At 71.3% G+C, this 189,745-nt stretch carries 193 protein-coding genes, 3 tRNA genes, 2 pseudogenes and 1 riboswitch; of the genes and pseudogenes, 91 read left to right on the top strand and 107 right to left on the bottom strand.

Annotated features, from left to right (window positions below; genetic code table 11):
* The 3 genes from C503_RS45935 to C503_RS0114840 form a co-directional block, all read right to left on the bottom strand.
* Positions 1-223 (bottom strand): helix-turn-helix domain-containing protein (locus tag C503_RS45935; protein ID WP_342663387.1); only part of this gene is annotated, 223 nt, incomplete at its 3' end.
* A 398-nt stretch (positions 224-621) separates the two neighbouring features.
* Positions 622-1,494 (bottom strand): SCO6745 family protein, encoded by an 873-nt coding sequence (locus C503_RS0114835; RefSeq protein WP_018683002.1) that lies wholly within the window; start codon positions 1,492-1,494, stop codon positions 622-624.
* 41 nt (positions 1,495-1,535) lie between these two features.
* A complete protein-coding gene (locus C503_RS0114840; RefSeq protein WP_018683003.1) occupies positions 1,536-1,835 on the bottom strand; it encodes an MTH1187 family thiamine-binding protein in 300 nt (99 codons plus the stop codon).
* Between the two features lie 97 nt (positions 1,836-1,932).
* Between C503_RS0114840 and C503_RS0114845 the strand changes: the two genes are divergently transcribed.
* Positions 1,933-2,439 (top strand): MarR family winged helix-turn-helix transcriptional regulator, encoded by a 507-nt coding sequence (locus tag C503_RS0114845; protein WP_018683004.1) that lies wholly within the window; start codon positions 1,933-1,935, stop codon positions 2,437-2,439.
* A gap of 239 nt (positions 2,440-2,678) precedes the next feature.
* Here C503_RS0114845 and C503_RS0114850 read toward each other — a convergent pair whose 3' ends face one another.
* The 5 genes from C503_RS0114850 to C503_RS0114870 all read right to left on the bottom strand — a co-directional run bounded on the left by C503_RS0114850 (position 2,679) and on the right by C503_RS0114870 (position 7,208).
* Positions 2,679-3,029, bottom strand: coding sequence for a DUF3817 domain-containing protein (locus tag C503_RS0114850; protein ID WP_018683005.1), 351 nt, complete (start codon positions 3,027-3,029; stop codon positions 2,679-2,681).
* A gap of 62 nt (positions 3,030-3,091) precedes the next feature.
* A complete protein-coding gene (locus C503_RS0114855; protein WP_018683006.1) occupies positions 3,092-4,141 on the bottom strand; it encodes an ABC transporter permease in 1,050 nt (349 codons plus the stop codon).
* On the bottom strand, positions 4,138-5,043 hold the full coding sequence (locus C503_RS0114860) for an ABC transporter ATP-binding protein (RefSeq protein WP_018683007.1): 906 nt from the start codon (positions 5,041-5,043) through the stop codon (positions 4,138-4,140). The genes C503_RS0114855 and C503_RS0114860 overlap by 4 nt, the downstream gene beginning before the upstream one ends.
* Before the next feature lie 26 nt (positions 5,044-5,069).
* Entirely contained in the window at positions 5,070-6,017 is a 948-nt protein-coding gene (gene meaB / locus C503_RS0114865; protein WP_018683008.1) for a methylmalonyl Co-A mutase-associated GTPase MeaB, read from the bottom strand.
* Between the two features lie 3 nt (positions 6,018-6,020).
* Entirely contained in the window at positions 6,021-7,208 is a 1,188-nt protein-coding gene (locus tag C503_RS0114870) for an acetyl-CoA C-acetyltransferase (protein WP_018683009.1), read from the bottom strand.
* A 154-nt stretch (positions 7,209-7,362) separates the two neighbouring features.
* Here C503_RS0114870 and mce point away from each other — a divergent pair, with 154 nt between their 5' ends.
* Positions 7,363-7,809 carry a methylmalonyl-CoA epimerase gene (gene mce, locus C503_RS0114875; protein WP_018683010.1) on the top strand — a complete coding sequence of 149 codons (447 nt, stop codon included), beginning with the start codon at positions 7,363-7,365 and terminating at the stop codon, positions 7,807-7,809.
* 19 nt (positions 7,810-7,828) lie between these two features.
* On the opposite strand, the gene C503_RS0114880 is transcribed toward mce, so the two are convergent.
* Positions 7,829-9,286, bottom strand: coding sequence for a peptide MFS transporter (locus C503_RS0114880; RefSeq protein ID WP_018683011.1), 1,458 nt, complete (start codon positions 9,284-9,286; stop codon positions 7,829-7,831).
* Positions 9,287-9,605: 319 nt separating this feature from the next.
* Here C503_RS0114880 and ccrA point away from each other — a divergent pair, with 319 nt between their 5' ends.
* The 5 genes from ccrA (at position 9,606) to C503_RS0114905 (ending at position 14,490) form a co-directional block, all read left to right on the top strand.
* Positions 9,606-10,937 carry a crotonyl-CoA carboxylase/reductase gene (ccrA, locus tag C503_RS0114885; RefSeq protein ID WP_018683012.1) on the top strand — a complete coding sequence of 444 codons (1,332 nt, stop codon included), beginning with the start codon at positions 9,606-9,608 and terminating at the stop codon, positions 10,935-10,937.
* A gap of 48 nt (positions 10,938-10,985) precedes the next feature.
* Positions 10,986-12,170 carry a coiled-coil domain-containing protein gene (locus C503_RS39420; RefSeq protein ID WP_018683013.1) on the top strand — a complete coding sequence of 395 codons (1,185 nt, stop codon included), beginning with the start codon at positions 10,986-10,988 and terminating at the stop codon, positions 12,168-12,170.
* Between the two features lie 229 nt (positions 12,171-12,399).
* The gene (locus C503_RS0114895) at positions 12,400-13,092 is read left to right on the top strand and encodes a hypothetical protein (RefSeq protein WP_156893231.1); all 693 of its coding nucleotides are present in this window, start codon (positions 12,400-12,402) and stop codon (positions 13,090-13,092) included.
* Positions 13,093-13,096: 4 nt separating this feature from the next.
* The gene (locus C503_RS0114900; RefSeq protein WP_018683015.1) at positions 13,097-13,831 is read left to right on the top strand and encodes an alpha/beta fold hydrolase; all 735 of its coding nucleotides are present in this window, start codon (positions 13,097-13,099) and stop codon (positions 13,829-13,831) included.
* Between the two features lie 209 nt (positions 13,832-14,040).
* Positions 14,041-14,490: a universal stress protein gene (locus C503_RS0114905; protein WP_018683016.1), complete on the top strand. Its 450-nt coding sequence runs from the start codon at positions 14,041-14,043 to the stop codon at positions 14,488-14,490.
* 104 nt (positions 14,491-14,594) lie between these two features.
* On the opposite strand, the gene C503_RS0114910 is transcribed toward C503_RS0114905, so the two are convergent.
* Genes C503_RS0114910 through C503_RS0114920 form a run of 3 tightly spaced genes read right to left on the bottom strand, consistent with a single transcriptional unit; the run spans position 14,595 to position 15,822 of the window.
* On the bottom strand, positions 14,595-15,296 hold the full coding sequence (locus C503_RS0114910; RefSeq protein WP_018683017.1) for an alpha/beta hydrolase: 702 nt from the start codon (positions 15,294-15,296) through the stop codon (positions 14,595-14,597).
* A 6-nt stretch (positions 15,297-15,302) separates the two neighbouring features.
* Positions 15,303-15,599 carry a hypothetical protein gene (locus tag C503_RS0114915; protein ID WP_018683018.1) on the bottom strand — a complete coding sequence of 99 codons (297 nt, stop codon included), beginning with the start codon at positions 15,597-15,599 and terminating at the stop codon, positions 15,303-15,305.
* Positions 15,600-15,627: 28 nt separating this feature from the next.
* Positions 15,628-15,822: a hypothetical protein gene (locus C503_RS0114920; protein WP_026316323.1), complete on the bottom strand. Its 195-nt coding sequence runs from the start codon at positions 15,820-15,822 to the stop codon at positions 15,628-15,630.
* A 100-nt stretch (positions 15,823-15,922) separates the two neighbouring features.
* On the opposite strand from C503_RS0114920, the gene cobT reads away from it, so the two are divergent.
* Positions 15,923-17,023 carry a nicotinate-nucleotide--dimethylbenzimidazole phosphoribosyltransferase gene (gene cobT, locus C503_RS39425; protein ID WP_018683020.1) on the top strand — a complete coding sequence of 367 codons (1,101 nt, stop codon included), beginning with the start codon at positions 15,923-15,925 and terminating at the stop codon, positions 17,021-17,023.
* Positions 17,024-17,269: 246 nt separating this feature from the next.
* The gene (locus C503_RS39430) at positions 17,270-17,584 is read left to right on the top strand and encodes a TfoX/Sxy family protein (RefSeq protein ID WP_018683021.1); all 315 of its coding nucleotides are present in this window, start codon (positions 17,270-17,272) and stop codon (positions 17,582-17,584) included.
* Positions 17,585-17,662: 78 nt separating this feature from the next.
* Here C503_RS39430 and C503_RS0114935 read toward each other — a convergent pair whose 3' ends face one another.
* Positions 17,663-18,763, bottom strand: coding sequence for a branched-chain amino acid aminotransferase (locus C503_RS0114935; protein WP_026316324.1), 1,101 nt, complete (start codon positions 18,761-18,763; stop codon positions 17,663-17,665).
* Positions 18,764-18,837: 74 nt separating this feature from the next.
* The gene (locus tag C503_RS0114940; protein ID WP_156893232.1) at positions 18,838-20,034 is read right to left on the bottom strand and encodes a hypothetical protein; all 1,197 of its coding nucleotides are present in this window, start codon (positions 20,032-20,034) and stop codon (positions 18,838-18,840) included.
* A 168-nt stretch (positions 20,035-20,202) separates the two neighbouring features.
* On the opposite strand from C503_RS0114940, the gene C503_RS0114945 reads away from it, so the two are divergent.
* The gene (locus C503_RS0114945; protein WP_018683024.1) at positions 20,203-21,699 is read left to right on the top strand and encodes a leucyl aminopeptidase; all 1,497 of its coding nucleotides are present in this window, start codon (positions 20,203-20,205) and stop codon (positions 21,697-21,699) included.
* Positions 21,700-21,961: 262 nt separating this feature from the next.
* Here the strand turns inward: C503_RS0114945 and C503_RS0114950 are convergent, their stop codons facing one another.
* On the bottom strand, positions 21,962-22,306 hold the full coding sequence (locus C503_RS0114950; RefSeq protein ID WP_018683025.1) for a hypothetical protein: 345 nt from the start codon (positions 22,304-22,306) through the stop codon (positions 21,962-21,964).
* A gap of 206 nt (positions 22,307-22,512) precedes the next feature.
* Between C503_RS0114950 and lpdA the strand changes: the two genes are divergently transcribed.
* The 5 genes from lpdA to lipB all read left to right on the top strand — a co-directional run bounded on the left by lpdA (position 22,513) and on the right by lipB (position 28,045).
* A complete protein-coding gene (gene lpdA, locus C503_RS0114955) occupies positions 22,513-23,883 on the top strand; it encodes a dihydrolipoyl dehydrogenase (RefSeq protein ID WP_018683026.1) in 1,371 nt (456 codons plus the stop codon).
* A 79-nt stretch (positions 23,884-23,962) separates the two neighbouring features.
* Complete coding sequence (sucB, locus tag C503_RS0114960) at positions 23,963-25,681, top strand: 2-oxoglutarate dehydrogenase, E2 component, dihydrolipoamide succinyltransferase (RefSeq protein ID WP_018683027.1); 1,719 nt, start codon at positions 23,963-23,965, stop codon at positions 25,679-25,681.
* 108 nt (positions 25,682-25,789) lie between these two features.
* The gene (locus C503_RS0114965) at positions 25,790-26,668 is read left to right on the top strand and encodes a TIGR01777 family oxidoreductase (protein WP_018683028.1); all 879 of its coding nucleotides are present in this window, start codon (positions 25,790-25,792) and stop codon (positions 26,666-26,668) included.
* Complete coding sequence (locus tag C503_RS0114970) at positions 26,665-27,288, top strand: phosphatase PAP2 family protein (RefSeq protein WP_018683029.1); 624 nt, start codon at positions 26,665-26,667, stop codon at positions 27,286-27,288. Before C503_RS0114965 ends, C503_RS0114970 begins: the two co-directional genes overlap by 4 nt.
* Before the next feature lie 10 nt (positions 27,289-27,298).
* Positions 27,299-28,045, top strand: coding sequence for a lipoyl(octanoyl) transferase LipB (lipB, locus tag C503_RS0114975; RefSeq protein WP_018683030.1), 747 nt, complete (start codon positions 27,299-27,301; stop codon positions 28,043-28,045).
* A gap of 447 nt (positions 28,046-28,492) precedes the next feature.
* Here lipB and C503_RS0114980 read toward each other — a convergent pair whose 3' ends face one another.
* A complete protein-coding gene (locus C503_RS0114980) occupies positions 28,493-29,542 on the bottom strand; it encodes a hypothetical protein (RefSeq protein ID WP_018683031.1) in 1,050 nt (349 codons plus the stop codon).
* A 159-nt stretch (positions 29,543-29,701) separates the two neighbouring features.
* Positions 29,702-30,775, bottom strand: coding sequence for a hypothetical protein (locus C503_RS0114985; protein WP_156893233.1), 1,074 nt, complete (start codon positions 30,773-30,775; stop codon positions 29,702-29,704).
* A gap of 64 nt (positions 30,776-30,839) precedes the next feature.
* Between C503_RS0114985 and C503_RS0114990 the strand changes: the two genes are divergently transcribed.
* The 5 genes from C503_RS0114990 (at position 30,840) to C503_RS0115010 (ending at position 36,747) form a co-directional block, all read left to right on the top strand.
* Entirely contained in the window at positions 30,840-31,745 is a 906-nt protein-coding gene (locus C503_RS0114990; RefSeq protein ID WP_018683033.1) for an oxidoreductase, read from the top strand.
* Positions 31,746-31,762: 17 nt separating this feature from the next.
* On the top strand, positions 31,763-32,764 hold the full coding sequence (gene lipA, locus C503_RS0114995) for a lipoyl synthase (protein WP_018683034.1): 1,002 nt from the start codon (positions 31,763-31,765) through the stop codon (positions 32,762-32,764).
* A 168-nt stretch (positions 32,765-32,932) separates the two neighbouring features.
* Positions 32,933-33,640: a DedA family protein gene (locus C503_RS39435; RefSeq protein WP_051114835.1), complete on the top strand. Its 708-nt coding sequence runs from the start codon at positions 32,933-32,935 to the stop codon at positions 33,638-33,640.
* 132 nt (positions 33,641-33,772) lie between these two features.
* On the top strand, positions 33,773-35,575 hold the full coding sequence (locus tag C503_RS43310) for a trypsin-like serine peptidase (protein WP_018683036.1): 1,803 nt from the start codon (positions 33,773-33,775) through the stop codon (positions 35,573-35,575).
* Between the two features lie 149 nt (positions 35,576-35,724).
* Positions 35,725-36,747, top strand: a complete 1,023-nt coding sequence (locus C503_RS0115010) for a DUF6236 family protein (protein WP_156893234.1) — start codon at positions 35,725-35,727, stop codon at positions 36,745-36,747.
* Positions 36,748-36,814: 67 nt separating this feature from the next.
* Here C503_RS0115010 and C503_RS0115015 read toward each other — a convergent pair whose 3' ends face one another.
* From C503_RS0115015 to C503_RS0115035, 5 genes are all read right to left on the bottom strand, one after another.
* The gene (locus C503_RS0115015; RefSeq protein WP_018683038.1) at positions 36,815-38,365 is read right to left on the bottom strand and encodes a pentapeptide repeat-containing protein; all 1,551 of its coding nucleotides are present in this window, start codon (positions 38,363-38,365) and stop codon (positions 36,815-36,817) included.
* Between the two features lie 242 nt (positions 38,366-38,607).
* Positions 38,608-38,976, bottom strand: coding sequence for a histone-like nucleoid-structuring protein Lsr2 (locus C503_RS0115020; RefSeq protein WP_018683039.1), 369 nt, complete (start codon positions 38,974-38,976; stop codon positions 38,608-38,610).
* Positions 38,977-39,099: 123 nt separating this feature from the next.
* Positions 39,100-39,174, bottom strand: a tRNA-Val gene (locus tag C503_RS0115025).
* Between the two features lie 40 nt (positions 39,175-39,214).
* Positions 39,215-39,673 carry a peroxiredoxin gene (locus tag C503_RS0115030; protein WP_018683040.1) on the bottom strand — a complete coding sequence of 153 codons (459 nt, stop codon included), beginning with the start codon at positions 39,671-39,673 and terminating at the stop codon, positions 39,215-39,217.
* 118 nt (positions 39,674-39,791) lie between these two features.
* The gene (locus C503_RS0115035) at positions 39,792-40,223 is read right to left on the bottom strand and encodes a DUF3052 domain-containing protein (protein WP_018683041.1); all 432 of its coding nucleotides are present in this window, start codon (positions 40,221-40,223) and stop codon (positions 39,792-39,794) included.
* A gap of 302 nt (positions 40,224-40,525) precedes the next feature.
* Here C503_RS0115035 and aceE point away from each other — a divergent pair, with 302 nt between their 5' ends.
* The gene (aceE, locus tag C503_RS0115040) at positions 40,526-43,291 is read left to right on the top strand and encodes a pyruvate dehydrogenase (acetyl-transferring), homodimeric type (RefSeq protein WP_018683042.1); all 2,766 of its coding nucleotides are present in this window, start codon (positions 40,526-40,528) and stop codon (positions 43,289-43,291) included.
* 91 nt (positions 43,292-43,382) lie between these two features.
* Here aceE and C503_RS0115045 read toward each other — a convergent pair whose 3' ends face one another.
* Complete coding sequence (locus C503_RS0115045) at positions 43,383-44,006, bottom strand: nicotinamide mononucleotide transporter family protein (RefSeq protein ID WP_018683043.1); 624 nt, start codon at positions 44,004-44,006, stop codon at positions 43,383-43,385.
* Positions 44,007-44,537: 531 nt separating this feature from the next.
* Here C503_RS0115045 and C503_RS0115050 point away from each other — a divergent pair.
* From C503_RS0115050 to C503_RS0115070, 5 genes are all read left to right on the top strand, one after another.
* Positions 44,538-45,722: a PucR family transcriptional regulator gene (locus C503_RS0115050; protein WP_026316325.1), complete on the top strand. Its 1,185-nt coding sequence runs from the start codon at positions 44,538-44,540 to the stop codon at positions 45,720-45,722.
* Between the two features lie 179 nt (positions 45,723-45,901).
* Entirely contained in the window at positions 45,902-46,825 is a 924-nt protein-coding gene (locus C503_RS0115055) for an ACP S-malonyltransferase (protein ID WP_026316326.1), read from the top strand.
* Complete coding sequence (locus C503_RS0115060; RefSeq protein ID WP_018683046.1) at positions 46,822-47,796, top strand: beta-ketoacyl-ACP synthase III; 975 nt, start codon at positions 46,822-46,824, stop codon at positions 47,794-47,796. Before C503_RS0115055 ends, C503_RS0115060 begins: the two co-directional genes overlap by 4 nt.
* Positions 47,797-47,894: 98 nt before the next feature.
* Positions 47,895-48,146, top strand: coding sequence for an acyl carrier protein (locus C503_RS0115065; protein ID WP_018683047.1), 252 nt, complete (start codon positions 47,895-47,897; stop codon positions 48,144-48,146).
* A gap of 73 nt (positions 48,147-48,219) precedes the next feature.
* Positions 48,220-49,467 (top strand): beta-ketoacyl-[acyl-carrier-protein] synthase family protein, encoded by a 1,248-nt coding sequence (locus C503_RS0115070; RefSeq protein ID WP_018683048.1) that lies wholly within the window; start codon positions 48,220-48,222, stop codon positions 49,465-49,467.
* A 441-nt stretch (positions 49,468-49,908) separates the two neighbouring features.
* Here the strand turns inward: C503_RS0115070 and C503_RS0115075 are convergent, their stop codons facing one another.
* Complete coding sequence (locus C503_RS0115075) at positions 49,909-51,132, bottom strand: hypothetical protein (RefSeq protein WP_018683049.1); 1,224 nt, start codon at positions 51,130-51,132, stop codon at positions 49,909-49,911.
* Positions 51,133-51,571: 439 nt separating this feature from the next.
* Here C503_RS0115075 and C503_RS0115080 point away from each other — a divergent pair, with 439 nt between their 5' ends.
* From C503_RS0115080 to C503_RS0115090, 3 genes are all read left to right on the top strand, one after another.
* Entirely contained in the window at positions 51,572-52,075 is a 504-nt protein-coding gene (locus C503_RS0115080) for a DUF3145 domain-containing protein (RefSeq protein ID WP_018683050.1), read from the top strand.
* A gap of 27 nt (positions 52,076-52,102) precedes the next feature.
* Entirely contained in the window at positions 52,103-52,702 is a 600-nt protein-coding gene (locus tag C503_RS0115085) for a hypothetical protein (protein ID WP_018683051.1), read from the top strand.
* A 1,429-nt stretch (positions 52,703-54,131) separates the two neighbouring features.
* Entirely contained in the window at positions 54,132-54,470 is a 339-nt protein-coding gene (locus C503_RS0115090) for a histone-like nucleoid-structuring protein Lsr2 (RefSeq protein WP_018683052.1), read from the top strand.
* A gap of 71 nt (positions 54,471-54,541) precedes the next feature.
* Here the strand turns inward: C503_RS0115090 and C503_RS0115095 are convergent, their stop codons facing one another.
* On the bottom strand, positions 54,542-55,423 hold the full coding sequence (locus C503_RS0115095; RefSeq protein ID WP_018683053.1) for an oxygenase MpaB family protein: 882 nt from the start codon (positions 55,421-55,423) through the stop codon (positions 54,542-54,544).
* 440 nt (positions 55,424-55,863) lie between these two features.
* On the opposite strand from C503_RS0115095, the gene C503_RS0115100 reads away from it, so the two are divergent.
* Genes C503_RS0115100 through C503_RS0115125 form a run of 6 tightly spaced genes read left to right on the top strand, consistent with a single transcriptional unit; the run spans position 55,864 to position 63,885 of the window.
* Entirely contained in the window at positions 55,864-56,652 is a 789-nt protein-coding gene (locus C503_RS0115100) for a glycosyltransferase (protein ID WP_245572488.1), read from the top strand.
* Positions 56,649-58,073: a glycosyltransferase family 4 protein gene (locus tag C503_RS39445; protein ID WP_018683055.1), complete on the top strand. Its 1,425-nt coding sequence runs from the start codon at positions 56,649-56,651 to the stop codon at positions 58,071-58,073. The genes C503_RS0115100 and C503_RS39445 overlap by 4 nt, the downstream gene beginning before the upstream one ends.
* Positions 58,070-60,565 (top strand): glycosyltransferase, encoded by a 2,496-nt coding sequence (locus C503_RS48500; protein WP_018683056.1) that lies wholly within the window; start codon positions 58,070-58,072, stop codon positions 60,563-60,565. The genes C503_RS39445 and C503_RS48500 overlap by 4 nt, the downstream gene beginning before the upstream one ends.
* Positions 60,543-61,319 carry a phytanoyl-CoA dioxygenase family protein gene (locus C503_RS0115115; protein WP_018683057.1) on the top strand — a complete coding sequence of 259 codons (777 nt, stop codon included), beginning with the start codon at positions 60,543-60,545 and terminating at the stop codon, positions 61,317-61,319. The genes C503_RS48500 and C503_RS0115115 overlap by 23 nt, the downstream gene beginning before the upstream one ends.
* Positions 61,319-62,350, top strand: coding sequence for a polysaccharide pyruvyl transferase family protein (locus C503_RS0115120; protein ID WP_018683058.1), 1,032 nt, complete (start codon positions 61,319-61,321; stop codon positions 62,348-62,350). The genes C503_RS0115115 and C503_RS0115120 overlap by 1 nt, the downstream gene beginning before the upstream one ends.
* Positions 62,347-63,885, top strand: coding sequence for an ArnT family glycosyltransferase (locus tag C503_RS0115125; RefSeq protein WP_018683059.1), 1,539 nt, complete (start codon positions 62,347-62,349; stop codon positions 63,883-63,885). Before C503_RS0115120 ends, C503_RS0115125 begins: the two co-directional genes overlap by 4 nt.
* Here the strand turns inward: C503_RS0115125 and C503_RS0115130 are convergent.
* The 5 genes from C503_RS0115130 to C503_RS0115150 all read right to left on the bottom strand — a co-directional run bounded on the left by C503_RS0115130 (position 63,855) and on the right by C503_RS0115150 (position 67,643).
* Positions 63,855-64,307, bottom strand: coding sequence for a hypothetical protein (locus C503_RS0115130; protein ID WP_018683060.1), 453 nt, complete (start codon positions 64,305-64,307; stop codon positions 63,855-63,857). The genes C503_RS0115125 and C503_RS0115130 overlap by 31 nt on opposite strands.
* Positions 64,304-64,714, bottom strand: a complete 411-nt coding sequence (locus C503_RS0115135) for a VOC family protein (RefSeq protein WP_018683061.1) — start codon at positions 64,712-64,714, stop codon at positions 64,304-64,306. The genes C503_RS0115130 and C503_RS0115135 overlap by 4 nt, the downstream gene beginning before the upstream one ends.
* A 149-nt stretch (positions 64,715-64,863) precedes the next feature.
* On the bottom strand, positions 64,864-66,252 hold the full coding sequence (locus C503_RS0115140) for an NAD(P)(+) transhydrogenase (Re/Si-specific) subunit beta (RefSeq protein WP_018683062.1): 1,389 nt from the start codon (positions 66,250-66,252) through the stop codon (positions 64,864-64,866).
* Positions 66,249-66,554 (bottom strand): NAD(P) transhydrogenase subunit alpha part 2, encoded by a 306-nt coding sequence (locus C503_RS0115145; protein ID WP_018683063.1) that lies wholly within the window; start codon positions 66,552-66,554, stop codon positions 66,249-66,251. Before C503_RS0115145 ends, C503_RS0115140 begins: the two co-directional genes overlap by 4 nt.
* Positions 66,555-67,643: a Re/Si-specific NAD(P)(+) transhydrogenase subunit alpha gene (locus C503_RS0115150; protein WP_018683064.1), complete on the bottom strand. Its 1,089-nt coding sequence runs from the start codon at positions 67,641-67,643 to the stop codon at positions 66,555-66,557.
* 160 nt (positions 67,644-67,803) lie between these two features.
* Here C503_RS0115150 and C503_RS0115155 point away from each other — a divergent pair, with 160 nt between their 5' ends.
* From C503_RS0115155 to C503_RS0115165, 3 genes are all read left to right on the top strand, one after another.
* Positions 67,804-68,019: a hypothetical protein gene (locus C503_RS0115155; protein WP_018683065.1), complete on the top strand. Its 216-nt coding sequence runs from the start codon at positions 67,804-67,806 to the stop codon at positions 68,017-68,019.
* Between the two features lie 108 nt (positions 68,020-68,127).
* Positions 68,128-68,319 carry a hypothetical protein gene (locus C503_RS0115160; RefSeq protein WP_018683066.1) on the top strand — a complete coding sequence of 64 codons (192 nt, stop codon included), beginning with the start codon at positions 68,128-68,130 and terminating at the stop codon, positions 68,317-68,319.
* Positions 68,320-68,600: 281 nt separating this feature from the next.
* Positions 68,601-69,398: a hypothetical protein gene (locus tag C503_RS0115165; RefSeq protein WP_033400640.1), complete on the top strand. Its 798-nt coding sequence runs from the start codon at positions 68,601-68,603 to the stop codon at positions 69,396-69,398.
* 364 nt (positions 69,399-69,762) lie between these two features.
* On the opposite strand, the gene C503_RS0115170 is transcribed toward C503_RS0115165, so the two are convergent.
* Genes C503_RS0115170 through C503_RS0115180 form a run of 3 tightly spaced genes read right to left on the bottom strand, consistent with a single transcriptional unit; the run spans position 69,763 to position 73,771 of the window.
* Positions 69,763-71,310: an acetolactate synthase large subunit gene (locus C503_RS0115170; protein WP_018683067.1), complete on the bottom strand. Its 1,548-nt coding sequence runs from the start codon at positions 71,308-71,310 to the stop codon at positions 69,763-69,765.
* Positions 71,307-72,689 (bottom strand): FAD-binding oxidoreductase, encoded by a 1,383-nt coding sequence (locus C503_RS0115175; RefSeq protein WP_018683068.1) that lies wholly within the window; start codon positions 72,687-72,689, stop codon positions 71,307-71,309. Before C503_RS0115175 ends, C503_RS0115170 begins: the two co-directional genes overlap by 4 nt.
* A gap of 41 nt (positions 72,690-72,730) precedes the next feature.
* On the bottom strand, positions 72,731-73,771 hold the full coding sequence (locus C503_RS0115180) for an NAD(P)/FAD-dependent oxidoreductase (protein ID WP_026316331.1): 1,041 nt from the start codon (positions 73,769-73,771) through the stop codon (positions 72,731-72,733).
* Between C503_RS0115180 and C503_RS47295 the strand changes: the two are divergent.
* A pseudogene (locus C503_RS47295) lies at positions 73,770-74,329 on the top strand (transposase). The gene C503_RS0115180 and the pseudogene C503_RS47295 sit on opposite strands and share 2 nt — an antisense overlap.
* Positions 74,330-74,381: 52 nt before the next feature.
* On the opposite strand, the gene C503_RS43315 reads toward C503_RS47295, so the two are convergent.
* The 3 genes from C503_RS43315 to C503_RS39460 form a co-directional block, all read right to left on the bottom strand.
* On the bottom strand, positions 74,382-76,121 hold the full coding sequence (locus C503_RS43315; protein ID WP_018683071.1) for an RCC1 domain-containing protein: 1,740 nt from the start codon (positions 76,119-76,121) through the stop codon (positions 74,382-74,384).
* Positions 76,122-76,175: 54 nt separating this feature from the next.
* On the bottom strand, positions 76,176-76,715 hold the full coding sequence (locus C503_RS0115195) for a hypothetical protein (RefSeq protein ID WP_018683072.1): 540 nt from the start codon (positions 76,713-76,715) through the stop codon (positions 76,176-76,178).
* Between the two features lie 550 nt (positions 76,716-77,265).
* Complete coding sequence (locus C503_RS39460; RefSeq protein WP_018683074.1) at positions 77,266-77,841, bottom strand: TIGR03086 family metal-binding protein; 576 nt, start codon at positions 77,839-77,841, stop codon at positions 77,266-77,268.
* Positions 77,842-77,920: 79 nt separating this feature from the next.
* Here C503_RS39460 and C503_RS39465 point away from each other — a divergent pair, with 79 nt between their 5' ends.
* The 3 genes from C503_RS39465 to C503_RS0115220 are packed head-to-tail and all read left to right on the top strand — an operon-like array spanning position 77,921 to position 80,234.
* On the top strand, positions 77,921-78,721 hold the full coding sequence (locus tag C503_RS39465) for a helix-turn-helix domain-containing protein (protein ID WP_018683075.1): 801 nt from the start codon (positions 77,921-77,923) through the stop codon (positions 78,719-78,721).
* Between the two features lie 9 nt (positions 78,722-78,730).
* Entirely contained in the window at positions 78,731-79,144 is a 414-nt protein-coding gene (locus tag C503_RS0115215) for a GNAT family N-acetyltransferase (RefSeq protein ID WP_018683076.1), read from the top strand.
* 46 nt (positions 79,145-79,190) lie between these two features.
* Positions 79,191-80,234: an FAD-dependent oxidoreductase gene (locus C503_RS0115220; protein ID WP_018683077.1), complete on the top strand. Its 1,044-nt coding sequence runs from the start codon at positions 79,191-79,193 to the stop codon at positions 80,232-80,234.
* Positions 80,235-80,437: 203 nt separating this feature from the next.
* On the opposite strand, the gene C503_RS0115225 is transcribed toward C503_RS0115220, so the two are convergent.
* On the bottom strand, positions 80,438-81,208 hold the full coding sequence (locus tag C503_RS0115225) for an SGNH/GDSL hydrolase family protein (RefSeq protein WP_018683078.1): 771 nt from the start codon (positions 81,206-81,208) through the stop codon (positions 80,438-80,440).
* 93 nt (positions 81,209-81,301) lie between these two features.
* Complete coding sequence (locus C503_RS0115230) at positions 81,302-81,688, bottom strand: hypothetical protein (RefSeq protein ID WP_156893236.1); 387 nt, start codon at positions 81,686-81,688, stop codon at positions 81,302-81,304.
* A 763-nt stretch (positions 81,689-82,451) separates the two neighbouring features.
* Between C503_RS0115230 and C503_RS0115235 the strand changes: the two genes are divergently transcribed.
* The 8 genes from C503_RS0115235 (at position 82,452) to C503_RS0115270 (ending at position 89,578) form a co-directional block, all read left to right on the top strand.
* Entirely contained in the window at positions 82,452-83,654 is a 1,203-nt protein-coding gene (locus tag C503_RS0115235; RefSeq protein WP_026316332.1) for a sensor histidine kinase, read from the top strand.
* A 6-nt stretch (positions 83,655-83,660) separates the two neighbouring features.
* Positions 83,661-84,311, top strand: a complete 651-nt coding sequence (locus C503_RS0115240) for a response regulator (protein WP_026316333.1) — start codon at positions 83,661-83,663, stop codon at positions 84,309-84,311.
* Positions 84,312-84,917: 606 nt separating this feature from the next.
* Entirely contained in the window at positions 84,918-85,985 is a 1,068-nt protein-coding gene (locus tag C503_RS0115245) for a WD40/YVTN/BNR-like repeat-containing protein (RefSeq protein ID WP_051114832.1), read from the top strand.
* Positions 85,986-85,989: 4 nt separating this feature from the next.
* Positions 85,990-86,370, top strand: coding sequence for a VOC family protein (locus C503_RS46795; protein WP_018683083.1), 381 nt, complete (start codon positions 85,990-85,992; stop codon positions 86,368-86,370).
* A gap of 427 nt (positions 86,371-86,797) precedes the next feature.
* Complete coding sequence (locus tag C503_RS0115255; RefSeq protein ID WP_018683084.1) at positions 86,798-87,493, top strand: copper homeostasis protein CutC; 696 nt, start codon at positions 86,798-86,800, stop codon at positions 87,491-87,493.
* An 11-nt stretch (positions 87,494-87,504) separates the two neighbouring features.
* Positions 87,505-87,909, top strand: a complete 405-nt coding sequence (locus C503_RS0115260; RefSeq protein ID WP_018683085.1) for an OsmC family protein — start codon at positions 87,505-87,507, stop codon at positions 87,907-87,909.
* Positions 87,910-87,936: 27 nt separating this feature from the next.
* Complete coding sequence (locus C503_RS0115265; protein WP_018683086.1) at positions 87,937-88,491, top strand: NUDIX domain-containing protein; 555 nt, start codon at positions 87,937-87,939, stop codon at positions 88,489-88,491.
* Between the two features lie 118 nt (positions 88,492-88,609).
* Positions 88,610-89,578, top strand: coding sequence for a CobW family GTP-binding protein (locus C503_RS0115270; RefSeq protein WP_018683087.1), 969 nt, complete (start codon positions 88,610-88,612; stop codon positions 89,576-89,578).
* On the opposite strand, the gene C503_RS43320 is transcribed toward C503_RS0115270, so the two are convergent.
* The 3 genes from C503_RS43320 to C503_RS0115285 form a co-directional block, all read right to left on the bottom strand.
* Positions 89,559-90,212 carry a S26 family signal peptidase gene (locus tag C503_RS43320; RefSeq protein ID WP_018683088.1) on the bottom strand — a complete coding sequence of 218 codons (654 nt, stop codon included), beginning with the start codon at positions 90,210-90,212 and terminating at the stop codon, positions 89,559-89,561. The two genes, C503_RS0115270 and C503_RS43320, sit on opposite strands and share 20 nt — an antisense overlap.
* A gap of 4 nt (positions 90,213-90,216) precedes the next feature.
* Positions 90,217-90,885: a signal peptidase I gene (gene lepB / locus C503_RS43325; protein ID WP_018683089.1), complete on the bottom strand. Its 669-nt coding sequence runs from the start codon at positions 90,883-90,885 to the stop codon at positions 90,217-90,219.
* Between the two features lie 137 nt (positions 90,886-91,022).
* Positions 91,023-93,092 carry a glycosyl hydrolase family 18 protein gene (locus C503_RS0115285; RefSeq protein ID WP_018683090.1) on the bottom strand — a complete coding sequence of 690 codons (2,070 nt, stop codon included), beginning with the start codon at positions 93,090-93,092 and terminating at the stop codon, positions 91,023-91,025.
* Positions 93,093-93,440: 348 nt separating this feature from the next.
* Between C503_RS0115285 and C503_RS0115290 the strand changes: the two genes are divergently transcribed.
* Both C503_RS0115290 and C503_RS39480 read left to right on the top strand, forming a co-directional pair.
* On the top strand, positions 93,441-93,854 hold the full coding sequence (locus tag C503_RS0115290; protein WP_018683091.1) for a VOC family protein: 414 nt from the start codon (positions 93,441-93,443) through the stop codon (positions 93,852-93,854).
* Entirely contained in the window at positions 93,851-94,288 is a 438-nt protein-coding gene (locus C503_RS39480) for a GyrI-like domain-containing protein (RefSeq protein WP_018683092.1), read from the top strand. The genes C503_RS0115290 and C503_RS39480 overlap by 4 nt, the downstream gene beginning before the upstream one ends.
* A 116-nt stretch (positions 94,289-94,404) precedes the next feature.
* Here the strand turns inward: C503_RS39480 and C503_RS0115300 are convergent, their stop codons facing one another.
* Positions 94,405-96,495 (bottom strand): tetratricopeptide repeat protein, encoded by a 2,091-nt coding sequence (locus C503_RS0115300; protein ID WP_156893239.1) that lies wholly within the window; start codon positions 96,493-96,495, stop codon positions 94,405-94,407.
* A gap of 319 nt (positions 96,496-96,814) precedes the next feature.
* On the opposite strand from C503_RS0115300, the gene C503_RS43330 reads away from it, so the two are divergent.
* The 4 genes from C503_RS43330 (at position 96,815) to C503_RS48505 (ending at position 100,382) form a co-directional block, all read left to right on the top strand.
* Positions 96,815-98,335 carry a hypothetical protein gene (locus C503_RS43330; RefSeq protein WP_156893240.1) on the top strand — a complete coding sequence of 507 codons (1,521 nt, stop codon included), beginning with the start codon at positions 96,815-96,817 and terminating at the stop codon, positions 98,333-98,335.
* Between the two features lie 62 nt (positions 98,336-98,397).
* Entirely contained in the window at positions 98,398-99,198 is an 801-nt protein-coding gene (locus C503_RS0115310) for a metalloregulator ArsR/SmtB family transcription factor (protein ID WP_018683095.1), read from the top strand.
* Positions 99,195-99,782, top strand: a complete 588-nt coding sequence (locus tag C503_RS0115315) for a dihydrofolate reductase family protein (protein ID WP_018683096.1) — start codon at positions 99,195-99,197, stop codon at positions 99,780-99,782. The genes C503_RS0115310 and C503_RS0115315 overlap by 4 nt, the downstream gene beginning before the upstream one ends.
* Positions 99,783-100,091: 309 nt before the next feature.
* Positions 100,092-100,382, top strand: a complete 291-nt coding sequence (locus C503_RS48505; RefSeq protein ID WP_281170510.1) for a DUF2637 domain-containing protein — start codon at positions 100,092-100,094, stop codon at positions 100,380-100,382.
* Between the two features lie 428 nt (positions 100,383-100,810).
* Here the strand turns inward: C503_RS48505 and C503_RS39495 are convergent, their stop codons facing one another.
* Positions 100,811-101,548: a GIY-YIG nuclease family protein gene (locus C503_RS39495; RefSeq protein WP_018683099.1), complete on the bottom strand. Its 738-nt coding sequence runs from the start codon at positions 101,546-101,548 to the stop codon at positions 100,811-100,813.
* A gap of 123 nt (positions 101,549-101,671) precedes the next feature.
* Here C503_RS39495 and C503_RS0115335 point away from each other — a divergent pair, with 123 nt between their 5' ends.
* Both C503_RS0115335 and C503_RS47305 read left to right on the top strand, forming a co-directional pair.
* Entirely contained in the window at positions 101,672-102,934 is a 1,263-nt protein-coding gene (locus C503_RS0115335) for a DNA cytosine methyltransferase (protein ID WP_156893241.1), read from the top strand.
* A 395-nt stretch (positions 102,935-103,329) separates the two neighbouring features.
* On the top strand, positions 103,330-103,722 hold the full coding sequence (locus C503_RS47305) for a very short patch repair endonuclease (RefSeq protein ID WP_211222403.1): 393 nt from the start codon (positions 103,330-103,332) through the stop codon (positions 103,720-103,722).
* Between the two features lie 94 nt (positions 103,723-103,816).
* On the opposite strand, the pseudogene C503_RS45950 reads toward C503_RS47305, so the two are convergent.
* The 4 genes and pseudogenes from C503_RS45950 to C503_RS0115365 form a co-directional block, all read right to left on the bottom strand.
* Positions 103,817-104,642 (bottom strand): annotated as a pseudogene (locus C503_RS45950) (transposase).
* Between the two features lie 236 nt (positions 104,643-104,878).
* Complete coding sequence (locus tag C503_RS48510; RefSeq protein ID WP_018683105.1) at positions 104,879-105,004, bottom strand: hypothetical protein; 126 nt, start codon at positions 105,002-105,004, stop codon at positions 104,879-104,881.
* Positions 105,005-105,086: 82 nt separating this feature from the next.
* Positions 105,087-105,160: transfer RNA gene (locus C503_RS0115360), tRNA-Ile, on the bottom strand.
* A 186-nt stretch (positions 105,161-105,346) separates the two neighbouring features.
* Positions 105,347-105,419 (bottom strand) — tRNA-Asn (locus C503_RS0115365).
* A gap of 101 nt (positions 105,420-105,520) precedes the next feature.
* On the opposite strand from C503_RS0115365, the gene C503_RS45955 reads away from it, so the two are divergent.
* The gene (locus tag C503_RS45955) at positions 105,521-105,730 is read left to right on the top strand and encodes a hypothetical protein (RefSeq protein ID WP_156893242.1); all 210 of its coding nucleotides are present in this window, start codon (positions 105,521-105,523) and stop codon (positions 105,728-105,730) included.
* Positions 105,731-105,890: 160 nt separating this feature from the next.
* Here the strand turns inward: C503_RS45955 and C503_RS0115375 are convergent, their stop codons facing one another.
* The 4 genes from C503_RS0115375 to dnaG are packed head-to-tail and all read right to left on the bottom strand — an operon-like array spanning position 105,891 to position 109,830.
* Complete coding sequence (locus C503_RS0115375; protein WP_018683107.1) at positions 105,891-106,559, bottom strand: MOSC domain-containing protein; 669 nt, start codon at positions 106,557-106,559, stop codon at positions 105,891-105,893.
* The gene (locus C503_RS0115380) at positions 106,556-107,320 is read right to left on the bottom strand and encodes a trans-aconitate 2-methyltransferase (RefSeq protein ID WP_018683108.1); all 765 of its coding nucleotides are present in this window, start codon (positions 107,318-107,320) and stop codon (positions 106,556-106,558) included. The genes C503_RS0115375 and C503_RS0115380 overlap by 4 nt, the downstream gene beginning before the upstream one ends.
* A 52-nt stretch (positions 107,321-107,372) precedes the next feature.
* Positions 107,373-107,900, bottom strand: coding sequence for a hypothetical protein (locus C503_RS0115385; protein WP_018683109.1), 528 nt, complete (start codon positions 107,898-107,900; stop codon positions 107,373-107,375).
* Between the two features lie 19 nt (positions 107,901-107,919).
* Positions 107,920-109,830, bottom strand: a complete 1,911-nt coding sequence (gene dnaG / locus C503_RS0115390; protein ID WP_018683110.1) for a DNA primase — start codon at positions 109,828-109,830, stop codon at positions 107,920-107,922.
* A 49-nt stretch (positions 109,831-109,879) separates the two neighbouring features.
* Between dnaG and C503_RS0115395 the strand changes: the two genes are divergently transcribed.
* The gene (locus C503_RS0115395) at positions 109,880-110,815 is read left to right on the top strand and encodes a sigma-70 family RNA polymerase sigma factor (RefSeq protein WP_018683111.1); all 936 of its coding nucleotides are present in this window, start codon (positions 109,880-109,882) and stop codon (positions 110,813-110,815) included.
* 36 nt (positions 110,816-110,851) lie between these two features.
* Here the strand turns inward: C503_RS0115395 and C503_RS0115400 are convergent, their stop codons facing one another.
* The 3 genes from C503_RS0115400 to C503_RS0115410 all read right to left on the bottom strand — a co-directional run bounded on the left by C503_RS0115400 (position 110,852) and on the right by C503_RS0115410 (position 113,957).
* Positions 110,852-111,925 (bottom strand): serpin family protein, encoded by a 1,074-nt coding sequence (locus C503_RS0115400; RefSeq protein ID WP_018683112.1) that lies wholly within the window; start codon positions 111,923-111,925, stop codon positions 110,852-110,854.
* A gap of 67 nt (positions 111,926-111,992) precedes the next feature.
* Positions 111,993-113,282 carry a deoxyguanosinetriphosphate triphosphohydrolase gene (locus tag C503_RS0115405; protein WP_018683113.1) on the bottom strand — a complete coding sequence of 430 codons (1,290 nt, stop codon included), beginning with the start codon at positions 113,280-113,282 and terminating at the stop codon, positions 111,993-111,995.
* A gap of 18 nt (positions 113,283-113,300) precedes the next feature.
* Entirely contained in the window at positions 113,301-113,957 is a 657-nt protein-coding gene (locus C503_RS0115410) for a YdcF family protein (protein WP_051114833.1), read from the bottom strand.
* Positions 113,958-114,121: 164 nt separating this feature from the next.
* On the opposite strand from C503_RS0115410, the gene C503_RS39510 reads away from it, so the two are divergent.
* Positions 114,122-115,015 carry a hypothetical protein gene (locus C503_RS39510; protein ID WP_018683115.1) on the top strand — a complete coding sequence of 298 codons (894 nt, stop codon included), beginning with the start codon at positions 114,122-114,124 and terminating at the stop codon, positions 115,013-115,015.
* Between the two features lie 237 nt (positions 115,016-115,252).
* On the opposite strand, the gene C503_RS0115420 is transcribed toward C503_RS39510, so the two are convergent.
* Complete coding sequence (locus C503_RS0115420) at positions 115,253-116,638, bottom strand: glycine--tRNA ligase (RefSeq protein ID WP_018683116.1); 1,386 nt, start codon at positions 116,636-116,638, stop codon at positions 115,253-115,255.
* A 100-nt stretch (positions 116,639-116,738) separates the two neighbouring features.
* On the bottom strand, positions 116,739-117,140 hold the full coding sequence (locus C503_RS0115425) for an antibiotic biosynthesis monooxygenase (RefSeq protein ID WP_245572489.1): 402 nt from the start codon (positions 117,138-117,140) through the stop codon (positions 116,739-116,741).
* Between the two features lie 80 nt (positions 117,141-117,220).
* Here C503_RS0115425 and C503_RS0115430 point away from each other — a divergent pair, with 80 nt between their 5' ends.
* From C503_RS0115430 to C503_RS0115440, 3 genes are all read left to right on the top strand, one after another.
* Positions 117,221-117,493 carry a DUF6703 family protein gene (locus C503_RS0115430; RefSeq protein WP_156893243.1) on the top strand — a complete coding sequence of 91 codons (273 nt, stop codon included), beginning with the start codon at positions 117,221-117,223 and terminating at the stop codon, positions 117,491-117,493.
* A 113-nt stretch (positions 117,494-117,606) separates the two neighbouring features.
* Entirely contained in the window at positions 117,607-118,068 is a 462-nt protein-coding gene (locus C503_RS0115435) for an ArsR/SmtB family transcription factor (protein WP_026316338.1), read from the top strand.
* A complete protein-coding gene (locus C503_RS0115440; RefSeq protein ID WP_018683120.1) occupies positions 118,065-118,475 on the top strand; it encodes a Fur family transcriptional regulator in 411 nt (136 codons plus the stop codon). Before C503_RS0115435 ends, C503_RS0115440 begins: the two co-directional genes overlap by 4 nt.
* Positions 118,476-118,587: 112 nt before the next feature.
* On the opposite strand, the gene C503_RS0115445 is transcribed toward C503_RS0115440, so the two are convergent.
* The 11 genes from C503_RS0115445 to C503_RS0115495 all read right to left on the bottom strand — a co-directional run bounded on the left by C503_RS0115445 (position 118,588) and on the right by C503_RS0115495 (position 127,322).
* Positions 118,588-119,322 (bottom strand): TIGR03943 family putative permease subunit, encoded by a 735-nt coding sequence (locus C503_RS0115445; protein WP_018683121.1) that lies wholly within the window; start codon positions 119,320-119,322, stop codon positions 118,588-118,590.
* Entirely contained in the window at positions 119,319-120,410 is a 1,092-nt protein-coding gene (locus C503_RS0115450; protein ID WP_018683122.1) for a permease, read from the bottom strand. Before C503_RS0115450 ends, C503_RS0115445 begins: the two co-directional genes overlap by 4 nt.
* Before the next feature lie 88 nt (positions 120,411-120,498).
* Positions 120,499-120,927 carry a hypothetical protein gene (locus C503_RS0115455; RefSeq protein ID WP_018683123.1) on the bottom strand — a complete coding sequence of 143 codons (429 nt, stop codon included), beginning with the start codon at positions 120,925-120,927 and terminating at the stop codon, positions 120,499-120,501.
* Positions 120,924-121,775: an isoprenyl transferase gene (locus tag C503_RS0115460; protein WP_033400641.1), complete on the bottom strand. Its 852-nt coding sequence runs from the start codon at positions 121,773-121,775 to the stop codon at positions 120,924-120,926. Before C503_RS0115460 ends, C503_RS0115455 begins: the two co-directional genes overlap by 4 nt.
* A gap of 103 nt (positions 121,776-121,878) precedes the next feature.
* Entirely contained in the window at positions 121,879-122,649 is a 771-nt protein-coding gene (gene recO / locus C503_RS0115465; RefSeq protein ID WP_018683125.1) for a DNA repair protein RecO, read from the bottom strand.
* Positions 122,650-122,686: 37 nt separating this feature from the next.
* On the bottom strand, positions 122,687-123,628 hold the full coding sequence (gene era / locus C503_RS0115470; protein WP_018683126.1) for a GTPase Era: 942 nt from the start codon (positions 123,626-123,628) through the stop codon (positions 122,687-122,689).
* Between the two features lie 31 nt (positions 123,629-123,659).
* Complete coding sequence (locus C503_RS0115475) at positions 123,660-123,995, bottom strand: hypothetical protein (RefSeq protein ID WP_018683127.1); 336 nt, start codon at positions 123,993-123,995, stop codon at positions 123,660-123,662.
* Positions 123,992-124,327 (bottom strand): hypothetical protein, encoded by a 336-nt coding sequence (locus tag C503_RS0115480; protein WP_018683128.1) that lies wholly within the window; start codon positions 124,325-124,327, stop codon positions 123,992-123,994. The genes C503_RS0115475 and C503_RS0115480 overlap by 4 nt, the downstream gene beginning before the upstream one ends.
* Entirely contained in the window at positions 124,320-125,681 is a 1,362-nt protein-coding gene (locus C503_RS0115485; protein ID WP_018683129.1) for a hemolysin family protein, read from the bottom strand. The genes C503_RS0115480 and C503_RS0115485 overlap by 8 nt, the downstream gene beginning before the upstream one ends.
* A 5-nt stretch (positions 125,682-125,686) precedes the next feature.
* Entirely contained in the window at positions 125,687-126,229 is a 543-nt protein-coding gene (ybeY, locus tag C503_RS0115490; protein WP_018683130.1) for an rRNA maturation RNase YbeY, read from the bottom strand.
* A 22-nt stretch (positions 126,230-126,251) separates the two neighbouring features.
* Entirely contained in the window at positions 126,252-127,322 is a 1,071-nt protein-coding gene (locus C503_RS0115495) for a PhoH family protein (RefSeq protein ID WP_084477139.1), read from the bottom strand.
* 192 nt (positions 127,323-127,514) lie between these two features.
* On the opposite strand from C503_RS0115495, the gene C503_RS0115500 reads away from it, so the two are divergent.
* The gene (locus C503_RS0115500) at positions 127,515-127,856 is read left to right on the top strand and encodes a histidine triad nucleotide-binding protein (RefSeq protein WP_018683132.1); all 342 of its coding nucleotides are present in this window, start codon (positions 127,515-127,517) and stop codon (positions 127,854-127,856) included.
* A gap of 465 nt (positions 127,857-128,321) precedes the next feature.
* Here C503_RS0115500 and C503_RS0115505 read toward each other — a convergent pair whose 3' ends face one another.
* From C503_RS0115505 to C503_RS0115525, 5 genes are all read right to left on the bottom strand, one after another.
* On the bottom strand, positions 128,322-129,056 hold the full coding sequence (locus tag C503_RS0115505) for a 16S rRNA (uracil(1498)-N(3))-methyltransferase (RefSeq protein ID WP_018683133.1): 735 nt from the start codon (positions 129,054-129,056) through the stop codon (positions 128,322-128,324).
* Entirely contained in the window at positions 129,053-130,213 is a 1,161-nt protein-coding gene (dnaJ, locus tag C503_RS0115510; protein ID WP_018683134.1) for a molecular chaperone DnaJ, read from the bottom strand. The genes C503_RS0115505 and dnaJ overlap by 4 nt, the downstream gene beginning before the upstream one ends.
* Positions 130,214-130,276: 63 nt before the next feature.
* Positions 130,277-131,299, bottom strand: a complete 1,023-nt coding sequence (hrcA, locus tag C503_RS0115515) for a heat-inducible transcriptional repressor HrcA (RefSeq protein WP_018683135.1) — start codon at positions 131,297-131,299, stop codon at positions 130,277-130,279.
* 115 nt (positions 131,300-131,414) lie between these two features.
* Positions 131,415-131,711, bottom strand: a complete 297-nt coding sequence (locus C503_RS0115520; RefSeq protein ID WP_018683136.1) for a HEAT repeat domain-containing protein — start codon at positions 131,709-131,711, stop codon at positions 131,415-131,417.
* Between the two features lie 232 nt (positions 131,712-131,943).
* Positions 131,944-133,161, bottom strand: a complete 1,218-nt coding sequence (locus C503_RS0115525; RefSeq protein WP_018683137.1) for a cytochrome P450 — start codon at positions 133,159-133,161, stop codon at positions 131,944-131,946.
* Positions 133,162-133,246: 85 nt separating this feature from the next.
* Between C503_RS0115525 and C503_RS39515 the strand changes: the two genes are divergently transcribed.
* Positions 133,247-133,939 (top strand): TetR/AcrR family transcriptional regulator, encoded by a 693-nt coding sequence (locus C503_RS39515; protein WP_018683138.1) that lies wholly within the window; start codon positions 133,247-133,249, stop codon positions 133,937-133,939.
* On the opposite strand, the gene hemW is transcribed toward C503_RS39515, so the two are convergent.
* Complete coding sequence (gene hemW, locus C503_RS0115535) at positions 133,892-135,106, bottom strand: radical SAM family heme chaperone HemW (protein ID WP_051114834.1); 1,215 nt, start codon at positions 135,104-135,106, stop codon at positions 133,892-133,894. The two genes, C503_RS39515 and hemW, sit on opposite strands and share 48 nt — an antisense overlap.
* Before the next feature lie 119 nt (positions 135,107-135,225).
* Here hemW and C503_RS48875 point away from each other — a divergent pair, with 119 nt between their 5' ends.
* The 12 genes from C503_RS48875 (at position 135,226) to C503_RS0115595 (ending at position 145,465) form a co-directional block, all read left to right on the top strand.
* Positions 135,226-135,312, top strand: coding sequence for a putative leader peptide (locus tag C503_RS48875; protein WP_425393524.1), 87 nt, complete (start codon positions 135,226-135,228; stop codon positions 135,310-135,312).
* Between the two features lie 119 nt (positions 135,313-135,431).
* On the top strand, positions 135,432-137,126 hold the full coding sequence (locus C503_RS0115545; protein WP_026316342.1) for a nitrite/sulfite reductase: 1,695 nt from the start codon (positions 135,432-135,434) through the stop codon (positions 137,124-137,126).
* A 103-nt stretch (positions 137,127-137,229) separates the two neighbouring features.
* Positions 137,230-137,388: a hypothetical protein gene (locus tag C503_RS0115550; RefSeq protein ID WP_018683142.1), complete on the top strand. Its 159-nt coding sequence runs from the start codon at positions 137,230-137,232 to the stop codon at positions 137,386-137,388.
* On the top strand, positions 137,385-138,092 hold the full coding sequence (locus C503_RS0115555; RefSeq protein WP_018683143.1) for a phosphoadenylyl-sulfate reductase: 708 nt from the start codon (positions 137,385-137,387) through the stop codon (positions 138,090-138,092). The genes C503_RS0115550 and C503_RS0115555 overlap by 4 nt, the downstream gene beginning before the upstream one ends.
* 22 nt (positions 138,093-138,114) lie before the next feature.
* Positions 138,115-139,050 carry a sulfate adenylyltransferase subunit CysD gene (gene cysD / locus C503_RS0115560; protein ID WP_033400658.1) on the top strand — a complete coding sequence of 312 codons (936 nt, stop codon included), beginning with the start codon at positions 138,115-138,117 and terminating at the stop codon, positions 139,048-139,050.
* The gene (locus tag C503_RS0115565) at positions 139,050-140,381 is read left to right on the top strand and encodes a sulfate adenylyltransferase subunit 1 (protein ID WP_018683145.1); all 1,332 of its coding nucleotides are present in this window, start codon (positions 139,050-139,052) and stop codon (positions 140,379-140,381) included. Before cysD ends, C503_RS0115565 begins: the two co-directional genes overlap by 1 nt.
* Before the next feature lie 39 nt (positions 140,382-140,420).
* A complete protein-coding gene (locus tag C503_RS0115570) occupies positions 140,421-141,497 on the top strand; it encodes an ABC transporter substrate-binding protein (RefSeq protein ID WP_018683146.1) in 1,077 nt (358 codons plus the stop codon).
* Between the two features lie 40 nt (positions 141,498-141,537).
* Positions 141,538-142,314, top strand: a complete 777-nt coding sequence (locus tag C503_RS0115575; protein ID WP_018683147.1) for an ABC transporter ATP-binding protein — start codon at positions 141,538-141,540, stop codon at positions 142,312-142,314.
* Positions 142,304-143,266 (top strand): ABC transporter permease, encoded by a 963-nt coding sequence (locus C503_RS0115580; RefSeq protein ID WP_018683148.1) that lies wholly within the window; start codon positions 142,304-142,306, stop codon positions 143,264-143,266. The genes C503_RS0115575 and C503_RS0115580 overlap by 11 nt, the downstream gene beginning before the upstream one ends.
* A gap of 29 nt (positions 143,267-143,295) precedes the next feature.
* Positions 143,296-144,018, top strand: coding sequence for a sirohydrochlorin chelatase (locus tag C503_RS0115585; RefSeq protein ID WP_018683149.1), 723 nt, complete (start codon positions 143,296-143,298; stop codon positions 144,016-144,018).
* 193 nt (positions 144,019-144,211) lie between these two features.
* Positions 144,212-144,688 carry a DUF4396 domain-containing protein gene (locus tag C503_RS0115590; protein WP_018683150.1) on the top strand — a complete coding sequence of 159 codons (477 nt, stop codon included), beginning with the start codon at positions 144,212-144,214 and terminating at the stop codon, positions 144,686-144,688.
* 21 nt (positions 144,689-144,709) lie between these two features.
* Entirely contained in the window at positions 144,710-145,465 is a 756-nt protein-coding gene (locus tag C503_RS0115595; protein ID WP_018683151.1) for an enoyl-CoA hydratase-related protein, read from the top strand.
* A 5-nt stretch (positions 145,466-145,470) separates the two neighbouring features.
* Here the strand turns inward: C503_RS0115595 and C503_RS39520 are convergent, their stop codons facing one another.
* From C503_RS39520 to C503_RS0115615, 4 genes are all read right to left on the bottom strand, one after another.
* A complete protein-coding gene (locus tag C503_RS39520; RefSeq protein ID WP_018683152.1) occupies positions 145,471-146,505 on the bottom strand; it encodes an NsdA family TPR-like regulatory protein in 1,035 nt (344 codons plus the stop codon).
* Between the two features lie 407 nt (positions 146,506-146,912).
* On the bottom strand, positions 146,913-147,218 hold the full coding sequence (locus C503_RS0115605; RefSeq protein WP_018683153.1) for a barstar family protein: 306 nt from the start codon (positions 147,216-147,218) through the stop codon (positions 146,913-146,915).
* The gene (locus tag C503_RS0115610) at positions 147,215-147,595 is read right to left on the bottom strand and encodes a guanyl-specific ribonuclease (protein ID WP_018683154.1); all 381 of its coding nucleotides are present in this window, start codon (positions 147,593-147,595) and stop codon (positions 147,215-147,217) included. The genes C503_RS0115605 and C503_RS0115610 overlap by 4 nt, the downstream gene beginning before the upstream one ends.
* A gap of 1 nt (position 147,596) precedes the next feature.
* Positions 147,597-147,812: a hypothetical protein gene (locus tag C503_RS0115615; RefSeq protein WP_018683155.1), complete on the bottom strand. Its 216-nt coding sequence runs from the start codon at positions 147,810-147,812 to the stop codon at positions 147,597-147,599.
* Positions 147,813-147,868: 56 nt separating this feature from the next.
* Here C503_RS0115615 and C503_RS0115620 point away from each other — a divergent pair, with 56 nt between their 5' ends.
* The gene (locus C503_RS0115620) at positions 147,869-148,834 is read left to right on the top strand and encodes a zinc-binding dehydrogenase (RefSeq protein ID WP_026316344.1); all 966 of its coding nucleotides are present in this window, start codon (positions 147,869-147,871) and stop codon (positions 148,832-148,834) included.
* Between the two features lie 350 nt (positions 148,835-149,184).
* Here the strand turns inward: C503_RS0115620 and C503_RS0115625 are convergent, their stop codons facing one another.
* From C503_RS0115625 to C503_RS0115635, 3 genes are all read right to left on the bottom strand, one after another.
* Positions 149,185-150,207, bottom strand: coding sequence for an alpha/beta fold hydrolase (locus C503_RS0115625; RefSeq protein ID WP_018683157.1), 1,023 nt, complete (start codon positions 150,205-150,207; stop codon positions 149,185-149,187).
* Between the two features lie 90 nt (positions 150,208-150,297).
* Positions 150,298-151,356, bottom strand: a complete 1,059-nt coding sequence (locus C503_RS0115630) for a nitronate monooxygenase (RefSeq protein WP_026316345.1) — start codon at positions 151,354-151,356, stop codon at positions 150,298-150,300.
* A gap of 141 nt (positions 151,357-151,497) precedes the next feature.
* Positions 151,498-152,403: a TIGR04222 domain-containing membrane protein gene (locus C503_RS0115635; RefSeq protein ID WP_018683159.1), complete on the bottom strand. Its 906-nt coding sequence runs from the start codon at positions 152,401-152,403 to the stop codon at positions 151,498-151,500.
* Positions 152,404-152,490: 87 nt separating this feature from the next.
* On the opposite strand from C503_RS0115635, the gene C503_RS39525 reads away from it, so the two are divergent.
* Complete coding sequence (locus tag C503_RS39525; protein WP_018683160.1) at positions 152,491-152,934, top strand: HD domain-containing protein; 444 nt, start codon at positions 152,491-152,493, stop codon at positions 152,932-152,934.
* 74 nt (positions 152,935-153,008) lie between these two features.
* On the opposite strand, the gene C503_RS0115645 is transcribed toward C503_RS39525, so the two are convergent.
* The gene (locus C503_RS0115645; RefSeq protein ID WP_033400664.1) at positions 153,009-153,326 is read right to left on the bottom strand and encodes an MmcQ/YjbR family DNA-binding protein; all 318 of its coding nucleotides are present in this window, start codon (positions 153,324-153,326) and stop codon (positions 153,009-153,011) included.
* A 96-nt stretch (positions 153,327-153,422) separates the two neighbouring features.
* On the opposite strand from C503_RS0115645, the gene C503_RS0115650 reads away from it, so the two are divergent.
* Complete coding sequence (locus C503_RS0115650; RefSeq protein WP_018683162.1) at positions 153,423-153,821, top strand: DUF3224 domain-containing protein; 399 nt, start codon at positions 153,423-153,425, stop codon at positions 153,819-153,821.
* A gap of 21 nt (positions 153,822-153,842) precedes the next feature.
* On the opposite strand, the gene lepA is transcribed toward C503_RS0115650, so the two are convergent.
* Positions 153,843-155,687 carry a translation elongation factor 4 gene (gene lepA / locus C503_RS0115655; RefSeq protein WP_018683163.1) on the bottom strand — a complete coding sequence of 615 codons (1,845 nt, stop codon included), beginning with the start codon at positions 155,685-155,687 and terminating at the stop codon, positions 153,843-153,845.
* 114 nt (positions 155,688-155,801) lie between these two features.
* Between lepA and C503_RS0115660 the strand changes: the two genes are divergently transcribed.
* Positions 155,802-156,107: an ArsR/SmtB family transcription factor gene (locus C503_RS0115660; protein WP_018683164.1), complete on the top strand. Its 306-nt coding sequence runs from the start codon at positions 155,802-155,804 to the stop codon at positions 156,105-156,107.
* 9 nt (positions 156,108-156,116) lie between these two features.
* On the opposite strand, the gene C503_RS0115665 is transcribed toward C503_RS0115660, so the two are convergent.
* Entirely contained in the window at positions 156,117-156,494 is a 378-nt protein-coding gene (locus C503_RS0115665; RefSeq protein ID WP_018683165.1) for a VOC family protein, read from the bottom strand.
* 60 nt (positions 156,495-156,554) lie between these two features.
* On the opposite strand from C503_RS0115665, the gene C503_RS0115670 reads away from it, so the two are divergent.
* Entirely contained in the window at positions 156,555-156,995 is a 441-nt protein-coding gene (locus C503_RS0115670; protein ID WP_018683166.1) for a type II toxin-antitoxin system PemK/MazF family toxin, read from the top strand.
* On the opposite strand, the gene C503_RS39530 is transcribed toward C503_RS0115670, so the two are convergent.
* Entirely contained in the window at positions 156,949-157,467 is a 519-nt protein-coding gene (locus C503_RS39530) for a hypothetical protein (RefSeq protein ID WP_156893244.1), read from the bottom strand. The two genes, C503_RS0115670 and C503_RS39530, sit on opposite strands and share 47 nt — an antisense overlap.
* A gap of 114 nt (positions 157,468-157,581) precedes the next feature.
* On the opposite strand from C503_RS39530, the gene C503_RS0115680 reads away from it, so the two are divergent.
* The 4 genes from C503_RS0115680 (at position 157,582) to C503_RS48515 (ending at position 159,707) form a co-directional block, all read left to right on the top strand.
* Positions 157,582-158,529 carry an SPFH domain-containing protein gene (locus C503_RS0115680; protein WP_018683168.1) on the top strand — a complete coding sequence of 316 codons (948 nt, stop codon included), beginning with the start codon at positions 157,582-157,584 and terminating at the stop codon, positions 158,527-158,529.
* Between the two features lie 3 nt (positions 158,530-158,532).
* Entirely contained in the window at positions 158,533-158,739 is a 207-nt protein-coding gene (locus tag C503_RS0115685) for a type II toxin-antitoxin system antitoxin (RefSeq protein WP_018683169.1), read from the top strand.
* 120 nt (positions 158,740-158,859) lie between these two features.
* Positions 158,860-159,123 carry a 30S ribosomal protein S20 gene (gene rpsT / locus C503_RS0115690; RefSeq protein WP_018683170.1) on the top strand — a complete coding sequence of 88 codons (264 nt, stop codon included), beginning with the start codon at positions 158,860-158,862 and terminating at the stop codon, positions 159,121-159,123.
* A 71-nt stretch (positions 159,124-159,194) separates the two neighbouring features.
* Complete coding sequence (locus C503_RS48515; RefSeq protein WP_281170511.1) at positions 159,195-159,707, top strand: acyl-CoA thioesterase; 513 nt, start codon at positions 159,195-159,197, stop codon at positions 159,705-159,707.
* Between the two features lie 356 nt (positions 159,708-160,063).
* Here the strand turns inward: C503_RS48515 and holA are convergent, their stop codons facing one another.
* Positions 160,064-161,041, bottom strand: coding sequence for a DNA polymerase III subunit delta (gene holA / locus C503_RS0115700; protein ID WP_018683172.1), 978 nt, complete (start codon positions 161,039-161,041; stop codon positions 160,064-160,066).
* A gap of 126 nt (positions 161,042-161,167) precedes the next feature.
* Positions 161,168-161,298, top strand: a riboswitch (SAM riboswitch).
* Between the two features lie 11 nt (positions 161,299-161,309).
* On the opposite strand from holA, the gene thrC reads away from it, so the two are divergent.
* Entirely contained in the window at positions 161,310-162,575 is a 1,266-nt protein-coding gene (gene thrC / locus C503_RS0115705) for a threonine synthase (RefSeq protein ID WP_018683173.1), read from the top strand.
* Between the two features lie 58 nt (positions 162,576-162,633).
* Here the strand turns inward: thrC and C503_RS0115710 are convergent, their stop codons facing one another.
* The 9 genes from C503_RS0115710 to nadD all read right to left on the bottom strand — a co-directional run bounded on the left by C503_RS0115710 (position 162,634) and on the right by nadD (position 170,614).
* Positions 162,634-163,044, bottom strand: a complete 411-nt coding sequence (locus tag C503_RS0115710) for a helix-turn-helix domain-containing protein (protein WP_018683174.1) — start codon at positions 163,042-163,044, stop codon at positions 162,634-162,636.
* Between the two features lie 76 nt (positions 163,045-163,120).
* Positions 163,121-163,330: a hypothetical protein gene (locus C503_RS0115715; protein WP_156893245.1), complete on the bottom strand. Its 210-nt coding sequence runs from the start codon at positions 163,328-163,330 to the stop codon at positions 163,121-163,123.
* Positions 163,331-163,775: 445 nt separating this feature from the next.
* Entirely contained in the window at positions 163,776-166,220 is a 2,445-nt protein-coding gene (locus C503_RS0115720) for a ComEC/Rec2 family competence protein (RefSeq protein WP_084477142.1), read from the bottom strand.
* Between the two features lie 226 nt (positions 166,221-166,446).
* On the bottom strand, positions 166,447-167,124 hold the full coding sequence (locus C503_RS0115730; protein ID WP_018683178.1) for a ComEA family DNA-binding protein: 678 nt from the start codon (positions 167,122-167,124) through the stop codon (positions 166,447-166,449).
* Positions 167,125-167,331: 207 nt separating this feature from the next.
* Complete coding sequence (locus tag C503_RS0115735) at positions 167,332-168,168, bottom strand: DegV family protein (protein WP_018683179.1); 837 nt, start codon at positions 168,166-168,168, stop codon at positions 167,332-167,334.
* Positions 168,169-168,179: 11 nt separating this feature from the next.
* Positions 168,180-168,917 (bottom strand): diglucosylglycerate octanoyltransferase, encoded by a 738-nt coding sequence (gene octT / locus C503_RS0115740; RefSeq protein ID WP_018683180.1) that lies wholly within the window; start codon positions 168,915-168,917, stop codon positions 168,180-168,182.
* Between the two features lie 5 nt (positions 168,918-168,922).
* A complete protein-coding gene (locus C503_RS0115745) occupies positions 168,923-169,537 on the bottom strand; it encodes a histidine phosphatase family protein (RefSeq protein ID WP_018683181.1) in 615 nt (204 codons plus the stop codon).
* Positions 169,534-169,920 (bottom strand): ribosome silencing factor, encoded by a 387-nt coding sequence (gene rsfS, locus C503_RS0115750; RefSeq protein WP_018683182.1) that lies wholly within the window; start codon positions 169,918-169,920, stop codon positions 169,534-169,536. The genes C503_RS0115745 and rsfS overlap by 4 nt, the downstream gene beginning before the upstream one ends.
* A gap of 103 nt (positions 169,921-170,023) precedes the next feature.
* Entirely contained in the window at positions 170,024-170,614 is a 591-nt protein-coding gene (nadD, locus tag C503_RS0115755; RefSeq protein WP_084477143.1) for a nicotinate-nucleotide adenylyltransferase, read from the bottom strand.
* A 180-nt stretch (positions 170,615-170,794) separates the two neighbouring features.
* On the opposite strand from nadD, the gene C503_RS0115760 reads away from it, so the two are divergent.
* Together C503_RS0115760 and C503_RS0115765 are read left to right on the top strand one after the other, a co-directional pair.
* Positions 170,795-171,481: a nitroreductase family protein gene (locus tag C503_RS0115760; protein WP_018683184.1), complete on the top strand. Its 687-nt coding sequence runs from the start codon at positions 170,795-170,797 to the stop codon at positions 171,479-171,481.
* Positions 171,482-171,726: 245 nt separating this feature from the next.
* Positions 171,727-173,808, top strand: a complete 2,082-nt coding sequence (locus tag C503_RS0115765; protein WP_018683185.1) for a RecQ family ATP-dependent DNA helicase — start codon at positions 171,727-171,729, stop codon at positions 173,806-173,808.
* 77 nt (positions 173,809-173,885) lie between these two features.
* Here the strand turns inward: C503_RS0115765 and proB are convergent, their stop codons facing one another.
* The 6 genes from proB to C503_RS0115795 form a co-directional block, all read right to left on the bottom strand.
* On the bottom strand, positions 173,886-174,998 hold the full coding sequence (gene proB / locus C503_RS0115770) for a glutamate 5-kinase (RefSeq protein WP_018683186.1): 1,113 nt from the start codon (positions 174,996-174,998) through the stop codon (positions 173,886-173,888).
* The gene (gene obgE / locus C503_RS0115775) at positions 174,995-176,458 is read right to left on the bottom strand and encodes a GTPase ObgE (RefSeq protein ID WP_026316346.1); all 1,464 of its coding nucleotides are present in this window, start codon (positions 176,456-176,458) and stop codon (positions 174,995-174,997) included. Before obgE ends, proB begins: the two co-directional genes overlap by 4 nt.
* Before the next feature lie 90 nt (positions 176,459-176,548).
* Positions 176,549-176,806, bottom strand: a complete 258-nt coding sequence (gene rpmA, locus C503_RS0115780; protein ID WP_018683188.1) for a 50S ribosomal protein L27 — start codon at positions 176,804-176,806, stop codon at positions 176,549-176,551.
* Positions 176,807-176,821: 15 nt separating this feature from the next.
* Positions 176,822-177,130, bottom strand: a complete 309-nt coding sequence (rplU, locus tag C503_RS0115785) for a 50S ribosomal protein L21 (RefSeq protein ID WP_018683189.1) — start codon at positions 177,128-177,130, stop codon at positions 176,822-176,824.
* Positions 177,131-177,313: 183 nt separating this feature from the next.
* Positions 177,314-180,319: a translation initiation factor IF-2 N-terminal domain-containing protein gene (locus tag C503_RS0115790; protein WP_026316347.1), complete on the bottom strand. Its 3,006-nt coding sequence runs from the start codon at positions 180,317-180,319 to the stop codon at positions 177,314-177,316.
* Positions 180,320-180,503: 184 nt separating this feature from the next.
* On the bottom strand, positions 180,504-181,247 hold the full coding sequence (locus tag C503_RS0115795; RefSeq protein ID WP_018683191.1) for a TIGR03936 family radical SAM-associated protein: 744 nt from the start codon (positions 181,245-181,247) through the stop codon (positions 180,504-180,506).
* Positions 181,248-181,490: 243 nt separating this feature from the next.
* On the opposite strand from C503_RS0115795, the gene C503_RS0115800 reads away from it, so the two are divergent.
* Positions 181,491-182,900 carry a S8 family peptidase gene (locus tag C503_RS0115800; protein ID WP_018683192.1) on the top strand — a complete coding sequence of 470 codons (1,410 nt, stop codon included), beginning with the start codon at positions 181,491-181,493 and terminating at the stop codon, positions 182,898-182,900.
* Between the two features lies 1 nt (position 182,901).
* Here C503_RS0115800 and C503_RS0115805 read toward each other — a convergent pair whose 3' ends face one another.
* The 7 genes from C503_RS0115805 to C503_RS0115835 form a co-directional block, all read right to left on the bottom strand.
* Entirely contained in the window at positions 182,902-183,366 is a 465-nt protein-coding gene (locus C503_RS0115805; protein ID WP_018683193.1) for a GNAT family N-acetyltransferase, read from the bottom strand.
* Positions 183,363-185,330, bottom strand: a complete 1,968-nt coding sequence (locus C503_RS0115810; RefSeq protein ID WP_018683194.1) for a TIGR03960 family B12-binding radical SAM protein — start codon at positions 185,328-185,330, stop codon at positions 183,363-183,365. The genes C503_RS0115805 and C503_RS0115810 overlap by 4 nt, the downstream gene beginning before the upstream one ends.
* 39 nt (positions 185,331-185,369) lie before the next feature.
* Positions 185,370-186,209 (bottom strand): ABC transporter permease, encoded by an 840-nt coding sequence (locus C503_RS0115815; RefSeq protein WP_018683195.1) that lies wholly within the window; start codon positions 186,207-186,209, stop codon positions 185,370-185,372.
* Positions 186,210-187,037, bottom strand: a complete 828-nt coding sequence (locus C503_RS0115820; RefSeq protein ID WP_018683196.1) for an ABC transporter permease — start codon at positions 187,035-187,037, stop codon at positions 186,210-186,212.
* A gap of 1 nt (position 187,038) precedes the next feature.
* Positions 187,039-187,971: an ABC transporter ATP-binding protein gene (locus C503_RS0115825; protein WP_018683197.1), complete on the bottom strand. Its 933-nt coding sequence runs from the start codon at positions 187,969-187,971 to the stop codon at positions 187,039-187,041.
* A 184-nt stretch (positions 187,972-188,155) separates the two neighbouring features.
* Complete coding sequence (gene ndk, locus C503_RS0115830) at positions 188,156-188,566, bottom strand: nucleoside-diphosphate kinase (RefSeq protein ID WP_018683198.1); 411 nt, start codon at positions 188,564-188,566, stop codon at positions 188,156-188,158.
* 258 nt (positions 188,567-188,824) lie between these two features.
* The gene (locus tag C503_RS0115835; RefSeq protein ID WP_018683199.1) at positions 188,825-189,739 is read right to left on the bottom strand and encodes an IS982 family transposase; all 915 of its coding nucleotides are present in this window, start codon (positions 189,737-189,739) and stop codon (positions 188,825-188,827) included.
* Positions 189,740-189,745: the final 6 nt, after the last annotated feature.

Below are 189,745 nucleotides of genomic sequence, written 5' to 3' on the forward strand. Positions count from 1 at the left end.
GCTCCAATTTCCGGGTTTTCGGCCTGCGACACGTTCGCCGCGCCCGCCGCACAGCCGAGGCCGCGCGATACCCCTCGCGACCACCGTTACGCGCGACCTCCCGGGCGATCACCGAATGATGCCTGCCCAACAACCGGCCAATACACCGCAACGATCTTCCCGCGCGTAATTCCCGCGAAATCGTCTCCCGCTCTTCCACACCCAACACCACACGACACGCCACCGAGGCAATCTCCGATCACTCATGAACCCATGAAGATCATCTCACAGGCGGCGCATCGACCCATTGAGGTCAAGCGGCCCTGCAGGCCCCGGGAAAGGCAGAGCGGAACCCGGGACAAGACGGACCTGGGAGATGAACCCCAGGGGCACAGAGAAGATCGGCTGCGTGGCGAGAGGGTGAGTGTTCGATGGCGGCACTGGGCGCCTGAACCCGTCGACGGGAATCGTCGACTCATGGCCGGACCCGCCAGAACACGGCCGAACCCGCCGAACCCGCCGAACCCGCCGAACCCGCCGAACCCGCCGAACCCGCCGAACCCGCCGAGACGACGTTGGCAGAGCCCGCCAACCAACGCCAACACCCCGGGGCGGGCCACCAAGCGGCCGCGCGGATCCCGGCTACTCCCCCACCAACGCCTTGAGGGTCGACTCCGCGTCCAGGGCCATCGGATTGCGCCGCATGCGGTCGTTCTCGCGCGTGATGCGCAGGGACAGCGGGGCGAGCAGTTCCACGAACCGCTCCGTCTCGCGTTCGCCCAGTTGTTCCCACGGTGCTGCGGCGGCATCGTCGGTCAGGTCCTCGACGGACTGGCGGAGTTCCGCGCCCTCCTCCGTGAGCATCCCCGGAGCGAGCAGCAGGCCGCGTTCGAGCATCCGGGTCTCGGCGGCGGCCCAGTCGTCGTCCGGGACGTTGCGGGCCGCGCGCAGGTAGTCGGCGTCCAGGGATTCCGCCGCGCCGATGGCGACCAGGGCTTCCACCGGGTCGAGACCCGCCGTGACCAGGGCGGCGACGTGGCCGTCACCCCTGGATTCCCGGATCGTGGTCAGGGACTGCCACAGCGCGAGGTGCGGTTCCGCAGGCAACGGCAGCGCCGCGTTGGCGGCGGCCAGCGGTCGGCCCGCGGTCGGGGCCCAGTCGGCGGCGGCCTGGGCGAGGGCGGCGGCCTCGGTGATCGACGGGTCGGTCACGTCGCCGAGGAGGCGGCGGAGGGCGCCGTCAACGCCGCGCAGGCGGGCGGCGAGGAACTCCGCGGGGGTGGCCACCGTCCACACCTCGGGTACCGCGCGCTCGACGCGGGAGGGGTGGAAGTTGTAGAAGACGCTGGTCACCAGCCAGGCGGGGGCGGCGCCGAGCGGGGCGGCGCGCATGCCGAAGTAGCCCATCCAGCGGCCCTTGCAGCCCAGCGCGTCGGTCTCGGTGATCGACTCCGGGGTGAAGTAGGTGACCGTGTGGTAGGGCTCGTACACCTGCCACAGCGTGCGGGGGTCCACGGCCGCTCCTTTCATCGGAAGCCCGATAGTAGGGTGTCCGACTATTCTCCGGAAAGGTACTGCTCGACCCGGTCCACCTTGGCGGTCAGCTGTCCGGTGTGGCCGGGGCGGATGTCGGCCTTGAGCACCAGGCTCACCCTCGGGTAGTCCGCGAGCAGGACGTCCGTGGCCCGCTTGACCACGGGCATCACCTCGTCCCACTCGCCCTCCACGATCGTGTACATGGCGGTCAGCTGGTGCGGCAGCCCGGACTCGCGCACCACCCGCACGGCCGCCGCGACGGCGGCGCCCACCTGCTCGGACTCCCCGCCCAGCGGGCTGACACTGAACGCGATGAGCACGGCGCACTCCAGGGGTCCGGGGCAGGTCACCGCACACTATCCCGGAATCCGGCCACACCCCGCCGGGACGGCGAACCCACTGGTAGCTTGGGTTCTCATGAGGCCGCGCTCGTTGCCGTTCGACCCGATCGCCCGCGCGGCGCAGACGTGGGGGGAGCGCATCGGCGACTCCACCACCATGGCCGCCGTCACCAGCGTCATGCGCGTCCAGCAGATCCTGCAGTCCGCCGTGGACGCCGCCCTCAAACCGCACGGCCTGACCTTCGCCCGCTACGAGGCGCTCGTCCTGCTCACCTTCTCCAAGCGCGGCAGCCTCCCTATGCGCGTGATGGGCGAGCGGCTGCAGCTGCACCCGACCAGCGTCACCAACATCGTCGACCGGCTGGAGGCCGACGGTCTGGTCAAGCGCACCCCGCACCCCACCGACCGGCGCACCACCCTCGCCGAGATCACCGAGGCGGGCCGCGACCGCCGAGCGGCCGCGACGGCGGCGGTGACCGAGGTGGACTTCGGCCTGCGCGGCCTCACCGAACGCCAGACCGTGCAGCTCACCGAGCTACTGGCCAAGGTCCGCCGCGCCGCGGGCGACTTCCACGAGGAATGACCTTCACAGCGCGCACGGTCATCACGTCCGACGAACCTTTGGCGAACATCATCCCGCTGCGCCTGCGCCGTGATCACCGGCCGGGACTGACGCCTTTGGCGGCCGTCGACTCGCTCAGGACGGACTTCCACCCCTGTGGACAACACCGCGCACTCCGCCATGCACCACCGGTAACGTGGAAACCGGGGGTCCCCCACCGGTTGTCCACATCCCGTCGAACCGTCCACAGGTGGGCGTGATCAGGCTGCGCTCAGCGCCAGGTGCATGCCCGCTCGCGGTCGTCGCTCTCCCACCGGGTCGAGCTTGCCGGTGCGCAGGGCCCAGCGTTCGTAGATGAGTGTCGCGAGTGGAGGGACGCTGCACACCAGCGCCCACAGCGTCGTCCGGCGGTTCCACCCCTGCTGCCGGGACGTGAAGAACGTCACCAGGACGTAGGCGACGAACACGGCCCCGTGCACGGAGCCGAAGATCCGCACGCCCAGGTCGCCGTAGTCGGTGAAGTACTTGACGAACATGCCTGCCAGGAGGCCGATCCAGGAGACGGCCTCGGCGAGGGCGACCGCGCGGAAGCGGCCTGCGGGGGTGGACATGTCCCCAGTGTGGGGAGTGAGCGGGCTCACCGACGGTGTGGGGGTTGCCGGAAGTGGCTGAACTAACTGTCCTCCCACCGAAACACTTTGGCGGCGATGACGGAGATCACCACGGTGAAGCCGAGCAGGACACCGCACGGCAGCAGCAGTGCCTCCGCGCCCTTGCCGCGGACCAGGAAGTCCGTGATGCCGTCGTTCATGTGCCGCAACGGGAACACCTTCGACACCGCCTGCAGCCACTTCGGTGCCAGGTCGATCGGGAAGAACGTGCCGGACAGGAACGCCATCGGCATGACCACGATGTTGGCCATGCCGGTGGCCGCCTCCTCGGTCTTGGCGAAGGCGCCGACGAGCATGCCGATGGAGAAGAAGGCGAGCACGCCCATCAGGAACACCGGGATGGCCAGCCACCAGGTGCCGGACAGCGTGAGCCCGAACACCGGCAGCATGGCCACCGCGATGAAGATCACGGCCTGGAGGACGGCCACGGAGATGGTGACGGCCAGTCGGGAGCCCAGCACGGTGCCCGCGCCGACCGGGGACAGGCGGAGTCTGCGCAGGACCTGCTTGCGCCGCCAGCTGACCATGATCAGCGCGGCGCCGAACACCGCGGTGATGGCGATGCCCCAGCTCAGGATGCCGGGGGTGAGGTACTGGATGGGTTTGAGCGAGGTGTCCTCGACCTGCTGCGCGCTGAAGTCGTACTTCGGCGGCTGCCCGCTGGCCTGGACGTTGAGCTGTTGTGTGACACCGGACACCAGGCCCTGCACGGTGCCCGCCTGCGACTGGTCGCTGGCGGCGAAGCGCAGCACGACCTTGTCGCCGGTCGCCTCCACCAGGCCCGGCAGGTCGCCGTCGCGGACCTTGGCCACGCCCGCGTCCAGGGTGTCGAAGTGCTGCACGTCGACGATGCCGGTCTGTTCCAGCACGGTGATGACCTGGCCGTCGCCGAAGGCACCGAGCTTGATCTTCTCGCTGCCCACGTCGCGGAACAGCAGGCCGAAGATCACCAGGAACATCAGCGGGAAGACGAACGCGAAGAACAGGGTGGTCTTGTCGCGCACATAGCCCTTGGCCATGGCGATCGACAGGCTTTTGAACGCGCCCTTCACGCGCGGTACTCCCGTCCGGTCAGCTGGAGGAACACGTCCTCCAGAGTTGCTGTGCGCACCTGCAGGCCGTCCAGCACACCGCGTTCGGCGAGGGCGGTCAGCAGCGGCGCGGGGGTTCGGGTGACGAAGGTGAGCGCCTGGTCGTCCTCGCTCACCTCGTCGGCGCCGGGCAGCGCGGCCGCGTCGGCGGTGGTCAGCGCGCCGCGGTCGAGGGTGATGCGGGCGGGCGCGTCGAGGCCGCGGACGAGGGCGGCGGGGGTGTCCAGGGCGAGGATCCGCCCGCGGTCCATGATCGCGACCCGGTCGCAGAGGATCTCTGCCTCGTCCAGGTAGTGGGTCGTGTAGACGATGGTCTTGCCGCGGGCTTGGATGGCGCGCAGCACGTCCCACAGGTTGCGGCGGGCCTGCGGGTCGAGCGCGGCGGTGGGCTCGTCGAGGAAGACGACGTCCGGGTCGTGCACCAGCGCGCAGGCGATGGACAGCCGCTGGCGTTGGCCGCCGGAGAGCTTGTCCTCGCGGGTGTCGGCCTTGTCGGTGAGGCCGACGAGGTCGAGCATCTCGCGGGCGCGGGCGGCGCCGATGCCGTAGAGGGAGGCGAAGGTCTCCAGCTGCTCGCGGGCGGTCAGCTTCTCGAAGAAGGCGGAGGCCTGGAGCTGGACGCCGATGCGCGGCAGCAGGGACACGTTGCGGGGGAACGGGTTCTCGTCGAGCAGGCGAACCGAGCCCCGGTCCGGTTCGCGCAGGCCCTCCACGATCTCCAGGGCGGTGGTCTTGCCCGCGCCGTTGGGACCGAGGATGCCGAAGAACTCGCCATGCCCGACGGTGAACGAGACACCGTCGACGGCGTGCAGGTCGCCATAGGACTTGTGGATGTCCTCGACGACGATGGCGGCGCTGGTCATGGAGAGGAATGTAGCCGTCCGGCGGGCTATGCCGACCAGGTTTCGCGTATCGCGCCGATGACGCCGTCGGCGGCGGTGTACGGATCCGTCGTGCCCGCAAGGACTTCGGCCGCGAAGCGGACCAGGGTCGCGTCGTCGCAGCGGGCGCGCAGGGTCTCCAGGACGACGGCCTCGATCTCACGGCGCGCGCGGGCGCGCCTACGTTCGGTGAGGCTGCCGTGTGCCTGAGCCCACTTGTGATGTGCGTCAATGGCTTCGACCAAGGCGTCGATCCCGTCGCCGCGCGCGGCGGTGGTCTTGACGATCGGTTGTCGCCAGGCCGGACCGGTGATCTCTCGGCGGCCGAGGGAGATCATGTGTCGGAGCTCGGCGACGGTGGTGTCCGCGCCGTCGCGGTCGGACTTGTTGACCGCGAACACATCGGCGATCTCCAGCACGCCCGCCTTGGCCGCCTGCACGCCGTCGCCCATGCCGGGGGCGAGCAGCACCACGGTGGTGTCGACCAGCCCCATGATGTCCACTTCGGACTGTCCGACCCCGACGGTCTCGACCAGGACGACCGCGAAGCCTGCCGCGGCGAGCACGCGCAGGGCCTGGGGGGTGGCGCGGGCGAGGCCGCCGAGGTGGCCGCGGGTGGCCATGGAGCGGACGAACACGCCCGGGTCGGTGGCGTGCTCGGCCATCCGGACCCGGTCGCCGAGCAGGGCGCCGCCGGAGTACGGGGACGACGGGTCCACGGCCAGCACGCCGACCGCGTGCCCGGCCCGCCGGTAGGCGGTGACCAGGGCGGACGTGGTGGTCGACTTGCCGACGCCGGGCGGGCCGGTGAGGCCGATCACCCGCTCGGGCGCGTACGGGGCCAACGCCGTGGCGATCTCGCGCGCGTGCGGGCCTGGTTCCTCGACCAGGGACAGCAGCCGGGCGACCGCGCGCGGTTCGCCCGCCCGCGCGCGGTCGACCAGCTCCGGGACCAAGCGTCAGGCCCGGGGCACGGTGATGATCAGGGCGTCGCCCTGGCCGCCGCCGCCGCACAGTCCGGCCGCGCCCACGCCGCCGCCGCGGCGCTTGAGCTCGTAGGCGAGGTGCACGACCAGCCGCGCGCCGGAGGCGCCGATGGGGTGGCCGAGGGCGATGGCGCCGCCGTTGACGTTGACGATGTCGCCGCTGACGCCGAGCTTGTCGGTGGAGACCAGGCCGACGGCGGCGAACGCCTCGTTGATCTCGACGAGGTCCAGGTCGGCGGTGGTGATGCCCTGCTTGGCCAGCGCGGCCTTGATGGCGTTGGCGGGCTGCTCGTGCAGGCTGGCGTCGGGGCCCGCGACCACGCCGTGCGCGCCGATCTCGGCGATCCAGGTCAGGCCGAGTTCCTCGGCCTTGGCCTTGGACATCACCACGACCGCGGCGGCGCCGTCGGAGATCTGCGAGGCCGAGCCCGCGGTGATGGTGCCGTCGGCGGCGAACGCGGGGCGCAGCCGGGCCAGGCCGTCGGCGGTGGTGTCGGCGCGGACGCCCTCGTCGGTGTCGAACACGACCGGGTCGCCCTTGCGCTGCGGGATGCTCACCGGGGCGATCTCCTCGGTGAACCGGCCTTCGGCGATGGCGGCGGCGGCGCGCTGGTGGGAGGCGGCGGAGAAGGCGTCCTGGGCTTCGCGGGTCAGCGCGTAGCGGGCGTTGTGCTTCTCCGTGGACGCGCCCATGGCGACCTGGTCGAAGGCGCAGAACAGGCCGTCGTGCGCCATGTGGTCGACCAGGGTGGTGTCGCCGTACTTGAAGCCCGCGCGGGACTTGGGCAGCAGGTGCGGGGCCTGGGTCATGGACTCCTGGCCGCCCGCGACCACGATGTCGAACTCGCCCGCGCGGATGAGCTGGTCGGCCAGCGCGATGGCGTCCAGGCCGGACAGGCAGACCTTGTTGATGGTCAGCGCGGGCACGTCCATCGGGATGCCCGCGGCGACCGCGGCCTGCCGGGCCGGGATCTGGCCCGTGCCCGCGGTCAGCACCTGGCCCATGATCGTGTACTGCACCTGCTCCGGCCGCACCCCCGCGCGCTCCAGCGCCGCCTTGATCGCCACCCCGCCCAGCTGGGCGCCGGTGAGGTCCTTGAGCGAGCCGAGCAGCCTGCCGATCGGGGTGCGGGCACCGGCGACGATGACGGATCCGGACACCTTGGGTCTCCTATGGGGTCTGCCGTGGGGTTCCCACCGCGATGCGAACGGTCGTTAACGTGGACCATACTCGCGGGCGCGCGGTTTGCCACGGGGACGTCGACCCGCGCGCGCTTTAGTTACCCATAAGTAGCACCTGGGTACGCTGGGCGGCATGAGCGACGTGCTGAGCACCCATGTGTTGGCCATCGACCACGTCGGGGTGGCGGTCCCCGATCTCGACGCGGCGTTGGAGTTCTACCGGGTCCACTTCGGCCTGACGGCCGTGCACGAGGAGGTCAACGCCGAGCAGGGCGTGCGCGAGGCGATGCTGCGCGCCCCCGGCGACGACGGCACCGGCACCGCGATCCAGCTGCTGGCCCCGCTGGACGAGACCTCCACGATCGCCAAGTTCATCGGCCGCAACGGTCCCGGCCTCCAGCAGCTGGCGTACCGGGTGGCCGATGTCGAGGCGACGGCGGCGGCGTTGCGCGCGGCCGGGCTGCGGCTGCTCTATGCCGAGCCGCGTCGCGGCACCGCGGGCAGCAAGGTCAACTTCGTGCATCCCAAGGACGCGGGCGGCGTCCTTGTCGAACTGGTGGAACCGGCTCCGGAGCACTAGAACCGGTTCCACACAGCCCTTACCGCACGCCGTTCATCAGACGGCGCACGGCAGGCGTGAGCACCGCCATGATCAGCCCGAGCGCGATGGCGACCGCGCCGAGGATGCCGAAGTAGGCAGGCTCGGAGTCGGGGTCGTAGTACTCGGCCAGCGCGCCCGCGACCGACGTGCCCATCGCCAGCGACAGATAGAACAACGCCACCATCTGCGCGGTGTAGGCCCTGGGCGCCAGCTTCGTGGACAGCGACAGGCCGACCGGGGACAGGCACATCTCGCCCAGCACGAAGATGACCAGCACCAGGACCAGCAGCAGCGGCGACACGACGTGCTCGCCCCGGGTGAACCCGAGCGCCGCCATCACCAGGAACGCCACGCCCATCGCGCCGACGCCCATGGCGAACTTGACCGGGGTCGACGGCTGCCGCTCCCCCAGCCGGGTCCACACCGCGGCGAACACCGGCGCGAGCAGCACCACGAACAGCGGCTCCACCGAGTTGAACCACGACGGCGGCACGGACCAGCCCCACAGGTCCAGGTCGACGCGGCTCTCGGCGTAGATGGCCAGCACGGTGAACTGCTGCTGGAACAGTGCCCAGAAACCGAAGCTGACCAGGAACATCGGCACGAACGCCCAGACCCGCTGCCGCTCCACCCGGTCGACCCGCTTGCTCGACAGCAGCACCGCGAACAGCACCACGGCGACCACGACGATCACCCAGGTGACCACGGTGGCCAGGTTGCTCGGCGCGATCACGCCGGTCACCACCAGCACCACGACCGCGGCGACGCCGAGCACGATGAACACCAGCGCGCGAGTCAGCGCGGCCCGGTCCATCGGGTTGGGCACGACGCGCCCGGACTCGGGCAGGTTCCTGCGGCCGAGGGTGTACTGCACCAGGCCGAAGGCCATGCCGACGGCGGCCAGGCCGAAGCCGTAGTGGAAGCCGACGTTCTCCTGGAGCAGGCCGGTCAGCAGCGGGCCGACCAGGGCGCCCAGGTTGATGCCCATGTAGAAGATGGAGAACCCGGCGTCGCGGCGCTCGTCCCCGGACTCGTACAGGGCGCCGACCAGGGTGGTCGCGGTCGCCTTGAGGCCGCCGGAGCCCAGCGCCACGCACAGCAGGCCGACGGCGACGCCCGCGACCCCGGGCAGCACGGCCAGCGCGACATGCCCGATCAGGATCAGGACGGCGCTGTAGAACAGAGTCCGTTCCGGGCCGAAAAGTCTGTCGGCGACCCAGGACCCGGCGATGGTGGCCAGGTACACGGATCCGCCGTAGGCACCGACGACACCGGCGGCGGTCGGCTTGTCGATGCCGAGGCCGCCCTCCTCGACGGTGAAGTACAGGTAGTAGAGCAGGATCGCCTGCATCCCGTAGTAGGAGAAGCGCTCCCACATCTCGGTGCCCGCGAGGTTGGCGAGCCCTCGTGGGTGCCCGAAGAACCCCTTGGGCTTGACCTCGGTAGAGGTGGTCACGGTCGGTATGTCCTTTTCACCCGGGTGCGGCCACGGGTGCCGCACGTCAGTCGCGGTGGACCTTCCACCGGATCGACCGTATGACACGTGCGTAGTTCACCGACCGCAAACCGTGACGACCACCTCACCCGTCCGGCGGTACATCAGATCTCGTTTATCCACAAGAGACGGTGTGAACACGCGCGATCCCGTGCCGACACAGTGCAAACCGGGGAAAACACGCGTACGTGCGGTCGGTCACACCGGGCGGATCTGAATCGCTACCCGTGAGTAACGTCGCCGGTCTCCAGCCCCAGTGTCGACAAGCGGGAGGTCCGCCGTGCGGGAGATCCTCGACGCCATCCAGGCCGACGACCGGGACGCGGTCGGCGCGCTGCCGGTACCCGACCACTACCGCGGGATCACCGTGCACGCCGACGAGGTCGACATGTTCGCCGGGCTGGACGCGCGGGACAAGGACCCGCGCCGCTCCCTGCACCTGGACGAGGTCGCCACCCCGGAGCTGGGCCCCGGCGAGGCGCTGGTGGCGGTGATGGCCAGCGCGATCAACTACAACACCGTGTGGACCTCGATCTTCGAGCCGGTGTCCACGTTCACGTTCCTGCACCGCTACGGCAAGCTCTCCCCGCTCGCCAAGCGGCACGACCTGCCTTACCACGTGGTCGGGTCCGACCTCGCGGGTGTCGTGCTGCGCACCGGGCCGGGCGTGCACAACTGGAAACCGGGCGACGAGGTCGTGGCGCACTGCCTGAGCGTGGAGCTGGAGGGCCCGGACGGGCACGACGACACGATGCTCGACTCCGAGCAGCGCATCTGGGGCTTCGAGACCAACTTCGGCGGGCTGGCCGAGCTGGCGCTGGTGAAGTCCAACCAGCTCATGCCCAAGCCCGCGCACCTGACCTGGGAGGAGGCCGCCTCCCCCGGGCTGGTCAACTCCACCGCGTACCGGCAGCTGGTGTCGCGCAACGGCGCGGACATGAAACAGGGCGACGTCGTGCTGATCTGGGGCGCGTCGGGCGGACTGGGTTCCTACGCCACCCAGTTCGCGCTCAATGGCGGTGCGATTCCCGTGTGTGTGGTGTCCAGTCCGGAAAAAGCGGACATCGCACGCAAGATGGGCGCGGAACTCGTGATCGACCGGAACGCCGAGGGATATCGGTTCTGGAAGGACGAACACACCCAGGACCCGCGCGAATGGCAGCGGTTCGGCGCGCGCATCCGTGAGCTGACCGGCGGCGAGGACCCGGACATCGTGTTCGAACATCCCGGCCGGGAGACCTTCGGCGCGTCGGTTTACGTGGCGCGGCGCGGCGGGACCGTGGTCACCTGCGCGTCCACCTCCGGGTACACGCACCAGTTCGACAACCGGTATCTGTGGATGAACCTCAAGCGCATCATCGGCTCGCATTTCGCGAACTACCGGGAGTCCTGGGAGGCCAACCGCCTGGTCGCGCGCGGCGCCGTGCACCCGACGCTGTCCCGGGCGTACCCGCTGGCCGAGACCGGGCAGGCCGCGCTGGATGTCCACCGGAACGCCCACCAGGGCAAGGTGGGTGTGCTGTGCCTGGCGCCCGAGGAGGGGCTTGGCGTGCGCGACCACGAGACCCGGGCCCGGCACCTGGACGCCATCAACCGATTCCGCGGCGTGTGATTCGCGGTGCTCCGTGAGCGGGCCGTCCACTGCGGGTAGCGTGAGCGCATGGGCTTGGGTGAGGAACGCGATCTCGTCCCGTTGGGTGCCGGTTTCGACATCACCAAGCGGGGCTACAGCCGCGCGCAGGTGGACGAGCACCTGGAACGGCTCGACGCCGAACTGCAACTGCTGCACGCCGACCGGAACGCGGCCGTGTCCCAGGCCGCCGACCTGGCCCGGCAGCTGGAGACCGGCCGCGGCGAGATCAGCGACATGCGCGGCCAGATCGACCGCCTCTCCCAGCCCCCCACGACGTTGGAGGGCCTCAGCGAACGCCTGCAGCGCATGCTCCGCCTCGCCACCGAGGAGGCGGGCGAGACCAAGGCGCGCGCCCAGAACGAGGCCAACCAGATCCGCGCCAAGGCGGAGACCGACGGCGCCGCGCTGCGCGCCCGCTACGAACAGCTGATCTCCGAGCTCGAATCCCGCCGCACGGCCATGGAAGCCGAACACCGCGGTGTCATCGAGAAGGCGCGCACGGACGCGGAACAGACCGTGGGCGCCGCGCGCGCGGAGGCCGCCCGGCTGGAGAAGGAGTCCGAGCAGCGGCGCACGACGGTCGAGGAGGACTTCGACATCGCCATGGCCGCCCGGCGCACCGAGGCGATGCGGGCGTTGGCGGAGCAGGAGGCCACGAGCAAGTCCGAGGCCGAGCGCCGCGTGCGCGAGGCGACCGAGGAAGCCAACCGGCGCCGCCACGACGCGATCACCGAGTCGACCGCGCGGTTGCAGGAGGCGACGACGGAGGCGCACCGGCGGGTCCGGGAGGCCACGGAAGAGGCGAACCGGCGGATCAGTCACGCGGGTCAGCGGGTCGCGGCGTTGCGGCAGTTGCGGGCCCGGGTGGCGGATCAGTTGGTATCCGCGCGGGACTTGATCGCGGACGCGCATGTGCAGTTGGCCGACGCGGCGCCGGTGTTGGATCCGTTGCCGGAGGAGCGGACCACGCCCAAGACCGTCGACGGCTCGCCCGCGGACGAGTCGCCCACGCAGGCGATGCAGGCTGTGGTGGGGCCGCCGAAGGAGCATTGGGAGCCCGCGGACATCGAGCCGGAGCGTGCGCCCGCGGCGCAGCCGGAAAGGCCCAGTGAGCGGGCGGAGGCCGCCGCCTCACCCGCGGCGGCTGACCGGACGCAGAAGTTGACGCGGCCCGGTGGGCAGCAGAACAAACGGCCCGCGACCCGGCGTTGAGCGAATAGCGGGGGTGCTTCGCGGAAGATACGTCGCCCACTCGCGCTTTTTCTCGTGGACCCTTGTTCATAATTCGAAATACGGCCGAAGCTCCTGGCAGGCGATCGATCGGTGACGCTGAGTAGCCCCTGGCCTTCGCGGCCCGGACACTCAACCGTTCGGTGCCGATAACGCCCATCCACCGCACCTGTCTGGCGGTACCTCCGCCCGGTGCGATTCCATGGTCATCATGGATCGAGCACCCCTTCTGCCCTGCCCGCACCCCTGGCGCCGGACCGACGGGTCGCCCCAGGAGTCCGGCAAGCCCGCCGGGAACGCACTGACCGTGGACTCCGAGGGCGCGGCGGGCCTGCTGCTGCCGACCCGGCCGACCACGATCGCCGCCGGGGTGGTGCTGATCGTGGTCGGGCTGGGCCTGATGGTCCCCGGCGGCCTCCTGATCGCGAGCGGCCACCTGATGCTCGGCATCGCGGGCGGCGTCCTGGGCCTGCTGGGGCTGCTGTTCCTCGCCGCCGGGATCTTCGCGCTGACGCGCAAGCAGCGGGAGGTGGGGATCGTGTTGACGCCCGACCACGTGGTGCTGAACTGGGCGCGGCCGAGCGTGCGGCTGCCGTGGACCTCGATCACCGAGATCCGGCCGGTGAGCCTGCGGATGGGACGCGGACGGGGCGCGCCGAGCCAGAACTACCTGGGGGTGGCCGCGCACGGGCAGGGCGAGGTGAACGACCGGATGCGCAAGCTCGCGGTGCGGTTCGGCCCGGACCTGGTGTGCGCGGTGTCGATGCGGACCGTGGACCTGGACCAGCTCGTGGTCCTGCACACGTTGCGGTTCTATCTGGACAACCCGCGCGCGCGGGCGGAACTGTCCGGTCCGGACGCGGTGGAGCGGGTCATGTCGGGTCGGGTCGCCGGGCCAGAATGAGGGCATGCATTCCACCGACACACCGCTCGTGTTGTTCCACGCGTTCCCGCTCGACTCGCGCATGTGGGACGGGGTGCGGGCGGGGCTCTCGGAGCATGTCCGCCTGATCACCCCGGACCAACGGGGGTTCGGCCGTTCCCCGCTCGGCGACGCCGAACCGTCATTGGAGACGGTGGCGGCGGACGCAGTGGGGTTGCTGGACGCGCTGGGCATCGAGCGGGCGGTGATCGGCGGCTGCTCGATGGGCGGCTACGTGTCGATGGCGATGCTGCGCGCCGCACCCGAGCGCGTGGCGGGGGTGCTGTTCGTCGACACCAAGCTCGCGGCCGACGACCCCGGCCCACGCGCCAACCGGCTGGCGGTGGCGGAACGAGCGGAGCGGGACGGTGTCGCGGGCTGGCTCGCGGAGTCGATGCTGCCCGCGTTGGTCGGTGATCACCCAGTGCGGGCGACGGTGCGGGACTGGATCGAGGAACAGTCCGGCGCGGCCGTGGCGTGGGCGCAGCGGGCGATGGCGGCCCGGCCGGACTCCCGGGAGACGGTGCGGGCGCTCGATCTCGACATGCTCGTGGTGCATGGGACGGACGACGCGTTGATCCCTGTGGATCTGGCGCATGATCTGGGGTCTGTCGCGCGCGCCGAGGTGATCGCGCTGCCGGGTCTCGGACATCTCCCGTCGGTGCAGGACCCGGACGCGTTCCTGGCGGCCGTCGTGCCGTGGCTGCGCTCCCGGACCTAGACCGGATCCCGCGCCCGCAGCAGCAGGCGGCGGCAGGCTGGGGCGTTGACCTCGCCGGGACAGTGGAGAGCGGGAACGAGGGGCCTGAATCGCACCGCATCAGCCGAGCGGGCGTGTGATCGTCATCGCCCTCGCGCGTCCCGGCGCGGGGTCGGTCGTTGTCCCGGTTAGACCTACCGGCAAGTAGCTCCCCGGGGAGGGACCGGCTCATGACCTACCGGACCATCGTCGTCGGTACCGACGGCTCGGACTCGTCCTTTCGCGCGGTCGACCGGGCGGCGGGCATCGCCGCCGATGCCGGTGCTCGGCTGGTGATCGCCTGTGCCTATCGGGCCCGGGGCGAGCGTGACATCGCGCGGGCTCGGGACGAGCTCGGCGAGGACGTGGCTTACCAGGTGGTCGGCGCCAACCCGGCCGAGGAGTCCGTCCGGACCGCCGCCGAGCGGGCGCGCAAGGGCGGGGCCACCGAGGTCGAGACCGTGGTCGTCGACGGGGACGCCGTACCCGCGCTGGCCAGGGTGGTCGCCGATCAGGCAGCGGATCTGCTGGTGGTCGGGAACCGGGGGTTGAACACGTTGGCGGGGCGGATCCTGGGGTCGGTCCCGGCCGAGGCCGCCCGGAAGGCGGGGGTCGACGTGCTGATCGTGCACACGACCTGACGCCGGGGCTGGCGGAAGCGGCGGAGGAGGCGCAGACTCCCCGCACGGCTTCCCGGTCCGAGCCCTGGTGGGCGGGGCTCGGACCGGGCTCCCACGGCACGGTGTCAGGGCCACTCGCGGGGCAGCGGCGTGGGGATGTCGGGGGCCACGAGGTCGACCAGGGAGTCCAGCGCGGATTCGGCGTGGCCGACGAAAAGGTGTTTGCAGCCGGTGAACTCGATGACCTCCGCCTGCGGAATCGCCGCGAACCGCGTCCTGGCCTCAGCCGGGCGGACATAGTCATCCAGTTCCGGAACCACACAGCGAACCGGCTTGGCCGAGTCACCCCAGGCCGCCAAGTGTTCCGGGCGACTGCGGCGAAGCGTGGGAGCCAGGAGGAACAACCCGCGCACCCGAGGGCGAAGTCCGTGAATCAGAGCCAGATCCGTGCCGAATGACCATCCGGCCAACCACACATCCGGCAGATCGGCCACATAATCAATCGCCGCGGTCAGATCGGCCCCCTCTCCCACACAATCCTCGTGCACGCCCTCGCTCGCCCCGGACTCGCTCCGAGTGCCCCGGGTGTTGAACCGGAGAACGGCGACCCCGGCCAACGCGGGCAACCGCGCGGCGGCCTTGCGGATCACGTGCGTGTCCATGGACCCGCCCCCGGTCGGGTTCGGGTGCAGGAAGATCACCGTCGCGCGGGGGACCCGGCCGACCGGCAGCGCGAGCTCACCGGCGAGCCGCAGTCCGTCGTCGGTGCGCAGGGTGATCGGGGTGCGGTCAGCGGGAAGCAGGGTTCCCGGGCCGATGCGGGTCAACGGAGTTCACCGACGTTTCGGGGTGGGGCCGCGACGGGAGCGGGCGGACCAGCAGGCCGGGTGCCAGTGGCGACGGTCCTCGACCGTCCCGTGCTCCTCCGCCGACCACACCACCACGTGCGCCACGCCGGGCCGGATCTCGTGGTCGCAACCGGGACAGCGATACGTCTTCGTCGCCTGGGCCGCGGGAATGCGCCGGACTATCCAGTCGCCGTCGGATGCGGACTCGACGCGTTGGTCGAAGAGGCCGCCGCCGAGCGGGCGGGCGTCCTGGCTGGGGTCCTTGCGGTGGCGGCGGGGCACGGGTGACCAGGCTAGCGGGGCGCGGGGGTCATGGACGCAGGCTCATCGGGCCGTAGACCTCGGTGTCGCCGTCCACCAGCACGACCCGCTCCACGCCCGATTCGAGCAGGTCGGGCCAGGTGTCGGCGAACCAGGCCTCGGCCTCGTCCCGGTCGGCGAACACGATGTCCGGACCGACGACCGAACCACCCGATTCGTCCTCGTAGCGCCAGCGGAAAGTCACGCCGATCACGGTAGCGGCTGTGATCGCGCCGGGGTGCTCTGGCAGGCTCTGAGGTGACGGCCGGGCAGCGACCGGCCGAGACGAGCGCGGAGGTAGTCGGGTGAGCACCGAGTTCCCCTTCATCCCCACCCCCGACGCGGTCGCGCACCGCGCGGCCGAGGCCCGGCACCGGGAGCTGACCAAGCCCGCCGGGTCGCTGGGCAGGCTGGAGGAGCTGGGCGTGTGGGTGGCGGCCTGCCAGGGCCAGTGCCCGCCGCGGGCGTTCGCGCGGCCGCGGGTCGTGGTGTTCGCGGGCGACCACGGCATCGCGGGCAAGGGCGTGTCCGCCTTCCCGGCCGAGGTGACCGGCCAGATGGTGGCGAACTTCCTGGCGGGCGGCGCCGCGATCAACGTGATGGCCGCCACCGCCGGGGCCACCGTGCGCGTGCTCGACCTGGGCGTGGACACCGACCAGGAGTTCCCCGCGCAGGTCACCGCGCACAAGGTGCGCCGCGGGTCCGGGTCGCTGGACCGCGAGGACGCGCTCACCGACGCCGAGATCGAGGCCGCCATCACCGCGGGCCGCGCCATCGCCGACGAGGAGGTCGACGGCGGCGCCGACCTGCTGGTCGCGGGCGACATGGGCATCGGCAACACCACCCCGGCCGCGGTGCTGATCGCCGCGCTGGCCGGGGCCGAGCCGGTGGCCGTGGTCGGCCGCGGCACCGGCATCGACGACCAGACCTGGATGCGCAAGGCCGCCGCGGTCCGCGACGGGCTCCGCCGCGCCCGGAAGGTCAGCGCCAACCCGGTGGCGTTGCTGCGCACGGTCGGCAGCGCCGACATCGCCGCCATGGCCGCGTTCCTGGCACAGGCGTCGGTGCGCAAGACCCCGGTGATCCTCGACGGCCTGGTGGTCGGCGCCGCCGCCCTGGTCGCCGAGGAGCTCGCCCCCGGCGCGTCGGAGTGGTGGCGGGCCGGGCACAGGTCCGTGGAGCCCGCGCACGCGCTGGTGCTGGAGCAGCTCGACCTCGAACCCATCCTGGACCTGGACCTGCGCCTGGGCGAGGGCACCGGCGCCATCGCCGCGCTCCCCCTGGTCACCATGGCCGCCCGCGTACTCGCCGAGATGTCCACCTTCGGCGACGCGGGCGTCAGCGAGGGCGACGTGCGCCTCCCCGCCGTGGTCGACGTCAACGGCCGCAACGGCGGCTGGCGGTAAACCTCGTGGTCCACTGTGGACTGTCGCCCGGCCGGGAACTCCACCCGTCCGGGCGACAGAAGCTATCCACAGGCAAGATCCACAACTCGCTGTTGAAGATCCACTGACAGTCCCGCCCGGTAGAATGGCCGTGGGGGCTCCCCCTGGGTGCGGCGGGCTGTGCTGCGGCGGGCTCCGTCCCGGCAGCCAAGAGCCCCGACTCCGATGTGGAGTTCGACTGTCGGTGGGGCGCGGCACACTGGCGGCATGACACCTGACGCGCTGTTGGACGGTATCGCCGCCGGACTGGCGGACCTGGGCGTGACCGACGGCAAGATGTTCGGCAAACGCGCGCTGCTGGCCGACGGCAAGGCGTTCGCCTGCCTGCGCGGCGATCGGCTGGCGTTCCGCCTGGGCGCGGGCACGCCCGAGCACGCGGCCGCACTCGGCCACGCGGGCGCGGAGCTGTTCGACCCGTCGGGCAAGGGGCGGCCGTTCAAGGACTGGGTGGCCCTGCCGATCGACCAGTCCGACCGGTGGGCAGGCCTCGCGCACACCGCCCTCGCGCACCTGCGCGGCTGACCGGTCCACCGCCGACCATCCACAAAGGACAGCGCCCCGATCCTCCGAAAAGGACCGGGGCGCCGGACGGAACCGTGCCTATGCGAGGGTGGTGAGCCAGCCCCGGGTGTCGGGCGCCTCGCCGCGCTGGATGGCGGTGAGGGTGGTGCGCAGCTTCCTGGACACCGGGCCGGTCTCGCCGCCGCTGATGTCGAAGGTGCCGTCGGCGTGCTTGACGTGGCCGACGGGGGTGATGACGGCCGCGGTGCCGCAGGCGAAGACCTCGGTCAGTTCGCCCGACTCGGCCTTCTTCTCCCATTCCTCGGTGGAGATCCGCCGCTCCTCCACGCCGTAGCCGAGGTCGGCGGCCAGGGTGAGGATCGAGTTGCGGGTGACGCCGGGCAGCAGCGCGCCGGACAGCTCCGGGGTGACCACGCGGGCGTCGGATCCGGTGCCCAGCACGAAGAACAGGTTCATGCCGCCCATCTCCTCGACCCAGCGGCGTTCCACCGCGTCGAGCCAGACGACCTGGTCGCAGCCCTTCTCGGCGGCCTGGGCCTGGGCCACCAGGGAGGCGGCGTAGTTGCCTGCGAACTTGGCCGCGCCGGTGCCGCCGGGGGCCGCGCGCACGTACTCGGTGGACAACCACACCGTCACCGGCTTGGGGCCGCCCGCGAAGTAGGCGCCCGCCGGGGAGGCGATGAGCGCGTACAGGTACTCGTCGGCCGGGCGCACGCCCAGCGCGGGCTCGGTGGCGACCGCGAACGGGCGCAGGTACAGCGACTCCTCGGCCTGCTCGGGCACCCAGCGCGCGTCGACGGCGAGCAGCTCGCGCAGCGAGTCGAGGAACACGTCCTCGGGCAGCTCGGGCATGGCCAGTCTGCGGGCGGAGCTGTTGAACCGGGCGGCGTTGGCCTCGGGGCGGAACGACGCGATCGAGCCGTCCGGCTGCCGGTAGGCCTTCAGGCCCTCGAAGATCGCCTGGCCGTAGTGCAGGACCATCGCCGACGGGTCCAGGGTGAGCGGCGCGTACGGGCCGACCGCGGCGTCGTGCCAGCCGCGCCCGCGGGTGTAGCGGATCGTCACCATGTGGTCGGTGAAGAACTGCCCGAAGCCCGGCCCGGCGAGTACCTCCGCAACCCGTTCCGGGGTCGCCGGGTTCGGGTGGGGGATCCGCGTGAACGGCAAGGTAGGCGTCATACCTCGACACGGTATCGCCTGACGGGCCGCGGGAAAATCGGAATCCCGAGGATCGGACGACCGACTACCGCACGTCACCCGGGGGTGGCGGCACGCGCCCGGCGGACACGGACCGTGCCCGCCGCCGCGCCCGCGCCGAGCACCGCGACGGCGGTGGCGAGCGCGGCGAGCGAGATGTTCACGCCGACGACCACGCACAGGAACAGGCCGCAGCAGCCGGTGCGGATCCAGGTGGACCGGTCCGTCCGGCACAGCGTGCGCGCCGCCGAGTTGACGAAGGCGAACGCACCGAGAGTGAGCGTGGCGGCCAGCTGTACCGCCCATCCGGGGTCGGCCACGAGCGCGATGCCCGCCATGGCGATCGCCACGAGCAGGTACCGGTGCGGTACGGCCGCGGCCGGGAACTCGCCCTCCGACGCCAGGTCCGCGACCTCGTCGGCGGCCCGATCGAGCAGGACCCGGATGGACAGCAGGGCGCCGACCAGGAGGCCGAGCGTCAGCAGCGGGTCGATGGCGGCGCCATCGGCGGCGGCGAGCGCGTCCCGCAGCGGGGTCGGCGACAGCGCGAGCCGGGGTCCGCCGAGCTGGCGCAGAGCCGTCCACAGGACCAGTCCGGACATCGCGGCGACCGCGACCACCGTCCCGGCGGCGGTGCGGGGCGATCGGACGCGGTCCGCGTTGAGGAATCCGAACGACAGCACGCCCGCCGCCGTCAGCACCCCGGTCGGGTCGTCCGCGCCGCTCACCCCGGGATCGGTCGGCACGGCCTGCGCGACCGGGTCGATCGCCAACCCGGCCACGATGAACACCAGCATTGTGACCATGGTCACAACGAAGATCAGCCAGCGCGCGGGCGGGGTGGGCCGCCACCGCGCCAGAACGGCCACCAGCACCGCCGCGACCAGAGCGACCGCGGCCAGCCGGGGACGCGCGGGCCACAGGTACGCGCCCATCGCGCCCGCCACCGTCGCGCCCGCGACCGTCCACCCCGCGCAGGCGAGCACGCCTGCCAACCGGCCGGGCAGCACCCCCAGCCGGGTTCTGACGTGCGCGAAGACGCTCGCCGGAGAAGACTGTGCGGCAAGATCGGCGAAGGACACCGCGGTCAGCAGGGCCACAAGCCCGGCGAGCGCGAGCGCGGCCAACGACCACCAGCCCGCGGCCGCGGCGGCCGGTCCGCTCGTCAGCAGCGCGCCGCCGCCCAGGGCCGCGGCCGCGGCGGCGGGCACTCTAGCCCAGGCCCCGGATCGGGCCTGTCCCATCGCTGTCACGGGCACAACCGTGTCAGATCGGGACCGGGATCTCCATCCGACCACTGGTTGAAAGCCGCGATCAACTCGTTAGCATGGGTCACTACCCGGCCGCTGGACCAGGTCCGCGCGGCGGTCCCACGAGGACTCCCGGCCGAGCGACCCGAGATTTCCCCAAGGAGCACACCTGTGACCGCCCCCAAGCTGGCCCTGGCCACCGCGCCGGTATCCGACGCCCAGGTCGACGCGATCGTCGTCGGCACCGTCCAGAACGGCTCCGGTGTGGCGCTCGCGCCCGGCGGCGGATCCGTGGACGCGGCGTTCGACGGCACCCTGGCCGAGGTGCTCGGCGCGCTCGGCGCCACCGGCAGGCTGGACGAGATCGTGAAGGTGCCGACCATGGGCAGGCTCAAGGCCCGCTTGGTCGTCGCGGCCGGACTGGGCAAGCCGGACGCGGACGGCGCGGTGACCCCCGAACAGGTCCGGCGCGCCTCCGGGGCGGCGGCGCGCGCGCTCGGGTCGAGCAGGCACGTGGCCAGCACGCTGTCCACTGTGGACCTCCAGGCCGCGGTCGAGGGCACCCTGCTCGGCGCGTACTCCTTCTCGGCCTACAAGTCCGACCCGGCCAAGGCCGCACTGGCCAAGGTGGACCTCGCCGCGCCGGAGACGGGCGGCACCAAGGAGCACCGCGCCACGCTCAAGGCGGCCACCGCGATCGCCGAGGCCGTCATCGTCGCGCGCGACCTGGTGAACACCCCGCCCAACGACCTCTACCCGGCCTCGTTCGCCGAGCGCGCCGTCGCGCTCGCCAAGGACGCGGGCCTGGACGTCGAGGTGCTGGACGAGAAGGGCCTGAAGAAGAACGGTTTCGGCGGCGTCCTGGGCGTCGGCGGCGGTTCCGCCCGCCAGCCCCGGCTCGTGCGGATCACCTACAAGGGCCCGAAGGCGCGCAGGAAGGTGGCGCTGGTGGGCAAGGGCATCACCTTCGACACCGGCGGCATCTCCATCAAGCCGGCGGCCAACATGGAGCAGATGACCTCCGACATGGGCGGCGCGGCGGCCGTGGTGGCCTCGATCGTGCTGGCCGCGCGGCTCAAGTACCCGCTGCACGTCACCGCGACCGTGCCGATGGCGGAGAACATGCCCTCCGGCAACGCCTACCGGCCCGGCGACGTGCTCACCATGTACGGCGGCAAGACCGTCGAGGTGCTCAACACCGACGCCGAGGGCAGGCTGATCCTGGCCGACGCCATCGTGCGCGCCGCCGAGGACGACCCGGACTACCTGGTCGAGACGTCCACGCTGACCGGCGCCCAGCTGGTCTCGCTCGGCACCCGCACCGCGGGCGTGATGGGCTCGGACGAGTTCCGGGACCGGGTCGCGGGCATCGCGCGGGCCACCGGCGAGGGCGGCTGGGCCATGCCGCTGCCCGACGAGCTGCGCGCCGACCTGGACTCCCGGCTGGCCGACCTGGCCAACGTCACCGGGCACCGCTGGGGCAGCATGCTGGCGGCCGGGGTGTTCCTGCGCGAGTTCGTGCCGGACGACCTGCCGTGGGCGCACATCGACGTGGCAGGCCCGGCCTACCACGCGGGCGGCCCGTACGGCTACACGGCCAAGGGCGGCACCGGCGTCCCGGTCCGCACCATCGCCGCCGTCCTAGCCGACATCGCCGCCAACGGCTGAGAAAAGCAACACACAGACCGACCGCACCTCAGGGGTACCGTGACGAAAGTCGACCACGGTACCCCTGAGACAGGACGATCACGCCCGTCGCGACCCCACCTAGTGGTGCGACCCAGAACGTCGGCCGTGTATCGACCCGCCCACGACGTGCCTGACGGCACCGCCGAAACGACCAAGTACATCCAGTACGAGGCCGTTCCGGCGGCACCGCCAGCCACGCCGTGGACCCGCCGATACACGGCCGACGTTCTGAGTCGCACCACTAGGATTCCGGGGAGGCGGGACGGCTGCGTTCCAGTTTTTGGCGGGCCATGTAGTCGCGCATGCGTTTGGGGTAGCCGACGCGGGCCACCTCGTAGACCGGGATGTCGCGCTTGCGGCCGAAGGCGATCGCGGCGTCCAGGTCGGCGATGCGGCGTCGGGTCCACTCACCGTCGTGGGCGACGAGGACCACGGTCGTGTCCGTCACGTTGGTGCGCGGCTCGACATAGGCCTCCACGCCGTGTCGGGCACCCGCCCACTCGTCGAGGTAGCCGGTGTCGTGCTTGGTCGCCCCGCGCAGCGTGCCGGGTCGCGGTTTCCTGCGCAGCGAGTCGAAGAGGCCCACTCACGCCACCTCCGGATAGGGGTCGGGCCACCATTCTGACCGATCCCGAATGGGTTACCCGTGAGTAACCCATTTGGGGGTCCCGATCACACCGGCCACCTCGCAGGCGTGGCGCGCGTAGTGACAAGATGTCGGTGGTGGCAGGCGGGGCCGCGACCGCGCCCGCCACCGGGAAAAACACCGCACCCGCTCGTCGAGGAGATCCCGTGACCAACACCTCCGCTGACCTCGTGATCCTGGGAGGCGGTTCCGGTGGCTACGCCTGCGCGTTCCGCGCCGCCGAGCTGGGGCTCTCGGTGATCCTGGTGGAGAAGGACAAGGTCGGCGGGACCTGTCTGCACCGCGGCTGCATCCCCACCAAGGCGCTGCTGCACGCCGCCGAGGTCGCGGACAGCGCGCGCGAGGGCGACCAGTTCGGGGTCAAGACCTCCCTTGAGGGCATCGACATGAACGGCGTCAACTCCTACAAGGACGGTGTGGTCGGCGGCCTCTACAAGGGCCTGCAGGGGTTGTTCAAGGCCAACAAGGTCACCGTGGTCGAGGGCGCGGGCACGTTCGTCGGGCCGAACTCGGTGGAGGTCGACGGCACCCGGTACACCGGCAAGCACGTGGTGCTGGCCACCGGGTCGTACGCGCGCACGCTGCCCGGCCTGGAGATCGGCGGCCGGGTCATCACCAGCGACCAGGCACTGAACCTGGACTACGTGCCGGAGAAGGTCGTGGTCCTCGGCGGCGGCGTGATCGGGGTCGAGTTCGCCAGCGTGTGGCGCTCCTTCGGCGCGGACGTGACCATCGTGGAGGCACTGCCCCGGCTGGTCCCGCTGGAGGACGAGTGGGCCTCCAAGCAGCTGGAGCGGGCGTTCCGCAAGCGCGGCATCAAGTTCAAGACCGGGGTCCGCTTCACCGGCGCCACCCAGCACGAGAACGGGGTCACGGTCGCGCTGGAGTCCGGCGAGTCCTTCGACGCCGACCTGCTGCTGGTCGCGGTCGGCCGCGGCCCCAACAGCGCGGGCCACGGCTACGAGGAGGCGGGCCTGACCATGGACCGCGGCTTCGTGCTCACCGACGAGCGCCTGCGCACCAACCTCCCGAACGTCTACGCCGTCGGCGACCTCGTACCCGGCCTGCAGCTCGCGCACCGCGGCTTCCAGCAGGGCATCTTCATCGCCGAGGACATCGCCGGGCTGAACCCGAAGGTCATCGACGAGACCGGCATCCCCAAGGTCACCTACTGCAGGCCCGAGGTGGCCTCGGTCGGCCTCACCGAGGCGCAGGCCAAGGAGAAGTACGGCGCGGTGGAGACCCTGGTCTACGCGCTGTCCGGCAACGGCAAGAGCCAGATCCTCAAGACCAGCGGCGGCATCAAGCTGGTCCGCGCGCCCGAGGGCCCGGTCGTCGGGCTGACCCTGGTCGGCGACCGGGTCGGCGAGCTCATCGGCGAGGCCCAGCTGATCTACAACTGGGAGGCGTTCCCGGAGGACGTCGCCCCGCTGGTCCACGCCCACCCGACGCAGAACGAGTCCCTCGGTGAGGCGTTCCTCGCCTTGGCGGGCAAACCCCTGCACGTGCACGGCTGACCGGCAGGTCGGCTCACCCCACAACCAGCCAGTCAGTCAGGCCAGCCGGCCAGGCAGAGCACGAGGAGTCTGAACAACCATGGCGTTCTCCGTTGAGATGCCCGCTCTCGGTGAGAGCGTGACCGAGGGCACCGTCACCCGCTGGCTCAAGCAGGAGGGTGACACCGTCGAGGTGGACGAGCCCTTGCTGGAGGTCTCCACCGACAAGGTCGACACCGAGATCCCCTCCCCGGCCGCGGGTGTCCTGCAGAAGATCGTGGCCCAGGAGGACGAGACCGTCGCCGTCGGCGCCGAGCTCGCGATCATCGGCGACGGCTCCGAGGCACCGGCCGCGGCCGAACCGGAACCGCAGGCGGAGCCGGAACCGGAGCCCGCGCCCGCCCAGGCCGAGGAGGCCGCGCCCGGCCCGCAGCCGTCCGCGGACGCGCCCACCGGCAACACCCGGGGCACCGAGGTCACCATGCCCGCGCTCGGCGAGAGCGTCACCGAGGGCACCGTCACCCGCTGGCTCAAGCAGGTCGGCGACACCGTCGAGGTGGACGAGCCGCTGCTGGAGGTGTCCACCGACAAGGTCGACACCGAGATCCCGTCGCCGGTGGCGGGCACCCTGCTGGAGATCAGCGCGGGCGAGGACGTCACCGTCGAGGTCGGCGGCAGGCTCGCGGTGATCGGCGCGGCGGGCAGCGCGCCCGCCCCGGCCGCCCCGCAGGCACCCGCGCCCCAGCAGGCTGTGCCCCAGCAGGCTGCGCCCAAGCAGGAAGCGCCCAAGCAGGAGGCCCCGAAGCCCGCGCCCGCCCCGGAGCCGGTGCGCGAGGCGCCCAAGGCCGCGCCCGCGCCGGTGCAGCAGGAGCGGTCGCAGCCGAGTGCCGACGGCGGCGCCCCGTACGTGACCCCGCTGGTGCGCAAGCTGGCCAACGAGCACGGCGTCGACCTGGCGTCGCTGCGCGGCACCGGCGTCGGCGGCCGCATCCGCAAGCAGGACGTGCTGGCCGCCGCCGAGGCCAAGAAGGCCCCGGCACCCGCCCCGGCCAGGAGCGCGTCGCCCGCGCCGTCCACACCCTCTTCGGACACCACGCTGCGCGGCACCACGCAGAAGATGACCCGCCTGCGCCAGACGGTCTCCCGGCGCATGGTCGAGTCGCTGCAGACCGCCGCCCAGCTGACCCAGGTCGTCGAGGTCGACGTCACCCGGATCGCCAAGCTGCGGGCCAAGTCCAAGTCCGCGTTCGAGCAGCGCGAGGGCGTCAAGCTGACGTTCCTGCCGTTCTTCGCCAAGGCCACCGTCGAGGCGCTCAAGCAGCACCCCAAGCTGAACGCCTCGATCGACGACGAGACCAACGAGGTCACCTACCACGCCGCCGAGCACCTGGGTATCGCCGTGGACACCGAGCGCGGCCTGCTCACCCCGGCCATCCGGGACGCGGGCGACCTGAGCATCTCCGGCCTGGCGCACAAGATCGGCGACCTGGCCGAGCGCACCAGGGCGAACAAGGTCACCCCGGACGAGCTGTTCGGCGCCACGTTCAACCTGACCAACCTGGGCAGCCAGGGCGCGCTGTTCGACACCCCGATCATCCAGCTGCCGCAGGTGGCGATCCTCGGGGTCGGCCTGGTCGTCAAGCGCCCGGTGGTGGTGACCGACGTCAACGGCGACGACACCATCGCCATCCGCTCCATGGTCTACCTGGCGCTGACCTACGACCACCGCCTGGTCGACGGCGCGGACGCGGGCCGTTTCCTCAGCGCGGTGAAGAACCGCCTGGAGGAGGGCGCGTTCGAGGGCGACCTCGGGCTGTAGTGCGATAGCCAGTCACACCGGAAGGGCCGTTCCCCGCGCGGGGGGCGGCTCTTCCGGCGTTCGGCACCCGGATGTGCGGGCACCGGTGATGTTCGGGACGATCGGCGCATGCGTGTCGTCGTCGCCGGGTCGTCCGGTCTCATCGGAACCGCCCTCGTGGCCGCCCTGCGCCGGGCCGGGGACGAGGTGCTGCGGCTGGTGCGCGGGCCCGCCCAGGCCCCGGACGAGCGCCGCTGGGACCCGCCCGCGGGCCGGATCGACGACGGCGCGGTGGCGGGCGCGGACGCGGTGGTGAACCTGTGCGGGGCCGGGATCGCCGACCGGCGCTGGAGCCAGGCCCGCAAGCAGGTGCTGCTGGACAGCCGGGTCGAGCCGACCGAGGTGCTGGCCGCCGCGGTCGCCGAGCACGGCGTGCCGGTACTGGTGAACGGGTCCGCGGTCGGCTACTACGGCGACACCGGGCCCGCCCCGGCCGACGAGCGCGCGGCCGCGGGCGAGGGTTTCCTGGCCGACATGTGCGTCCGCTGGGAGGCGGCGACCGAGGCCGCGGCGGGCGCCCGGGTGGTGCTGGCCAGGACCGCGCAGGTGCTGTCGAGCCGGGGCGGTCTGCTCGGCCCGTTGCGGCCGTTGTTCGCGCTGGGGCTGGGCGGCAGGCTCGGTGACGGCAGCCAGTTCATGCCGTGGATCCACCTGGACGACGAGGTGGCCGCGCTGGAGTTCCTGCTGCGCAACGACATCTCCGGCCCGGTCAACCTGGCCGGACCGACCCCGGCCACCAACGCCGAGTTCACCCGCGCGCTGGGCCGGGTCAAGCACCGGCCCGCGGTGTTCTCGGTGCCCACGTTCGCGCTGCGGGCGGTCACCGGGGACCTGGCCGACGAGATCACCCGCAGCCAGCACGTGCTGCCGGAGGTGTTGCGGGACAAGGGTTTCACCTTCCGGTACCGGACCGTGGCGGAGGCGTTGGCGGCCACCGAGGCGCGATGACCCGGCTGATGGCGGTCGGCCTGCTGTTGCTGGGCGCGTTCTTCCTGCTCGGCGCCGCGGTGTCCGGGCACACGCCGCCCGCGGTCGACGAGTTCGTGGCCCGGCACCTGGGCGCGGACTGGCAGGACACCACGGGACAGGTGGCGAACGGCATCAGCTACGTGCTCGGTCCCGTACTGCCCGGTGTGGCCGCGTTGGCGTTGGTCGTGGTGGCGCTTCTGATGCGCGGCAGACCGGGGTTGATGAGCCTGCTGCTGCGGTGCGTGTTGTTGTTGGCGGCCTGTCGGGCGGTGTCGTTGGTGAAGCCGTTGTTCGACCGGCAGCGCCCGCGCGACTACCCGGACTTCAGCTTCCCCAGTGGACACGTGGTGTCGGTCGCCTCGGTGGCCTTCACCGGGGTCGTGTTGTGCGCGTGGCTGGCGCGGCGGTATCTGCGGCTGGTTGTGGCCATCGCGGTCGCGGCTGTCGTGGTGATCGCCTTGTGCCGCATGCTGCTGGACGTGCACTGGCTGACGGACGTGTTCGGCGGCGCGTTGGGGGTGGTCGGCGTCGGGTTGTTGGTCGCTCCCCCGCTGCGGCTGCTCCCCGCCCGCGCACCGGTGGCGGCCACAGCGGCGTAGGGTCGGTCGGGTGAGCACTCCGGACATCTCCTGCCGCGCGACCACCGACCCGGTGACCGTGCGCGAGGTCGGCACGATCGACTATCTGGAGGCCTGGGACCTGCAACGGGAACTGGCCGAGGCCCGCGCCGACGGCACCGGCGGCGACACGCTGCTGCTGCTGGAACACCCCTCGGTCTACACGGCGGGCAAGCGCACGCTGCCCGAGGAGCACCCGGACGACGGCACCCCGGTCATCCCCGTCGACCGCGGCGGCAAGATCACCTGGCACGGCCCCGGACAGCTGGTCGGCTACCCGATCGTCAAGCTGGCCGACCCGGTCGACGTCGTCCAGTACGTGCGCCGGGTGGAGCAGGCGATGATCGAGGTGTGCGACCGGCTCGGCCTGCCAACCGGCCGCGTCGAGGGCCGCAGCGGCGTCTGGCTGCCCGCCGACGGCGACCGGCCGGAACGCAAGATCGCCGCACTCGGCATCCGGGTGCAGCGCGGGGTCACCATGCACGGCTTCGAGATCAACTGCGACGCCGACCTCGGCGCGTTCGACCGGATCATCCCGTGCGGCATCCGGGACGCGGGGGTCACCTCGCTGACGGCGGAGCTGGGCAGGCAGGTGACGGTGGCGGAGGTGCTGCCGATCGCCCGGGACGCCGTGCTCGCCGCGCTGGAGGGTGCGCTGCCGGTCACCGACCGATGGCTGCCCCGGCCGGAACCGTCCCTGCCGGGCGTCACGTTCGCGCTGAGCCCCGCGGCGGGTTGAGGGCTCCGCACCGCCCGACGGTGGGCAGCGGGTAGCCGGGGAAACCCACGGCAAGGGTTCTGTGGGGTTCCGGCGCGCCCGCGAACCACAGCTCCCCCGACTCCCAGACCGTCCCGAGCACGTCCACCGGGGTGGAGGCAGGCACGGCGGTCCGCTCGACCGCGTCAGTGGACAGTCGCAAGTGGACAGCAGCGTCGGCCGCGCCGCCCGAGGTGGCGGCCCATGCTCCAACCGCGCTCGTACCGGGTCCATTCGCTCGCACGGAGGAGACCCGGCAGTCGCCGTGGATCGGCGGTAGCGTCCCACCGATCACGATAGATCGGGATCAACGAGGCAAACCGACCAGGGCATCACCGTCCACACAGGCCAGTCGGCTCGACGGCCGGGAGCCGTGGGATCCGCCCGGATCCGGCCCGGGGTGTGGCGAACATCGCCGAAGCCGGGACGTCAGGCCGGGCCGAGGACGCGGGCGACGGTGACCATCGGGTAGCCGGGGAAGCCCACGGCGACCCGCCCGCCCGGCCGGGGCGCGCCCTTGATCCACAGGGCGCCGGTGGCGGTGACCGTGTTGGGCAGGTCCATCCCCACCTGGGCCAGCGCCAGGGTGACCGTGCCGCCTTCCGGAAGCCGGGCCGTGACCACCGCGTCGCGCACCCCGACCCGGTTCGGCGTGCACCGGTCGACGGTGGCCGTCGCGCGTGTCCACTCGCCCACGTCGAGCAGGCCGCGCAGTCGCCACTGGGCCGGGAGTCGGCGGTGCGGCCAGAGCATCGCCGCGCCGACGACGAGGGCTGCCGCCGCGCCCACCAGGTCCAGCGGCAGGTCCACGTGCCCGAGCCGGTCGAGAACCAGTCCGAACGCGACAAGCGGCGCGAGCAGCGGGATCACCAGGCGGACGATCCCCTGGCGGACGATCCCCGCCCACTGCACCGTCGGGTCGGCCGTCTCGCGCGCGGACACCGGCATCGGCTCCGGCCTGCCCGCCACCAGCCGCGCGGGCCACGCCTCGAACGACCCCTCGATCCGCACCGCCGCGATCCCCTTGCAGTCCGGTCCGACCACCCAGGCCCGCCCACTTCTGCGCAGCACCGCGCGGTGCGCCGGATACATGACCAGCGCCAGGCAGAAGGTCTGTTCCTCGGTCACCACTTCCACGACGCAACGCCGTTTGCGCGTGCTGAGCACCTCGACGCGCGCGGGCCGCCACGCGGTGGTGCTCAGCAGCTCGGTGGTCGCCCTGCGCTCGGCTCCGGACGACCGCAGCCACTTGATCCCGGTCGCCGTGTACAGGGCGGTCACCCCGGCCAACAGGATGCTGAACGGTCCGATCGCGTCCGCGACGTAGAACAGCAGGGCGCCGCACACGATCCCCACCGCCAGCGGCCGCAGCCCCCACCACGTACCCGGACGCAACCGGTAGCCGGACGCGGTGAACTCGTCGGCCAGCACCGGCCGGTCCAACGCGGGCACCGGCAGGACCACTTCGGCGGACGCCATGACACACCCCCAGATCGAGACTCCCGGAGCGGGATGATGATCGTCCGGGGGTGTGGCGGCCGTCAGGCGACGCGAGCCACGGTCGCCGACGCGTACCCCCGGGAAGCCGACCCCGACCCGCCCGCCGGACCGCACCTCGCCCCGCACCCACAGCGATTGTCAGGCCGGGTCGGGCCAGTCCGGGCCGACGACCCGGGCCAGGGTGACCATGGGGTAGCCGGGGAAGCCGACCGCGATCCGGCCGCCCGCGCGGGGCGTGCCGATGACCCAGGCGTTCTTGGTCTCCGCCATGGTGGCGACGAGGTCGACGCCCGGGTACCACATGTCCAGGACCGCCGTCGTGCCGTCCGGGTAGCGCACCCGCGCCCTGGGCCGGGGCGTCCCCGAGGACGTGACCGCCGCCTCCACCTTGACCCACCGGCCCGTGCGCAGCATCGAGGGCAGCCGCCAGAGGGCGAGCAGGCGTACGCACTTGCGCACCTGGAGCAGCCCGTAGAGCAGCACGCCCGCCACTCCGACGAGGAACATCTGCCGGGGCAACCGCGGGAACAGGTCGGTCGCGATGACGTACCCGAGCATCGGGGTGAGCGCCACGACCACCAGGGCCAGGAGGCTTCGGCGCTGCTTCACCGCGAGCCGCGTCGTGGGGTCGCGGGTCTCGAACCGGCGTTCCGGCAGCGGATCCGGCCGCCGCGTCGACCGGCGGGCGGGGAACGGGAGGTAGGAGCCCTCGACTCGCACCGCGGCGACCCCGGTCCGCTGGTCCGGCCCCGCGATCCAGCCCGTCCCGGTTCGGCGCAGCACACCCCGGTACAGCGAGAGCAGGCCCATCGCGCGCACCACGAAGACCTGGTCGCCGTCCGACACCTCCAGGCTCCGGGACTTGAGCAGCCGCAGCCGCACCGGCCGCCATGGAGTCGTGGCCAGCAGGGCGGGCATGGCCGCCATGGTCGCGTGCATCCGCCACAAGGTGACCGCGCTCAGCAACCGGTATAGACCGAACAGACAGCACCAGGCGACGGCCCACACGGTCGGCGCGGGGGCGAAGACCAGATCGACCACGACCAGGCAGGCCCAGAACACCGCGAGACCCAGGTGCACCGTCGCGGCCCGCGCCGCGTTCGGGAACGCGCGGAGCAGGGACGCGGTGACCTTGTCGGTCAGCACCGGCCGATCGAGCGCGGGCGCGGACACGACGACATCGGCGGACAGCATGGCAAACCCCCAGTACACGGCTGAGCGCCACCTCAGCGAACCGTGCTTACCCTCGGGTAACGGGTTGCTGAAGGGAGGACGAATGCGGTGGTCCGAGTCCGACATCCCACCCCAGGACGGCAGGACAGTGCTGGTCACCGGCGCCAACTCCGGGCTGGGCCTGCGCACCGCCCGGGTGCTCAGCTCGCGCGGCGCGCACGTGCTGATGGCGTGCCGGTCGCGGGAGCGGGGCCGGGCGGCGCTGGCGACCATCGACGGGCCCGCCGAGCTGCTGGACCTCGACCTCGCCGACCTGTCGTCGGTGCGCGCGGCCGCCGCCGAGGTCCGCGAACGCACCGGCGACCGGCTGCACGTGCTGATCAACAACGCCGGGGTGCTCGGCGGCGCGGGCCGGACCACGGTGGACGGCTTCGACCTGCGGTTCGGCACCAACCACCTGGGCCACGCGGCGCTGACCTGGCTGCTCATGCCCGCGTTGCGCGCCGTGCCGGGCGCGCGCGTGGTCACCGTGTCCAGCGTCGCCCACCGCGGTGGCAGGCTCGACCTCACCGAGCAGGCCCGCTCCGGTTACGCACAGTCCAAACTGGCCAACCTGGTGTTCGCGATGGAGCTGGACCGGCGGGCGGCGGCGGCCGGGCTCGACCTGGTCAGCGTCGCCGCGCACCCCGGGATCACCGCCACCGAGCTGGCGGGCAACACCGCGCTGCTGCACGTCGGCGGTGGGACGGGCCGTGCGGTGGCGGCGACGCTCCGGGCGGGATACCGCCTGGTCGGACAGTCCGCGGCGCGGGGCGCGCTGCCCCAGCTGTACGCCGCGACGGCCCCGGACGTGGTCGGCGGCGAGTACTTCGGACCGACCGGTCCGGGCGAGGCATTCGGCGGTCCGGGGCGCGCTCAACCGAGCAGAGCGGCCGTCGACCCGGCTCTTGGCCGGACATTGTGGGCGCGGACAGCCGAGCTGACCGGCGTTTCTCCGGATCCGGCGTAAAGGCGTAGCCTGACGGGGTGACAGTCGCGCCGGAGGGTCGGAAGATGCTGCGCCTGGAAGTGCGCAACAGCCAGACCCCGATCGAGAAGAAGCCGTCGTGGATCAAGACCCGGGCCAGGATGGGCCCGGAGTACCGCGAGCTGAAGGGCCTCGTCAAGCGCGAGGGCCTGCACACGGTGTGCGAAGAGGCGGGCTGTCCCAACATCTTCGAGTGCTGGGAAGACCGCGAGGCCACCTTCCTGATCGGCGGCGAGCAGTGCACCCGCCGCTGCGACTTCTGCCAGATCGACACCGGCCGCCCCGCCGACCTCGACCGCGACGAGCCGCGCCGGGTCGCCGAGTCCGTCCAGGCGATGGGCCTGCGCTACTCCACGATCACCGGCGTCGCCCGCGACGACCTGCCCGACGGCGGCGCGTGGCTGTACGCGGAGACCGTGCGCCAGATCCACGCGATCAACCCGGGCACCGGCGTCGAGCTGCTCATCCCGGACTTCAACGCCGAGCCGGACCAGCTGGCCGAGGTGTTCGGCTCGCGCCCGCAGGTGCTCGCGCACAACCTGGAGACGGTACCGCGGATCTTCAAGCGCATCCGCCCGGCGTTCCGCTACGAGCGCTCGCTGGCCGTGCTCACCGCGGCGCGGGCGGACGGGCTGGTCACCAAGTCGAACCTGATCCTGGGCATGGGCGAGACCGCAGACGAGGTCACCGCCGCGCTGCGGGACCTGCACGACGCGGGCTGCGACATCATCACCATCACCCAGTACCTGCGCCCCAGCCCCCGCCACCACCCCGTCGACCGGTGGGTGAAGCCGGAGGAGTTCCTCCAGCACAAGGAGACCGCCGAACGGATCGGGTTCGCGGGCGTCATGGCGGGCCCGCTGGTGCGCTCGTCCTACCGCGCCGGACGGCTGTACACGCAGGCCGTGGAGCACCGCGGGCAGCAGGTGCCGGAGAACCTGCGCCACCTGGCCGAGGCGGGCGAGTCCAGCCAGGAGATCACCGCCCTGCTCCGGCGCTGACCCCTAGGGGGATTACCCCCGTGGTCTGACCCCGATATCGGAGCACAGGCCGATACGCGAGCTATGCCCGATATGTCAGGATCTCCCTGTCTCGCGCGCACCGGGGAGCCGCGCGCGAGGACGGCACCGGACGGCCCGGTGCCGCTCTTGATCGAGGGGGATCCGGTCGTGGCCTTGCTTTCCGACGTCCTGGAGTGGTTGCAGGCATTACCCCAGCCCGCCCTGGTGGCCGCCACCGGCGGCCTGGTGCTCGCCGAGTGCACCATCGGCCTGGGCTTCATCGCCCCCGGCGAGGGCGGCCTGCTCATCGCCGCCACCACGGTGGACTCGGTCCCCCGCTTCCTGCTCCTGTGGGCGGTCGTCACCGTCTGCGCGGGCATCGGCGACTCCATCGGCTACCTCATCGGCCGCCGCTACGGCGTCCGCCTCCGCGAGACCAGACTGATCCGGAAGTACGGCGTCGACGGCTGGGACAAGGCCACCGACATCCTCCGCCGCCGCGGCGCCTGGGCAGTTTTCTTCGCCCGCTTCATGCCGGTCGTCCGCACCCTGACCCCCGCCGCCGCGGGCACCTCGGAACTGCCCTACCGCAAGTTCCTCCCCGCCGTGGTCGCGGGCGCGGCGTGCTGGTCGGCCGTCCACATCGGCATCGGCGCCGCCCTCGGCGAGGCCGCCCACCGCCTGGAGGACTACCTCAGCGGCGGCGCGTTGATCCTCCTGGGCGCGGTCGTGGTGACGGTCGTGACCATCCACCTGCTGAAGAGGCGCAGGAAGAACCGCGCGGCGCCCCAACCGCCCACTCCCGACGCAGTGCCTCAACCACCACCCACCCACCCGGCGGCCGACGACGACCCAGACCTCGAACCCGTCCGCTGACCCCACCGAAAGCCGAACGCGGCGAACCGGCGGTAGTCGGGAATTGTGTTATGGGGATCTGAGATACCCCAGGCGTGTTCGGCACAGGGCAGTCTTTTTACCGAATGGATACCCTGCCTTTCGGGAGCGACGATGCTCAAACGTCTGGTTCCGGTCGCCGTGCTGGTCGCGGCCGTGCTGGCGCCCGGTTCCCAGGTCGGTGCCGCCGAGCTGGGAAAACCCGCACCGATCCCGGCCGCACCCGGCGCCGGGGTGCTGCATTCGGGCGCCGCGGTCACCGCGGACACCGCGATTCGCTATGGGAATACTGGTAATGTGTGGCGGTCCGAGATCAAAGTCCCGGGCGCCACTTATGTGAAAGTGCATTTCGCGCCGTTGAAACTCGTCGGCGACGACTACGTGACCGTCTCGTCCCCGGACGGCCGCGAGAACTACACCTACTACGCCGACCGCGCGAAGAGCTCGCCGTCCACCGAACACGGCGTGCCGGGCTTCGCGGCGATGTCGGTCGACGGTGACACCGCGGTGGTCACCCTGCACGCCACCGGCCCGCGCGACGGCGACCGGCTGACCCGGCAGGGCTTCGGCACCCGGGTGACCCGCTACGACCGCGGCTACGGCGACACCGAGTTCGCCGCGAACAACCCGACCACGATGAGCGTGTGCGGCAACGACGCCCGCCGGGACGTGGTCTGTTACCAGACCAGCCACCCCACCGAGTACGCGCGCTCGAACGCCGTCGCACGGCAGCTGGTCGACGGCATCGGCTCCTGCACCGCGTGGCGGGTCGGCAACACCAACCGGATGCTGACCAACTTCCACTGCATCGGTAGCGCTGCCGAGCTGAAGTCCAGCGAGTTCCAGTTCGACTACCAGTGCGCCACGTGCGGTGGGAACAACCCGCGCACGGGAACCAAGGTCAGCGGCCAGGACCTGATCCGGTCCAGCACGTTGCAGCAGTTGGACTACACGCTGTTCAGCGTCACCAACTTCGAGAGCATCCGCCAGTACGGGACTCTCTACCTGGACGTGCGCGAACCCACCGCGAACGAGCGGATCTACATCGCGGGCCACGGCGACATCAAGCCCAAGCGGATGTCCATCTACGAGGACACCGAGGGCGGCGCCGTCTGCAAGATCGACGTCGTGTCCTCCGGCGTGAACACCGGCTACCGCTGCGACTCCTCCGGCGGCAACTCCGGCTCCCCGGTCCTCGCGGGCTCCTCGCACAAGGTGATCGCCCTGCACCACCTGGGCGGCTGCCCGAACTGGGGCACCCGGATCACCCTGGTGTACAACGAGATCCGCGGCGACATCGACAACAACTCCGGCCCCACCGTGCCACCGGGCGAGATCTCCGTGCAACCGTCCTCGGGCAGCACCACACCCGGCACCACGTTGACCGCCACCGTGCAGACCCCGTCCGGCAGCGGGCAGTACGCCCTCAGCGCCACCGGCGCGCCCACCGGGACCACGGCGACCTTCTCGCCGTCGACCGTCCAGGCCGGACAGAGCTCGACCCTCACCCTGTCCACATCGGCCACCACACCACCGGGCACCTACCAGCTGACCGTGACGGCGACCGGCACCACCACCTCGTCGGCGACCTACGTCCTCACCGTGCAGGGCACCACCCCGTCCTGCCCGAACATGAAGGTCACCAAGACGGGCACCCTGTCCGCGGGCGGCACCGCCATCCAGCCGGACGGGTCGTTCTTCCAGACCACGACCTCCGGCCAGCACCAGGCATGCCTGACTCCCCCGGCGGGCGCGACATTCGCCCTGGCCCTGCAGAAGTGGAACGGCTCCGGCTGGCCCACCGTCGCCCAGGGCACGACCACCCTGTCCTACAACGGCGCCGCGGGCTACTACCGCTACCAGATCAAGGCCACCACCGGCAGCGGCCAGTACACCCTCGGCTACAACGCCCCCTGACAGAACACGTGGGCCTGCCCGGCAATCCGGGCAGGCCCACGCCCACCAGCACGATGACGCCCGGCATCGCCGCCGATATCACCGCGAGCCCGGTACCCTTGCACCCCTCTGACCAGTGCACCATGGGGCATGGATCGAAAGGGGCTTGCATGGCCGGAATGCTGTATTACCCGTTCATCAATGTCCCGGAGCCTGTCGCGTACCGCGCCATGTTGTACTGCGACCACCTGGCAACGATCCGACCGGTCTCGATGGATCCGCATCTGGAAAGCCGTATACGCCATGGCTTCGGCCCCAACGCGTTCGCGGACGGGTTCTACGAGCCGATCTCCTTGCTGAAGGATGGCGACGAGTTCGATCTGGATCGCATGGATCAAGGATGGTCGGGAGTACTCGACAAAATACTGGACCTGCCCGCGGACGATCTTCTCGTACCAGAAAACGTCGACCTGCCTTATTGGTCTGTGATTCTCCATGGAAAGCTCGGCTCCGCCATCGAGAGTGCCTTGGTCGACGCAGGCCTGGCGCGCCGCCCCGGAGGGCGCGACGAAGTGCTGGCCGTATCACCTACAGTACAAATGATGGTGATCTCGGCGCTGGTCGACACCGTGGTGCGAGCGCGACCGGATCTGAGACCGCACACGGACCGCCAGTCCGCGCACGACCTCGCCATCGGCGAACACGACCACTGGCCCGAATTCCACTCGGCCAATCACTTCTGGATCATCGAACTGGGAGACAGCCTCCCCGTCCCCGCACCCGGAACGCCTCTGGATCAGGTGTGGGAGTTCCGCGTCAAATACGACAATGAGCGGCAAAGGCTCGTCGCGACGGTGGACAAGTTCATCGAATCACTACGATCCTTCCACCCCGACCACGGCAACACCATCCGCCGCCTACACACCGAAGTCCGCCACGCCAGAGACGACATGACGGCAGCGGGCAAGGCATCCCGAATAAGCTGGATCAAACGCTCCCTCTACACCTCGATCGCCATCGGCGTCGGCTACCTCGGCTCCAAGATCTCCCCCGACCTGGGCTGGCTGACCGGAATCATCGGGGGCGCCGCCGTCAACCTCGGCACAACTCCAGGGCACCGATACGAACGCGACCCAATCGACGTCTCATACCTGCACCGCCTCGACAAGGAAATCGGGAACTCCCCCGCCTGAGGCAGCAGTCGTGGCACACGGTCAACCGACTCCTGCGCCGAGCAGAGTCGGGAACGATCGTGGAGCTTTACCGCTTCACCCGCGCCCGTACTGCCAGCGCAGCCAGAGCCAACAGGATCGGCCCGAGGTAGCACAACAGTAAAACCACCCACTCTCCTGCTGTGGTAACCGGTTTGCCCGGTGCCCTGATGAGTGAGGTGGCGGACTCCAGCGACATGAGCAGGCCATGCGACCAACGACCCGGGAATGACAACCCCGCCACGGGCGTGTTTGGTGGGATTCCCCAAAGGGCGAAGTACACCGAGGTGAGCAGCACTAGGAGACCGAACAGCGCCAGCGCCCGCCACGCCCGCAGACCGTAGCCGGAGACGAACCAGTAGGCAGTCAGCAGCGCATACTCGACGCGGGCCGAGCGACGTGTCTGCCGTGGTGAGGCCGCAGCCACATCCCCGCGCAGCAGTGCCTTGAATCCCGCCCGGCGCATCTCCATCTCGCCGTAGTAGAAATCAGCCGCACCCGGCTCGTCCTTGGCATCCTCTCGCGACTTCCGGAGACCACGATAGGTCTCGGCGATGCGCGCAGGCGACTGCGCTGGATGCGGGTTCCCGACATCGGTGTCCGCCCAGGCGTGCGGCTGCGTTGCTGGGCCGTACCAGTCCCGCTGCCGCTTTCCCTCGTGGTGCCGGGCCCGCCAATGGTGCTCTTCGGCGACGGTGAGCCGACTCGTCCATCGCCAGTTCGCCGGGGTACGCGCGAGAAGATCGGCGCCTTCGAGGCGAAGCTTGTCCAGGTTATGAGCTTCGATCAGACGGCATGCGGCGATCGAGACGTCGGCGATGGTCAGCTTGTCGACGTTGGCCCCGATTAGTGATGTCAACCTCGGGATGCGCCTACTCAGCTTCCTATTTGCCTCCGAGAACGGGATTGGCTCAATCCAGTCGGACCGGCAGGCCAGCGTGCTAGGTTCGCCGAATATCGCTCCGCTGAGATCAGCATCCGCGCCTGCCAGCCGGAGACGTACACCAGCGCGCCAGTTCGTCTTCTTGGAGACGAGCTCATGGGTGACGATATCGGCTTCGAGCGGCCCGTCGAAGACGGCACCGGACAGGTTGACTTGGCGCGCAGCCAAGAGACTCGCCCAGGTCGACGGCTCAAGGAAGTGGCTATCCGAGAGGTCGAACACTTCTCCGACGATCGTGTATCCCATCTCAAGACCTTTGGCGAACCGGCACTGCGTCAACGAAACACTCGCGCCCACCTCGCAGAGCAAATAGCATGATTCCTCGAACGACGCATTATGAAATGTGACACTCTTCTCGAACTTTGCCCCATTAAAGACGGCCGGACCGCGAAACGTTGCCAGCTCGAAGCCTGCTCCGCCAAACGCGGCGCCTTTAAAGAAGGCCCGATCAGCGAAGGTCGTTTTCGTGAATATCGCACCACGCTTGAATGTCGTAGTACCAAAGTTGGCATCCACCTCGAAGGAGGCCTCGCGAAAAATGGCCTGCCCTGCAAACACGGCATCGGCAAAGGTTGCCCGCATGCCACCGAAGTCGACCTTCGAAAAGTCGGCGTCCTCTGTGAACACCGCGGCCGTGACGTCCAGGTTGCTGAGCATGCGGCGGCCCCGTTTGTCAGAAGGCAGCCGAGAAAGAACCTGACCGAGGAGATCGGCATCGACACGGACTCCCCGCAAGCAGTCCCATCGACCACTCGCTAGCACGCTGCGACGATGCGCGTCCGGCAGATGCCCAACACAGAGTTCCCGCCCCTCAGCCCGCACACCGCGACAGCCTTCAGCAGTGCACGTGGGCCAATGGTAAGGATCAGCAGCCTCCGAGGCGGACGCGCCAGCGGTCATCAGGCCTTGGCTGCCCGCTTCGGTGCGACGACGTGTGCTTCCTCGAACGCCTCGATGACCCCGGTCGAGAGCCGCCCACGGTCGGAGATGTCGTGACCGTTCTGCCTGGCCCAGTCACGGATGGCCTTGGTCTGCTCCTTGCTGCGAGCCTCCCCTGCGGGCTTGGCAAGGGAAATATTCTTCCGCCCACCGGTGGACCGCGCGGCCGCGACGAACTCACCGAACCGCGCGCGCAGGCGTTCGGCGTTGGGCGCGGCCAAGTCGATCACGTAGGTGGCACCATCCAGGCCGAACTCCACAGTGGAGACGTCCTCGCCGCTGTAGCCGTCAAGATCGTCGACGAGTCGCACGATCGTCTTCTTCGCCATGGACACCTTCGCTACGTCAGCGGACAGTCGGTCCGGACGCTAGCAGTGGTTGCCGATGGTTTCGGTGTACCACGCCGCCGGTCACCACCACGCCGAGAGCGAACGTGATCAGGGAATACTCGATGGTGGGCGCAGCAGGATTCGAACCTGCGACCGCTCGGGTGTAAACCGAGTGCTCTCCCGCTGAGCTATGCGCCCGGGTGCCCGGCGGCGTTGCCCCCGCCGGGTCCGGTGAAACCTACAGCGCGGCCACGGCCTTCTTCCAGGCGTCCTGGTCGCGGGCCTCGCCCGGCTGGTTGATCTCCGCGTAGCGGACCGTGCCGGTGGTGTCGATCAGGAACGTGCCCCGGTTGGCCAGGCCCGCGGCCTCGTTGAAGACGCCGTAGGTCTTGGCGACCTCGCCGTGCGGCCAGAAGTCGGACAGCAGGGGGAACTGGTAGCCCTGCTGGTCGGCCCAGGCCTTCAGGCTGAACGGGGTGTCCACGGACACGCCGACGACCTGGACGTTGCCGTCGGAGTAGGTGGCCAGCTCGTCGCGCACCTGGCAGAGCTCGCCCTGGCAGATGCCGCTGAAGGCGAACGGGTAGAACACCAGCAGGACGTTCTTCTCGCCCTGGAAGCCCGACAGCGTGACCGGCTGCTTGTTGTAGTCGTTGAGCGTGAAGTCCGGGGCCTTCGAACCGACCTCGACCGCCATACCGGGCATCCTCCTGGCTGGGGGGCGCGGACCGGGAGGCCCGTGCCGTGGGAGAGCTGTGCGAGGCCAGCCTAGGCCACCCGAGCGGGGGAACGCCCGGGTGACCGTCGGGTGGGAGTCAGCGCTTGGTCTTCACCGACTTGGGGGACACCAGCCTGGTGCCCGACCAGTCCGGTCCGACGCTGACGCTGGAGGTCCTGGCGAGTCCAGCGGTGGGCACCGCCTCGGCGATGTCGCTCGGCTCGACGTGCCCCGGCCTGCCCGTCTTGGGGGTCAGCACCCAGATCACGCCCTCGTCGGCGAGCGGTCCGATCGCGTCCATCAGCGTGTCCACGAGGTCTCCGTCGTCCTCGCGCCACCACAGCAGGACGACGTCAACGACATCGTCGGCGTCCTCGTCCAGGAGATCGGCGCCGATGCGCCTCTCGACTGCCTCACGCAGGGCGTCGTCGACGTCCTCGTCCCAGCCGAGTTCCTGGACCACGGCGCCAGCCTCGATCCCCAGCTTGTCGGCGACGTCGGTGTTCCCGGCGTCTCCCGCGGCCACCACGGTGTCACTCCTCCAGTTGTGCCTGGCGCGGTCCCGGCCCGCCAATCAGGGCCTTCGACCGCGTTGTACCTGTTCGGTTAGGCGATAGCGAACACTGACAGTGGCCACCTGCGCAACCGTCCGCTGTTCGACACGCCGCCGGAAGGGGGTTCCCGCCGAGCGGTGCGAGCAAGCCGACACCCCTATACCGACCAGTAGGGATGACGTCCGGCCCGGACTCGGGACAACATGGCAGAGTGTCCCCCGCGCGCGTGATATCGCGCGCGCGAAATCTTGTCCTCGATCCAGGCTGGAGCTCCGAGTTGGCCACGCAGAACAACCAGCCCACCCCCGAGCGCGTCCGCGTCATCCGCGACGGCCTCGCCGCCCACCTGCCGGACATCGACCCGGAGGAGACCGCGGAATGGCTGGAGTCCTTCGACGCCGCGTTGCAGGGGGGCGGGCAGCAGCGCGCCCGCTACCTGATGCTGAGGCTGCTGGAGCGGGCCCGGGAGAGCCGCGTCGGGGTCCCGGCCCTGACCAGCACCGACTATGTCAACACCATCCCGACCGAGCAGGAGCCCTGGTTCCCGGGCGACGAGGAGGTCGAGCGCCGCTACCGGGCCTGGGTCCGGTGGAACGCGGCGATGACGGTGCACCGGGCGCAGCGGCCGGGTGTCGGCGTGGGTGGTCACATCTCCACCTACGCCTCCTCCGCGACCCTCTACGAGGTGGGCTTCAACTGGTTCTTCCGGGGCAAGGACCACCCGGGCGGCGGTGACCAGATCTACGTGCAGGGCCACGCCTCCCCCGGCATCTACGCCCGCGCGTTCCTCGAAGGCCGCCTGTCGACCTCGCAGCTGGACGGGTTCCGGCAGGAGCTCTCGCACGCCGGTCCGGGCGGCGGGCTGCCGTCGTACCCGCACCCGCGGCTGATGCCGGACTTCTGGGAGTTCCCGACCGTCTCCATGGGCCTTGGCCCGATGAACGCCATCTACCAGGCGCGGTTCAACCGTTACCTGCGCGACCGAGGTATCAAGGACACCTCGGACCAGCGAGTATGGGCGTTCCTCGGCGACGGCGAGATGGACGAGGCGGAGTCGCGCGGTCTGGTGCACGTGGCCGCCAACGAGGGCCTGGACAACCTCACCTTCGTGATCAACTGCAACCTGCAGCGCCTGGACGGACCGGTGCGCGGCAACGGCAAGATCATCCAGGAGCTGGAGTCGTTCTTCCGCGGCGCAGGCTGGAACGTCATCAAGGTGATCTGGGGCCGCGAGTGGGACTCGCTGCTGCACGCCGACCGGGACGGCGCGCTGATCAACCTGATGAACACCACGCCGGACGGCGACTACCAGACGTACAAGGCCAACGACGGCGCGTTCGTCCGCGAGCACTTCTTCGGCCGTGACCCGCGGACCAAGGAGCTGGTCACGCCGATGAGCGACCAGGAGATCTGGAACCTCAAGCGCGGCGGTCACGACTACCGCAAGGTGTTCGCGGCCTACCAGGCGGCGATCGACCACGTGGGCCAGCCGACGGTCATCCTGGCCAAGACGATCAAGGGCTACAACCTGGGCCCGCACTTCGAGGCGCGCAACGCCACGCACCAGATGAAGAAGATGACCCTGGAGGACCTCAAGGCCTTCCGGGACACGCTGCGCATCCCGATCCCGGACGCGGAGCTGGAGCGCGACCCCTACCTGCCGCCGTACTACCACCCCGGCCAGGACTCGCCGGAGATCCGGTACCTGCAGGAGCGGCGCCGCCAGCTGGGCGGCTACCTGCCCGAGCGCCGCCACAAGGCGAAGGCGCTGACGCTGCCCGGCGACAAGGTCTACGACGTGCTCAAGCGCGGGTCCGGCAAGCAGGAGGTCGCCACCACGATGGCGTTCGTCCGGCTGGTGCGCGACCTGGCCAAGGACCCGGAGGTCGGGCCGCGGCTGGTGCCGATCATCCCGGACGAGGCGCGCACGTTCGGCATGGACTCGATGTTCCCGACGCAGAAGATCTACAACCCGCTGGGCCAGCTCTACACCTCGGTCGACGCGTCGCTGATGCTGTCGTACAAGGAGAGCGAGCAGGGCCAGATCCTGCACGAGGGCATCAACGAGGCGGGGTCCACCGCGTCGTTCACCGCCGCGGGCACCTCGTACGCCACGCACGGCGAGCCGATGATCCCGATCTACATCTTCTACTCGATGTTCGGCTTCCAGCGCACCGGCGACGGCCTGTGGGCGGCGGCCGACCAGATGGCGCGCGGGTTCGTGCTGGGCGCCACCGCGGGCCGCACCACGCTGACCGGCGAGGGCCTGCAGCACAACGACGGGCACTCGCTGCTGCTGGCGGCGACCAACCCGGCCGTGGTGGCCTACGACGCGGCATGGTCGTTCGAGCTCGCGCACATCGTCAAGGACGGCCTGCGTCGCATGTACGGCGAGCAGGCGGAGGACATCTACTACTACCTGACCATCTACAACGAGCCCTACCAGCAGCCCGCGGAGCCCGCGAACCTCGACGTCGAGGGCCTGCTGCGGGGCCTGTACCGGTACCTGGAGGCACCGGCGGGCGACGGGCCGCGGGCGCGGATCCTGGTGTCCGGCGTCACCATGCCGTCGGCGATCAGGGCGCAGAAGATCCTCGCCGACGAGTGGGGTGTGCGGGCCGAGATCTGGTCGGCGACCTCGTGGTCGGAGCTGCGCCGGGACGCGGTCGAGATCGAGCGGCACAACCTGCTGCACCCGGAGGCCGAGCCGCGGGTGCCGTACGTCACCTCGGTGCTGTCCGAGGGGGTCGGCCCGGTGGTCGCGGTGTCCGACTGGATGAGCGCGGTGCCGGACCTGATCCGCCCGTGGGTGCCCACCGACATGCTCACCCTGGGCACCGACGGGTTCGGCTTCTCCGACACCCGTCCGGCCGCGCGCAGGCACTTCCTGGTCGACGCCGAGTCGATCACCGTGGGGGTGCTGGCCGCGCTGGCCCGGCGCGGCGAGGTGCCGCAGTCGTCGGTGGTGGAGGCCGCGCGCCGCTACCGCATCGACGACGTGGCCGCCGCCGGTCCGCAGACCTCGGACCCCGGTTCGGCCTGAGCCACCCGGGCACGGGGGCGAGGTTCCTGCCTCGCCCCCGTGCCCGTCGCCCCCGTGCCCGTCGCCCCCGTGCCCGTCGGACCCGTGCCCGTCAGACCGGGGCGCCGACCCGCTGCCGGGCCGCCGAGCGGTACCAGCTGAACCAGCCGTAGACCACCATCGCGGCGAACGCGATGTACACCAGGGCGCTGAAGAACAGGCCGGACGACAGCTGCAGCGGCACGCCGACCGCGTCGACCACCAGCCACACCAGCCAGAACTCCACCAGCCCCCAGGCCTGCAGGCCGAACGCCAGCACGGTGCCGATGAAGATCGCCGCGTCCGGCCACGGCGCCCACGAACCGCCGACGGCCTCCAGCAGCAACGCGAACCCGACCGTGCCCGCCGCGAACGCGACCGCCACCACGGTCAGCTCGCGCGCCGTCGCCCGGCGCACCGCCACCCCGAACACCGGGTCCCGCCGCCGCGCCCACGCCCACCAGCCGTAGACCGCGATCAAGCCGACCACGACCTGCCGCACCGCCAGGCCGCCCAGGTCGGCCGAGACGTAGACGGTGAACAGCAGCGCCACGGACACCAGCTGCACCGGCCACGTCCACAACGTCCGCCGCTGCGCGAGGAACACCACCGCCAGCGCGAACACCTGCCCGAACAGCTCCGCGTAGGCGATCCGCTGGCCGAACACGGTGATCCCGTACTCCTGCAACACGTGCACGCGCGCCTCCTCACCCGCCCCCAAACCGTACGTCGGCGGAACACCACCGCTCGCGACCTTGTTCCCGCGACCCGCGTGATCCCACTCCTGCCCGGCAAAGTGCCACGAAAGGGGGAACTAGGTCGCCTCGCCTGGCACCCGCCCGAGCCACGTTCCATAGTGGAAACACCGGTGGGGACCGGGGAGATGGGCCGCCCGACATCGAGCGCACCGACATGTCGGGCGGCCCGCCCGGATTCCGGGTTTCCCCTGCTCGCGCTTCGCGCTTCGCTGGGGAATCCGGTCATTGTCTCTGGGGGCCGAGCCCCCAGACCCCCACGGTGCGGGCTCCGCACCTGGGCGAGCGTGGTGGCGAATCGTCTGACCAGCAATCTGTGGGCATCCGGGATTTCGCCGATCGAACTCCTGCCGCGGTGTGTGCTTCTCGTCTTGAGGCGGTGTGTGCTTCTCGTCTTGAGTTTGCTGTCGCGGGCGGCTGTGGGGCGGCTAGGTGGCGTGGGTGTGGGGGGTGGGGCGTGCGATTGTTGTGGGATGAGTGCTGCTGAGGGGTTGTCGGCGGAGACGTTGGCCGCGGTGGAGCGGGCGTCGGGGAAGCTGGCGGCGGCGGCGGTGGCGGCGATGGACGAGCAGTTCGCGTGGTTCGGGCGGATGCCCGCCGACCAGCGGGCGTCCGTTCTGCTGGTGGCACAGAACGGAGTGGCCGGGTTCACGGCGTGGTTGCGTGACCCGCGGGAGGCGCTCCGGTTGACCACCGACACGTTTCGGGGGGCGCCGCGGGATCTCTCCCGGTGGATCAGCCTGCGGCAGACCGTGGAGATGGTGCGGGTGTCGCTCCAGGTGTTCGAGGACCTGGTGCCGGATCTCGCCGCCGACGAGCAGGAGCGGGCGGTGCTGTCCGAGGCGGTTCTCCGATATGGGCGGGAAGTGGCGTTCGCGTCCGCTATGTCCTATGCGTCCGCGGCCGAGGCGCGGGGCGCGTGGGACGCGCGGCTTGAGGCGTTGGTGGTCGACGGGATCGTGCGTGGGGACGCCGAGGAGTCCCTGTTGTCCCGGGCGGCGGCGTTGGGGTGGGACCCGGGGGCCGAGGCGACGGTGCTGGTGGGGAACCCGTCGTCGGACGATCCGCCCACGGTCGTCTACGAGGTGCGCAGCCGGGCCGCGCGCGTGAGCAGACCGGTGCTGCTGGGGGTGCAGGGCTCGCGACTGGTGGTGGTGTTGGCCGGTCCGATGGACGACGCCGCCGACCTGGAGGCGCTGGGGAAGATGTCGGCCGCGTTCGGGGTGGGGCCGGTGGTCGCGGGGCCGACGGTGTCCAGCATCGCCGAGGCGCACCGGAGCTCGGCGGACGCGCTGTCCGGGCTGCGGGCCGTCGTGGGGTGGCCGGACGCGCCGCGCCCGGTCCGGTCGGCCGACCTGCTGCCCGAACGGGCGCTGGCCGGGGACCCCGAGGCCGAGTGGCAGCTGATCGACCGGGTGGCGCGGCCGCTGGAGGAGGCCGGGGGCGCGCTGCAGGAGACCGTCGAGGCCTACCTGGCCACCGGGGGTGTGCTGGAGACCTGCGCCCGGCAGCTCTTCGTGCACCCGAACACCGTTCGCTACCGGCTGCGGAAGGCGACCGAGCTGACCGGCCGGAACCCCACCGACCCCCGGGACGCGCTGGTCCTACGGGTGGCGCTGGCGGTCGGCAGGCTGTCCAGGGCACGCGGCCTCTGGTGATCTCCAACGCCCGGGTAACGCTGAGCGACCGAGCGGTGTCGGACACGACAACTGACAACGAATACGGTCACTCGCCGGTAATTGCCCGGTGACTATTGGAGGGTCTCTACAAACCAACCGCCCCGACTTGGTGACTGACGGCATGCAGTCCGGCGGGCGTCACGGTGTTCAGTGGAGACGTGATCGCACTCCTCGCGCCCGGCCAGGGATCCCAGGCCCCGGGCATGCTCGCGCCGTGGCTCGAACTCCCCGGGACGGCCGAGCGGCTCGCCGCCTGGTCCGAGGTGGTCGGGCTGGACCTGGCGCGGCTGGGCACCACGGCCGAGGCCGAGGAGATCAAGGACACCGCCATCACCCAGCCGCTGATCGTCGCGGCCACCCTGCTCGCCCACGAGGAGCTGGGCAGGCGCGTCGAGATCCCGGCCGACACGCTCATCGCGGGCCACTCCATCGGCGAGTTCGCGGCCGCCGCGATGGCGGGCGTGCTGGGCGCCGAGGACGCGCTGGCGCTGGCCGCCGTGCGCGGCCGGGAGATGGCCGCCGCCTGTGAGCTGGAGCCCACCGGCATGGCCGCGCTGGTGCGCGGCACCGAGGAGGACATCCTCGCCCGGCTCGACGAGCTGGGCCTGGTCGCGGCCAACCGCAACGGCGCGGGCCAGTTCGTCGCCGCGGGCGCCAAGGACGCGCTGGACAAGCTGGTCGCCGAGCCGCCCGCGGGCACCAAGGTGATCGTGCTCAAGGTCGCGGGCGCCTTCCACACCCACTACATGGCCCCCGCGCAGGAGGCGCTGCGCGCACACGCGGCCACCCTGCCCGCCCCCGCCGACCCGACCCGTACGCTGCTGTCCAACGCGGACGGCGACGTGGTCGCGACCGGCACCGAGGTCCTGGACCGGCTGGTGTCGCAGGTCACCAGCCCGGTGCGGTGGGACGCCTGCCTGGCCACGATGGGCGCGCGCGGTGTGCGCGGCATCGTCGAGTTCCCGCCCGCGGGCGCGCTGGTCGGCCTGGCCAAGCGCGAGCTGAAGGGTGTTCCCACCGTGGCCCTCAAGACGCCTGCCGACCTCGACACGGTGGTCGAGCTGATCGGAAGTGCCACATGACCACGCTGCGCCTCGCCCCGGGGGCCGCCGCCAGCCGGATCCTCGGCGTCGGTTCGTTCCAGCCGGAGCGCGTCGTCACCAACCACGAGTTGTCCCAGCACATGGACACCACCGACGAGTGGATCCGGGAGCGGGTCGGCATCGTCGAGCGCCGGTTCGCGGGCGAGGACCTCAAGCTGGTCGACATGGCCGTGGTGGCCGGGTCCAAGGCGCTGGCCGACGCGGGCATCTCGCCGTCCGACGTGGACACCGTGATCCTGGCCAACTGCACCATGCCCACCCCGATCCCCAACGGCGCGGCCCAGGTCGCGGACCGGATCGGGGTCAAGGCGGCGGGCGCGTTCGACCTCAACGCCGCCTGTGCGGGCTTCTGCTACGCCCTGGGCACCGCCTCCGACCTGGTGCGCGCGGGCTCGGCGCGGCGGGTGCTGGTGATCGGCGCGGAGAAGCTGACCGACTGGGTGGACCCGCACGACCGGGCCAACGCGATCATCTTCGCCGACGGCGCTGGCGCGGCCGTGGTCGGCCCGGCCGAGGAGCCGGGCATCGGCCCGGTGGTCTGGGGCAGCGCGGGCGACCTGGCCGACCTGATCTACACGCGCGACGACAATTACCTGTTCCAGGAGGGCCAGTCGGTGTTCCGCTGGGCCACCACCCGGATCGCGCCGATCGCGCTGCGCGCCCTGGAAGCCTCCGGAGTGGCGCCCGCGGACGTGGACGTGCTGATCCCGCACCAGGCGAACCTGCGCATCGTGGAGTCCATCGCGAAGAAGCTGCGCGCCGCGGGCGCCCGCGAGGACCTGGTGGTGGCCGACGACATCGTCTACTCCGGCAACACCTCGTCGGCCTCGATCCCGATGGCCATGGACCACATGCGCGCCGCGGGCCGGGTCAAGCCGGGCGACGTGGCGCTGCTGGTCGGGTTCGGCGCCGGCCTGTCGTACGCCGCGCAGACCGTCATCTGCCCCTGACGCGGGCAGACACAGACTTCCCCGGCGACGTGCCGGGGACGGAGCCCCGCCGGGTCGATACCCGGCGCGGTGATGGAGACAGAGGAAGGACACCTGGCATGTCGGACAAGCCCAGCGACGCCGAGATCCTCGAAGGACTCGCCGAGATCGTCGAAGAGGTCGCGGGCGTCGCGACCGACGACGTCACCGCCGAGAAGTCCTTCGTGGACGACCTGGACATCGACTCGCTGTCGATGGTCGAGATCGCCGTGCAGGCCGAGGACCGGTTCGGCGTGAAGATCCCGGACGACGAGCTGGCCAACCTGAAGACGGTCGGCGACGCGGTCGGCTACATCACGAAGAACGTCTGAGCCGCTCCCCGGCTCGCTCGAAACCCGGCTCGTCCCCCGCAGCCACCCACCACCCGCTCGCGAAGGAAACCCCATGAGCAACGTCGATGTCGTCATCACCGGGCTGGGTGCGACCACGCCGCTCGGCGGTGACGTCTCGTCCACCTGGGATGCCCTGCTGGCAGGCCAGAACGGCATCCGGGTCAACACGGAGGAGTGGGTCGAACGCTTCGACCTGCCCGCCCGGTTGCACGCGCCGCTGGCCGTGGAGCCCACCGAGGTCCTGCCGCGCGTGCAGGCCCGCAGGCTCGACCGGTCCGAGCAGATCGCGGTCATCGCCGCGCGCGAGGCGTGGGCGGACGCCGGGTTCGAGCCACCCACCGACGAACACGAGTCGGTGGACCCGGAACGCCTCGGGGTCAGCATCGGCACCGGCATCGGCGGCCCGCGCACCCTGCTCGACCAGGACGACCTCCTGGAACAGTACGGCCTGCGCAAGGTCTCGCCGTTGACGGTGCCGATGCTGATGCCCAACGGCCCGGCCGCGCACGTGGGCATCGAGCTGCGCGCGCGGGCAGGCGTGCACACCACGGTGTCGGCCTGCGCCTCGGGCGCGGAGGCCATCGCCAACGCCTGGCAGATGATCCAGAACGGCCGCGCGGACGTGGTCGTCGCGGGCGGCACCGAGGCCTGCATCCACCCGATCACGGTCGCGGGCTTCTGCCAGTCGCGCACCCTGAGCACCCGCAACGACGAGCCGGACCGCGCCTCCCGCCCGTTCGACACCGGCCGCGACGGCTTCGTCCTCGGCGAGGGCGCGGGCGTGCTGATCCTGGAACGCGCCGACCACGCCGCCGCCCGCGGCGCGAAGGTCTACGGGCACCTGTCCGGCTACGGCATCACCTCGGACGCCTACCACATCACCGGCAACCACCCGGACGGCATCGGCCAGATCCGCGCCATGCGCGACGCGGTCCGCATGGGCGGCCTGTCCCCCGAGGACATCGGCCACGTCAACGCCCACGCCACCTCCACGGTCGTCGGCGACGTCGGCGAGGCCGCCGCCATCCGCAACGCCCTCGGCGAGCACGTGGTCGTCACCGCCCCCAAGTCCGCCTTCGGCCACCTGGTCGGCGGCGCGGGCGCGGTGGAGAGCATCGCCACCATCCTGGCGATCTACTACGGCGTCATCCCGGCCACCCGCAACCTGGAGAACCTCGACCCCAAGGTCGGCCTGGACGTGGTCAGCGGCGAGGCCCGGAAGATCGAACTCGCCGCGGCGATCAACAACTCGTTCGGCTTCGGCGGCCACAACGTCGCCCTGCTGTTCACCGCCGCCTGACCGCCGGGGCGGGCCCTTCTCCGGCCCGCCCCACCCTCCCGGGGGCGACCCCGAGGCCATTCTCTCGGGTATATGGGCAGGTCAAAGGGGGTGCGGTGGGGCTGTGGACGGATTTCGGGATTGTGGATAACCCGCCCGCAGGTCAACGCCCGGCATGATTGATCAAGGCGGGAGACCACTCGAACGGGAGGCTGGACCCAGTCCCTGCGCGACTCTCGAACCGGGGTCCTCGACCCGCTCACGAACGAACCCCTTGCAAGATCACCGCCCGACGACCGCCCCAACACATCCCCCGCCACTCCCAGGGGGGCGACCCCGGAGCCATTCTATCGCGCATAGCCGCAGGTCAAAGGGGGCGCGGCCGGGTTGTGGACAGATTCGGGGATTGTGGACAACCGGATCGCAGGTCAGGGCGAGGGACAGGATCCAGGTCAGGAAAGTTCACCCGGACAGGCTCAGCCGCAAAGCCCGCGAGGCGATCTCGCGCAACAACGGATCGTCCGCCCGTGACGGTTCGTCCAGCCACACCGCCTGCGCCAGCTTGACGCTGTTCCCCTCCTGCCCACTCACCCGAGCCGCCCCCGCGAAGACGGGTTGTAGGCCGCCCGGCCACGGCACGCCCTCCACGTCGAGCACGCCGCCCGCGTCGGGCCGGGTCGTCACGCTCATCAGTTCCGTGGCCGAGGTACTCCCGGTGATCCGGACGACACCCACCAGCACCGCCGCGCGCTTCCCCTGGTCGGTCGTCTCGAATCGGCCACGCAGAAGGGCCGCGCAGCCGTTGCGTTCGAGCCAGGCATGAATCGCACCATCGGTGTGAGCAGCGCAATCCGACTGTTCGACGAACCCACGCGGCACGAACGCGGGCGGGGACGCGGGTCGAGCGGGTGTCATCGGGCTGTCGTCGGCCGCGACCGCCACCGCGATGCCCGCGACCAGGAGTAACGCGACCACGACACCGATCGTCACGGGTAACCAGCGCTTGCGGCGGCGCGGTTCCGGGCGCGCCATCCCGCCCGGGACACGGGGCAGGATCGTCGTGCTCGCCGCGCCCGCCTCCGGTGAGAGGCCGTCCGGGAATCCCTCGGCGACCAGGTCGTCATCGTCGAGTCCGTGGCCCTGGTGCAGGGCGAACAGGATCCGGCGGGCCTCATCGAGCATGCAGGCCCGGCTGTGCGTGGCCAGGTCGCGGGTGACCGCCAGCAGTGGCATCGGCTCGGGGTGCAGGATGCGGATGCCGCGTTCCTCGGCGGGCTGGTCGACCTCACCCACATAGGGGCCGACGGCCACGACCGTGTGAACGGGCAGCGGTCGGGGCTGGGCGGCCCGGACGAGGTCGGCAACGGCGGCCGTGGCGGACAGGGCGCCGTCGGCCGGGTTGACCGGGCCGTCCGGGCGGGTCAACGGCCAGCCGTCGATCCGCCACGGGCCGGTCATCGGAGCGGACAGGCGCATGGCCGGATCCGGCAGGTCCACCCCGATCACCACGAACACACCCCGCGGCAACAACAGGACCGCCTCGACGGTCGAGCCGAAACCGGGCGGTCGGACGCCGAGCAGCGCCACCCCGCCCGCGACGGTGGAGCCCCGGCCCCACGAGGTCAGCGCCGCGCGCACGGTCCCGCCGACCTCGGCGGTCGGCTCGCCGACCCGGACCAAGCGCACGCTGTCACCTCCGCACGGCCACCGGACGTCACACAGACCGGTGGGATCTGCACCACACGCTAGCGTCAGTGACGCCCGGTCAGGTGACAGGACGTCGGAAGGTAGCCGATCGGCGCCGGGCGGTGATCTCCGACCCATCTCGCCACACCGCGCAACGCGGGCGCCGCTCGCGCGTCCACTCGGACAAGCAAGATCAACGGGCCTGCCGGAAGCGCGCCGAGGGCGGCGGCGAATCCGGACATGCCCGCCTCGCCCTGCCCCGGTCCGCCGCCGAACGGCGCGGAATGGCTGGGGCGCAGGTTGTTTTCGGGGTTCGTGTGGCCAAAGTGTCCGGTAGCAGGGCAGAATGAGCGCCGGGAATGGCACGTGTGGTCCAGGCAACCGTTGATCGCGCAGGACGTAGGGGAAGACGATCCTCGTCGAGCAGCGGAGGTCAGCAGTGAGCACCCGTGGCAACACCCAAGGCGTGGTGTACGTCCACTCGTCGCCGTCTGCGGTATGTCCGCACGTCGAGTGGGCGATTTCGGGCACCCTCGGGGTGCGCGCCGAGCTGCGCTGGACCGCGCAGCCCGCCGCCCCCGGGCAGCTGCGCGCCGAGTGCGCGTGGACCGGCGACGTGGGCACCGGCGGCAAGCTCGCCACCGCGCTGCGCGCGTGGCCGATGCTCCGGTTCGAGGTCACCGAGGAGCCCAGTCCCGGCGTCGACGGCGAACGCTACTGCTACGCCCCCGCCCTCGGCCTGTGGCGCGCCCGCACGAGCGCCAGCGGCGACATCGTGGTGGACGAGAACCAGCTGCGCGCGATCGCCGCGTCCGCACGCGGCGGCGAGTCGTTCGCGTTCAAGGTGGACGAACTGCTCGGCGCCTCCTGGGACGAGGCCCTGGAGCCGTACCGGCGCGGCGGCGATGGCGCCCCGGTGACCTGGCTGCACCGCGTCGGGTGACCCATCCGCCTGTGAGACGCTGACCGCGTGCACCCGAAGGCCCCCGGCCAGGAGCGACAGCGCTGGTTGCTGCCCGCCATCCTCGTCGCCGTCGTGATCGCCGCCGCGGCCGCCATGGTCGCCCGCGAGCTGTACGCGGCCGCGGCCGACAAGGGGCAGGCCACCTCGACGGCCATCCTGCCCAGCCAGAACGTGCTGCCGGAGAGCGCCCGCCCCGGCCCGCGCGACGTGCGCGCCACCCAGGACGCGATCCAGCACCCGCTGTACGAGGCCGTCCGCCAGCTGCTGCAGACGCACTTCGACGCGATCAACGGCAAGAACTACGCGCGGTGGCGCACGACCGTCACCGACGCCCGCGCGAAGGACCTCCCCGAGGACACCTGGCGCGCGTCGTACCGCACCACGCAGGACGGCAGCATCGTCGTCTACCGTATCGAGACCGGCCCGACCAACTCCGCCCGCGTGCTGCTGACCTTCGTGAGCAAGCAGGACCCGGCCGACGCCCCGCTGGAGCTCCCGGCCGAGTGCATCCGCTGGAACGTGATCTTCCCGCTCACCCTCGCCGACGGCGAATGGCGCATCGACGCAGGCGCGACCAGCGCATCGCCCCAGCACGATCGCTGCTGACCTCTCCCGGGTGAACTTCCCCGCCCGCCGTTCCCCTCCCCCGCCCTGACCTGCACCCCGGATATCCACCACCCCCGAAGTTGTCCACAGCCGCCCCACACCCCCTTTGACCTGCGGCTATGCGCGATAGAACGGCTCCGGGGTCGCCCCCCTGGGAGTGGCGGGGGCTGCGTTGGGGCGTTTCGGCGGCGGGGCGGTCAAGCGAGGTATCGGGGCGACGTCCGGGCGGGACGTTTCGGCTTGGGAGTGTGGGCGGGGATCGGGGTGGGTGATCTTGGATAGGGCGCGTCGGACGCGGGACTCGGCGGCCGCCGAATCCCGCGAATACCTGCCCCCGTCCGGGTGGATTCGCCTGCGGTGAACCACCGGCATCACCCATGACCAGGGGGCCGGGTCGGCCACATCCCCCGATTCCGTCACCGGCCGTTGCACTCTGTTTGACCAGCGCAAACGCCCGATAGACCGGCCTCGGAAGGTGCCGAACCAGCCGAATGGGACCCGGATCGGGGCCGACAGACGCCCGTTCCAGGTCCCATTCGGGTGGTTCTCCGCGCGATATGCGGCATCCCGCCATGCCCCTGGCCGCGGGCCCGGTTCCGGCGAATCCGCCCCACCGACCCGTTGCAGTCCATTTGACCTGGGCTTACATCGGATAGACCGGTCCTCCATGGCGGTCCCGGCCTGCCCGAGGAGGCACAATGCGGGGAATGATCTCGGGGGGCAGGGGGCACCGGGTCGCCCGGCGGACGGGTTTCGGTCATCCGGTGTTCATGGCGGTCGGAAATGGGCGTGGAGTGGTCTTACGCCCCGGTGACACGCGGCGGTTCAACGATGAGGACAAGATCACAACCGGGGTCGGCGAAAGTGATCACCGGACGGGCTCCCGGGGTGGCCTCGGCATCGTTCAAGGGGTGCGGTTTTCGCAGCTTGCCGCCATCCCGGGGCAATGCGGTCGGGCTCCGGCGGGGTGGGCAATGCGGTCTCGGGGCGCTGGTGAAGCAGGGGCCGAGGGAACTGTAACGTTGTGGCGGTCCGGAGCGAGAAGGACCGGATTGGGCTCGTCCGACGCGCGGGAAATGACTGACCGATCCTCATGTTGCCTGGGAGGCAATTCGCCGGGAACCGGCAAGGGATAATGCCGGGCCATTCCGGGGTCCAGTCTGACCTGCGGCGACGGTCCGTCCGTCGAACCGGGACGCGGTCCGGCGGACGAATCGGACACGTCGCATTCCCGCTAGTGGACCGGATACGGCCCGATGGGGTACTAATAAAGCCGATGCCGACTTGAGCGGCTTGGCTGGTTCCAGGACCCGGCTACCGATACGCTTCCCCTGATCGGTTAGCCAATACCGGGTACGGGGTCGGCGGCACGTTCGCTAATGCGGCCGAACCCGTGCAGGAAACGAACTCTCATCACACGGAGGAAACCGTGGCGCAGAAGACCGTTGTGGAGCTTGTCGACGACCTCGACGGCGGAGCGGCCGACGAGACCGTCGCCTTCGCGATCGATGGCGTGGACTTCCTGATCGACCTCTCCAGAGAGAACGCCGCGCGGCTGCGAGATTCCCTAGCGGAGTTCGTCGGGCACGCCCGCCGTACCAACGGCCGGAAAACGAAGAACGGGCTCGTGGTCCGGCGGTTCGGGGACCGCACGGACAACCAGGCGATCCGGGAATGGGCGCGCAGCCAGGGCGAGGCGATCGCCGAACGGGGCCGCATCCCACAGGCACTGGTGATCAAGTTCCAGGAGGCGCACGGGGTGCGCTAGCGGGCCGGGCAGCGGCGTCCCCGCGCCTGGGGCAGTGGTGTGGTCGACGGGACGGGGACGGTGCCGGAGGGTCAGGGTCGCGGGGCCGCGGGGAGCGGATCGGGAAGCCGGTCGGCGGATGGTGTGGCCCACGCGCCGAGCCTGCGGACGGCGGTGATCGAGGGCGGCTCGAAGTCGGCCGCGGATCTGATCCTGCCCCGCACGCGGAAGGCGGCCTGCCGGAGCGCGCGCGTCGCGACGGTGGTGGCGGAGCGCGGATAGGGCCGCCTGCCGTGCAGGCCGGTCGCCCACGGCGGCAGCAGCGAGTAGGCCACGTGGCCGATCGCGGGTTCGTAGAGCCGTAGTCCCAGCGCCGCCAGGCCACGGCCGCGCAGGGGCGGGCGGTGCAGGAAGTCGTAGATGTCGTCGCTGTCCGGGGTGCGGCGCAGGGCCGGGCGGATCCGCCGCAGGTAGGCGGTCATCTCCTCGGTCGAGCCTGGCACGGTGTCGGGGGCCAGGCCGACAAGGGAGGCGCTGACCCGCTGTTCGCGCAGGTAGCGGTCGGCGTGGTGCTTGCGCAGCGGGTAGCCCGCGCGGCGGGCGGTGGACAGGAACGAGGCCACCTCGGCGCAGTGCACCCAGAGCAGTAGCTCGGGGTCGTCGAGCGGGTAGACCTCGCCGGTCTCGGGGTCGGTCGCCTTCAGTCGGCTGTGCACCCTGCGGACACGTTCGGCGGCGGCGTGCGCCTCGGTCTCCGTCCCGTACGTGCTGATGCCGACGAACGCGGCGGTGCGCATCAGCCTGCCGAACGGGTCGGTGCGGAAATCCGAGTTCTGCACGACGGCGGCGACCGCGCGCGGGTGCAGCGCCTGCAGGTAGAGGCTGCGGATGCCGCCGAGCAGCAGCGCCGGGTCGGCGTGCAGCTGCCAGGTCACCGAGTCCGGGCCGAACAGCCCCAGGTCCGTCCTACGCACCCGTCAAGTGTGCCCGATATCCATGATTGCGGCGAGAATGGCGGGCATCGTAGGGGACGGTGCGATCCGACGCGATTCGAGGGGACCACGATCAGCTATCGCGATAATCGCTCGGATATGACCTGTTCCCGTATTCGGAACTTCTCGTGAATCATCCGAAAGTCCGGAGCCGGACGAAACGGACGCGGTCGGACCGAACAGTCCACAGGCCGACTACCTGCGGAAACGTGCTGACCGGATCCGACCTACCCGGTTCGACCAGCGATTTGCCCGATGTGACCGCCCTCACCACGCGCCCCGGAATGGGCCACTAATGGCCGATACGACCGGTGGACTTCGACGGCCGGTTTACCCGCTCCGGTTTTCGTTCACTCGAAAGTGTCATATGGTCTCGGCGGACCGTGGCGGCGAAATCCATCCGCATCAGGGGGACATCACCCGTGACCCAGGCGAGCCCTGTCATCTCGACCCAGTCCGCTCCCGCGCACCCGCCCGCGATAACCCCGCCCGCGCGGCCGGGCAGGCGCGCCGAGGTGGACCTGGAGGTCGTCATCCCCGCCTACAACGAGGCCCGGCGGCTGCGCGCGTCGCTCGCCGCGACCGCCGACTACCTGGCGGACATGGCGTGGTCGTCGCGGATCGTGGTGGTGGACAACGGGAGCGCGGACGCGACCACGCGGGTGGCCAGAGCGGGCGGCACCCGGGTGCCGGTGGAGGTTGTCGGGTGCGCGATCGCGGGCAAGGGCGCGGCGGTGCGGCGCGGCATGATGACCAGCTCGGCACGGTATGTGGGGTTCGTGGACGCCGACCTGGCCACGCCGATCGAGGCGCTGGGCCCGGCGATGACCGCGCTGGCGGGCGGGGCGACGGCGGTGATCGGGTCCCGGTACGCGGGCGGCGCGGCGATCGTGCGCAGGCAGCCGGTGACGCGGCGGTTGGGCGGCGCGGCGTTCCGGGCGTTGAGCAGACGGGCCGTGCCGGGTGTGTCGGACACCCAGTGCGGGTTCAAGTTCTTCGAGCGGACGGCCGTGCAGCGGGCGTTGGCGCAGTGCTCGGTCACCGGGTTCGCGTTCGACGTGGAGCTGTTGCGCCGGGTGCGGGCCGCGGGCGGCACGGTGGTGGAGCTGCCGGTGGCGTGGTCGGATGACGCGCGGTCGACGTTCCGGCCGCTGCACGACGGCCTGCCCGCGTTCCGGGCCGCGTTGACGTTGTTGGCGGCGGACGCGTGAGCGCGGTGAGCGGGCCGCGGGCGTTGTCGGCGCTGCGCGGCAAGTCCGTGCTGATCCTGAACTGGCGCGATATCCGGCATCCGCAGGCGGGCGGCGCGGAGCTGTACGCGCACCAGGTCGCGCGGCGCTGGGTGGCGGCGGGCGTGAAGGTCACCTGGCTGACGTCGCGGCCGCCGGGGGCGAGCGCGCGCGAGGTGATCGACGGTGTGCAGGTGCTGCGCCGCGGTGGCACGTTCTCGGTCTACCCGGCGGCGGCCGCGGCGTTGCTGCGGTTCGGCGGGCTGTTCGACGCGGTGGTGGACTGCCAGAACGGGATCCCGTTCTTCGCGCCCGCATTCGTGCCGGGCTCGGCGGCGGTGGTGCAGGTCGTGCACCACGTGCACCAGGACCAGTTCGGGGTCCACTTCGGACGGTCGATGGCCGGGGTCGGGCGGTTCCTGGAGGGCCCGGCGAGCAGGCGCGTCTACGGCGAGCGGGCGATGGTGGCGGTGTCGCCGTCGACCCGGCGGGACATGCGCACCCGGCTGGGCGTGCGCGGGCCGGTGTTCGTGGTGCCGAATGGGAACGAGGCCGCGGTCGACCGCGCGGGCCCGCGCGATCCGGAGCCGACGCTCGTGCTGGTGAGCCGGTTGGTCGCGCACAAGCGGGTGGACCGGCTGGTGCGCGCGCTGCCGGAGGTGATCGAGGCGGTGCCGAACCTGCGGGTGGAGGTCATCGGCGACGGGCAGGCGCGGCGGGCGTTGGAGCTGCTGGTGGGCGAGCTGGGGCTGCGGTCGCGGGTCCGGTTGCGCGGCAGGCTGTCCGACGAGCGGCGGGACGAGCTGATGCGCCGGGCCTGGCTGACCACCTCGACCTCACAGGGCGAGGGCTGGGGCTGCACGGTGCTGGAGGCGGCTCGGTTCGGCGTGCCGTGCCTGGCGGTGGCGGCGGCGGGCATCGACGACTCGGTGCGGCATGGCCGGACCGGCTGGGTGGTGCCGGACCCGGACGCGCTGGCGGGCGGGCTGGTGGCGGCGCTGCGGCTGTTGGCCGACGACGGCACCGCGACCCGGGTGTCCGCCGAGTGCCGGGCCTGGGCGTCCGCGTTCACCTGGGAGCGGAGCGCGGAGCTGCTGGCCGGGGTGCTCGGCGTGGAGATCGAGCGGCGGGCCCGGTCCGGGGCGAACCGGCGGTCGGCGCGATCGGACATGGCCACGGCGGTGCGATTCCGGGTGCCGCTGGACGTGCCCGCGCCGCACGGGCGGCTGACCGACCAGGTGCGGGTCGTGGACGGGCTGGGCAGCGCGCTGCTGCACGGCTGCGACGAGCTGGACGCCGAGGCGGTGCTGGCGCGGTGGAACGTCGAGCCGATCAGTGTGGCGCTGGCGACCGAGGAGCAGCTGCTGACCGGCGTGGCGATGCCGACGGCGGTCAGCACGTGAGGTCCGCGGACCTGTCCCGGGCGGGGTTGTTGGTGGCGGGCGCGACCGTGGTGGTGAGCCTGGTCAGCTATGCCTACGGGATCCTGCTCGCGCGGGTGTTGCCGGGCGCGGAGTACGCGGTGTTCGCGGCCGGGCAGACGTTGTTGTTGCTCGCGGGCACGGCTGCCACGGCCGCGATCCCGTGGGCGTTGGCCCGGGCCGTGCGCGCGCATCCGGCGGGGTCGTCCGGTCGGCGTTCCGCGCTCGCGTATGCGTTGAGCCTGGGGGTCGCGGGCGCGCTGCCTGCGGCGGTTGTGCTGGGTGGGGTGACGGCGTTGTACGCGCCCGCGCCTGCTGTCGTGGCCACGGCTGTTGCGGCAGCGGCGATCGTGGTGTCCGGCTGTGCGGTCGGTTGGCTGCAAGGGGAAGGACGGTTCGCTCGGCTGGCGGGGCTGCGCGTGGCCGAGGTGGTGGTCCGGGTCGGGGTGGGCGCGGGGGCGGTGGTCGCGGGGTGGGGTGCGGCGGGCGCGCTGGGCGCGTTCCTCGTGGGCTCGGCTGTGTTACTGGTCGGGGGGTTCGCGGCGGTGGCGGCGAACGGGCGCGCGTGGCGGGACCTGTCGTGGCGGCCGTCGGCGTTGCGGGATCGGCACCGCTGGGCGGAGACGGCGGGGCTGACGGCGGTGCAGGGTCTGTTGGGGGCGTTGACCGCGACCGACATCGTGCTCGCCCCGGTGCTCGCGGGCGCGGGTCCCGACACGGCGGCGTTCCAGCTCGCGGCGACGCTCGGCCGCGCGCCGTTGTTCGTGGCGACCGCGTTGGCCGTGGTGTTGTTCCCCCGGTTGATCGAGCCGGGCGCGGGTAGGGCTGTGCGGGAGACGCTGGCCACCTACGGCTGGTTGGTGTTGCCTGCGGTGGCAGTGTTGGTGACGGCGCCGGTGAAGGTGCTGGATCTGGTGGTGCCGCCGCATTTGATGGACGCGGTGCGGCTGGTTCCGTTCACGGCGGTGGCGGGGCTGGGGTTCGGTGTGGTGGCGTTGGCGGCCACTGTGTTGCAGGCGGAATCGGCTTACCGGCGTGCTTCCGCCGCGTTGTCCGGTGGTATTGCCCTGTTGGTGATAGGGCTGGTGGTCGGGTGGGTCGTGGGTGGTGTCACGGGACTGACCGTGGGCGGTTGCGGTGGTGGGGTGGCGGCGGCCGCGTTGCTCGCGCGGCAGGTACGGCTGCCCTGGGGTGCGTTGGCCGGTCCGGTGCCGGCGACCGTGGTCGCCGGACTCGGTTTGTGGGCAACGGAACGCTGGCCGGTCGTGTGGTCCGCGATTGCTGTCCTGTTCGGACTTGCCGCTGTCTGGCGGCTGCGCGGTGCGCGGCGGCACGCGGCGGGTGAACGGCTGCGGGTGTTGCATCTCGGTTTCGAGGACCCGGCGTCGCCGGGCTCGGGTGGTGGCGCGGTGCGTACGCATGAGATGAACCGCAGGCTTGCCCGTGACCATGACATCACCGTGCTCACGACTCGTTGGCCGGGTTGTGTCGACCGGGTCGAGGACGGTGTGCGGTATGAGCATGTCGGTATCGGCAAAGGGAAGTCCTACCTGGGCCGCATAGTCGGCTACGCGGTGGTGCTGCCGTTCGTCTCGCGCCGCTATGAGGCAGACCTGGTGGTGGAGGACTTCTTCGCGCCCATCTCGTCCATGGCCGCCCCGCTCTGGACGGGGAGGCCGACGGTGGGCATGGTGCAGTGGCTCAACGCGCGGGAGAAAGCGCGACAGTATCGGCTGCCGTTCCATCTGGTGGAGAGCGCGGGCGTGCGCACCCATCGGCGGCTGGTGACCGTGTCGCAGGGCATCGCCGAGCGGTTGCGCGGGATGAACGCCGCCGCCCGCGTGGACGTGGTCGCCAACGGCGTCGACGCGGCCGCGTTCGAGGTGCGTGAGCCGCGCGGCGCGGATGTCGTGTTCGTGGGGCGGCTGGAGGTCGCGCAGAAGGGGCTGGACCTGCTGCTGGACGCGTTCGCCCAGGTCGTCGACCGGATGCCGGGCGCGCTGGTGCTGGCCGGGACGGGCCCGGACGAGCAGCGGCTGCGGGCGCGGGCGGGCGAGCTGGGGATCGCCGACCGGGTGCGGTTCGCGGGCTGGGTCGCGGGCGCCGACAAGCACCGGCTGGTCGCGGCCGCGCGGGTGGCGGCGGTGCCGTCCCGGTTCGAGACGTTCGGCATGGTCGCGGTGGAGGCCGCCGCGTGCGGCACGCCGGTGGTGGCGTTCGACATCGACTGCCTGCGCGAGGTCGTGCCGGAGCAGGTCGGGGTGCGGGTGCCCGCGTTCGACGTCGCGGCGTACGGCCGGGCCATGGCGGACCTGGCGGCGGATCCGGCCGAGGTGGGGCGGATGGGCGGGCGCGGGCGGGAGTTCGCCCGCGCGTTCTCCTGGGACCGGCTGGTCCGGGCGCAGGAACGGGCTTACCTGGACGCGGTCCGGGACTGGCAGGAGGTGGCAGGTGCTGGGCACCGGCGGGATTGACGAGGACACGCGGCGACGGCTGTGGGCGGAGGGGTTCCTGGCGTTGCCGGACCTGTTCACGCCCGCAGAGGTCGACGAGGTGGCGCGCGAGCTGGACGGGTTGTTCGACCGGTTCGACGAGCTGCCCCGGACGAGTGTGCTGGACCTGGGCGCGACGGCGGGCGAGTTCGGCTCGGACGTGCCGGAGATCCTCTATCCGTCGGTTCTCTCTCCCGCGTTGCGTAGAACGGCGGTGTTCCGGCGGGGGCGTGCGCTCGCACGGCAGGTACTGGGGCCGGGGACGTGGTTCCGGTTCGACCACAGCATCCGCAAACCGCCGGGTTGTTCCTACGAGACGGTGTGGCACCAGGACCGTGTGCACAAACGGTCCGGCCTGCCCGAGCGGCGGTTGAACATCTGGATCCCGACCGGTCCTGTCACTGCCGAGGACGGGTGCATGCGGTATGTGCCGCGCAGCCATCTCGGTGGGGTACTCCCCCACGAGCCGGTGCCCGGTAGGCGTGGTGCGTTGCGGACCGTGGGTGTGGTCGAGGGGTCCGCAGTGGATGTACCACTGCCGTTGGGCGGTGCGGCGCTGCATCTGTTCGAGACCGTGCACAGCGCACACCCCAACCGTGGGCAGTCCACCCGCACGGCCTGGATTCTCCAGTTCACCCAGCCACGGACAGTGCTACCGACCGCCTCGCTCGTGCATCGCGCGATCCATTTCGGACAGACCAGGGCCTGGCGCAAGGCCGAGGGGAGCACTTCTTGATGGGAATCGGCACCGGGGACCAGACGAGTGCTGCCACCATCCGCGCCCAGTTGAGCGGGTTGGGTGCCCGCCGGGTGCTGGTGGTCGGCAACTTCGGCAACGGCAACACCGGTGACGAGGCACTGCTGGCGCGCGCGCTCGGCGAGCTGCCCGTGGGGACCGAGGTGAGCGTGCTGTCGCGCAACCCCAGGCTGGTGGAGTGGACGCACGTGGTGCCCGCCCGTCCGATGACCGCCTTGTCGTTCGCGGCCGGGTTGCGCTGGTGCGACGCGGTGCTGGTGATCGGCGGCGGCATGTTCGGCGCGGGCCTGCCGCCGCTGGTCCGGCTGCTGCCCCGGGTGATCGACGCGGCCGAGGCGGCGGGCAGGGCGACCACCTACCTGGCGATCGGCGTCTATCCCGGGACGCCCGCGCGGGTGCTGGGCCGGTTGCGCGCGGCCGCGCTGGGCGGGCGGGTGACCGTGCGGGACGCGTTGTCGGCCCGGACGTTGGGCGTGAACGTGCCCGATGTCGGCGATCTCGCGCTGGGGCTGCGGCCGGAACCTGCCGAACCGGCGGAGCAAACGCTTGCGGCAGCCGGGGTCCCGCTCGACGCGCCCCTGCTGCTGCTCTCGCTGAAGGCCCTGCCCGACGCCGAACGAATGGCAGAGCTGCGGGACACCTGCGTGCTGGCGACGCGCGCGTGGCGTGATCGCGGCGGCACGGTGGCGGCGCTGGCCCTGTCCACGCACGCCGACTACGGGCTCGGCCTGACGCACCGGGACGCCGCGCTCGCGGCTGATCTCGGGATCGGGTTGCCGGTGGTGGGTCCGCAGCTGCCGCCCGCGCTGGCCAAGGCCGTCGTCGGACGGGCCGCCGGGATGCTCGGGTTGCGGCTGCACGCGCTGGTGTTCGCGGTGGGGATGGGTGTGCCGTGCGCGGGGTTCGACTGGGAGGAGAAATCGCGGGCGTTCCTCGCCGAACGGGGTGGGACCGTGCTCGGTTCCGCCGCCGAGTGGGTGGACACAACGTTCGCGGGGGTACCCGCGTGATCGCGGTACGAGACCGGCTCCAACCGGTGCGGTGGACACGGGACAAGACCGTCGCAGTGGGAGCGGCGGTCGCGGGGCTGGCGCTGCTGCTGCGCGTGTGGGGACTGACGACGGCCAACGAGCTGTTCATCGACGAGGTCACCTACTCCCGGCTGGCCCTGTCGGTGAGCCGAGGCGAGTGGCCGAACCTCGCCGGGCAACCGTTCTACCTGCACCCGCCGCTCACGTTCTGGCTCAACGGCGCCATGATCGACCTGTTCGGCCTCTCACCCGACCCGACCGAGCTGGTCTATCAGCTGCGTTGGGTCAACGCGCTGCTCGGCGTCGCGATGGTCGCGCTCGGGTACGCGCTGCTGGTGCGCACGACCTCGCCGGGCGTGGCGGTTGCGGGCGCGGTGGTACTGGCCGCCGACCCGTTCGTGCTGCGCATCGACAGCCGGGTCATGTTGGAGACGCCCGCGTTCGCGCTGATCCTCGCCGGTTGGCTCTGTCTGCTGGTGGGGCTGGAACGGCGGCGGTGGCTGCTCGGGGTGGGTGGGGTGCTGCTGGGATTGGCGGTGTTGAGCAAGGACGTGGCGGCGGTGCCCGCGTTGCTGCCGGTTCTGCTCGCGGTCCTGTGGCGGAAGACGATCCCGGTCCGTCAGGCGGGGATCATCGTCGGCGCCGCCGTACTGCCCTACTTCGGTTATGTCCTGGCTCTGACTATCGCGGGACGGCTGCCGGGCTGGTGGCACCACAAGATCGGCGGCCTGCGGCGGATGGCGGGTCTGGACCAGGTCTCCGGGTTCAACGCGGCACACTCACCGGGACTGATGGAGACCCTGCTGAGCCAACTGTCCCGATTCGGCACCTCGTATGTGCTGCTCGGGCTCGCGGTCCCGGCCGGTCTGTTGGCGTTGCGGTCCGCGCGGGTCGATCGTCGGCTGATCGGACTCGTCGCGTCGGTGATGGGGTTCCTGGGTCTGTTCGCGCTGGCGTTCGGCACGCTGGAGGAACAGATGGGCTACTTCGTCGTCGTGCCGGGCGTGTTGGCGTCGGGGATCGTCTATGTGGAACTGCCGGTGCGGTTGACGCGGTGGCGTCCCGCCGTGAGTGGGGCGGCCGCGCTGCTGCTCGTGGGCGGGTTGTCGTTCGCGATCCACGCGCGCGGGGTGACCGACAACGGCTACCAGCGTGCTCGCGAGTTCCTGGACACGCAGGTCCCGCACGGCTCCCGCGTCGGACTGACCACACCGACCGCACAGTTCGCACTGCACTCGGGAGAGGGGAACAACCTGCGCGTGGGCACGTGGACATCCCTGGGCGCGTTGCACAAGTTCTGCGCCGATTACGTACTCACGCAAAGCCGCCCGCTCAGTCTCGGTTACGGCTACGCCTCTCCCGACCTGCTGCCCTGGCTCGACGCGCACGCCGAACGGGTATTCACCGCCACCGGGCCGAGCGGCGGCGACACGGTGGTGTGGAAGCTGGACCCCGCAGAGCTGGACAGGGCGGTGCGAGCCGGTCAGCTGATCCCGGAGGTCGTGGCGCCCTGAACCTGCCGCAGGAAGTCCTCTATCCGCCGCTCGCGCGCGAACCCGGGCCGGTAGTGGGCACGGTCCAACGGGATCACCTTGTCGCCGACGGTGATCGCCGGGTAACGGTAGACAGCGCGTCCGAACGGGGCGCGCGCGTCGAGGCGTTCGACCCCGGAGATCTCGCCGAGCGCGACCGTCCGCAACCCGAGCACGGTCCGGATGCCGATACGGCCGTCGCGGATGAAGCAGTACGGGAACAGGGCCTGGTAACCGGTCGCGGCGGCGGTGACGACGGCGGCGGCCGCGAACGCCACCCGGTCCAGGCCGCTGCCCGGTGTCCACAGGAGAACGACGAGCGCGCACCCGAGCACGCACGCGGCCGCCGTCCACAACAGTGCCACCCGTTCGATCGGGTGGCGGTAGAGAGCGCCGGGTCTCACGCGCGGGCGGTGATCTGCTGGATCGCCCACCCGTTGCCGTCCGGGTCGGTGAAAAACGCGAAACCCGCGTTGTTCAGGTCGTCGTCGTCGGTCGCGACGCGCATGCCCTCGGGACTGGCGAACTGGACCTCGCTGATCTCCACACCGCGCTCGGCCAGCTGGGCGCGCGCCGCACGCACGTCGTTCACCACGAGCTGCAACCCGCTCAGTGAGCCGGGCCGCATCTGCTCGGCGTTCGAGCCGATCACGATCGAGCAGCCCGACCCGGGCGGGGTGAGCTGGACGTACCGGGCAGGCCCCGCCTGCACGTCGTGGTCGAGGTGGAAGCCCAGCTTCTCCGCGTAGAACCCGATCGCGGCGTCCACGTCGCCGACCGGCACCGCGACGACCTCAAGCGTCCACTGCATGACAGTCCTCCCACCGTTCGCCTGAACGGTGGCAAGCATCGCACTGCATTTTTTCTCCCACCACCCGCCCCCACATCCCCGCCCGGCATCGTCCCCGGCTCGGCGGGTGACGCCGGTACGGCGCGGGACCGGTGCGCCGGATGGCACCGCTACAGCGCCTTCAGCTCCTCGGTCACCTCGGACACCGAGGCCTTGGCGTCGCCGAAGAGCATGCTGGTCTTGGGGTCGAAGTAGAGGGCGTTGTCCACGCCCGCGAAGCCCGGCGCCATGCCGCGCTTGAGCACGATCACCGAGCGGCTCTCGTCCACGTTGAGGATCGGCATGCCGTAGATGGGCGAGGCGGGGTCGGTGCGCGCGGCCGGGTTGGTGACGTCGTTGGCGCCGATGACCATGGCCACGTCGGTGCGGCCGAACTCGCGGTTGATGTCCTCCATCTCCTTCAGCCGCTCGTAGGGCACGTCGGCCTCGGCCAGCAGCACGTTCATGTGGCCGGGCATGCGGCCCGCGACCGGGTGGATGGCGTAGTAGACCGCGACGCCGCGCGACTCCAGCAGGTCGGCCAGCTCGCGCACGGCGTGCTGGGCCTGGGCGACGGCCATGCCGTAGCCGGGCACGATGATCACCTGGTTGGCGTAGGCCATCTGCACGGCCGCGTCCGCCGCGCTGGTCCGCCGCACCGACCGGTCGCCCGCGTCGACCGCCGTGCTGCCGCCGCCACCGCCGAACCCGCCCGCGACGATGGCCGGGATGGACCGGTTCATCGCCTTGGCCATCAGGTTGGTGAGGATCGAGCCGGACGCGCCGACGATCATGCCCGCGACGATCAGCGCGGTGTTGTCCAAGGCCAGGCCCATGGCCGCCGCGCTGAGCCCGGTCAACGCGTTGAGCAGCGAGATGACCACCGGCATGTCCGCGCCGCCGATGGGCAGCACGACCAGCACGCCGAGCGCGGCCGCGGCCAACAGCAGACCGATGATCAGCAGCTCGGACCCGTTGCCGGTGAGCACGGCGGCCGCGCAGGCCAGGGCGATCAGCAGGATCAGCAGGTTGAGCGGCTGCTGGAGCCTGCCGACGCCGACCGGGCGGCCGGTGATGAGCTCCTGCAGCTTGCCGTAGGCGACCAGCGAGCCCCAGAACGACACCGAGCCGACGATCGCGGAGAACAGGCTGGCGACCGCCACGTGCGCGGGCTCGCCTGCGAACCCGGCGCTCTCCCGGAACTCCACCCAGGCGATCAGCGCGACCGCGCCGCCGCCGACACCGTTGAACAGCGCCACCATCTGCGGCATCGCGGTCATCTTGACCTGCTTGGCGGACGGCACGCCCACCGCGGTGCCGATCCCGACGCCGAGCAGGATCAGCCACCAGTTGCCCAGGCCCGGGGTCAGCAGGGTCGCGACCACGGCGACGCCCATGCCCGCGGCGGCGATCCAGTTGCCGCGCACCGCGGTGCGCGGGCCGGTGAGGCCCATCAGGCCGTAGATGAACAGCGCGAACGCGATGATGTAGAGCAGCTGGATGAGGACCTCGCGGCTCATCGGCCGCCCCCGTCCCGCTCGCCCTTGGCCGTCTTGTTCTTGAACATGCCCAGCATGCGGTCGGTGACCAGGAACCCGCCGACGACGTTGATCGTGCCGAACGCGATCGCGATCACCAGCAGGACCTTGTCCAGCACGGTCTCGGCGCCCAGGCCCGCCACCACCAGGCCGCCGAGCAGCACGATGCCGTGGATGGCGTTGGTGCCCGACATCAGCGGGGTGTGCAGGGTGTTGGGCACCTTGGAGATCACCGCGAAGCCCACGAAACCGGCGAGCACGAGCACGGCCAGGTTCTGCACCATCTAGTCCTCCTCCCGGGTCACGCAGGTGCCCGCGACGACCTCGTCGGCGAAGTCCACGGCGAGCGCGCCGTCGGTGTCCACGATCAGCTCCAGCAGCGCCTGCACGTTGCGCGCGTACAGCTCGCTGGCGTGCTCGGGCATGGTGGCGGGCAGGTTCACCGGGGCGACCAGGGTGACCTGGCGCTCGACCACGACCGCCCCGGCCTTCGACAGCTCGCAGTTGCCGCCGGACTCGCCCGCGAGGTCGACCACGACGCTGCCCGCGCGCATGCCCTCGACCGCGTCGGCGGTGACCAGGGTGGGCGCGCGCCTGCCGGGCACCTGCGCGGTGGTGATCACCGCGTCGAACCCGGTGATCGCCTTGCCCAGCTGCCGCTGCTGCTCCTCGCGTTCGGCGTCGGTGAGCACGCGGGCGTAGCCGCCCCTGCCCGCCGCCTCGATGCCCAGGTCCAGCCACTGCGCGCCGACCGAGCGCACCTGGTCGGCCACCTCCGGCCGCACGTCGTAGCCGGTGGTGTGCGCGCCGAGCCTGCGCGCGGTCGCCAGCGCCTGCAGCCCGGCCACGCCGACGCCGAGCACCAGCACCTTCGCGGGTGGGACGGTGCCCGCCGCGGTGGTGAGCATCGGGAAGAACCGGGTGAGATGCTCGGCGGCGAGCATGGCGGCCCGATAGCCCGCGACGGTCGCCTGTGAGGACAGCGCGTCCATGGACTGGGCGCGGGAGATCCGCGGCACGGACTCCATCGCGAAACCGGTGACCCGGCGGGCTTTCAGCGCCACCACCCGACCGGGGTCGGCGAGCGGGGACAGGAAGCCGATGAGCACGGCGCCGGGTCTGAGCCTGCCCACCTCGTCGTCGGTCGGCGGGGCGACCTTGACCAGGACGTCGGCGGCCCACGGGTCGCCCAGCGTCGCTCCGGAATGGACATACGCGTCGTCGGGGATGAGCGCGGCCGCGCCCGCACCGGGCTCGACCACGACGGACAGGTTCCGGGCGCGCAGCCGCTCGACCACCTTCGGCACGAGCGCGACCCGCCGCTCGCCCGCGGCGGATTCCCTCGGGACGCCCACACTGGTGTTGGCGGTCACAGTACAGTTGTACCATTTACCACCCGTCCACACCCGCGGTCACAGTTGCCAATCTCCGGACGGCCGTCCGGGGCGCCCCTCGTGGGCCGATCGGACGAGCCCGGTCGCGCGGCGGGGCGGTACCGTCGGGTCTCGGGCCGTTCCACCGACGGGGGCAGTCATGGGCAACGACTTCGAGACCGCGCGGGACACCATCACCGAGGCGACCTCGGCGGCGGGTGACCACCTCGGCCGGATCGTGATGATCGTGGCGGGCGCGGTCCGCGACATCGCCACCGAGATCGGCGACTGGGCGGGCGAGGTGGTCGACCTGGCCGACAAGTCCCGGCGCGCGGCGGCCGACCACGAGCCCGCCGCCCCGGACACGGACGCGTAGCCACCCGATCGGGTCGATCATCCACTGTGGACGCGCGGGGCCGGTCGCACGCTGCCAGGCTGCTAGCCGCCTGAAACCCGTCAGGCTGGAACAGAAGCAGGATCTCGCATGCGCAACACGCTCTTCCGGATCGGCGCCGGTCTCGGCCTGATCGCCGCCGCCCTGGGTGTCACCGCCACGTCCGCGGCCGCCGAGAGCACGGACAGCATCGTGCCCGACCTGACCATCAACGTGATCAACGCCGACTCGGTGAACGTGGCCAGCCCGCTGCTCGACCTGGTGGGCGACAGCCCGCAGTGACCGACCGGGAAACGCCGGGCCGATTCTCGGCCCGGCGTTTTTCGTGATCACCGCGGGCACGATGGAGGGTCCTCCGTTCGTGGGCATGGCGAGGCGCCGTTTCCCCGCACAGCAGCCGTTTTTCCTCCCCCGATCGGGTTGGACCCGCAGCGCAAGGTCCGAATGAGGGAAAGTTCCCGCCCCGGACGAGGACCACCCCAATGTGGACTCGCGGGGTGGGTGATCACTCTGGAACGCTCGTCACTGTCCAAAACGGTCAGTCCAACTAGGAGCATCACGTAATGCGCAAAGCCGCTCTCCGTATCGGTTTCCTGGCTACTGCCACCGCGATGGCGCTGGGCTTCTCGGCCCCGTCGGCGTCCGCGGAAACCACGGACCTGCCCACCTCCGTGGTGATCAGCGCCCTGGTCGACGCGGGCGTGGAACCGGGCTCCATCTCCGGCGACCTGCTCGACGACCTGACCGACGGCGACCTCGCCGACCTGCACGCCGCCATCGCGGTCGCGCAGAACCTGGCGGACGACCTGGACATCGACCTGGGCGACGCGCTGAACATCATGGCCGACGACAGCCACGACGGCCTGCTCAACCTGAACATCGACCTCGACGACCTGCTGGACGACCTGGGCATCCACATCGACCTGGGCGGCCACGACGGCCTGCTGAACATCGGCGGCGGCCACGGCCTCCTCGGCCTGGGCGGCGACGGCGGCCTGCTCAACATCGGCGGCGGCCACGGCCTGCTGGGCGACCTGGACATCGACGCCCTGATCGACCTGGACATCCGCAGCCACGACGACACCACCACGACGACCGCGGACGCGGGCGCCAACGCCGCCACCGCGCCTGCCGACACCACCGCCCCGGCGGGCATCACCACCCCGTCCGCGGACGTCACCAGCGACACCAACGCCACGGCCACCGCGCCGTCCGACACCACCACCCCGGACCTCGGCACCGTGACCGACACGGCCACGAACGTCGCGGCCAACGCGGCGGCGGACACCAACGCGGTCGTCGGCGACGTGACCAACGCGGCCGGGATGACCTCGGGCAACACCGAGACCGCGAGCAAGTAAGCCAGACCTCGAAGATGGGCCACCGACTTCCGGTCGGTGGCCCATCTTCTTGTGCGCCAACAGGATCGCGCGGGATGGCCGCGTCTCTCGGCACGGGAGAACAGGTGCGCCAGGACGATGTCCCGGCGGCGACCCGGTTTCCGCTTCGGCGCCTGCCGCCGGGATGAGATGTGGACAACCTGTCCGGGGATCCCCCGAGATTCCACGCTACCGAAGTGCGCCAGGCTGCGGAACCGGCTTGCCCCGGCCGGTGGATGGATCGGGGGCATTGTGGATGACTCGCCGGGGTCCCCCGAGTTCCATTCTACCGGTCGGAGCTGGGAAATCGGGGCGGCGGATCTTGGCTGTGGACAACCCGGGAAGGTCAGATCAACGACGGGACGTGGGCGTCGATCAGGTGCGGGCCGGGCTCGGCGAGAGCGCGGCTGAACTGTTCGGCCAGTTCCTCCGCAGTCCGGGCCCGGGTGGCCGGGACGCCCATGCCCTCGGCGATGGCGGCGAAGTCGAGGTCGGGGTTGGCCAGGTCGAGCAGGGCGCGGGCACGGGGGCCCGCGGACTCGGCGCCGACGCGGGTGAGTTCCATGCGGAGGATGGCGTAGGCGCGGTTGTCGAGGATCACCGTGGTGACGTTCAGGTTCTCCCGGGCCATCGTCCACAGCGCGGAGATCGTGTACATGGCGCTGCCGTCGGACTGCAGGCAGATGACCGGGCGGTCGGGGCAGGCGATGGCGGCGCCGACCGCGACCGGGAGGCCCTGGCCGATGGCGCCGCCGGTGAGGGTGAGGACGTCGTGGCGGGGGGCGCCCGCGGTGGCCGTCGGGATCAGCACGCCGGAGGTGTTGGCCTCGTCGGAGATGATGGCGCCGTCCGGCAGCAGGGCGCCGATGACCTCGGTCCAGTTCTGCGGGGTGAGGTCGCCGCTGGGCAGGGTCGGGCGGGAGGGCTGTTGCAGCACGGGTTCCACGCCGTCGGCGACCAGGTCGGCGAGGCGTTCGAGGGCGTCCACCGCGTCGTCGCCCACCTCCGCCAGGGTGTGTGTGCGGCAGCCCGGGGGGACGAGGTCGCTCGGTTTGCCGGGGTAGGCGAAGAAGGACACCGGGGACTTCGCGCCGACCAGGACGAGGTGGCGGACGTCGGTGAGCTGCCACTGCACCTGTTCGGCCAGGTAGCCCAGCCGGTCGACGGCGGGCAGGCCCGCGCCGCGTTCGATGCGGGCGGGGAAGGTCTCGGCGAACAGGCGGGCGCCGGTGGCCGCGGCGATGCGGCTCGCGGCACGCAGTCCGCGTTCCCGGGTCGTGCCGGAACCCAGCAGCAGCACGGTGGACTCGCCGGAGCGCAGCACGCCCGCGACCGCGGCAGGCACCGAGTCGTCCACTGTGGACTTTGCGGGCGGCGACACCGGGGACGCGGGGACGCCGTCCGGGCCCCAGGAGACGTCCGCGGGCAGGACGAGGTTCGCGATGCCGCCTGCCGTCGCGGCGGCGACCGCGTCGGCCGCGTCGGTGCCGATCCTGGCCGGGTCGACGCAGGTGCGGCGCCAGCCCTCGGTCCAGCCGGTCAGCGCGTCGATATCGGACTCCAGCGGGGCGTCGAACCGCTTGTGCGACAGCGCGTGGTCGCCGATGACGTTGACGACCGGGGTGCGCGCGCGGCGGGCGTTGTGCAGGTTCGCCAAGCCGTTGGCCAGGCCGGGGCCCAGGTGCAGCAGCGTCGCGGCCGGTCGGTCGGTCATCCGCGCGTAGCCGTCGGCGGCGCCGGTGACGACGCCCTCGAACAGCGCCAGCACGCCGCGCATCCCGGGCACGTCGTCGAGTGCGGCGACGAAGTGCATCTCCGAGGTGCCCGGGTTGGCGAAGCAGACGTCCACGCCCGCGTCGACCAGGGTGCGCAGCAGGGCCTGTGCGCCGTTCATTCGCTTCCCTCCGGTTCGGCGTCGAACAGGACGCCGGGGTTGAGCACGCCCGCCGGGTCGAACGCGTGCTTGATCCGGCGCATCAGGGCGATCTTGGCTGGGTCCTCCAGTTCGAGGAAGTACTTCTTCTTCGCGTGCCCGACGCCGTGCTCGCCGGAGATCGCGCCGCCCAGTCGCAGGGCCGCGGCGAACAGCTCGCGCAGCACGGTCGCGCGGCGCTCGGCGTCCTTCTGGAACAGTGCCAGGTGGACGTTGCCGTCGCCCGCGTGGCCGCAGCCGACCAGGAAAGTCTCGTGCGCCTGGGCGATCGCGGTGGCGGCGGCCATGAACTCGGGCAGCGCGGCGCGCGGCAGCACGGTGTCGATCACGTCGTCGGCACCCGCGGCCTTGCCGGTGTTGAAGGCCTGCTCCCGCGCCTGGATCAGCCTGCGCGCGGACCCGCCGGGCAGCACGTAGGCGTCGACGGCGCCGAGCCCGGTCAGCAGCTCGCCCGCGGTCTCGATGTCGGCGGTGAGCCGGTCCTCGTCGCGGTTCTCCAGCATGACCACCAGGTAGGCCTGGGAGCTGTCGCGGACCTCGTCGGGGATGCCCAGCTGCAGGTCGGCGGTGTGCGTGATGGCGGCCATGGTCAGCGCGTCGATGTACTCCAGGATCAGCGGCGCGAGCCCGGAGCCGACGACCGTCGGCACGGCGGCGGCGACCGCGGTGACGTCGCGGAACGGCGCCAGCACGGTGGCGGTGTGCCGGATGCGCGGCTGGAGCTTCAGGGTGGCCTCGGTGACCAGGGCGAGCGTGCCCTCCGAGCCGATGATCAGCTGGGTGAGGTCGTAGCCGGTGCTGGCCTTGACGTACTTGCCGCCGGTGCGCAGCACCTCGCCGGTGGCCAGCACGGCTTCGAGGCCGAGCACGTTATGCCTGGTGACGCCGTGTTTGACCGCGCGCATGCCGCCCGCGTTGGTGGCGACGTTGCCGCCCAGGCTGCCGCTCAGCTCGCCCGGGTAGACGGGATAGACCAGGCCGACCTCGGCGGTGCGCTCGTCGAGCTCGCGCAGGGTGACGCCGGGCTGGACGACGGCCACGTGGTTCTCGGTGTCGATCTCCAGGATGGCGTTCATCCGCTCGAACGACACGACGATCCCGTCCGCGCGCGGCACGGCCGCCCCGGAGATCCCGGTGCCGGACCCGCGCGCGGTGACCGGCACGCCCTCCGCCGCGGCGAGCGTGAGCACCTCCGCGACCTCGGCGCTCGTCCTCGGTCGCACGACGTACGCGGGCCGGGTCAGCAGCCCGCCGATGGACTCGTCGTGCCCGTAGTCGTCGCCGATCTCGTCACCGGTGAGCACGTCGGTGATCCCGGCCAGCCGTCGCCCGAACTCCATGGCACCCCTTTCGCTGCGCCCACGATAGTGCGATTCGCGGATCAGAGCAGGCGTGCCGGGGACAGCTGTTCGCGCGGCACGTCGGTCGGCTCGCCCAGCACGATCCGCGCGGCGGTCTCGGCCAGAGCCGGGGCCATCTGGATGCCGTAGCCGCCCTGGCCCGCGAAGAAGCTGAACCCGGGATGCCCGGGAAGTTCACCCACCACGGGCGACCGGTCGGGGGCGAACGTGCGCAGCCCGGCCCACGCGGTGCGCACGGACCGCAGCCCGAGCGTGGTGGCGGCGTTGACCCGCTCCATCGCCAACGCGACATCGATGTCCTCGGGCTTGACGTCGCGCGGCTCGTCAGGGGTCTCGTCCGCCGGGGAGATCAGCACGCCAGGGCCTTCCGGCCGGAAGTAGAAGGTGTCGGCGACGTCGCCGACCACCGGCCAGTCCGGTTCGACCGGCGCCCCGACGGCGATCGCGATGGTCCGCCGCAGCGGCCGCAAGCCGAGCGTGGGCACACCCGCGAGCGCGGCGACCTTGTCGGTCCACGCCCCTGCGGCGGCGACGATGTGTCCGACACCGACGTCCTCGACACCGAGCGTGACCCGCCAGCCGCCGCCGTCGCGCCGGATCGCGGTGACGGGGGCGCCGACGCGGATCCCGCCCGTGGCGCGGAGGTCGCGGACGTAGCGCTGGTGCAGGCCCATGACGTCGATGTCCATCGTGCCCGTGCCCCGGGCGAGAGCGGGGAAGCGTTCGGGGAGAAGCACCGGACACAGCTCGCGCGCTTCCTGCGCGGTGATCACCTCCGCGGTCCCGGTGGCGACCACACCCGCGATCTCGTCCTCATCGCCGAGCCAGATCATGGACCGCGGCCGCAGCAGGTCACCGAACCGCTCACGACTCGCGATCGTAAGCGCCCGCACGACCGGACCGCCGAAACTGGGCAGATAGATGGCCGCGGACCGGCCCGTGGTGTGCCGGGCCAGCTCCGGCTCGGCCTCGACCAGCAACACGGACCGACGCGGCGCGAGCTCCGCCGCGATCGACACACCGGCGATCCCGCCGCCGACCACCAGCACATCCCAACTCATGACGCCAGCTTGCCACGGCCGCCGATCCCCCGGACCACACGAACTCCGCTCCGCTTGCCGCCGCGACGCAGCCCCCGCCGAGCTGCTGATTGTCGAGCATGGAAGGCGTAGTGCACTTCTCGGGGAGTGCGGTATCACCGACAATAGGTTCCCGCGCAAGCGGCATGTTCGTGGGAGAGACCTCAAGGCGCCTGCCGGGCTGCCCGAGTCCTGGGACGACCGGCAGGCCGCCGACCCCGCCGAGGTGTCCGGGGTGCGGCGTCGGCGGGACCGGTGCGCCATCCCCGACACGGTGCGGCATCGGGAGAAGTGGCGATTGGCGCTGGACATGTTCGACGAACTCGCCGGCTGGGTCTGTCCGCGCGGCCGGTGGTCGCGGACGCCGGCTACGGCGACGCCGCCGGGTTCCGGCAGGGGCTCACCGACCGCGGACTGACCTATGTGTTGGCAGTCAGGCCGACAGCCACCACCCACTCGGCCGCCACGCAACCGGTCGCGGGTGCGGGCGACGCCCCGGCCGAGACGGCGACGTGGGCGGTTCCGGTGCGGTGTGGGTGACCGAGGATTCTCGCGGGCCCGGCACCCTCCGGCTCCGGAGCACGGGTCGTGTTCAGCAAATGATGATGAGGCTGGTGAGGGCGGTGCAGGAGGCGATGCCGGTGTCGTTGGCGGGGTTGGGGTCGGTGGGGGTGCTGGTGGTTCGGATGGCGGTGGCGTCAAGGGCCAGATTGACGGTGAGGGCGCCGAAGGTGGCTCGCAGGGTGTGTGTCGCGGTGGCGCCGTTGGGCAGGGTGGTGACGGGGCAGGTCGCGGTGCGGGTGGTGGGGGTGTAGGTGCAGGTGGTGGAGGTCGCCCCGGTGGCGGCCGTCGGCAGGGTGAGGGTGACCGTGCCCGTCGTGGCGGTGTCCGGGCCGGTGTTGGTGACCGTCAGGGTGTAGTCGATGGCGGTGCTGAGCAGGGGCGCGGTGGCGCGGAGGTCGACGGCGAGGTCGGCGGCGGGTGGTCCCTGGATGGCGGTGCCGGTGGCGTCGCCCGCGTCGATGGCGGTGATGCCGGACAGGGGTGTGGCGCAGGGGGCGGTGCCGCCGGGGGCGCATGCCTGGACCGGCACGGTGCGTTCGGTGGTCGTGCCGTCGCCGAGTTGACCGTGGTTGTTCGCGCCCCAGGCGTGGACGACTCCGCCGATCAGGGCGAGGGAGTGGTCGCCGCGTTCGCCCGCGGCGATGGCGGAGACGCCGGACAGGGGTGAGGCGCACGGCGCGGTGGCGCCCGCGGCGCAGGTGCGTACCGGGGTGTTGCGGTCGGTGGTGGTGCCATCGCCGAGTTGACCGTGGAGGTTGTCGCCCCAGGCGTGCGTGACACCGCCCACGAGGGCTAGTGAGTGGTCCTGTCCCGCGGCGACGGCGGTGGCGCCGGTCAGGAACGAGGTGCAGGGCGCGGTGGTGCCGACGGCGCACACCCGGGTGGGTACGCCGCTGTCGGTGCCGCGGTCGTCGTTGCCGAGTTGGCCGTCGGCGTTGTCGCCCCAGGCGTGCGCGGTGCCGCCCGCGACGGCCAGGACGTGGTCTTCTCCGGCGGCGATGGCGGTGACCCCGGACAGGAACGACGTGCACGGCGCGGTTGTCCCGGCAGCGCAGACCCGGACCGGTGTCGAGCTGTCGGTGGGTGCGTTGCCGTTGCCGAGTTGACTGTCGCTGTTGTCGCCCCAGGCGTGCGCGACGCCGCCACTGATGGCCAGCGAGTCGAAGCCGCCCGCGGCGATGGCGGTGACGCCGGACAGGAACGAGGTGCACGGCGCGGTGGCGCCGGCGGCACAGACCCGCACGGGTACCGCGCTGTCTGTGGGTGCGTCGCCGTTGCCGAGTTGTCCCTGGTTGTTGTTGCCCCAGCTCACCACGGAGCCGTCGGACAGCAGCGCGAGGGAGTGGTCCTCCCCGGCGGCGATGGCGGTGACCCCGGACAGGAACGACGTGCAGGGCGCGGTCGCGCCGATGGCGCAGACCCGGACCGGTATGGCGCTGTCGGTGGTGGTGCCGTTGCCGAGCTGGGCTTGGGAGTTGTACCCCGACGCGACAACGGTGCCGTCGGACAGCAACCACAGGGTGTGCAGGGCACCCGCGGCGACCGCCGTCGCGTTTCCCAGTCCGGGGGAACACGGTGTGGTGGCCCCGGGGGCGCAGACCGGCACCGGGACACTCCTGTCGGTGGTGGTGCCGTCGCCGAGCTGACCGAGGCCGTTGCGGCCCCAGGCCAGCGCGGGCCCGGGCGGCACGGCCTGGGCCGCGGGCGCGACCACAGCGGCGCAGACCAGGCTCACCGCGGCGAGCAGGACCAATCCGCGAGTCTTCACAACCGTGCTACCCCATTCCGGATCGTCATTGATCGGACACCACCCTGATCGGGGTCAGAGGCCGAGGAACTGCCAGGTCGAGGGGCCCTGGAGTCGGGTCAGACCGCCGGGAGCGAAGCAGGCGCCAAGGGTCTCGGCGGTGACGGTCAGCACCTGGGTGACCGTGGCGCCCGCGAGGGTTCCCGAGGTGACCGGGCCGGTGGTGACCACGACCAGGACACCGTCGGTCTGGGTGGGGTGGCTGGTCCACTGCCACTCGCTGGTGGAGGCGTTGTTGTTCCAGTGCAGCGTTTCGCTACCGGTGCCCTCGTCCAACAACGCCAGGCACGACCGTTCGGTGGTGCCTGAGAACGGGGAGGTGAACGAATGCAGGCCCGGGTGGGTAAGGCTGGTGCAGGCTGTCGCTTCCTCCAGCCCGCTGACGGCGACCGACTGGGGAGTGAGCGTCAACCCGGGGGTGAAGTCGACCTCGATCTCGCCGACACAGGTCACCAGCGCGGGGGTGGCCTGCGCGGGGACCGGGACGAGCAGTACCGACAGGCACAGCGCCACCGCGGTCACCGGGATGAGCTTGAGCAGTCGGCGGATCATCATCGTGTCCGCCTCCGCGAAAGGCGCAATATGTCCACTGTGGATTTATCAGTGCGTCGCACGGGTTCTCCCGAGGAGGAGGCGACAGAGGCAAGAGCAGCCTGACCGTCGGTCGGACCCGGTTCAATCACCCATCACGGTGGCAAGCCCACTCATCAAGGTGACCTTGGCCGTCACCGAAAGCCCGCACCCGGCCGCGTGTCCGACACCACGGTCACGCGTCACCGAACCACATCGGCCACAGTGGACACCTGGAGCCTGGTACGCCGAGCGGCCGGAACAACCCGGATGGCGGTGAGTCGACCACTCGACCGGCGGCGTGTCCCAGCGCGGAGAGCCCGTAGCGTCAGGCCACATGATCACCGCGACACCGCGGGCGGCCGATTTCCCTGAAAGGGGTCCACAGTGAGCGGCCTGCACGTGTTCAAGGCGGGCAAGATCGTCTGCACCTGGATCGGCCCCGCCGACGAGAACCGAGTCGTGGCGCTCGTGACGCCCCACCTCTGGTGCCTCGACACCGGGAACAACCCGGGAAGGATGTGGACAACCGCCGTCACGGGCGCCAGGACGGGTCGCGGCCGCTGGTGGCGAGGGCGTGGTCGAGTGGGGAGGCCGGGTCGGGGATGGTGATCTCGGGGCCGAAGTAGCCGTACTCGCGGGCCTGGTCGGCCAGGGCGAGGGTGCCCTGGTGGGCGGTCTCGGCGATGTCGGGGTCGATGTCGAAGGGGTGGCCGGTGGCCTTGGCGAGGTCCCAGCCGTGCAGGACGAGCTCGGCGAGGAGCATGTCGTGCAGGTTCCGGGCGGGGGTGGGGTCGCCCATCATGACCGTGTCGCCGTCGAGGCCGCCGGGGGCGTCCCAGGCCTGGGCGGCGCGGGTGGCGGTGTCGATGAAGCGGGTCGGCCAGTCGGTGGTGTGGTCGTTCGCCTCGTCCTCGGTGCCGTCGTCGGGCGGCGGGGTGCGCGTGGCGGTGCGTTCGGCGACGATTCCGCTCCACAGCGTGAGGTGGTTGGCGAGTTTCTGGACAGTCCACTCGGGACAGGGGGTGGGCAGGTCGAACTGGTCCCTGGTCACGGCGCGGGCGAGCTCGGCCACGCGTTCGGTGGCTCGGGTGATCTGGCTCTTCTCCATGCCCGGCACCGTAGGCGGCGGGCGGGCGCGGGTTCTTGAAGAAACGCGACGCTGTCGGTGGGCGGGGTTACCGTGGGGTGTGGCGACCAGGGGCGTGCTGGACGAGCGGACCGCGCGGACGAAGTTCCGGCTGCGGACGCTGCCGCCCGCGCCCGAGTTGGCGCCGTTCGTGGAGTACCACTGGATCGTGTCCTGGGACCTGGACGAGCCCTACGAGCAGCGGGTCGTGCCGCACCCGAACGTGCACCTGGTGTTCGCGCCCGAGGGAGCGATGGTGCACGGGGTGATGCGCGGGTTGTTCACGCGGCGGCTGGTCGGGCGGGAGCAGGTGCTGGGGGTGCGGTTCCACCCGGGCGGGTTCCGGCCGTGGCTGGGGCGTCGGGTCGCGGACATCACCGATCGGACACTGTCGGTCACGGATCTGTTCGGGGTCGCGGGCACCGAGAAGCCGATCGGGGACGCGCCGGACGACGCGGCGATGGTGGCCGAGGCCGAGGCGGTGCTGCTGCCCAGGCTGCCCGCCGTCGATCCCGTGATCGAGCAGGTGCGCGGGCTGGTCGGGTCGATCGTCGACGACTTGGCGCTGACCCGGGTCGACCAGCTGGCGCGCGCGTCGGGGCTGACCGTGCGTTCGGTGCAGCGGCTGTTCAGCGAGTATGTGGGCGTCGGCCCGAAGTGGGTCATCCGCCGCCACCGGCTGCACGAGGCCGCCCTGCGCGCCGACGAGGGCGGGCCGGTCGACTGGGCGGGTCTGGCCGCCGACCTGGGGTTTGCCGACCAGGCGCACTTCACCCGGGAGTTCACCGCGACCGTGGGCACCTCGCCCGCGCGCTATCTGGCGGGCGGAAACCCGGTGGGGGCCGACGGCGCCGGTCGCTAGGTTGCGGCTATGAGCGAGTACGAACTGGACGACGACCCGGCCCGGATCGACAACGACGTGGTGTGGGAGTTCCTGTCGACCGAGGCCTACTGGGGCAGGCAGCGCACGCGGGCGAACGTGGACGAACAGGTCGCGGCGGCGTGGCGGGTGGTCGGTGCCTACGACCGGGCGACGGGCGCGCAGGTGGGGTTCGCGCGGGCGGTGTCGGACGGGGTGTCGTTCGCGTACCTGGCCGACGTGTTCGTGGTGCGTGCCGCACGCGGGCAGGGGCTGGGCAAGGCGCTGGTGCGGAAGATGGTCGACGACGGGCCGGGCGCCGGGTTCCGGTGGCTGCTCAACACCAAGGACGCGCAGGGGCTGTATCGGTCGTTCGGGTTCACCGAGCCGGCGCAGCCCGCGATGGAGCGCCTGCCGCGAGTGTGACCCAGGCGACGGATGAGGGCGGTGGCCGCCGGGCGTTGACGTGTGTGTGGAGCATGTCGACGCGGTGGTGATCGGGGCCGGGCAGGCAGGACTGTCGGCGGCGTACTTCCTGCGCCGGACCGGCCTGGGGTTCGTGGTGCTCGACGCCAACCCGGGCCCCGGCGGCGCGTGGCGGCACCGCTGGCCGTCGCTGCGGTTGGGGAAGGTGCACGGCATCCACGACCTGCCCGGCATGCACCTGCCGCACGCCGACGCGACCCGGCCCGCGTCGGAGGTGGTGGCGGAGTACTTCGGCGCGTACGAGCACGAGTTCGCGCTGCCGGTGCTGCGGCCGGTGACGGTGCGTGCGGTGCGGGACGCGGGCGGTGAGCTGCTGGTCGAGACCGATCGTGGGGAGTGGACGACGCGGGCGCTGGTGAACGCGACCGGGACGTGGGACAAGCCGTTCCGGCCGCACTACCCGGGTCGGTTCGATGGTCGTCAGCTGCACACGGCCGACTATCGCGGGCCGGAGGAGCTCGCCGGTCTGCGGGTGATCGTGGTGGGCGGGGGAACGTCGGCGGTACAGGCGTTGATGGAGATCGCGGAGGTCGCGACCGCGACGACCTGGGTCACGCGCAGGCCGCCGGAATGGCACGCGGGCCCGTTCACGGCGGAACACGGCCGCGCGGCGGTGGCGAAGGTGGACGAGGCGGTGCGCGCCGGGCGGGTCCCGGCGAGCGTGGTGAGCGTGACCGGGCTCGGGCTGACGCCGGAGGTGCTGGACGCTCGGGCGCGTGGTGTGCTCGACCGCCACGCGATGTTCGAGCGGCTCGTTCCCGAGGGGGCGGTCTGGGCTGATGGTCACGTGGTGGAGGCGGACGTGATCCTGTGGGCGACCGGGTTTCGGCACGCTCTCGATCACCTGGCGCCGCTGCGTCTTCGTGAGCCGGGTGGGGGAATCGTCATGGACGGGACGCGGGTCGTGGCCGATCCGCGCGTTCACCTGGTCGGCTACGGGCCGTCCGCCAGCACTATCGGCGCCAATCGCGCGGGGCGTGCGGCGGCGGTGGCCGTGCGCGACCTGCTGACGGAGTCGATCGTCGCTTAAGGACAGTGGAGTGTGGATCCCCCGAATTCCCAGTCTAGTGGGGAGGGTGCGGGTTCGGGGCGTAGTCGATCTTGTCTGTGGACGACCCGCCGCACGGGGTTGACAACGCGAGCAGGCCGCCGTGTTCTTGATCGGCCGGACTGTCGTTCCCCCATGGGAGAATGCGGATTCGGGGGATCCACGCGCGACAGTCCATAAGGGACTCAACGGTCAGGGGGGTAGGGGTCCAGGTCGGGGCGTTTGGGGGTGCGGTCATCGCCGGAGGAGCGGCCGGTCAGGCGGCGGCCCAGCCAGGGGCCCGCGTGGGTGCGGGCCCAGTGGAGGTCGGCGCGGGCCCGGGTCCGCCAGTCGGCGGAGGTGGCGGGAAGGGATTCGTCCCAGTCGAACTCGGGTGGGTGGCCGAGGGCGCGGAGGGTGGCCTCGGCGACGCGGCGGTGGCCGTCGGCGTTGAGGTGGATGCGGTCGTCGGCCCAGAGGGTGGGCGAGTCGAAGGCGTGGGTGGAGAACAGGTCCACCACGATCGCGTCGTGTTCGGCGGCCAGGTCGTCCACCAGGGCGATCAGCCGGTTGATCCGGGGCAGGATGCGGGAGCTGCCGCGCATGCGCCTGCTCGGGTCGATGGCGCGGAACAACACCACCCGGCCCGCGGCGGCGGACAGGGTGCGCACGGCATAGGTGACGCGGGCCGTGACGGCGGCCATGTCACAGCTGGGACGCATGACGTCGTTCAGGCCGCCCGCGAAGGTGACCAGGTCGGGGCGCATGGACGCGGCCCGGTCCAGTTGCTCGTCCACGATCTGGCGGACCAGTTTGCCGCGCACCGCCAGGTTGGCGTAGCGGAAACCCGGGGTGTCGGCGGCCAGGCGGGCGGCGACGAGGTCCGCCCAGCCGCGGCAGGTGCCGTCGGGGCGGAAGTCGGACATGCCCTCGGTGAAGGAGTCGCCGATCGCGACCATGCTCGTGTACGCGTTCATCTCGCGGCCATGCTAATGCCCTGGCCCGACCACGACGCGCCTGGCCGCGCGGCCGGGACGAACGCGGCCGCGGACCGGACCGGCACCGTCCACTCACTCGACGACGAACTCCTGCTCCCACACCGCCGAGATGCCGACGAACTCCCGGAACCTCAACCGCAGGACGTACCGTCCGGATGGGATGGTCACCGCACCGCAGAGCAATGCGAATATCGGCGTCATCCCACTGATGGAGACTTGATCGAGGTCGGCGAACACCTGTCCGTCGTCGTCGCGCAAGGTCGCGGTGAGCCTGCCCCGGAAATCGTGGGATCTCAGCCATTCGCCATCACGGAGCGTCAGAGCAGGTGCGCGGTCCACCAGTACGGCCAGGGAGAGCAGGCCCGTGGCCTCGGTCAGGCCGCAATTCCAGACCGTGACACCGTCCTCGTCCAGCACCCAACCGGGTACAACCAGCTGTCGCAACGATTTCGACATCATACAGTTGGACTATACATGCCGGACCCCGACCTCACACCGGAACCCTATAAAGTACACCCAACAGCGACGCGAGAACTTTCGCCACTGGCATGCTGCCCTTCAATTTCAGAAAAGTAGAAGATCTCCCAACCGCTGTTCAAGTTGTTTGTACACCTTATCGATACCCCATCAACGTAGGGCTGAGCAGAAACACCGGAGCGGGTTACACTACCTCCCAGCTTGCTCAAAGTCCCAACATAGTCCTCCACGCCAACCTGCAGGTGTAGGAAACCGGCTGTGTACACATCACCTTGACCCCATAATGCACAGCCGTCCCGCCGAGCACGCCCACAATCGACGGCAAGACGAAGTATGCATCACACCGACCCGCAACTCCGTCCCGCTGAAAGTAAATCGAATACAGATATTTTGCCCCATCAGGCGGAGCGGGTGACCGTTCAGCAGGTGCCTGCGACCCGATCACAACAGATGCGAAACATGCCGCCATGGCCACGACACCGAGCCGAATACGCGAATTCAAAGTTCATCCCCCGCCGAGTAAGATTCGAGACCCCACAGTGAATAGTCCCCGATGTCGACCATGAAAAGAAGTGAGCACGCAGACCAATCTCATGGTCCGGCCGCACCCGTACTTTCGCACGGGGCCGATCCGGCCGGTGTCAGCAGCGAGGGGACAACTTTCGTTGTGGACGTGAGCATCCGAAAGATGCCGATACCCGGGCGGGCGTCCTGGATCCGGGCGCGCGGTGGGTACCGTGCGTACGTGCGGGAGCCACTGTGGCGGACCTGGCGACAGGCCGTCTTCTACCTGTTGCCGGTCGGGCTCGTGGTCACGGTGTGCGTGCTGACCATGTACCAGGACACGATCCCGCGCGGCCCGTTGCAGTGGGTCGACATGGTGCTGCAGGTCTCGTTGGTCGCGGGTCTGGTGGTGCGCAAGTGGTTCCCGGTCCGGCTGATGCTGGCCACCATCGGCCTGAGCGTGCTCTACCTGGCGCTGATGCTCGTCGCGCACGGCGTGTGGAACCCGGGGTTCGCGCCGAACGACCCGTGGATGACGATCGCCACCCCGATCTACGCCTACAGCACGGTGCTCTACGCCGGGCCGCTCATCGGGCCCGTGCTGGTCGCGGTGCAGGCCCTGCTCGTGGTTCGGCCGTGGGACAGCTCGGCCGAGCTGGTGCTGGGCACCGTGCTGCTGGTGGTGCTGCCCGCGCTGATCGGCCTCTACATCCGCACGCACCGGGGACTGGTGCAGGCGCTGACGGATCGCGCGGAGCGGGCCGAGCGGGAGCAGCACCTGCTGGCCGAGCAGGCGCGCGCCGACGAGCGGGTGCGGCTGGCCGAGGAGATGCACGACGTGGTCACCCACCGGGTCAGCCTGATGGTGCTGCACGCCGGGGCGCTGGCCGTGACCGGGCCCGACGACCACACCCGCACCGCCGCCGAGGGGCTGCGGGCGGCGGGCTGCGAGGCGCTCAACGAGCTGCGCGAGCTGGTGGGCGTGCTGCGCAACGACACCACCGACCGGCAGCCGCAGGAGACCGCCGACGAGCCCGCCGCGGTGCCCGACCTGACCACGCTGGTGGCCGAGTCGGAGTCGGTGGGGGTGCCGGTGGACCTGGTGCTGGAGGGCAACCCGGCGCTCACCTCGGCGGCGGTCGGGCGCACCGCGTACCGGGTGGTGCAGGAGTCGCTGACCAACATCCGCAAGCACGCGCCGGGCGCGCCGACCCGGGTGCACGTGCGCTACGGCGGCGACCGGGTACGGATCACCGTGCGCAACGCCGCGGCCACCCGGACCGTCGACAGTGGACTGTCCCGGACCGGGTCCGGGGTCGGGCTGGTCGGGCTGCGGCAGCGGGTGGAGCTGGTCGGCGGCACGCTCACGTCCGGTCCGCGCGCGGGGGGCGGCTTCGAGGTGGACGCCGTGCTGCCCGCCTACGTCCCGGTGGAGAGTTCCTAGATGCGGGTGATCCGAGTCGTCGTGGTCGACGACGAGCCGATGGTCTGCGCGCACCTGCGGACCATCCTGGGCTCGGCGCCGGACCTGGACGTGGTCGACACCGCCCAGGACGGGGCGGCCGCGGTGGAGGCCGTCGTGCGGCACCGGCCGCACGTGGTGCTGATGGACCTGCGGATGCCCGGGGTCGACGGGCTCACCGCGATCGAGCGGATCTCCCGGCTGCCCGAGCCGCCCGCGGTCGTCGCGCTGACCACCTTCGACGCCGACCAGTACGTGCTGCGGGCGCTGCGCGCGGGCGCGGCCGGGTTCCTGGTGAAGACGACCCCGCCGGAGGACCTGATCGGGCTGGTGCGGGTCGCCGCCGACGGGCACACCGTGCTCTCCCCCGCCGCGACCCGCAGGCTGGTGGCCGCGCAGGCGGGCGAGCAGGCCGCCAGGGAAGGCGCGCTGCGCCGCGTGCGCGAGCTGACCGAGCGCGAGACGGAGGTGCTGGCGGGCGTGGGCGAGGGCCTGTCCAACGCGCAGATCGCCGACCGGCTGGGGTTGAGCGAGGCGACCGTGAAGAGCTATGTGTCGCGGATGCTGTTCAAGCTCGACTGCTCGAACCGGACGCAGGCGGGGCTGCTCGCCTACCACGCTGGTCTCACTACGCGTTGATGTGCTGCTCATCGCCTGCTCCCTCGGGGTGGGGTGACCTTTCGCCATCCAGGTTCCGGGGCGGGTGGGTGTGTGGGGAAGGCGAGTGGCGGCCCTGTGGATGGATCGCGGGGTATGTGGATAACTCGGCGGGTGGGGTGGCGCGGGGGTGTGGCGGGAGTCGTCCACAGGGCGTTGAAGTCGTCCACAGCCGGGGCGGTGTGGCTATCCCTGCGCTGACCTGGGCGGATAGGCTCACGCGCGGGCCAGCCCCGGGTGGGAGGGGCTCTGCCCTCCGGGTGATGATCTTGGTGGATCTTGGCGTGGCAGGGGCAGGGCGCGGGGCGGTGAGGGGGTGTCCACGGGGCGTGGTTGTCGTCCACAGGTGGGCTTCGCGGCTGTTTGGGTTCTGAGCTGGGTGGATAGGTTCGTGTGGGGCCTGCTTGAGGTGGGGAGGGCCGTCGTCGTTTCCTTTGGGGGGTGTGATCTTGGGGGATGGGGCGCGCTGGGTCGGGGGGCTTGGTGCGGTGGCTGTGGCGGGTTCGGTGGGCGAGCACCTGGGAGTGGGGTTGTCAGCGGCTGTTCGGGGCTGGTTCGTGGGGGTGGGGGCGGGCTACGTTCCGGCGCATGAGGCGATCCCTTTTTCGAGTCGTGGCCGCGATCGTGGTCGGTGTGGTGGGGGCGGGTCTGTTTCCGGCGACGGCGGTGGCGCACGGTCCGACACCGGCCTGGCGGCTGGTTCCGACCGGGTCCGATGCACGGTTGCGGGGGCTGTCGGCTGTCAGTCAGCGGGTGGTGTGGGCCAGTGGTAGTGGGGGCACTGTGCTGCGCACGCTCGATGGTGGGCGGTCATGGGAGCGGACTTCCCCACCCGATACCGCGAGTCTGGAGCTGCGGGATATCGAGGCGTTCGACTCGCGGCACGCGGTGGTGATGTCGATCGGGCCCGGTGACCAGTCGCGGTTGTTCCGTACGAGTGATGGTGGGGTGCACTGGGTGGAGACCTACCGCAACAGTGAGCCTGCCGCGTTCTTCGACTGTCTGGCGTTCTTCGACGACCGGCACGGGTTGGTGCTCAGTGACCCCGTCGACGGCAAGTTCCGGGTGTTGTCCACGTCGGACGGTGGCCGGTCCTGGACTGTGCTGCCCGCCGACGGTATGCCTGCCGCGCTCGACGGGGAGTTCGCGTTTGCCGCCAGTGGGCAGTGCATCAGTGTGTCCGGTTCCCGTGACGCGTGGATCGCTACCGGTGGCGGGGCGCGCGCTCGCGTTCTGCACAGCGCAGATCGTGGGCGGACTTGGGCCGTTGCCGACACGGTGTTGGCGAGTAATCCGAGTGCGGGTGTGTTCGCGACCGCGTTCCGTGACTCGCGGCGGGGTATCGCGGTCGGGGGTGACTACGCGGTGCCGGACGGTGCTGTCGACGCGCTCGGTACGACGCGTGACGGTGGGCGTACCTGGCAGAAGCCGACCGACGCGCCGAAGGGCTACCGGTCGGGGGTGAGCTGGTATCCGCTCATCCCCAGCGCCGCGATCGCCGTGGGGCCGACCGGTAGTGACTACACGCTCGACGAGGGTAGGCACTGGCGGGCATTCGACGCGGGCAGCTTCGACACCGTCGACTGTGTGCGGGATGGGTCCTGCTGGGCGGCCGGGGAGCACGGTCGCGTGGCGGCGCTGCGGCTGGGATGGTGACCGGATGGCATCGACGATCGTGAACGTGGCCTTCGACGCGACCGACGGCCACGCCCTGGCGCAGTGGTGGAGCCTGGTCGTGGGCCACCCGGTGGACCCGGAGTGCGCTCCGGGTGACGAGGAGAGCTACATCCCGGTACCAGGCGGGCCGACGATCTTCTTCAACCGTGTTCCCGAGCAAAAGGTGTGTAAAAACCGCCTGCACCTGTGCCTACGGCCGGACATCCCGCGCGACGAGGAGGTGGCCCGGCTGCTGGACCTGGGCGCCGCCTTGGTGGCCGACCGGCGGAACCCGGACGGCACCGGCTGGGCCGTGCTGGCCGATCCGGAGGGCAACGAGTTCTGCGTCCTGCGCAGCGCCGCCGAACGCGCCGCCACGGGCTGAGCCCGCTCCCCCACCTCGGGCCCCGGCCGCCGGTCGGGGCCCGAGTGCTGTCCTGGCCCGGTGGCCGGTCCGGACCAATCCCGGCTCGCCCGCGGGCCGCCCGACCGGGCATTCGACCGGGAAAAGCGACTTCCCGGTGACCGGGCGGTCGCCCGGCGGATAACCCGGGAAAGACCGGACGAACGGTTCACGAACGCTAACGGATATGTGGTCTGGACCACCGTTTCGGGCCATTCGTGGTATGTCCCGATACCTCCCGGATCCCCTGCGGCATAGGGGATAACGCCACGGTATGCCGGGCTGCTATGTGGTCTGGACCACTTTTCCCCGTAGGAAGTCGTGGTCCGGGCGCGGCACACAACACCACGCCGTGGGATTTGTCGGCCCCGGGGATGGCATTCCCTGGCGCGATCCGGATGATGGTGGGGTGACCGTTTCCTCGCCCCAGCGCGGTTTGCTGGAGATCATCGCCCTGACCGTCGCCGACGCGGTCGCCGCCCAGCGCGGTGGCGCCGACCGGATCGAGGTCGCCGCCCAGATGGACCGGGATGGGCTGGTGCCCAGGCCCTCGGTGGTGGCCGAGATGCGGGCCGCCGTCGACATCCCGCTGCGGGTGATGCTGCGCACCTGCGACGGCTTCGCCGCCGACACCGACGAGCTGGTGCGACTGCGCGCGGCGGTGGCCGAGCTGCGCGCGGCGGGTGCCGAGGAGTTCGTGCTCGGCTTCCTCACCGACGACGGCCGGGTCGACCTGGCGGCGGTGGACGCCGTGGTGCAGGAGCTGGACGGCTGCCCGTGGACCTTCCACCGCGCCGTCGACCACGCCGTCGACACCGAGCGGGCCTGGGCCGACCTGCGCGGGCTGCCCGGCCTGGACACCGTGCTCACCGCCGGGTCGGCGCGCGGGCTGGAGGACGGGCTGCCCCGGCTGGCCGCCCGGGACGACTGGCGCGACGCCGGGGTGCGGCTGCTGGCGGGCGGCGGGCTGCGGCACGCGCACGTGGCCGGGCTGCGCTCGATCGGGGTCACCGCCATCCACGCGGGCGGGCTCGTCCGGGAGAATTGGGACAGCCCGGTCGAGGTCGAGCGGGTCCGCGAGCTGCGCGAGCTGCTGGACGCCTGAGGAGAACCCCGATGCCCACGGTCCGGACCGAGCGCACCGGCGAGCACGTCTACACCGCCACCAACGGCCGGGGCGCGGCCGTGCAGGTGGGTCGGGCCGGGCAACCGGGGGTGTTCAGCCCGGTGGAGCTGCTGCTGGCGGCGGCCGCGACCTGCGTGGGCATCACGGCCGAGGAGCTGGCGCTGCGCCGGACGGGCGCGGCGCCGACGGTCGCGGCCACCGACGTGCGGCCGCCCGGCGCGCACGAGCTGGACGGGATCCGGCTGGACGTCGGCTACGACATGTCCGCTCTGGACGAGGCGGGTCGCGCGGAGCTGCTCGCCGTGGTGGAGCGCGCGGTCACCGCGCTGTGCACGGTCACCCGCACGCTCAAAAGCCCCACGGCAGTGGAGATCGTCAACCACAGTGGAGAGTGACGGGGCGCGTGCGGTAGAGATCCGCGCATGACCAAGAACTCGCACTGTTCCCACTGCGGCGCCGCCTATCCCGTCGACCTTCCCTGGCCCAGGCAGTGCGGGAGCTGTGAGCAGACGTCCTACCTCAACCCGTTGCCGGTGGCGGTGTTGTTGTTGCCGGTGGACGACGGGTTGCTGGTGGTTCGCCGCGATATGGAACCGCGCCGGGGCGAGTTGGCGTTGCCGGGCGGCTTCATCGACATGGGCGAGTCCTGGCAGGCGGCGGCCGCGCGGGAGCTGCGCGAGGAGACCGGCGTGGTGGTGGACGCGGCCGAGGTGCGGCTGTTCGACGCACTCAGCGCCCCGGACGGCACGCTGCTGGTGTTCGGCCTGGCCCCGGGGGTCGCGCGGGACGCGCTGCCGCCATCGCGGCCGACCGCCGAGACCACCGGTTGGGAGCTGGTCGACGGCCCCGTCCCCCTGGCGTTTCCGCTGCACACCACGGTGGTGGCGACCTACTTCGAACGAGTACAGACCAAAGAGGACCGACCGGTCGCGGCGGCTCCCCCGAAGGTCGGAGCCCCGGCTCATCCTCGGGCGTGATGACCGGCGGCGACCGACTCACTACCGTTTCACCTAGGCCGGAACGGGGGCAGGCCGTCAAGGGTACTGGGGGTGTAGCCCCCGCCGGGCAGGTCCCGGCGGGGGCTACCCTCGCCCGGTGGACATCCCGGTTCTGGTGGTCGCGGGCTTCCTCGGGGCGGGCAAGACCACCCTGCTCAACCACCTGCTGCGCACCGCGAACACCCGGATCGGCGTGGTCGTCAACGACTTCGGCAAGGTCAACATCGACGCCCTGACGGTGGCCGCCCAGGTGGATGCCACGGTGTCGCTGGGCAACGGCTGCCTGTGCTGCGCGGTCGACCCGGCGGAGCTCGACGCCATGCTCGACCGGCTGGCCCGCCCGGACGGCCCGGTGGACGTGATCGTGGTGGAGGCGAGCGGGCTGGCCGAGCCGCCCGCGCTGGTCAAGCTGGTGCTGGCCAGCGCGAACCCGATGATCCGCTACGGCGGGCTGGTCGAGGTCGTGGACGCGGCCGAGTTCGCCGCGACCCGCGAGCGGCACCCGCAGGTGGAGCGGCACCTGCGCTGGGCGGACCTGGTGCTGCTGAACAAGGCCGACCGGGCCGGGCCGGGGGTGCTGGAGCTGGTGCGCGAGCTGGCCGGGGGCACGCCGGTGGTGCCGACCGAGTTCGGGCGGGTGGACCCGGCGCTGCTGTTCGACCCGGTGGACCGGCCGGACCCGGTGCAGCGGCAGCTGTCGTTCGACGACCTGGAGCCGCGCGACCATTCCGAGCACCTGCACGCGGGCTACGCGAGCGTGGCGTTCGGGTCGGACGAGCCGCTGCACCCGGTGCGGTTCGCCCGGTTCCTGACCGAGCTGCCGGACGGTGTCTACCGGATGAAGGGGTTCACCCGGTTCGTGGGCCACGACGAGCCGTTCCTGCTGCACACGGTCGGCCGCGCAGTGCGGCTGACTCCCGCGCCGGACGCGGCCCGCCGCACCGACCTGGTCCTGATCGGCGCCGAGCTGGACGAGACCGGGCTGACCGAACGGCTGGCCGCGACGGTGGCGCGGGAGCCGGTGGATCCGCTGGACCTGCTGTCGATCACCCGGTTCGTGCGCTGACCCGCCGGGACACCAGGGCCGTCGCGAGCGCGGCGACCAGCAGGACCCCGCCGACGGTGATCAGGAACCAGGGCAGCCGGGGGGCGCCGTGCGCCACGACGTCGAACTCCTCGGTGAACCCGGCGGCAGTGAACACGGTCGTGCGCGCGATGTCGCCCCGGTCGGTCCTGGTCGCGCGCCCCAGGATGTCACCGGACGGCACCAGCTTCGGGGCGTCCGAGCGGGTGTCGACGGCAACCAGCACGCTGCCGTCGGGCACGGTGACCTGGAACGGGGTCGCCGGGGACTCCTCGACGTCCGACAGGTAGTCCTCCGCGATCGACGTGGCGCCGATCCGCACCCGCCTGCCCTCGTCGCAGCACTCCACCGTGTCCCCGGCGATGCCGACGACGCGGCCCACCAGGGTCCCGTAGTCGACATCGGGCACGCCCACCACGATGACGTCCCCGCGCCGCAGCCGCCCGCCCGACTCGTAGCGGACGGACTGCTCGTCCCATACCGTCGGGTACATGGCCCCGCCCTGGGTGTAGGTGCTCCGGATGTCGGGGACCTGCAAGGCGAGGACGCCGAGACCGGCGGCGAACGCGCCCAGCAACGCCAATACGGCGATCAGCAACACACGGGCGGGTTTCACGGTCTCAGTCCACCGACGGTCTACGAGAACGACGGATGGCCGAGACCCCGAGCACGACCGCGATCACCACGAGCACACCGCCGACGCCGAACAGCACCAGCCGGGTCACGGACGCCTTGTCGGACAACGGTTCCCCGGGCAGACCGGCCGCCGTGAACGCGGTGACCGGCGTGATCGGGCGACCGTCCACTCGGACCACCACACCGGAGATCCACTCCTGCGGAACGGATCCCTCGAAAACGGAGTCGACGGAGTTGCCCCGCCAGTCCCCCATGACGAACAGCCGCCCCTCGGGGACCTTCTCGGAGAAGTTGTTGAGATGAGTGGAGTCGTGGAAGAGGTAGCTCTCGTCGATCGTCTTGCCGTCGACCTTGATGTGCACCCGGTCGGTGTCGGCCGCCACGGTGTCACCCGGGAGACCGACCACGCGCAGGATCTTGGTCGAGCGGACGTCCTCCGTCCAGTCCCGCGGATAGAACACGACCACGTCCCCGCGCGCGGGCGTGACACCGGTGCGATAGCCGAGTTCCGAGCCCTTGGTCAGGGTCGGCCGCATCGCGTCGGCGGGCACCACCGCCGTGTCGAGTCCGTCGAACGGGTCGACCCAGCCGACCGCCGCGGACGCCAGTCCCAATGCCAGTGCTAAGGCGGCCAGGAGCCACCGGACATTCACCACGCAATCCCCCAGTCGGATCATCGTGCGCGGAATGTAGCACCTTTGTGGACACATGCCGAGGGGGCGACCCGGCAGGATCGCCCCCTCGGCTTCCACGGTGAGCGGGCCCGATCGACCGGGACCGCCCGATTCCACTAGCTGATGGTGAAGTCGTCGGCGAAGACGGTGCCCTGGCCGTACCAGCCGTGCACGTAGATCGTCACCGCGCCGTTCGCGCCGGTGGTGAACGGGATCGACACCTGCTGCCAGTCGCTGCCCAGCGTCCAGGTGCTGGCGGTGGCCCCGCCGCGAACGCCGATGTAGGCGTAGTTGCCCTTGACCCAGGCCTTCAGCGTGTAGGCCTTGTTCGGCTGCAGCGTCACGTTCTGCGACGCCTCGCCGGTGCTGGAGCCCGAGGCGCCGACCGACAGCGCGTAGGTGCCCGCGTGCGCGCCCGAGTTGACCACGGTGGTGCCGTCGACGGCGGTCCACGGGGCCAGCGAGCCGGTCTCGAAGTCACCGTTGGTCACCGAGCCGCCGGGGGGCTGGGTGCCGTTGACGGTCACCGAGAAGGTCACCGACTTCTTGCCGGACGGGGCCGAGCCGCTGACGGTGAACTGGTAGGTGCCGGGGGTGGCGTTCGCGGCGGCGGTGACCGTCGCGGTGGAGGTGCCGCCCGCGGTGACCGAGGTCGGGTTGAGGCTGACGGAGACGCCGCTCTGCGGCTTGCCGACGCTCAGCGCGATGGTCTGCGCGTTGCCGTTGGTGACGGCGGTGTTGACCGTGGCGGTCGCGGTCTTGCCGGTGTCCACGGTGACCGTGGTCGGGTTGACGGCCAGCGAGTAGTCGTTGCCCGGCTGGGTGCCGTTGACCTTCACCGAGACGGTCGCGGTGTGGCTGCCGGAGGCGGCGGCACCGGTGACGGTGAAGGTGTAGGTGCCCGGGGTGGCGTTGGCGGCGGCGGTGAAGGTCGCGGTCGCGGTACCACCGGCGGTGACGCTACCGGGGTTGACGGTGGCGGTGACCCCGCCCTGGGCCGCGCCTGCGGTCAGCGTGACGGTCTGGGCGTTGCCCGCGGTGACGGCGGTGGAGATGGTCGAGGTGGCGCTGGCGCCCGGGTTGATGGCGACCGAGTTCGGGTTCGCGGCCAGCGAGAAGTCGTCGGTCGGGTTCTGCGTGCCGCCGGTGAACTGCTGGAACTTCTTGCTGAAGAACCACTGGTCCTGCGCGATGCCGGAGCAGTCGTCGCGGGCGGCGCCGCCGGGGCAGCTGCCGTTGTCGCGCTGCAGCGCCCAGAACGACAGGGTGTTGATGCCCTTCTGGTTCGCCCAGGCGAGCACGGTGTCCGCGTCCGCGGTCTGGAAGGTCTCGGCCGGGCCGAAGTCGTCGACACCGATCATCTCGGTGACGCCGACCATGCCCCACAGCTGGGCCTGGGTCTTGCCGGGGTAGATCGAGGCGAGGAAGTTGACCAGGCCCTGGGCCGCGGTCTTGGTGTCCTCGGCCATCTTGTGCGTGCCCGCGTTGTCGTAGTAGTCGAACGTCATCAGGTTGACGACGTCGATCTCCGCGTTGTTCTGCACCGCGTTGCGCAGCATGGCCTTGCCACTGTCGGCCATGCTCGTGGTGGTGGTCGGCACGGTGTAGGAGAACTGGATCTGGCGGCCGTTGGCCTTGGCCCAGTCCTTGGTGAGCTTGATGGCCTTGTTGCGGCGGTCGACGCCCGCGGAGTTCTCGATGGAGTCGGCCTCGATGTCGAGGTCGATCCGGCTGATGTCGTAGGTGGTGATCAGCCGCTGGTACTCGGACGCGATCTTGTTGACGTCGGTGCAGCTGTCGGCCAGCTCGGTGTTCGTGGTGTCGGCGGTGTAGCCGCCGAAGGACGGGATGACGTCACCGCCCGCGGCGCGGATCTGCTGGATCTGGGCGGCGAAGGTCGAGCCGATCGGCATCGAGGTGTCGCCGTTCCACAGCGCGGTGCAGGAGCCCTGGTTGGCGGTCTGGATGAACGCCATCGTCAGGTACTTGGCACCGGAGGCGGCGGAGAGAGTGGCCGGGTTCTCGCCGGTCCAGGCCTCGAAGTAGGGCGCGAACACCTTCGCGGGCAGTGGCTTGGCCGCGACCTGGGCGGCCTCCGCCGAGCCGGTGGCCAGCGCGACGCCGGTCACCGTGGCGGCGGTCGCCGTCAGGGTGAGTAGGGACAACAGTTTTCTGGACAGCCGCATCGTGCGCTCCAGTGCAGGGAATGGGCCGCAACCGGGAGGACAACCGCGGTCGCGGTGGTGCTCCCCAAAATTGGACTAGACCAAAGCCGATGTCAAGACCGCTGCGGCGGGCGGTTCGCCAAGCCGACACGAAAAGGACGAAATTCGAAACAAACGGGCATTTCCGACCCGATTCGGGTGTGAATTGCCATTACCATTGCCATTTATCCGGCCTGTTCCACGGCGGTCGACAATCTCGACGACCACCACCGCCCGCCCCTCGCGGCCGCCCCCGCCGACCCGGTCGTGCCGTTGTCGCACCACGCCTGATCTGCGAGGATGCGGCCGTTCCCGAGCAGAGGAGAACCGATGTCCGCCCGGCTCAACCCCTACCTCAACTTCCCCGGCACGGCCCGCCAGGCCATGGAGTTCTACCAGGAGGTCTTCGGCGGCCACCTGGTACTGAACACCTTCGGCGAGCTCGGCGGCGCCGACGGTACCCCGCTCGCCGACAAGATCATGCACGGCCAGCTGGAGACCCCGTCCGGGTTCACCCTGATGGGCGCGGACCTGACCCCCGACATGCCGCACGACCGCGGCGTCAACTCGATGGTCGTCAGCCTCAGCGGCGACGACGACGCGCTGCGCGGGTACTGGGAGAAACTGTCCGCGGACGGCACCGTGACCACGCCGTTGGAAAAGCAGATGTGGGGTGACGAGTACGGCGCCTGCGTGGACAGGTTCGGCATTCCCTGGCTGGTGAACATCGGCGCGCCCCGGTGACCTACGCGGTCGCCGTGGCCGAGGCGCCCGCGCGACCGACGGCGGTGCTCACCGCGAGCACGACCTGGCCGGAGTACCCGGGCGTGTGGCCGCGGCTGCTGGACCGGGTGCACGCGGGCATTCGGTGGAGCGGGCCGGGGCGCAAGGGGCGCAACGTGATGCTCTACCTGGACGACACGCCGAACGTCGAGGTCGGCGTCGAACTGGACCAGCCGGTGGAGATCACCGCCGACCTGGTCCGTTCCATCCTACCGGCGGGCCGGGTGGCGTCGACCGTCCACCGCGGCCCCTACTCCGGTCTGGGCGCCGCGCACGAGGCCGTGCTGCGCTGGTGCGCCGAGCACGGAGAACGGCCGGTGGGCGTGCGCTGGGAGGTCTACGGGCACGGGGACGAGGAGTCACCCACGACCGAAGTGCACTACCTGCTGGGTTGAGACATCCGGGCGGCGCGCCATGGCACGCCGCCCGGATCGCCCGGAACGCCACACACACAACGGGTACCGACCGCCGTTCCGGAGCACACAGCGTAACGGCCCGGCGCGGTGTGTGATCAGCCGGCCAGCACCCGGGCCGCGCGGGGACTGCCCATGCGCTCGTAGGCGGCCACGGCGGCGTTCCGGTGGCGCTCGGCGGTGGCGTGGTCGCCCCGGGCCGCGGCGGTGTCGGCGAGGAGCAGGTGAATCTCGGCGAGCAGCGCGCTGTTGTCCAGCCGCCGCGCGATCGCCTCGGCCTCGGTCAGCACCCGGTCGGCCTCCTCGGGCCGCCCAGCCGCGGCGTGCACGGCGGCGGTGGCGAGCAGACACTTGGCCAGGACGCTGTCCGCGCCCGCAGCCTCCGCGAGCCCGGCCGCCTCGGTGAACGTGGCCAGCGCCTCGTCCGCGCGGCCCAGCCCGGCGAGCGCGCGGCCGACGAACAGGGTCTGCATGGCGGTGCCGCGGGCCCGGCCGAGCCGGATGTTGATGTCGCGGGCCTGCCGGAACCAGTGCAACGCGTCGGCGAAGTGGCCGGTGCGCAGCGCGAGATTGCCGGTGAAGTCGTAGGTCGAGGCACGCAGCCGGTCGTCGCCGCCGAGCGCGCGGGCCCGGTCCAGCTCGGCGGCGGCCTCGCCGTGGCGTTCCAGCTCCTGGTAGGCCTTGGCGAGCAGACAGCGACACCGGGCCTCGGCGGCGGCGTGCCCGTCGAGCGCGGCCGACTCGACGGCGAGCCTGCCGGTCTCCACCCAGGCGGCCAGGGGTCGGCGGGCGTCGTAGTAGGCGAAGGTGGCCTCGAACAGCTGCCAGACCAGTGTGTGCCAACCGCGCTCGGCACAGGCGCGCATGGCGGCGGCGATGTTCGTGTGCTCGCGGTCGAACCAGGCCAGGGCGGTGCGCGCGTTCATGGTCAAGGTGGTCTCGGACAGCAACCGCGCGGGATCCGCGATCCGCAGACGCTGGATACCGGTGGCGGCCACATCGGCGGCAGTGGCACCGAGCAACCACCACTCCACTGCCCGCCGCAACAACTGCTCGCGGTCGGCCTCTCCGGTCTCGCGAGCGGCGACGGTCAGCGCGTGCCCGCGAACCAGGCGGTGCATGGTGTAGCGGTCGCGGGTGTCCTCGGGCACTCGGCCGTCGTCGGTCTCCGGCGGCTGGATCTCCTCCACCAACGCGGCGGCGACGAGCTGGTCGAGGTGGACGCGCACGGCGTCGACCGAGGTCTCGACCATGGTGGCCAGCACCTCGACGCCGAACTCCCGGGTCACCAGCATGCCCAGCGCCCGGTAGACGCGCCGGATGGGCTCGGACAGGTCGGCGTAGACGGCGTCGAACACCTTGGTGACCCGGTCGAGCACCCGGTCGGCGTCCGCCCCGCGCAGCTCCCCGACCAGCCGCTCGATCGTCCACTGTGGACGAACCGCCAGCCGGGCACCGGCCGCGCGCACGGCGAGCGGGAGCAGTCCGCACAACCGGACCAGCTCGGCGGCCGCCTCCGGCTCGCGGTCCACCCGGCCGTCCGGGCACGCCCGGCGCAGCAGGTCGAGGGCGTCCGGGACGGTCAGCGGCTCCAGCACCAGCGGGACCGCGCCGTCGGCGTGCAGGTCCTCCAATGCGGTGTTGCTCGCGACCAGGACGAGACCGGCGGCCGAGTTGGGCAGCAGGGCCTCCACCTGGGCGGCGTCGGTGACGTCGTCGAGAACCGTGATGAGCCGCGACCGCGCCGTGAGCGACCGGTAGAGGTCGCGGCGGCGCGGGAAGTCGGTGGGCACCAACGACTCCGGGACCCCCAACGCGTTGAGCAGCCTGCCCAACGCCTCCGCGGGCGACTCGCCGTCGACGCCGAACGACGCGTGCAACGCCCCATCCGGGAACTGCGGCGACAACACCGCCGCCGCCTTGCGCACCAACGCCGTCTTCCCCACCCCCGGCATCCCGCGCACCGCCACCACGACCGGCCTGCCCGGCCCGACCTCGCCGGACACCGCCGAACGCAGCAGTTCGAGGTGCTCGACCCGGTCGACGAACGCGGACGGGCCGGGCGGCACCAGCGCCGGAACCGCGGGCGGCAGCGCGGGTTGCACGAACGTCACGGTCCCGATGTTCTGCGCCTGCACGACCTGGGCGGCCACCCCGGTCTGGACGTTGCGCACCCCGTCAGTACCCACTCACCGGCCCCCTGTGGCGATCCGAGAAGGTCACGGTACTGCACACGCCCTCCCGGCGCGGGCGGGTCGACCCGGCCGGTTGCTACCGTGCCGGGAACACCACCGCCCCGGGGGAGGCAGGCATGACCGCGGGCCCCGGCGGCGCGGCGCGACCATCCGACCACGGCGGACGACAGCATGGTAAGAATCGAGCCGGGAGCCGGGAGCCGGGAGCCGGGAGCCGGGAGCCGGGAGCCGGGAGCCGGGAGCCGGTCCGCGGCCGCCTTTCGCACGACCGAGCGGGTGGGACACGATCATTCCGTCGCACACGGTCCTGGTCGTGGTGCGCACTCCCGCCACGCTGCGCCGATTATGGGATGTCGTGGGGGTGTTGCTGGCCGATCCCAGGGTCGATGTCCGGTTCACCGTGGACACCGCCCAGGGCGGCTCCGCGTTCTCCCATGGCCTACCCGACCACCTGATCGACGCAGGCGCGCGGTTCATCCCCTGGGTCGACGTGCTCGCCCGGCGGTTCGACCTGGCCCTGGCCGCCAGTGACAAAACCGACCTGGACCGGCTCCAGGCACCCGTCGTCCTCATGCCGCACGGCGCAGGCTACCACCGGCGCGCGGCGGACGACCCGACCCGGATCTCCGGTCTGCGCGAGTCGGCCCTGGTCACCGACGGCCGCGTCGTCCCGCACACGATCGTCGTGGCGCACCACCACCAGGCGGACACGCTCAAGGCGATCGACCCGCGCCTGGCCGACCACACGGTGGTGGCCGCCGATCCCTGCCTCGACCGGATCGTCGCAGGCGAGGTGCACCGCTACCACCACCGACGATCATTCGACGCCGACGACCGGCGCATGGTGCTGCTGTGCTCGACCTGGGGCGTGAACTCCTTGTTCGGCACGGACTTGCGGCTGGCGGAGAGGCTGGTGACCACGCTTCCCGCCGACCACCACCGGGTCGTGATGACCCTGCACCCCAATATCTGGCGGCGTCACGGCTCGCTGCGGATCAGCGCGTGGCTACGGCGGGCGGTCGACGCGGGTCTGGTCCTCCTCCCCCAGGACGAGGACTGGCGTCCCGCGCTCATCGCCGCCGATGTAGTGGTCTCCGATCACGGTTCGCTGACCTGTTATGCCGCCGCCGCGCGGCGCCCGGTGCTGATCGCGGCCGACGGCGGGCCGGAGGTGGTGCCGGGTTCGCCGCTCGCCCGGCTGCTGTCGGCTCTCCCCCGCCTGGACGTCGACCGGATCGCCGAGCCGCCGGAGCCGGTCGCATCCCCGCTCGTCGACGCCATCTTCACCAGGCAGTCGACGCCCACGATCACCGAAGTGTTCTACCGGATCATGGGCTTGTCCCTTCCCGCAACGGTTCTCACCACCGAGCCGGTCCCTTTAGGACGATTCGCCGTCCCCTCCCCCACTCACTACCGCAGCACGGTGACCCACGCCCGGATCGAGAACAGTCACGCCCACCTCACTCTCGAACGCACCACCGCCCGTCACGACGCCCCAGGTTCTCTGTCCACTGCGGACACAACCCTCGACATCGCCGCTCTGGAGACCGCCTCCGCCATCTGGTCCGAAGCCTCCTTTCCCGATCAGGCCAAAGCCGTGGCGCACGCCCGCTCGATCCTCACCGCCTTCCCCGGCACCCGGATCACCACCGCCTCGGCCGATGTCGTCGTCGCCGTCCTGCGGACCGGTCTCGTGATCACCGCGCACAGCACGACCACGCTCTCGGCGACCACGGCGGCCCTGCACTGGTGGTCGACCCTCCCGCCCGCCGACCGCCCGGACCGCGTGACCGTCGACGCCGGGGCCGAGAGTGGCGCGATCATCCTGCTGTGAGCCGAACCACATCCAAATGTATTCCTTGACTTGAATATTCTCTGGGTTGAATACTTCTCGGCATGGAGCACATCACCTCGGCGCTGGGCGACGGAGCACGGTGGCGCATCGTCGAGTTGCTGGTGGAGCGGCCGCGGGCGGTGGGCGAGTTGGCGGAGCTGACCGGGTTGCGGCAGCCACAGACCACCAAGCACCTGCAGACGTTGGCGCGGGCCGGGTTGGTCACGGTGTTCCCGCTCGGGCAGCGCCGGGTCTACGCCATCGAGCCCGCGCCGTTGCGGGAGTTGGCGCGGCGGCTGGACGAGTTGGTCGAGGCCGCCGACGCGCACCAGGGTGAGCGGGATGTCATCGCTCGCTACCGGGCCGCCATCGAGGTGGAGACCGCGGCCGCGGATCAGGAGCGGTGGGCGGACGGGCGCGCGTTCGCGTTCGAGCGGACGCTGGCCGCGCCGCGCGAAGTCGTGTGGCGGCACTGGGTCGACGCGGATCTGCTGGCGTCATGGTGGGCGCCGCCGTCCATGGCGGTCGTCGACCGGGCGTTCGAACCCGGGCCGGGCGGGCGTGTCGTCCTCGAATACCGGGATGGGGACGGGCAGCGGTATCGGTCCGAGGGACGGGTCCGGGACGTGGCCGAACCGGAGCGGCTCGCCTTCGACCTCTCGGTGCTGGACGCGGCGGGCGCCGTCGCCTTCACCGGCCACTACGACCTGGGCCTCACCACCGTTTCCGAGGGGACGCGACTGCGGCTCGACCTGACCATCACCGACACCACAGTGGAATCCGCCCCGTTCATCGCCGGGATCGAGACCGGCTGGGGGCAGGTTCTCGACAACCTCACCGACATCATCAAGGAGAAGTCATGACCCGCACGGTGACCGCCAACCTCGCCATCACCCTCGACGGCCGCTACCACGGCCCCGCGGGCCCCGGCGACCTGGGCGCGATCGTCCCCTACGCCATCACCGACCTGGGCCGCGACCACCTCGGCCGCATCCACGAGAACGCGACGACGGCACTGTTCGGGCGGCGCAACGCCGAGGGCTTCCTGGGCTTCTGGCCGTCGATCGCGACCAACGAGGAAGCCGACCCGCGCGACCGCGCCTACGCGAAGTGGCTCGCCGACGTGGAGAAGGTCGTCCTGTCGACCACGCTGACCGAGTCCCCCTGGGACCGCGCCCGGGTGGTGAACGCCCCGGCCGCGGACGTCGTGACCGAGCTGAAGGCGAGCGGCAGTGGGGAGATCCTGGTCAACAGCAGCGTGAGCGTGATCAAGGCACTGCTCGCCGCCAACCTCCTGGACCGCCTTTACCTGCTGGTCACCCCCGAGATCACCGGCGGCGGCACCCGCCTGTTCGACGACGGCCTGCCCGCCACCCGGTGGACGGTCGCCCGGCACGACACCGGCGCCCTCGGCGAGACGGCCGTGATCTACGACCGGGTGCGCTGAACGAGGCGTAGTGGCCTCATGCTTCAGCATACGAACCAAACGATCTTGGTCGAAGGGCCTGAAATCACGATCCGCCCGGTAAGCACCCGACGTGTTACGGCGGGTGGTTCACGATGAGCGGCGAAGCAGCCATTACAGGGCTGACGGCGTCGCAAGCCGACGGGCTGGCCTGCGTGGTGTGCGGAGCGGACTACCTCCGCGTCCGGGCCCGCATGTGCCGGTAGGCCGCTCGGTGACCGGCTCGCAGGTGTTCGCCCGCGCCGGCTGCTGCCCGGACGACGTACGACGCGCGACAGGAGGTGTGCTGCGATGAGTGCTACAGCAACACCTGCTCAGCGGGATCGCGCGTTGCGGGTGCAGTGCGCCTGCACCGCGCTGGTCGCGCTCGGCACGGCGTACGCCTCCTACCGCCATGGGCGGGAGTTCGCGTTGCGGTTCGGTGCCGACGAGGCCACGGCGGCGATCCGGCCGTTGATCGTGGACGGCATCCTGACCACGGCCACGGTCGAGTTTGCGGAAGACGACCGGCCGTCATGCGGGTGGCAGGTGGGCTGCCTGGTTGTCCTTCTTGTTCGGGATCCGCCTCTCGCTTCGCGCTAGCGTGGCGGCGGCTCCTGAGCTGAGCGTGCCCGCCGCCGGCCTTCCTGCTGGGGGTCGAACTGCTCAACCGCGCTCAAGCGGCACCGCGCCGAGACCACCGTCGAGATCACTGAGACTGGCGCCGAGCCGGGAAAGGTGGTGCGTCTCACGGTGGTCCCGGAGCGGTCTCGCCCGCCGGTCGAGCCGACCGCCGAACGGCGAATGTGGGCCTACTACGTGATTGAGCGATCCAAGGGCCACACACCGGCCGGCGCGGACCTGGACCGAATCTCGGGCACGAACAACTATGGCCGCCGCGTGCTGCGACGGTGGAAACAGCATGGGAAGGTGGCGTAGGTCAGCGACGGGGGACCGCGCTTCGCAACCGCCGTCCCGTGACAGCCGTGTTCTGGCGAACCGTCCCGAACCGCGTCGATGTCATGCGCGGGTCAGCGGTAAGTCCTCAGCGCGTGAGGGTATGGCCCGTCCTTGGGATACATGATCACGTAACCCGGCAGGGCCGTGATCCGCCACTCGGGGTCGGCGTGGGCGATGACAGCCCCCAGGGCATCGAACAACTCGTCCGCGGTTGGCGCGTCCTCGACGATCTCGACCTCAAGTTGCCGGTGGAATGAGGCGCTCTGGTACCTGAATAGAAACGGGAGCGTCCTCTTCATGAGCTTCAGCAGATCCTCGACGATATAGGTTCCCGCCGTGATATCGGCGCACACGAAGTCCAGGTTGATCGGGTGGACGGCGTCGAAGTGATCAGCGTCAATCCTGGTCGTGTCCCGTTCCTTGCCTGGGTCCTTGCTGCCGAAGCCCATGAAGTTCCACGCGGCCTTACCTTCGCCCCTGTACTTGTTGATCAGGAGTTGTTCGGGTGAGACCGCCTGCATGTCCTCGTGGACGTAGAGGCAGGTGAACGTCATCGTGCCGATACCGACACGCCCCGACAGCTTGTCGTAGTGCTGACGCAACCGCTTGGGCAGCGGCTCCGACGCCTGCGCCTTTCCCACGTAGATGAGGGTGCCATTCTCATAGAGCTGGTAGACACCGGGTTTGGGATCAACACGCCCGATGTACACCGGACCTAGCGGGTCCGGGCCGAGCGCCGCGAGCCCATCCGCTAGCTGGTCGGCGAGCGCACGTGTGATGCTGAGGCGAAACTCGCCGCTCGCTGGCATCGGCCTGGTCCCCCTTTGGGCGATCTTCAACTTGTCCCCGAAAGAGTACTGGCCTACGCACGCGCGACACGCCGGACACCAGGGTGAACGTATGTTCGAGACCCTCCGCGGTATAGTTCACGCGTGGCCAAACGATCAACGACGCGCGAAGCGAAGGTCAAGCCCGAGGTGGGAACCAGCATTGAGCTGTTCACCGGCGGCGGAGGTCTCGCCTACGCGCTACACGAGGCTGGCTTCCGGCATCTTCTCGCCGTCGAGCTGGACCACCGCGCGTGCGAGACGCTACGCGCCAACGTCGCCAAGGAGTACAGCGAGGGCGCTCCCGACCCCAAGGGTTTGCGTTCCAAGTGGCCGCTGATCGAGGGCGACGTGCACAAGGTCGACTTCACTCGCTGGGAGGGGAAAGTCAGCGTCGTCGCTGGCGGCGTGCCCTGCCAGCCGTGGAGCCTCGGCGGAGCTCACAAGGGCTACGACGATCCGCGTAACCTCTGGCCGGAGCTGTTCAGAACGGTACGGGAGACTCGGCCAAAAGCGGTCATCGCGGAGAACGTGAAGGGACTGTTGCGGTCATCGTTCAAGCCGTACTACGACTACATCCTCCGCGAGCTTGAGGCCCCGTTCGAGCGGCGCGTTGACGGCGAGGACTGGGGTGATCACGACAAGCGCCTGATCAAGGCTCTTAAGTCCACCAAGGCCGATCTGACCGAACGGTACGACGTCAAGATGGCGCTGGTGAACGCCGCCGACTACGGCGTGCCTCAAGTTCGATGGCGCGTGGTCGTCGTGGCCTTCCGGAAGGATCTTGGCCTCGTCGACTGGACCTTCCCCGAGCCGACCCACTCCGAGATCGCGCTCTGGCACTCGCAAGCCGACGGCGATTACTGGGAACGGGCCGAGCGGCTACCGCGTGAGGACATTGTGCCGGGGATACTGCCGATACACGATGGCAAGCAGCCGTGGCGCACCGTGCGCGACGCCATCCGAGGCGGAACGACGCGCGGGAAGAAGGCACTACCCGAACCTGTGGGCTACAAGGTCGATCACCCAGACTTCTTGCATCACTTCGGATGGCCCGGCGCGCGCGAGTACCCCGGCCATACTCCCAACGATTTCGACCGGCCAGCGAAGACGGTGAAGGCCGGCGTGCACGGCGTGCCTGGCGGTGAGACCGTCCTGCGACTCGACGATGGGTCGATCCGATACATGACCGTGCGCGAGGTCGCCCGCGTGATGACCTTCCCCGACAAGTGGGAGCTAGTTGGCCCCCGCGGCGAGCAAATGCGCCAACTCGGCAACGCGGTCCCCGTCGAACTCGGCAGGGTGGTGGCGGACTCGGTCGCCACCGCGCTCGACCAGGCCGAGGGATCGGAACTCCGTACTGCCTGATTGCCATGCCCAGTCACTGGAACGAGACCAGACCACCTGAACACGCGTGGCGCCCCAAAGCTGGATTGAGTCGAGCCGTTCGCGCCGCCGAGCAGGACAAAGCGGCCGGCGGCCATGATCGACGAAGGATCGGCCTACCAGGTGGAGGGCACGCTACCGCGTCCATCTACCTGCGACTACCATCGAAAAGCCGTCGTATCTACGCCTACATCCGCTGGTCGGACCACGGTAAGACCATCGAACGGTACGTCTGTCAAGTCGACGACACCTCGCGGGCTCGAAACCTCGCCGCCGCGTGGCGTGTGTTCACCGAGAGCGGCATCGTAGGGGTGGATGATAACATCGCCCCCGCCGCCACACGATCCTGGGCCAGCTCCGACGCTGTGCGTGCCGTGATGCGCGCCAACAAGGGCCGGGACACTCGCCCCGAACGAGCCCTCAGATCGGCGCTACACGCACGTGGCCTGCGCTACCGGGTCAATGCTCGTCCGCTGCCGGAGGTTCGACGAACAGTCGACGTCGTATTCCCTGGCCAGCGGATCGCGGTTTTCCTCGACGGATGCTTTTGGCATGGCTGCCCGGTACACCACCGCCCCGCGTCCAAGAACAGCGAGTTCTGGTCTTCCAAGATCGAGGGGACCAAAGCCAGGGACTCCGACACGGATCGCCGGCTCGCCCAACAAGGGTGGACGGTCATCCGAGTATGGGAGCACGAAGACCCGAACGAGGCCGCGGAGCGCATCGGAAACGTGGTTCTCAACTACCGAAAATCACCTCCGAGCCGGTAAAGTGCCGCCGCGAGTGGCACACCCACCGGCTGGCGGTATGTACCTGCCCGAGCCTGATCAGGGGGTCTGCTGCGCGAGTAGGTGACAGTTGTGGTCACGCAGCCTGGGTGGCTGGTGTGGTCATGATTGCTTCGTATTCGATGGGGGTCAACCTGCCGAGGGCGGTTTGGCGTCTGCGGCGGTGGTAGGTGCGTTCGATCCAGGTGACGATCGCGATCCGCAGCTCGTCACGGGTGGACCACGTGCGCCGGTTGAGTACGTTGTTCTGCAGCAACGCGAAGAAGCTCTCCATGGCGGCGTTGTCTCCGACGGCGCCGACCCGGCTCATCGAGCCGGACAGGCCGTGGCGAGTGAGCGCACGGACGAATTTCCTTGATCGGGACTGCGATCCGCGGTCGGTGTGCACCACGCAGCCGGCGATCTCGTCACGCCTCGTCACGCCTCGTCGGCCTCGTCGGCCTCGTCGGCCAGGAAACGGTAGCCAAACTCCAGATCGTCGCGGTGCGCGTCGAACAACGCGTTCGCCCGATACGCCTGATCGAGTTCTGTCCCGGTAACCGGCCTGGCACGCCACCGGCAGCACGGCTGTCGAGCGGTGTTCAGGACCCGGCACGTCACCGCCACGGGAATCCCGCCGGCGGCCGGCTCGCTCACGAGCGGGTAGAACCTTTTCCCGGCAAGTTCGCCTGCGACAGATACGCGGTCGCGCGGCGCGGGACCTCGTTCTCCTGCTCCAACAGCTTGATCCGCTTACGCGCCTCACGCAGCTCGGCCGAGTCGCTGCGACTCACACCCGGTTTGACGCCCTCGTCGGTGTCGGCCTGACGCAGCCACTTGAACAACGTCATCGGGTGGACCCCGAAGTCCTTCGCGATCTGCTCGACGGTCACACCGGGCTCACGGCCACGGGCGACGCGCACGACATCGTCACGGAACTCCCGGGGGTAGGGCTTGGGCACAACGACACCCTCCCAGCTCACCAACACGGCAAGCCAACTCAGATGTCACCTAACAGTGCAGCAGACCCCGTCGCCGACCGGCTCACCGAACTACGCGCCAAGACCAAGCAGCTCCGCGCCCGCGGCGACGAACTGACCCTCGCGCTGGACGACGAGCCCGCCATGCCCAAGCCCCCTACCCTGGTCGTGGTGGCTGATCACATCGCCGAGATCATCACCAGCGGCACCACAACCAGATCAAGGGCCTCGTCGAAGCCCTGGTCGCGAAGGTCACCATCACCGGCCCCGACGACCGGCTCATCCCGGTCTTCCGCATCCCCCAAGCCAGCAACAACAACGGAGCCGCACCCGCCCTACCAGCGGAAACGGCCTCGGACGGAGTGGTCCGCACAATGACTAAATCGGTGGGGCGGGTGGGGCTCGAACCCACGGCCAAGGAATTATGAGTTCCCTGCTCTGACCGACTGAGCTACCGCCCCCGACCCGCCGGATACTACAGAGGGTGTACGGCGAGCGGACACCCATGGTTGATCTTGATCAACGAGTCGTCGGGAAGTCGCCAGATCAGGTGATGGAAGGCTGGAGCCGTTGCGGCCAATGTGCTGCGTAAGTGTTGCGCGGGCCCACTCAACGAAGAAGCCCAGGCCGTCTGACCTGGGCTGTTGCTCCTCCAGCTGGACTCGAACCAGCAACCCTTCGATTAACAGTCGAATGCTCTGCCAATTGAGCTATGGAGGAAGGTCGCTCCTGTCGGGCCGTGGCCCAACGAGTCGTAACTCTAGCGCATACCCGCCACACCTATCGCACGGGTACCCCCGAAGTGCCGGAGCGGTCACGGGGTGCGTGCGGGAGGATGGGGCGACGACTATCCGTGGGAGGCGAATGTGGTGGGGTTCCTGGTGGGTGCCGGGGTCGGGTACGTCCTCGGCGCCAAGGCGGGGCGTGGGCGGTACGAGCAGATCGTGCGTGCCTACCGGCGGATCGCCGACCACCCCGCCGTCCAGGGCGCGGCGGGGATCGCGCGGGCCAAGCTCGGCGGGCGGCCCTAGGCGCTGTCCGGTAAGTCTGGTGCGCGGGATTCGTGATCCGCGTGGTCTCTGGGCGTGCGGGCGGGAAGCCGCACGTACCGGGTTGTACTTGGGCTTTCCGCCCGTGCGGCCGGAGGCCGCGCGGGCGCGGATAGCGCGTGCCGGACTTGCCGGACAGCGCCTAGCCGACCGGGTCCCCGGTGGTGATCACGCCGGGGCGGGTGACCTTGGCGTAGACGCCGAAGGTCAGGTCGTGCGGGGTGAGGGTGCGCAGCAGGTCGGCCGCCGGTAGTGGTGGTTGGGCGTGGTCGAGCATGGCGCAACGGACGACCGGCGCGGTGATCTCCAGCTCCGCCGTGCCGATCGTCAGGCGCCTGCCGAGCCAGCCGTCCTCCGGGCGGTCGGTGCCGGGCACGTCGATCACGAGGTTCGGGCGGACCCTGGCCCAGTCCGCATCGAGCCAGCGCAGGGACGCGGTGGTGACCACGTGGACCGGGCCTGCGTCGAGGTGGGAGATCGGGCCCTCCTCGACGACCGTGACCGGTTGGCCGATGACCTCGGACACGGCCTCGTGCACGCCCTCGTCGACGGTCGCGAGCTCGCGACCGTCGGGCAGGCCGATGATCGTGTGTGTGGTCGTCAGACGGCGCGAGGACATGTCCAGCAACCGGGGCAGGCGGGTGAAACGGCGGGTGCTCTTGCCGGAGCCGAACTTCCCGTTGGCCGCGCGCACCGCCCAGCGACGGTCGTCGAGCACGCCGCGCGCGTCCACCGCGAGCCGGTCCACACACTCGCCGCGCAGCGACTTCACCGGATAACGGGCCAGGACGGCGACCGTCCCGGCGGTCACTTGACCCGCGCCACGACGAACACGCGGCGGAACGGGAACCAGGTGGTGCCGTCCGACCGGCGCGGGTACGCCTCCGCCAGACGCGGGGCCAGCGCGGCGCGGAACTCCTGCCAGTCCGCGTCGGACAGGGCCGCGCGGATGGGGCGCAGAGCGGTGCCGGTGATCCACTCCAGCACCGCGTCGGCGCCGTCGAGCTGCTGCAGGTAGGTGGTCTCCCAGGCGTCCACGTGGCAGCCCGCCGCGCACATGGCCTCGGCGTAGCCGTCGGGGCCGAGGGTGGCGTTCTCCTCGCGCAGCCGCACCGGCTCCAGGCGCTCGAACCAGGCGGGCTCGGCGACCAGCTCGCGGATCAGGGCGTGCGAGGGGGCGGCGAAGTTGGCGGGCACCTGCACGCCGATCCAGCTGCCCGGGGCCAGCTCGCGCGCCCACTTGCCGAGCAGCTCGGGGTGTCCCGGCACCCACTGCAGGGCGGCGTTGCTGATCACCACGTCGACGTCCTCGGCCGGGCGCCACTCGCGCAGGTCGGCCAGGCTCGCGTCGACCCCGCGCTGCTGGGCGGCGGCGACCATCTCGGCGGAGGAGTCGATGGCCGAGATCCGGGCGTTGGGCCAGCGCTGGGCCATGGTGACGGTGAGGTTGCCCGGCCCGCAGCCGAGGTCGACGACCGCGCGCGGGCTTTCCACCCGGACCCTGGCCAGCAGGTCGAAGAACGGGCGGGCCCGGTGGTCGCCGAAGCTCAGGTACTTCGCGGGGTCCCACATCGACGCCTCCAAAGAAAACCGTACGTACGTACTGTTAACCCTAGCGCCTTGCTCAGGCCTCCGCGAGCCCTTTGTCGATCTTCGCGGCGACGTCCTCGGCGATGGCCCGCGCGATCCCGGCGTCGGTGCCGGGATCGGGGCGGACCTGCAGCACCGTCCCATCCTGCCCCGGAACCTTGCGCTGGACGAACCACGCGCCGCCGCCGGGCAGCTCACGGTGGTAGCGGGTCCGGATCGAGCCCGTCACCCGACGGTGCACAGCCACCGGCAGCCGCCCCGGCCGGACCACGGCGAACCGCACCGGGGACCGGTCGGCCAGCACCACGGCGTCACCCGCCCGGTCGACCTCGTCCGCCTCGGTGATCACGAACCCGCCGCCGTCCCAGGCCGCCTTGGACACCAGATGCCACCCGATCCGGCGAGCCCCGGCCCCGTCCGGCACCCACAGCCCCAGCGAGGTCGCCACCAGGTGACCGCCGCCGTCGACCTCGGCCCACGCCGCCACGCCCTCGTCCCGGTCGAGCCGACCGGCGAACCCCTTGGGCAGCCCGCCGAGCAGGCGCCCCAGCAACCCGGTCACGGCGCGGCCCCGCCGGGGGTCATTCCGACTCCCCGCGCGCCTGCTTGCCCAATGCCTGGTGCCACTCCTCCATTGCTACCAGATCCCCCCACAGCGCCCGCGCCTCGTCCGGGTGCTCGATCGGCGAGAGCCGTTGCAGCCGGGACTTGATGTCGGCGATCTGCCTGCCGACCAGCTCCCGCTGCAACGCGGCCAGGATCGCGGCGGCGTAGCGGGCGGTCGAGGCGTTGCGGTTGGGCAGCGGCATCGCCTCCACGCCCAGCTCGCTGACCAGCTTGCGCACGGTGGTGGCCACGCAGTTCCGCGACACCGCCTCCAGCAGCTCGGCCCCGGCCAGGCCGGACGCGGTGCCGCCCGCGTCCAGGATCGCCTGGTGCAGCACGGCGTAGGCGGGCTCGGTGAACGCCTCCGCGGGCATCGAGTCGTAGAGCGGTCCGGCGAGCGCGGGCTCCTGCAGGGCCAGCTTGATCACCTCGCGCTGGGCGTGCAGGCGTGGGTCGCGCGGGTCGGGGCGACGGGGTCCCTCGACCTCGACCGCCAACGCACCCTGGTTCGGGTCGGACTGGCGCGCGCGCCGGTTGGTGCCGGGAGTGCTCACGCCCGCGGTCTCGCGCACCCGGCGGACCACGACCAGCGTGTCCTCCCAGCCGACCCAGCCCGCGAGCTGCCGGGCGTACTCGTCGCGCAGCGAGTGGTCCTTGATCCGGGCGACCAGCGGCACCGTGCGGCGCAACGCCTCCACCCGGCCCTCGGCGGTGTCCAGGTCGTGCGTGGCCAGCTCGGCGCGGATGGCGAAGGTGAACAGCGGCCGCCTGCGCGCCACCAGGTCCTTCACCGCGACGTCACCCTTGGCCTGGCGCAGCTCGCACGGGTCCATGCCGTCCGGCGCCACCGCGATGAACGTCTGCGCGGCGAACTCCTGGTCGCCCTCGTCGAACGCCTTCTTCGCGGCCTTCTGCCCGGCCTCGTCGCCGTCGAAGGTGAAGATCACCTCGCCGCGGAAGGCGTCGTCGTCCATCAGCAACCGGCGCAGCACCTTGATGTGCTCGCCGCCGAACGCGGTCCCGCAGGAGGCGACCGCGGTGGGCACCCCGGCGGCGTGCATGGCCATCACGTCGGTGTAGCCCTCGACGACGACGACCTGGTGCCGCTTGGCGATCTCCCGCTTGGCCATGTCCAGGCCGAACAGGACCTGGGACTTCTTGTAGATCGGGCTCTCGGACGTGTTGAGGTACTTGGCCTGGATCTGGTCGTCGTCGAACAACCGGCGCGCGCCGAACCCGACCACGTCGCCGCCGATGTCCCTGATCGGCCACAGCAGGCGGCGGTGGAACCGGTCGATCGGCCCCTGCCTGCCCTCCCTGGACAGCCCGCCCTTGATCAGCTCGGCGATCTCGAACCCGCGCCCGAGCAGGTGCTTGGTCAGCCGGTCCCACCCGGCCGGGGCGAACCCGCAGCCGAAGGTGGTCGCGGCGGTCTCGTCGAACCCGCGCTCGGCCAGGAACTCCCTGGCCTTGACCGCGTCCGGGGACCGCAGCTGCTCGGCGTAGAACTCGGCGGCGGCCTTGTGCGCGTCCACCAGCCTCGACCGGGTGCCCCGGTCGCGCTGGACGCTGGTGCCGCCGCCCTCGAAGGTCAGCTGCACCCCGACCCGCTCGGCGAGCCGCTCGACCGCCTCCACGAAGCTCAGGTGGTCGATCTTCATCACGAAGGCGATCACGTCGCCGCCCTCGCCACACCCGAAGCAGTGGAACGTGCCGTGCGTCGACCGCACGTTGAACGACGGCGTCTTCTCGTCGTGGAACGGGCACAGCCCCTTGAGCGCGCCACCCCCGGCGCGGCGCAGTTGGACGTACTCGCCGATCACCTCGTCGATCCGACTGCGCTCCCGGACCAGCGCGACGTCACTCTCCCGGATGCGTCCAGCCACGGTCGTCCAGCCTAGTGCCTCGACACCCGGCCGTCTTTAGGATGGCCCGGTGCCCATCACCGACACCACGGCACTCGCCGAACGCTTCGCCGAACACCGCCCCCACCTGGTCGGCGTCGGCTACCGGCTCACCGGCACGCGCTCGGACGCCGAGGACGCGGTCCAGGACGCCTGGCTCCGACTGTCCGCAGTGGACGACACGGCCCTTGCGGACATCCGCGACCTGCGCGCCTGGCTGACGACGGTGGTCGGCAGGCTCTGCCTGGACCGCCTCCGCTCGGCCACCGCCCGACGTGAACGGTATGTCGGACCGTGGCTGCCCGAACCGTTGGTGACGCCGCTCGCGGGCGCTCCCGGGGAGGACCCGTTGGACGCGGTCGTCCGCGATGACGGGGTGCGCATCGCGGCGTTGGTGGTGCTCGACCGGTTGTCGCCGGAACAGCGGGTGGCGTTCGTGCTACACGACGCGTTCGACCTGCCGTTCGCGGAGATCGCGGCGACGTTGGGCTGCACGGAGGCGACCGCGCGTCAGCATGCCTCGCGTGCTCGACGGGCTGTCGCCGAGGCCGATCCGCCGCCTCGGGCGGCGTTGGACGAGCAGCGTGAACTGGTGGACCGGTTCGTTGCCGCCATGACCGCGGGGGATCTGGCCGCGGTGGCGGAGCTGCTGCATCCGGATGTGGTGTTGATCGGGGATGGCGGGGGGAAGGCTCGGACGTCGCGGCAGTTGATGCTGGGGCAGGACAAGATCGGGCGGTTCTTCGTGGGCATCACTCGGTTGCATGGGGAGTTGATGTTCTCGGGGGAGATGGTGTTGGTCAATGGGGATCTGGGGGTGCACCTGCCGGAGATCGTCGGGGAGGGACGGTATACGGGGCGGGATCGACGGGTGTTGACGTTCTCCGTGCGGGATGGGCGGATCACTGCTCTGTACGACATCGTCAATCCGGAGAAGCTGGGGCACATACCGCTGTTGGATCCGTGATCGGCGATCCCCGACGACCGTGTCGGGTGTGACAGGTCAGGACGGGTCGGTGACGCGGGTCATGAAGTACACCGCCCCCGTCCGCTGGTGTCGGACCAGGAGCAGGAACGGGCGGTCGACGTGGATCTCGGCGACGGTCGGGGTCAGGGAGACGAGCTCGAAGACGACGGCGGTGGCCGCGGCGCCCTCGAAGCCCTCCTCGTCGACGCGGAGGACGGATTCGTGGTGGATCGAGTCCGCGCGGAGGCGAACTCCCCGGGCGATGCCGGTGAGGTCGGCCTGGTCGCCGAACACCGTGTGGACGCCCAGGGCGGTCAGTGGGGCGGTGAGTTCGGCGTGGGTGGTGAGGGCGAGCCGGGGCAGGTGCAGGGCTATCCGGGCGCGGTGTGGTGCCGCCAGCAGGGTTGTCAGGGACTCCGCGGTGAGGCCGGGTTCGGCCGTGGCCAGGTCGTCGTCGGGGAACAGGATGACCGCCTCGGTGCCGCCCGCGGCGGGGAGGGCGACGACCTGCCAGCCGTCCTGTGCGGCGTAGCGGGCGTTGCCCTCGAAGGACATGGTGGGCACCTCGACCGGGCCGGTGGGCGTGGTGAACACCCGTGGTTCGGTCGCGTCCTGGGCGAACCGCGTCAGCCAGGCGCATTTCAGGTAGAGCGCGCTGACCATTGTGGACGCTGTGTCCGGGGTGATCGACCCCGGTGGCAGCAGGTCCTCGATCAGGCCGCGGGTGGTCTCCGCGACGTCGGTGTTGATCTCCGCGCGGGCTTTCTCGCGGTCGGCGTGGAACGGGGCGGTGCGCACCGCGCCGCCCTGGCCGTCGACCAGGGCGCGGACGAAGTCGTCGGCGAGGTCGACCGAGGCGTCGGCCCACAGCGTGTTCGCGACCGCCAGTACCGATTGTTCGTCGTCCGGCGACGCGACCAGGCCGCTCGCCGCCAGCAGGTGCGCCACCTCGTCGGGATCACCGACGAGCGCGACGAGCTCGTCCCGGGTTCGGCCGCGCGCGCCCCTGGCGAGGAGGCCCAGCGCGCCCGCCACCGAGAAAGGTGACCAGCACACCTGCCCCGGCGCGAGCACGCGATGCAGGGCAAGGGTGAAATCCAGGTGCGACACGGCGGACCTCCCGACTGGCACGGCGTTCTCGTTCACGGTCGTCGACCGCGACGCCGAGTCTGCCGGCTCAGCCGCCCGAGCTCCGGAAGTCGTCCACAAGGCCTTGACACCAACCGACGGCCTGTGCGTCGGTCAGCGAGGCGACCTGGTCGACGACCACCCGCAGCCGCCCGGCGTCGTCGGTCGCCGCCTGCCAGGCGGGCTGGAACGCCGGTTCCAGCGCCGTCGGGGCCCGCTCGACCAGCACCTCGACCAGGGCGGTGACGACCTCGCGCTGCCTGGCCTGCAACGCCAGCCGGTCGGCGTCGCTCAACACGTAGTGCACCGCCATCGCCTTGAGCAGCGCGACCTCGGCGGCGACCCGGTCGGGCACCACGAGGTCGGCGGCGTAGCGGGTCAACGGGCCGGGGCCGTGCGCGGCGCGCGTGCCCGCCACCGGCGCACCCGCGAACCGGCCGACCAGCTCACTGGTGAGACGCTTCAGCGCGACCTGCGCGCCCAGCGAGCCGTCGTACTCGCGCGTGACCAGGTCTGCCAGCACCGGCAGGTCCAGCAGGCCGTGAGCGGCTTCCTCGATCGCGGACAGCGGCTGGCTGGAGAAGAGCTTCGCGGCCAGACCGGCCACTACGGCCCGCTCGGCCGGATCAGCGAGCGCGGCCAGGGAGATCCGGCCCGAGCGGACCCCGTCCTCGACGTCGTGCACGGAGTAGGCCACGTCGTCGGCCCAGTCCATCACCTGGGCCTCGATGCACCGACGGTCACCGGGAGCGTTCTCGCGTAACCACTCGAACACGGGGAGGTCGTCTTCGTAGACGCCGAACTTGACCATGCCCGCGCGTCTCGCCCAGGGGTACTTGGTGGCCGCGTCGAGTGCGGCGCGGGTCAGGTTCAGTCCGTGCTCGGTGCCGTCCTCGCCAAGGACCTTCGGTTCGAGCCTGGTCAGGATCCGCAGTGTCTGCGCGTTGCCCTCGAAGCCGCCGCACGGCTGGGCGACCAGGTCGAGCGCGGTTTCGCCGTTGTGCCCGAACGGCGGGTGGCCGATGTCGTGCGCGAGGCCCGCGGTGTCCACCAGATCGGGATCACAACCGAGCTCGTCCGCGATACCGCGCCCGATCTGGGCGACCTCCAGCGAGTGCGTCAGCCGGGTCCGCGGGATGCCGTGCACCTCCGAACCCTCGTTCGGGCCGACGACCTGGGTCTTGCCCGCGAGCCTGCGCAGCGCGGCGGAGTGCAGCACTCGCGCGCGGTCGCGGTCGAACGGGCTGCGCGCGTCCGGCCGCGCGCCCGCCAACCCGGCGCTCTTGGGCGGCTCCGGGTGCAGGCGTGCTTCGTCGTGTTCGGTGTAACCAGGTCGCACACCCGGACTGTACGTGGGTTAGCCGACTTCCTCGTCGATCGCGATGCCGTCGGCGGAGGCGTTGGTGGACCGGTAGTAGAGCAGCGCCGCGGTCTCCCGGAGGATGTACTTGGCCTGGGTCTCGCGGGTCTGCACGATCGGGCCCGTGTGTGTGGGCGACGTCCACGCGTCCAGGCCCGCGTCCTTCGCCATCGTGCGCGCGCGCAACGAGTGCCACGGGTCGCTCACGATGACCGCCGTCTCCCAGCCGCGGTCTTTGACCTCGGTGGCCACGGCCTTCAACGTGCCCAGGGTGTCGTTGCCCTCGCCGACGCCGATCACCCGGTCGGCCGGGACGCCGCGGTCGATGAGCCACTTCCGGCCCGCCTCGGCCTCGGTGTACTTGTCGCCCGCGCGACGGCCGCCGCCGGTGACCACGTAGTCGGCCACGTGCTGGTCGTAGAGGGCCTTCGCCTGCCGCAGCCGCGCCTCCAGCACCTTCGACGGCTTGCCCGCGTACTGCGCGGCGCCGAGCACCACCACGACGTCGGCGTGGTCGCGGTCGTCGACGCGGGCCACCTGCCAGACCCGGAACGCGGTGCCGCCGACCACCAGGACGCCCATGAGCACGATGCCGACCAGCAGCCTGCGCAGGAACCGGCGCAACGGGCGGGGGTGGGGAGGCACGCTCCGCATCCTTCCAGAGGGGTGTCGCGGGAACTCGGCACGGTACGCGATTCACGGCCGCGGCGGGAAACCCGGGCCGGGTTGTCCACAGGCGCCCCGGCGTGTCGCCGATTCATCCACAGCCCCGGCCCGAGGACTGCCCACCGCGTCCGATCCGGGGTTACCTCGAACCCATGCGAACCAACCACCTGATCACCCGCCCCGACAGCAATATCGACATCGACACCGAGCTTCGGCCTGCCCGCCCCGGCGCGCTCCCGTCGCCGACGCCCGCCACCGACCCGGTGCCCCTGCCCGACCGGCCCGCCGCCCGCGAGCGGAGACTGCGCGCCGCGCTCGACCTCGCCCCGACCGACGCGGTGGTCACGGGCCGGGAAGCCATGTGGCTCAACGGGATCCCGATCCGACCGCGGGGCGCGATCCACCTGGTCGCGCCAAGCCGCGAACCGGGTCGGGCGGACGGCTCGGTCGTGGTCGAGCGCACCGACCGGATGCCGGACCCCCGCTGGCGCCGGGGTTTCCCGACGGCCCCCCTCCCCCGCGCGACGGTCGACGCCTGCCGCCGCGGCTTCACCATCGCCGAGGTCCGGGCCGTGGCGCGGGAGGCGGTGGAGCGGGGTGGGGCGACCATCGGGGAGCTGCACGCGGAACTGGTGCACAGCCCGGGATACGGCACCACCCTGCTGCGGCGCGCGCTGGCCGAGATCGACCGCGGGGTGCGCTCGATCGCGGCCCGGCGGGTGACCGGGGTGGTGGACCTGGCCGAGCTGCCACCCCCGAACTGGACCGCCCGACTGAGCACACCGGACGACGTCCACCTGGCGATCGTGGACGCGTGGTGGGACGACGTGGGTCTCGCCTGGGACGCGGACCTGCACCGGGCCTGGACACCGGACAGCCTGCCCCGCGCGTTCGCCCGCGTGACCCGGCTGCGGGCAGCGGGGATCGTTGCGGTGCGGACCGATGCCGAACGGATGCGGGTGGACCCGGCGGGGGTGGCGCGGGAACTCCGGGCCGCCTATGGCGAAGCGGCCGGGCGGCCGAAGCCGGAGGTGATCATGTCCTGATCGGACCGAGGGAGCCGACGACGCCGGACACCCCGCGTTTCGGCGACGCCGCCGGACTCGTCGCGGACGGGTCGAGACTCGGGCGCCGTCCTGGGCCGCGCCACCTGGCCCGACATCCACTGCCAACGCAAGCGGCAGAGCCGGTGATGGTCAAGCCACTGGCTCGACATCCCTGTCCGGGCAGCGGGCGAGGCCGGGTCGGTGGTGGTCGCGGTGGGGCGACCACCACCGGGTGGGTCAGCAGCCGATGAGCTGGGCGGCGAGGTAGGACTCCAGGCGGTCCAGGGAGACGCGTTCCTGGGACATGGTGTCGCGTTCGCGGACGGTGACGGCGTGGTCGTTGAGGGTGTCGAAGTCGACCGTGACGCAGAACGGGGTGCCGATCTCGTCCTGCCTGCGGTAGCGGCGGCCGATGGCGCCCGCGTCGTCGAAGTCGACGTTCCAGTGTTTGCGGAGGGTGGCGGCGACGTCGCGGGCCTTCGGGGAGAGGTCGGCGTTGCGGGACAGTGGCAGCACGGCGGCCTTGACCGGGGCGAGCCTGCGGTCCAGGCGGAGCACGACGCGCTTGTCGACGCCGCCCTTGGCGTTCGGGGCCTCGTCCTCGACGTAGGCGTCCAGCAGGAAGGCCATCATCGGGCGGCCGACGCCCGCGGCAGGCTCGATCACGAAGGGGCGGTAGCGGGAGTTGGTGGCCTGGTCGAAGTACGACAGGTCGACGCCGGAGTGGTTCGAGTGCGTGGTCAGGTCGAAGTCGGTGCGGTTGGCGATGCCTTCCAGCTCGCCCCATTCCTGGCCGCCGAAGCGGAAGCGGTACTCGATGTCCACCGTGCGCTTCGAGTAGTGCGACAGCTTCTCGCGCGGGTGCTCGTAGACGCGCAGGTTGTCCTTGGCGATACCGAGGTCGGTGTACCAGCGGGTGCGCTCGTCGATCCAGTACTGGTGCCACTCGTCGTCGGTGCCCGGTTCGACGAAGAACTCCATCTCCATCTGCTCGAACTCGCGGGTGCGGAAGATGAAGTTGCCCGGCGTGATCTCGTTGCGGAACGACTTGCCGATCTGGCCGATGCCGAACGGCGGCTTGCGGCGCGCGGTCGTCTGCACGTTGAGGAAGTTGACGAAGATGCCCTGCGCGGTCTCCGGGCGCAGGTAGTGCAGGCCCTCGTCGGTCTCCACCGGGCCAAGGTGGGTCTTGAGCATCATGTTGAACTCGCGCGGCTCGGTGTACTGGCCGCGGGTGCCGCAGTTCGGGCACGGCACGTCCGACACGTCGTTCTCCGCGACCTCCTTGCCGGTGCGCGCCGCGTACTCCTCGGACAGCTGGTCCGCGCGGAACCGCTTGTGGCACGAGGTGCACTCGACCAGCGGGTCGTGGAAGGCGTTGACGTGCCCGGAGGCCACCCACACCTGCCGGGGCAGCAGCACCGACGAGTCCAGGCCCACCACGTCGTCGCGGCCCTGCACCATGGTCTTCCACCAGGCGCGCTTGATGTTGTCCTTCAGCTCCACGCCGAGCGGGCCGTAGTCCCACGCCGACCGGGTGCCACCGTAGATCTCCCCGCACGGGTAGACGAAGCCGCGGCGCTTGCAGAGGCTGACGACGGTATCGATCCGGTCGGCTGGCACTGACCCTCCATGAGAGGAACAACGAGAGAGGCGGGACAGCCAAGGGTAGTCCGCGCCCCGCCCTGCTCCGTCCGGGGGACACCCACGCCGGACCCGCCGGTCAGCGCGCGGTCGTGGGCCCCGCGGCCTCGCCGAGGCGGACCGTGTCCGCGTCCGCGGCGAGCAGGCTGGCATGCCGCCGGACACCGTCCGGGCCCGCCTCGACAACCACCTCGTATGCCGCCGGTTCGGTCGTGTCCGCCTCCGCGAGCAACGGGATCACCAGGGTTCTTACGTCGAAGGGGGACAGCGACTTTCGGTACGCGGCGACGGAGGCGAACTCGACGGTGAGCACCCAGGCGGTGGCGGACTCGGTGGACCGGACCAACAGCCCGCGCAGGCAGCCGGGCTGTGCCAGCAACAGCTCCAGGGCCCGGTGGGCCCGGTCGGCGAACGGCCCAGGGTCGGTGACGGTGAACCTGGCGATCAGCAGCACGCGGCGGCCTTCCTGGCGGCGGGGCACGGGCGGGCCCGCACGGGACAGTGCGAGGATGCGGCACGGTAACCCCTTGTCGGCAGCCCCATCGAGATCGGGAGGCACCCGTGCGGCGGACGCGCTCGCTCAGGACACCGTTGCTTCAGGGGCGGGGACCGCTGTCCAAGGTCCCGCCGGTGCTGGTGTTCGTCCTGGTCATCGGCCTGTTCGTGGCGGGTGTGCTGATCCGCGGGCCGATCGGCGCCGCCCTGCTGGGCCTGTTGGCGCTGGCCGTCGTCGGACTGCTGGTGGCGACCTGGTCGGTGCTGGCACCCGCCCAGCGCGCGGGTCGGGTGCTGATTCTCGGGGTGCTGGTGGCGATCGCGGTCTCCGTGCTGTGAACGCGTGCGGTGCCGTGCCCGCGACAGGCCCCCGTGAACTGGGAACGCAGCCTAAGATGAACACGGTAACCATCACCCTGCGGGCCGTCCGCCGCCGGGACCAGGAGAGGACGATGTCGACCGTGACCTCGGGAGCCGCGTCGCACGGGCTGCGGGCAGCCGCCGAGCAGCACGATCATTCGCCCACCCACCCACCCGGAAATTCACCGGGACACCCGGACCACGCGCCCGACCATTCACTGGACCACTCACCGGACCGGCCCGCGCTCGCGACCGGGCACCGCCGGTCCTCGGCCACCCTGACCGCCGCGGGCGATCTGCTGCGCGCGCTCGCCGCGCCGGTGCGCATCGCCATCGTGCTGGAGCTGCGGGTCGCCGACCGCTGCGTGCACGAGCTGGTCGAGGCGCTGGGCGTGGCGCAGCCGCTGATCAGCCAGCACCTGCGGGTACTCAAGTCCGCGGGTGTGGTCTATGGGGAGCGCCACGGGCGCGAGGTGGTCTACCGCCTTGTGGATGAGCATTTGTCGCATATCGTCGTGGACGCAGTTGCCCACGTTGAGGAAGGCGACCGGTGACGACGGACCGAACCTCGGCGACCGTACCCGGCAGGCGCTCCACGCGTCAGCGCACGGCCGTCGCACAACTGCTCGACCAGCTCGACGACTTCCGCTCCGCCCAGGAGCTGCACGAGGAGCTGCGCAAGCGCGGCGAGGGCATCGGGTTGACCACGGTGTACCGGACGCTGCAGTCGCTGGCCGACGCGGGCCAGATCGACGTGCTGCGCACCGATTCCGGCGAGGCGATCTACCGCCGCTGCTCCAGCCACCACCATCACCACCTGGTGTGCCGCACCTGCGGCCACACCGTGGAGGTGGAGGGGCCCGCGGTGGAGCGCTGGGCGGACAAGGTGGCCGCGGAGAATGGCTTCTCCCAGATCAGCCATACCGTGGAGATCTTCGGCACGTGCGCGAGTTGCGGTTAGCCAACGCCTCGATCTCCGCGACGGTTCCCGTGACGACCTGGTGAGGGTCGGCTGCCAGGCCGGGAACGATGCCGGGTGGGGATGTGGGGGTGGGTGGTGGGAGAAATCGAACTCAGTGCTCATAGGGGTCTTCTGGTTGGTGGATCTTGGTCAGCTCGGTCGCGGACAGCGTGGGGACGTAGTCGTCGTCCTCGGTGGCCGAGCCGGGCCGCAGCGTGCCGGTGACGTTCAGCCAGGTGTCGTTCTGGTAGCCGGTGGTCCTGGGTCCGTCGAGCCTGACCCGCACCGGCAAGGCGTCGGCGGCGCAGCAGGTGATCGAGAGCCGGGCCAGGTAGGTGTTCTGCCCGTCCACGACCACGAACCCGGTCAGCCGGACCCGGCGGTTGTCCAGGGAGTTGCCGGAGTCCCAGGCCGCGCGGGCGGCGAAGTCGCTCAGCTTGACCGGCAACGGATCCCCCGCGGGCAACGGGGAGAACAGCATCCGGTCGTCGGCCCCGGAGGACAGCGTGGTGGCGGCCCGGTTGCTGGCGTCCGCGCGCACCGAGTCCGCGCCCAGGGCGGGCGGGGCGATCAGGAAGATCGTCAGCACCGGCAGGATCAACAGCCACGCACTGCGCGCGGAATGGTCGTGCCCTTCGTGGTCGCCGTCGTCATGCTCGTGCGGCGCGCGGGCGAACAGCTCGCGGGCGATGGAGATCCCGGCGAGCAGCACCATGACCAGGCCGCCGCCGATCAGCCAGTACCGGTGCGACGGCTTGACGTACTGCAGATAGGTCCCGTTGAGGCTGATCTTCAGCAGCGCGCCGCCGACCAGTACCAGCAGGATGTTCTGGGTCTCCCGCCTCATCCCGCGCCGCCGAACACCAACAGACCCGACAGCACCGCGCAGACCACCGCGACCACGAACGTCGCGGGCGCGAACCGGACCGCGAACGAGCGGCCGAACGTGCCTGCCTGCAAGGCGAACAGCTTGACGTCGACGGCGGGCCCGACCACCAGGAACACGAGTTTGGGCAGCAGCGGCATGCCGCTGATCGAGGCCGCCACGAACGCGTCCGCCTCGCTGCACAACGCCAGCAGCAGGGCCAGCACCGCCAGCACGACCACGCCAAGCACGACCTGCTGTCCGAGCGCGTCGACCCAGTGCCGGGGCACGGCCACGTTGAGCGTGGCCGCGATCAGCCCGCCGAGCACCAGGAACCCGCCCGCGTCGACCAGGTCGGCGCGCGCGGTCTCGAAGAACATCCGCCACCGGGACCGGCCGTCCGGCTCGGGCAGCCTGCGCAGCGCCCGCTCGATGATCCACTCGGCCTTCCCGAACCGCGCCCACAGCCAGCCCATCACCAGCGCGGTGGCCAGCGAGCCGAGCAGCCGGGCCAGGACCATGCCCTGGTTGTTCGGGAACGCCACGCTGGTGGCCACCAGCACGACGGGGTTGATCGCGGGCGCGGTCAACAGGAACGCCAGCGCGACGGAGGTGGGCACGCCCTGCCGCATCAGCCGCCGGGCCACCGGCACGGCCGCGCACTCGCACGTCGGCAGCGCCACCCCGGCCAACCCGGCCACGGGCACCGCGAGCGCCTGACGCCGGGGCAGCAGCCGCTCCAGGACCTTGCCGGACACGAACGCGGCGATGGCGCCGCTGATCAGCACACCGAGTACCAGGAACGGCAGCGCCTGCACGCACACGGCGACGAACACGGTGGCACCGGTGCGCAGCATGGGCGCGTCCAGCCAGGACACCAGGTTGCCCTGCCCGACCAGTGCGATCACCAGGATCGCGCAGAGCACCTCCAGCGACCCGACCCGGTACCGGCGCTTCCCCGGCCCGGCCGCCACGTCGGCGACCGCGACGGACCCGCCCGGGGCCGTCGCGAGCTCGGGAGCGTCGGTCAGGTCGGCCGACTCGGGGCGGGACGGCGGGTCAGCGCTCATCGGCGGTGTCCCCGGCCGACGAGTCCCGGGGTGATGACGGAGCGCACGCGGGTGGATACCTCACCCGCCGAATGATGCCGGCCCGGGATCAGCCGGGGGAGCCGGGTGTTGAACTGTGTTCTGCCGCCTGTCCGAGCAGCTCAGTGCGCAATTGGGACGCGGTGGACACGACCAGCATGAGCAGCGTGCCCAGGGCGGGCGCGGTCAGCCCGTCGGCCGGGAAGGCGTAGCGCAGGGTGACGTCCATGCCCCGTTCGGTGTGCACGACGCCGAGCGTGCCGAACAGGCCCTGGCCCGCGCGTTCGGCGGCGGAGACGGCCAGGTCGCGGGTGTCCGGCAGGTCCCAGGCCACCACGCAGGTCAGGCTCAGCACGGTCAGGCCCTCGGCCAGCTCCATGCCCTGCACCGCGCACGGCACGTCGCCGTGCCGGAAGGTCAGCGCGCCGTCGTCGTCCACGGTCACGTCGTGGTAGCTCTCCAGGGCCTCGCGGGCGCGGGTGAGCAGCTGGTCGGTCATTCGGGGTCCTTCCGGTCCAGGTCCAGCCGGGCGGCGACCTCGGCGGAGTCGGCGGCGCCGCCGAAGCGGCGGTCGCGGCGGGCGTAGGTCTCGATGGCCTCCCACAGGTGCACCCGGTCGAAGTCGGGCCACAGGTGGTCCTGGAACACCAGCTCGGCGTAGGCGGACTGCCAGAGCAGGAAGTTCGACGTGCGCTGCTCGCCGGACGGCCGGATGAACAGGTCCACGTCCGGCATCTCCGGCCGGTACAGGTACCTGGCCAGGACGCGTTCGTCCACCCGCTCGGGGTTGATCTTCCCGGCGGCGGCGAGCCGGGCGATCTCGCGGGCGGCGTCGCCGATCTCCGCGCGACCGCCGTAGTTCACGCACATGGCCAGGTGGAGCACGTCGTTGTCCCGGGTGCGCTCCTCGGCGATCTCCAGCTCGCGGATGACGCTCTGCCAGAGCTTGGGGCGACGGCCCGCCCAGTGGATGCGCACGCCGAGCGCGCCGAGCTCCACGGTGTGCCTGCGGATGACGTCGCGGGAGAAGCCCATCAGGAAGCGGACCTCCTCCGGGCTGCGCCGCCAGTTCTCGGTGGAGAACGCGTACAGCGACAGCCATTTGACGCCCATCTCGATGCAGCCCTTGGCCGCCTCGACCACCTGGGCCTCGCCGCGTTTGTGGCCCTCGATCCGGGTCAGGCCGCGTTGGTTGGCCCACCGCCCGTTGCCGTCCATCACAATGGCGACGTGCCGTGGCACGAACTCGGCCGGGATCGCGGGCGGGCGCGCACCGGAGGGGTGCGGCTCCGGCACGCGGACCGGCCCGCCGGTCTCCCGCCCGCCAGTCCGACGACGTCGCAGCACCGCACTACTCCTTCACACCTACCGGGGGACCTGGAAACAGTACTGACCGGGCGGGGCGGCCCGGCCGCCCGCACCCCACACTCCTCTGTGGACAGTCCGGGCGCTACTCGGCAGGACCGGCCACCGGCTGCCGCTCGGCAGGCGGGCGCCGCTCCACCAGCGGCAGCGACCGCAGCTGGCGCTCCAGGTGCCACTGCAGCAGGGCCGCCACCAGCCCGCTGGCCTCCCGCCGGGCCGCGTCGGTGCTGCGCTCGGCGCCGTCCCAGTGGCCGTGCGCGAGCGCGTCCATCAGGTTGAGCACCTCCAGCGGCGGGCTCGCCGAGCCGGGCGGCTTGCAGCGCGGGCACACCGAGCCGCCCGCGTGCACGTTGAACGCGCGGTGCGGGCCCGGGTCGCCGCAGCGGGCGCACTCGGTCAGCGCGGGCGACCAGCCCGCGAACGCCAGCGCGCGCAGCAGGAACGCGTCGAGCACCAGCGAGGCGTCCCGCTGCCCGTCGGCCAGTGCCCGCAGCGCGCCCACGACCAGCAGGTAGAGCCGCAGCACCGGCTCGCCCTCCTCGGCGGACATCCGGTCGGCGGTCTCCAGCACCGCGCAGCCCGCGGTGTAGCGGCGGTAGTCGCCGACGATGCCCGCGCCGAACGCGTCCAGGGTCTGCACCTGGGTGATCACGTCCAGCGTGCGCCCGGTGTAGAACTGCACGTCCACGTGCGCGAACGGCTCGACCCGGGCGCCCAGCCGGGAGGTGGTGCGGCGCACGCCCTTGGCCACCGCGCGCACCTTGCCGTGCTTCTGGGTGACCAGGGTGATGATCCGGTCGGCCTCGCCGAGCTTCTGCACGCGCAGCACGACCCCGGTGTCGCGGTACAGGCTCACCCGGCCATCCTGCCACGCGCCACCGACCGGACCGGGCTCAAAAACCCAGCCTGCGCAGCTGGCGCGGGTCGCGCTGCCAGTCCTTGGCGACCTTGACGTGCAGGTCAAGGTAGACCCGGCTGCCCAGCAGCACCTCGATCTGCCTGCGCGCGGTGGAGCCGACCTGCTTGAGCCGCTCGCCGCGGTGGCCGAGCACGATGCCCTTCTGGCTGGGCCGCTCCACGTACAGCAGCGCGTGCACGTCGATCATGTCGTCGCGGCCCTCGCGCGGGACCATCTCCTCGATGGTGACCGCGATGGAGTGCGGCAGCTCGTCGCGCACCCCCTCCAGCGCGGCCTCCCGGATCAGCTCGGCGACCAGGGTGGCCTCCGGCTCGTCGGTCAGCTCGCCGCCCGGGTAGAGCTGCGGGCCCTCGGGCAGCCGGGCCACCAGCAGGTCGGCCAGCGTGCCCACCTGGAAGCCGTCCACCGCCGAGACCGGCACCAGCTCGGCGAAGTCCAGCACGTCCTGCAGCGCCACGAGCTGCTCGGCGACCTGCTCGGGAGCGACCAGGTCGGTCTTGGTGACGATGCCGACCACCGGCGTCTTCTGCGCGACCTTGCGCAGCTCGGCGGCGATGAACCGGTCGCCCGGCCCGATCTTCTGGTCGGCAGGCACGCACAGGCCGACCACGTCGACCTCGGACCAGGTCTCCCGGACGATGTCGTTGAGCCGTTGGCCGAGCAGGGTGCGCGGGCGGTGCAGGCCGGGGGTGTCCACGATGACCAGCTGGGCGTCCGCGCGGTGCACGATGCCCCGGATGGCGTGCCGGGTGGTCTGCGGCTTGTTGGAGGTGATCGCGACCTTGGTGCCCACCAGCGCGTTGGTCAGGGTCGACTTGCCCGCGTTGGGCCTGCCGACGAAGCAGGCGAAACCGGAACGGTGACCTTCGGTCGTGCTGTCCACCGGGTCGGTGCTCTTCACCAAGACATTGTGCATTGGCAACGATCCGACTCCGGCATCGGCCTGCTCAGGCGGGCCTGCCGGGCGCGCGGACGCGGTTGAGCTCCAGCGTGGCGGGCAGCGGCGCGCCGCCGGGTCCGCCCGCGGCCAGCCAGGCGTCGATGTCGTCGAGCACCGCGTCGTCCAGCACGAACCCGAACCAGACCGGTTTGGCGCCCGGGGCCTGCACGACCACCACGTTGGAGGTCTCGCAGGTGTCCAGGCACTCGGCGACCCGGGCCGTGCCGCCGTGCTTCGCGGCGATCTCGCGTAAGCGGGCCAGCTGGCGTCCGTGGTTCACGGTCGGGTGCTTCTTGACCGTCCCGCAGCAGCAGTCGCGGCAGACCGTGAGCAGCACGCTCACCGGAGCACGTCGACGACGGCGCCGGTGGGGTCGGCGCGCAGCACCGGCGCGGCCGCGGTGAGGTCGCGCACGGCGGCGACCGAGTCGGCGTCCACCTCGCCCGCCTCGGTGACGACGGCGGCGGCCTCCAGGCCCTCGGCACCGCTGGCCACCGCGGCGGCCACGGCGGCCTGCAGCGCGGTCAGCCGCAGCGACGGCAGGGCGACGGTGGCGGCGGCGTAGGTGCGGCCGTCCAGGTCACGCACGGCGGCGCCCTCGGCGGCCCCCGTCCGCGCCCGACTGGACCGGGCCAGGGTGACGATCTTCGCGTCCTCCGGGTCGAGCTCAGCCACGCTCGCCGCTCCTCTCTCGGTGTCGCTCCTGGGCGTGCTCCGCGGCACTGTCCGGGACGGTGGTGCCGTCGGACTCCGCCTCGCCCGGCCGCACCACCACCGAGGTGATCCGGACCCGGCCGCGGTTGTCCTTGCCGCCCTCCGCCCGGAACCGTAGCCCGGTGATCTCCGCCTCCGCACCGGGCAGTGGCACACGTCCCAGTCGCTGGGCGAGCAGGCCGCCCACCGTCTCCACGTCCTGACCGGCCAGCTCCAGGCCGAACAGCGCGCCGAGGTCCTCGACCGGCAGCCGGGAGCTGACCCGCACCGCGCCGTCGGCCAGGTGCTCGACCGGCGGCCGCTCGTCGGTGTCGGACTCGTCGGTGATCTCGCCGACGATCTCCTCCAGGATGTCCTCGATGGTCAGCAGGCCCGCCGTGCCGCCGTACTCGTCGACCGCGATGGCCAGGTGGTTCTTGGACACCTGCATCTCGCGCAGCAGGTCGTCGAGCCGCTTGGTGTCCGGCACGAAGCCCGCGGCGGCCATCACCTCGGTGAGGTTCACCGGCGCGCCGCCGGTCTCCCCGGCCTGCAGGGCGCTGCGCACCAGGTCCTTGAGGTTGACCACGCCGACCACGTCGTCCACGCTCTCGCCGATCACCGGGATGCGGGTGTAGCCGGTGCGCAGCGACAGGGCCAGCGCCTGCCGCACCGACTTGGTCTGCTCGATCCACACCATCTCGGTGCGCGGCACCATGACCTCGCGGGCGATCGTGCCGCGCAGCTCGAACACCGAGTGGATCATCTCGCGCTCGTCCGCGTCGACCACGCCGCGCTCCTCGGCCAGGTCGACCAGCTCGCGCAGCTCCACCTCGGAGGAGAACGGGCCCTCGCGGAAGCCCTTGCCCGGAGTGATGGCGTTGCCGACCAGGATCAGGAACCGGGACAGCGGGCCGAGCACCGAGCCGAGCACCCGCACCGGCCCGGCCGCGATCAACCCGACGCCGTAGGGGTGCTGGCGGCCGATGGTGCGCGGGCCCACGCCGACCAGCACGTACGACACCACGATCATGCCCAGCGCGGCGACCAGCCCGGCCAGCCAGGCGGGGTCGATCGAGCGCGCGCAGACGAAGGTGACCAGGACGGTGGCCGCCAGCTCGCAGCCCAGCCGCAGCAACAGCAGCAGGTTGATGTGCCGGGGCCGCTCGTCGACCACCGCGATCAGCTGCTTCGCGCCGGTGCGGCCGGACCGCACCAGGCCCTCCACCCTGGCCTTGGACACCGCGGACAGCGACGCGTCGGCGGCGGCGAAGCACCCGGCGGCCAGCACCAGCAGGACCGCGACGACGAGCAGACCGACCGAGTCGGCGGGCACCGGGGTCAGTCCTCGGGCTGCTCGGCGAGACCGACGGCGCCGAGCAGCTTGTCGTCCTCCACCCGCTGCGCGGCCCGGCGCCGGGCGTCCGCGGCGGCGGTGCGGAAGTCGGCGAGGATGCGCTTCTGCAGGGTGAACATCTCCCGCTCCTCGGCGGGCTCGGCGTGGTCGTAGCCGAGCAGGTGCAGCACGCCGTGCACGGTCAGCAGGTGCAGCTCGTCGAGCAGGCTGTGGCCCGCGGTGCGCGCTTGGTCCTTGGCGAACGCCGGGCACAGCACGATGTCGCCGAGCAGCGCGGGCCCGGACTCGGAGGCGTCCGGGCGGCGCGCCGAGTCCAGCTCGTCCATCGGGAACGCCATCACGTCGGTGGGACCGGGCAGGTCCATCCACCGCTCGTGCAGGTCGGCCATCACGTCCAGCTCGACCAGCAGCACCGACAGCTCGGCGAGCTTGCTGACGTTCATGCGGTCCAGGGCGAACCGGGCCGCCGCGACGATCGACGCCTCGTCGACCGCCACCCCCGACTCGTTGGCGATCTCGATACTCACCGGGCCATTGTCGCCGGTCGGCTCAGCGGCCGTGTCGCCTGCCCCCGGCGCGCACCGGGCCGCTCTTCTGCTGGGCCTCCTGCGCGTCCTGGTTGACCTGCCAGCGCTCGTAGGCGTCCACGATGTCGCCGACGAGCCGGTGCCGCACCACGTCCGCGCTGCTCAGCTCGCTGAAGTGGACGTCGTCCACGCCGTCGAGGATGTCCCGGACGACCTTGAGCCCGCTCTTCTGCCCGCCGGGCAGGTCGATCTGGGTGGTGTCGCCGGTGACCACGATCTTGGAGCCGAACCCCAGCCGGGTGAGGAACATCTTCATCTGTTCGGGCGTGGTGTTCTGCGCCTCGTCCAGGATGATGAACGCCTCGTTGAGGGTCCGGCCGCGCATGTACGCCAGCGGGGCGACCTCGATCGTGCCCGCCTGCATCAGCCGCGGGATCGACTCCGGGTCGATCATGTCGTGCAGCGCGTCGTAGAGCGGCCGCAGGTACGGGTCGATCTTCTCGTAGAGCGTGCCGGGCAGGAAACCGAGCCGCTCCCCAGCCTCGACCGCGGGCCGGGTCAGGATGATCCGGTTGACCTGCTTGCCCTGCAGCGCCTGCACGGCCTTGGCCATCGCCAGGTAGGTCTTGCCGGTGCCCGCGGGCCCGATGCCGAAGACGATCGTGTTGGCGTCGATCGCGTCCACGTACCGCTTCTGGTTCAGCGTCTTGGGCCGGATCGTGCGCCCGCGCCGGGACAGGATGTCCAGGCTCAGCACCTCGGCAGGCGACTCGGCGGTGCCCGCCGAGAGCATGGCGACCGTCCGGCGGACCGCGTCCGGGCCGACCTGCTGCCCGCGCGCCGCCAGCGTCACCAGCTCGGTGAACACCCGCTCGGCGAACGCCACGTCGGCGGGTGCCCCGGACAGCGTCACCTCGTTGCCGCGCACGTGCACGTCGGCCACGAGCAGCTCCTCGGCCACCCGCAGGTTCTCGTCCCGGGACCCCAGCAGCGCCAGCACGGCCCCCTCGGGAATCGCGAACCGCGACTGCGCCTCGTGTACGGAAGGACCAGAAGGACTGGGCGTACCCCCAACTTCACTTCTACCCGTCACGCGCCCTCTGCCCCACCTTCACCCAGGCGCTCGCGCGCCCCACGTCCCGACCCCACCGATGCTATCCCCCACCCCGCCCCCACCGCACCGACAAAACCGCGCCCCCGCCACTAGGCGCTGTCCTGCAAGTCCGGCACACGCTATCCGCGCCCGCGCGCCAGACTTACCGGACAGCGCCTAGTGTGCCGTCCCATGGCCGACTGCTTGTTCTGCAAGATCATCGCTGGCGACATCCCGTCCACCGGGGTTCACGAGACCGACACCACCTACGCGTTCCGCGACATCAACCCGCAATCCCGCGTCCACGTCCTGGTGGTCCCCAAGAACCACCACGAGGACGCGAACGAGCTGGCGAACCACCCGAACCTGCTCGCGGCCCTCCTGAAGGCAGGTGTCGAGGTAGCGGACATCGAAGGCATCAAGGACTCCGGCTACCGCTTCGTCTTCAACACCGGCGACGACGCCTGCCGCACCGTCTTCCACGCCCACCTACACGTCCTGGGCGGCGAACAACTCACCGACTTCGGCCGCTAACCCCAAACCCCCCAACACAAGCACAAAAGGCAAGAAAGAAGGAAGAAGAACGAAAACGAGGGCCGAAGGACAAGCGGCAAGGGGCGAGGGACAGGGAGCAAGAGGCAGGAGGCGGGAGGCAGAAACGACAGCCACCGCTGGTCCAGCGCCACCATGGCCAGCGCCCGCCAACGCGAGGAGCTCGCACCGTTGGTCCAACGCCATCGCCCCCAGCGCCCGCCAACGCGAGGAACTCGCACCGTGGGGGCCTGGGGGCTCGGCCCCCAGAACAAGGAACCGCCCGCCCAGGGAAGAAGCCCGCAGGGCTACGAACAGGAAGCCGCGCGGGCGGTGAAGCCTGGGGGTCGCTCCACCGCCCCGCGCGGCGCCGCCGGACCGAGGGGGGAGGTGTCCGGCGGTAGTCGGGTGAATGCGCTTCGCAATACTTGAAACGCTTTGCGGATAAAGGGTAAACCCTCGGCTGACTCAGCGCCAGCGGGCGGTGAGGGCGCCGAGGGCGCCGAGGGCGACCGCGGCGGCGGTGGACGTGCGCAGTACAGCGGGTCCGAGCCGGGTCGGGCGGGCTCCGGCCTGTTCAAGGGCGTCGAGCTCGTCGGGAGCGATGCCACCCTCGGGTCCGACCACCACGACAAGATCACCCGTTTCGGGTAGTGGGATATCGGCCAGCCGGGTGGCCCGGTCCGCTTCCAGGACGAGGGCGAGGGCCGCCGACCGGGTCAGGTCGAGCAGGCCGGGCAGGCCGACCGGGTCGGCGATGTCCGGGATCCAGGGCCTGCGGGCCTGTTTGGCGGCCTCGCGGGCGGTGGCGCGCCAGCGGGTCAGTGCCTTGTCGCCGCGCGGGCCGTCGTCCCACCTGGCGATGCTGCGGCCTGCCCGCCATGGCACGATCGCGTCGGCGCCCGCCTCGGTGGCCAGTTCCACGGCCAGCTCGCCCCGGTCGCCCTTGACCAGCGCCTGGACCACGACCACGCGCAGCTCCGGCGCCGGTTCGGTCCACCGCTCCAGCACGTCCAGTTCGAGGCTGTCGCGGGCGGCGGCGGTGACGGCGCAGCGGGCGGTGCCGCCGCGGCCGTCGGCGATCAGCAGCTCCTCGCCGACGCGCAGCCTGCGGACGGCGGCGGCGTGCCTGCCCTCGGGGCCGTCGAGCACGTGCGTGTCGCCCGCGGGCAGCGCGTCGACCAGGAACAGCGCCAGGGTCATCGGGTGTGGCGGGAGCGCAGCCGGGAGAACAGCCCGCCCGCGCGCCCGTTGGCACCGGCCAGGGTGTGTTCCTCCTCGCCGCGCACCGCGGCCAGCTCGCGCAGCAGCTCGGTCTGCCGGGCGTCGAGCCGGGTGGGGATCTCCACCTCGACGTGCACGTGCAGGTCGCCACGGCCGTCGACGCGGCCGGTGGAGCGCAGCCGGGGCAGGCCGCGGCCGGACATGACCAGCTCGGTGTCCGGCTGGGTGCCGGGCTCCAGCTCCAGGTCGACCGGGCCGTCCAGGGTCTCCAGCGGCAGTACCGCGCCGAGCGCGGCGGTGGTCATCGGGACCCGCAGGGTGCAGTGCAGGTCGGCGCCCGCGCGCTCGAAGGTGGCGTGCGGCAGCTCCTCGACCTCGACATACAGGTCGCCTGCCGGGCCGCCGCCCGGTCCGACCTCGCCCTGTCCGGACAGCCGGACGCGCATGCCGTCGGCGACGCCGGGCGGGATCTTGGCGGCGATGGTGCGCCGGGCGCGCACCCGGCCCTCGCCTTGGCACTGCCTGCACGGGTCGGGGATGACCTCGCCGAGGCCGCGGCAGGTGTGGCAGGCGCGCGCGGTGACGACCTGGCCGAGGAAGGAGCGCTGCACGGACTGGACCTCGCCGCGCCCGCCGCAGGTGTCGCAGGTGACCGGGACGCTGCCCGCGGCGCAGCCGGAGCCGCGGCACAGGTCGCACAGGATGGCGGTCTCCACCGCGATCTCGCGGGTGACGCCGGTGGCGCACTCCTCCAGGGTCATCTGGATGCGCAGCAGCGCGTCCGACCCGGGCTGCACCCGGCTGCGCGGGCCGCGCCCGCCGCCGCCCGCGCCCGCCGCGCCGAAGAAGGCGTCCATGATGTCGCCGAGACCGAACCCGCCGAACGGGTCGCGGCCGCCACCGCCGCCGCCCCCCATGGCGCCCAGCGGGTCGCCGCCAAGGTCCACGATCTTGCGCTTCTGTGGGTCGGAGAGCACCTCGTAGGCGGCGGTGACCTCGCGGAAGCGGGTCTGCGCTGCCTCGTCCGGGTTGACGTCCGGGTGCAGCTCGCGCGCCAGCTTGCGGTAGGCGCGCTTGATCTCCTCGGAGGTCGCGTCCTGCCGCACCCCGAGCGTCCCGTAGTAGTCCCTCGCCACCGTGTCCAGTCCTCCTGCCCCGGGCACCCGGGACCAGTCGTTTTACTTCAGAGCCGACCCTCGTTAGTGGCCGAGGATCTCGCCGACGTAGTTCGCCACCGCGCGGACCGCGGCGATGTTCGTGGGGTAGTCCATCCGGGTCGGCCCGACCACGCCCATGCCGCCCAGCAGCGCGGCCCTGGTGCCGTAGCCGATCGACACCACCGAGGTGCTGCGCATCTCCTCGGCCTCGTTCTCCTCGCCGATACGCACCGTGATGGTGCCCGGGTCGGCCGTGGCGGCCAGCAGCTTGAGCACCACGACCTGCTCCTCCAGCGCCTCCAGCACCTGCCGCAGCGAGTTCGGGAAGTCGGCGACGTTGCGGGTCAGGTTGGCGGTGCCGCCCAGCACCAGCCGCTCCTCGGGGTGCTCGACCAACGACTCGATCAGCACCGTGGCCACCCGGACCATCACCTCGCGCAGCTCGACCGGGGTGGTGTCGGTCAGCTCGGCCACGCCCGCGGCGGCGTCGGTGAGCCGCTTGCCCGCCAGCCGGGAGTTCAGCATGGCGCGCAGCCGCGCGACGGTCTCGTCCGTGACGACGTCGCCGAGGTCGACCACCCGCTGGTCGACCCGGCCGGTGTCGGTGATCAGCACCATCATCAGCCGGGCCGGGGTGATGCCGACCAGCTCGACGTGCCGCACGGTGGAGGTGGTCAGCGTCGGGTACTGGATCACCGCGACCTGCCTGGTCAGCTGGGCCAGCAGCCGCACGCTGCGGCGCATCACGTCGTCCAGGTCGATGGCGCCGTCCAGGAAGGTCTGGATGGCCCGGCGCTCGGCCGAGCTGAGCGGCTTCACCTCGGTGAGCCGGTCGACGAACAGCCGGTAGCCCTTGTCGGTGGGGATGCGGCCCGCGCTGGTGTGCGGCTGCGTGATGTAGCCGTCCTCCTCCAGCGAGGCCATGTCGTTGCGCACGGTCGCGCTGGACACGCCCAGGTTGTGCCGGTCCACGATGGCCTTCGAGGCGACCGGCTCGTGGTTGCTGACGTAGTCGGCGACGATGGCGCGCAGCACCTCGAACCGGCGTTCGTCCGTGCTGACCACGCGCCACCCCCTCGCATCCCACGCCGCGGCCGCGTCCCGGTCGACGCGCCTCAGCCCAAGTTTACGGAGCGCGGCCGATGGCCGGGGGTGCGGTCCACCACCGGTTTCGCGAGGATCACCTGGCCCCCGCCCCGTCCCGGTGCTCCGGGTGCTCCAGCGTGCGCAGCGCGGCCGACGCGGCGATCCGGATGATCGGGTCGGTGTGCTCGGCCGCGGCGGTGATGATCTCGACCGATCCCGGCCCGCCGATCCGGCCTGCCAGGTACACGGCCTTGCAGGCCAGCACGGTGTCATCGGCGGCGGCTAACTCGGCCAGGTGCGGCAACGCGGCCTGGCCCAGCTCGCTGGCGGCGTCGAAGTCGGTGACGGCGCCCGCGAGTCGTCGCCGCACGTCCTGCAGGGTGATCGGCATCCGGACTCCTCGGGTCGGCGGGCGGGTGCTGCCCACAAGAGGGGGATCGGCGGTGCCAGATACGCCCTGCGGCGGAAGTCGGGAGCAAGTCGGGTCTTAGGACCCGATTCGTCCGTCCCGGTGGTGGCGGAGAGCGTCGGCGAGCCGGGGTTCCGGCCCGCCGACGCCAGCCCCTCGGACTTGCTCGGCAAAGCGACCGGGTGTCCGGGACACCCGGAACGACCAGGTCCGGTCAGACGGAGACCGGGACCTTGGCGGCGCCGCGCAGGTTGATGCGGCCGTTCCAGGTGACCTCACCCGCCAGGGCCAGGTTCGGGAAGCGCTCGACCAGCCGACCGATGGCGACCCGCCCCTCCATCCGAGCCAAGGCGGCACCGAGGCAGTGGTGCGGACCGGCACCGAAGGACACGTGTTGACGGGCGTTGGCACGGTCCAGCCGCAGTTCAGCGGCGTCCGGGCCCCAGAAGCGCTCATCGGTGTTGGCAGCCGCGAGAGTGGCGATGACGAAGCTGCCGACCGGGATCTCGTGCCCGTCGAGCACGAACGGCGCCGTCGTGACGCGCCTGCTGGACTGCACCGGGCTGTCGAAGCGCAGCAGCTCCTCGACCGCGTTGTCGATCAGGGTGGGGTCGGCGCGCAGGGCGGCGAGCTGGTCGGGGTGGCGCAGCAGGGCGACGGTGCCGTTGGAGACCAGGTTGACCGTGGTCTCGTGGCCCGCCACGTAGAGCAGCACGACCTGGGCCACCAGCTCCTCGTCGCTGAGCATCGCGCCGTCGTGCTCGGCCCGGACCAGGGCGGTGAGCAGGTCGTCGGCCGGGTTCGCGCGTTTCCACGCGATCACCTCGCCGACCAGGCCGGACAGCTCGCGGTCGGCCTCGCCGATGCGGCAGGCCAGGTCGAGGTCGGCGATCGGTTCCAACGAGCGGACCAGCAGGCCCGCCAGGTCGCGGACCCGGGTCGAGTCGGTGGGCGGCATGCCGAGCATCTCGGTGATCACGGTGAACGGCAGCGGGAACGCCAGCTCCTCGACCAGGTCGCCGCCGCCCGCCTCGGCCAGGCCCGCCAGCGCGGTGTCCACCAGCTCGACGATGCGCGGTTCCAGGGCGCCGATGGCGCGCGGGGTGAAGACCTTGGTCACCAGGCCGCGCAGGCGGGTGTGGTCGGGGGCGTCGCGGTCGAGCATGGACAGGCGGCGCCAGGAGTCGCTGGTGCCGATGGCGTCCGAGACCTGCTGGCGGACGGGGTTCGGGGCGAGGTTGCGGTTCTCCACCGACAGTCCGGCCCGTAAGACGGCGGTGACGTCCGCGTGTCGGGTGGTCACCCAGAACCCGAGCGGGTGTTCCTGCACCGGATGGTTGTCACGCAGCCGGGCGTACTCGGGATATGGGTTGTCGGTGAAACCCGGCGCGAACGGGTTGAACAGCTCCGGGTTGAAGACAGCCTCGGTCATGACCCCACCTCTTCGACCTTCGCTACGTCTTTGACGTATCCGACGTCGGTCACATACACAGTGTATGTCAGTAGGGTCTCCCGCTGTGGCAGTCGTGAAGAGCAGGCGCGAGCAGTACTCCGAGGCGACCCGCGCGGCCCTGCTCGCGGCCGCCACCCACCGGTTCGCCACGCTCGGCTACGCGGCCACCGGCCTTGAGGACGTCGCCGCCGACATCCAGGCCACCCGGGGCGCGGTCTACCACCACTTCAGCAGCAAGAAGGCCCTGTTCGAGGCGGTGCTGGACGAGCAGGAGGAGCGGGCGACCAGCAGGCTCGGCGCCGCCTACCGGGCCGCGCCGGACCCGTGGAGCGGGGCGCTCGCCGCGCTGGAGGCGTTCCTGGACCAGTGCCTGGACCCGGTCTACAGCCGGGTGGTGTGGCGCGAGGGCCCGATCGCCATGGGCTGGCAGGGCTGGCACCACAGCGAGGAGAAGTACGCCTACGGCCTGGTCGAGTCGATCATCGGCGAGCTGGTCGAGCACGGGTACCTGGCCGCGCTGCCCACCGCCGCGGCCGCCGACGTCACCTTCCACGCGATCGGCACCGCCGGGCACCGGATGGCCGAGGCGGACCCGGCGGACCGGCCGCGGCTGCGCACGGAGTACGGCGCGGTGCTGCGGCGGATGCTCGCGGGCCTGCGCCCGGACGTGGACCCGGACAGGCCGCCCCACTCCGAACAACAGCAGCGGTCAGGTCAGTCGGCGGACCACGGCGTCGGCGAGCAGTCGACCCCGTGAGGTGAGCACGCAGCGGCCCGCCGCCAACGCGCGCTCGTCCAGCAACCCGTCCACGACGGCGGCGCGCGCCTCGGTCACGGCATCGCTGTCGAGCGCGGTCACCGGCAGCCCCTCCGCCAGCCGCAGCTCCAGCAGGACCCGTTCCACTCTCCGGTCGTCCGCGCTCAACGTCTCTCGTCCCGCCGCGGGCGAGTGCCCCTCGGCGAGCAGTGCGGTGTAGCGGGCCGGGTGCTTGACGTTCCACCAGCGCACGCCGCCGACGTGGCTGTGCGCGCCGGGGCCCGCGCCCCACCAGTCGCCGCCGAGCCAGTAGCCGAGGTTGTGTCGGCATCGGGCAGGTGCGGACGCGGCCCAGTTGGACACCTCGTACCAGTGCAGGCCCGCGGCCGTGAGCGCGGCGTCGACCTGCTCGTACCGGTCGGCGAGCACGTCGTCGTCGGGCATCGGCAGCTCGCCGCGGCGCACCCGGCGGGCCAGCGCGGTGCCCTCCTCCACGATCAGCGCGTACGCCGAGACGTGGTCCACGCCCGCTTCCAGCACCGCGTCCAGCGAGGCGGCCAGGTCTTCCGGGCGCTCACCCGGGGTGCCGTAGATCAGGTCCAGGTTGACGTGTCCGATGCCTGCCGCGCGCGCCTCCTTCGCGGCGGCCACCGCGCGGCCCGGGGTGTGCTTGCGGTCCAGCACCGTCAGCACGTGCCGGGCGGCGGACTGCATGCCCAGGGACACGCGCGTGTACCCGGCGTCGGCGAGCTCCGCGAAGAACGCCGGGGAGGTCGATTCCGGATTGGACTCGGTGGTCACCTCGGCGCCGTCGGCGAGCCCGAACGTGTCCCGCACCACATCCAGGACCGCCGCGAGGCCGTTCGCGCCGAGCAGCGAGGGTGTCCCGCCGCCGACGAACACGGTGTCCGCGCGGGGCGCGGAGCCCAGCACCCGGCCCGCCAGCGCCAGCTCGTGCCGCAGACCTGCCAGCCAGGACTCGGGCGAGGCGGATCCGCCCAGCTCACCGGGGGTGTAGGTGTTGAAGTCGCAGTAGCCGCAGCGGCTCGCGCAGAACGGCACATGCACGTAGACGCCGAATGGGCGAGCACCCAGTCCGGACAACGCGGGCGCGGGCAATGCGCCATCGGGCGGAGCGGGATCCCCCTCGGGGAGTGCGGCGGCCACCCGGACATCATCCCAGGTCCGAATGGGCCATCCCGCTGCGTGGGCGTCGCCGCCGTGAGCCTCGTCCCAGCATCCGGATGGCTGTAGACCACAAGGTGGACACATGGCACGCTGGGTTCATGTCCGCGACCGAAGTCTTCCTGGTGGCCCGCCGCCACGTCGACTTCCAGCGCGTGTCCAGCGCGATGTGCCGGCCGAACAGCTGACCCGTCGCGCCTCTTCTCGCATTCAGCCAGGCGTCGGGCGCGCCGCTGAGTGACTCCCCGCAACGCCGCCCGGGGTCCCGGTGGTGCGCGCGAGCGCCCCGACCCCGGAGGAACAACCGGTGTCTCCCACCACTCCCCCCACCGAGTCCACGCCTCGCCGCGCCCCCGCGCGCCGGGGTGAGGGTCAATGGGCGCTCGGCTACCGCGAGCCGCTGAATCCGAACGAGCGGTCGAAGAAGGACGACAACCCGCTCAACGTGCGGGCCAGGATCGAGAACATCTACGCCCACGGCGGGTTCGACAGCATCGACCCGGGCGACCTGCGCGGCCGCTTCCGCTGGTACGGCCTCTACACCCAGCGCAAGCCCGGCATCGACGGCGGCCGCACCGGCGCGCTGGAGCCGGAGGAGCTCGACGACGAGTACTTCATGCTGCGCGTCCGGCTCGACGGCGGCGCGGTCACGACCGAGCAGCTGACCGTGCTGGGCGAGGTGTCGCAGACCTACGCGCGCGACACCGCGGACATCACCGACCGGCAGAACATCCAGTACCACTGGATCCGGGTCGAGGACATGCCCGCCATCTGGGCGCGCCTGGAGGGCGCGGGCATGACCACCATGGAGGCCTGCGGCGACAGCCCCCGGGTCATCCTGGGCTCGCCGGTCGCGGGCATCTCCCGGGACGAGGTGCTGGACGGCAGCGCGGCCATCGACGAGATCAAGCGCCGCTACATCGGCGACCCGCAGTTCGCGAACCTGCCGCGCAAGTTCAAGACCGCGGTGTCCGGTCTGTCCGATGTGGCGCACGAGATCCACGACGTCGCGTTCGTCGGTGTGCTGCACCCGGAGCACGGCCCCGGGTTCGACGTGTGGGTGGGCGGCGGTCTGTCCACCAACCCGATGCTGGGCCAGCGGCTGGGCGCGTGGGTCCCGGCGGACGAGGTCGCGGACGTGTGGGCCGCGGTGATCAGTGTGTTCCGCGACTACGGCTACCGCCGCCTGCGCCACCGGGCGCGGATCAAGTTCCTGGTGAAGGACTGGGGCGCGGCGAAGTTCCGCGAGGTCATGGAGGAGAAGTACCTCGGCCGCAAGATGGTCGACGGCCCGGCGCCGGAGGTGCCCGCGCAGCCGATCGACCACGTCGGGGTGCACCCACAGAAGGACGGCAAGTTCTACGTCGGCGCGGCCCCGATCGCGGGCCGGGTGTCCGGGTCGACCCTGGTGGAGGTCGCCAAGGCGGCCGAGCGGGCCGGGTCGAAGCGGGTGCGGTTCACCCCGCAGCAGAAGCTGGTCGTGCTGGACGTGCCCGAGGGCGAGGTGCCCACGCTGCAGGCGGAGCTGACCAAGCTGGGCCTGCAGACGACGCCGTCGCCGTGGCGGCGCGGGATCATGGCGTGCACCGGTATCGAGTTCTGCAAGCTCGCCATCGTCGAGACGAAGGCGCGCGCGCACGACCTGGTGTCCGAACTGGAGTCCCGGCTGGCCGATATCACCGACGGCATCACCGCGCCGATCACCGTCCACATCAATGGCTGCCCGAACTCGTGCGCGCGTATCCAGACCGCCGATATCGGACTCAAGGGACAGATCGTCACCGATGACGACGGGAACCAGGTCGAGGGTTTCCAGGTGCACCTCGGCGGCGGTCTCGGCCTGGACGCCGGGTTCGGCCGCAAACTGCGCGGGCACAAGGTGACCAGCGCGGAACTACCGGACTACGTGGAGCGCGTGGTGCGCAACTTCGTCGCCGATCGGGACGGTGAAGAACGATTCGCCCAGTGGGTGGTCCGCGCGGCCGAAAACCACCTACGATGAATAGTCGCGGTTACGTTTTCCCGGCGAACAATGGCAATGAAGCTGGGAATGGGAATGGGAACGCGCGCCCGGTAATTAAATGGGAACCAAGCGGAGGGCGGGAATGAGCGAGCGCGCGACACCGTTCTACTGCCCGTACTGCGGGGACGAGGACCTGCGCCCGCAGGAGGAACCGCACGCGGCCTGGCTGTGCACGGCCTGTCGCCGCGTCTTCACGGTCAAGTTCGTCGGTTTGAACCTCACGGGGAAGGCACCACGGTGACCACCTCTGCCACTGGGACCACTACCAATTACCAGAACCTGGCCAGACAGGCCGAGCACGATCTCGCCGACGCCACCGCGGCCGAGGCGCTCGCCTGGACGGTCGAGAACTTCGGCGACCGGTTCATCGTCGCCTCCAACATGCAGGACGCCGTCCTGATCGATCTGGCCTATCGGGCCAAGCCCGATATCGATGTGCTGTTCCTGGAGACCGGCTACCACTTCGCGGAGACCATCGGCGTCCGCGACGCGGTCGACCTGGTCTACCCGGAGGCACGGATCGTCAACGCCGCCGCCGAGCAGTCGGTGGCCGACCAGGAGGCCGAGTTCGGACTGCTGAACCGGACCGATCCGGCCAAGTGCTGCTTCCTGCGCAAGGTCGAGCCGCTGCGCAAGACCCTGGCGGGTTACGACGCGTGGGTGACCGGGGTGCGCCGGGTCGACGCGCCGACCCGGGCGACCACGCCGATCGTGCAGTGGGACGAGCGCAACGGGCTGGTGAAGATCAACCCGCTGGCGGCGTGGAGCGACGAGGAGTTCCACGCCTACATCGCCGAGAACGGGATCCTGGAGAACCCGTTGGTGCAGGCCGGTTACCCGTCCATCGGCTGCGCGCCGTGCACCGCGAAGCCGCTGCCCGGGCAGGACGCCCGCAGCGGCCGCTGGGCAGGCCAGGCCAAGACCGAGTGCGGACTGCACGGGTAAGGGAAACGAGATGACCACTGAGATGACCGAGACTCCAGTCCCCACACGACAACCGAGCGCCACCGAGCCCCTGGATGCCCTGGCGCGCCTGGAGTCCGAGGCGATCCACATCTTCCGCGAGGTGGCGGGCGAGTTCGACCGACCGGTGATCCTGTTCTCCGGCGGCAAGGACTCCACCGTACTCCTTCATTTGGCCGTCAAGGCGTTCTGGCCCGCACCTGTCCCATTCCCGCTACTGCATGTGGACACCGGGCACAATCTGGACGAGGTCATCGACTTTCGCGATCGGACGGTCGAGCGCTACGGCCTCCGACTGGTCGTGGCCAACGTCCAGGACTACATCGACGACGGTCGGCTCGAAGAGCGGCCGGACGGAACGCGAAATCCTTTGCAGACGGTCCCGCTGCTGGATGCCATCGCGGGCAACAGGTTCGACGCCGTGTTCGGCGGCGGCCGCCGCGACGAGGAGCGCGCCCGGGCGAAGGAAAGAATTTTCAGCCTACGCAATTCCTTCGGCCAGTGGGAGCCGCGGCGCCAGCGTCCCGAACTGTGGAACCTCTATAACGGCAGGCACCGCGCCGGCGAACATGTTCGCGTGTTCCCGCTGTCCAACTGGACCGAGCTCGACGTCTGGCGCTACATCAAGCGCGAGGCGATCGAGCTGCCGTCCATCTACTTCGCGCACCGCCGAGAGGTGTTCCAGCGCGACGGTATGTGGCTGACGGCCGGTCCGTGGTTCGGGCCGCGCGCCGACGAGCCGACCCAGGAGCTGACCATCCGGTACCGGACGGTCGGCGACGGGTCGTGCACCGGTGCCGTGCTGTCCGAGGCGGCCGACCTGGACGAGATCATCGCCGAGGTGTCGGCGAGCAGGTTGACCGAGCGCGGCGCGACCCGCGCCGACGACCGGCTGTCCGAGGCCGCCATGGAAGACCGCAAGCGGGAGGGCTACTTCTGATGAGTGATCTGCTGAGGCTGGCCACGGCGGGCAGTGTGGACGACGGCAAGTCCACCCTCGTCGGACGGCTGCTCTACGACACCAAGTCGGTGCTGGCCGACACCCTGGACGCGGTGCACCGCGCCAGCGTGGACAAGGGACTGTCCACTCCGGACCTGTCGCTGCTGGTGGACGGCCTGCGCTCGGAACGCGAGCAGGGCATCACCATCGACGTGGCGTACCGGTACTTCGCCACCCCCAAGCGGTCCTTCGTGCTCGCCGACACCCCCGGGCACGTGCAGTACACCCGCAACACCGTCACCGGCGCGTCCACCGCGCAGCTGGCCGTGCTGCTGGTGGACGCGCGCAAGGGCGTGCTGGAGCAGACCCGCCGCCACGCCGCGGTGCTCGCGCTGCTGGGCGTGCCGCGACTGGTGCTGGCGGTGAACAAGATCGACCTGGTGGACTACGACGAGGCCGGGTTCGAGGTCATCGCCAAGGAGTTCACCGACCACGCCACCGCGCTGGGCTACCCGGTCGGCTCGGTGCTGTCCATCCCGGTCTCCGCGCTGGTCGGCGACAACGTGGTGGAGCGCTCCCCGCACACCCCCTGGTACACCGGTCCCACGCTGCTGCAGCACCTGGAGGACGTGCCGGTCGAGCCGGACCCGCACGACGCGGCGTTCCGCTTCCCGGTGCAGTACGTCATCCGCACCAACACCGCCGAGCACACCGACTACCGCGGCTACGCGGGCCAGGTGGCCGCGGGCACGGTGCGGCCGGGCGACGAGGTGGTGGTGCTGCCCGCCGGGCGGCGCACCAGCGTGGCCAGGGTGGACACCCCGGACGGCGCGCTGACCGAGGCCGAGGCGGGCCGGTCGGTGACCCTGGTGCTGGCCGACGAGATCGACATCTCGCGCGGCGACCTGATCGCCACCGCCACCGAGGCACCCGTGCCGGTGGACGAGTTCGACGCCACCCTCGCCTGGCTGTCGGACAAGCCGCTGCGCGCGGGCGCCCGCGTACTGGTCAAGCACGGCGCGCGCACCGTGCAGGCGGTGGTCGGCGAGCTGAGCGCGCGGTTCGACGAGCAGAAGCTGGCCACCGTGCCCGCCCCGCAGACCCTGGACCTCAACGAGATCGGCCGGGTGCGGCTGCGCACGGCCGAGCCGTTGCCGGTGGACGACTACGCCGTCAACCGGCGGACCGGCGCCTTCCTGGTGATCGACGCGGGGGACGGTTCGACCCTCGCCGCCGGCCTGGTGGGCGCCGGGCTGCAGGCCCTGGAGACCGACCGGAACTGGGGCGGCACCGCCGCCACCACCGGGGATCTCGTCTCCCCCGGTCCTTGATGTACCCCCGTTAACCGATCCACCTGAGAGGCCCTTGTCGTGAAGCGCACCGTCCGCAGCTCCCGTGTCCTGGCAGCAGGCGTCATCGCCTTATCCCTCCTCGCCGCCGCCTGCTCCCGTGCCGAGTCCAAGGACCCGGCCCCCGCCGCCGACGCGGCCGCCGACAAGGGCCCGGCGGCCGAGCTGCGGCTGGGGTACTTCCCCAACGTCACGCACGCCTCCGCGCTGATCGGTCTGGAGAAGGGGCTGTTCGCCAAGGAGCTGGGGAACACGAAGCTGGTGCCGACCAAGTTCAACGACGGGCCGACCGAGGTCGCGTCGTTCCTCGGCGGCTCGCTGGACGTGGGCTTCATCGGGTCGGGTCCGGCCATCAACGCGTTCGCCAAGTCGAACGGCGAGGCCGTGCGGCTGATCGCGGGCGCCACCTCGGGCGGCGCGCAGCTGGTGACCACCGCGGACATCGCCAAGCCGGAGGACCTGGCAGGCAAGAGCATCGCCACCCCGGCGCTGGGCAACACCCAGGACGTCGCGCTGAAGAAGTGGCTGGCGGAGAAGAACCTGACCGGCCAGGTCAAGATCACCAACCAGGAGAACGCGCAGACCCTGGACCTGTTCAAGAAGGGCACCGTGCAGGCCGCGTGGCTGCCCGAGCCCTGGTCCTCCCGGCTGGTGCTGGAGGGCGGCGCCAAGGTCCTGGTGGACGAGAAGGAGCTGTGGCCGAGCGGGAAGTTCCCGACCACGGTCGTGCTCGTGCGCACCCAGTTCCTCAAGGAGCACCCGCAGTCCGTGCAGGCGGTGCTACGCGGTCTGCTCGCGGCGAACGACTACGCGCAGAACAACTCGGCGGACGCCAAGGCGGCGGTGAACAAGCAGCTGGAGGCCCTTACCGGCAAGGGTCTGGCGGCCGCGACCATCGACCGCGCGTTCACCTCGATCTCGTTGGACACCGACCCGTTGGCGGCCACCTTCCCGCAGCTGGCGAAGGACGCGGTCACCGCGAAGGTCGCCGAGAAGGAGACCCCGCTGGCCGGTTTCGTCGACCTGACCGCGCTCAACGCGGTGCTGAAGGCGGCGGGCAAGCCGGAGGCGGACGCGGCGGGCCTGGACAAGAAGTAGCGAGCGGACTGACGAGGCGAGGAAGGCAGGCGAGGGAACCATGACCGCGACTCTGCAGGCGATCGGGACGGCCGTCCGGCTGGACGGCGTGCGCAAGACCTTCGGACACGGCGCCCGCGCCGTGACCGCGCTCGACGGGATCGACCTGGCGGTCGCGCCCGGCGAGTTCGTCTGCCTTCTCGGCGCGTCCGGCTGCGGCAAGACGACCGTGCTCAACCTGATCGCCGGGTTGGACACGCCGACCTCCGGCGAGATCGAGCTGACCACCGGCCGCCCGGCGGTGATGTTCCAGGAGGCCGCGCTGATGCCGTGGCTGACCGCCGCGCGCAACGTGGAGCTGCCGCTGCGGCTGGCGGGCGTGCGCAAGCCCGCCCGCGCCGAGCGCACCCGCGAGCTGCTCGACCTGGTGCGGCTGGGCGACGTGGGCAACAAGCGCCCGCACGAGCTGTCCGGCGGCATGCGGCAGCGGGTGGCGCTGGCCCGCGCGCTGGCGTCCGCGTTGGACGGCAACCGGGGCAAGGCCGCCTCGCTGCTGCTGATGGACGAGCCGTTCTCCGCGCTCGACGCGATCACCCGGGACGTGCTGCAGAGCGAGCTGCTGCGGGTGTGGCAGGCCACCGGCACCGCGGTGGTGTTCGTGACGCACGACGTGCGCGAGGCCGTCCGGCTGGGACAGCGGGTGGTGCTGCTGTCGTCCAAGCCGGGCCGGGTCGTGCAGGAGTGGGACGTCGAGGGCCTCACCGGGCCGGACGAGCTGGCCGCGGTGGACCGGATCAACACGCGCCTGCGCGAGGTGATCAGCAGCCATGCGGCGTGAGACCCTGCCCGGCGCCAACGACGCCGCCGGGCCAGAGCCGACCGAGAACGGCGCGCTGCCCGCGTCCGGGGTGGACCCGGCACCCGGCGCGAAACCCACCGACGCGGCCGCCGCGGTCGGTGCCGGTCTGGACGCGCTGGACACCCCGCCCACGGGTGCCCGCACCGGGCGGAACCTGTTCCGCGCGATCGCCTCGCCGATCATCGCGATGGCCATCGCCATCGCGGTGTGGCAGTTCCTGTGGTCGCAGGCGTTCTGGCCGGAGTTCCAGCTGCCCGCGCCGATCGCGGTGTGGGACCAGATCCTGAAGGTCGTCGACAGCGGCGAGGTCTGGGAGTTCCTCTGGGTCTCGGTGCACCGCGCGGTGATCGGCTTCCTGGTGTCGGTCGCGGTGGCGACCCCGCTGGGGCTGCTGCTGGCCAAGGTGCGGGTGGTGCGCGCGGCGATCGGCCCGCTGATCTCCGGCCTGCAGAGCCTGCCGTCGGTGGCCTGGGTGCCCGCCGCGGTGCTGTGGTTCGGCACCACCGACGCGGCGATCTACACCGTGGTGCTGCTTGGCGCGGTGCCCTCGATCGCCAACGGCCTGGTCGCGGGCATCGACCAGATCCCGCCGATCCTGCCCAGGGTGGGCAAGGTACTGGGCGCGGGCAGGCTCGACTCGGCCCGCTACATCCTGCTGCCCGCCGCGCTGCCCGGCTACCTGGCCGGGCTCAAGCAGGGCTGGGCGTTCTCCTGGCGGTCACTGATGGCCGCCGAGCTGATCGCCACCTCGCCCGAGCTGGGTGTCGGCCTCGGCCAGTACCTGCACAACGGCATGTCGCTGTCGGACATGTCGATGGTGCTGGCGGGCATCATCCTGATCTTCCTGGTGGGCGTGGGCATCGAGCTGGCGGTGTTCCGCCCGCTGGAGCGCGCGGTGCTGCGGGCCCGTGGACTGAACGGAGCCATGTAGCGATGCGACCGTCCAGTCCGGGATGGACCGTGCCCCTGGTCGCCGTGGCGCACGGCAGCCGGGACCCCCGTTCGGCGGCCACCGTGCGCGAGCTGGTGGCGGCCGTGCGGGAACGGCGTCCCGGACTGGACGTCCGCGCGGCGTTCCTCGACCTGTCCACTCCCCCGGTGTTCGACGTGCTGGCGGAGCTGCACACGGAGGGGCACCGGGAAATCGTTGTGGCGCCACTGTTGTTGGGCCGCGCCTACCACGCGCGTGTGGACCTGCCCGCGTTGCTCGATGACGCACACACACGCCTGCCGCACCTGCGCACGACTGTCACGGATGTGTTGGGGCCGGACCCCAAGCTGGAAGAGGCGGCACTGACCCGGCTCGCGGAGGCGGGTGTCCACCCGGGCGACTCGCGGGTGGGGGTCGTGCTGGCGGCGACCGGTTCGTCGCACGCACCCGCCAACGCACGGGTCGTGGAGATCGCCGAACGCTGGTCGTCCACACTGGGCTGGTCGGGTGTCCGGGCCGCGTTCGCGTCCACGGCGGAACCCGATGTACCCGCCGCGATCGCCGCACTGCGCGCGCGGGGGGCCCGCCGGATCGCGGTGGCCTCGTACTTCCTCGCGCCCGGCCTGCTCCCCGACCGCGTACGAAGCCTGGCCGGTGCCGCGGTGGTCGCCGCTCCGCTGGGCACGACCGTCGCCGAGATCGTGCTGGACCGCTACGACGAGGTCCGGGCCGCGGAACTCCGCTCCGCCTGATCCCGCTTGCCGTCACCGGGCGACTCCCCGTTCAGCGGCCCCGACATCCGAATCATCGACACGTTCGGCCGCACGGCACCCCTGGGGGCACCGTGCGGCCGACCTGTTTCCCCGGGGCGACCACCTGTCGGATGTGACCGAGACCGCACCGCGACAGGCCGTATCGATACCCCCCAGGGGTATAGTCGCCGCCATGGAACACACCCACGAACACCACCACCACGCGGGAATGTCGAACTCCTGGCGCCAGGCCGCCGCCGCGACGCTGCACTGCCTCACCGGCTGCGCCATCGGCGAGGTGCTCGGCATGGTCCTGGGGATCGCGTTCGGCTGGTCGAACCTGCCGGTGGTGCTGCTGTCGATCGCGCTGGCATTCGTCTTCGGCTACACGCTCACCATCAGCCCGGTCCTGCGCGCCGGTGTCCCCGTGCGTCGGGCGATCGGGGTCGCCCTGGCCGCCGACACGGTGTCGATCGTGGTCATGGAGATCCTGGACAACGCCGTGATGCTGACCGTGCCCGGCGCCATGGACGCGGGCCTGGGCGACGTGCTGTTCTGGCTGGCCCTCGCCCTGTCCCTGGTGGTGGCCTTCGTCCTGACAGTGCCGGTCAACAAGTGGCTCATCGGCCGGGGAAAGGGGCACGCGGTCGTCCACGAGTACCACCACTGAACGCGCGTTAACGTGTGCCCCATGACTGAACTGGTGCACTACGCGGTCGAGAAGGGCATCGCCCGCGTCACGCTGGACTCCCCGCACAACCGCAACGCCCTGTCCACGCAGTTGCGCGGGGAGCTCCGCACCCACCTGACCACCGCCATCGCGGACGACGCGGTCCGCGTGATCGTGCTCGACCACACCGGCCCGGTCTTCTGCGCGGGCATGGACCTGAAGGAGGCGGCGACCACCCCGGAGGGCGTGCGCGAGTTCCCCGCGATCCTCGAACAGATCTGGACCAGCCCCAAGCCGGTCGTCGCCCGCCTGGCCGGTCCCGCCCGCGCGGGCGGCGTCGGCATCGTGGCCGCGGCCGACATCGCGATCGCCGTGGACACCGCCACGTTCGCGTTCACCGAGGTCCGCATCGGCGTGGTCCCGGCGATCATCTCGGTGACCGTGCTGCCCCGGCTGGTCCCCCGCGCCGCGCACGAGCTGTTCCTGACCGGCGAGCAGTTCACGGCCCCGCGCGCGGTGGAGATCGGGCTCCTCAACGCGGCCGTACCCGCGGACCGGCTGGACGCGGAGGTCGACCGCTACACCGACATGCTCGCCCTGGGCGGCCCGAAAGCGTTGGCGGGCACCAAGGAGATGCTCCGCCGGACCCGCCCGACCGACATGTCGACGGACTTCGCCGAGATGCTCGACCTCTCAGCGGGCTACTTCGCGAGCGACGAAGGCCGGGAAGGCATCACCGCGTTCACACAGAAACGCAAGCCCGACTGGACTCTCTGAGGCTCTCAGGCTCTCGCGGCCAGCAGGTCCCGAAGACAGGAGACTCCTTCCGCGAAACTCGGCCGGACCTCGTCGACCGGGACCTGCCGCAATGCCCGATCGAGAATGCTCGCCGTCCTGCCCGACCCGACCTCGGCGACGTACGTGGCGAGGGAGGGAAGCAGGTCCTCGGCATCGCGCCGGCCCCGGAGAGCCGTGAAACTGGCGAACAGGTAGGCCGATCTGCTGTAGAGCCCCCGGACCCGCTCCTGGGGACTGGACTCCAGGGCGGCGTGGAAGATGTCGGCCGCCTTGCCGTGATCGTGCAACGCGGTCCACACCATCGCCTCGAACCAGGCCATCTGCCGATCATCGACCCAGTACGCCCAGGCAGGCTCGTCTCCCGAGGGCCCATCCAGGTAGCGCGACTTGGCTTCCCCGAGCGCCCGCAACGCGTCCCCCCGCTGCTGCCGCAACGCCAGAGCGTGCGCACTCCGCGCGAGGAACAGCACCCGCAACCGGGGCGGCAGTTTCTCCCTTGCCAGAACATCACGGGATATCCTGAGCGCCTCGGCCGGACGACCGAGGTACTCCGCCTGCATCGCGATGTTCTGCAAGGTCAGGAGTTCCAGACTCTTGTCCCCTGCCCACCGCAGGTAGTACAGAGCCTCCTGGTTGAACCGTCGAGCCGTGTCCTGCCGATCGGCGTCATAGAAGAACCAGCCCGCCACCTCCGCCAACTCGCCGACCGTGGAATACTGCTCCCGCTCGATCGAAGGCGGACAGTGGGCGACGCCCACCGTCCTTTGCACTGACCGAAAGAGCAGTAGGGCCTGCTTCGATGCTTCGTTGCCGCCGTATCGGGCATCGACCGCCAGAAGTTCCCGCATCCGCGCGCGAGTCCGGACGATGTAGTCCTCACTGATCGAATCCTGCGCGCCGGGATTCGTTTCCGGCCGACCGGGGTACGGCTTGCTGTAGCCCGTTCGACGAGCCATGGCGGCAAGGCCGAGACCAGCCTCCAGTCGAGCGTCCCGCAAGATCCCGGCGATACCGTCCACGACGTCCACCTTTGTATACGGCGTGCATACGGCACGCAGACGACCGCCCCACTCGTCACTCCTGGCAGTCACCAGACTACTCCTCGCCAGGCGCCGCAAGGGAGCGAAGGATGGTGGTCGACAGTGCCGGACTCACTCCCGGACGACCACAGGACGGCACTGACCGAAACATTCGCGAACCACACCGGCGAGATAGCCGAGTCGCTCGCCGGGCATATCGCGAGCGCTCACCTGCCGAGGATATATCGAAAATGCCCAGTGATCAGCCGGTACTGGAATGGTTGCAAGTCAACGCCGCCGGACGGCGCCTGACGCCACAGCCACGGTGGTGGGCCCTGGCCCACCACCTTCGGCGTGGACCTTCAGGGAAACGGATCTCCCCACGTCGCCGGGCACACGGTAAAAGCTCAGGCGCGCAGATCCTCGATGACCACGGTCAGCTCCCGGCCCGGCGCCGCGAAGTGCTCCACCACGTCCGTCAACACTTCCCGGATCGCCCGATACGCAACCGGATCGGCCTCGGCCAACACCTCCGGATGTGTCCACACCAGCACGATCTCCCCGGCAGGCAGCCACGACAGGTCGATCAGACAGTCATGCAACGCGTCCAGGTTATGGCCGAACCAGTCCGGAAAGGACAGTGCGTCGGCGAGTGCGGCCAGCATCCCCGCCTTGTCCCGGACCTCGCGCCCGTCGACCTCGAAGCGAGTCATCGGCTCGGGTCCACGGCGACGAAGGTCACGTAGTGGTCGCCGGTGTAGTACAGCTCGTGGCCCGACCCGGTGACCAGCCTGCGCGCGCCTCGGTCGTGGCTGCCCGGTGTGGGCACGGTGTACTCCCGGTAGTAGTCGGAACGCTGCGCGGGCAGGTGTCCTTCGCGGTTCGCGAACGGGACGCCGTCGTTGCCCGGGTATGGGAACGGTCCGCCGCGCTCGATCAGGTGCCACGTCGCGGCCGCCTCCACCGGCAGCGTCGACAACCCCTGGACCGGCAGCGGGTCGGCGCCGCTGCCCCGCTGGATCAGCCATCCGGCCAACACCAGCGCGACCAGTCCGACCAGCGCGACCGTGATGCGCCTGCGCGAGCCCACCCTAGGAATCATGGTCCGGCCGCGCGCCAAGCGGCGTCTCGTCCCGGGACTTGCCCACCCGGGCCGACGCGTAGTCCACGACCCGGTCGATCAGCCAGGCCACCACCACGCACAGCGGCAGCAGGATCGCCATCACGAGGGCGAACTGCAGCGGGAACGACAGCTGGATCAACCACAGCTCGACATCGTTCCACCAGTCCGAGAGCCCCTGTAACACGCGTCCGAGCGTAGACCCACCGGCGCCGCCTCTCCGAGGTGACTATGGTCGAACTCATGTTCGCCGTCTACGCCACCGCCCCGAACCCGGACGACCCGCTGGCGTCGCTGACCGTCGGCGAACGCCCCGATCCCGAGGTCCCGCCCGGCTTCGTCGCGGTGCGGGTCCGGGCCGCCAGCCTCAACATGCACGACCTGTGGACGCTGCGCGGGGTCGGCCTCAAACCCGAGGGCTACCCGATGATCCTCGGCTGCGACGGCGCGGGCACCCTGCCGGACGGCACCGAGGTGGTCCTGCACTCGGTCGTCGGCACCCCCGACTGGTACGGCGACGAGACCCTGGACCCGGGCCGCACGCTGCTGACCGAGAAGCACCAGGGCACCTTCGCCGACACCGTCGTCGTCCCGGCCCGCAACGCCCTGCCCAAGCCAGCCGACCTGACCTTCACCGAGGCGGCCTGCATGGGCACGGCCTGGCTGACCGCCTACCGCATGCTGTTCGTCAAGTCCGGCCTGCGCCCCGGCCAGACCATGCTCGTCCAGGGCGCCTCCGGCGGCGTCTCGACCGCCCTGGTCACCCTCGGCCGCGCGGCGGGCCTGCGTGTCTGGGTCACCGGCCGCACCGAGGAGAAGCGGGCGGTGGCCGCCGGGCTGGGCGCGCACGACACGTTCGAGCCCGGCGCCCGACTGCCGGAACGGGTCGACGGCGTGTTCGAGACCGTCGGCAAGGCCACCTGGCAGCACTCGATGCGCGCCCTCAAACCCGGCGGCGTGATCGTCGTGTCCGGCTCAACCAGCGGCCCGGACGCCGACGCCGACCTGCAACGGCTGTTCTTCCTGCAGCTGCGGGTGGTCGGCTCCACCATGGGCACCCGCGAGGAGCTGGCCGACCTGCTCCGCTTCTGCGCCCTGACCGGCGTACGCCCGCGCGTCGGCACCGAGCTGCCGATGGATCGGGCCCGCGAGGGCTTCACGGCGATGCTCTCCGGCGACACCGCAGGCAAGATCGTCTTCACCCGCTGACAACCGTCCGCGACATCGCCTCGCGTACCGGACTCCCAGGTCGACCCGATCCACCTCGACGATGTCGTCGCCGAGCTGCTGACCTCGGAACGCCACCCCTCCCGTCGACAGGTGATCACCGGGCCGGGGTCGCCGCGCCTGCGGGACGTCGGCGAACAGGTCGGTCAGGCGCTGGGCAGTCGCTCGCGGTCGACGAGCCGACCCGGCCGCCCTCGATGCCCGAGCAGACTATGGCCACGCTGCCTGCGATCTCCGCCGAGTCCGTGGGCGTCCCACGATCACCAATGGCGTGCAGCGGTCACCGGCCATCCCGCGTGGGCCCGGGAGGTCGGGACGAGTTCGTCTGACGCTCAGGCGTGGAAGCGGTCGATCAGCGGCCAGGTGGTCTCGCGCGCGGCGCGGCCGGTGAGGACACCGAGATGACCACCCGGGACCGTGACGAACTCGGCGTGCGGGACCAAATCCTGGAGGCGGCGGGCCGAGCGGGGTGGCGCGATGGTGTCGCCCGCGCCCGCGACGACCAGGGTCGGGACGTCGATCGTGGACACGTCGATCCGGGTGTCCGCCAGGATGACCACGCCGTCCGCGAGGGCGTTGGCGCGGAAGAACCGGCGGTAGACCTGGTCCATCGCACGCCCGGGGAACGCGAGCATGCCGGTGGTGAAGCCGTCGACGGCCTCCAGTTGGGCCAGGTAGTCGCGGTCGGTGAGGTTGCGGGCGATGGCGAACGGTTTGGTCAGGTGCTTGTCCAGGGCACTGATCTGGAACGCCCGCCGCACCAGCGGCGCCGGGACGCCTCCGAAGGCCCGATACAGCAGCGGGAACGCGAGCCTGCCGGTGGCCGTGTCGAGCGGGCGCAGGGCGGTGAGCAGTGGGATCGCGGTGAAGTCGAACGGGCTGCCGAGCACGGTCAGCGAGGCGATCGGACCGTCGGCGTGGCGGGCGGCGGTGAGCGCGGTCAGGATGCCGCCCAGGCACCACCCGACCAGGTGAACCGGCCGTCCGCCGCAGTGATCGTGGACCGCGCCCAGGGCGGCGGGCAGCACGTCGTCGACCCAGTGCTCCAGACCCAGGTCACGGTCGTCGGAGCGGATCTCGCCGTAGGACACCGAGTAGGTCGGCCTGCCCGCGGTGACCAGGTGCTCGACCAGGCTGCACCCGCGCCGCAGGTCGAAACAGCTGTCCGACACCGCGAGCGGCGGCACCAGCAGAACCGGGTCGCCCTGCCTCGCCCCGGGCACGTCGAACGCGTGGACCGCGCGTGTACGACCGCGATCGATCACCGTGGACGGCATCGGTCGCCGGTCCGCGAGCCCGCCGAACAGCCACCGCTGGGCCACGTTGCCCGCGGCCTCCCGCACGCTGTCCAGCACGGCGACCTCCCGATACCTACTCCGGAGTAACGTAACCGCGCGAGCCGATCACCATCGCCATTGTGTGCGCGACGGCACACCCGCCGCGAGTCAGTCCGCGACCGGCCACCGCCGGGTCAACGCCGCCACGGCGTCCCGGGCCTGCGCGGTCAGTATCCCGATCACCTCGGCCACCGGCGCCTCGACGGCGAGCGGGTACGCCTGCCCCGCCCACAGCGCCATGGCCTCCGGATCCCCGGCCCGTCCCGCTGCCACCCGCACCGGTTTGGTCACGTGATGCACGTCCGGGTACGCATTGGGCGCGTCCTGGTGCTCGGCGATGAACGAATTGACCAACCCGCGCGCCGGTCGACCGGTGAACGCCCGCGTCAACGTGGTCTCCCGCTCCGCGACGACAAGCGCCTTCCGGTGCGCCTCCGACGTGCCTGCCTCAGGGCAGAGCAGGAACGCCGTCCCCAACTGCGCGGCAACCGCCCCGGCCGCGAGCACGGCGGCGACGTCCGCGCCATGGGTCAACCCGCCCGCCGCGATCAACGGCAGCCCGGTCTCGGTCCCGATCACACGCATCGCGGGCAGGAGGTCATAAAGCGGCGCGCCACCCGGGTAAGCCGCGTCGTTCTCGAACGCCCCACGGTGCGCGCCGGCCGCCGCCCCCTGCACACACAACACGTCCGCGCCTCGCTCGGCAGCGGCGCGCGCCTCGGCAGGGGTCGTCACGGTGGCCACCACTGTGCTGCCCACCGCCTTGAGCCGACGCACGTCCTCGGCACTGGGCAGCCCGAACGTGAACGAGACCACCGGGATCTTCGCCGCCACCACGATGTCGACCTTCGCGGCGTAGTGGTCGTCGTCCCACCGAGGCTCACCCACGTCGACCCCGAGCCGCTCGGCCTGGGCCCGCACCCGGTCCCGGTAGCCGGTGGTGTCCGCAGTGGACCGAGCACCGGGCGTGAACAGGTTGACCCCGAACGGCTTACCCGTCAGCGCCTTGGTCTGCTCGACCTGCTCCCGGAACGCCTCCGGCGTCAGGTACCCGGCGGGGAGGAAGGCATACGCACCCGCCGCCACCGCCCCCGCGACCAGGGCAGGCGTGCTGACCCCACCCGCCATCGGTGCGACGATGATCGGCACAGCGAGCTTGGTGATCACACCCACCACCGTACTGGCTCACTTCACCCGCCACCTCGGCCCGGCACCATTCCCGACCTGGCAACCGCACTGCCGACGTGGCACCGAGCTACGTCGCGGGACGAGCCACCGGGGACTGCCGACTGCCTAGTGGTCGCACCACTAGCCGCCGCACCCGCCTCCGCCGCCACAGCTGCTGCCGCCCCCGCAACTGCTGCCACTGCTACAGCTACTACTGCTGCTGCAACTGCTGCCGCCGGAGTCGCTGCTGGAGCTGCCGGAGCCGGTGTAGGACTGCGGGACGTACTGGGTGAGAATCGCGCTGACGTCGTCGTCCGGGTAGGCCATGAGGCCGTAGAGCGCGACCGGCGCGAGCACGGCGGCACCGAGGGCCAGGTTCGTGATCGGCGGCCGCCGGGACACGCTCGCCCGCGCCATGGCCAGCGCGGCGGCCCCGTAGCGGGTCGGCCGCTGCCGGGAACGGCCGAGCAGCAGCCGCGCGACCAGCCAGATCACCAGCGTCGCGGGCAGCGACAGCGCGAGGTAGCCGACCGGCCGGTCCAGGGTCAACCCGTTGATCAGCCGCACCAGACCGATCACGAAGATCGCCAGGAAGAAGAAGTGCACCCGGCGGAACCCGACCTTCCCGTTGGTCAGGTACCCCCGCTCGACCAGCCCGTCGGCCAACCGCTTGCCCAGTTCGCTGCCCTGCACCCCGAGCGAGTCCCGGGTGGTCAGCGTGCGCGACCGTCCGATCCGGTCCAGCACCTGCTTCTGCACGGCGTCGGCGGGCGACCCCGACCCGGTCGGCGATGCCTTGCCCGACCGGCTGACCCGCACCACCCCGCGCGCCAACAACCCGGCCAACGCGGTGTGCTCGACCCGCCGGTGCCCACCGGCCAGCAACGCCAGCTCGTAGTCGTCCAACCGCCGCTCGTCCCGCGCGGCCCGACCGCCGCCCAACCGCTGCGCCACGGCCACGACCACGCACAGCCCGAAGACCACCGCGATCGAGATCCAGTAGATCCTCAGGAACTCCGGACCGGATAAACCCCACGGATCACCCATCGAACCCTCCTCACACCGCCGCGCCCAGTGTGCAACACCATCGTGTGATCGACATGCGCTTCACGCCAAGCGAGTTACATTCCGGGCATGTTCACCCTGGACGACGCCATCCGGATCGCCCACGACGCCCACGAGGGCCAGCTGGACAAATCCGGCGGCCCCTACATCCAGCACCCCCTCCGGGTGATGGCCGCCGTCTCCGGCGAACACGAGAAAATGATCGCCATCCTGCACGACGTCCTGGAGGACACCCCGGTCACCGCCGACGACCTCCGCGCCGCGGGCTGTCCGTCCGACGTGGTCACCGCCGTCATCGCGATCAGCAAACGCCCCGGAGAGTCCCAGGAGGACTACCTGACCCGGGTCGCCGCCAACCCCCTCGCCCTCGCCGTCAAACACGCCGACATCGCCGACAACTCCTCCCCCGCCCGCCTGGCCACATTGGACGCCCCCACTCGCGAACGCCTCAGCGCCAAGTACGTCCACGCCCTCGCCTTCCTGGCGGGCAGGCCACCCACACACCAGCCTTAGACGCCCACCTGCCCATCAGGTTCCCGCCCCACTGCCTGCCGGCAAGGCAACCGGCGCCCCACCCGGTCGCACCGTCACATCTCAGCCGCCAGCTTCCTGGGGGCCACCACCCGATAAGCGTCCCGGACGATCTCCCCCACTTCCGTCCAATCCACCTCGCCATCCAGATAGACCCCCAACCACCCCCGATGCCCCACATACGGCGGCCGGAAGAACCTCTCCGGATCCTCGCCCACCATCTCCTCCTGCACCCCCACCGGCGCCGCGCACCAGAACGCCTCCCGCGAATTGCCGTGATGAAACCCCACCCACATCACGAACATCTTCTTGTCCCGGACAAACCAAGCAGGCGCCCCATGACTGACGCGCTCGGTCACCTCCGGCAACCCCATGCACAGCTCCCGCAACCGCCCCACGCCCCACCCTTCCGCCGACCTGGACCACCGGACAGAATCCCCGGGGAACAGTCCACAAGCAAGGGAGCCGCCATGGCCACCGCCACCGGCACGTTCGAGGTCACCGACTGGCAGCCGGAGGCCCCGTACGACCAGGAGGGCGACGTCTCGCTCGGCCACGTCGTGCTGCGCAAGACGTTCGCGGGCGATCTCGACGGCACCAGCGAGGTCCACATGACCAGCGTCGCGCTGCCCGAGCACAAGTCGGCCGCCTACGTCGCCCTGGAGCACGTCCGCGGCACCCTCGCGGGCAAGCGGGGCGGTTTCGTCCTGCTGCACTCGGCGTTCGCCACCAGCACCGCCGACTCGCTGGAGATCAGGGTCGTGCCCGACATGGGCACCGGCGACCTCGCGGGCATCACCGGCACCCTGACGATCACCCGGGACGAGTCCGGCGCGCACACCTGGACCCTGGACTACGACCTGGCGTAGCCGGGCGCCGCCGGACGGGGCCTACTTCTTGCCCTTGGCCTTGTCCGGCGACTCGTCGGTGGACAGCGCGGCGACGAAGGCCTCCTGCGGCACCTCGACCCGGCCGACCATCTTCATCCGCTTCTTGCCTTCCTTCTGCTTCTCCAGCAGCTTGCGCTTGCGGCTGATGTCACCGCCGTAGCACTTGGCGAGCACGTCCTTGCGCATCGCGCGGATGGTCTCGCGGGCGATCACCCGGGAGCCGATGGCGGCCTGGATCGGCACCTCGAACTGCTGGCGCGGGATCAGCTCGCGCAGCTTGGTGGCCATCCGGGTGCCGTACCCGTAGGCCGAGTCCTTGTGCACGATGGCGCTGAACGCGTCGACCGCCTCGCCCTGCAGCAGGATGTCGACCTTCACCAGCTCGGAGCCCTGCTCGCCTGCCTCCTCGTAGTCCAGCGAGGCGTAGCCGCGGGTGCGCGACTTCAGCGCGTCGAAGAAGTCGAAGATGATCTCGCCGAGGGGCATGGTGTAGCGCAGCTCCACCCGGTCCTCGGACAGGTAGTCCATGCCGCCGAGCTGGCCCCGCTTGCCCTGGCACAGCTCCATGATCGCGCCGATGTAGTCCGATGGCGCGATGATGGTGCACTTGGTGACCGGCTCGTAGACCTCGGAGATCTTGCCGACGGGCCAGTCCGAGGGGTTGGTCACGGTCAGCTCCCGGCCGTCGTCCAGCACGACCCGGTAGACCACGTTGGGCGCGGTGGAGATCAGGTCAAGACCGAACTCGCGCTCCAGCCGGTCGCGGGTGATCTCCAGGTGCAGCAGGCCGAGGAAGCCGCAGCGGAAGCCGAAGCCGAGCGCGGCGGAGGTCTCCGGCTCGTAGGCCAGGGCGGCGTCGTTGAGCTGGAGCTTGTCCAGCGCCTCGCGCAGGTCGGGGTAGTCCGAGCCGTCGACCGGGTACAGGCCGGAGTAGACCATCGGGCGCGGCTCGCGGAAGCCCGCGAGCGGCTCGGTGGCGCCCTTGCGCTCCGCGGTGACGGTGTCGCCCACCTTGGACTGGCGGACGTCCTTCACGCCGGTGATCAGGTAGCCCACCTCGCCGACGCCCAGGCCCGCGCTGGGCTTGGGCTCGGGCGAGATGATGCCGACCTCCAGCAGTTCGTGCGTGGCGCCGGTGGACATCATCCGGATGCGCTCCCGGGGGGTGATCTTCCCGTCCACCACCCGGATGTAGGTGACCACGCCGCGGTAGGTGTCGTAGACCGAGTCGAAGATCATCGCGCGGGCGGGCGCGTCGGCCTGGCCGACCGGGGCCGGGATCACCCGGACCACCTCGTCGAGCAGCTCGCGCACGCCGACGCCGGTCTTCGCCGACACCCGCAGCACGTCGTCCGCCGCGCAGCCGATGATGTGCGCGATCTCGGCGGCGTACTTGTCCGGGTCGGCCGCGGGCAGGTCGATCTTGTTCAGCACCGGGATGATGTGCAGGTCCCGGTCCAGCGCCATGTACAGGTTCGCCAGCGTCTGTGCCTCGATCCCCTGCGCGGCGTCGACCAGCAGGATGGCGCCCTCGCAGGCGTCCAGGGCGCGCGAGACCTCGTAGGTGAAGTCCACGTGGCCCGGCGTGTCGATCATGTGCAGGACGTGCTGGGAGCCGTCGACCTCCCAGGGCAGCCGCACGTTCTGGGCCTTGATGGTGATCCCGCGCTCGCGCTCGATGTCCATCCGGTCGAGGTACTGCGCGCGCATCGCCCGCTCCTCGACCACGCCGGTGATCTGCAGCATCCGGTCGGCCAGGGTGGACTTGCCGTGGTCGATGTGCGCGATGATGCAGAAGTTCCGGATCTGCTCCGGGGCCGTGAACGTCTTGTCGGCGAAAGTCACTCAGGTCCTCGCATGGTCAAGGGGTACCCCCATGGTCCCATGGCCACCGCCCGTCCTGGCCGTTCGGGGTGTCCGGGCATTGCCCCTATATGCCCGGTCGGTTATGTTCGAGGCGTGGCGACCACCTTCACCGTGCTGGCCGAGCCGACCCGGCGGCGCATCCTCGACCTGCTGCGCGAGCAGCCGCGCTCGGTCGGCGAGCTGGTCGACGAGCTGGGCCTGACCCAGCCGGGCACCTCCAAGCACCTGCGGGTGCTGCGCGAGGCCGGGCTGGTCCGGGTCCGCCGGGACGCCCAGCGCCGCTGGTACGAGCTGCGCGTGGAACCGCTGGTGGAGATCGACTCCTGGCTCGCGCCCTACCGGCGGCTGTGGGGCGAGAGCCTCGACCGCCTGGAACGCCACCTGGACACGATGGACTAGCCGGGTGGACTAGTCGGGCTGCCGGGAGTCCAGCCGCATGGGATGGTCCGGCGGCACCTCGACCAGCACGATCCGCACACCGTCGGGATCGGCCAGCCACGCCTCGCGCAGCCCCCACGGCTCCAGCCTCGGCTCCACGGCGATCCCGTGCGTCCGAAGCTCGTCGGCCGCCGCCGCGATGTCCCGCACCTGCAGCCACAGCGCGACGTCCGGCCCCGGCTCGGTGTCGCCCTGACCGGACAGCTCCAGGTAGCCGCCGCCGAGGAAGAAGACCGTGCCGCCGGGGAACTCCCGGTACACGGCGAGCCCCAGCACGTCCCGGTAGAACGCCAGGGACCGCGCCCGGTCCCGGGGGTGGATGACGACCCTGCCGCTGAGGAACTCCACCCTTCAGTACTACCGCCAGTCGCCGCCACCCGCGCGTCGTCGGCGCTACGCTGCCGGGTCGTGCGGAACTTCTCGGAGGACGACCCCCGCCCGGCCCGCGGCGCGGTGTGGCAGGTACCGACCAGCGACCGGCCGGACCACATCAGCTACTCCCCCGACCTGGACGGCGACGCCGACCCTGGCGAGATCGTCTGGGCCTGGGTGCCCTACGAGGACGACCCGGACCGCGGCAAGGACCGCCCGCTGCTGGTGGTCGGCCGCACCGGCCGGACGCTGCGCGCGATGATGCTGTCCAGCAAGCACCCGCACGACAACGAGCGCGACGACTGGCTGGAACTGGGCTCGGGCGAGTGGGACCGCGACGGCCGCAAGTCCTACCTGCGCCTCAACCGGCTGTTCGAGCTGGGCGAGCACGACATCCGCCGGGAGGGCTCGATCCTGGAGCCGGACCGCTTCACGCTGGTCGCCGACGCCCTCGCCGCTCGCTACGGCTGGCGCTGAACTCACCAGCCACGAACTGCCTGCTGTTCGCCATCTGCCACACGGTGTTGAGCAGGCACAGCCACAGCATCCCGAAGGTCAGCACCCAGAACAGCCAGTGCGGCCACTCGTGGTGCTCGACCAGCTCCCAGGTCTCCTTGGTGGCGATGAGCGCGCCGCCGAGCCCGACGAACATCCACCCGACGGCCTTGTTCTTGAAGGTGGCCAGCACGTCCCGCTGCTCGACCGTCATCGCCGCCAACGCCGCGGCCATGTACCGCTTCCGCCGCCGACGCCCGACCCAGTACCGCGCGGGCGGCAACAGCCACCACCACGGCGACACCCGCGGCAGCTGCTCCATCTCATCCCGCACGTGGGCGAACTGGTCCTCCTCCAGGTCCTGTTCCCGCAGCTCGACAGCGGCCTGATAGATCGGCCCGGCAACGAGCAGCCAGGCACCGAGAAACCCCGCCCACGCGATCAACGAGTGCACGAACCGCACGCTACAACCGGCCACCCACCCCCGCACGCAGCCGGGGGGTGGGTGGCGCGCTCGACGGAAAAGTGATATCACTTTGCTAGATTCGAGCTAGCGCCGGAGGCACCCATGACCACCATCAACGTCATCGACCACCCACAGCTGCCCGCGCCCACCGTGCGGGAGAAGCCCGCGTTCGGGGCGACCGGGTTGCCCATCGCCGCCGCGACCTTCGTGGTCGGGTTGGGGGGTGCGGCGCTGGTCGGGCTGGGCGGGGCCACGCTCGGCGGCGCGCTCGACCTCGCGCACGGGACCGGGGTGGCGTCCCTGGTGCTGGGCGTGCTGGTGTTCGTGGGCGCCTCGATCGTGGCGTCCGGGCTGACCGTGGTGGCGCCCGGCGAGGCCAGGGTGATCCAGTTCCTGGGCCGCTACGTGGGCACCGTGCGGCTGGACGGGCTGCGCTGGGTCAACCCGTTCACCACCCGGCGCAAGGTGTCGACCCGGATCCGCAACCACGAGACCGCGGTGCTGAAGGTCAACGACGCGGACGGCAGCCCGATCGAGATCGCCGCGGTGGTCGTGTGGCAGGTGCAGGACACCGCGCGCGCCGTGTTCGAGGTGGACGACTTCATCGCGTTCGTGGGCATCCAGACCGAGACCGCGGTCCGGCACATCGCCACCACCTACCCGTACGACGCGCACGACACCGAGGCCACGCTGTCGCTGCGGGACAACGCGGAGGAGATCACGCAGCGGCTATCGGCGGAGATCGCGGCGCGGGTCGAGGCGGCGGGTGTGGGGGTGATCGAGTCGCGGATCACGAACCTGGCGTACGCGCCGGAGATCGCGGGGGCCATGCTGCGCAGGCAGCAGGCGGGGGCGGTGGTCGCGGCCCGGCAGCGGATCGTGGAGGGCGCGGTCGGCATGGTCGAGTCCGCGCTGGCGCGGCTGGCCGAGCACGATGTGGTGGACCTGGACGAGGAGCGCAAGGCGGCGATGGTGAGCAACCTGTTGGTGGTGCTGTGCGGTGACCGGGAGGCCCAGCCGGTGGTGAACACCGGGTCTCTCTACCAGTGACCCATGGAGCGCAAGAAGATCCTGTTGCGGCTCGACCCGGCCGTGCACGACGCCGTGGCCCGGTGGGCGGGCGACGAGCTGCGCAGCACCAACGCCCAGATCGAGTTCATGCTGCGCCGCGCGCTGGCCGAGGCGGGCAGGCTCCCCGACGGTGCGGGCCGCCCTGCGACGCGGGGCCGTCCGCGCAAGGACCCGGAACCCGACGAGTGACCACCGGCTGTTAGCCTGGTTCGTCGCGCCGTACGGCACTCCGCCCTGGAGGAGACCTGCCCCGGCAGGGCCACCGAAAGTTCGCGGCGCGCGATCCGGACTGACCTAGAGGAGACACGCATGGCCAACATCAAGTCCCAGCTGAAGCGGATCAAGACGAACGAGAAGGCGCGCCTGCGCAACAAGTCCGTCAAGTCCTCGGTCAAGACCGCGATCCGCAAGTTCCGCGAGGCCGCCGACGCAGGCGACCAGGCGAAGGCCCAGGAGCTGCTGGCGGTCGCCAGCCGCAAGCTGGACAAGGCCGCGGGCAAGGGTGTCATCCACCCGAACCAGGCCGCGAACAAGAAGTCGGCGATGGCGCTGCGCGCCAACAAGCTCGGCTGACCACTGCGCTTACCGGCGGCGCCGCCCCCCTCGGGGAGCGGCGCCGCCGTCGTCTGGGCCACACTGCGGTGGTGAGCCCCCTGGACCCGAAGCCCACCTCGGCCGCCCGCACCTCGCTGTCGCACATCATGACGGCCGTGGACACCAACCTCCTCGGCACCGTCCACGGTGGAGTCATCATGAAGATGGTCGACGACGTCGCGGGCGCGGTGGCCCAACGCCACTCCGGCGGCCCCGCGGTGACGGCCGCCATGGACGGCATGACCTTCCTGCACCCGGTCCGCGTCGGCGACCTGGTCCACGCGCACGCCCAGGTCAACTGGGCAGGCCGTTCCTCGATGGAGGTCGGCGTCCGCGTCCTGGCCGAACCCTGGGACCGCGCGGGCATCCCCCCGACCCGCGTCGCCACCGCCTACCTGGTCTTCGTCGCCGTCGACAGCGAGGGCACCCCCCGCCCCATCCCCCCGGTCACCCCGGAGACCGACGAGGACCAACGCCGCCTCCGCGAAGCCGAGATCCGCCGCCACCACCGCCTCACCCGCCGCGACGAGATCCTCGCCAGCCGCACCCACCACCCCTCCTGACCCGACTTTCCCCCACCAAGATCAATATCCCCTTCGGCCTCGCCCCACCCTCCCGAATTCACCCACCCCAGCGACAAAACTTATCCACACCCCACCCCCTCCCACCCCACATTCAAGATCCACTATCACCCCCACCCACTAGAATGGGCCCTGGGGGATCCCCCTGGGAGCGGCGGGCTTTTTTGGGGGGCCGGACGAGCGTCGCGGGGCGAAGCCGAAGTTCTGCGGCGAGCAGTGGGGGCCGATTCCGGTCACGGCAGCCAGCGGCCAGCAGGCTTCCTGCACCGCACGCGAAACTCCCCCGAGCCGATCGAATCTCGATCACGCAAGCGCGTGACGCGCGAAGGACGCGCCCCTCAGTCCCGCTGATGAGCGCGGGCGAGCCGCAGCACCGCACGCTCCAACGCGTAGTCGGCGTCCGCCGCCACGCCCTTCACGTCCGCGTTGACCTCGGCCACCGTCCGCATCGCCACCGCCAGTCCGGCCGGGCTCCACCCCCGCGCCTGCGCCAGCGCCTTCTTCACCTTCCACGCGGGCATCCCCAGTTCGCCCGCGAGCCGGAACGGATCCGCCCGCCCGGCCCCCGACACCCGCGCGACTGTCCGCACCGCGTCCGCCAGCGCGTCGGCGACCAACACGTGCGGCACGCCCAGCTGCATCGCCCACCGCAGTGCTTCCATGGCGCCCGGCAGGTCGCCGGTCACCGCCTTCTCGGCGACCGCGAAGCCCGTCACGTCGGCGCGCCCCCGGTGGTACCGGCGCACCGCCTCCTCCGTGACCTCCCCCGCCGCGTCGGCGACCAGCTGGGCCGCGGCCGCCGCCAGCTCGCGGAGGTCCGAGCCGACCGAGTCGATCAACGCGGCCACCGCGGCCGGGTCGGTCTTGCCGCCCGCGCGGCGGATCTCGTTGCGCACGAAGGCTTCGCGCTCCGCCGCCTTGGTGATCTTGGGACAGTCGGCGACGACCGCGCCAGCCTTCCGGAACGCGGCCACGATGTCCTTGCCCGCCTTGCGGCCCGCGCCGTTGTGGACCACGGTGAGCACGATGCCGTCGGCGGGCGCCTTGGCGTAGGAGATCACCAGGGCGGCGATGTCCTGGGTGGCCTCGTGCGCGGCGTCCAGCACGATGACCCGGCCCTCGGCGAACAGCGACGGGCTGACCAGCTCGGCCAGCTCCGGGGCTGTGAGTTCAGCCACCCGGATCCGGGTCAGGTCCGCCGCCGGGTCGGCCAGCCGGGCCGTCTCCAGGATCGTGCGGATGGCGCGCTCGACGAGCAGTTCCTCTTCCCCGAGCACGAGTTGCAGCGGGGGCGGGGTGACCGCGGGCGAGTTCACGCCCGCGATCCTGCCACGCCGCGCCGACACCGGGGCGGCGGGAAGCGGGCTGGCCTCACCGGCCTGCCGTGCCGTACCGTTGTCGGCACGTCCTGGGCACCGAGCGCCCGGACCACAACCGAATACCGCTCATCCAGAGGGGCAGAGGGATCGGCCCGAAGAAGCCCCGGCAACCGGCGTTACGCGTCACTTCCTCATCGCGAGGAGGCGGACGACCACGGTGCCAATTCCGACCCGCCACGCGGGATAGATGAGGAGATGCCTCGCGATGACCACGTCCGTCGACGTCCAGAACTCCACCGCCCTCGACCTGGGCCCCGCGCGCGCCCTGGCGTGTCGTGAGTGCGGCCACCGGATCCCGCTCGCCGCCGAGTTCGCCTGCGCCGAGTGTTTCGGCCCGCTTGAGGTGGCCTACGAGTTCGGCAAGGTCACTCGGGCGGACATCGAGGCGGGCCCCAGGTCGATCTGGCGCTACCGCGCGCTGCTGCCGGTCCCGGCCGACGTCGACTCGTACCCGAACACCGAGCCGGGCCTGACCCGCCTGGTGAAGGCCGACCGGCTGGCCGCCGCGCTCGGCGTGAAGTCGTTGTGGGTCAAGGACGACACCGGCAACCCGACGCACTCGTTCAAGGACCGCGTGGTCGCGGTCGCGCTCGCCGCCGCCCGCAGGCTCGGGTTCACCGTGCTGGCCTGCCCGTCGACCGGCAACCTCGCCAACGCCGTCGCGGCCGCGGCCGCCCGCGCGGGCTGGGACTCGGTCGTGCTGATCCCGTCCTCGCTGGAGCGCGCGAAGATCCTGACCACCGCCGTGTACGACGGCGCGCTGATCGCCGTGGACGGCAACTACGACGACGTGAACCGGCTGGCCACCGAGCTGGCCGCGGAGCACGAGGACTGGGCGTTCGTGAACGTCAACGTCCGCCCCTACTACGCCGAGGGCTCCAAGACCCTGGGCTACGAGGTCGCCGAGCAGCTGGGCTGGCGGCTGCCCGAGCAGATCGTGGTACCGGTGGCCTCCGGCTCGCAGCTGACCAAGGTCGACAAGGCGTTCCGCGAGCTGGGCGAGCTGGGCCTGGTCGAGGCCACCCCGTACCGGGTGTTCGGCGCGCAGGCCACCGGCTGCTCGCCGGTCGCGGCGGCGTTCAAGGCGGGCCAGGACGTGATCCGCCCGGTGAAGCCGGACACCATCGCCCGGTCGCTGGCCATCGGCGCCCCGGCGGACGGCCCGTACGTGCTGGACTCGGTGCGCCGCACCGGGGGCGCGGTGGAGGACGTGACCGACGCCGAGGTGGTCGAGGGCATCCGGCTGCTGGCCCGCACCGAGGGCATCTTCGCCGAGACCGCGGGCGGCGTGACCGTCGCGACGGCGAAGAAGCTGATCGAGACCGGGCAGCTGGACCCGAACGCGGAGACCGTGCTGCTGATCACCGGCGACGGCCTGAAGACGCTGGACGCGGTGCAGGACCACATCGGCCCGCGGGCGACCGTGCCGCCGTCGGCCGCCGCCGTGCGCGAGGTACTGAACCGCGGCTGACCTTTGTGGACGGCCCGCGTCCGAACAGGACGGTCTGTCCGGACGCGGGCCGAGTCGATCACCCCGCCAGCGCCGCCCGCGGGGCGAACTCGCGGTGGAAGCGGGTGTGCCGCTCCCGGTCGGCGACCAGGGCACCGCACAGGTCGCACTCGACGGGTTCCTGGGCGCGCAGCCCGATCACCCGTGCGGGCACGGTCGGGGCGGTGATCGGGTCGACGACGTCCATCATGTCGGTCCAGGCTCTGCGCCACGGCCCGCCGATGCGGTCCTCGGGGACGCCGAGCGCGGTCAGCATGGCGGTGACGACCTTCCAGGACGGTGGGCCGTCCGTGCGGAAGGCCCTGGTGACGGTGGCCACCGAGTAGCCCATGTCGGCGGCCAGCCTGCGGTGCGCGGGTGCCCCCGCGCCGCGGTGCGCCTGCCGGAGCCGGGCGACGAAATCGGTGATGGCTTGCTGGTACTGGGTCATGCGCGCTCCCCTCGCGGGAGGAAGGCCGGCCGGTGACCCGGGGACGCCCCGGCGGGCGCCCCCGGGTCGGTGGTGATCAGCCCCGGAGCTGCTTCCGGGGTCCGCCCCGGCGCGGCCCCCGCCGGTCGCCGCCGACGCGGTCGACGACGTGGGCCATCCCGAGGCAGATCACCCCCGCCGCGGTGACCGCCTCCCGCGTCGGGAAACCCCGACGCAGCAGCTCGATCACCAGCAGCGGGTACAGCACGACGATCCAGCAGGTCACCAGCTCGCGAGCAGCGAACACCGGCGCCTCTCCTCCCTGTTCGGCACAGACGGGACTCGAATCGCGGATCTCGATTTGCGCGCACACCACGATCCCGTTGTTCACGCGGGGGTGGATGTGCACACGGTGACGATGGCAGCAAGGCGGGAGGACCGCAACCATTTCGGGGAATCCACACCCGAAATGCGTCGACAATGTCGACGGGATGATCACCGCGCGGAGGGAACTCCCCGGTGAACAGCCGGGGAGCCGCCCGAAGCCCGAATGCCCGTCTGTGCCGTCAGGAGGCGATCCGGTACAACTTGAGGCAGGCACGCTCACGCACGGGCGATAATCATGCACCCGCCGAGTAAGCGGAACCCGCTCCGCTGGCTTCTCCATTTTGCACCACCTGCGCCGGACCACACAACCACATTTCGTCGACGACGACGAAATGACCACGAATTGTCCACGCCGCCCGCCCTTCTCACCGCCCCGGAGGTGCTCTCGCCGCACCGCGCGCCACCACCACGGGCCGCCCGCCATCGGCGACCACGGCGCTGTCCCCGTCCTGGTCGGTGCGCGCCACCAGGACACCGCGCCTGGCGAGCTCGGCCAGCGTGCGCGGGCTGGGATGCCCGTAGCGGTTGCCCGCGCCGACGCTGACCAGGGCGACCCGGGCGCCGACCGCGGCCAGGAACGCCGGGTCGGTGTAGCGGGAGCCGTGGTGCGGCACCTTGAGCACGTCGGCGGCCAGGTCCCGGTGCGCGGCGAGCAGGTCGGCCTGCGCGGCCAGCTCCACGTCGCCGGTCAGCAGCACCCGGCCCGCGGCCGTCGTCGCCCGCAGGACCACGGACTGGTTGTTGATCGCCGTACCGTCCTTGTCGTCACCTGTCCTCTCGCCACTCCCCTCCCTGTCGCCCGCAGGCGCCAGTACCTCCAGCGCCAGTCCCGGCCAGGCCATCCGCTGCCCGGCACTCAGCCGCACCAGCGGCACACCCGCGTCCCGGGTCTCCCGCCGCACCTGCCGCCACGCCCAGTCCGGCGCGCGCCCCGACCCGACGGCGACCGCGCCCACCGCCCGATCCGCGAGCACCGCCGACAACCCACCGACGTGGTCGGCGTGCAGGTGCGTGAGCACCACCAACGGCACCTGCCGCACACCGAGCCGATCGAGACAGGCCCGGACCGGCGCCGGATCAGGACCCGTGTCGACCAGCACCGCCCGCCCCTTGTCGGCGGTGGACAACGCCAACGCATCCCCCTGCCCGACATCGCACGCGACCACCGCCCACCCCGGCGGTGGCCACCCGGGCGCGATCACCTGGATCGGGACGACCACTACGACCACCCCGACCAGGCCCAACGCAACCAACACCCGTGCCCGGCGACCGCGTAACAGCAATACGAGGCCGCCCAGCGCCGCGAGCAGCAACGCGCCACCCCACCAGCCCGCGGGCCAGTCGAGCACCGCGCCGGGCACGGCCGCCGCGTGCCTGCCGACCAGGACGAGCCAGTCCACCTCCGGTCCCGCCGCCCGCGCGAACCACTCGGCAGGCACGGCCACGGCCGCCAGCAGCCCCAGCACGGTCGCGGGCGCCACCACCGGCGCGGCCACCAGGTTCGCCACGACCGCCACCAAGCTCACCTGACCGCTCACCCCGGCCACGACCGGCGCCGTGACCAGGTGGGCGGCCACCGGCGCGGCCAACGCCTCGGCGAGCACCCTCGGCACCCGCCGTCGCACGAGCGCCTCCACCCACGGCGGGGTCAACAGGACGAGCGCCCCGGTCGCCAGCACCGACAGCCCGAACCCCACGCTGACGGCCATGTCCGGGTCGTGCACCACCAGCACCACCACCGCCGTGGCGAGCGCGGGCAACGCCGACCGTTCCCGGCCGAAAGCCAGGGCGAGCAGCCCGACCGCGCCCATGACACCCGCCCGCAGCACGCTCGGCTCCGGCCCGGCGAGCACGACGTACCCGACCAGCGCGGCCAGCGCGCCCGCGGCGGACCCACGTGGGCCGATCCGGACCAGGCCGAGCAGCCAGAGGACCGCGAGGCAGACGATGGCCAGGTTCGCGCCGCTGACCGCCAGCAGGTGGGTCAGCCCGGCCGCCCGGAACTCGCCCTCGACGGCCTGGGTCATCCCGTCGGTGTCGCCAACGACCAGGGCGGGCAACAGCCCGGCCGAGTCGGGGTCGAGCACGCCCGCGGCCGCCCGCAGCCCGGCCCGCAGGTGCTGCGCGACGCCCTGCCACCACGGCGCCGGACCGACCCGGTTCGGGGGACCCCGGACGCGCAGCACGGCGACGGTGAGCGACCCCGGCCGGGCAGGCGCGAGGTTGCCGCGTGCGGAGAAGTCCTGTCCCGGCAACAACTCCGCCCATCGCTCGACCGGCGCCAACACCAGAACCCGACTGCTCCCGGTCGCCGCGGGCACGACGACCGACTGAACCCCGGACGGCTGCGCCCCGAACCCGCTCCCCCGCACCGACTTCGGCCGCTCCGCGACGGTGAGCCGCAGCTCGACGGCGTCCGATCGAGCCGCCGCCACCCGCAACGGATCACTCGCCGCGCCCTCTATCCGGCTGGCGATCGGCCAGATCACCAGCGTGCCGCAGACCGCCAACGGCCAAGCCGCGCCGAGAACGGGGCCATGGGCTCGCAGCCCCCGCAGGCCACCGACCACGACGGCGAGCACACCCACCACGACGGCCAGCGACCAGTGCACGAGCAGACCAAGCAGGGCACCCAGCCAGACAGCCAGCGCCGCGGGCACCAACCGCCAGTCGGCCGGGGCTGACTCCCGAGGTCGCGTGTCGAACCACTTGGCCCGCAACACACCCAGCCGAGACGTCGACCCACCCGGCAACAGCCCCACCGCCGCAAGCCGCGCGGCGGATGCCTGTTGCCCGGCCCGCGAACCCATCGGCACCGGATCAGCCGATGCGCCTACACGGTCATCCGAGTTCATCGCCGGACGCTCGCTCGAACCTGAGCGGGTCCCGCCGACATCCTGTGTCATCGGAGATCCCCCTGCCCAGGCACAAGGATCTCCATGACCTCAAGGACGAACACTCCGCTGCCCTCCGACGAGGAGCACGCATAAGTGTCGTCCCAGGCCGGGGACAGCGGTTCGTGGGTGTTTGGGCTGGTCATCGGATGGTCACCTGCTCGCGGAGCTTGTCGAATCGGGTCGGGCCGATGCCCTCTATCTCGCGGAGTTGTTCGACGCGGCTGAAGCGACCATGGGCCGTGCGCCAGTCGAGGATGCGTTGGGCGGTCACGGTTCCCACGCCGGGGAGCGTGTCGAGCTGGGGCAGGGAGGCCGTGTTCAGGTTGACCTTGCCGCCCGGTTGGGACGGCAGGGCCTCGCTCGCGGGCACGCCGACGGCGATCTGTTCGCCGTCCACGAGTCTGCGGGCCAGGTTGAGTGTGGACAGATCCGCGTCCGGGAGCGCTCCACCACAGGCGCGCAGGGCGTCGTCGACCCGCGCTCCCTCGGGCAGGGTGCGCAGGCCCGGCTCGTGCACCTTGCCCACCACGTCGACCACGATCGAGGCCGTGCTTGGCTCGGTCACGACGGCGGCGACCAGGTCCGGCGGTGGTTCCCGGGGCGGCGCCCCGGACAGGCCGAGCACGGCCGTGGCCAGCCCGGCCGCGACCACCACCCCGATCCCCACGAACACCGGTATCCGGCGCTCCCGGAAGCGGCTCAGCAGCGAGGGACCCCGGGGCTCGGGTTCCTCCGCGCGGTCCCACGGCCGCCCGGCGACGGCCGCGAGGCGGTCGAGGACGGTGTCCATCTGTGCGGTGCGTTCGTTGTCTGCCATGTCTCCGACGCTAGAAACCCGGCAGGGCAACGGAAAGCCAGGCGAGGAGCCTGTGGATGGATTCCGAGGGTTGTGGATAACTGGCTGGTCTTCCTCCCGCCACCCACCCCGTCATCCCGGCCCGGCACCGTCCCCGGCCTGGCAACCGCAACCGCCGCCACGGCACCAAGAGGGTCGCGGGACGAGCCGTCACGGACAGCCGACGGCCTAGCGCTGGGAGACCACGACCCCCAGGACGCCGGGGCCGGTGTGGGCGCCGATGACCGCGCCCAGTTCCGACACCAGGCATTCGCCGACGTCGGATACCCGCTCACGGAGCCGGGCGGCCAGTTCCGCGGCCCGCTCCGGCGCGCCCAGGTGGTGCACGGCCAGGTCGACCGGTCCCCCACCGGCGGCGTCGACCGCGAGGTCCACCAGGCGGCCGAGGGCGCGGCTCATCGTGCGGACCTTCTCCAGCGGCATGATCTGGCCGTCGTCCACGTGCAGGATCGGTTTCACCGCCAACGCCGTCCCCAGCAACGCGGCAGCCGCGCCGATCCGACCGCCCCGGCGCAGGTACTCCAGCGTCTCCACGACGAAGAAGCTCCGCGTGCGGGCCGCCACAGCAGCAGCCTCAGCCTCCGCTCCCCCACCTCCGGCAGTGGCCACGGACGCGGCACGCAACACCGCGAACCCCAGCCCCATCCCCGTGGTCCGCGAATCCACCACGCGTACCACGCCCGGACCGAACTCGGCGGCGGCCAGTCGCGCGGACTCCCACGTCCCCGACAGCTCCCGCGACAGGTGCACGGACACCACCCCGTCCGCGCCCTCGTCGAGCAGCCGCCGGTACTGCGCGGCGAACTCGGCCGGGTTGGGCCGGGAGGTGGTCACCATCCGGCGCTCGCGCAGGGCCTGGGCCAGCTCCGCCGGGCCGAGGTCGATGCCGTCGCGCCCCTCGCGGCCGTCGACCCGCACCAGCAGCGGGATGACCCGGACGGCGTGCCGGTCGGCGAGGCCTTCCGGCAGGTACGCGGTCGAGTCGGTGACTACGGCGAGCGGCACGTGCCGGGAGCCTAGTTGGCGGCCGCCCCGGGTGCCCGACCGAGCAGGGGCCGGATCAAGTCCGCGAGAGCCTCGCCTACCAGTTCGTGCCCCGCCCATCCCCAGTGCAGACCGTCCGCGTTGCCGTGGCCGCCCAGGACATGGTCACCCACCACGGATGCCACGTCGAACACCGTCACGTCCGCACGAGCCGCCCACGCGCGGACCGACGCGACCGCGTGCGTGCGCGCGGTGTGCACGTACCCGTACGCGGGCGCGCGGTGCACGGCAGGCAGCATGACCACCGCCGGAAGGTCCGGACGCAACGCACGGATCGCGACGAGAGTGTCGTTCAAGTACCGGACCGTGAGCCGCGCCGGCAGCGCTACCGGCCTCCCCTGCGTCAACCGCGCCAAATACGGCTGCGCCGCGAGATAGGCCTTACGCACGCGCCTGCGCAACGTGTCCGGACGCAGATAGCGGATCCCCTGCCGCAGATACGTGGGCAACGGCGACGGCAGAGTGTCCATGCCACCCACGGCCAGTACCAACACGTCCGCGCGCGGTAGCTGGCTCCACACGCGAGGGTCGCCCACCAGCGACCAGTACGCGTCCCGCGCGGTCCACCCGAAACCGGCGAACATCTCGGTGCGACCGCCCAGGGCCGCGGCGGCGAGATTCGGCCAGATCCGCGGATCGTCGGCGGGGTGGGGACCGTCCGGGCCGTGAAAGCCCAGCGAGTCGCCGAACAACAGCACCGTGGGCGCCATCGGTTCTACCCGGTGATCCCCACGTTGTAGCCGATCAGGCGCCAGGCCATGCCGCTCGTCTCGCGACGGGCCAGCACCGTCCAGTGGCAGTTGCCGATGCCGCCCAGCTGCCACCAGTTGGCCACCGGCAGCTCCAGCAGGCTGCCGGTCAGCGCGGTGATCAGGCCGCCGTGCGCGCACAGCACGGCCGTCTCGTCGGTGCCCTCGTCCAGCGTGCCGACCACCTCGGTGGCCCGCGCGGCGACCTCCACCCTGGACTCGCCGCCGGGCGGGGTCCAGGTGGCGTCGGTCTGCCACTCGGCCCGCCCGCCCGGCCACTCCACGTCGATCTCGGCCCCGGTCTTGCCCTGCCAGAGCCCCAGGTTGGTCTCGCGCAAACGCTTGTCCACGCGCAGCGGCACACCGACGGCGGTGCTGAACGTGGTGGCGGTGTCCATCGCCCGGCGCAGGTCGGACGACACGATCACGTCCGGTGAGAACCGGGCCAGCGCGGGTACCGCGAACCGGGCCTGGTTGCGGCCGATCTCGGTCAGGTGCGAGTCGATGTGCCCCTGCATCCGGCCGGACGCGTTGTAGTCGGTCTCGCCGTGCCGCCAGAGGACCAGCCTGCGCAGCGTCACTCGGCGCCGTCCTCGTCGGCGGGCGGGTCCGCCTCGAACTCGATCCGCGGGCAGTCCTTCCACAGCCGCTCCAGGCCGTAGAACGAACGCTCCTCCGCGTGCTGGATGTGCACCACGACGTCGACGAAGTCGAGCAGGACCCAGCGGCCCTCGCGGGCGCCCTCGCGGCGCACCGGCTTGGTGCCCGCCTCGCGCATCCGGTCCTCGACGTTCTCCACGATCGCGCCCACCTGCCGCTCGTTGGCGGCGGAGGCGATCACGAAACAGTCGGTGATCACGAGCTGGTCGGAGACGTCCAGCACGACCACGTCCCCGGCCTTCTTGTCGGCGGCCGCGGCGGCCGCCACCAGTGCCAGCTCGCGTGCCTCGTGCGTCGCTGCCACGTCACTCCTTTTGCTGCGGTTCCGATCCGGCACTGTCCGTGCCACCTCGCCCGGCCACCTGGCCAGGGCGAACCTCTTGAGGGTACCGGTCGACCGCCACCGGTCATGCCTCGGCGGCGTAGAGACCGCGCTTGGAGATGTACTGCACCACCCCGTCCGGGACCAGGTACCAGACCGGTTGGCCCGCCGCGACCCGCGCGCGGCAGTCGGTGGAGGAGATGGCCAGCGCGGGGACCTCGATCAGGCTGACCGAACCGGACGGCAGGTGCGTGTCGGCCAGGTTGTATCCCGGTCGGGTGACGCCGACGAAGTGGGCCAGGGTGAACAGCTCGTCGGCGCGGTGCCAGGACAGGATCTGCTCCAGCGCGTCCGCGCCGGTGATGAAGAACAGTCGGTCGTCCGGGTAGCGTTCGCCCAGGTCGCGCAGGGTGTCCACGGTGAAGGTGCGGCCGTCGCGGTCGATGTCGACCCGGCTGACCGAGAAGCGCGGGTTGGACGCGGTGGCCACCACGGTCATCAGGTAGCGGTCCTCGGCGGCGCTCACCTCGCGCTCGTCCTTCTGCCACGGCACGCCGGTGGGCACGAAGATGACCTCGTCCAACTCGAACCGGGCCTGCACCTCGCTGGCCGCCACCAGGTGTCCGTGGTGCACCGGGTCGAAGGTGCCGCCCATCACCCCAATCCGCCGCGCCATGTCCGGAGCGTACGGGCGCGACCCGCGCGCGGGGGTCTTGACATGCGGGGATACTCGACTTCTGTGGGCGATGTCTCCCCGCGCGATCGACTTCCGAACACCACCGTTCGGGTCATGACGCGGGTCCTATGACCGGATCGGTATGACCTTCGGCGGCTTTTCGACCGGGAGACTGCCGGCATGGCTTGGATACCGATCCACGATCAGCCGTACGACCCGGTGCCGTACCGGCCGTCCAAGGTGACGGCGGAGGAGTCGTTACGGGCGGCCGCCGAGCTGCGCGCCATGATGGACCAACGGCGCACCGTGCGCGCGTTCTCGAAAGAGCCCGTGCCGGAGCAGGTCGTCGTGGACGCGATCGCGGTGGCGGCCACCGCCCCGTCCGGGGCCCACCAGCAGCCCTGGACGTTCGTTCTGGTCACCGATCCGGAGATCCGGGCGAAGATCCGGGCCGAGGCCGAGCGGGAGGAGCAGATCTCCTACGCGGGCAGGCTCGGTGAGGAGTGGCTCTCGGCGTTGCGACCACTCGGGACGGACCACAACAAGCCGCACCTGACCGACGCGCCGTTCCTGATCGTGGTGTTCCAGCAGCGGTACTACCTGGACGACAACGGCTCGCAGCACAAGCACTACTACGTGGACGAGTCGGTGGGCATCGCGGTGGGCATGCTGCTCACGGCGTTGCACCTGTCCGGGCTGGCGGCGCTGACACACACACCGAGCCCGATGAAGTTCCTTTCCGAGGTACTGAACCGTCCGCGCAACGAGAAGGCCTTCGCGGTGATCCCGGTGGGCTACCCGGCGGACGACGCGACGGTGCCGCAGCTGGTGCGCAAGGACCTCGACCAGGTCCTGGTCCGGTTCTAGGACTCCGGCGGGAGGTCACGACCTCCCTGTCCGGAACCCCGGTCTCCGCATGCCGGGGTCCTGCCTCGCGCGGATGGTGCGCGTCCGCGCGGGGCAGGTCATCCTGGTCGTCCAGGTTCCCGACCATCGAACTTCCAGTGTTCTGATCGGGTGTCCGCATCCGTTCATCCACAACGGGCCCGAGTTGTCCACAGGCCCGCGCGGCGGGGTCGACGGCGGGCGTCGCCGGACGGTATCCATGTCGTGTGGACGACGTGGCATTGCGACATTCGGCGGAGGAGCGGCTCCGGGCCCTGGCGGGCCCCGAGGCGCGGTTGCGGGACGACCAGTGGACCGCGATCTCGGCCCTGGTGGCCGATCGCGGGCGGGCCCTGGTGGTGCAACGCACCGGGTGGGGAAAGTCGGCGGTGTACTTCCTCGCCACCGCGCTGCTGCGCGAACTCGGCGAGGGCCCCACGGTGATCGTGTCCCCGCTGCTGGCGCTGATGCGCAACCAGGTCGACGCGGCGGCGCGCGCCGGGGTACGCGCGGCCACGATCAACTCGGGCAACCCCGAGGAGTGGGAGCGGATCCACGAGGCGGTCGCCGAGGGCGAGGTCGACGTCCTGCTGGTGAGCCCCGAGCGACTGAACAACCCGGACTTCCGCGACGCCGTGCTGCCCAGGCTGACCGCGTCGGCGGGTCTGCTGGTGGTCGACGAGGCGCACTGCATCTCGGACTGGGGACACGACTTCCGGCCCGACTACCGTCGACTTCGGACACTGCTGGGCGAGCTGCCGCCGGGCGTGCCGGTGCTGGCCACCACGGCGACCGCGAACGACCGCGTGGTGCGGGACGTGGCGCAGCAGCTGGGCCTGGGCAGCGAGGACGCGATAGTCCTGCGCGGACCGTTGGACCGGGAAAGCCTGCGGCTCTCCGTGCTGCGGCTGCCCACGGCGCAGGCCCGGCTGGCCTGGCTGGGCGAGAACCTCGCCCGCTTCACCGGTTCCGGGATCATCTACACGCTCACCGTGAGCGCGGCCGAGGAGCTGGCGTCGTTCCTGCGCGAGCGCGGCTACGAGGTGACCGCCTACACCGGACGGACCGAGCAGGCCGACCGGCTCAAGGCCGAGGACGACCTGCTGGCCAACCGGGTCAAGGCCCTGGTGGCGACCTCCGCGCTGGGCATGGGGTTCGACAAGCCGGACCTCGGGTTCGTGGTGCACGTGGGCGCGCCGCAGTCACCGATCTCGTACTACCAGCAGATCGGCCGCGCGGGTCGTGGCGTGCTGCGCGCGGACGTGGTGCTGCTGCCGGGACGCGAGGACAAGGACATCTGGGCGTACTTCGCGTCACTGGCGTTCCCGGCGGAACGGGTGGTGCGCGAGGTGATCGCGGCACTGTCCGATGCCGGGCGCCCGTTGTCCACACAGGCGTTGGAGCCGTTGGTGGACCTGTCTCGGGGGCGGCTGGAGATGGTGTTGAAGGTGCTCGATGTGGACGGTGCGGTCCGTCGGATGCGCGGTGGGTGGGAGTCCACCGGGCAGGCCTGGGAGTACGACGCGGAACGGTACGGGCGGATCGCGCAGGCTCGGGAGGCGGAACAGCGGGCGATCCTGGACTACCAGGAGACATCCGGGTGCCGGATGGAGTTCCTGTTGCGGCAGTTGGACGATCCGCACGCGGTCGCTTGTGGGCGGTGCGACAACTGCACCGGGGAACGGTTGAGCGCTTCGGTGTCCGAGGCCGGGGTGGTTCAGGCCGAGGAGCGGTTGCGGCGGCCCGGGGTGGAGATCGTGCCCAAGAAGCTCTGGCCGACGGGGATGGCCGCGTTGGGTATTCGGTTGTCGGGAAAGATCCCCCAGCCGTTGTTGCCCGGGCGGGCGGTGGGGCGGCTTACGGATATCGGGTGGGGGAATCGGCTGCGGGAGTTGTTCGCTTCCGGGGATGAGGAGGTTCCGGAGGATTTGGTGCAGGCCTGTGTGAAGGTGTTGGCGGCCTGGGGATGGGAGGAACGGCCTGTGGGGGTGGTGACCGTGGGGTCCGGTCGGTTGGCCCGGAGTCTTGGGGAGCGGATTTCCTCGCTCGGACGGTTGCCGTTGTTGGGAGAGGTTCGGGTGAGCGGAGGGGGCGTTCCGCAGTCGAATAGTGCGCAGAGGTTGGCGCGGTTGTGCGGGGCTATGGGGGTTTCGGAGGAGTTGGCGGAGGCGGTTCGGGGGGCGGCGGGGCCGGTTTTGTTGGTTGGCGACCGGGTTGATAGTGGGTGGAGCATGACGCTTGCCGGGCATTTGTTGTGTGAAAGCGGGGCTCGGGGGGTGTTGCCGTTCGCGTTGGCGACGACCAGCTGAGGAACCGGGGGCCGGAACGACCGAGCACGCCAGGATGCCAGGCCCGCACAGCCGAGATCGCACGCCAGGGCAGCGAGTCAAGCCTGGCGCAGGGGGACCAGGTCGTCGGCGTGGACTACCTCGCGGCGGCGGTCGGCGGGGAGGTCGTGGGTGGAGTGGCCGATCAGGGCGGGGAGCTCGGTGGCGTCGAAGTTGGTGACGCCCCGGGCGATGACGCGGCCCGTGAGATCGGCCAGTTCGACCACGTCGCCCGCCACGAACTCGCCCTTGGTGGCGGTGATGCCCGCGGCCAGCAGGGAGCGGCGGCGGTCGACGACTGCCGTGACGGCGCCGTTGTCGAGGGTGAGGGTGCCGTTGGCGTCGGCGGCGTAGGCGAGCCAGAAGCGGCGGGAGGTGAGGCGGCGGCCACTGGCGGCGAAGGCGGTGCCCACGTCGGCGGTGTCCAGGGCACGGAGGGCGTCCGAGGCGGCGGCCAGCAGGACCGGCACGCCCGCGGCGGAGGCGAGGCGGGCGGCGGCGAGTTTGGAGGCCATGCCGCCGGTGCCCAGGCCCGAGGCCCCGGTCGCGCCCGCGCGGACCTCGGTCAGGTCGGCGGGGCTGGCCACCTCCGCGATCCGCCGGGCGTCGCCGAGGCGGGGGTCGCCGTCGTACAGGGAGTCCACATCGGACAGGAGGATCAGGGCGTCGGCGCCGATGAGGTGGGCGACCAGGGCGGCCAGGCGGTCGTTGTCGCCGAAGCGGATCTCGTCGGTGGCGACCGTGTCGTTCTCGTTGACCACGGGGACGGCGCCGAGGGCGAGCAACCGGGTCAGGGTGCGCTGGGCGTTGCGGTAGTGGGAACGGCGGACGACGTCATCCGCGGTCAGCAGGACCTGGCCGACGCGCAGGGAGTGGCGGCCGAACGACGACACGTAGGCGTGGCCGAGCGCGAGCTGGCCGACGCTGGCGGCGGCCTGTTGGGTGGCCAGGTCGCGGGGGCGGCGGGCCAGGCCGAGAGGGGCCAGGCCCGCGGCGATGGCGCCGGAGGAGACCAGCACCACCTGGGTGCCCGCGGCCCGCCGGGTGGCGACGGCGTCGACCAGGGCGTCCAGGCGGGCCGGGTCGAGACCACCCGCCGCCGTGGTCAGCGAGGACGAGCCGACCTTGACCACCAGCAGCCGGGCGGCGGCGACGGTGGCGCGGGTGGTCACCCGTCCCCGTCCAGTCCTGCCTCGCCCTCCCAGTCGTGGTGGACGCGGCGGGCCTGTTTGGCGACCTTGCGCTCGGCGGCGCCGACGCGCTCGTTGCGTTCCAGGCGCGGGTCGCTGCCGCGGTTGTGCATCATGACCGCGATACCGGCCGGGGTGGACGGCTCCCAGTCGAAGGTGACGCCGCCGATGGTGACCGGGCAGCCGGGGACCGCGCCCGCGCGGGCGAGCGCCTCCTCCACGCCGAGCCGGGCCAGGCGGTCGGCGAGGTAGCCGACGGCCTCGGTGTTGTTGAAGTCGGTCTGCCGGACCCAGCGCTCCGGGCGTTCGCCACGCACGACGAAGCCGGTGTCGTCGTCCGGGTCGTGGTCGACGGTGAAGCCCGCGTCGTCGACCGCGGTGGGCCGCAGGACGATGCGGGTGGCCTCGGGGGCGGGCTTGCTCGCCCGGTCCTCCTCGATGACCTTGGCCAGCGCGAAGGTCAGCTCGCGCAGGCCCGCGCGGGTCACCGTGGAGATCTCGAACACCGGCAGGCCGCGCGCCTCGATCTCCGGGCGGACCAGCTCGGCCAGGTCGCGGGCCTCGGGCACGTCGAGCTTGTTGAGTACCACCAGGCGCGGGCGTCCGGCCAGGTCACCGCCCAGCGCGGGGGTGTAGCGGGCCAGCTCCTCCTCCAGCGCGTCGATGTCCGAGAGCGGGTCCCGGCCGGGCTCGTAGGTGGCGCAGTCGATCACGTGCACGAGCACCGAGCAGCGCTCGATGTGCCGGAGGAAGTCCAGGCCGAGGCCCTTGCCCTCGCTGGCGCCCGGGATCAGGCCGGGCACGTCGGCGATCGTGTAGACCGACTCGCCCGCGGTGACCACGCCCAGGTTGGGCACCAGGGTGGTGAACGGGTAGTCGGCGATCTTGGGCTTGGCCGAGGACAGCACCGAGATCAGCGACGACTTGCCCGCGGACGGGAACCCGAGCAGGCCCGCGTCGGCGACCGAGCGCAGCTCCAGCACCAGGTCGTTGGCCTCGCCCGGCTCGCCGAGCAGGGCGAACCCGGGCGCGCGCCGGGCCTTGGAGGCCAGCGCGGCGTTGCCCAGCCCGCCCCGGCCGCCCCGGGCCGCGACGAACCGGGTGCCGTGGCCGACCAGGTCGACCAGGATCTCGCCCGCGCCGTCGAGCACCACGGTGCCGTCCGGGACCTTGAGCTCCAGGTCCTCGCCGGTGGCGCCGTCGCGGTTGGCGCCCTGTCCCTGCCTGCCGTTGGTGGCGGTGGCGTGCGGGCGGAAGTGGAAGTCGAGCAGCGTGTGCACGTTGTTGTCGACGACGAGCACGACGTCGCCGCCGTTGCCGCCGTTGCCCCCGTCGGGGCCGCCCAACGGCTTGTACTTCTCCCGGTGCACCGAGGCGCAACCGTTGCCCCCGCCACCCGCGGCGACGTGGATGACCACCCGGTCGACGAACTTTGACACCAGGAATCCTCTCCGAACACAGGACGAGGGGCGGACCGGATGCGCTCCGACCCGCCCCTCGTCCGGGGTCTAGCTAGCTCGTGGCGGTGGGCCTCAGGCCTCGACCGGCACGATGTTCACCGTCTTGCGGCCGCGCTTGGCGCCGAACTGGACGGCACCGGCGGCGAGCGCGAAGAGCGTGTCGTCCTTGCCGCGGCCCACGTTCACACCGGGGTGGAACTTGGTGCCGCGCTGGCGGATCAGGATCTCGCCGGACTTCACGACCTGGCCGCCGTAGCGCTTCACGCCGAGGTACTGGGCGTTCGAGTCGCGTCCGTTGCGGGAGCTGGACGCGCCTTTCTTGTGTGCCATGGCTGCTCAGGTCCTCTACTTGGTGATGCCGGTGACCTCGACGCGGGTCAGCTTCTGACGGTGACCCTGCCGCTTGTGGTAGCCGGTCTTGTTCTTGAACTTGTGGATCCGGATCTTGGGGCCCTTGGTCTGCTCGACGACCTTGCCGGTCACCGAGACCTTCGCCAGGGCGTCCGCGTCCGTGGTGACGTCGGTGCCGTCGACGACGAGCACCGCGGCGAGGTTGAGCTCGGTGCCCGGCGCGCCTTCGAGCTTCTCGACCTCGACGACGTCGCCGACAGCCACCTTGTACTGCTTGCCGCCGGTCTTGACGATCGCGTACATCGGGACGGAAGTCTCCTGCTACTAGACGGTGGGGGTCCTGCGTGCCCTGACCCGCTGGGGTAATCGCGGCGGGTCGGGCTTCGCACGACGCAGCCCACCGAAAGGCGGGCCGCGTTACAGGTTACGTGTCTGCGTGAACCAGGGTCAAACCGGGGTCGGCTAACCCTGATCGGGTGACCGGCGTCACCCCTCGTGTGCGGCGTCGACGGGCGGACCGGCGGGCCGGGACGCGGACCGTCGGGGCGTCCGACGGCGCGGCACGACCGGCTCGACCGGCTCGGGAGCCGCCACCGACCGGGGCTCGGACGCGGAGCGGACCTCCGCGGCCGACCGGGCGGGCACGGAAGACACGGCAGGCACGGAAGACACAGCGGGCTCGACCGACCCGGCGCGCTCGACAGGCTCGGCGGACCGGACCGTGGTCTCCGCGGACCAGTCCTCGCCCGCGGTGAAGTTGGCCGCCGCGCCCTGGGCGCGCCTGCCGACCCGCCGCCTGCGCGGCTCGCGGGCCGCCGGGGCCTCCTCGGCCGGTGCCTCGGCGCGCGCCGGTCGGGCGGCCCGGGTGTCGGACCGCCGGTCGGAGCGCTCGTCGGCCTCGGCAACGACCTCGGCGACGGCGTCCCGCCCGGCCCGCGACCCCTGGCCGTTGGCACCGTGCCCGGCGGGCGCGTCGACGGTCTCGACGGCGTCCTCCGGCCGGACCGTGGCCTTGGCGATGTCCCGCACGGCGACCTTGGCCACCTCGGACTTGACCTCGTCCTCGCGGCCCCTGGTCTCGTCCTCGCGCGGCCGGGCCTCCTCGGCGCGGGCCTTGTCCTCGCCGCCGCGGTTGCGGTTGCGCCTGCCGCCGCCCTGCTGCTGCCCCTTGTCGGACTGCGGCTGGGCCTTCTCGGCCTGGCCGCCGCCGTTCTGCCCGTTGGCGGGCGCGGGGGCGCGGACGGCGGGGTCGGTGGAGACCACCACGCCGCGGCCCTTGCAGTGCTCGCAGGTGCTGCTGAACGCCTCCAGCAGCCCGGTGCCGACCCGCTTGCGGGTCATCTGCACCAGGCCCAGGGAGGTGACCTCGGCGACCTGGTGCCGGGTGCGGTCGCGGCCGAGGCACTCGGTCAGCCTGCGCAGCACCAGGTCCCGGTTGGACTCCAGCACCATGTCGATGAAGTCGATCACGATGATGCCGCCGATGTCGCGCAGCCGCAGCTGGCGGACGATCTCCTCGGCCGACTCCAGGTTGTTGCGGGTGACCGTCTCCTCCAGGTTGCCCCCGGAGCCGGTGAACTTGCCGGTGTTGACGTCGATGACGGTCATCGCCTCGGTGCGGTCGATCACCAGGTAGCCGCCGGAGGGCAGCCAGACCTTGCGGTCGAGCGCCTTGAGCAGCTGCTCGTCGACCCGGTGCTCGGCGAACACGTCCTTGGTGCCGACGTGCTTGCGGACCCGCTCCAGCAGCTCGGGGGCGACGTGCCGGACGTAGGCGTCGATGGTCTCCCAGGCCGTGTCGCCCTGTACCACCAGCGAGCTGAAGTCCTCGGTGAACAGGTCGCGGACGACCTTCACCAGCAGGTCGGGCTCCTCGTAGAGCAGCGCGGGCGCGGCGGAGCGGCGGTTGCCGTTGCCGGACTTCTCCCTGATGACCTGCCACTGGGCCTGCAGGCGGCGCACGTCGCGGCCGAGCTCCTCCTCGCTGATGCCCTCCGAGGCGGTGCGGATGATCACGCCCGCGTCCTCGGGGACGATCCGCTTGAGCACGTCCTTGAGCCTGCGCCGCTCGTTCTCCGGCAGCTTGCGGGAGATGCCGGTGGCGCCGCCGCCGGGCACGTAGACCAGGAAGCGGCCGGGCAGGCTGATCTGTGTGGTCAGCCGGGCGCCCTTGTGGCCGACCGGGTCCTTGGTGACCTGGACCAGCACGCTGTCCCCGGTGGACAGTGCCTGCTCGATCCGGCGCGCCTTGCCCTCCAGGCCCGCGGCGTCCCAGTCGACCTCGCCCGCGTAGAGCACGGCGTTGCGGCCGCGGCCGATGTCGACGAACGCGGCCTCCATGCTGGGCAGCACGTTCTGCACGCGGCCCAGGTAGACGTTGCCGACCAGGGAGCCGCTGCCGGAGGAGGTGACGAAGTGCTCGACGAGCACGCCGTCCTCCAGGACCGCGATCTGGGTGCGGTCGCCGTGCTCGCGCACGATCATGGCCCGGTCGACGGCCTCGCGCCGGGCGAGGAACTCGGCCTCGGACAGGATCGGCGCGCGCCTGCGGCCCGCCTCCCGGCCGTCCCGGCGGCGCTGCCGCTTGGCCTCCAGCCGGGTGGAGCCGCGCACGCTGCGCACCTCGTCGCGGGCGTTGCTCTCGGGCTTCTCCTCACGTGCCTCACGCACGTGCACGACGGTGTTGGGCGGGTCGTCGCCCACGTCGGCGTCGCCGTCCTCGCCGCCCTTGCGGCGACGGCGGCGGCGGCGCCTGCGGTTGCCCGCGTCACCGGCGTCGCCTGCCTCGTCCGCCTCCGGCTCGGCCTGCTCCTCGGGCTCGGCCCCGGCGGTCTCCTCGGCCTGCTGCGCGCGGGGCTCGTCCTCGGCGGCCTCGACGTCGTCGACGGCGCCCTTGCCCCGGCCGCGACCACGACGGCCACGGCGGCGGCGCCTGCTGCCGCTCGGGTCGTCGTCGTCGGCGTGGTCGTCGACGGGCTCGGCCGCGCGGGTGTCCTGGGTCTCCTCGACGTCCTCGTGGTCGACCTCGTCGACCACCGCGGGCGCGGGCTCGGGGGCGCGGACGGGCCGGGCGGTGGCGGGCTCCGGCGGCAGGAACAGCGGCGACGCGGAGGCGAACACCGGCGTCGGCGGGATCCGGCGCACCGGCTCCGGCGCGGCGGCCTGCTCCTCGACCGGCTCCTCCACCGGCTCGGCGGGTTCGGCGGGCACTGTGGTTTCGGCGGGGTCGGCGGGGTCGGCGGCCGGGTCCGCGGACTCGTCCAGCAGCACCCTGGCGACCCGCTCGGCCACGTCCCGGGACACGCTCGACTGCGCGCCCCGCACCGCCTCGCCCAGGTCGGCCAGCGTCGCCAGCACGTCCTTGCTGCTCACCTCCAGCAGCTTGGCCAACGCGTGCACGCGGACCTTCGCGGGCAGTTCCGCCAGCACCGTCTCGACAGGTGTGGTGGTAGCCCCGCCGGTGCTTCCGGCAGGGGTAGACATATCCGACATGTAGCTCCTCCGCCCCCGGGCGCGTCGTCCCAGACGCGGCCGCTCAGGGGCCTAGTTGTTCGTTCCGCCGCGCGTGGCGGCGGGAATCCTCGCCCGTCACCGCCGCCGCTGTGGGTCGTGCTGACCCCAGCCCGCGGACGGCAGGTCGTTCGACCACGGTGACCCGCTTCGTCTCCCCGATGGACTACCCGAGGCCCGCTTGCCTGTCGAGGGCCAACGGATCGGACAGACCGCCTTCGTCGTCAAGCCGTCCCTGGGCCAGTCGAGTCGCCTTAGCGGGCACCGGTGGTTCCAGGGCGGCGACGACACGAAGCGCGCTCAGTACGTCGTCGGGTCGCACAGCCGGTGTTGTCTGCCGGACGACCACCCGCAGTATCCCACACGAACGCTCCGGGTAGGACATGTCGAGGCCCACACCGCGCGGCGCGTCGTCCGCCGACTCGACCGCGGCGCGGATCACCGCAGGTCGGGCGTCGATCGTCCGCCTGCCGTCCTTGGTGAGCCGCTCCACCTCGACGTGCTCCTCGGCGAGCAGCCGGTCGAGTGCCGCGCGCAGCTCGCCGGGCGGCACCCCGGGCAGCTCCACGCGCCAGTCGCTGGCCTCCATCCGGTCGGCCAGGCCGCCGGGGCCCGCGGTGACCGCCTCCAGGATGTCCAGGCCGGGGGCCAGCGCGGCGTCCAGCACCGCGGCCAGCCGGTCCGGGTCGACCGGGGTGACGACCTGGATCTCCACGTACTCGGCCTCGCTGGCCACGCCGGTGGGCGCGGCCCCGATCCAGGAGATCTTGGGGTGCGGGTTGAAGCCCTGGGAGTAGGCCATCGGCACCCCGGCGCGGCGCAGCGCGCGCTCGAAGGCGCGGGCGACGTCGCGGTGCGAGGTGAAGCGGAGCCTGCCGCGCTTGGCGTAGCGCAGCCGGATCTTCTGCACCGGCGAGGCCGACGGGTTGGGCTGGTCCTGGCGGCTCAGGATTACTCCTTCTGGTGGTGTGGCACTGCTCCGGTGGTGAGCACACCGGGACAGTGGCACCGTACCGGGAGCGCCAATTCGGCCCGCGCGCTTGTTTCGTTCCCCGAGCCTGGCTAGCGTCCGCACCCAGCGGACACGCGCGCGGTTTGCGGCGCGCGTGCCGAGAAAACCAGCGCAGAGGGACACCAGCACTGGAGGTCGCCCGTGCCCCTGGCCCGCCTGACCAGGGCCGCGGCGGTCGGTGCCGCGGTCGTCGCGGCGGCCGTCGCCGTACCCGCGGTCGCGCTGGGCGACCCCCTCGGGCAGGCGGCTCCCGTCTGCTCGACCGAGGGGCACCAGCTGCGCTACCTGGTGTTGTTCGCCACGGGGACCGACCGGTCCGGCGCGACCGAGGAGATCACCGGGGATTGCGGGGAGACCGTGGCCTACTACCCGGAGATCGCGGTCGCGGTGGCCACCTCGCCCGATCCCGCGTTCGCCGACCTGGTCGGCCGCGACCGCGCGTTCAGCACCGAGGCGGCGCTGACCAAGGCCGCCAAGCAGGCGCCACCGGTCCGCACCGGCGCCGACGCGGGCGCGACGGACCGCACGGGCGAGCAGTGGGACATGGACATGATCCACGCGAAAGAGGCACACGCGGTCACCCTCGGTGACCCCCGGGTGCTGGTCGGGGTGCTCGACTCCGGCATCGACGACACCCACCCCGACCTGGTCCGGGCGGTCGACCCGACGCGCTCGGCGGGCTGCCTGACCGGCGCGGCGGACCCGTCGCCCGCGGCCTGGCGGCCGACGAACTCCCCGCACGGCACGCACGTGGCGGGCATCATCGCGGCCGCCGACGACGGCCGCGGCATCACCGGCGTGGCCCCGGACGTGCGGCTGGCCTCGGTGAAGGTGGTCGACGACGACGGCACGGTGCGGCCGGAGTCGGTCGTCTGCGGGCTGATGTGGGCGGCGGAGCAGCGGATGGCCGTGGCCAACAGCAGCTACTACGTCGACCCGTGGCCGCGCACCTGCGACCACGGCGACGAGCACGTGGTCTACGAGGCGGTGCGCCGGGCCACCGACTACGCCACCGGCAAGGGCGTGCTGACCGTGGCCGCCGCCTCCAACGAGGGCAGCGACCTGACCGCGCCGGGCGGCCGCACGGCCGGGCCGGACGGGCAGTGGCGCACGCTCGACTCGGACTGCCGGGTGCTGCCCGCGGGCCTGCGCGGGGTCATCGCGGTCTCGGCCGTGGGCCCCGACCGAGCGAAGGCCGGTTACAGCGCGTACGGCCTGGGCGTGATCGACGTGGCCGCCCCGGGCGGCGAGCAGCGCGACGACCGCTGCGTGCTCTCCACCGTGCCCGGCGGCTACGCCACGGCCTGCGGCACGTCCATGGCGGCTCCGCACGTGTCCGGCGTGGTGGCCCTGCTGGTCTCCACCCACCCGGGCGCGTCGCCGCAGCAGCTGGCCCGCCTGGTCACCGGCGAGGCGGAGGCGGTGGCCTGCCCGACCGACTACGACCTGGACGGCACCGGCCAGCAGGACGCGTACTGCTCGGGGTACGCCCCGTTCAACAGCTTCTACGGCCACGGCCTGGTCGACGCGCTCGCCGCCGTGCGTCCCTGACTCACTCGGGCAGGCGGCTCATCAGCATGTCCGCGGGCCCGAAGCCCGCGCGCCGGTAGAACGACACCGCCCGCTCGGTCGGGCTGAGCACCAGCCGGACGAGCCCGCGGTCGTCGGCGTACCGGACCACCGCGTCCATCAGCAGCGTCCCGACGCCCGCGCCGCGCCGGTCGGCGCGGACGAAGGCGTTGCCGATATAGCCCCAGCCGGTGGTGGTCCGGCCGGGGCGGGGCATGCGGGTGAAGACCAGCAGGTTGATGAATCCCAGCGGCTCGCCGGTGCCCGGGTCCTCGGCGAGCCAGAACAGCCGGTGGTCCCGCTCGGCCGCCCACCATTCGGCGAAGGCCGTCTCGTAGTCGGCGTTCTCGGCCGGGGTCGGCGGCCCGGCCTGGCCCTCCTCCGTCCACAGTCGACGGAGGAGGGCCAGCGCCGGGGCGTCCGCGTCGGTGGCGAGCCGGATCCTCACTGGGTCAGTGCGGGGTTGCGCACCGGTGAGCCGACGCCGACCGGGCTGATCGGCAGCAGCTTGCGGCCGGTGGGCCCGATCTCGATGTCGGTGCCCATGGCCGGGCAGACGCCGCAGTCGAAGCACGGGGTCCAGCGGCAGTCGTCCTGTTCGCGGGCGTCGAGGGCGTCCATCCAGTCGTCCCACAGCCACTGCTTGTCCAGGCCGGAGTCCAGGTGGTCCCAGGGCAGGACCTCGGCCTCGGTCCGCTCGCGCGTGGTGAACCAGTCGAGCGAGACGCCCAGCGGTTCGAGCTCGGCGGCGGCCGAGGACACCCAGCGGTCATAGGAGAAGTGCTCGCTCCAGCCGTCGAAGCGGCCACCGTCGCGCCAGACGCGTTCGATCACGCGGCCCACCCGGCGGTCGCCCCGGGACAGCAGTCCCTCGATCAGGCTGGGCTTGCCGTCGTGGTACCGCATGCCGATGTTGCGGCCGAGGCTGCGGTCGCGGTCGGAGTTGACCGCCTCGCGCAGCTTGCGCAGCCGGGAGTCCACAGTGTCCGGGTCGGTCTGCGCGGCCCACTGGAACGGGGTGTGCGGCTTGGGCACGAACCCGCCGATGGAGATCGTGCAGCGGATGTCCTTGCGGCCGCTGGCGGTCCGGCCCGCGCGGATGACGTTCTTGGCCATCTCCGCGATCTGCAGCACGTCCTCGTCGGTCTCGGTGGGCAGGCCGCACATGAAGTACAGCTTCACCTGCCGCCAGCCGTTGGCGTAGGCGGCGCTGACCGTCTTGATGAGGTCCTCTTCGGACACCATCTTGTTGATGACGCGCCGGATCCGCTCGCTGCCGCCCTCGGGGGCGAAGGTGAGCCCGGAGCGGCGGCCGTTGCGGGACAGCTCGTTGGCCAGGTCGATGTTGAACGCGTCGACTCGGGTGGACGGGAGAGAGAGGCCGGTGTTGGTGCCCTCGTAGCGGTCGGCCAGCTGCTTGGTGATCTCGCCGATCTCCGAGTGGTCCGCGCTGGACAGCGACAGCAGGCCGACCTCCTCGAACCCGCTGGCCGCCAGGCCATTCTGGATCATCGCGCCGATGCCCTCGATGGACCGCTCGCGCACCGGGCGGGTGATCATCCCGGCCTGGCAGAAGCGGCAGCCGCGGGTGCAGCCGCGGAAGATCTCCACGCTCATCCGCTCGTGCACGCTCTCCGCCAGCGGCACCAGCGGCTTCTTCGGGTACGGCCAGGCGTCCAGGTCCATGGTGGTCCGCTTGGCCACGGTCTCCGGCACCCGCTCGCGGTTGGGGCGCACGGTGTCGAGGTGACCGTCGGGGCGGTAGACGACGTCGTAGAAGCGCGGCACGTAGACGCCGCCGGTCTCGGCCAGCCGGGTCAGCAGCTCGTCCCGGCCTCCTGGACGGCCCTCGTGCTTCCAGCGGCGCATGATGTCGGTGATCTCGCCGACCGCCTCCTCGCCGTCGCCGAGCACGGCCGCGTCCACGAAGTCGGCGATCGGCTCCGGGTTGAACGCGGCGTGTCCACCCGCCACCACGACCGGGTGATCCTCGGTGCGGTCGGCGGCGTGCAGTGGGATCCCGGCCAGGTCCAGCGCGGTGAGCAGGTTCGTGTAGCCGAGCTCGGTGGAGAAGCTGACGCCGAGCAGGTCGAACGCGCCGAGCGGGCGGTGGCCGTCCACGGTGAACTGCGGGACGCCGTGCTCCCGCATGAGCTTCTCCAGGTCGGGCCAGACCGAGTAGGTGCGCTCGGCCAGCACGTCCGGCAGCTCGTTGAGCACCTCGTAGAGGATCATGACGCCCTGGTTGGGCAGCCCGACCTCGTAGGCGTCCGGGTACATCAAGGCCCAGCGCACGGTCGCGGCATCCCAGTCCTTGACCGTGGCGTTCAGCTCCCCGCCGACGTACTGGACCGGCTTGGACACCCGGGGCAGCAGGGGTTCGAGCTGGGGGAAAACGGACTCGACGCTCACGACGAACCAGGGTAACCCGTCCGGCGCGGGACCCCGTGGTCAGGACAGCAGCAGCCGCCCCAGCCGCCGCGAGGCCACCACCACGCCGACGGCCGCCATCACCACGAAATAGGACAGGTGTCCGAGGATCGAGAGGTCCACGTACCCGGTGCACAGCGACCGCATGATCTCGATCGCGTGGTAGAGCGGGAAGCACCGCACCAGGAACCGCACGACCTCCGGGTAGACGGTGATCGGGAAGAACGTGGTGGAGAACAGGAACATCGGCATCACGGCCAGCTGGACCAGGTCGAAGTCCTGCCAGGACCGCATGAACGTGGTGGCCGCCATGCCCAGGGCGGCGAACGCGAACGCCACCAGCACCGCGGCGGGCAGCGCGAACAGCGCCCAGCCCGAGGTCAGCAGGCCCATGCCGAGCAGGACCGCGAGGAACCCGCCCGCGTACAGCGCGCCCCGGATCAGCGCCCAGGAGATCTCGCCGATGGCCACGTCCAGCGGGCCGAGCGGGGTGGCCAGCATGGCGTCGTAGAGCTTGGCGTACTTGAACTTGAAGAAGATGTTGAAGGTGGCGTCATAGACCGCGCCGTTCATGGCCGAGGCGGCCAGCAGCGCGGGCGCCACGAACGCCACGTAGCGGATCGGCTCGCCGCCCGGCCCGACCACGTCGCCGACCAGCGCGCCGAAGCCGTAGCCCAGGCCGAACAGGTAGAACAGCGGCTCGAAGAACCCGGACGCGATCGCCAGCCAGACCCGCCGGTTGACCAGCAGGGACCGCTCGACCAGGACCCGCGCGCGGCCCGCGTACATGCCGGTGGGCAACACACGCAGGAGCAGACCGGCGCGCTCGGGCACCAGGGGACGTGACTCGGTGGTGGTCATCTAGATCTCCAGCCGCCGGACGAAGGTGCGCCTGCCCAGGTGGACGCCCGCGGCAACGAGGGCGACCAGGTAGGCCAGGTGGCCAAGGGCGGGCAGGAGCTCCAGGGCGCCGATGGCGGCGTCCCGGCACAGCTCGGTGCCGTGCCAGAGCGGGGTCAGCCACACCAGGGGGTGCACCCAGACGGGCAGCTGGGCGACCGGGAAGAAGGTGCCCGCGAAGATCGTCATCGGCATCACGATGAACCGCATGACCACGCTGAACTGCTGCACCTCGGTCTCGATGGTGGCCGAGTAGGCGACCATCGGCGCGACGAACGCCATGGCCGTGAGCACCGCGAACACCAGCGACAGCAGCACCCCGGGGCCGGGCAGCGCGCCCAGCGGGGCGGCGATGACCAGGAACGCGGCGGCGGAGAACCCGACGCGCAGCGCGATCCACAGCAGCTGACCGGCCAGGACCTGCGTGGCGCTGATCGGGGTGGCGGTGATGCCGTGGTAGGTGCGCTGCCACTTGAACGCCGACAGGATCGGGTAGGTCGACTCCCCCGACCCCGTCTGCAACGCCGACGAGGCCAGCAGCGCGGGCGCCAGGTACTGCAGGTAGGGCAGGCCGTCGGTGGCCGCGCCTGGACGCACCTGCGAGCCGAGCCCCAGGCCGAGGGCGACCAGGAACAGCACCGGCTGCAGCACGGTGGAGAAGACCGACGAGCGCCAGTTGCGCCGGTACCAGATCCACCTGCCCTCGACGACGAGCCAGGCGGCGCGGACCGTGCCCGGCACCCGCGCGGCGGTCCGGGTGTTCGTCCCGGTGGGGTCGGTGGTGGTCATGTCAGTCCACCAGGGTCCGGCCGGTGAGGTGCAGGAAGACGTCCTCCAGCGTGCTGCGCCGCACCAGGCTCGACAGCGGCGTCACCCCGCGCGCGTGCGCGGCGGCCAGGGTGGCCTCGCCGTCGGCGGTGTAGAGCAGCAGCCGGTCGGGCAGCACCTCCACCCGCTCGGCCAGCCCCTCGACGGCCGCCGGGTCCTGGTCGCCGGGGGTGAACCGCAGCTCCAGCACCTCGCGCGTGGAGTACCGGGAGATCAGCTCGCCGGGACTGCCCTCGGCGACGATCCGGCCGCCGTCCATGACCACCAGGCGGTCGCAAAGCTGCTCTGCCTCGTCCATGTAGTGCGTCGTCACGATGAGGGTGACGCCCTGCTGCTTGAGCCGGAACAGCCGGTCCCAGAGCAGGTGGCGGGCCTGCGGGTCGAGGCCGGTGGTCGGCTCGTCGAGCAGCAGCAGGTCCGGGTCGTTGATCAGCGAGCGGGCGATGGTGAGCCGCCGCTTCATGCCCCCGGACAGCGGCTCCACCTGGTCGTCGGCCCGGTCGGCGAGCTGGGCGAACTCCATCAGCTCGGTCGCCTTGGCGCGCACGACGGACTTGGACAGCCCGAAGTAGCGGCCGTAGACGTACAGGTTCTCCCGCACAGTCAGCTCGGTGTCGAGGTTGTCCTGCTGCGGGACGACACCCAGCCGGGCCCGGATCCGCGGCCCCTGGGTGAGCGGGTCCATCCCGAGGACGGTCAGGTCGCCCTCGGTGCGCGGCGACACGCAGGCCACCATCCGCATGGTCGAGGACTTGCCCGCGCCGTTGGGCCCCAGGAAGCCGAACGCCTCGCCCGGCCGCACGTCCAGGTCGATCCCCCGGACGGCGGCGAAGTCGCCGAACCGCTTGGCCAGGCCACGCGCCCGCACCAGCCCGCCGTCGCCGTTTCCGCTCATGACCCCGACACTAACCGCAGCCACCGACAGCCGGAATCGGTTATCCACAGGGGCCCGGAGTTGTCCACAGGTCCGGGCCGGTTCCTGTTGCGCCCCTTGGCCTCCGGACACCATGGACGTGAACGGGCCGCCCGGTTCGGGGTGAACGCGGACGGCCCGACGACGAGAGGGGAAAGCCGTGGCACTACAGGTTCGGGAACCAGATCTTGATCTCCCGCTCGGCCGACTCGGTCGAGTCCGACCCGTGCACCAGGTTGTACTGCACCTCCAGGCCGAAGTCCCCGCGGATGGTGCCCGGGGTCGCCTTGTCCACCGGGTCGGTCCCGCCCGCGAGCTGCCGGAACGCCGAGACCGCCCGCGGCCCCTCGACCACCAGCGCGACGACCGGCCCGCCGGTGATGAACTCCAGCAGCGACTCGAAGAACGGCCGCTCCTTGTGCTCTGCGTAGTGCTCCTCGGCCACCCCGCGCTCGACGGCCCGCAGCTCCAGCGCGGCCAGCGTCAGCCCCTTGCGCTCGATGCGGGAGATGACCTCGCCGACCAGACCGCGGCTCACGCCATCGGGCTTGACCAGGACCAGGGTGCGCTCACTCACGGCTCTCGGTACTCCTTCAACGGGAACGTGCTCGCATCGACCACACGAGCGTGCGAGCAGGGTAACGGGGTGCCGCGGCCTGGTTCGCCTGCCTCCCACGAAGCCGCCGGGGACCGGACGGGCAGGCGAACGGCGGATGAACCCCGGTCGGCCGAGGGCGTTCACCATGTTGTTCGCACACCCGGGTTCCGGCTCGGCGCCGCCTCGACCGCGACGCCGCCGAGCCGGTTCCACGCCTAGATGATTGATTCCATGGGGTCAGTGGTCGTAGGCGGTCAGTGATCGCTTGACGGGTTGTCCGGTCTTGTCGTTGTGCCAGATGGCGGCGGTCAGGGCGAGGATGCGTTGCAGGACCCGGACGATCACGCCGGGTTTGGTGCGACCGCCGTGTCGTTCCAGGTCGAGTTGGGCCTTGAATGTCTGGTTGATCGACTCGATGACCTGGCGCAGCGGCTTGAACAGTGTCGCGCCGGGTCGTTCGGCCTCGCGTTTGCGGGCAGGTCGTAGCAGCACGAGGCCGGCCTCGGCCAAGGCGTGTTCGAAGTCGCGGCCGTAGTAGTTCTTGTCCGCGATCACCGTCTGACCGGGGCGTCGCTCGACCAACGCGGGGTCGGTGTCGAGAATGTCGAGCAGGGTGGTGCGCTCGTCGGCCTTGGCGCCGGTCAACGCGAACGCGATCGGCAGCCCGCCGGGGGTGCAGACCAGGTGCAGGCGCAGGCCCCAGAAGAAGCGGGTGTGGGAGGCGCAGTAGCCGTACTGGGCCCATCCGGCCAGGTCGGAACGTTTCGTGGTCTGGCGGGACCGGCCGCATTCCACCGGGGTGGAATCGAGCGGCCACACGTCGTCGGTCCACAGTGTGGTGTCCGCCGCCAGGAGGCGGATCACGGCCTTGACCAGACCGGCGGCGTTACGAAGCCGCTTGTTGTAGCCGGATTGGCCGGGCAGGTAGCGGAACAGATGGTGCAGGCGGGCGTGGGCGTGGCGCAGGAACCGCGCCTCACTGGTGAACCCGAGCAGGGCCTGCACCATCGCCAGGGTGACCAGCTCCGCGTCGGTCAACCGCGGCTTGAGACCGACCCGCGGCCGCCACGGCGCCAGATGCGGCGCGTCCTTCAGCAGGTCGTCGGTTCTGACGTAGAGTGCGGTCGCGAGGGTGTCAATGTCGGTCGTCACAACCCG

The organism is Actinokineospora enzanensis DSM 44649 (assembly GCF_000374445.1).
In the GTDB taxonomy this organism is placed as follows: Bacteria; Actinomycetota; Actinomycetes; order Mycobacteriales; family Pseudonocardiaceae; genus Actinokineospora; species Actinokineospora enzanensis.

Coding starts and splice junctions, on each gene's coding strand:
- C503_RS0114845 (WP_018683004.1), top strand. CDS start 1,933: ATGAGGCCGCGCTCGTTGCCGTTCGACCCGATCGCCCGCGCGGCGCAG.
- C503_RS0114850 (WP_018683005.1), bottom strand. CDS start 3,029: ATGTCCACCCCCGCAGGCCGCTTCCGCGCGGTCGCCCTCGCCGAGGCC.
- C503_RS0114860 (WP_018683007.1), bottom strand. CDS start 5,043: ATGACCAGCGCCGCCATCGTCGTCGAGGACATCCACAAGTCCTATGGC.
- mce (WP_018683010.1), top strand. CDS start 7,363: ATGAGCGACGTGCTGAGCACCCATGTGTTGGCCATCGACCACGTCGGG.
- C503_RS39420 (WP_018683013.1), top strand. CDS start 10,986: ATGGGCTTGGGTGAGGAACGCGATCTCGTCCCGTTGGGTGCCGGTTTC.
- C503_RS0114895 (WP_156893231.1), top strand. CDS start 12,400: ATGGATCGAGCACCCCTTCTGCCCTGCCCGCACCCCTGGCGCCGGACC.
- C503_RS0114900 (WP_018683015.1), top strand. CDS start 13,097: ATGCATTCCACCGACACACCGCTCGTGTTGTTCCACGCGTTCCCGCTC.
- C503_RS0114905 (WP_018683016.1), top strand. CDS start 14,041: ATGACCTACCGGACCATCGTCGTCGGTACCGACGGCTCGGACTCGTCC.
- C503_RS39430 (WP_018683021.1), top strand. CDS start 17,270: ATGACACCTGACGCGCTGTTGGACGGTATCGCCGCCGGACTGGCGGAC.
- C503_RS0114935 (WP_026316324.1), bottom strand. CDS start 18,763: ATGACGCCTACCTTGCCGTTCACGCGGATCCCCCACCCGAACCCGGCG.
- sucB (WP_018683027.1), top strand. CDS start 23,963: ATGGCGTTCTCCGTTGAGATGCCCGCTCTCGGTGAGAGCGTGACCGAG.
- C503_RS0114965 (WP_018683028.1), top strand. CDS start 25,790: ATGCGTGTCGTCGTCGCCGGGTCGTCCGGTCTCATCGGAACCGCCCTC.
- C503_RS0114970 (WP_018683029.1), top strand. CDS start 26,665: ATGACCCGGCTGATGGCGGTCGGCCTGCTGTTGCTGGGCGCGTTCTTC.
- C503_RS0114980 (WP_018683031.1), bottom strand. CDS start 29,542: ATGGCGTCCGCCGAAGTGGTCCTGCCGGTGCCCGCGTTGGACCGGCCG.
- C503_RS0114990 (WP_018683033.1), top strand. CDS start 30,840: ATGCGGTGGTCCGAGTCCGACATCCCACCCCAGGACGGCAGGACAGTG.
- C503_RS43310 (WP_018683036.1), top strand. CDS start 33,773: ATGCTCAAACGTCTGGTTCCGGTCGCCGTGCTGGTCGCGGCCGTGCTG.
- C503_RS0115010 (WP_156893234.1), top strand. CDS start 35,725: ATGGCCGGAATGCTGTATTACCCGTTCATCAATGTCCCGGAGCCTGTC.
- C503_RS0115015 (WP_018683038.1), bottom strand. CDS start 38,365: ATGCTCAGCAACCTGGACGTCACGGCCGCGGTGTTCACAGAGGACGCC.
- C503_RS0115020 (WP_018683039.1), bottom strand. CDS start 38,976: ATGGCGAAGAAGACGATCGTGCGACTCGTCGACGATCTTGACGGCTAC.
- C503_RS0115030 (WP_018683040.1), bottom strand. CDS start 39,673: ATGGCGGTCGAGGTCGGTTCGAAGGCCCCGGACTTCACGCTCAACGAC.
- C503_RS0115050 (WP_026316325.1), top strand. CDS start 44,538: ATGAGTGCTGCTGAGGGGTTGTCGGCGGAGACGTTGGCCGCGGTGGAG.
- C503_RS0115060 (WP_018683046.1), top strand. CDS start 46,822: ATGACCACGCTGCGCCTCGCCCCGGGGGCCGCCGCCAGCCGGATCCTC.
- C503_RS0115065 (WP_018683047.1), top strand. CDS start 47,895: ATGTCGGACAAGCCCAGCGACGCCGAGATCCTCGAAGGACTCGCCGAG.
- C503_RS0115070 (WP_018683048.1), top strand. CDS start 48,220: ATGAGCAACGTCGATGTCGTCATCACCGGGCTGGGTGCGACCACGCCG.
- C503_RS0115120 (WP_018683058.1), top strand. CDS start 61,319: ATGGGAATCGGCACCGGGGACCAGACGAGTGCTGCCACCATCCGCGCC.
- C503_RS0115135 (WP_018683061.1), bottom strand. CDS start 64,714: ATGCAGTGGACGCTTGAGGTCGTCGCGGTGCCGGTCGGCGACGTGGAC.
- C503_RS0115140 (WP_018683062.1), bottom strand. CDS start 66,252: ATGAGCCGCGAGGTCCTCATCCAGCTGCTCTACATCATCGCGTTCGCG.
- C503_RS0115145 (WP_018683063.1), bottom strand. CDS start 66,554: ATGGTGCAGAACCTGGCCGTGCTCGTGCTCGCCGGTTTCGTGGGCTTC.
- C503_RS0115155 (WP_018683065.1), top strand. CDS start 67,804: ATGGGCAACGACTTCGAGACCGCGCGGGACACCATCACCGAGGCGACC.
- C503_RS0115160 (WP_018683066.1), top strand. CDS start 68,128: ATGCGCAACACGCTCTTCCGGATCGGCGCCGGTCTCGGCCTGATCGCC.
- C503_RS0115165 (WP_033400640.1), top strand. CDS start 68,601: ATGCGCAAAGCCGCTCTCCGTATCGGTTTCCTGGCTACTGCCACCGCG.
- C503_RS0115170 (WP_018683067.1), bottom strand. CDS start 71,310: ATGAACGGCGCACAGGCCCTGCTGCGCACCCTGGTCGACGCGGGCGTG.
- C503_RS0115175 (WP_018683068.1), bottom strand. CDS start 72,689: ATGGAGTTCGGGCGACGGCTGGCCGGGATCACCGACGTGCTCACCGGT.
- C503_RS0115180 (WP_026316331.1), bottom strand. CDS start 73,771: ATGAGTTGGGATGTGCTGGTGGTCGGCGGCGGGATCGCCGGTGTGTCG.
- C503_RS0115195 (WP_018683072.1), bottom strand. CDS start 76,715: ATGATGATCCGCCGACTGCTCAAGCTCATCCCGGTGACCGCGGTGGCG.
- C503_RS39460 (WP_018683074.1), bottom strand. CDS start 77,841: ATGGAGAAGAGCCAGATCACCCGAGCCACCGAACGCGTGGCCGAGCTC.
- C503_RS0115215 (WP_018683076.1), top strand. CDS start 78,731: ATGAGCGAGTACGAACTGGACGACGACCCGGCCCGGATCGACAACGAC.
- C503_RS0115225 (WP_018683078.1), bottom strand. CDS start 81,208: ATGAACGCGTACACGAGCATGGTCGCGATCGGCGACTCCTTCACCGAG.
- C503_RS0115230 (WP_156893236.1), bottom strand. CDS start 81,688: ATGATGTCGAAATCGTTGCGACAGCTGGTTGTACCCGGTTGGGTGCTG.
- C503_RS0115245 (WP_051114832.1), top strand. CDS start 84,918: ATGAGGCGATCCCTTTTTCGAGTCGTGGCCGCGATCGTGGTCGGTGTG.
- C503_RS46795 (WP_018683083.1), top strand. CDS start 85,990: ATGGCATCGACGATCGTGAACGTGGCCTTCGACGCGACCGACGGCCAC.
- C503_RS0115260 (WP_018683085.1), top strand. CDS start 87,505: ATGCCCACGGTCCGGACCGAGCGCACCGGCGAGCACGTCTACACCGCC.
- C503_RS0115265 (WP_018683086.1), top strand. CDS start 87,937: ATGACCAAGAACTCGCACTGTTCCCACTGCGGCGCCGCCTATCCCGTC.
- C503_RS0115285 (WP_018683090.1), bottom strand. CDS start 93,092: ATGCGGCTGTCCAGAAAACTGTTGTCCCTACTCACCCTGACGGCGACC.
- C503_RS0115290 (WP_018683091.1), top strand. CDS start 93,441: ATGTCCGCCCGGCTCAACCCCTACCTCAACTTCCCCGGCACGGCCCGC.
- C503_RS0115310 (WP_018683095.1), top strand. CDS start 98,398: ATGGAGCACATCACCTCGGCGCTGGGCGACGGAGCACGGTGGCGCATC.
- C503_RS0115315 (WP_018683096.1), top strand. CDS start 99,195: ATGACCCGCACGGTGACCGCCAACCTCGCCATCACCCTCGACGGCCGC.
- C503_RS48505 (WP_281170510.1), top strand. CDS start 100,092: ATGAGTGCTACAGCAACACCTGCTCAGCGGGATCGCGCGTTGCGGGTG.
- C503_RS39495 (WP_018683099.1), bottom strand. CDS start 101,548: ATGCCAGCGAGCGGCGAGTTTCGCCTCAGCATCACACGTGCGCTCGCC.
- C503_RS47305 (WP_211222403.1), top strand. CDS start 103,330: ATGCGCGCCAACAAGGGCCGGGACACTCGCCCCGAACGAGCCCTCAGA.
- C503_RS0115380 (WP_018683108.1), bottom strand. CDS start 107,320: ATGTGGGACCCCGCGAAGTACCTGAGCTTCGGCGACCACCGGGCCCGC.
- C503_RS0115410 (WP_051114833.1), bottom strand. CDS start 113,957: ATGCGGAGCGTGCCTCCCCACCCCCGCCCGTTGCGCCGGTTCCTGCGC.
- C503_RS39510 (WP_018683115.1), top strand. CDS start 114,122: ATGCGAACCAACCACCTGATCACCCGCCCCGACAGCAATATCGACATC.
- C503_RS0115435 (WP_026316338.1), top strand. CDS start 117,607: ATGTCGACCGTGACCTCGGGAGCCGCGTCGCACGGGCTGCGGGCAGCC.
- C503_RS0115445 (WP_018683121.1), bottom strand. CDS start 119,322: ATGAGGCGGGAGACCCAGAACATCCTGCTGGTACTGGTCGGCGGCGCG.
- C503_RS0115450 (WP_018683122.1), bottom strand. CDS start 120,410: ATGAGCGCTGACCCGCCGTCCCGCCCCGAGTCGGCCGACCTGACCGAC.
- C503_RS0115455 (WP_018683123.1), bottom strand. CDS start 120,927: ATGACCGACCAGCTGCTCACCCGCGCCCGCGAGGCCCTGGAGAGCTAC.
- era (WP_018683126.1), bottom strand. CDS start 123,628: ATGCACAATGTCTTGGTGAAGAGCACCGACCCGGTGGACAGCACGACC.
- C503_RS0115500 (WP_018683132.1), top strand. CDS start 127,515: ATGGCCGACTGCTTGTTCTGCAAGATCATCGCTGGCGACATCCCGTCC.
- C503_RS0115505 (WP_018683133.1), bottom strand. CDS start 129,056: ATGACCCTGGCGCTGTTCCTGGTCGACGCGCTGCCCGCGGGCGACACG.
- C503_RS0115520 (WP_018683136.1), bottom strand. CDS start 131,711: ATGCCGATCACCCTGCAGGACGTGCGGCGACGACTCGCGGGCGCCGTC.
- C503_RS0115525 (WP_018683137.1), bottom strand. CDS start 133,161: ATGACCGAGGCTGTCTTCAACCCGGAGCTGTTCAACCCGTTCGCGCCG.
- C503_RS48875 (WP_425393524.1), top strand. CDS start 135,226: ATGTCCGCGACCGAAGTCTTCCTGGTGGCCCGCCGCCACGTCGACTTC.
- C503_RS0115550 (WP_018683142.1), top strand. CDS start 137,230: ATGAGCGAGCGCGCGACACCGTTCTACTGCCCGTACTGCGGGGACGAG.
- cysD (WP_033400658.1), top strand. CDS start 138,115: ATGACCGAGACTCCAGTCCCCACACGACAACCGAGCGCCACCGAGCCC.
- C503_RS0115565 (WP_018683145.1), top strand. CDS start 139,050: ATGAGTGATCTGCTGAGGCTGGCCACGGCGGGCAGTGTGGACGACGGC.
- C503_RS0115575 (WP_018683147.1), top strand. CDS start 141,538: ATGACCGCGACTCTGCAGGCGATCGGGACGGCCGTCCGGCTGGACGGC.
- C503_RS0115580 (WP_018683148.1), top strand. CDS start 142,304: ATGCGGCGTGAGACCCTGCCCGGCGCCAACGACGCCGCCGGGCCAGAG.
- C503_RS0115590 (WP_018683150.1), top strand. CDS start 144,212: ATGGAACACACCCACGAACACCACCACCACGCGGGAATGTCGAACTCC.
- C503_RS0115595 (WP_018683151.1), top strand. CDS start 144,710: ATGACTGAACTGGTGCACTACGCGGTCGAGAAGGGCATCGCCCGCGTC.
- C503_RS0115605 (WP_018683153.1), bottom strand. CDS start 147,218: ATGACTCGCTTCGAGGTCGACGGGCGCGAGGTCCGGGACAAGGCGGGG.
- C503_RS0115620 (WP_026316344.1), top strand. CDS start 147,869: ATGTTCGCCGTCTACGCCACCGCCCCGAACCCGGACGACCCGCTGGCG.
- C503_RS0115635 (WP_018683159.1), bottom strand. CDS start 152,403: ATGGGTGATCCGTGGGGTTTATCCGGTCCGGAGTTCCTGAGGATCTAC.
- C503_RS39525 (WP_018683160.1), top strand. CDS start 152,491: ATGTTCACCCTGGACGACGCCATCCGGATCGCCCACGACGCCCACGAG.
- C503_RS0115645 (WP_033400664.1), bottom strand. CDS start 153,326: ATGGGGTTGCCGGAGGTGACCGAGCGCGTCAGTCATGGGGCGCCTGCT.
- C503_RS0115650 (WP_018683162.1), top strand. CDS start 153,423: ATGGCCACCGCCACCGGCACGTTCGAGGTCACCGACTGGCAGCCGGAG.
- C503_RS0115680 (WP_018683168.1), top strand. CDS start 157,582: ATGACCACCATCAACGTCATCGACCACCCACAGCTGCCCGCGCCCACC.
- C503_RS0115685 (WP_018683169.1), top strand. CDS start 158,533: ATGGAGCGCAAGAAGATCCTGTTGCGGCTCGACCCGGCCGTGCACGAC.
- rpsT (WP_018683170.1), top strand. CDS start 158,860: ATGGCCAACATCAAGTCCCAGCTGAAGCGGATCAAGACGAACGAGAAG.
- thrC (WP_018683173.1), top strand. CDS start 161,310: ATGACCACGTCCGTCGACGTCCAGAACTCCACCGCCCTCGACCTGGGC.
- C503_RS0115710 (WP_018683174.1), bottom strand. CDS start 163,044: ATGACCCAGTACCAGCAAGCCATCACCGATTTCGTCGCCCGGCTCCGG.
- C503_RS0115720 (WP_084477142.1), bottom strand. CDS start 166,220: ATGGGTTCGCGGGCCGGGCAACAGGCATCCGCCGCGCGGCTTGCGGCG.
- C503_RS0115730 (WP_018683178.1), bottom strand. CDS start 167,124: ATGGCAGACAACGAACGCACCGCACAGATGGACACCGTCCTCGACCGC.
- octT (WP_018683180.1), bottom strand. CDS start 168,917: ATGGCGCCCACGGTGCTGTTGTTCGGCGACTCGCTGGGCTTTCACGGC.
- nadD (WP_084477143.1), bottom strand. CDS start 170,614: ATGGCGCGGCGGATTGGGGTGATGGGCGGCACCTTCGACCCGGTGCAC.
- C503_RS0115760 (WP_018683184.1), top strand. CDS start 170,795: ATGGCTTGGATACCGATCCACGATCAGCCGTACGACCCGGTGCCGTAC.
- rpmA (WP_018683188.1), bottom strand. CDS start 176,806: ATGGCACACAAGAAAGGCGCGTCCAGCTCCCGCAACGGACGCGACTCG.
- rplU (WP_018683189.1), bottom strand. CDS start 177,130: ATGTACGCGATCGTCAAGACCGGCGGCAAGCAGTACAAGGTGGCTGTC.
- C503_RS0115790 (WP_026316347.1), bottom strand. CDS start 180,319: ATGTCGGATATGTCTACCCCTGCCGGAAGCACCGGCGGGGCTACCACC.
- C503_RS0115815 (WP_018683195.1), bottom strand. CDS start 186,209: ATGACCACCACCGAGTCACGTCCCCTGGTGCCCGAGCGCGCCGGTCTG.
- C503_RS0115820 (WP_018683196.1), bottom strand. CDS start 187,037: ATGACCACCACCGACCCCACCGGGACGAACACCCGGACCGCCGCGCGG.
- C503_RS0115825 (WP_018683197.1), bottom strand. CDS start 187,971: ATGAGCGGAAACGGCGACGGCGGGCTGGTGCGGGCGCGTGGCCTGGCC.